The organism is Gardnerella bretellae, assembly GCF_048545135.1.
Lineage (GTDB): Bacteria > Actinomycetota > Actinomycetes > Actinomycetales > Bifidobacteriaceae > Bifidobacterium > Bifidobacterium greenwoodii.
Genome location: NZ_JBKQXU010000002.1, coordinates 91,245 through 292,618 on the forward strand (window position 1 = coordinate 91,245; position 201,374 = coordinate 292,618).

147 protein-coding genes, 9 tRNA genes, 1 other RNA gene, 4 pseudogenes and 1 riboswitch are annotated in these 201,374 nt (G+C 44.2%); of the genes and pseudogenes, 120 read left to right on the top strand and 41 right to left on the bottom strand.

From position 1 onward, the window contains the following. The 4 genes from ettA to ACJV7B_RS01830 form a co-directional block, all read left to right on the top strand. Positions 1–1,588 (top strand): energy-dependent translational throttle protein EttA (ettA, locus tag ACJV7B_RS01815; RefSeq protein ID WP_419388834.1); only part of this gene is annotated, 1,588 nt, incomplete at its 5' end. Positions 1,589–1,911: 323 nt separating this feature from the next. Next, positions 1,912–2,070, top strand: a complete 159-nt coding sequence (locus ACJV7B_RS01820; protein ID WP_419388835.1) for a hypothetical protein — start codon at positions 1,912–1,914, stop codon at positions 2,068–2,070. Further along, positions 2,018–7,942: a MiiA motif-containing surface protein gene (locus ACJV7B_RS01825; RefSeq protein WP_419388917.1), complete on the top strand. Its 5,925-nt coding sequence runs from the start codon at positions 2,018–2,020 to the stop codon at positions 7,940–7,942. Before ACJV7B_RS01820 ends, ACJV7B_RS01825 begins: the two co-directional genes overlap by 53 nt. 259 nt (positions 7,943–8,201) lie before the next feature. Beyond that, entirely contained in the window at positions 8,202–9,992 is a 1,791-nt protein-coding gene (locus ACJV7B_RS01830) for a DEAD/DEAH box helicase (RefSeq protein WP_419388918.1), read from the top strand. A gap of 96 nt (positions 9,993–10,088) precedes the next feature. Here ACJV7B_RS01830 and ACJV7B_RS01835 read toward each other — a convergent pair whose 3' ends face one another. Further along, positions 10,089–10,511 carry a DUF3052 domain-containing protein gene (locus ACJV7B_RS01835; protein WP_004127651.1) on the bottom strand — a complete coding sequence of 141 codons (423 nt, stop codon included), beginning with the start codon at positions 10,509–10,511 and terminating at the stop codon, positions 10,089–10,091. 461 nt (positions 10,512–10,972) lie between these two features. On the opposite strand from ACJV7B_RS01835, the gene nrdD reads away from it, so the two are divergent. The 6 genes from nrdD (at position 10,973) to ACJV7B_RS01865 (ending at position 18,680) form a co-directional block, all read left to right on the top strand. Further along, on the top strand, positions 10,973–13,348 hold the full coding sequence (gene nrdD, locus ACJV7B_RS01840; RefSeq protein WP_419388919.1) for an anaerobic ribonucleoside-triphosphate reductase: 2,376 nt from the start codon (positions 10,973–10,975) through the stop codon (positions 13,346–13,348). A 221-nt stretch (positions 13,349–13,569) separates the two neighbouring features. Beyond that, complete coding sequence (nrdG, locus tag ACJV7B_RS01845) at positions 13,570–14,277, top strand: anaerobic ribonucleoside-triphosphate reductase activating protein (RefSeq protein ID WP_308582867.1); 708 nt, start codon at positions 13,570–13,572, stop codon at positions 14,275–14,277. 187 nt (positions 14,278–14,464) lie between these two features. Beyond that, positions 14,465–16,339 (top strand): ABC transporter ATP-binding protein, encoded by a 1,875-nt coding sequence (locus ACJV7B_RS01850; RefSeq protein ID WP_116794223.1) that lies wholly within the window; start codon positions 14,465–14,467, stop codon positions 16,337–16,339. Positions 16,340–16,341: 2 nt separating this feature from the next. Beyond that, a complete protein-coding gene (locus ACJV7B_RS01855) occupies positions 16,342–18,393 on the top strand; it encodes an ABC transporter ATP-binding protein (RefSeq protein ID WP_116794222.1) in 2,052 nt (683 codons plus the stop codon). Positions 18,394–18,491: 98 nt separating this feature from the next. Continuing rightward, a tRNA-Asp gene (locus ACJV7B_RS01860) sits at positions 18,492–18,565 on the top strand. A 42-nt stretch (positions 18,566–18,607) separates the two neighbouring features. After that, a tRNA-Phe gene (locus tag ACJV7B_RS01865) sits at positions 18,608–18,680 on the top strand. Between the two features lie 56 nt (positions 18,681–18,736). Here ACJV7B_RS01865 and galE read toward each other — a convergent pair. Continuing rightward, on the bottom strand, positions 18,737–19,747 hold the full coding sequence (gene galE / locus ACJV7B_RS01870; protein ID WP_375169319.1) for a UDP-glucose 4-epimerase GalE: 1,011 nt from the start codon (positions 19,745–19,747) through the stop codon (positions 18,737–18,739). 382 nt (positions 19,748–20,129) lie between these two features. Here galE and ACJV7B_RS01875 point away from each other — a divergent pair, with 382 nt between their 5' ends. From ACJV7B_RS01875 to tuf, 22 genes are all read left to right on the top strand, one after another. Next, a complete protein-coding gene (locus ACJV7B_RS01875) occupies positions 20,130–21,458 on the top strand; it encodes a DivIVA domain-containing protein (protein WP_419388836.1) in 1,329 nt (442 codons plus the stop codon). Positions 21,459–21,553: 95 nt separating this feature from the next. After that, positions 21,554–22,123 (top strand): signal peptidase II, encoded by a 570-nt coding sequence (locus ACJV7B_RS01880; protein ID WP_419388920.1) that lies wholly within the window; start codon positions 21,554–21,556, stop codon positions 22,121–22,123. A 2-nt stretch (positions 22,124–22,125) separates the two neighbouring features. Beyond that, the gene (locus ACJV7B_RS01885) at positions 22,126–23,193 is read left to right on the top strand and encodes an RluA family pseudouridine synthase (protein WP_419388837.1); all 1,068 of its coding nucleotides are present in this window, start codon (positions 22,126–22,128) and stop codon (positions 23,191–23,193) included. Positions 23,194–23,238: 45 nt separating this feature from the next. Next, the gene (gene dnaE, locus ACJV7B_RS01890; RefSeq protein ID WP_419388838.1) at positions 23,239–26,805 is read left to right on the top strand and encodes a DNA polymerase III subunit alpha; all 3,567 of its coding nucleotides are present in this window, start codon (positions 23,239–23,241) and stop codon (positions 26,803–26,805) included. Between the two features lie 82 nt (positions 26,806–26,887). Continuing rightward, positions 26,888–27,592 carry a hypothetical protein gene (locus tag ACJV7B_RS01895; protein WP_419388839.1) on the top strand — a complete coding sequence of 235 codons (705 nt, stop codon included), beginning with the start codon at positions 26,888–26,890 and terminating at the stop codon, positions 27,590–27,592. A gap of 206 nt (positions 27,593–27,798) precedes the next feature. Continuing rightward, positions 27,799–29,136 carry a type I glutamate--ammonia ligase gene (glnA, locus tag ACJV7B_RS01900; RefSeq protein ID WP_004127624.1) on the top strand — a complete coding sequence of 446 codons (1,338 nt, stop codon included), beginning with the start codon at positions 27,799–27,801 and terminating at the stop codon, positions 29,134–29,136. Between the two features lie 320 nt (positions 29,137–29,456). Continuing rightward, the gene (gene mraZ, locus ACJV7B_RS01905) at positions 29,457–30,296 is read left to right on the top strand and encodes a division/cell wall cluster transcriptional repressor MraZ (protein WP_004136824.1); all 840 of its coding nucleotides are present in this window, start codon (positions 29,457–29,459) and stop codon (positions 30,294–30,296) included. Further along, the gene (rsmH, locus tag ACJV7B_RS01910) at positions 30,296–31,321 is read left to right on the top strand and encodes a 16S rRNA (cytosine(1402)-N(4))-methyltransferase RsmH (RefSeq protein ID WP_419388840.1); all 1,026 of its coding nucleotides are present in this window, start codon (positions 30,296–30,298) and stop codon (positions 31,319–31,321) included. The genes mraZ and rsmH overlap by 1 nt, the downstream gene beginning before the upstream one ends. A gap of 2 nt (positions 31,322–31,323) precedes the next feature. Then, complete coding sequence (locus ACJV7B_RS01915) at positions 31,324–31,938, top strand: hypothetical protein (protein ID WP_102694561.1); 615 nt, start codon at positions 31,324–31,326, stop codon at positions 31,936–31,938. Then, positions 31,938–33,779: a peptidoglycan D,D-transpeptidase FtsI family protein gene (locus ACJV7B_RS01920; protein ID WP_116794212.1), complete on the top strand. Its 1,842-nt coding sequence runs from the start codon at positions 31,938–31,940 to the stop codon at positions 33,777–33,779. Before ACJV7B_RS01915 ends, ACJV7B_RS01920 begins: the two co-directional genes overlap by 1 nt. 42 nt (positions 33,780–33,821) lie before the next feature. After that, on the top strand, positions 33,822–34,769 hold the full coding sequence (locus ACJV7B_RS01925) for a hypothetical protein (RefSeq protein ID WP_004127604.1): 948 nt from the start codon (positions 33,822–33,824) through the stop codon (positions 34,767–34,769). 125 nt (positions 34,770–34,894) lie between these two features. Continuing rightward, a complete protein-coding gene (locus ACJV7B_RS01930; protein ID WP_419388841.1) occupies positions 34,895–36,517 on the top strand; it encodes a UDP-N-acetylmuramoyl-tripeptide--D-alanyl-D-alanine ligase in 1,623 nt (540 codons plus the stop codon). Positions 36,518–36,548: 31 nt separating this feature from the next. Beyond that, positions 36,549–37,652, top strand: a complete 1,104-nt coding sequence (gene mraY / locus ACJV7B_RS01935) for a phospho-N-acetylmuramoyl-pentapeptide-transferase (protein ID WP_004127598.1) — start codon at positions 36,549–36,551, stop codon at positions 37,650–37,652. 23 nt (positions 37,653–37,675) lie between these two features. Continuing rightward, positions 37,676–39,268, top strand: a complete 1,593-nt coding sequence (gene murD, locus ACJV7B_RS01940; protein ID WP_419388842.1) for a UDP-N-acetylmuramoyl-L-alanine--D-glutamate ligase — start codon at positions 37,676–37,678, stop codon at positions 39,266–39,268. Further along, the gene (locus ACJV7B_RS01945) at positions 39,249–40,484 is read left to right on the top strand and encodes a peptidoglycan glycosyltransferase FtsW (protein ID WP_004136838.1); all 1,236 of its coding nucleotides are present in this window, start codon (positions 39,249–39,251) and stop codon (positions 40,482–40,484) included. The genes murD and ACJV7B_RS01945 overlap by 20 nt, the downstream gene beginning before the upstream one ends. A 27-nt stretch (positions 40,485–40,511) precedes the next feature. Continuing rightward, entirely contained in the window at positions 40,512–41,711 is a 1,200-nt protein-coding gene (locus tag ACJV7B_RS01950; RefSeq protein WP_419388843.1) for a UDP-N-acetylglucosamine--N-acetylmuramyl-(pentapeptide) pyrophosphoryl-undecaprenol N-acetylglucosamine transferase, read from the top strand. After that, the gene (gene murC / locus ACJV7B_RS01955; RefSeq protein ID WP_419388844.1) at positions 41,711–43,288 is read left to right on the top strand and encodes a UDP-N-acetylmuramate--L-alanine ligase; all 1,578 of its coding nucleotides are present in this window, start codon (positions 41,711–41,713) and stop codon (positions 43,286–43,288) included. Before ACJV7B_RS01950 ends, murC begins: the two co-directional genes overlap by 1 nt. Positions 43,289–43,361: 73 nt before the next feature. Further along, positions 43,362–44,333 carry a cell division protein FtsQ/DivIB gene (locus tag ACJV7B_RS01960; protein WP_004127582.1) on the top strand — a complete coding sequence of 324 codons (972 nt, stop codon included), beginning with the start codon at positions 43,362–43,364 and terminating at the stop codon, positions 44,331–44,333. A gap of 294 nt (positions 44,334–44,627) precedes the next feature. Continuing rightward, complete coding sequence (gene rpsL, locus ACJV7B_RS01965) at positions 44,628–44,999, top strand: 30S ribosomal protein S12 (protein ID WP_003813881.1); 372 nt, start codon at positions 44,628–44,630, stop codon at positions 44,997–44,999. A 3-nt stretch (positions 45,000–45,002) separates the two neighbouring features. After that, positions 45,003–45,473 carry a 30S ribosomal protein S7 gene (gene rpsG, locus ACJV7B_RS01970; protein WP_004127577.1) on the top strand — a complete coding sequence of 157 codons (471 nt, stop codon included), beginning with the start codon at positions 45,003–45,005 and terminating at the stop codon, positions 45,471–45,473. Between the two features lie 42 nt (positions 45,474–45,515). After that, positions 45,516–47,645, top strand: coding sequence for an elongation factor G (gene fusA / locus ACJV7B_RS01975; protein ID WP_004135467.1), 2,130 nt, complete (start codon positions 45,516–45,518; stop codon positions 47,643–47,645). Positions 47,646–47,813: 168 nt separating this feature from the next. Beyond that, positions 47,814–49,013: an elongation factor Tu gene (gene tuf, locus ACJV7B_RS01980; RefSeq protein ID WP_004127573.1), complete on the top strand. Its 1,200-nt coding sequence runs from the start codon at positions 47,814–47,816 to the stop codon at positions 49,011–49,013. Between the two features lie 585 nt (positions 49,014–49,598). On the opposite strand, the gene ACJV7B_RS01985 is transcribed toward tuf, so the two are convergent. Together ACJV7B_RS01985 and ACJV7B_RS01990 are read right to left on the bottom strand one after the other, a co-directional pair. After that, positions 49,599–50,345 carry a Bax inhibitor-1/YccA family protein gene (locus ACJV7B_RS01985; protein ID WP_410314467.1) on the bottom strand — a complete coding sequence of 249 codons (747 nt, stop codon included), beginning with the start codon at positions 50,343–50,345 and terminating at the stop codon, positions 49,599–49,601. 153 nt (positions 50,346–50,498) lie between these two features. After that, a complete protein-coding gene (locus ACJV7B_RS01990; protein ID WP_004136845.1) occupies positions 50,499–51,341 on the bottom strand; it encodes a GTP pyrophosphokinase in 843 nt (280 codons plus the stop codon). 115 nt (positions 51,342–51,456) lie between these two features. Here ACJV7B_RS01990 and miaA point away from each other — a divergent pair, with 115 nt between their 5' ends. After that, a complete protein-coding gene (gene miaA, locus ACJV7B_RS01995) occupies positions 51,457–52,452 on the top strand; it encodes a tRNA (adenosine(37)-N6)-dimethylallyltransferase MiaA (RefSeq protein WP_308583035.1) in 996 nt (331 codons plus the stop codon). Positions 52,453–52,575: 123 nt separating this feature from the next. Here miaA and ACJV7B_RS02000 read toward each other — a convergent pair whose 3' ends face one another. The 3 genes from ACJV7B_RS02000 to trxA all read right to left on the bottom strand — a co-directional run bounded on the left by ACJV7B_RS02000 (position 52,576) and on the right by trxA (position 55,855). Beyond that, positions 52,576–54,180: an MDR family MFS transporter gene (locus tag ACJV7B_RS02000; protein WP_419388845.1), complete on the bottom strand. Its 1,605-nt coding sequence runs from the start codon at positions 54,178–54,180 to the stop codon at positions 52,576–52,578. A gap of 194 nt (positions 54,181–54,374) precedes the next feature. Then, positions 54,375–55,364: an aggregation-promoting factor C-terminal-like domain-containing protein gene (locus ACJV7B_RS02005; RefSeq protein WP_419388846.1), complete on the bottom strand. Its 990-nt coding sequence runs from the start codon at positions 55,362–55,364 to the stop codon at positions 54,375–54,377. Between the two features lie 146 nt (positions 55,365–55,510). Continuing rightward, positions 55,511–55,855, bottom strand: coding sequence for a thioredoxin (gene trxA, locus ACJV7B_RS02010; RefSeq protein ID WP_102694575.1), 345 nt, complete (start codon positions 55,853–55,855; stop codon positions 55,511–55,513). 140 nt (positions 55,856–55,995) lie between these two features. Here trxA and serS point away from each other — a divergent pair, with 140 nt between their 5' ends. The 5 genes from serS (at position 55,996) to rsmD (ending at position 61,346) form a co-directional block, all read left to right on the top strand. Then, on the top strand, positions 55,996–57,282 hold the full coding sequence (serS, locus tag ACJV7B_RS02015) for a serine--tRNA ligase (RefSeq protein WP_419388847.1): 1,287 nt from the start codon (positions 55,996–55,998) through the stop codon (positions 57,280–57,282). Positions 57,283–57,358: 76 nt separating this feature from the next. Beyond that, a tRNA-Ser gene (locus tag ACJV7B_RS02020) sits at positions 57,359–57,443 on the top strand. A 219-nt stretch (positions 57,444–57,662) separates the two neighbouring features. Next, a complete protein-coding gene (gene uriH, locus ACJV7B_RS02025; RefSeq protein WP_102694576.1) occupies positions 57,663–58,601 on the top strand; it encodes a uridine-preferring nucleoside hydrolase UriH in 939 nt (312 codons plus the stop codon). A 60-nt stretch (positions 58,602–58,661) separates the two neighbouring features. After that, positions 58,662–60,086, top strand: coding sequence for a uridine transporter UriT (gene uriT / locus ACJV7B_RS02030; RefSeq protein WP_419388848.1), 1,425 nt, complete (start codon positions 58,662–58,664; stop codon positions 60,084–60,086). 675 nt (positions 60,087–60,761) lie between these two features. Further along, entirely contained in the window at positions 60,762–61,346 is a 585-nt protein-coding gene (gene rsmD / locus ACJV7B_RS02035) for a 16S rRNA (guanine(966)-N(2))-methyltransferase RsmD (protein ID WP_246905603.1), read from the top strand. Between the two features lie 9 nt (positions 61,347–61,355). On the opposite strand, the gene trmD is transcribed toward rsmD, so the two are convergent. The 7 genes from trmD to cysS all read right to left on the bottom strand — a co-directional run bounded on the left by trmD (position 61,356) and on the right by cysS (position 68,365). Continuing rightward, a complete protein-coding gene (gene trmD, locus ACJV7B_RS02040; protein WP_419388921.1) occupies positions 61,356–62,189 on the bottom strand; it encodes a tRNA (guanosine(37)-N1)-methyltransferase TrmD in 834 nt (277 codons plus the stop codon). Between the two features lie 11 nt (positions 62,190–62,200). Beyond that, positions 62,201–62,803, bottom strand: coding sequence for a ribosome maturation factor RimM (gene rimM / locus ACJV7B_RS02045; protein WP_419388849.1), 603 nt, complete (start codon positions 62,801–62,803; stop codon positions 62,201–62,203). Position 62,804: 1 nt separating this feature from the next. Continuing rightward, entirely contained in the window at positions 62,805–63,038 is a 234-nt protein-coding gene (locus ACJV7B_RS02050) for an RNA-binding protein (RefSeq protein ID WP_004105376.1), read from the bottom strand. Between the two features lie 2 nt (positions 63,039–63,040). Then, positions 63,041–63,523 carry a 30S ribosomal protein S16 gene (gene rpsP / locus ACJV7B_RS02055; protein ID WP_004135488.1) on the bottom strand — a complete coding sequence of 161 codons (483 nt, stop codon included), beginning with the start codon at positions 63,521–63,523 and terminating at the stop codon, positions 63,041–63,043. A gap of 147 nt (positions 63,524–63,670) precedes the next feature. Further along, positions 63,671–64,972 carry an endonuclease/exonuclease/phosphatase family protein gene (locus tag ACJV7B_RS02060; protein WP_410296215.1) on the bottom strand — a complete coding sequence of 434 codons (1,302 nt, stop codon included), beginning with the start codon at positions 64,970–64,972 and terminating at the stop codon, positions 63,671–63,673. Positions 64,973–65,007: 35 nt separating this feature from the next. Beyond that, positions 65,008–66,684 carry a signal recognition particle protein gene (ffh, locus tag ACJV7B_RS02065; RefSeq protein ID WP_419388850.1) on the bottom strand — a complete coding sequence of 559 codons (1,677 nt, stop codon included), beginning with the start codon at positions 66,682–66,684 and terminating at the stop codon, positions 65,008–65,010. 55 nt (positions 66,685–66,739) lie between these two features. After that, a complete protein-coding gene (gene cysS, locus ACJV7B_RS02070) occupies positions 66,740–68,365 on the bottom strand; it encodes a cysteine--tRNA ligase (protein ID WP_419388851.1) in 1,626 nt (541 codons plus the stop codon). A 172-nt stretch (positions 68,366–68,537) separates the two neighbouring features. On the opposite strand from cysS, the gene ACJV7B_RS02075 reads away from it, so the two are divergent. Beyond that, positions 68,538–69,875, top strand: a complete 1,338-nt coding sequence (locus ACJV7B_RS02075; RefSeq protein ID WP_419388852.1) for a nicotinate phosphoribosyltransferase — start codon at positions 68,538–68,540, stop codon at positions 69,873–69,875. Between the two features lie 89 nt (positions 69,876–69,964). Here ACJV7B_RS02075 and ACJV7B_RS02080 read toward each other — a convergent pair whose 3' ends face one another. Continuing rightward, positions 69,965–70,294 carry a DUF3039 domain-containing protein gene (locus ACJV7B_RS02080; RefSeq protein WP_102694587.1) on the bottom strand — a complete coding sequence of 110 codons (330 nt, stop codon included), beginning with the start codon at positions 70,292–70,294 and terminating at the stop codon, positions 69,965–69,967. Positions 70,295–70,457: 163 nt separating this feature from the next. On the opposite strand from ACJV7B_RS02080, the gene coaD reads away from it, so the two are divergent. From coaD to rpmF, 4 genes are all read left to right on the top strand, one after another. After that, complete coding sequence (gene coaD, locus ACJV7B_RS02085) at positions 70,458–71,024, top strand: pantetheine-phosphate adenylyltransferase (protein ID WP_419388853.1); 567 nt, start codon at positions 70,458–70,460, stop codon at positions 71,022–71,024. Positions 71,025–71,039: 15 nt separating this feature from the next. Beyond that, positions 71,040–72,077 carry an SPFH domain-containing protein gene (locus ACJV7B_RS02090; protein WP_116431911.1) on the top strand — a complete coding sequence of 346 codons (1,038 nt, stop codon included), beginning with the start codon at positions 71,040–71,042 and terminating at the stop codon, positions 72,075–72,077. 2 nt (positions 72,078–72,079) lie between these two features. Beyond that, complete coding sequence (locus ACJV7B_RS02095) at positions 72,080–72,766, top strand: YceD family protein (protein ID WP_004110281.1); 687 nt, start codon at positions 72,080–72,082, stop codon at positions 72,764–72,766. Positions 72,767–72,950: 184 nt separating this feature from the next. Beyond that, on the top strand, positions 72,951–73,145 hold the full coding sequence (rpmF, locus tag ACJV7B_RS02100) for a 50S ribosomal protein L32 (protein ID WP_419388854.1): 195 nt from the start codon (positions 72,951–72,953) through the stop codon (positions 73,143–73,145). Between the two features lie 405 nt (positions 73,146–73,550). Here rpmF and rnc read toward each other — a convergent pair whose 3' ends face one another. After that, positions 73,551–74,345, bottom strand: coding sequence for a ribonuclease III (gene rnc / locus ACJV7B_RS02105; RefSeq protein ID WP_419388855.1), 795 nt, complete (start codon positions 74,343–74,345; stop codon positions 73,551–73,553). Between the two features lie 96 nt (positions 74,346–74,441). Here rnc and ACJV7B_RS02110 point away from each other — a divergent pair. The 16 genes and pseudogenes from ACJV7B_RS02110 to ACJV7B_RS02185 form a co-directional block, all read left to right on the top strand. Continuing rightward, a pseudogene (locus ACJV7B_RS02110) lies at positions 74,442–76,146 on the top strand (ABC-F family ATP-binding cassette domain-containing protein); the annotation flags it as partial. Positions 76,147–76,286: 140 nt separating this feature from the next. Continuing rightward, positions 76,287–76,523 (top strand): annotated as a pseudogene (locus tag ACJV7B_RS02115) (ABC transporter C-terminal domain-containing protein); the annotation flags it as partial. Between the two features lie 36 nt (positions 76,524–76,559). Beyond that, complete coding sequence (gene rph / locus ACJV7B_RS02120; RefSeq protein ID WP_004135504.1) at positions 76,560–77,321, top strand: ribonuclease PH; 762 nt, start codon at positions 76,560–76,562, stop codon at positions 77,319–77,321. A gap of 24 nt (positions 77,322–77,345) precedes the next feature. Beyond that, a complete protein-coding gene (locus tag ACJV7B_RS02125) occupies positions 77,346–78,032 on the top strand; it encodes a non-canonical purine NTP pyrophosphatase (protein WP_004135505.1) in 687 nt (228 codons plus the stop codon). Positions 78,033–78,126: 94 nt separating this feature from the next. Continuing rightward, positions 78,127–78,273 (top strand): hypothetical protein, encoded by a 147-nt coding sequence (locus ACJV7B_RS02130; RefSeq protein ID WP_176605909.1) that lies wholly within the window; start codon positions 78,127–78,129, stop codon positions 78,271–78,273. 213 nt (positions 78,274–78,486) lie between these two features. Further along, the gene (locus tag ACJV7B_RS02135; protein ID WP_419388856.1) at positions 78,487–80,235 is read left to right on the top strand and encodes an ABC transporter permease; all 1,749 of its coding nucleotides are present in this window, start codon (positions 78,487–78,489) and stop codon (positions 80,233–80,235) included. A gap of 78 nt (positions 80,236–80,313) precedes the next feature. Then, positions 80,314–81,139, top strand: a pseudogene (locus tag ACJV7B_RS02140) (ABC transporter ATP-binding protein); the annotation flags it as partial. A 62-nt stretch (positions 81,140–81,201) separates the two neighbouring features. Then, positions 81,202–81,828, top strand: a pseudogene (locus tag ACJV7B_RS02145) (AAA-associated domain-containing protein); the annotation flags it as partial. A gap of 267 nt (positions 81,829–82,095) precedes the next feature. Further along, positions 82,096–82,464 (top strand): 50S ribosomal protein L19, encoded by a 369-nt coding sequence (gene rplS / locus ACJV7B_RS02150; protein WP_004127473.1) that lies wholly within the window; start codon positions 82,096–82,098, stop codon positions 82,462–82,464. 27 nt (positions 82,465–82,491) lie between these two features. Further along, positions 82,492–83,310: a signal peptidase I gene (gene lepB, locus ACJV7B_RS02155; RefSeq protein WP_004135511.1), complete on the top strand. Its 819-nt coding sequence runs from the start codon at positions 82,492–82,494 to the stop codon at positions 83,308–83,310. A gap of 37 nt (positions 83,311–83,347) precedes the next feature. Beyond that, a complete protein-coding gene (locus ACJV7B_RS02160) occupies positions 83,348–84,052 on the top strand; it encodes a ribonuclease HII (protein WP_419388857.1) in 705 nt (234 codons plus the stop codon). Between the two features lie 222 nt (positions 84,053–84,274). Beyond that, entirely contained in the window at positions 84,275–86,911 is a 2,637-nt protein-coding gene (locus ACJV7B_RS02165; RefSeq protein WP_419388858.1) for an ABC transporter, read from the top strand. A 1-nt stretch (position 86,912) separates the two neighbouring features. After that, positions 86,913–87,635: an HNH endonuclease family protein gene (locus tag ACJV7B_RS02170; RefSeq protein WP_419388859.1), complete on the top strand. Its 723-nt coding sequence runs from the start codon at positions 86,913–86,915 to the stop codon at positions 87,633–87,635. Positions 87,636–87,746: 111 nt separating this feature from the next. Beyond that, entirely contained in the window at positions 87,747–88,259 is a 513-nt protein-coding gene (locus tag ACJV7B_RS02175) for a Panacea domain-containing protein (RefSeq protein ID WP_004135519.1), read from the top strand. Further along, complete coding sequence (locus tag ACJV7B_RS02180; protein ID WP_004135521.1) at positions 88,256–88,732, top strand: Fic family protein; 477 nt, start codon at positions 88,256–88,258, stop codon at positions 88,730–88,732. The genes ACJV7B_RS02175 and ACJV7B_RS02180 overlap by 4 nt, the downstream gene beginning before the upstream one ends. 450 nt (positions 88,733–89,182) lie before the next feature. Next, entirely contained in the window at positions 89,183–89,887 is a 705-nt protein-coding gene (locus ACJV7B_RS02185) for a DUF3800 domain-containing protein (RefSeq protein WP_004135526.1), read from the top strand. Between the two features lie 78 nt (positions 89,888–89,965). Here the strand turns inward: ACJV7B_RS02185 and ACJV7B_RS02190 are convergent, their stop codons facing one another. Together ACJV7B_RS02190 and ssrA are read right to left on the bottom strand one after the other, a co-directional pair. Further along, on the bottom strand, positions 89,966–91,417 hold the full coding sequence (locus ACJV7B_RS02190; RefSeq protein WP_419388860.1) for a tyrosine-type recombinase/integrase: 1,452 nt from the start codon (positions 91,415–91,417) through the stop codon (positions 89,966–89,968). 228 nt (positions 91,418–91,645) lie between these two features. Further along, positions 91,646–92,042: a transfer-messenger RNA gene (gene ssrA, locus ACJV7B_RS02195) on the bottom strand. A 365-nt stretch (positions 92,043–92,407) separates the two neighbouring features. Here ssrA and ACJV7B_RS02200 point away from each other — a divergent pair. The 11 genes from ACJV7B_RS02200 (at position 92,408) to ACJV7B_RS02250 (ending at position 112,837) form a co-directional block, all read left to right on the top strand. Continuing rightward, positions 92,408–102,064, top strand: coding sequence for an InlB B-repeat-containing protein (locus ACJV7B_RS02200; protein WP_419388861.1), 9,657 nt, complete (start codon positions 92,408–92,410; stop codon positions 102,062–102,064). Positions 102,065–102,162: 98 nt separating this feature from the next. Beyond that, a complete protein-coding gene (rpmE, locus tag ACJV7B_RS02205; protein WP_004113085.1) occupies positions 102,163–102,375 on the top strand; it encodes a 50S ribosomal protein L31 in 213 nt (70 codons plus the stop codon). Positions 102,376–102,468: 93 nt separating this feature from the next. Then, on the top strand, positions 102,469–103,566 hold the full coding sequence (gene prfA / locus ACJV7B_RS02210; RefSeq protein ID WP_119487372.1) for a peptide chain release factor 1: 1,098 nt from the start codon (positions 102,469–102,471) through the stop codon (positions 103,564–103,566). Positions 103,567–103,652: 86 nt separating this feature from the next. After that, a complete protein-coding gene (prmC, locus tag ACJV7B_RS02215) occupies positions 103,653–104,573 on the top strand; it encodes a peptide chain release factor N(5)-glutamine methyltransferase (protein WP_419388862.1) in 921 nt (306 codons plus the stop codon). Then, positions 104,566–105,237, top strand: coding sequence for an L-threonylcarbamoyladenylate synthase (locus ACJV7B_RS02220; protein ID WP_419388863.1), 672 nt, complete (start codon positions 104,566–104,568; stop codon positions 105,235–105,237). The genes prmC and ACJV7B_RS02220 overlap by 8 nt, the downstream gene beginning before the upstream one ends. A gap of 152 nt (positions 105,238–105,389) precedes the next feature. Continuing rightward, positions 105,390–106,493, top strand: coding sequence for an MraY family glycosyltransferase (locus ACJV7B_RS02225; RefSeq protein ID WP_004136915.1), 1,104 nt, complete (start codon positions 105,390–105,392; stop codon positions 106,491–106,493). Positions 106,494–106,545: 52 nt separating this feature from the next. Continuing rightward, positions 106,546–108,090, top strand: coding sequence for an IMP dehydrogenase (gene guaB / locus ACJV7B_RS02230; RefSeq protein WP_004136917.1), 1,545 nt, complete (start codon positions 106,546–106,548; stop codon positions 108,088–108,090). A 217-nt stretch (positions 108,091–108,307) separates the two neighbouring features. Then, positions 108,308–108,616: a type II toxin-antitoxin system RelB/DinJ family antitoxin gene (locus tag ACJV7B_RS02235; protein ID WP_119526239.1), complete on the top strand. Its 309-nt coding sequence runs from the start codon at positions 108,308–108,310 to the stop codon at positions 108,614–108,616. Between the two features lie 87 nt (positions 108,617–108,703). Beyond that, positions 108,704–109,411, top strand: a complete 708-nt coding sequence (orn, locus tag ACJV7B_RS02240; protein WP_004117685.1) for an oligoribonuclease — start codon at positions 108,704–108,706, stop codon at positions 109,409–109,411. A 66-nt stretch (positions 109,412–109,477) separates the two neighbouring features. Next, a complete protein-coding gene (locus ACJV7B_RS02245; RefSeq protein WP_419388864.1) occupies positions 109,478–110,926 on the top strand; it encodes a PIF1 family DEAD/DEAH box helicase in 1,449 nt (482 codons plus the stop codon). A gap of 78 nt (positions 110,927–111,004) precedes the next feature. Continuing rightward, entirely contained in the window at positions 111,005–112,837 is a 1,833-nt protein-coding gene (locus ACJV7B_RS02250; RefSeq protein ID WP_419388865.1) for a proline--tRNA ligase, read from the top strand. A 107-nt stretch (positions 112,838–112,944) separates the two neighbouring features. Here ACJV7B_RS02250 and ACJV7B_RS02255 read toward each other — a convergent pair whose 3' ends face one another. Next, complete coding sequence (locus tag ACJV7B_RS02255) at positions 112,945–113,430, bottom strand: single-stranded DNA-binding protein (RefSeq protein WP_004127425.1); 486 nt, start codon at positions 113,428–113,430, stop codon at positions 112,945–112,947. A gap of 316 nt (positions 113,431–113,746) precedes the next feature. Between ACJV7B_RS02255 and ACJV7B_RS02260 the strand changes: the two genes are divergently transcribed. Then, complete coding sequence (locus tag ACJV7B_RS02260) at positions 113,747–114,826, top strand: CAP domain-containing protein (protein WP_419388866.1); 1,080 nt, start codon at positions 113,747–113,749, stop codon at positions 114,824–114,826. Positions 114,827–114,905: 79 nt separating this feature from the next. Here ACJV7B_RS02260 and ACJV7B_RS02265 read toward each other — a convergent pair whose 3' ends face one another. Further along, positions 114,906–117,035, bottom strand: a complete 2,130-nt coding sequence (locus ACJV7B_RS02265) for a M13 family metallopeptidase (protein ID WP_410314444.1) — start codon at positions 117,033–117,035, stop codon at positions 114,906–114,908. A gap of 102 nt (positions 117,036–117,137) precedes the next feature. Here ACJV7B_RS02265 and map point away from each other — a divergent pair, with 102 nt between their 5' ends. The 13 genes from map to ACJV7B_RS02330 all read left to right on the top strand — a co-directional run bounded on the left by map (position 117,138) and on the right by ACJV7B_RS02330 (position 132,268). Further along, positions 117,138–117,911: a type I methionyl aminopeptidase gene (gene map / locus ACJV7B_RS02270; RefSeq protein WP_004108441.1), complete on the top strand. Its 774-nt coding sequence runs from the start codon at positions 117,138–117,140 to the stop codon at positions 117,909–117,911. Positions 117,912–117,991: 80 nt separating this feature from the next. Then, the gene (prfB, locus tag ACJV7B_RS02275) at positions 117,992–119,134 is read left to right on the top strand and encodes a peptide chain release factor 2 (protein ID WP_004136941.1); all 1,143 of its coding nucleotides are present in this window, start codon (positions 117,992–117,994) and stop codon (positions 119,132–119,134) included. Between the two features lie 69 nt (positions 119,135–119,203). Next, entirely contained in the window at positions 119,204–120,568 is a 1,365-nt protein-coding gene (ftsE, locus tag ACJV7B_RS02280) for a cell division ATP-binding protein FtsE (RefSeq protein WP_004136942.1), read from the top strand. Then, positions 120,568–121,491 carry a permease-like cell division protein FtsX gene (ftsX, locus tag ACJV7B_RS02285; protein ID WP_004129488.1) on the top strand — a complete coding sequence of 308 codons (924 nt, stop codon included), beginning with the start codon at positions 120,568–120,570 and terminating at the stop codon, positions 121,489–121,491. Before ftsE ends, ftsX begins: the two co-directional genes overlap by 1 nt. Positions 121,492–121,601: 110 nt before the next feature. Next, entirely contained in the window at positions 121,602–123,002 is a 1,401-nt protein-coding gene (locus tag ACJV7B_RS02290) for a CHAP domain-containing protein (protein WP_375169358.1), read from the top strand. A 129-nt stretch (positions 123,003–123,131) separates the two neighbouring features. Beyond that, entirely contained in the window at positions 123,132–123,623 is a 492-nt protein-coding gene (gene smpB / locus ACJV7B_RS02295; protein ID WP_004136944.1) for an SsrA-binding protein SmpB, read from the top strand. A gap of 236 nt (positions 123,624–123,859) precedes the next feature. Then, positions 123,860–124,771 (top strand): ABC transporter substrate-binding protein, encoded by a 912-nt coding sequence (locus tag ACJV7B_RS02300; RefSeq protein WP_375169359.1) that lies wholly within the window; start codon positions 123,860–123,862, stop codon positions 124,769–124,771. 127 nt (positions 124,772–124,898) lie between these two features. Continuing rightward, on the top strand, positions 124,899–125,927 hold the full coding sequence (locus ACJV7B_RS02305) for an amino acid ABC transporter permease (RefSeq protein ID WP_257996380.1): 1,029 nt from the start codon (positions 124,899–124,901) through the stop codon (positions 125,925–125,927). Positions 125,928–126,005: 78 nt separating this feature from the next. Beyond that, complete coding sequence (locus tag ACJV7B_RS02310) at positions 126,006–126,800, top strand: amino acid ABC transporter ATP-binding protein (protein WP_004129450.1); 795 nt, start codon at positions 126,006–126,008, stop codon at positions 126,798–126,800. 160 nt (positions 126,801–126,960) lie between these two features. After that, positions 126,961–127,938, top strand: coding sequence for an ABC transporter substrate-binding protein (locus ACJV7B_RS02315; RefSeq protein WP_419388867.1), 978 nt, complete (start codon positions 126,961–126,963; stop codon positions 127,936–127,938). Positions 127,939–127,987: 49 nt separating this feature from the next. Then, positions 127,988–128,884, top strand: coding sequence for an amino acid ABC transporter permease (locus ACJV7B_RS02320; protein ID WP_375169559.1), 897 nt, complete (start codon positions 127,988–127,990; stop codon positions 128,882–128,884). A 9-nt stretch (positions 128,885–128,893) separates the two neighbouring features. After that, a complete protein-coding gene (gene glmS / locus ACJV7B_RS02325) occupies positions 128,894–130,801 on the top strand; it encodes a glutamine--fructose-6-phosphate transaminase (isomerizing) (RefSeq protein ID WP_375169361.1) in 1,908 nt (635 codons plus the stop codon). A gap of 36 nt (positions 130,802–130,837) precedes the next feature. Continuing rightward, positions 130,838–132,268, top strand: coding sequence for an extracellular solute-binding protein (locus ACJV7B_RS02330; RefSeq protein ID WP_419388868.1), 1,431 nt, complete (start codon positions 130,838–130,840; stop codon positions 132,266–132,268). 22 nt (positions 132,269–132,290) lie between these two features. Here the strand turns inward: ACJV7B_RS02330 and ACJV7B_RS02335 are convergent, their stop codons facing one another. The 3 genes from ACJV7B_RS02335 to ACJV7B_RS02345 all read right to left on the bottom strand — a co-directional run bounded on the left by ACJV7B_RS02335 (position 132,291) and on the right by ACJV7B_RS02345 (position 133,396). Further along, positions 132,291–133,058, bottom strand: a complete 768-nt coding sequence (locus ACJV7B_RS02335) for a type III pantothenate kinase (protein ID WP_375169363.1) — start codon at positions 133,056–133,058, stop codon at positions 132,291–132,293. Between the two features lie 103 nt (positions 133,059–133,161). Beyond that, positions 133,162–133,242, bottom strand: a tRNA-Leu gene (locus tag ACJV7B_RS02340). An 81-nt stretch (positions 133,243–133,323) separates the two neighbouring features. Then, a tRNA-Thr gene (locus ACJV7B_RS02345) sits at positions 133,324–133,396 on the bottom strand. Between the two features lie 308 nt (positions 133,397–133,704). On the opposite strand from ACJV7B_RS02345, the gene pgi reads away from it, so the two are divergent. Then, a complete protein-coding gene (gene pgi / locus ACJV7B_RS02350) occupies positions 133,705–135,399 on the top strand; it encodes a glucose-6-phosphate isomerase (protein WP_004137567.1) in 1,695 nt (564 codons plus the stop codon). A 113-nt stretch (positions 135,400–135,512) separates the two neighbouring features. Here pgi and pdxT read toward each other — a convergent pair whose 3' ends face one another. Continuing rightward, a complete protein-coding gene (gene pdxT, locus ACJV7B_RS02355; RefSeq protein WP_419388869.1) occupies positions 135,513–136,106 on the bottom strand; it encodes a pyridoxal 5'-phosphate synthase glutaminase subunit PdxT in 594 nt (197 codons plus the stop codon). Between the two features lie 2 nt (positions 136,107–136,108). After that, positions 136,109–137,044, bottom strand: a complete 936-nt coding sequence (pdxS, locus tag ACJV7B_RS02360) for a pyridoxal 5'-phosphate synthase lyase subunit PdxS (RefSeq protein WP_004137561.1) — start codon at positions 137,042–137,044, stop codon at positions 136,109–136,111. 327 nt (positions 137,045–137,371) lie between these two features. On the opposite strand from pdxS, the gene ACJV7B_RS02365 reads away from it, so the two are divergent. The 10 genes from ACJV7B_RS02365 (at position 137,372) to ACJV7B_RS02410 (ending at position 149,839) form a co-directional block, all read left to right on the top strand. After that, entirely contained in the window at positions 137,372–139,081 is a 1,710-nt protein-coding gene (locus ACJV7B_RS02365) for an ABC transporter substrate-binding protein (RefSeq protein WP_419388870.1), read from the top strand. 69 nt (positions 139,082–139,150) lie between these two features. Continuing rightward, positions 139,151–140,104, top strand: a complete 954-nt coding sequence (locus ACJV7B_RS02370) for an ABC transporter permease (RefSeq protein WP_419388871.1) — start codon at positions 139,151–139,153, stop codon at positions 140,102–140,104. Positions 140,105–140,117: 13 nt separating this feature from the next. Continuing rightward, positions 140,118–140,972, top strand: a complete 855-nt coding sequence (locus tag ACJV7B_RS02375; protein WP_308582757.1) for an ABC transporter permease — start codon at positions 140,118–140,120, stop codon at positions 140,970–140,972. Beyond that, positions 140,969–142,633, top strand: coding sequence for an ABC transporter ATP-binding protein (locus tag ACJV7B_RS02380; protein ID WP_419388872.1), 1,665 nt, complete (start codon positions 140,969–140,971; stop codon positions 142,631–142,633). The genes ACJV7B_RS02375 and ACJV7B_RS02380 overlap by 4 nt, the downstream gene beginning before the upstream one ends. Before the next feature lie 116 nt (positions 142,634–142,749). Further along, on the top strand, positions 142,750–143,244 hold the full coding sequence (locus ACJV7B_RS02385; protein ID WP_419388873.1) for an S-ribosylhomocysteine lyase: 495 nt from the start codon (positions 142,750–142,752) through the stop codon (positions 143,242–143,244). Positions 143,245–143,297: 53 nt separating this feature from the next. Further along, a complete protein-coding gene (locus tag ACJV7B_RS02390) occupies positions 143,298–143,840 on the top strand; it encodes a GNAT family N-acetyltransferase (RefSeq protein ID WP_419388874.1) in 543 nt (180 codons plus the stop codon). A gap of 85 nt (positions 143,841–143,925) precedes the next feature. After that, positions 143,926–145,305: an alanine racemase gene (alr, locus tag ACJV7B_RS02395; protein ID WP_419388875.1), complete on the top strand. Its 1,380-nt coding sequence runs from the start codon at positions 143,926–143,928 to the stop codon at positions 145,303–145,305. A gap of 66 nt (positions 145,306–145,371) precedes the next feature. After that, positions 145,372–146,655, top strand: coding sequence for a deoxyguanosinetriphosphate triphosphohydrolase (locus tag ACJV7B_RS02400; protein ID WP_419388876.1), 1,284 nt, complete (start codon positions 145,372–145,374; stop codon positions 146,653–146,655). A gap of 76 nt (positions 146,656–146,731) precedes the next feature. Beyond that, positions 146,732–148,807, top strand: a complete 2,076-nt coding sequence (gene dnaG, locus ACJV7B_RS02405) for a DNA primase (protein ID WP_375169373.1) — start codon at positions 146,732–146,734, stop codon at positions 148,805–148,807. A gap of 66 nt (positions 148,808–148,873) precedes the next feature. After that, a complete protein-coding gene (locus ACJV7B_RS02410; protein WP_419388877.1) occupies positions 148,874–149,839 on the top strand; it encodes a nucleoside hydrolase in 966 nt (321 codons plus the stop codon). Positions 149,840–149,993: 154 nt separating this feature from the next. Here ACJV7B_RS02410 and ACJV7B_RS02415 read toward each other — a convergent pair whose 3' ends face one another. Next, the gene (locus ACJV7B_RS02415) at positions 149,994–151,745 is read right to left on the bottom strand and encodes an acetolactate synthase large subunit (protein WP_419388878.1); all 1,752 of its coding nucleotides are present in this window, start codon (positions 151,743–151,745) and stop codon (positions 149,994–149,996) included. A gap of 274 nt (positions 151,746–152,019) precedes the next feature. On the opposite strand from ACJV7B_RS02415, the gene ACJV7B_RS02420 reads away from it, so the two are divergent. Together ACJV7B_RS02420 and ACJV7B_RS02425 are read left to right on the top strand one after the other, a co-directional pair. Continuing rightward, positions 152,020–153,213 carry an SLC13 family permease gene (locus tag ACJV7B_RS02420; protein ID WP_419388879.1) on the top strand — a complete coding sequence of 398 codons (1,194 nt, stop codon included), beginning with the start codon at positions 152,020–152,022 and terminating at the stop codon, positions 153,211–153,213. Positions 153,214–153,377: 164 nt separating this feature from the next. Then, a tRNA-Arg gene (locus ACJV7B_RS02425) sits at positions 153,378–153,450 on the top strand. Positions 153,451–153,946: 496 nt separating this feature from the next. Here ACJV7B_RS02425 and ACJV7B_RS02430 read toward each other — a convergent pair. Beyond that, the gene (locus tag ACJV7B_RS02430) at positions 153,947–154,204 is read right to left on the bottom strand and encodes a type II toxin-antitoxin system Phd/YefM family antitoxin (protein WP_004137537.1); all 258 of its coding nucleotides are present in this window, start codon (positions 154,202–154,204) and stop codon (positions 153,947–153,949) included. 693 nt (positions 154,205–154,897) lie between these two features. Between ACJV7B_RS02430 and ACJV7B_RS02435 the strand changes: the two genes are divergently transcribed. Together ACJV7B_RS02435 and ACJV7B_RS02440 are read left to right on the top strand one after the other, a co-directional pair. Further along, positions 154,898–157,525: a hypothetical protein gene (locus ACJV7B_RS02435; protein ID WP_419388880.1), complete on the top strand. Its 2,628-nt coding sequence runs from the start codon at positions 154,898–154,900 to the stop codon at positions 157,523–157,525. A 181-nt stretch (positions 157,526–157,706) separates the two neighbouring features. Then, positions 157,707–159,488 (top strand): SpaH/EbpB family LPXTG-anchored major pilin, encoded by a 1,782-nt coding sequence (locus ACJV7B_RS02440; protein WP_419388881.1) that lies wholly within the window; start codon positions 157,707–157,709, stop codon positions 159,486–159,488. Positions 159,489–159,982: 494 nt separating this feature from the next. Here ACJV7B_RS02440 and ACJV7B_RS02445 read toward each other — a convergent pair whose 3' ends face one another. Further along, positions 159,983–160,183 (bottom strand): hypothetical protein, encoded by a 201-nt coding sequence (locus ACJV7B_RS02445; protein WP_419388923.1) that lies wholly within the window; start codon positions 160,181–160,183, stop codon positions 159,983–159,985. Here ACJV7B_RS02445 and ACJV7B_RS02450 point away from each other — a divergent pair. Next, a complete protein-coding gene (locus tag ACJV7B_RS02450; RefSeq protein WP_419388882.1) occupies positions 160,128–161,063 on the top strand; it encodes a class C sortase in 936 nt (311 codons plus the stop codon). The two genes, ACJV7B_RS02445 and ACJV7B_RS02450, sit on opposite strands and share 56 nt — an antisense overlap. On the opposite strand, the gene ACJV7B_RS02455 is transcribed toward ACJV7B_RS02450, so the two are convergent. The 5 genes from ACJV7B_RS02455 to ACJV7B_RS02475 all read right to left on the bottom strand — a co-directional run bounded on the left by ACJV7B_RS02455 (position 161,009) and on the right by ACJV7B_RS02475 (position 167,327). Further along, positions 161,009–161,413 (bottom strand): Fur family transcriptional regulator, encoded by a 405-nt coding sequence (locus tag ACJV7B_RS02455; protein ID WP_004126956.1) that lies wholly within the window; start codon positions 161,411–161,413, stop codon positions 161,009–161,011. The genes ACJV7B_RS02450 and ACJV7B_RS02455 overlap by 55 nt on opposite strands. After that, a complete protein-coding gene (purK, locus tag ACJV7B_RS02460; protein WP_419388883.1) occupies positions 161,410–162,612 on the bottom strand; it encodes a 5-(carboxyamino)imidazole ribonucleotide synthase in 1,203 nt (400 codons plus the stop codon). The genes ACJV7B_RS02455 and purK overlap by 4 nt, the downstream gene beginning before the upstream one ends. Continuing rightward, positions 162,596–163,060: a 5-(carboxyamino)imidazole ribonucleotide mutase gene (purE, locus tag ACJV7B_RS02465; protein ID WP_410296284.1), complete on the bottom strand. Its 465-nt coding sequence runs from the start codon at positions 163,058–163,060 to the stop codon at positions 162,596–162,598. Before purE ends, purK begins: the two co-directional genes overlap by 17 nt. A gap of 114 nt (positions 163,061–163,174) precedes the next feature. Next, the gene (locus ACJV7B_RS02470) at positions 163,175–165,937 is read right to left on the bottom strand and encodes a bifunctional lysylphosphatidylglycerol flippase/synthetase MprF (protein WP_004137526.1); all 2,763 of its coding nucleotides are present in this window, start codon (positions 165,935–165,937) and stop codon (positions 163,175–163,177) included. A 1-nt stretch (position 165,938) separates the two neighbouring features. After that, complete coding sequence (locus ACJV7B_RS02475) at positions 165,939–167,327, bottom strand: alpha/beta hydrolase-fold protein (RefSeq protein ID WP_419388884.1); 1,389 nt, start codon at positions 167,325–167,327, stop codon at positions 165,939–165,941. Between the two features lie 340 nt (positions 167,328–167,667). On the opposite strand from ACJV7B_RS02475, the gene ACJV7B_RS02480 reads away from it, so the two are divergent. Further along, positions 167,668–169,797, top strand: a complete 2,130-nt coding sequence (locus ACJV7B_RS02480) for an LTA synthase family protein (RefSeq protein WP_419388885.1) — start codon at positions 167,668–167,670, stop codon at positions 169,795–169,797. Here the strand turns inward: ACJV7B_RS02480 and purD are convergent. The 6 genes from purD to purT form a co-directional block, all read right to left on the bottom strand. Beyond that, positions 169,794–171,065, bottom strand: a complete 1,272-nt coding sequence (purD, locus tag ACJV7B_RS02485; protein WP_419388886.1) for a phosphoribosylamine--glycine ligase — start codon at positions 171,063–171,065, stop codon at positions 169,794–169,796. The genes ACJV7B_RS02480 and purD overlap by 4 nt on opposite strands. A gap of 18 nt (positions 171,066–171,083) precedes the next feature. Next, a complete protein-coding gene (gene purM, locus ACJV7B_RS02490) occupies positions 171,084–172,118 on the bottom strand; it encodes a phosphoribosylformylglycinamidine cyclo-ligase (RefSeq protein ID WP_419388887.1) in 1,035 nt (344 codons plus the stop codon). A 79-nt stretch (positions 172,119–172,197) separates the two neighbouring features. Next, positions 172,198–173,685 carry an amidophosphoribosyltransferase gene (gene purF, locus ACJV7B_RS02495; protein ID WP_419388888.1) on the bottom strand — a complete coding sequence of 496 codons (1,488 nt, stop codon included), beginning with the start codon at positions 173,683–173,685 and terminating at the stop codon, positions 172,198–172,200. A gap of 99 nt (positions 173,686–173,784) precedes the next feature. Then, positions 173,785–177,540, bottom strand: coding sequence for a phosphoribosylformylglycinamidine synthase (locus ACJV7B_RS02500; protein WP_419388889.1), 3,756 nt, complete (start codon positions 177,538–177,540; stop codon positions 173,785–173,787). A gap of 167 nt (positions 177,541–177,707) precedes the next feature. Next, a complete protein-coding gene (gene purC / locus ACJV7B_RS02505; protein WP_116794145.1) occupies positions 177,708–178,490 on the bottom strand; it encodes a phosphoribosylaminoimidazolesuccinocarboxamide synthase in 783 nt (260 codons plus the stop codon). Between the two features lie 165 nt (positions 178,491–178,655). Beyond that, complete coding sequence (gene purT, locus ACJV7B_RS02510) at positions 178,656–179,948, bottom strand: formate-dependent phosphoribosylglycinamide formyltransferase (RefSeq protein ID WP_415700189.1); 1,293 nt, start codon at positions 179,946–179,948, stop codon at positions 178,656–178,658. 167 nt (positions 179,949–180,115) lie between these two features. On the opposite strand from purT, the gene ACJV7B_RS02515 reads away from it, so the two are divergent. From ACJV7B_RS02515 to ACJV7B_RS02540, 6 genes are all read left to right on the top strand, one after another. Further along, positions 180,116–180,191, top strand: a tRNA-His gene (locus ACJV7B_RS02515). Positions 180,192–180,533: 342 nt separating this feature from the next. Continuing rightward, the gene (locus ACJV7B_RS02520; RefSeq protein WP_419388890.1) at positions 180,534–183,296 is read left to right on the top strand and encodes a DNA translocase FtsK; all 2,763 of its coding nucleotides are present in this window, start codon (positions 180,534–180,536) and stop codon (positions 183,294–183,296) included. A 79-nt stretch (positions 183,297–183,375) separates the two neighbouring features. Then, positions 183,376–184,059, top strand: a complete 684-nt coding sequence (gene pgsA / locus ACJV7B_RS02525; protein ID WP_419388891.1) for a CDP-diacylglycerol--glycerol-3-phosphate 3-phosphatidyltransferase — start codon at positions 183,376–183,378, stop codon at positions 184,057–184,059. Next, complete coding sequence (locus ACJV7B_RS02530; protein WP_419388892.1) at positions 184,056–184,700, top strand: CinA family protein; 645 nt, start codon at positions 184,056–184,058, stop codon at positions 184,698–184,700. The genes pgsA and ACJV7B_RS02530 overlap by 4 nt, the downstream gene beginning before the upstream one ends. 223 nt (positions 184,701–184,923) lie before the next feature. Beyond that, the gene (gene recA / locus ACJV7B_RS02535) at positions 184,924–186,066 is read left to right on the top strand and encodes a recombinase RecA (RefSeq protein WP_419388893.1); all 1,143 of its coding nucleotides are present in this window, start codon (positions 184,924–184,926) and stop codon (positions 186,064–186,066) included. Positions 186,067–186,095: 29 nt separating this feature from the next. After that, on the top strand, positions 186,096–186,800 hold the full coding sequence (locus ACJV7B_RS02540) for a regulatory protein RecX (RefSeq protein WP_419388894.1): 705 nt from the start codon (positions 186,096–186,098) through the stop codon (positions 186,798–186,800). 103 nt (positions 186,801–186,903) lie between these two features. Here ACJV7B_RS02540 and thrC read toward each other — a convergent pair whose 3' ends face one another. Continuing rightward, complete coding sequence (thrC, locus tag ACJV7B_RS02545) at positions 186,904–188,433, bottom strand: threonine synthase (RefSeq protein ID WP_419388895.1); 1,530 nt, start codon at positions 188,431–188,433, stop codon at positions 186,904–186,906. Between the two features lie 113 nt (positions 188,434–188,546). Between thrC and ACJV7B_RS02550 the strand changes: the two genes are divergently transcribed. The 9 genes from ACJV7B_RS02550 to ACJV7B_RS02590 all read left to right on the top strand — a co-directional run bounded on the left by ACJV7B_RS02550 (position 188,547) and on the right by ACJV7B_RS02590 (position 196,071). Continuing rightward, positions 188,547–189,881 carry a glutamate-5-semialdehyde dehydrogenase gene (locus ACJV7B_RS02550; protein ID WP_116794138.1) on the top strand — a complete coding sequence of 445 codons (1,335 nt, stop codon included), beginning with the start codon at positions 188,547–188,549 and terminating at the stop codon, positions 189,879–189,881. 38 nt (positions 189,882–189,919) lie between these two features. Continuing rightward, complete coding sequence (locus ACJV7B_RS02555; RefSeq protein WP_004137492.1) at positions 189,920–190,450, top strand: hypothetical protein; 531 nt, start codon at positions 189,920–189,922, stop codon at positions 190,448–190,450. Then, positions 190,440–191,249 carry a nicotinate-nucleotide adenylyltransferase gene (nadD, locus tag ACJV7B_RS02560; RefSeq protein ID WP_004137491.1) on the top strand — a complete coding sequence of 270 codons (810 nt, stop codon included), beginning with the start codon at positions 190,440–190,442 and terminating at the stop codon, positions 191,247–191,249. Before ACJV7B_RS02555 ends, nadD begins: the two co-directional genes overlap by 11 nt. A 96-nt stretch (positions 191,250–191,345) precedes the next feature. Continuing rightward, entirely contained in the window at positions 191,346–192,368 is a 1,023-nt protein-coding gene (locus ACJV7B_RS02565) for a ribose-phosphate diphosphokinase (protein ID WP_032841780.1), read from the top strand. An 83-nt stretch (positions 192,369–192,451) separates the two neighbouring features. Then, positions 192,452–192,522 (top strand) — tRNA-Gln (locus ACJV7B_RS02570). A 112-nt stretch (positions 192,523–192,634) separates the two neighbouring features. Next, a complete protein-coding gene (glmU, locus tag ACJV7B_RS02575) occupies positions 192,635–194,044 on the top strand; it encodes a bifunctional UDP-N-acetylglucosamine diphosphorylase/glucosamine-1-phosphate N-acetyltransferase GlmU (RefSeq protein WP_419388896.1) in 1,410 nt (469 codons plus the stop codon). Positions 194,045–194,078: 34 nt separating this feature from the next. Continuing rightward, complete coding sequence (locus ACJV7B_RS02580) at positions 194,079–194,897, top strand: histidine phosphatase family protein (protein WP_419388897.1); 819 nt, start codon at positions 194,079–194,081, stop codon at positions 194,895–194,897. A gap of 150 nt (positions 194,898–195,047) precedes the next feature. Beyond that, complete coding sequence (locus tag ACJV7B_RS02585; RefSeq protein WP_419388898.1) at positions 195,048–195,548, top strand: LytTR family DNA-binding domain-containing protein; 501 nt, start codon at positions 195,048–195,050, stop codon at positions 195,546–195,548. A gap of 73 nt (positions 195,549–195,621) precedes the next feature. Beyond that, positions 195,622–196,071 carry a DUF3021 family protein gene (locus ACJV7B_RS02590; protein ID WP_119521646.1) on the top strand — a complete coding sequence of 150 codons (450 nt, stop codon included), beginning with the start codon at positions 195,622–195,624 and terminating at the stop codon, positions 196,069–196,071. Between the two features lie 131 nt (positions 196,072–196,202). Here the strand turns inward: ACJV7B_RS02590 and ACJV7B_RS02595 are convergent, their stop codons facing one another. Continuing rightward, positions 196,203–196,607, bottom strand: a complete 405-nt coding sequence (locus tag ACJV7B_RS02595; protein WP_116794133.1) for a pyridoxamine 5'-phosphate oxidase family protein — start codon at positions 196,605–196,607, stop codon at positions 196,203–196,205. Between the two features lie 459 nt (positions 196,608–197,066). Here ACJV7B_RS02595 and ACJV7B_RS02600 point away from each other — a divergent pair, with 459 nt between their 5' ends. The 4 genes from ACJV7B_RS02600 (at position 197,067) to ACJV7B_RS02615 (ending at position 201,239) form a co-directional block, all read left to right on the top strand. Next, on the top strand, positions 197,067–197,972 hold the full coding sequence (locus ACJV7B_RS02600) for a DMT family transporter (protein WP_419388922.1): 906 nt from the start codon (positions 197,067–197,069) through the stop codon (positions 197,970–197,972). 133 nt (positions 197,973–198,105) lie between these two features. After that, positions 198,106–199,224, top strand: a complete 1,119-nt coding sequence (locus ACJV7B_RS02605) for a hypothetical protein (protein WP_419388899.1) — start codon at positions 198,106–198,108, stop codon at positions 199,222–199,224. A 109-nt stretch (positions 199,225–199,333) separates the two neighbouring features. Beyond that, positions 199,334–199,406: transfer RNA gene (locus tag ACJV7B_RS02610), tRNA-Ala, on the top strand. Between the two features lie 104 nt (positions 199,407–199,510). Continuing rightward, a riboswitch (Lysine riboswitch) is annotated at positions 199,511–199,698 on the top strand. 47 nt (positions 199,699–199,745) lie between these two features. After that, positions 199,746–201,239 carry an amino acid permease gene (locus ACJV7B_RS02615; protein ID WP_419388900.1) on the top strand — a complete coding sequence of 498 codons (1,494 nt, stop codon included), beginning with the start codon at positions 199,746–199,748 and terminating at the stop codon, positions 201,237–201,239. The last annotated feature ends 135 nt before the right edge of the window (positions 201,240–201,374 follow it).

The following is a 201,374-nucleotide window of genomic DNA, read 5'->3' on the forward strand; positions in this document are numbered from 1 at the left end:
GGGCGCAAAAATTGGTGTTGTTGGCCCGAACGGCATGGGTAAGTCTACGCTGCTGAAAATTATGGCCGGCTTGGAAAATGTTACAAACGGCGAAGCTTCTTTGACTCCGGGCTATACGGTAGGTATTTTGCAGCAGGAGCCACCGCTGGACGATACTAAGACAGTTGGCGAAAATATTAAGATGGCGTTTGGTGAGATTGCGCAAAAAGTAGCGCGCTTTAACCAAATCGGCGAAGAAATGGCCAATCCTGACGCTGATTTTGATGCGTTAATGGAAGAAATGGGCAAGTTGCAGACTGAAATTGATGCTGCAAACGGCTGGGATTTGGATTCGCAGCTTGAGCAGGCAATGGATGCTTTGCAATGCCCAGACCCGGATTCTCCTGTTTCTGTGTGCTCTGGTGGTGAGCGCAGGCGAGTGGCATTGTGCAAGCTTCTGCTTGAAGCTCCAGACTTGCTGCTTTTGGACGAGCCTACGAACCACTTGGATGCAGAGTCAATTCTTTGGCTGGAACAGTTCTTGCACAAGTACGAGGGCGCTGTTATTGCTGTTACCCACGACCGCTACTTTATGGACAATGTTGCAGAGTGGATTTGCGAAGTTGACCGCGGCCAGCTTTACCCGTACAAGGGCAACTATTCCACGTACTTGGAAACCAAGGCCAAGCGTATGGAAATTCAGGGCGCTAAGGATGCCAAGCTTGCTAAGCGTTTGAAGAATGAGCTTGATTGGGTGCGTAGTTCGCCGAAGGCTCGCCAAGCAAAGAACAAGGCTCGTTTGGAACGCTACGATCAAATGGAGCAGGAAGCACGCAATTCTAAGAAGCTTGATTTTTCCGAAATCCAGATTCCAGCAGGCCCACGCTTGGGTTCGCAAGTTTTGGAAGCGAAGCATATTCACAAGGCTTTTGGCGACCGTGTGCTAATCGACGACTTGTCGTTTACTTTGCCGCGTAACGGTATTGTTGGCGTGATTGGCCCGAACGGTGTTGGTAAGTCTACGCTGTTTAAGACGATTGTTGGCTTGGAGCCGCTTTCCGGCGGCGAGCTTATTGTTGGCGACACTGTGAAGATTTCTTACGTGGACCAGAATCGTGCAGGATTGGATCCAAGCAAGAACTTGTGGGAAGCTGTTTCCGGCGGACTTGATTTTATTGAAGTTGCAGGCGTTGAAATTCCTACTCGCGCATACGTTGCAAGCTTTGGTTTTAAAGGTTCGGATCAGCAGAAGCTTACTGGCGTGCTTTCCGGCGGTGAACGTAACCGTTTGAACTTGGCTTTGACGCTTAAGCAGGGTGGAAACTTACTTCTTCTCGATGAGCCTACGAACGATTTGGATGTTGAGACTTTGGAAAGCTTGGAAAATGCTCTGATTGAGTTCCCAGGCTGCGCTGTTGTGGTTTCGCACGATCGCTGGTTCCTTGACCGAGTTGCTACGCATATTCTTGCGTGGGAAGGCGACGACGAGAATCCTGCAAAATGGTACTGGTTCGAAGGTAACTTCCAAGCGTACGAAGAAAACAAGATTGCGCGCTTGGGTGAGGAAGCTGCTCGTCCGCATCGCTTGCACAGGAAGCTTACGCGCTGATTTGCTGATTTTGCTTACGCGGCGTGTTATGTACTCGTCGGGTTGCTTACTATCTGATTTGCTGATTTGCGCATAAAGTGACGAAAGTCACAGAATTGTAATACTTGAAATGTATAAAATTTTGAGTATTATACACACTGTACTATTTTCAACCGCAGTATTAAGTCATTTGGCTTATAGTCAAAATTATAACCAATGTTATAACTGTTATAACCAAAGCATTTATACTGCGGTTGAAGACTATTGTTATAAACGCTAATTTTTCTACTGCTGCCGAAATACGCATTAAGCAGTGATAGTCGAATAAACGGAGTGAAGAAAAAATGAAGAAGATTAATGAAGCGAATAATTTTGCTGCTTTAGTAAAGTCTGCTCAAAATGCTAAGTATGCACCTATTTCTAAGAGCGTGTGCGCGGCTATGCTTGCAGGTGCTATGGTGCTCGGGGGGGGGGGTATTCGTTTCTACTCCTGCATATGCTGACGGTTATGTAGACGGCACTGGCAACAACATTTACTACGGTTATAAAACAGACGCAAGCTATAGCGAAGCTCGTTTCCACATTGAGGTGGATTATTACGATACGCTTAAGAATGCTAAGGCGGGCGGTACGACAGGCAAAGATCCGCTTGGCAAGTTTGTTCGCGTTCATTATCTTTCTAATTGCGACCAAAAGGACGGTACAGCCGACGACTGGCGATTCCGCCCAATGTGGTGGTTTGGCGTTCCAAAAGGTTTGCAGGACGTTCAGGATATTACTTATACGCGCGTTGAAAAGTTGACTAATCAGCGCGGAAATCAGCCATTTAAGCCTGCAGGCTCTTCGCAGTTTAAGTTTACGAATGCCGATGGCTATGGCATAGTGTCGCAGAAGACCTACAATAAGCCGGAAGACTGGAATAATATTTCCAACTTCTACTTTAAGGATAGTAAAGTGCTTGCCAGCAAGGGCTGGAAGCAGCTGCTTGGTCTTAATGGTGGAAGTTACGACAAAGTCGGTAATACTGAAAAGCAGTGGGACGATTATAAGAATGACACAGCTGGTCTGCAAGGTATTTTCGTAGACTGGGAGTCTGCAGGTACGCGCTATTATGACATGACCTACGTCGCCGAAATGACGGATGATGCGTGGGAAAAGCGCGATGAGCATCCGCTTCGTTTTGCTGCTGGTGTTTACCGTTTTGCTGGTAATTGGCATTATGCGGCTGGTCAAAAGCACAATACGCCAAAGATTGCGGATCATTTGACGCTTAAGTATCCTGCTGTGACACTTGTTAAGAATCTTAAGAAGCTTAACGATGACGAAAAGGGTAAAGTTAAGCAGGCTATTGAGGATGCAAACCGCGGTGAAGCTGGTGCTCAAACTCTGTTTGATAAATTAGTTAAAGACGATCAAGATTGCATTGTTGTAAATGATAACGGTTCTGCAACTATTACCTTTAAGGACAATACTAAGCGCACAATTCCTGCAAGCATTCTTGTTGCAAAAGACGAATCCGATAGCGATAAGTATAAGCCAAAGATGCCAGATCGCACGCCTGTGGTGAAGCCGTCTAAGCTGACAAAAGATGATAAAGAAGCAGTTCTTAAGGCGTTTAAGAAGGCGAACGAAAAGAATAAGAACTTTAATGATAATGTGAAATCTGACCCTGACGGCATCAAGTTTGTTGATGACACGACGGTTGATGGCGGCACAAAGCTTGTTATTACATACAAGGATGATTCCAAGTTTGAAATTCCTGCGTCTGAACTCGTGTATCAGGGAGCAACTATCGCCGATTGGGCGCCTTACGTTGTGCCTGATGCGATTGAGGTTGAGAATCTGAAGTCGCTTAAGCAAGACGAAATAAATAAGATAGTATCTGCTTTTGATACGGCAAATCAGGGTATCACTCCTTATGATGAATCAAAGGAAAAGAATGGTAATAACGCACCTGTAGAGGTTAATAAGACCACTGGCGATGTAACCATCACCTGGAAAGATGGCTCCACAACAGTTATTGACGCATGGCAGTTCCTTAAGGAAAAGAAGAAGCAAGCTCCAGAACCTCCTGCTCAAGAGGCCGAAAAAGAGTTCATTGTTGAAGCTAAATCTACGAATACACCTGTTAGTTTTGATCCTTTCAAGACAAGTATGAGCGAGATTCAGCAGCAAAACAATGCAAATAAACTTAACGCATTAAAGAGTCAATTGAAGAGTTATGTTAAGGACTCTAAGACTAAAAATAAAATAAATGCAGATGATATAACTATTGAATATAGTGTTGATAATAGTGGTGTTGGTCAAGTTACTTTTAGTGTAAAAGGGTACACATCTAAGAAAACTTATCCAATGGGCATGTTCTTTGTAAAACAGCCAAATCAGCATCCAAATCAGCAAACTACTACAGTTGGTCCAGATTCCGCTGGACACGTATTTATTATAAAAAAGTATCCAATAGCTGGTGAAACACCAACAGACGCCGAAAAGAAGGGTGCACTTAAACAGTTTATTGAATCTAACTGGAATAATGCTTCTGTTGATGGCAGCTCTGATAGTTATACTGGCGGAAGAAATTGGACGCCAAAGCAGGGTACAAGCGGTATTGGTACTGCAGCAAAAGATGGCTCTGGAATTACTACAATCAGCGTAAATGCTAGCGGTGATATTGTTGTTAAGAACAATAGGGGTAAAGAGTATTCAATCAATCATGACAGTCTGTATGACAAGAATTCTGTTTCAAAAGATACTACAATTGCTGATTTGAAGAAGCAGGCTTTGGCTTTGTGGAATCAAAAGATTAGTGATGGATTGAAGAACAGAGACTTCAAGAAGGCTGGTATTGAGGATCCAACTAAGTACCCTGGTGAAATCAATAATATAAATGAGAATGAGACTGATGTTTCTCAACGTGAAACAATAATTAAGAATCTTCGTGGTATCATACAAAAGCTTATTGATTCAAAAAAGTTAAATCACGTCTTCAATACACCTACCGTTGAGGTTGATAATCCAGACAGCCTGACTGATGATAACCTCAAAGCTGCAATAAAGGCATTCATTGAGGCAAATTACGATAACGGAAATACGGTAAATGTCACTTCGACAAGTGATATCACCTTGCCTACAAACCTTACTCCAAAGCAAGGCACTGTGTACATGGAGGTTGGCGCTGACGGCGTCACCAAGATTAAGAGCGTAAGCAGGGATGGAATCGTTGTTGTAGATGGCGATGGCACTACCACATTTACGGTTAAGCCTACTTACACGAAGAAGGCTGCGCCAGAGCCTGCTCCAAAGCCAGGCGAGAAGAGCAAGCTGGATAAGATGAAGGAAAAGGCGAAGGAAGCGATTGAGCGCAATCCAAACCTTACGCCTGAGCAGAAGAAGCAGTTCAAGAAGCAGGTTGACGATGCTCATGATGCAAACGGCGTCAACACGGCTTTGAATAACGCCAATGAGCAGGCCAAGAAGAATAAGAACAACACTTCTGATCCTGCTATTCAGCGACAAATTAACAACAACAAGCAAGGCACTACTGCTCAGCAGCAAGCTGATGACGATAAAAAGAAAAAGGATAAGGAAGAGCGCGACAAGAAGCAAAAACAACAGCTTGAAACTGACAAGACCAACGCTGAGAATACCATCAATAACATGCCAAACCTTTCAGATGATGATAAGGCTAATCTAAAGGCTGAGCTTAACGGTGATAGTACACCAGCACATCCAGAAGGTGCTAAAACTCCTGAAGCTGTAAAGAAGATTCTCGAGAAGGCCAAGGCTATTAATGATGCCAAGGGTGCATTGCAGAATGACATCAAGAAGGGTGCTCTTCCGTTCCTCGATCATGGCACGGGCGATAAGAACAACACCGCTGATACTCATGCTGATGATGCTGCTCTTAACGAATTGCTCGGAGGAACTCCTGGTAAGGATGCAACCCTCACTGCTTTGGATAACGCGTTGAAGGCAGACAATGCTACAGCTGATAGTATCAACACGGCTCTTGACGCAGCCAAGCGCCAGAACGAAATCAATGAGGCTAACGCCAAGGCTGCAGCTAATGCCAAGCTTGATGCGCTTTTGCAGAAGCTCACAGATGCTGAAAATGGCTTGACTGCAGAGCAGAAGAATGCTGTTAAAGATAAGGTTGAAGCGGCCAAGAATGCAATCACCACAGCTCAAGGAACAGTCAAGGGTGCTAAGAAGCCATCCGAAATCAAGTCTGCTCTTGATGGTGTTGATATTAGTGCGGCGCTTAAAGACATCAACACTCAGGTGACTAACGCGCAGAATACTAACAAAAAACAGCAAGAGAACGACAATAAGACCGCTCTTGAGAAGGAAAAGAAAGAGCAGATTGAGCTCATTAAAAATAGCAATCTTTCTGACGAAGAAAAGAAGCAGGCAGAGAAGGACATCAAGGCTGCAACTAAGTCTGGCGACCCGACTGCTATCGCTAATCGTTATTTGAAAGCTAAGAAGATTGATGATGCTCTAAAGAAGATTGATGACTTCAAGCATCTTAATGATGCTCAGAAGGATGCTTTCAAGGCGATCATCAATGGCACTGATGCTGGTAATCACACCAATGATGACGGTACAACTTCTGACGACATCGACGACGCGCTCGCAAATGCCACTGCAACCGATACTGCTATGGCTCGCCTTGAGAAGCTGAAAAAGACAGCTGATGATTTCTCCAACGGAAAGACATACAAGAATTTCGCCGATCAAACTAAGAAGGATGCGTTTGACGCCGCTCACAAAGCTGCTAAGGATGTTCTTGATAAGGCAAATGGCGACGCCAAGGATGCGGATCAGGTTAATGAGCTGTACAAAGATCTTCTTAAGGCCATGCAGGCCATTGATGACAAAGTTAAGGGTGCAGGCGTTAATACCGATGCGCTTCAGGCTGAAGTAGATAACGACTCTAAGCTTAAGCCAACGCAAGCTGATCCTAACGATTCCACTAAGCCGGCTACACCTGGTGACCCTATCTACAACACATCTTCTCAAGAGAAGAAGCAGGCGTTTGATCAGGCGCTTACTGATGCTGAAAACGCATTGAAGACTGCTAAAGATGATAATGCAAACCAACAGGATCCGAACGCTACTCCTCGTACTCCTGAGGCAGAAGCGCAAGCTCAGCAGGCGGTTGACACTGCACTCCAGAATCTTGAAAATGCGCGTAAGGCGCTTGACGGTGTAGACACTAAGCCTTTGCAGACTGAGATTGATAAGGAAAACGATGTTAAGGCTAATGTAAGGTACACCAATGCTGATACTGATAAGAAGCAGGCGTACGATAAGGCTCTTAAGGATGCTAAGGATCTTATCGATAAGCTAACTGGTAAGACTCAGGCTCAGCCTGGCGGCCAAGGCGGTCAGCAGCCTGGCGCTCAGCAGCCAGATCTTAGCACAAAGGAAGCTAAGCAGAAGGCTTTGGATGCCGCTTTGAAGGCTTTGCAGAAGGCTTATAACGAGCTCAACGGCCGTGCTCCAGAGCCAACGCCAGCCCCAACTCCTGCTGCTGTTGATAAGACGGATTTGGCTGCTGAGATTGCTTTGGATAGTACTATCGGCCGTCGCATGTCTTACATTGTTTCGCCTTCGGATAAGCAGCTCGCGTACGATAGGGCTCTTTCTAAGGCTCGCGCAGTGTATGCTGACCCATCTGCCACGCAGGATGATGTTAATGCTGCTCTTGAGGCTTTGCGTTCTGCGGCTCGAGCTTTGAGTGGTTATGGTTCTGTTGATAATGATGTGAACCCGCTTCCAACTCCAAGCCCAGTCCCTGGTGGCGCTGGCTTTGGTGTGAATGATAATGCGCCTACTACTGTGGATAAGGGCGAGTTGAACGTTCAGATTGATAGTGCTGAAGCTGATTCTCAGCCTGGTAATGCTGGAGCTGGCAATGCTGGTAACACAAACGCTGGTGCTGGTGCAAACTCTGGTAATGCTTCCAACGCCAATAATGCTAATGGCGCAAATTCTGCTGCTGTGAACGCTGCGGTTGAGAGCAATCCGGCTGTGAAGCAGGCTGATGCTCAAGTTTCTAAGGCTCAGGCGGCTTTGGATACTGCTTTGGCTGAAGCTAAGAAGGTTGCTGCTGATCCTAACGCAACTCAGGCTCAGGTTGATGCTGCGGCTCAGAAGCTTTCTGCTGCTCGTAAGGCTTTGGCGTCTGCTAAGGCTCATGCGGCTCAGGTGCGTGCTTCTGTGCGCGCTCAGGTGTTGAAGAGTGGTGTTTCTAAGCTGAGTAAGACTGGTAGCAACGTGTCTGTGATTGGCTTGCTTGCTACTGTTGCTGCTGCTGGTGCTGCGTTCTTCGTGAGTAAGCGTCGCGGTACTTCTCGCCATAGCAACAACTAGGCGAGAGGCTGCAAAGCCTGCAAAGCTTTAGAAAGCTTACGAAAATCGCACGAATTTCGTAAGCTGGCATGCGTTTAGCAAGCTTACTTAATCGCATAAGTAAAAATAAAGCCCCGCCTGTGATTCTTCACGGTGGGGCTTTTTGCTGTTTACCCTTTTTTGAAACATTTGCCGTGATTGTGCGGCGCGTGTGCTAGGCTCAGTTAGTTCACGGTTTGAAATTTAAGTTTTGAATACACATATTTTACGAAAGGCTATTGTGCCGCATACTCATAATGCTGCGTCTCATCAAAAGCGAGGCGCGAAGAATAATCACGAATTTAATGCGCGCAGAGAGCGCAATCGTAAGGCGGAAAAGGCGCGTGAAAAGGCGCGTCAGAAAGCTTTACGCTACGAGGAGACTGCAATTCGCGAGGCTGAGCAGGATTTCGCTAAAAAAGATTTCGCTAAAAAAGATTTCGCTAAAAAAGAAAATAGTAAAAGAGATTTCGCTAAAAACAATAAATCTTCTAAAAATTCAGTAATTATTCCAGATTCTGCAATCGAATCGCGCGAAAATTACAGCGACGACGTAACTTTTACGCAGCTTGGCGTGCCGGATCCTCTTGTAGAAGTATTGCGTGAGGATGGCAAAACCACGGCCTTCCCAATCCAGCAGGCCACGCTTCCGGATTCTTTGCGAGGTGCGAATATTCTAGGCCGTGGCCGCACAGGAAGCGGCAAAACCTTAGCGTTTTCTATTCCGCTGGTTGCGCGCTTAGCAGAAAATTTCGTTGATTTAATCAACAATGGAAAAAATAGTCGTAAAAACGAAAGTGACGATATTCCAGCTCCTCGCGCAATGATATTGGCTCCAACGCGCGAGCTTGTGCATCAAATTGACGATGTGATTGCTCCTCTTGCAGCGGCTTACGGAATGCGCACGGTGACGGTGTATGGCGGAGTTAGATACCAGCGTCAAGTATCGCAGCTTAAGAAGGGCGCGCAAATCGTGCTCGCTTGCCCTGGTCGTTTGGAAGATTTGATTCGGCAGGGCGCGTTGACTCTTGAAAAAGTGATGGTTAGCGTTTTGGACGAGGCCGATGAAATGGCTGATATGGGCTTTTTGCCGGCTGTTACGCGACTTCTTGAACAGGTGGATCCTAACGGTCAGCGCATGCTGTTTTCCGCCACGCTCGACAAGCAAGTTTCCACTCTTGTAAATAGATTCCTCCCTAACGCTGTGATTCATGCGGTTGACGATGCTGATTCGCAGGTTGACACTATGACTCACCACATTTTTGCCGTGTCTGCGGGGGATAAGTACGAGGTTTTGCGCAAGCTAGCTTCCGGATGCAAGCGTTCCATATTCTTTACGCGCACGAAGTATCAGGCGAAGAATATGGCGAAAAAGTTTGTGCAACAGGGTATTCCTGCGGTTGATTTGCAAGGTAATTTGTCGCAAAATCAGCGAGATCGTCATTTGGCTGTGTTTTCAGAAGGCTTAGTGCGCGTGCTTGTTGCGACGGATGTTGCTGCGCGAGGCATTGATATTAGTGACGTTGCGTTGGTTGTGCAAACTGAGCCGCCGGAAGATCCGAAGTCGTTCTTGCATCGTTCGGGCCGTACCGCTCGTGCAGGCGAGGAAGGCGATGTTGTTACTCTTGTGCTGCCTAATCAGAAGCGCGCGGCGCACACTATGCTTCGCCGAGCCGGAATTAATGCTAAGGCGGAAGATGTAAATCCTGCATCGCCTGTTTTAGATGAGATTGTGGGGCAGGCTGCTGAGCTTCAGGAAGGCTGGAGTATGCCGGAGCCGGAGCAGCAGAAGCGCAAAGGTCGCGGTCGAGGGCGCGGGCGCGGACACGGTGGGCATGGTCACAGTGGTGTGCGTAAATCCGAGCGTAAAGCTGAGAGCAAAGTAGAGCGCAAATCCGAGCATAAAACTGAGAGCAAAGTAGAGCGTAAATCCGAGCGTAAATCTAGTCGTGAACGTGTAAATAACCGTGGGCGTGATCACAACAACATGTCGAAGAGCGTGAAGCGACCAAAACTGCGCAATCGTGTGTAGTTTATGCCGTTTTTTCGTAAGATTCCGACCTAAACAGCGCAAGAGTGAGTAGTTTAGGTCGTTTTTTCGTAAGATTTCGACCAAAACTGCTCAGTTTTACTTAGACTGACCTTTACCGAAGGCGCGCAACTGAATTCCGTTCCAATCTGCGCTTACAGTTAAAGGCGTTGCGGCGTTCATTCCGGCCGTCTTTGCTGCAGATTGCACGGTGCTAGAACTTGGGGAACCTTCGCGTCCAGGCTTAGGTGTTAGAACCCACATAGGAGCGTCGTCGTCAAGCATATTTGTGGCATCCATAATGGTGTCCGCAAGCTCGTCTTCATCGTCGCCGTCACGCCACCAAATAATTACGCCATCAACAGCAGCATCGTAATCTTCGTCTACCAATTCTTCGCCGGTAAGCTGTTCGATACTTTCGCAAATTGTTTCGTCAACATCGTCGTCCCAGAGCCATTGTTGCACAATGTCTCCTGGTTGGAATCCGAATTCCTGTGCATGCTGAAAAGCTATCTGTTCCACGTGACTCAATATATCAAAGCGTCACGAAGTGAGCGCCCATAACGGCGTGTATTGCACTTACATTAGTTTCTGTTGATTAAAGAACACTAACATTAGCGCTGCCGCACACGCTACGCCAATCACTCCTATCTACGCACCCACCCGCAGCTTAATTGCATAGTTTCTTTTATTTTGATTAGTTTGCTCACATTTCGCCAAAGAAACTTAACACGCCAGCAATCAAGCCTACCTCCTCCTCGACACGCCTCAAAAATTGCGAATGTGAAATAAATCACTATATATAGTTTGTTATCTTTGCGTTTTTCCCTAGATATTGGGCATGAGTTGAGTTATAGTAGAGCAAGTCGTTGCGAAAATAATGCTTTTGCAGCGAGAGAACAGTTAGAAGAACAGTGTTATGAGAAAGGTCTGTACCGATGCAGGTTTTGGAAGAAACTGACGCCAAGAGCGCAGCAATTCGCATGGATGATGACTTAGCTGCAGCTCCAGTTTCCCGCGTGCAGGTCGAAAAGCGCGATGGTCGCGTAGTTGATTTCGATTCGATGAATATCATTATGGCTATTAAGGCTGCTTTTAAGGACTTAGGTAAGGAAGTCGGTCCTCAGGAAGAGCAGATGATTCGCGGTATTTCGGATCGTATTGAGGCTGAAATTCAAGATCGTTACAATGGTCCAGCAAAAATTGAGGATATTCAGACCTTGGTTGAGCACGGACTTATTGAAAATCATCTTTACGAGGTTGCGCGCTGCTACACGAGCTACCGTTTGAACCGAGATATTGATCGCGCAAAGGCTACCGATATTAACGAAGCTGTTAATCGCCTTGTGAATCGCGACGAAACGCTTGTGCGCGAAAATGCAAATAAGGATTCCAACGTTTACGCAACTCAGCGTGATCTTCTTGCAGGCGCTGTTTCTAAGGCTTCTGCCTTCTCTATGCTTCCTCACGCGGTTTCTAACGCGCATATGAAGGGTGATATTCACTTCCACGACGCTGATTATTCGCCATTTACTTGCATGAGCAACTGCTCGCTTCCTGATTTTGGCGATATGCTTGCTAAGGGATTTGCGCTTGGTAACGCAATGATGGATAGTCCAAAGTCTATTGGCACTGCTGCAACTCAGGTTACGCAGATTATTAAGGATATTGCTGGCGCGCAATACGGTGGTCAGACTGTTAATCGCGCTGACGAAATGCTTGAGCCTTACGCTAAGTGCGATTATGAGAAGAACTTGGCAATGGCCCACGCTATGATTCCAGATTCTACGCCGATTGAAGTTGCGAAGGATATGATTGACGGTTTGAAGGCTCAGGAGCCTAAGAATCTTCACTGCTCAGACAGAGATCCGCTTCCTGCTGACACTCCTTTTGATGAGAAATTGAGTGAGCTTGATCAGCTTCGCGAAGTTTATGCAAAGATTATGACGCGTAAAGCTATTTACGACGCTATGCAAACTATGGAATATCAAATTAATTCCAACCGCGTTTCTAACGGTCAGACTCCGTTCGTAACTGTTGGCTTTGGCTTGGGTACTTCTTGGTTTGCTCGCGAAATTCAGCGCGCTATTTTGCTGAATCGTATTCGCGGCCTCGGCAAGGATCGTCATACTGCTATCTTCCCTAAGCTTGTGTTTACTATTAAGCACGGTGTAAACGCCGACGCAGGTGACCCGAACTACGATTTGAAGCAGCTGGCTCTTGAGTGCTCTACTAAGCGCATGTATCCAGATGTTGTGTTCTACGAGAACATTGTTAAGATTACCGGCTCCTTCAAGGCTCCTATGGGTTGCCGCTCCTTCCTTCAGGGCTGGATTGATCCAAAGACTGGTAAGGATGTTGAAGACGGCCGCATGAATCTTGGCGTTGTAACGGTTAACATGCCGCGTATTGCTCTTGAATCTCACGGCGATGTGACTCGCTTCTGGAAGCTTTTTGACGAGCGTATGGAAGTTGCTCACCAGGCTTTGCGATTCCGCATTATGCGTTGCAAGCAGGCAACTCCTGTGAACGCTCCAACTCTGTTCCGCTACGGTGCTTTTGGTCGTTTGGAAGCTAACGAGAGTGTTGATCAGCTGTTCCGTAATGAGCGTGCTACGGTTTCGCTTGGTTACATTGGCTTGTATGAGACTACGGCAGTGTTCTTCGGCAAGGATTGGATGAAGGATCACAGCTGGAATGAGGATGGCAAGCAGTTTGCGCTTTCTTTGGTTCGCCGCATGAATAAGCTTTGCCAGCAGTGGTCGAAGGCGGAAGGCTACCACTATTCCGTTTACTCAACTCCTGCAGAGTCTTTGACTGACCGCTTTAACCGCATGGATCGTCAGAAGTTCGGCCGCATTGAAGGCGTTACCGATCACGACTTCTACACTAATTCCTTCCATTATCCGGTTTGGTTGCAGCCAACTCCTATGGAGAAGCTTAGCTACGAGGTTGACTTCCCGTATCTTGCTTCCGGCGGCTTTATTAACTACTGCGAGTTCCCATGCTTGCAAGCAAATCCTAAGGCTTTGGAAGCTGTTTGGGATTACGCTTATAAGATTGGCATTGGCTACTTGGGTACGAATACGCCTATTGATCACTGCTTCGTTTGCGGATTCCAGGGCGATTTTGAGCCAACGAAGGAAGGCTTCCGCTGCCCAGAGTGCGGCAATAGTGACCCAGATAAGTGCAATGTTACTAAGCGTACTTGCGGCTACTTGGGCAATCCTGTTCAGCGCCCAATGGTTCATGGTCGTCACGAGGAGATTGCGCACCGCGTAAAGCACATGTCTGGCGAAACTGGTCACGTGACGCTGGATAATGGCGAATCTCGTGAATGGTACGAGGAAGCAAAATAATCTTAGCTAATTAACTATGTTGAAACTTAGTAAAATAAGTTGAATAGATAATTAAGATAGATAAATAGCTTTTCTTGTGTTTGTTGTTTGGTGATAATCTAGCCGTTAGAATGTTGATTGCGTTTTGTGATTGCACTTTCTAGCGGCTGGATTTATTTTATTTTCGCAAATTTTGGTTGTTTATTTTTTAGTTGCTTATTTGGTTTTGAAGGGGGTTGGATATGGCTCGCATTACTTTGCATGATTTTGCGCCTGCAGATGTGAATCGTGGGCCGTGGATTCCTACCTCACTTTCTAATAATCCTCGCGCTGGCCAATGGTCTAGCGAGCGCATGAGTCAGGGCATGATTGCCGATTACAAGCGTTTTTTGATGACCGACGGCGAGGGTATTCGATGCTCGCTTTACGTTTCCGGTTGCCCGTTCCATTGCGTTGAGTGTTATAACGAGTCGATTTGGGATTTTCGCGCAGGCCACCCTTATACTCAAAAGCTTGAAGATCAGATTATTGAGGATTTGGCGCAACCTTATGTGCAAGGTTTGACTTTGTTGGGTGGTGAGCCGCTGCTTAATACTGGTATTTTGCTGCCTCTTTGCAAGCGTATTAGAAGCGAATTTGGTCATACTAAAGATATTTGGAGTTGGACTGGATACACGTGGGAAGAGCTTATGCGTCCAGGGGAGACGCCTGATAAGCTTGAGCTTCTGCAATATATTGATATTCTTGTTGACGGACGTTATATTAAAGATTTGCACGATTCGCTGCTGCAATTCCGCGGCTCTAGTAATCAACGTATTATCGACGTGCCGAAATCTTTGGAAAATCCGCACGATCCTCCTGTAATTTGGGAAAAGCTTCACGATCAGGAGCGTTTTATTCCGTCGATTTACGGAAAAGATCGCGTGCAAGGCGAAGGCGATGCTTCATAAATCCCTAAATTTAACCACAAATGTGAGCAAAGTTTCTCGTGTTTGGAGTGTTGTTGTGTGTTGAACGCTCCAAACGCGGGGAATTTACCAGGCTTTTCTTGCTGCTTGGTTCACTTAACCCCTGCCTGCCTTATATTCAAAAGTGATATCATTAAAGAATAAGTATTTAATTTAGAGTAGGGGAAGAATGGCAGAGAAGTCTGAGAAGCCAAGTAAGTTTGATGAATCAAAAAAAGATTCTCATAAAAAAGATTATGCCCCTCGAGCACTTCGAACGATACTAGGTTCTTTAAAAAGGTATCGTTTTCTTGGCGTTTTAACAGCTGTTACTATTCTCGTTGAAGCTGCTATGCAAATTGAGATCCCTACAGTAATGTCAAATCTTATTGATTTTGGTATTATGTCACGTTCTCAAGAATCTGTGCAATATTATGGTTTGCAATTGCTTATTTTTGCTGCAATCGCAATGATTGCAGGCGTTATTTCTGGTATTTGTTGCGCTCATTCTAGTGCTGGTTTTGGTAAAAATTTGCGCCACAACATGTTTTCACGCTTGCAAAGTTTAAGTTTTTCTGATTTAGATAAGTTTTCTAGCGGTACTGTTGTTACGCGTATGACTAGCGATGTGTCAAATGTGCAATTTGCTTACCAAATGATTATTCGCTCTGGTATTCGCAGCGTTATGATTATCATCACTGCTTGGTGGTTTACTTTTTCAATTAGCCCTGCCATCTCGTGGGTTTTTCTTTCATTTGTGCCTATTATTGGTGCAATTGGCGCTGTTGGAGCTAGTATAGTTGCTCCAGCATTTTCTCGAATTTATCGAATGATTGACGAGATGAATAATAGAGTTGGTGAGAATTTGCATAATATTCGCGTCGTAAAGTCTTATGTGCGTTCTGATTATGAAATAAGTCGTTTTACGCGTATTTCACATAAAATCTATGATTATTTTATTAAAGCTGAGTATGTGTTAAATTGTAGTATTCCTTTATTTAACTTATGTTTTTATTCTGGCATGCTGCTTATTGCATGGTTGGCTTCGCACGAAATTGTGGCTTCAGGAAATAATCCTGCTTTTGGTTTAACAACGGGAAATCTTGCTGCATTAGTAGTGTATGCTTTGCAAATTTTGTTTGCTTTAGCGAATTTAGTTGCAGTTTTTGTAATGTCGTTAACAGCTCGAGCTTCGATGCATCGTATTTCACATGTTTTGCAATCTCGAAATACTGAAGTTGTTTCCAAGCATCCACTTACAAAGCTTTCTGACGCTTCTGTGCGTTTTGAAAATGTTTCGTTACGCTATCCTCAATCAGATAATACAGATGAATCCACTCCAGCAGAACAGGAAATTTTACATGATATAAATATATCTATTCCTTCTGGAGCAACTGTTGGTATTGTTGGTGCAACGGGATCTGGAAAATCAAGTTTAGTGCAATTAATTGCAAGACTTTATGACGTAACTTCTGGCGCTCTTTTTGTAGGCGGAAAAGATATTCGCGATTATGATTCTTCTAGTTTGCGTGAAGAAGTTGGTGTTGTTCTACAAAAAAATATTTTGTTTAGTGGCACAATTGCAGAAAATCTTCGCTGGGGTAGGGCGGAAGCAAGCGATAATGATTTGCGTCAAGCTTGCGAAATTGCTTGTGCTGATGAGTTTATTAAAGATTTACCAGACGGCTACAATACGCATATTGACCAGGGTGGTAAGAATGTTTCCGGTGGTCAGCGACAGCGTTTGTGCATTGCGCGCGCACTTTTGAGGAAGCCGAAAATTTTAATCCTCGACGACTCGATGAGTGCGGTTGATATGAAAACGGATAGTAAAATTCGCGATGGCTTGAAAAAGTTTATGCCTGATTCTACGCAAATTATCGTTGCTCAGCGCATATCTTCAATCGAACATGCGGATATTATTGTTGTTCTTAAAGATGGTCGTGTTGTTGCTAACGGTTCGCATGATGAATTATTTAAATCTTGTGAAATTTACAGAAATATGGCGGTTTCTCAAGAAAAAAGTCGAATAACTAGCGCAACTAAAGAAGAAGGAGCTAAATAACAATGGCTAATAATAAAACGGCTCACTCTTCTAAAAATGATTCAGCTATTAGTTGGAAAACTCTTAGCAGACTTGCCTCTTATGTGCTTGTGTATCGAGTTAAAATTTGCGTAATTATTGCATCAATAATAGTTAGCGCAATCGTGCAAGCTGTAAGTGCAGTGTTTTTGCAATCTCTTGTTGACTCGTATATTCTTCCGCTTGTCGGTAAGCATAATCAGGATTGGACGCCTCTTGTTCGCATGATTATTCTGATGGCAAGTGTTTACGCTGTTGGTGTGTTTTGTTCTTGGCTTTGGAGCAGGCTTGTTGCGAATATATCTGAAAGTGTTATGCGTGATTTGCGAGATTCTATGTTTAAGCATCAGCAGAAGCTTTCATTGCGTTACTTAGATTCTCAAGGTTACGGCGATATTATGAGCCGTTACACAAACGATACTGAGGTTCTTCGTGAGGCAATTTCGTGGGCTTTTCCGGACTCTTTTTCTGCATTAATGTCGATTTTGGCAGCGTTTATATCTATTATGTGCTTATCGCTTCCGGTTGCAGTTTTTGTAGCTATATTTACTGCAATGTTGCTTTATTTAGTGCGTTTTATGCTAAAGAAATCTGGCAGTTTATTTGAGCAATTCCAGCATGCATTAGGCGAGTTAAATGAGTTTGTTGAAGAATCTGCAACAGGCAGCAAAGTGATTAAAATTTTTAATCATGAGACAGATTCTATTGAAAAATTAGATAATTGCATAGAAAAAGTGCAAAAAATTTCTGCAAGTGCGAATTCTTATGCAAATAACGTAATGCCTGTTATTAGTAATGCAAGCTATTTGCTTTATGTATTAATTGCTTTACTTGGTGCGTGGGCTGCTTCAGCTGGTTTGCCAACGCTGGGATTATCTGGATCTAGTACTCTTACATTGGGTACGCTTATATCTTTGCTGGCACTTTCGCGCGCATTTATTAACCCTATTGGCGAAATTACAATGCAAGCTAACGCACTTATGATGGCTCTTGCAGGAGCTTCTCGTATTTTTGAGTTACTTGATGAAAAGCCAGAACTTGATTCTGGCAGTGTGCAATTAGTTAAAGTGCGTGTACTTCAGTCTGCTGAAGATCTTGGAGAAAAATCAGCATTTGATGTGCTTGAAGAAGTAGACGAACAATCTGAAGGAAGCAATATTTATTGGGCTTGGAAAAGGTCAAAGCAAGATAATGGCACTAAAGCTAAAAAGCGCGCTCAAAACTTAAGTGAAATGGCTCAAGAGATTGTGTGCCATGCAAAGCGAGATGCTCGCACTTCTAAGGATGGCCGCTATACTTTGCTTCGAGGCGACGTGCGCTTTACAGATGTTGTGTTTGGCTACGATTCCAAAAAACCTGTTTTGCATGATATTACTTGGTTTGCAAAGCCGGGGCAAAAAGTTGCTTTAGTTGGTGCTACGGGTGCTGGCAAAACTACTATTGCTAATTTGCTTACGCGTTTTTACGATATTGACGACGGTCAGATTTTGTACGACGGAATTGACGTGCGAGATATTCTAAAAACGGATTTGCGTTACGCTATTGGCACAGTTCTTCAGGACGTGAACTTATTTACAGGCACAATAATGGATAATATTCGCTACGGAAACCTAGAGGCTAGCGATGAAGATTGTGTTAATGCTGCAAAATTAGCTCATGCTGATGCTTTTATTTCTAAACTTAAAGATGGTTATAATACGGAGCTTACTGGCGGAGGAGAAGATCTTTCGCAAGGTCAAAAGCAGCTTATTGCGATTGCTCGCGCGGCTGTTGCAAATCCGCCGGTGCTTATTTTGGATGAGGCAACTTCTTCAATCGATACTCATACTGAGGCCTTAGTGCAGCACGGCATGGATTCGCTTATGGAAGGGCGCACTGTGTTTGTAATTGCGCACAGGCTTTCTACGGTCCGCAATGCGGATGTGATTATGGTTTTGAATCACGGCCAAATTATTGAGCGTGGTTCTCACGAGGAGTTGTTAGCTAAGCGCGGTGAATATTATCAGCTTTGCACTGGCGCGATTGAGCTTGAGTAGCGTTTTATTTGTGGGCAACACGCCGAAAGAGCTGAGCACTTGCTTTTTGGCGAGGATTCTGTAAGATAGTGACTCGGCTGTTCGAGAGAATAAGCCACGGCCCCGTAGCTCAGTTGGTTAGAGCGCCGCCCTGTCACGGCGGAGGTCACCGGTTCAAGTCCGGCCGGGGTCGCGATTAGTAAAGGCCCGGTTCGCCGGGTTTTTTATTCATCATGGCTCTGTAGCTCAGTTGGTAGAGCGAGCGACTGAAAATCGCTAGGTCAGCGGATCGATCCCGCTCGGAGCCACAAACAAAAAACGCGCGGCAGTTTTGTCGCGCGTTTTGCTTTATCTAGTCAGTCTACTAGTCAATCTGCTTCCACGATTCAACGTCAATATGATGTTCAGGATTTGCTTGCCAAGCTGCCCAAGCAGATTCCACAATATCTTTTACATCGTAGCGAGCATACCAGCCCATTTCCTCATTAATGCGCTTCGGGCTGCCAATAAGCTGAGGAGGGTCTCCTGCTCGGCGATCCATCACAGTTTCCTTAAATGGAAGGCCTGTAACTTTTCGTACTTCTTCAACAATTTCTCGAACGGAAGTGCCTTTACCAGTTCCAACATTAAAAGCGTCGTACTTGCGTTCGTCACGATCCAAATACTTAAGCGCTTCAAGATGAGCGTCTGCCAAATCCGAAACGTGAATGTAGTCACGAATGCAAGTGCCATCGGCAGTAGGGTAGTCGTCGCCAAAAATAGCAGGAGCTTTACCGCGCTGCAAACGTTCAAAAAGCATAGGAATCAGGTTCAAAATTGCAGGATCTTCTAATTCCACCGGACCGCAGCCTGCAACATTGAAGTAACGCAGTGCGCAGAAGCGAATGTCGTAAGTGTGCTCGCAAGCGCGCGCCATCCACTCGCCAAAAAGCTTAGTTTGTCCGTAAGGGTTGATTGGAATCATAGGAACAACGTCTTCTGGCACAACATCAACAGGTGGAACGCCGTAAGTTGCTGCGGAAGACGAGAATACTAGCTTCTTTACTCCGCTATCTTTCATGCCCTCAAGAACATTCAGCATGCCGTTAATATTCTGCTGATAATACCAAAGCGGCTTTTCAACGGACTCGCCAACCTGCTTTCTGGCAGCAAAATGAATTACGGAATCAACATTCTCGTCCTTCATAATTTGCGCAAGACGTGCTCCGGCATCTGGAGATGCAATATCCATGCCATAAAGTCGAGCGCCTTCGATTCTAGTAGGCTTTCCGTAGCTTAAATCGTCTACTACAACAACATTCTGATTTATTTTATGTAAGGCGTGAACTACGTGTGCTCCAATGTAACCGCATCCGCCTGTAACAAGAACAGTCATTATTGACCTTTCCTAATATTTTGTATCTTTGTATAATCTCTGCAATTATATCTCGCCAAACTGAACTATAGGTTATCTCGCGTTGGCGCGACGACCTGCCGGAGCGCTTAAAGCGTAGCGCGCGAAGGCAACTCGGAGCGGAAACTCGCTTAGGTTGGAAGTCCAGTGGACTTCCAACGCGAGTTTCGTAAGCGAGTGCTTATAGTGCGAGCGTTTGAGGCTGTGTAGCGCTCCAAACGTGAGAGAGTTATACGTAATTTTTTATAAAATCGGCGTTTTGCGCATAAATTTTCGCATTATTTGCCCTAATTTTCTGCGTACGTGATAGCATCGAATAGATATATATCAATGAGATGCGTCCCAAAAGCGAGGTGTAAAGCATATGACTCTGTTGACGCCTAAGGACATTCGAGAGCATACCTTCCAGATTGTACGTTTCAAGGGAGGATATGACGTTGACGAGGTTGACGAATTTCTCGATCAAGTTACAGAAACAATAGAAGCGCTTGGTCAGCAGGCAGTGCAGGGACTTGGTGCTTCCACACAATCCCTCGGCCGCGATGTTGCGGGCTTGAATACCAAGATTGCTGAGTTGACTTCTAAAGTTGAGTCCTTAACTCAAGAAAATGAAACGTTGCGTAACGCTGCTAAGAAGCAGGGCGAATCTAATGAATCTGCTGAAAAGCTTGAGGCAACTGAAACTAAGTTGCGTGAAGCTGAAGAAAGCAACCGTGCTCTTGCCGCTCAAAACCAGCAGCTTAAGGAGCAGCTGGATGGCTTGGGTGCTCAGGTTGATCAGCTTACTGCTCAAACCGCTAAGGCGGATAACGCAGATCAGGTTCAGAAGGAACTTGAAGCTGTTACTCGCGAGCGCGATGACTTCCGTGCAAATAGCGAAAACTTGGGTCGTGAGCTTGAAACTGTTCGTCAGCAGCTTGTTGTTACCCAGCAGGAAAACGCTAGGGTTCAGGAGCTTTCTAAGCAGCTTGAAGAATCTCGTCAGCGTGAAGAGCAGCTTCGTCAACAAGTTTCTAAGATGGAGCCAAATACTGAAACTGGTAGCTTGCAGAAGATTGCTGGCGCTGGTGCTGATGCCCAGGGTTCTGAGCCAGAGCGCGCAACTGCTATGTTGACTCTTGCAATGCAATTGCACGATCAGTACGTTGATAAGGGCAAGGCTAAGGCTCAGCAGATTGTTGAAGAGAGCCAAGCTCGTTATAACGAAACAATTGCTAAAGCTGATGAGTATTCTGAGCGTACTCGTTCTGAGGCAGATGAGTACAATAAGCAAACTCGTGCCGATGCAGATGATTACTCTACTCGTACTCGTGGCGATGCTGATTCTTATTCTGCTCGTGCTCACAATGAGGCTGATGCTTACTCTGGTAAGGTTCGTCAGGCTGCTGATGATTATGCTAAGCAGACTCACGATCAGGCTGATCAGTACGAGTCCGAAGTACAGCACCGCGCTGCAGACTATGATTCTACAACACGCACCGCTGCCGACGCTTATGCTCGTCAGGTGCGCGAGAATCTTGAGAAGCAGACTCAGGTTATTGAAGGCAATATTCAGAGCCTCAAGCAGTTTGAGACTGAGTATCGCACTCGCTTGACTGACTTCCTTGGTCAGTTGGTTGCTCAGGTTTCTGACGAAAACGCGTATGCTGCTCTTGGTCAGAAGCAAGCTTCCAATGAGGATACGCAAGAGTAGTTTTCTTCTTAAAGCGCGTAACTTTTAAATGTTTGTGCGTTTTAAGCAGATGCTGTTTTTATTTACAGATCGGATAAAAATTGACGCATAGAGATGTGCGTGTGAAACGGCTGCGTACTCGCGCAGCCGTTTTTGCACTTGTTGTTATTGTTGGGCTTGTTGTGGATCGTCTTAGCAAACTGTGGGCTCTTAGCGCTTTACAGTACGGAAAGCAGATTGTTTGTATTCCTAATTCCTTAATGCTTTCGCTTGTGCGAAATGGCGGTGCTTCGTTTGGTCTAGGCTCTGGATTAACTAGTTTTATTAGCATAGTGGCGATTTTGGCTTGTGTAGCTATGCTTGCTGCAGTTCGTCGCACAAAATCTTTGCAGTGGACGATTGTGCTGTCTTTAGCATTTTCCGGCGCTTTTGGCAATTTGATTGATCGCGCAATTTATGCCGAGCATTTTTTGGACGGCAAAGTTGTTGACTTTATTAACTACGGTTGGTCAGTTGGCAACGTTGCAGATATTATTCTTGCTATTGCAGGCATTTGGTTTGTTGGTTTGATTTTGTTTGAAACGCCGTTTAAGCCTGGCGAAAGTGATGACGAAAGCACTTACGAAAGCGCTTCCGAAAATGCTTCCGAAAATACTTCCGAAAATACTTCCGAAAGCAACAATTAATTATGCAAAGCAGTATGCCGGTTCCTGAAGATTTAGTTGGTTGCCGTTTTGACGTTGCAGTTTCAAAATTACGCAATATTTCGCGTTCAAAAGCAAGCGATCTTATTTCTAACGGAACCGTGCATATTGCTAATCGTAAAGCAAATAAATCCGCACTTTTGCTTAGTAGCGACGAAATAATATTCGATGATTTAGTTGGCGAAGATTTTGCTGAAAATAGTTGCAAAAATGATGCGCTTCAAGACGAAAGCCAGCAAAAAAATCTGCAGAATATTCAAATAGATAATCAACTAGAAAATCAACTAGAAAATCTGAAAGATAACCAACAAAATAATCAAATAGAAATACAACTACAAAATCAAGCAATCGAACAAAGCATGAAAATCGCTTATAAAGACGAAGATATTGTAGTTGTAGATAAGCCTGTTGGAATGGCTGCTCACCAAGCTCAAGGCTGGTGTGGCCCAACAGTGGGAGAGGCTTTAGAAAAGCGTGGAATTAGTATTTCGCATACTGCTGGAGACGAAAATCGCCGTGGTATTGTAAGTCGTCTTGATGCTGGCACAAGCGGCCTAATGCTTGTTTGTAGAACAGATTTAGCGTATGAAGAAATGAAAAAGCAGTTTGCTAATCACACTGTTAAAAAAACTTATCATGCGCTAGTGCAAGGCGACTTGACGCAAAATAAAGCAACAATTGAAGCTCCTATTGGTCGCGCAAAAGTTTCGGATTTTCGTTTCACAATCACGCCAGATGGAAAACCTGCTGTTACGCATTGGGATGTTCTTGAACGTTTCGGTCAAGCAACTTTAGCAAGTGTTAACTTGGAAACTGGGCGCACTCATCAAATCCGCGTGCATTTTACGTCTATTGGTCATCCTTTGGTAGGGGATTCAATGTATGGAGCGAACCCAGTTTTGGCTAAAAAGCTTGGTTTAACAAGGCAGTGGCTTCACTCTATGGAGCTTATTTTTACGCATCCTAGAACGGGCAAAATTATTAGAGTAGAGTCGAATTATCCTTCTGATTTACAACACGCTTTAGAAGCTATGCGAGAATTATCAAAGTAGCGTTTTTGCATTTTTAGGTCAGCTTTCGCTTATAGAATATCATTTATGACTCAGCCGGAAACCAACTTCGTACATTTGCACAATCACACGCACTATTCGCTTCTTGACGGTGCGTCAAAAATCCCTGATTTAGTTAATCGTGCTAAAGAGTTGGGCATGCCGGCTGTGGCTATTACAGATCACGGAAACATGCACGGCGCGTACGAAATGTGGAGCACCGCTGTAAAAGCCGGAATTAAGCCGATTATTGGTATTGAAGCGTATGTTACTCCTGAAACCGCAAGACAAGATAAAAGCCGCGTGCATTGGGGCACGGAAGATCAGCGTGCAGACGATGTTTCGGGCGGCGGCTTAATTACACACATGACTTTGTGGGCGCAAAACGATGAAGGCTTAACAAATCTTCTTAAAGCTTCGTCTGTTGCAAATCTTGAAGGCCGTGTAATGCGTTACCCACGTATGGATAAAGATGTGCTTTCAACCTACTCAAAAGGCGTAATTGCGTCTTCAGGATGTCCTTCTGGAATTATTCAAACGCGTCTTCGATTAGGCCAGTTCAATGAGGCTTTGCGTGCAGCCGGAGAGTTTCAGGATATTTTTGGTCGCGACAATTTCTTTATTGAACTTATGAATCATGGGCTTTCAATCGAAACGCGCGTAACTAAAGACTTGCTTGAGATTGCAAAAAAGCTTAACGCTCCGCTGCTTGCTACGAACGATTTGCATTACGTTCACGAGGAGGATCGCGAAGCTCAAGATGCTATGCTTTGTATTAATTCCGGTTCGCGCCTAGACGATCCTGACCGTTTTAAGTTTGACGGTTCAGGATACTATTTGAAGTCCGCTGAGCAAATGCGCGAGCTTTTTAAAGAGTTTCCAGAGGCTTGTGACAATACGCTTGAGATTGCTCGACGCTGCAATGTTATGTTCGACGACGGCGAAGATGGCGCTTTTATGCCGCAATTTGACTGCCCGGAAGGTTGGGATGAGACTTCGCTATTCCTTAAAAAAGTTGAGGAAGGTTTGGAGCGTCGTTACAACAACAACATTCCAATGGAAGTGTTAAAGCAGGCTGACTACGAGTGTGGTGTGATTTGTCAAATGCAGTTCTGCGGCTACTTTTTGGTTGTTGCAGACTATATTAACTGGGCTAAAGCGCATGGTGTAATGGTTGGACCTGGTCGTGGTTCTGCTGCAGGTGCTATGGTTGCGTACGCAATGGGCATTACTGAGCTTGATCCTATGAAGCATGGCCTTATTTTTGAACGCTTCTTAAACCCAGAGCGCGTATCCTTGCCTGATATTGACGTTGATTTTGACCCGGATGGTAGAGCAAAAGTCCTTGAATACGTTGGCGAAAAATACGGTAGGGATAAGGTCGCTCAGTGCGTTATTTACGGAACTATTAAAACTAAGCAGGCTCTTAAAGATTCCGCACGTATTATGGGATACGAGTTTTCAGTAGGCGAAAAAATTACGAAAGTTCTTCCTCCTGCTAAAAACGGCAAAGATATGAGCTTGCACGATATTTTCGACGAAAAATCAAAGCGTTACGCTGAAGCGCGCGAGTTTCGCGAAATGTACGATACGGATCCAGATACGCATCGTATTACGGAAGAAGCAAAAGGTATTGAAGGTTTGATTCGTCAAACTGGTGTGCATGCTTGTGCAACAATCATGGGCTCGGAGCCAATCACAAACACTTCGCCGCTTCTTGAGCGCACTGACGGCACGATTACAACAACATTTGAGTATCATACTTGCGAAACACTCGGTCTTGTAAAAATGGACTTTTTGGGGCTTTCCAATTTGACAGTTATTCGCGATACTTTGCGAAATATTAAAAATAATGGAAAGGATCCGATCGACTATACGAAAATTCCTTTGGACGATAAAGCTACTTATCAGCTGCTTTCTAGGGGAGATACTTTAGGCGTTTTCCAGCTTGATTCCGACGGTATGCGCGCGCTTCTTCGCACCCTAAAACCGGATAATTTCAACGATATTTCGGCTTTGATTGCACTTTACAGACCTGGTCCTATGGATATGGATTCGCATACGAATTACGCTAAGCGCAAGAACGGTTTGCAAGATATTATTCCAATCCATCCGGAAGTTGAAAAGCCTCTTAAAGAAGTTTTGGACGAAACTTACGGTCTTATTGTTTACCAGGAGCAGGTGCAGTCTGCTGCGCGTATTTTAGCGGGCTACAGTCTTGGTAAGGCAGACGTTTTGCGTCGAGCAATGGGCAAGAAGAAGCCGGAAGTGCTGGCAAAAGAGCAAGTTCCATTCTTTGAAGGTATGAAAGCGCACGGATATTCTGAAGAAGCTGCACAAGCTGTGTGGGATGTTTTGGTTCCGTTCTCCGGCTACGCGTTTAACAAAGCTCACTCTGCAGCTTACGGATTAATTTCTTACTGGACGGCATACTTAAAAACGCATTATCCTGTTGAATTTATGGCAGCTTTGCTACAAAACGAGCGCACGAATAAAGACAAAACTGCACTGTATTTGGGCGAAGCGCGCCGCATGGGTATTCAAGTTTTGCAGCCGGATGTTAACGAGTCCGTTCTTGAATATTCTGCAGTTGGAGATGTTGTACGCTTTGGTTTGGGCGCTATTCGTAACGTTGGAGACAAGGCTGTAAACGATATTATTTCTGAGCGTGAAGCTGGACGCGGACGTTTCGTAAACTTTATGGACTTTGTAAAGCGCGTGCCAATTAGCGCACTTAATCGTCGCCTAGTGGAATCTCTTATTAAAGCTGGTGCTTTTGATTCGATTGATCCAAACCGTCGTGCGTTGCTGCAAATTTGCGACCCTGCAATCGATTCTGTGATTGCGCTTAAACGCAAGCAGGCAGAAGGTCAGTTTGATTTATTTGCCGACATTGACTCGTCTTCTGACTCATCGGACGATACTGGTTTGGGAGATATGCAAATCACTGTGCCGGATGTTGAAGAGTGGGATAAAAAAACGAAGCTTAATTTTGAGCGAGAAATGTTAGGATTGTACGTTTCTGATCATCCACTAAGCGGATTGTCTGCAGTTTTGGCAGATTTACGAGAAATGTCAATTGCTCAACTGATTGACCGCGCAAGAACTATGAGCGACGGCCAACAAGTAACAATCGCGGGTCTTGTTACAAGCGTAGATAGGCGAGTGTCTCGAAAAGGTAACGCTTGGGCAATAGTCACAGTTGAAGACATGGAAAGCTCAATACAATGCATGTTCTTTGGCAAAGTTTACGAAGCTTCGGCTCAAGAGCTTGCAATTGACCAGGTTGTGCGTATTCGCGGACAAGTTGAAGTGCGTGATGAAACTGTGTCTATGCGCGCAACCGAATTTGAAGTGCCAACGTTGGAATCAGTGGACGAAAGACCAATAACTATTGTGGTTCCGCGCAAAGCTTTAGATAAAGGTCATGTGGAAGAATTGAGCAATATTTTGAGCCGTCACCCTGGGTGCTGCCAAGTGCGTTTGGCTTTACTTGACGATTCTGGACGTGCGCAAGTTCTTACTTTTGGCGACCGTTTCCGCGTTAAGCGTGACACTTCGCTGTTTGCGGAAATGAAAATCGTATTTGGATCCAATTGTTTGCCGAGCGCGTAAAAAATATGCAGTATTAATTTGGTAAAATATAAAACTAGATATGCTTTAAGAAGTTACATTGAAAGGGGAGGAAACAACGAATATGTCAAACAATGGTGATGAACGTAAAAATGACGATGAGCGTAACGATGACAATTCAGTACGCGCTTCTTTTACAGATGCTGAATTAGATAACGCGCTTGCAGGCTTTGAAAAAGAATTTCAAGAAAAAGAAAATCTAAGCAACTCAAATAACGAAGATTTATTAGAAGATTCCAATAGCAATAATCAAGAAAATAATTCTATCGAAGAAGCAATGCGCGGAATCGAAGAAGCAAATTTTGAAGAAGATTTACAAGGTTTGCTTGGCAACAAAGCAAAAGTTGCAATGATAATCGCATACGTTGAGCCGGCGAAATTACTTGCAGCCTTCTGCAAAATGGCAAATGTTAGTGCCAGATGCTTTTCGGAAGAACAGGGTTCTGTTGCAGTACTGAAAAATCTTGAAGGAAACGGCCCAGAAGAAGACGTGAAAAAATTTGTAGAATTCTTCTTCGGCATGGACGTAATGCTTATTACAAATCGTGCGGATAAAATAACTGCAAAAATCTACCAGGCTGTAAAAGAACCTCAAGAAATCGTTGCACCAATGGCACTAGCTGTTTGGTCAAGAGATGTTGAAGATCTTGCTATTTGCATGGAAAACGCCGATAGTCTTGAAAAACGTGGATTAGAAATGTTCAACAGTGACGACTTAAGTGACTTAGAAGCATACAAAATATTCCAAAAATACGGCAAAATAAACTAGATAATAAATATGAGCATATAATTCGCAATTCATTACGATTACGTAAATTCATTGCGTATAGCTTAGATTCGTGCAGAATATTTTGCAAGAATACACTACAATATACATAACGAGCTTATAGATTTTATAGAGCTTATAAATATTACTGCGCAAATTGGCTTAAGCTCAACATTAGCGCGGTAAAATGCTACCCAAGGGGCTGATTTATGGATAGACAACAAGAGTTTGCTCTACGTACTGTTGAAGAGCGAGACGTGCGTTTTATTCGACTCTGGTTCACGGATGTGCTTGGCACGCTTAAATCCGTTGCTATTGCCCCTGCAGAATTAGAGGCAGCGTTTGAAGAAGGCATTGGATTTGACGGCTCTGCAATAGAAGGCATGACGCGTGTTTTGGAAGACGACATGATTGTGAAGCCGGATCCATCAACCTTCCAAATTCTTCCATGGCACGGAGGCCCGGAAGGAACAGCTCGCATGTTCTGCGATGTTTTAACTCCCGACGGCGAGCCTTCGCTTGGAGACCCTCGTCACGTGCTTAAAACTGCGCTCGCAAAAGCGAAGGAAAAGGGCTTTACTTTCTATGTGCATCCGGAAATTGAGTTTTATTTGTTCGAAGCTCAAGATGATTGGTCCAAAGCTCCTGTGCCGATTGACGAAGGCGGATACTTTGATCACGTTCCTAGAAGTTCGGCAATGGATTTCCGCCGCAATGCTGTAAGCATGCTGGAGCAGATGGGCATTTCTGTAGAGTATTCGCACCACGAAGGTGGACCTGGTCAAAACGAAATCGACTTGCGTTACGCTGATGCGCTTACTACCGCGGATAATATTATGACTTTCCGCACTGTAGTCAAGGAGATTTCGCTTGAGCGCGGAATATACGCAAGCTTTATGCCAAAGCCGCTAACCGATCAGCCGGGATCTGGCATGCACACGCATTTGAGCTTGTTCGAGGGAGATACGAACGCTTTCTATGAGGCTGGTCAAGAGTTTAATATGTCTCTTATTGCGCGTCAGTTTGCGGCAGGTATTTTGCATCACGCTTCGGAAATTTGCGCTGTAACAGATCAGTATGTGAACTCTTATAAGCGCTTGTGGGGTGGGGCGGAAGCTCCTAGCTACGTGTGCTGGGGTCATAGCAACCGTTCCGCGCTTCTTCGCGTGCCGCAATACAAGCCTGGAAAGGGTAATTCTTGCAGGATGGAATTCCGCGCTTTGGATCCTGTGGCGAACCCATATCTTGCTTACTCTGTGCTTTTGGCTGCAGGCTTGGATGGCATTGAAAAGCAAATGACTTTGTGCGATCCAACTAGCGACGACGTGTGGGAGCTTACTGATGCTGAGCGTCAGGCAATGGGAATTCAGCCATTGCCGGAATCCTTGGATGAGGCTCTAAAGATTATGGAGCGCTCGGACTTTGTGGCAAGCGTATTAGGCGAGCATGCTTTTGAGTATTTCTTGCGTAATAAGCATCAGGAATGGGAAGAGTACCGCCGACAGGTTACGCCTTTCGAGCTGGAGAAGTATTTGCCGCGTTTGTAATTATAATCGCTCTTGCGCTTTTTGGTGCTTTTTAGCACTTTAGAGACCCTAACGCAGAAACCGTGCTGCGTTAGGGTCTCATTTTGTTTGTTTTGGGACACTGCTGCAGTTTGCGTTCTGCGCGAGTGTCTCATTTTGCTTGTTTTGGGACACTGCTGCAGACGTCGCGCTGCGCGAGTGTCTCATTTTTATTTCTGGTGGTGCTTTTTTGAAAAAAAATCAAAAATTTTGCAAAAAAGTGGGGATTTTTGGGGAGGAATGGGGTAAAATGGTGACTAACGTGCAAATGGCATAGTGTGCGTTGATTTAGGAGGTGGAGTATGGCACGTCGTGCTGCTAATAAGCAACCGCGGAATAAAGCCAATTCTGCCTCTGTGCATTCCGTAAATCAGGCTGGTTTCTCCACTGAATCTGATATGTCTCAGCAAACGCAGATGCCACTGCAAGCTGAACCCACGCAGATTCCGACGTCATATGTTCAGCCTGTTCAACCTCAGTATTCGCAGCAAGCTCAGGGCTCTTACGGAGTGTCTTCAACTTCTATGCCAGCTGTTCAGCAAGCAATTCAAGCGCCGACATTCACCTCCACTCCATCCGGTGCTTATAATTCAGCTACTCAAGCTGCAGCTATGCCAATTGCACCGTTCTCTAATGTTCAGCAGCCAGTTCAGCCAATGCAGCAGCCTGTTCAGTATGTGCAAAATCCTGCTGTTTCGCCATTAGCTCCTATTTTGCTTGGAACTTACACTCCGAAAATCGACGATAAGGGTCGCGTGGCTCTTCCTGCAAAATTCCGCGCTCAACTTGGAAGCGGTTTTGTTATGGCTCGTGGCCAAGAGCGTTGCGTTTACGTGCTTCCAATGACTGAGTTTCAGCGCATGACCACGCAAATTCAGCGCACTTCTATGAGCAATAAGTCTGCTCGTGATTATTTGCGCGTCTTTCTTTCTGGCGCTGTTGACGAAGAGCCAGATAAGCAAGGTCGTATTGTTGTGCCGACAATGCTTAGGGATTACGCCAGTTTAGGTAACGAAATCGTTGTTATTGGTGTTGGTACGCGTGCTGAAATTTGGAATAAGTCGGCTTGGGAAGCTTATCTTGCTGATCGTGAGCAAGGTTATTCCGATATTGCTGACGATGTACTTCCGGCGGTGATGTAATGCAAGATATTACAACCATACACGCCCCGGTTTTATTGCAAGATTGCGTCGATTTAGTAACTCCTGCTTTGCAGCATAAAGACGCGGTTGTAGTGGATTGCACACTAGGTCTTGCCGGCCATGCTACAGCATTTCTTAAAGCAGCTCCTTTTGCAACTCTTATTGGAATTGATCGAGATTCTGAGGCGCTGTCTTTAGCTACAGAACGCATGCGTAACGAAGGTTTGGAAAATCGTTTTATTCCGGCTCACGCAGCTTTTGACGAAATTGACTCAGTCTTAAACGCGCATAATATTGATTCAATTGATGCAGCTTTTATGGATTTGGGTCTTTCTAGCCTGCAAATTGACGAAGCAGATCGCGGCTTCTCCTACTCTCACGACACCGCTCTTGATATGCGTATGGATACTACGCAATCTACTACTGCGGCAACGATTTTAGCAACATATGATGCTCGCGAATTAACTGTGATTTTCCGCGAGTATGGCGAAGAGCGTTTTGCGTCTCTTATTGCGCGTCGAATTGTTGAAACTCGCGAAGACCAGCCTCTTTTAACTTCCCTACAGCTTGTTCGTTTAGTTGACGATGTGATTCCTAAGGCTCATCGCGCTACTGGAAATCCAGCTAAGCGCGTTTTCCAGGCTTTGCGTATTGAAGTAAATGGTGAGTTAGATAAGCTTCAGCGTACGCTTCCAAAGATTGCTTTGCATCTTCGTGAACATGGCCGTCTTGTAGTTGAGTCTTACCATTCTTTGGAAGACACAACTGTTAAGCGCTTTATGAATAAAGGCTTAACTGTTGACGTTCCAGCGAATATGCCTGTTATTCCTGAAGATGCTCAGCCTTTCTTTAAGTCTCTTACAAGAGGCGCAATGAAAGCATCTAAAGAGGAGATTGAGCATAATACTCGCTCTTCCTCAGTTCGTTTGCGCGCTGTTGAATTGTGTCGTCCTATTCCTAATCGTTGGCTTAATAGGCTTAAAGATGAAGCTTATGGCTTAGAGCCTCGTAAAGGAGGCCGATAAAAATGGTATTGAATACTAAAAATCGCGTATTGCGTTCGGCTTCTTCTACTTCCGCTCCTGCAGGTCGTGTTAAGGATTCGTCAACTCGTAAAGATTATTCGCGAAATTCCTCCACAGCAGTATTTGGTGCTGCTAAGCGTCAAACTTCCGTGGTTTTTAATCGCTTGCAGAAAGTTATGAACTGGAGTAATACGCGCAAAGTTCCAATCATAAATTTCATGATTATTGTGATTTTCATGGTTGTGACTTTGTCTACTTCGCTTATGCTTCGTACGCAAATGGCTGAGCTTTCTTTTGAACAGACTGCTACGCAATCTCGTATTTCACGCTTGCATCAAGATGTTGAAGCTAAGCAAGCAAAGCTCGATACTTTGGATGCTGAGCTTCCTTCGAAAGCGCAACGCATGGGTATGATTCCGCAGCAAGGTTCTATTGCGATTGATTTAAGTGATTACGCGGCTAAACGAAAACATAATCACAAGAACAAAAAAGAAGTTCCAAACAATAATAATTCGCAAAATAAGCCTAAAAATAAGCCTAAAAATAAACCTAAAAACAAAACTAAAGAACAGCAACAAAAACAACAGTCACAACAAACAAAACAGGAGAAACATTGATGCGCCACATTTTTAAACAACGTTTCGCCAAAGAACAAAACTTTGTTCGTAAATGCGCTGTTATTGCTATAGTTTTCGCTTTCATAGGCATTTGTGCCGTTGTAAAGCTTAGCTATATTCAGCTAATTAACGCACGTTCTACTGCACAGGCAGCTCAAGCAGAACGCAGTAGAGTGCGCCCAATTCTTGCTCGTCGTGGCAAAATTTTGGATTCCAATGGTGCTGTTCTTGCACAAAGCGTTGAGAGATTCAATATTATTGGAGACCCTCTTAACGCTCAGGCTTTTAAGCCTACGCCATGCACTAAGCAGACTGAAAATAATTGCCATATGCTAAATGGTAAACCGGTAGAGGGCACGGGCGCTGTGGCGGTTGCTCGTTTGCTAGCTCCGATTCTTCACATGAGTTCTGTAGAGCTTGGCGGAAAATTAGCTGGCGTTGGTCGTTACGTTTTGTTGAAGCGTAACGTAACTCCTGCAGTTAAGCGCGCTATTGACAATCTTAATCTTTCCGGATGCATTTATGCAGAAAATAGTAGTGAGCGCGTGTATTCTAGCGGTCCAATTCTTGGTTCTGTAATTGGCGCAGTTTCAAATGCAGATGAAGTTAATCGTAAAGACTTAAAGAATCGCAAGGGCGAAGTTGGTGTTTCTGGACTTGAGCTAACTCATGACTCCACCTTAAACGGTGTAGACGGCTACCAGCGTTATCAAGGTAATAATGTTGGAAATGAGAAGATTCCAGGAACTGTAACAGAATCTAAACCTGCTGTAAACGGCAGTGATATTAAGCTTACGATTGATAGCGATGTTGATTGGTATGTTAAGAAGGTTCTTCTTGACGGAAAGAAACAATATCGTGCAGCATGGGGTGTTGCAGTAGTTCAGGATGTTCGAACTGGCGAAATTCTTGCTTTGGAAGATACTGACGATATTAAAGCTGGTAGCACACAATCCAAAGTAAACGTGTCTCGTGCAGTAAGTCAAACCTTTGAACCAGGTTCTATTGGTAAGGCTTTTGCAATGGCTGGTATGTTGCAAACCGGCGCTCACAAGCTTAGCGATCAGTTTGCGGTTCCTAACAGCATTAATAAGAATGGTCAAACATATCATGATGCTGTTGATCATGGTGTTGAACATTGGACTTTGGCTGGTATTCTTGCTGAATCTTCAAACATTGGTATGGTTATGGCTGGCGAAAGGTATCCGTTAGATAAGCGCTACGAATATCTTTATAAGTTTGGTCTTGGTCAGTATACCGGATTGAATTTGCAGGGTGAATCTCGCGGTTTGCTTCCTAGCATGCAATCTTGGGATGGTCGTAAGAAAGATACTGTTCTCTTCGGCCAAGGTTATGCTGTGAACGCTTTGCAGCTTACTAATGCTATGGCAACTATTGCGAATAAAGGCGTGAAACTGCGTCAAACTTTGATTAAGTCTGTTATTGATTCTAATGGTCATGTAACTAAAGCTGGGCGTGCTCAAGGAACGCGAGTTATTGATGAGAATGTTGCAGCTCAAATGATGAACGCTCTTGAAAACTCAGGTGAGCATTATCACAGTTTCGCAGGTGTTGATGGTTACCGTGTTGCTGCAAAGAGTGGTACTGCAGAAGTTGCGGGACCTGATGGCCGTCTTAGCTCCACAATTAGCGACTGGTCTGGTGCTATTCCGGCGGATAATCCTCGATTCATCGTAACCGTTGTGCTAAAAGATCCGCAAGGCGTTTACGGTGGTATGACTGCAGGCCCATTGTTCAAGACAATCGGCGAATTCCTTATGCAAAAGTACGATGTTCCAACTTCTGCTGCACGCACGAACCCTGTTGCGGTAAATTGGTAATGAGCGCATTACAATGTTGTTTAATACTAAGTAGGGTGTGCAATGAATGTGGTTGATGAATATTCAAGAGTAAGAGTTACTTTAGGTTTTGCTGCAAAAAACTATGGTTTTGAAGTTGTTCCAGCGTTTGCATCTGAGGTAACTGTTACTTCTATTGCTCATGATGTGCGTCAAGTGCATCCTGGTTGCCTGTTTGTGCCGCTCGGCCACGTTGATCGTCGTCAACTTGAGGCTGCTAGAGATGCTGGAGCGTATGCTGCTCTAGTTCCACCGGAGTTTCGTAATGAAGCTGTGGATTTAGGAATACCGCTACTTGTATCTTCTGCTAATCCTGTTGCTCTTGGAAAGCTTGCTTGCGATATTAATTTCGATCCTTCTTCTTGCATCGCAACTTTTGCTGTTGCAGGTGACGATGATGATGAAATTCATGCTAATGTTTTGCGACTGGCAGACTTTCTACACATGCTTGGTAATCCTGTTGGCGTGATTAGTGACGCCGGTTCGTCTTCTTTGCAGCGTGAACTTTCGCTGGAATATCCGTTAAATATTGCTGATGTTCAGCATACTCTGTCAGTTTGTGCAGAAGATGGTGCTGCTGCAGTAGTTATTGCACTTAATAGCGCGACTTTGTCGAAAAATGCGTTGCAGTCGGTAAATATTGACGTTTTAGGCGCGGAGAAATCTCAAGTAGACGACGACTCTAAGTCAACTACAAAGTCAAATACCAAGTCAACTAACAATGCCACTACAACTGCAACTGACAATATAAGTTTTTATTCTTTGCGACAACGCTACGGTTTTAGTAGCAGAGATCACTCGTATTGCGTTACAAGATCTACTGAATCTGACGAATTAGCGCAATTAGCAGACGAAATTGGCGGACAAAATATTAAGCGTCATCTTTCACTAGCAATCGCAATGGTATTGGCTGCTGGAGTGCGTCGTGGAACTATTAAAAGCGCATTGCGTGTTTCTCACGAATTGCGTTAAATAGGTAGTTTGCGCATGCGTTTTAGTTGTGCAAACTAATTTGAGCGGATGTTTTAGACTTGGATTTTGGACTTTGGATTTGGGCTTTGAGTGTTTTAAGCATGCGGAGCATTTAGGAGGATTTTATGAGTTGTGATCAAAACCATGAGGCAATTAGTGAAGCGAAGACTCAAAATAGCATGATGCCTATGAGTGTTTTTGAAATTGCTTCTGCAGTCAATGGCACTGTGCATGTTAGTAATCAAAATAATTCCTCTAATACAAAGCAAGAAAACATTACTGCTACATCCGTTTTTACTGATTCTCGTGAAGTTCGTGAAGGATCCGTTTTTGTTGCAATCGCTGGTGAACATGTTGACGGTCACGACTATGTAGAAAGCGCTGAAAAATCTGGGGCCGTATTAGCAATTGTTGAGCATTTTGTAAAAGACGTTTATATTACTCAGATTGTTGTTAAAAATTCCGTTGAAGCTTTAGGATTGCTTGCTAAACATAATTTGCAGCGTAGACGCGAATTACAGCAGCCGTTTACAATTGTTGGGATTACTGGTTCTGTTGGAAAAACAACAACTAAAGATATGCTTAAGTCATTGCTTAGCACTTTGGGTGAAACTGTTGCTCCTGTTGGATCTTTTAATAACGAAATCGGCTTGCCTTTAACCTCTTTAAAAGTTGGTCCATCTACTAGATTCTTAGTAGCAGAAATGGGTGCTAACCATGTTGGTGAAATCGCGAATTTAACAAAAATTGCTCCACCAGATATTGCTGTCGTACTTAAAGTTGGTGTTGCTCACTTGGGAGAGTTTGGTTCAGTTGAGCGCATTGCGCAGGCAAAAAGTGAGATTGTGCAAGGGCTTGTGCCGCATGGTATTGCAGTGTTAAACGCGGACGATTTTAGGGTTTTTGCAATGAGTAATCTTGCAGACAAAGATCATGTTCGTTACTTTGGCAGAAATCTTAAAAATGGTTTGCTTGAATCAGCTCCTAAAAGCGAGTATCAACTTTGTGCGAGTTGCATAGAACTTGATTCTTTTGGGAAGCCAACTTTTACGCTTAGCGAATACGAAAAATCTTCTGAAGATTCTTCTGAATGCACGAATAAAACGCAAGTTCATCTTGCTATACAAGGCGAGCATAATGTTATGAACGCTCTTGCTGCAGCAAATGTTGCTCGCTATTTTGGTATGCCTTTAGAAAATATTGCGGATGTTCTTGGCAAAGTTTCACATATTAGTCCGCATCGCATGCAGCTTAGTACCGTTTCTTATGATGGCAAAGAGTTTACGCTTATTGACGATTCCTTTAATGCTAACCCTGATTCTATGAAAGCTGGACTTGACGGCTTATGCGCTTACGAAAGTAAAGACAATGCAAAGAAGTCTAATGTTTTCCGAATTGCTGTTTTAGGTTCAATGCTTGAACTCGGCAAAAATGAGTGCGAATTGCACGAAAATATTGGCTCATATGCTGCTAAGTCAAATGTTGATGCTGTTATAGCTGTTGGCTCAAAAACGGATTCTGATTTAGACAATTTAGCCCAGTGTATTGTAGACGGCGCTCGCAATTCTTGGGAAAATAAAAAGCTTTCAGCCAATGATGCAGTGCATTTAGCTCATAGCTCTTATGAGGCTAATGAACTTGTTTGGAAGATTGTGGCCGACCATCCGAGTAGTGTTGTGTTATTGAAAGGTTCGCATGCCTCAGGTTTAAGTGTGTTGGCTGAACGTTGGGCCAGTATTAATAAGTAGTGCAAACGGAATATAAAACGGAGGTTAAGCGGTGATTGCGCTTATTATCGGAATTGTTGTGTCGCTAGTTGTGACGATTATAGGCACGCCTCTGCTTATTCGGTTGGTGCACCGCTTGCATTATGGGCAGTACATTCGTCAGGATGGCCCGCAATCTCATTTAGTAAAGCGCGGAACTCCAACTATGGGCGGTGTTGTTATTAATCTTGCCGTTGTTGCAGGCTGGGCTGCTTCTGCACTTTACCGCTACATGGCTGTTGGAAGGGCACCTTCCTGGTCTGCCGTTTTAGTGCTTTTTGCCATGCTTTCTATGGGTTTGCTTGGCTTCATTGACGATTTTGCTAAGGTTAGAAAAAAGCAGAATCTTGGTCTTTCTGTGCATGCTAAATTCATTGGGCAGATTGTTTTTGCAAGTATTTACGCTATTCTTGCGTTGCTTCTTCCAACGCAATCTGGTATTGCTAGCGCTCAGCCTGGAATGAGTTTTATTGAGCGACCATTCTTTGATTTTTCAATACTCGGTAAGGGCGTTGGAATTGTTGTGTTTATTATTTGGGTGAATTTCCTAGTTGCTGCATGGTCTAATGCTGTAAATTTGACCGATGGTCTTGATGGCTTAGCTTCTGGCTCTTCTATGATTGCTTTTGCAGGTTACGCTTTGATTGCCTTTTGGGAAAGCTACCATGTGCGCGGCGGCGGCCATTTTGGCTTCTCTTACGCTGTTTCTGATCCTCTTGATTTAACTATTATTTCCGTTTGTGCAGCTGTTGCATGCTTCGGTTTCTTGTGGTTTAATTCCAATCCTGCTCAAGTATTTATGGGAGACACTGGCTCTCTTGCGTTGGGTGGCTTGTTTGCTGCTATTTCTATTGCTACGCACACAGAGTTTTTGGCAGTAATTTTGGGCGGACTGTTCGTAATGGAAGCTGCAAGTGATGTTATTCAGGTTGGCTTCTTTAAAGCAACGCATAAACGCGTTTTCAAAATGGCTCCTATTCATCATCATTTTGAATTGCTCGGTTGGACGGAAACAAAGGTTGTTGTGCGTTTTTGGATGATTGAGCTTATGTTTGTTCTTTCTGCGCTTATGATGTTCTACGCGGATTGGGCAGGTCGTTCTGGATTGCTTATTTAATATAAAAATTGGAAGGCTTCAATATGAGTACTCTTAAGAGTTCTGATTCGTCTGTTTCACTATCATCATGCGAGTGCAGTAGCACGTTCACGTTCAAAAATGTTCTTGTTGCAGGCCTCGGTGTTTCTGGACGTGGAGCTGTTGAAGTTTTGCGAGCTGTTGGGTCTAATCCTATAACTGCAGACGAAAAAAAGCCTGAAGCTGATATTCATAATTTTGAAGAAATTAACTGGTCTAAAATAGACGCTGTGGTGACTTCTCCGGTTTTTAATCCGCGTACACCATTTTTGCAAGAAGCTCAATCGCATCATATTCCAGTAATGAGTGAAGTTGAATTAGCGTGGCGTTTGCGCGTTCCTTCTAAGAGCACGAATAAACCTGCTTATTGGATTGGTATTACCGGAACTAATGGCAAAACTTCCACTACAGAAATGACTTCAGCAATGCTAACCGCTTGTGGATTAGATGCTCCAGCTGTGGGAAATATTGGAAAATCTGTTTCTCATGCAGCATTGGAAGCTAATCACGACGCTTTATGTGTTGAATTAAGCTCTTTCCAGTTGCATTTTACTGATTCTTTAGCTCTTGATTGTGCTGCTATTACAAATATTGCTGCCGATCATTTAGATTGGCATGGTGGCATGGAAGCTTATGCTCACGACAAGTCAAAAGTTTTTAATAACGTTCGCAAAGCTTTAGTTTACAATGCTCAAGATGAAAAAGTTAAAGCATTAGCTCAGGCTGCAAAAGTAGCTTCGGGCTGCAAGCGTATTGGATTTACTTTAAGTGAGCCTTCTTTGGGAGAGCTTGGTGTTAAAGACGGTTGGATTGTGGATAACAGCGGTGTTGCTGGAGGAGATCCTGGAGTATTGAAGCGTATTGTTGCTTTACGTGATTTGCGTCATTTATGCGAGCCAGATGGCACAGTTTACCCGCATTTGTTGGCTGACGCTCTTACTGCATTGGCTTTAGCTCTTGGCTTAACTGGAAACGTTGATTCTTCAGTTCGTGCTTTATGTGAGTTTGCTCCAGGCGGGCATCGAATTCAAACTGTTGCAACTTTGAAGGCTCAAGATTGCAATCCTTCGCATTCTATTCGATTCGTTGATGATTCTAAAGCAACTAATGCTCACGCTGCAGCAGCGTCTTTAGCAAGTTTTGCTAATAATTCTGTAGTTTGGATTGCTGGCGGCTTGGCAAAAGGCGGTCATTTTGAAGATTTAATTGCAAACCAACTTCATGTGATTAAAGCAGTTGTTGTTATTGGAGTAGATCAGCGTCCGATTGTTGAAGCTATTCATAATTCTGCTCCAAATATTCCTGTAACTATTGTTGCTCCAGACGGTTCTAGTGCTGAATCGTATAATGGTATTGACGATGCGGTTTGCGAGCGAATTGAGCATAATTCGCTTATAAATGCTGATTCTTCATTCGGTGAAGCTGTTATGCAAAAAACTGTAGAAGCTGCCGGGCGTTACGCTAAGCCTGGTGATGTTGTGCTTCTTGCTCCAGCATGTGCTTCTATGGATCAATTCGTTTCGTATGCTGATCGTGGAAATCGCTTTGCTGAAGAATCTCAACGATGGGTACACAATCATGGTATTAAACAACAATAAACCAATTAAGTGGTTGCGCTCATTAGTGCACAAAAAAAGTGGTGAAGATCAAGGCCAAGATTTAGCGCTTAAGCATTATCTTGGATGGAAAAGTTTAACAAATCCTCTCTGGTGCTTATATGGAATGAGAATATCGGTAATTATTTTATCGATATTTGGCTTATTTATGGTATTTTCTAGCTCCTCGGTAACAATGATTACTTACGGAGTTGCACCTTGGGGGCAGGGTGTAAACCAAACTCTTTACTGCATTTTGGGCATGATTGGTTATATTTTTGCTTCTCGCGTGCCTGTTTCGTACTACAGAAAATATGTTGCGATTATTTATGCTGTTGCGGCCGTAGCTCAGTTTTTAACCTTTGTGCCAGGTTTGCGTCGAGAGGTTAATGGTAACGCGGGATGGATTGCTTTTGGCCCTATTACTTTGCAACCTGCAGAAATCACAAAACTATCTTTGTGTATTTGGCTTCCAATCGCACTTCTTGCCGCAAAAGAAGCGTATAAGCGTGTTCAAATGCGAGCCTATATTCCCGCCGCAGCCGGATTAGGCGTATCTTTGCTGCTAGTTATTGCCGGTAAAGATCTTGGTACTGCTTTAATTATTATTCTTATTGCTCTTATAGCTTTCTATTTAGGTGGATTTCCAACCAAATGGCTTGTTGGAAGCATATTTATTGCTTGCATAATGGTTGCTCTTTTGGTTTTAACAAGTCAAAATCGTATGCGAAGAATTCTCGCAACATTGCACGGTTGCGACTCTAAAGCAGCTAAAGGCGTGTGCTTCCAAGCAATTCACGCACAATACGCAATGGCTTCCGGAGGACTCTTAGGCGTTGGTATTGGTAACTCGCGCGAAAAATGGAATTATTTACCTTACGCTCATAACGATTTTATTTTTGCAATTATTGGCGAAGAAATGGGATTTTTGGTTGCTGCTGCAGTAGTTATTTTGTACATAATAATCGGCTGGTGCATGCTTTCTTCCGCGCTTCAAGCAAAATCTAAGTTTATTTCAATAACTTTAATGTGCATAGCAACGTGGATTGTAGGTCAAGGCTTAGTTAATATTCTTGTAGTAGTGCAACTATTGCCGGTTATGGGAGTTCCTATGCCGTTTGTGTCTGCAGGCGGATCTTCGCTTGTTATGTGTTTGGTTGCAGTAGGAGTCGCTGATGGTCTTATGCGAGCAAACCCACAGCTTAAAATGGAAAAATAGTAGCACAATTGAAGAATCGGGGAAATAATGAATCAAACTAATGCTAATCAGAAAGAAGTGCATATTGTGCTTGCAGGAGGGGGAACTGCAGGACATGTTAATCCACTACTTTCTGTTGCGGACGCATTAAAACGTATGGAACCAAACGCTTATATTAGCGTAATTGGTACAGCTGTTGGATTGGAAAAAGATCTTGTTCCAGAAGCAGGATACGAACTTGACACTATAGAAAAAGTTCCTTTCCCTAGAAAACCAAATCTTGACGCACTAAAATTCCCTTTGCGTTGGATTAAAGAAACACGCAAAGTTCAAAATATTTTATTAAAACGAAAGGCAGATATTGTAGTTGGATTCGGCGGCTACGCTTCTGCTCCAGTCTATTTTAAAGCTCATTCTAAGCATATTCCTATTGTGATTCACGAGCAGAATGCTAAAGCCGGAATGGCAAATAAATTAGGTGCTAAATGGGCTGAAGAAATAGGAACTGTGTACAATACCACTGGTTTGCACGCAAAAAACGGTGCTGAAGCAAAAAGAGTAGGATTGCCGCTTCGCCCTGCTATTTCTACATTGTGCAAAAAACTAGAAGAAGATAGAGGATCGGCTGCAGTTGAAGGCGCTTGCAAGCTTGGATTAGATCCAAAGCGACCAATTATTTTGGTAACTGGAGGCTCTTTAGGAGCAAAAAGCATCAATCTGGCTGTGGCTCAAGCTTCTAAAGAAATTTTGCAGCATGCGCAAGTCATACATTTAACTGGTCGCGCAAAAGCGGAAGAAGTGCGAAGCATAGTTGCAAAGCAAGTAGGTGAATCGCAAATAAACGATATTAATCCAAATCATGCTGGATTAGGTGATTATCATATTGCGGAATATTTAGAGCGTATTGACTGGGCTTTTGCTTGTGCAGACTTGGTTATTTGCAGGGCTGGAGCTGGAACTGTTGCCGAAATTTCCGCTTTAGGATTGCCTGCAGTTTATGTGCCGCTTCCTATTGGTAACGGTGAGCAGCGTTTTAATGCTGAGCCTGTTGTAAAAGCTGGCGGTGCGGTTATGGTAAACGATTGCGATTTTAGTGCTCAATGGTTAAATCTTGAAGGAATAGCTTTATTAGAAGATAGTAAGCGTTTGCAAAATATGCGAAAAGAATCATGGAATTATGGTATTCGTAACGCGGCAGACGTTATGGCAAAGCGTATTCTTGAAATCGCAAAAGGAAGCAGAAAATAATGTCGAATGTTAATAATAATGCGGATTTGCTATGCTCTAAAATCACTCTAAATCCAATAAAAGCTGCATTTGAAGATTCTAAAAACGCATCCACTCTTGGAAGAGTGCATTTTATTGGCATTGGTGGAGCAGGAATGAGTGTTCTTGCAGAAATGCTTCACGAAGAAGGCGTGAGTGTTAGCGGATGCGACCGCGAAGAAAACGATCACACAAAGCGTTTGGAAGAATTAGGTATTGCGGTAGAAATTGGGCAAAACGCTTCTCATATTAGCAGCGCAGATGTGCTCGTGTATTCAAGCGCAATTAAGCCGAATAATCCAGAAATTGTGGCAGCTTACGCCCATGGTGTAAAACTCGTGCATAGAAGCGATATTCTTGCGCTACTTCTTGCCTCAAAAACTGGGGTTACTGTTGCAGGAGCCCACGGTAAAACAACTACAAGCTCGCTTCTTTCTCACATACTAAGCGTTGCTGGAACTGGAAAACTTTCAGACCCAAGCTACGCGATTGGAGGATCAATACAGGCTGCAGATGGCACTGTTATTGATGGCGGTCACGCGGGTAAGGGAAGCGTTATGGTTGCTGAAGCTGACGAATCAGACGGAAGCTTTGAAAAATATCGCCCGAGTATTGCAATCGTAACAAATGCTGAAGCGGATCACTTAGATCATTACGGTTCTAGCGAACGCTACCGTGAAGCTTTTGTTGAGCACGTAAGTCACGCTATTAATCACGTAATAATTTGCGCTGATGACGAAGGTGCTAGAAAAGTTCTTGAAAAAATGTCGGATGAAACTTTGCGCGCAACAATTGCTTACGGTGCTTACGATTCGTGGGCTTCAACTAGCGCTCGCGTGCAAAATTTGGCGCAGTTTGCTGGTATTAAGCATGAAAGCGAGCAGGCTGTAAGTGGGCGAGAAGTATTTACGCTTGTTTTGACTGGAAATATTGCTGGAAATATTGCCGGAAATGCTGGAAAAATAAAAGATTCAGTAAGCCTAGAAGTTAGTTTGTTAATTCCAGGATTGCACAATGCGCGTAACGCTTCGGCTGCTATTATTGCTGCAGTATTGCTTGGAATGAAGCCGGAAGATGCGGCTCGTGGTGCTCAAAGTTTTAGGGGAGCTTCTAGGAGATTTGATATTCGAGGATGCGTTAACGGTGTTACTGTTGTTGACGATTATGCGCATCATCCAACGGAAATTGAAGCTTTACTTCGTGCTGCTAGAAGACGCTATACTTCAGCGAAATTGCGTGTGCTGTTCCAGCCGCATTTGTTCTCTAGGACTCGTGCTTTTGCCAGTGAGTTTGCTAATGCTTTGGCTTTGGCCGACGATGTGATTGTTACTGGCATTTTTCCAGCTCGCGAAAAGCAGGAAGATTTTCCTAATATTCATGCAGAAACTATTGTTGAGGCTGCAAAATCACAGAATCTTAATGTACAAATTGAGGCTGTGGAAAATATGCGTGAGGCTGCGTTGAAGCTGGCTGCGCGCGCAAAATTCGGAGATGTTCTTCTTACTGTTGGTGCTGGAAGTATTACTGATATGACGTCTGTTATGCTAGAAGCATTGTAAAAATAATTTGCGAAGTAGTAAGAAATATCTGCTAGTCTTTAGGAAACTTAAACTTCACGAAGAAAGGAGCGGTATGGGTCGCGTGATTGTTAGTAAATCAAATGATTCTTCTGAAAATAAGCCGCATCCTCGCACTGTTAAAAGCCTTAATTTAGCAGATACGAATCCTAATCGCGAAGAAAAGCATCAGGGCAAATTTGTTGATGCTAGACGCTTGCCAGGTCTTGACTTCATAAAGAAAACGTTAAGTCAAACTTCTGGATCTTTTGGAATGATGACTCGTCCTAGAATTGTCAATTTCAAAGAGCGTTTAAAAGAACGTAAGTCCGCTTATTTGAAGTTTACGTTTAAACGTGTTTTAACTGTGATGGCTGTTATTGCAGTTCTTGCTTCGCTTTTATGGCTTCTATTTTTCTCACCGGTATTTCGTCTTCAACTAGACGATATTACTATTTCTGGTTCTAACGAATGGGTGAGTGAGCAGAAAATCGAATCGATAGCATCTACTCAAGTAGACAAATCGCTATTTTTGGTGTCTTCGCAAGAGGTAATTGGTCAGCTTAAAGATATTCCTGGCGTAACCGAAGCTAAAGTCACTAAAAATTTCCCACATAGTTTACAAATTACAGTGCGAGCTCAGCGTCCTGCAGCAATGCTTAAAACTCGCGAAAGCAGTAAGCTCACAGCTGTGGATGCAAAGGGTAGAGTTTTGAATGCCGTAGCGCAGGCATCTATTAAAGGTATTCCAGTAATCGAAGTAGGGGATATTCAACGAAGTCTAAACAATAGAGCCGTTCTTGAAGCTGTAAAAATCGTAAGCTCGCTGCCGGAATCAATGCGTGCCAGAGTTACAAAAGTTAGTGCAAAAACGCAGGATTCTGTTGAAACGGAACTTGGTGACGTAAAGCGAACTATTGTTTGGGGAAATTCTTCACAAATTGAATTAAAAAAGGCTATTGTTGCTAAAATTATTGACGATCCAAGCAAAATAGGAGATAAACATAGGCTTGATGTTTCGGCTCCTGTACGACCAATTCTTAAGTAGATTTTGCTTTGATTTTGCTTTGATTCTGCTTTTGAGATTTAGCTAGTAGCATTGTCAAGCTTTTGTGTATAATAGTAATTCGTGTGTGCCAACTGCATGCCTTATGTGATAGGCGTGTAGGTTGGGATATCCCAAGTGCCAAAGATAGCGCGCAGTAATGCGTGACTGGAGGCGCAAGGGCCATCGGGCCGGTGGACTGTGGCTTTTACTCTTTTAACCGATTCAGGTTTAAGGTGTGCTGCAGTGTGGCGGTTTTCACCAAACAGAACATATCAATGAATCGGAGAACTTAAGTTGCCTACGATTGAACAACTCGTCCGTAAGGGACGTCAGGCCAAGCCTAAGAAGTCAAAGACTTTGGCCTTGAAAGGTAGCCCGTTGCGTCGTGGCGTGTGCACCCGTGTGTACACCACCACTCCTAAGAAGCCAAATTCCGCGCTTCGTAAGGTTGCTCGTGTGCGCCTCAGCTCGGGTATTGAAGTAACCGCCTATATTCCAGGCGAAGGTCATAACTTGCAGGAGCACTCCATTGTGCTTGTGCGCGGTGGCCGTGTGAAGGATCTCCCAGGTGTGCGTTACCACATCGTGCGTGGCGCGCTCGATACCCAGGGTGTCAAGGACCGCAAGCAGGGTCGTTCCCTGTATGGAGCAAAGAAGGCGAAGTAAAACATGTCACGTAAAGGACCTGCAAAAAAGCATCAGTTGCTTCCTGATCCAATCTACGGCTCGACCGTCGTGGCTCAGTTGATTAACAAAATCCTTCTCGATGGTAAGAAGTCCATCGCAGAAAACATCGTCTACACCGCTCTTGAGCAGGTGAAGGCAAAGACCGAGCAGGAGCCAGTTTCTGTTTTGAAGCGCGCTCTCGATAACATTCGTCCAAGCCTCGAGGTTCGTTCCCGCCGCGTCGGTGGCGCAACCTACCAGGTTCCAGTCGAAGTTAAGCCTGCTCGTGCAAACACATTGTCCCTTCGCTGGCTTACTGACTTCTCCCGCGTTCGTCGTGAGAAGACAATGGCTGAGCGTTTGGCCAACGAAATTCTCGATGCCTCCAATGGCTTGGGTGCTTCCGTGAAGCGCCGCGAGGATACCCACAAGATGGCAGAAGCAAACAAGGCTTTTGCTCACTATCGCTGGTAATCCACAAGATAATCGGTATCTTAAAGAGCTAAGGATAAGAATATGGCACAAGATGTGCTTAACGACCTGAATATGGTTCGTAACATCGGCATCATGGCGCACATCGATGCTGGTAAGACTACTACAACCGAACGTATTCTTTACTACACTGGTAAGAATTACAAGATCGGTGAAACTCATGATGGTGCTTCTACCATGGACTTCATGGCTCAGGAGCAGGAACGCGGTATTACTATTCAGTCTGCTGCAACCACCTGCTTCTGGAAGCGTCAGACTCACGACGTTGATGACCGCTATCAGATCAACATCATCGATACCCCAGGCCACGTGGACTTCACCGCTGAGGTGGAACGTTCCCTTCGTGTTCTCGACGGTGCTGTTGCAGTCTTCGATGGTAAGGAAGGCGTGGAGCCTCAGTCTGAAACCGTGTGGCGTCAGGCAGATAAGTACAGCGTTCCACGTATTTGCTTCATCAACAAGATGGATAAGCTTGGCGCAGACTTCTACTACTCCGTCAAAACCATCAAGGAGAAGCTCGGCGCAACTCCACTCGTTATTCAGCTTCCAATCGGTGCTGAAAACGACTTCACTGGCGTTGTTGACTTGATTCGTATGAAGGCTTACGTCTGGAATGACGTTAAGGACGATATGGGTGCTCACTACGACACCGTTGACATTCCTGCAGATTTGCAGGATCGTGCAGAAGAGTATCGTGCTGAACTCATGGATCAGGTTGCTGAAGCTGACGACGAATTGGTTGAGAAGTATCTCGAAACTGGCGAACTTACTGAAGAAGAAATGCGCGCTGGTATTCGTAAGCTTACAATCGAACGCAAGGCCTTCCCTGTAACCTGCGGTTCTGCATTCAAGGATAAGGGTGTTCAGCCAATGCTGGATGCTGTTGTTGACTTCCTTCCAAGCCCAGAGGATGTTCCATCCATTAAGGGCTTCAAGCCAGGCGACGAATCCGTTGAAATTGACCGCAAGCCAGTGAACACCGATCCATTCGCAGCTTTGGTCTTCAAGATTTCCACCCATCCGTTCTACGGCAAGCTCGTGTTCGTGCGCGTTTACTCTGGCGAAGTTAAGCCAGGCGATTCCGTGTACGATTCAACGAAGTCCAAGAAGGAACGCGTTGGTAAGATCTTCCAGATGCACGCTGATAAGGAAAATCCTGTAGATTCCGCAGAAGCTGGTAACATCTACACCTTCGTTGGTTTGAAGAACGTCAGCACTGGTGATACCTTGTGCGACGAAAAGAACCCAATCTCCTTGGAATCCATGACCTTCCCAGATCCTGTTATCGAGGTGGCTGTGGAGCCAAAGACGAAGGCTGATCAGGAAAAGATGAGCTTGGCTTTGGCTAAGCTTTCTGACGAGGATCCTACCTTCCAGGTTAAGACCGATGAGGAATCCGGCCAGACTTTGATTTCCGGTATGGGCGAGCTTCAGCTTGACATTATCGTTGATCGTATGCGCCGCGAGTTCAAGGTCGAAGCGAATGTTGGTAAGCCACAGGTTGCTTACCGTGAAACCATTCGTAAGGCTGTTATGAACCAGGAATACACTCACAAGAAGCAGACCGGTGGTTCTGGTCAGTTCGCTAAGGTTTTGATGAACTTCGAGCCTCTCGACACAGAATCTGGCGAAACTTACCAGTTCGTCAACGAAGTTACCGGCGGCCACATTACCAAGGAATTCATTCCTTCCATCGACGCAGGTGTGCAGGAAGCTATGGAGTCCGGTGTGTTGGCTGGCTTCCCAGTTGTGGGCGTAAAGGCAACCGTCACCGACGGTCAGACTCACGATGTCGATTCTTCGGAAATGGCCTTCAAGATTGCAGGTTCCATGTGCTTCAAGGAAGCTGCACCAAAGGCTAATCCGGTAATTCTCGAACCAATTATGGCAGTCGAAGTCCGTACTCCAGAAGAGTACATGGGCGATGTCATGGGCGATTTGAACTCTCGCCGCGGTAACATCCAGTCTATGACTGATGCAACCGGCGTTAAGGTTATTGACGCAAAGGTGCCGCTGAGCGAAATGTTCGGCTACATCGGCGATCTTCGTTCCAAGACTCAGGGCCGCGCAATGTTCACCATGCAGATGGACTCTTACGCAGAGGTCCCGAAGGCTGTTTCGGACGAGATTATTAAGGCTCAGCGCGGCGAATAAAGCGCACGCTACTTCGGTGTTTTCTGTCCCCGGTCAACGCTAGAATTTCTACGTTGACTGGGTTCTGGCACCGAAGTGGCACCTAACCCAGAAACCCAGTAAATATGTAGCGAAAGACTTTACACATTCGTGTAAAGCAAACTACGAGACGTCCAGGAGGACAAACACATGGCAAAGGAAAAGTACGAGCGTACTAAGCCGCATGTCAACATTGGTACCATTGGTCACGTTGATCACGGCAAGACTACTCTGACCGCGGCTATCTCCAAGGTGCTGCACAGCGAATATCCTGATTTGAACCCTCAGTATGACTTCGATCAGATTGATGCCGCTCCAGAAGAGAAGGAACGCGGTATTACCATCAACATCGCACACATCGAGTATCAGACCGCTGAGCGTCACTACGCTCACGTGGACGCTCCAGGCCACGCTGATTACGTTAAGAACATGATCACCGGTGCTGCTCAGATGGATGGCGCAATCCTCGTGGTTGCTGCTACCGATGGTCCTATGGCTCAGACCCGTGAGCACGTTTTGCTCGCAAAGCAGGTCGGTGTCCCGAAGATCCTCGTTGCTTTGAACAAGTGCGATATGGTTGATGACCCAGAGCTTATTGACCTCGTTGAAGAAGAGGTCCGTGACCTCCTCGAAGAAAACGGCTTCGATCGCGACTGCCCAGTCATCCGCACCTCTGCTTACGGTGCTTTGCACGATGACGCTCCAGATCACGACAAGTGGGTAGAGACCGTCAAGGAACTTATGAAGGCTGTTGACGAGTACATCCCAACCCCAACTCACGATCTTGACAAGCCATTCTTGATGCCAATCGAAGATGTGTTCACCATCTCCGGTCGTGGTACCGTGGTTACCGGTCGTGTTGAGCGTGGTAAGCTCCCAATCAACACCCCAGTGGAGATTGTTGGCTTGCGTCCAACCCAGACCACCACCGTTACCTCCATCGAGACCTTCCACAAGCAGATGGATGAGGCAGAAGCTGGCGATAACACTGGTCTTCTTCTCCGTGGTATCAACCGTACCGACGTTGAGCGTGGCCAGGTTGTGGCTGCTCCAGGTTCTGTGACCCCACACACCAAGTTCGAAGGCGAAGTTTACGTCTTGACCAAGGACGAAGGTGGCCGTCACTCGCCGTTCTTCTCCAACTACCGTCCACAGTTCTACTTCCGCACCACCGACGTTACCGGCGTTATCACCTTGCCAGACGGCGTTGAGATGGTTCAGCCAGGCGATCACGCAACATTCACTGTTGAGTTGATCCAGGCCATCGCAATGGAAGAGGGCTTGACCTTCGCAGTTCGTGAAGGTGGCCGTACCGTTGGTTCCGGTCGTGTGACCAAGATTCTTGCCTAGTATTTTCTAACTGAAAATATTAGCTAAGGCTTAACAAAGACCCCGCGAGGAAACTCGTGGGGTCTTTTTTGTTGTATTCGTGTGCGCTCCAAATGCGGGATTTGATGCTCGCTTTTGGAGGGTTTGCTCTGGCGTATCGCTCCAAATGCGGGTAATTCATCTCGCTTTTGGAGGCTTGGAGGCAGTTTTGCGCTCCAAATGTGGGGCAGTGTTCTCGTGTTGGCGCGACGACCTGTTTTCTGCGCGAGTGTCTCATTTTGCCCATTTTTGGGCACTGGTGCAGATGGGCTACTGCGTTAGGGCCTCTGATTGTAGATTATTGGACATTAGTGCAGATTGCGTACTGCGTTAGGGTCTCTGGTTGCCTGTTTGGGAAACATTCGACGTGTAGTTCTCTGGCATTTGTTGTCGTTTTTGCCTTGGCTGACCACATTTGCCGTGTATTTTTCCGGCGTTTGGAGGGGTTTGGTCTGGTGTGGCGCTCCAAATGCGCGCGACTGGTCTCATGTTTGGAGAGTAGAACACATAAATAAAAACCCTGCCGAACGAATCAGCAGGGTTTTTATGTTTAGAAAATCAGAACTACTAATCTCTGTTATTCCCAAGCAGCTGCAGCAAATAAATGAACATGTTAATGAAGTCCAAATAAAGCTGGAAAGCGCAGAAAATCGACAGCTTCTTTACCATTTCTGGCTGATTTGCGTACTGCTCAAGAAGCGAGCGAGTTGCTTGCGCATCGTAAGCGGTTAGACCAGCAAAAATCAGGATTCCAATAGCCGCAACAATTCGCAATACGCCCGCACCAGGAGCGACGAACATCAAAATAACTTGCGTAATAACTAACGCAATAAGCGCAACCATAAGAATTGGCCCAGCTTTAAGTAGATTCATCTTCGTAGTAAGCGCAAGCATAGTCAAGCAAAGGAAGAATCCTGCAGTTAACGCAAATACGAGCGCAATCGAACCTAAGCTAAACACCATAAAAATAGTGCTGAGCGTAAAACCGGTTAGAGCAGAATAAACGTAAAACAGAACGCGTGCTGTAGTAGTGCTCATTTTCATAATGCGAGTGCCCATAAAAACGGATATGATAATTTGCGCGCCGATTAGCAAAATCCAACCCCAGCCGCGAGTTGCAAGCATAAATTGCAAGAATAAATTACTGGTTTGCGTAAACATTGCAACTAGTGCAGTCACAGCAAGACCAATTGTCATTTCACCGTAAGTGCGACCTACAGAAATTCTTTTTGCTTTTTCAAAAGCGTAAGTAGCATTAGTGTCGATTACTTCAGGAGCGCTCGCTCCGTAATAATCTTGCGTAAAGTTTGTCATAATTTCTCCTTAACAGCTATGAAATAAAACGCTGTCAAGACAACGTTCTCATAATATTTTAGCTGATGCATCTTAAAAAATGCTAAAAATTGTAACGTAATTTAGTACGTTTGCACAAAGCAAGTATGTGCGTGCGCCTTAACGCAACTATTCTTACGCCCTGCTATTTGGTGCTTCTTCAGCGCGAGGAGCGCCGTTAATATCGCGGTGAATGCCCTGCATCTGTGCCTCAATATTTTGCAAACTGCGTGCGCAATCAAGCAAAGTCTGCGAGTGCTCGGCCAACTTTGCGTCCGGCAAACCGGACTTATATCGCAAAGCATGTTCCAAACTAGCCCAATAATCCATTGCAATTGTGCGGAACTGCACTTCAACCGGCGTATAATGCGCGCCCGACGACAAGAACACAGGCACGGCGTAAATCACGTGCAAACTGCGGTATCCGTTCTGCTTAGGATTTTTAATATAATCCTTGACTCGCAGCACCTGAATATCTGTTTGTTTAGAAAGGTACTGAGCTACGGAGTACACGTCGTCGCAATAATTGCAGATGACGCGAATGCCAGCAACGTCGAAAAGATTGTCGCGTATAGAGCGCGTAGAAATTTCCAGATTGCGGCGCTGCAGCTTTTCAAAAATAGAGTGGACCGATTTAAGTCTGCGCTCCATGTGGTGAATTGGGTCGTGAGAGAAGCGCACCTGGAATTCGCTGTCGAGAATCTCAAGCTTTGTGCTTATTTCGTACATTGCGCCTTCGTAAACTTGCATCATGTTTACGAATTCGTCGATTTGATCTTCCGGCAGCATTGGGGAGTTGGATTTGCCGCAGTTTGGGCAATTATGCGAAGCGTGCTCGTGTTCGTGTTGCTCGTGCGTATTTGTATTGTTATCTATATAGGTATTGTTTTCGACGCCCTGCTCACTAATTGCTTCGTTGCTGTGAAGGCGGGCGTACAATTCTGCTGCGTTTACGCGATTATGACGATCAAGTATCACGTCTTTCTATAATACTCGAGAAACTGCTAAACTGTAGGTTAATCTATAATATTTAAGATAAATCTGATTTGTATGCGCGTAAGTTGAGGAGCGTAACGTGTTGAAGGAGCGTGACGTGGCGGAAAATAAGCAAAATCACGTGCCGAAAGTGATCTCAATCGTAGGCCCTACAGCTTCCGGCAAAACAGGTCTTGGTATTGCGCTGGCAAAAAAATTAGCTGAACGCGGAGTGCGCGCGGAAATCATCAATGCAGATGCGTATCAAATGTACCGGCATATGGATATTGGTACAGCGAAGGCGAGCGCTCAGGAGCAGGCGGAAGTGCCGCATCATTTGCTGGATATTATCGATCCAGAGGAGACTATGACCGTCGCGCGTTTTCAAGATCTTGCGAGAAAGTGCATTCGTGAGCTGCAGTCGCGCGGTGTTAGGCCGATTTTAGTTGGCGGTTCTGGATTGTATGCGCGCGCTGCCGTGGATGATATTACTTTTCCTGGTACGGATGCGACTATTCGTGCGGCCTTGGAGGAGCGCGAGCGCAAAGAGGGTGCAGGAGCGCTTTTTGCGGAGTTGCAGCGGAAGGACCCGGTTGCCGCAGCTCATATGGATGCGCGCAATCCTCGCCGAACAATACGCGCGCTTGAAGTGATTGAGCTTACAGGAAAGCCTTATTCTGCAACACTTCCGCGCTATAAGTATGTGATTGATTGCTTGCAAATTGGTTTAGATTTAAAGCGTGACGATTTAGATAAGCGTGTGAATTTGCGTACGCAGTTGATGCGCGAGCAGGGTTTTGTGGACGAAGTGCGTGCAATTCGAGGGCGATTGGGGGTTACGGCGGCTCGTGCGCTCGGCTACCAGCAGATTATGGATTATTTGGATGGCGTATGGAGCGAGGATGCGGCTTTTGAGGATATTGCGCAGAAAACTCGTAGGCTAGCGCGCAAACAAATGGGTTGGTTTGGTAGGGATTCGCGCATCCACTGGTTGGACGCGTTGCGACCGGATCTTGCTGATGCTGCCATGACGTTGGTTGATGCTGCAGATGCGGGGGAGTTTGACAACGAAGACTCTGGTGCTACTCAGCATCATCTTGGATTTGTGCAGTAAATCACGTGTCTTAAAACGAAAGGCGACCTAAACAGCGCAGTCGTGAGTAGTTTATGTCGCTTTTACGGCAGATTCCGACCAAAACGACTCAGTCGTGAGTAGTTTTGGTCGCCTGAGAGCTATTTAGTATTGATGATGTGTGTGATCGTGCATAACATCGTGATGCTCTGTTGCGTGAGGAATATGCAGAACGCGCATTCGATTGATTGCCCTGCGCGCAAGGTTATGCGCTGATCCTGTTCCTTCACCTTTAACGCCAAAAATGACCAGTAGTGCCATAACAGCTGTAATAATCGCGCTAATACGTAGCGTCCATTGCACGCCAAAAATGCTGGCAGCAACATCTGCTGCGTGACCGGTGCCAGTAACAGTATGATGCCACGTTGTTAGAACCGTCATAGTAACTACTAGCACAGGAGCGCCAATCGCACCCCAAAGCTGACGCATAGTATTAGTTACTGCAGAACCATCGCCAAGCTCTTCTGGACGCAAGCAATTAAGCGACCAGGTTGTTATTGGCATAAGCAAGAACCCCATACCAATTTGGCGCGTGAATTGCCAAATAGAAATCCACCAAATCCACGTATTCATGTCAATAAGACTCATCATTACAGTGCCAAAAAGCAGAATAATAGAGCCTGCCATTGCAACTGGTCTAACGCCAAAACGATCCAGCATGTGTCCGCCAAAATATTGCGAAATCGCCATTCCAAAAGCACCTGGAAGTAGAATTAGGCCGCTCATCGTGGCAGAAAAACCGCGGTCAGACTGAATATAAAGCGGAATAAGCACCATAATCGAGCTAAAAGCGAAGAAAGTTAAGCATGCGCAAATTGTGCCAATCATAAAGTAACGATTCTTAAGCACGCCAATACCTAGAAGAGGTATACGCCCACTCTTCTGTGCTATCAACTGTCTTATAACAAACCAAGCAATTCCAAAAGCGCCAACAACCATAGGAACCCAAGAAAGCGGATTCGCAATTCCACATCCTTCAATATTAGTGAAGCCGAACATAAGTCCGCCAAAACCAATAATTGAAAGGCCAACCGAGAAGAAGTCGGCGTGAGCGTTAGGATCGTGTTCTCCAAAATTATGCAAGAAAAGAACCGATAAAATCACGGAAATTATGCCGATAATCGTAAGAGAGAAGAAGATTGATCGCCATCCGTTAATATCAGTTTGCAAACCACCAATAGTAGGGCCGATTGCTGGAGCAATGCTCATTGCCATACCGACACTACCCATGGCCATGCCGCGTCTAGTAACAGGGAATACGGAGAAGACGGTTATTTGCAAAACAGGCCACATTACGCCAGTGCCAATCGCTTCTAGAGCGCGGCCAATAAGTGCCATCATAAAATCGTTACTTAGCCACGCAAGAACTGAGCCGATTGTAAAAAGAAGCATGGAAGTAATAACAATTTGACGCGTTGAAAAGCGGCGAGTTAAGAACGCTGTAAGCGGCACCATAATTGCCATAATCAGCTGGAAAATAGAGGTTAGCCACTGGCCTGTTGTAACACTTATGCCAAATTCTTGCACGATTGTTGGAAGAGCTGCCGTAAGTTGCAGTTGCGCAAAATTGCCTATGAAGGTAATAAATGTAAGAATTGCAAGGGAAATTAGTGCAGGTTTAGTAAGACGATTATTGCGGTATGCTTCTTCTCCTGCCAAAGCATGGCTGAGATTACGGCTTTCAAAAGATAGCCAATTTGCTATTGCCACAATAAAATCCTTTTCTTTTCTAAAAGCTAAAAGCGTGTAAAACCAATGTGTAAAATCAGCGCGCTAAACAAGCGTGCGCAGTCAGCGTGCGTAGTCAGCGTAATGAACCGACTTGCGGCACCGACTTGCGGCACCTACTTGCGAAACTTACGCGTTTTGGCACAAATTATATTTAAAAATTAAAATTGCCTAAATCAGTAGCTGCGGTAGGAAAGCCAGTGCTGATAAGCTCCCTGAATAGAACCGTAGCGGCCGTTGCAGTAATTCCAGAACCAGCGGAGCTGAGTCTGATAATTCGTGGCCCAGTCAGCGCCCGCAGAAGCCATCTTTCCACCCGGCAAAGCTTGAGGCAAGCCGTAAGCGCCAGAAGGATTCATAGCATTTACTCTCCAGCCTGATTCATGAGAAATAATGAACACTGTAGCTGTAAAGTCTGCTTCGCTATAACCGTTGGAAATAAGCCAGTCGTGAGCCCATTGCTGCATTTCGCCAGCTGGAACTGTAGTTCCAATAGAAGCAGCTAATCCAAGATTTGCCGAAGCGCCGCCAGTTCCAACAAGAATAACCTTGTCTTTTGGAGCTTTCTTTACGTAGGAGGAGAAAATGTTGGAAGAAACAACTTTACCTTTTGTGCGCGTAACTATTTTTGCTGTTTCCATAACGCCGTCAGCGCCCTGGCTTTGCACTTTTTCAGTACCTTTTGGAAGAGCTGCTGTTTCTTTTTTCACAACGTTAAAAGCAATCGGATCGTCGGAAGTTTCGAGCTTTGCTCCGGCGCGATTGATTGTAATAACGGTTGATTCGTCAACTTTTGTGTTAAGTGAAGGCGTTACAACATCGTGCGGTTCAAGAGTAATATCGCCAGCGTCTAAAACTGATTTTACGTCGGTAAAATTAGTGCCTAAAATCGTGCGATGATTTCCATTTATAACAACGTTTATATATGAAGTTGCGCCTTTAGTGAAAACATCTCGAGCAGCGCCACGAGAAACTTGCGTGGAATCAGTTGCAGAATACGAAGTAACAGGTGCTGCATGCTCTTTGGATGAAGTGTAAAAGCCGCGGGAAGTAAAGCCGAGTGCCACCAAAGCTACGGAGCTCACAATAATCGCACCAAACTTAGCCCACTGACGTAAACTGAGCGAACTAAGCGTAACAGTATGATTTCGGTGACTGGTGGCCATAAATCTCCCTTTGTTGAGTAAACGCAATCAAAGCAAATAACACAATCAAGTGCCTGAATGCGAATAACCAAGTTGGCAAATAACCAAAGTTATTAATATTCTAGTAGCACGTAAAGAGAAGGGCGTTATTTCAACGTTTATGAATTTTAGTCTTCGGAATCGTCGTCCGTCACAAGTTCTTTTGCTTTTGAAACTACCAACTCTAAATCGTTAGCAGTTATAGCACCTTGGTGATTCCAAACCAATCCGCCATTTTTTATGACCTGAATAGTTGGAATAGAATGAATTTCTGCTTCTTCGGCTATTTGCTGATTTTCGTCAATGTCGATTTTAACAAAAGCGATATCTGGATGATTATTGCTTACGGATTCAAAAATTGGACCAAAGGAACGGCACGGACCGCACCATGTTGCCCAAAAGTCAACGAAAACAATTTCGTTAGACTCAACAATAGACATGAAATCTTCCTGGCTTGCGTGAATAACTGCCATTTTTTCTCCTATCTTTAGTCCGTTTGTATAAGTATACCCCATATATTTATCTGCATATTTGTTTGCATATTTATGTGTATATTTATGTGCATACTTATCTATATATTTATCTGTCGCCTTGCGGCACTAGGCTAGGTTGCATGCTTGATATTCAATTTATTCGTGAACATGCCGACGTAGTTAAGGAATCGCAGCGCAAGCGTGGCGAGTCTGTTGAACTAGTCGATGAAGTGTTGCGCAATGACGATTTGCGCCGTGATGCTCTTAAGGCTTTTGAAGCTGCTCGCGCTGAGCAGAAGGCGATTGGTAAGAAGGTTGCGTCTGCTCCTGCGGAAGAAAAAGCCGCGCTTATTGCCGAAACTAAGGAATTGGCTCAAAAGGTTGCTGAATACAAGGCAGAATCCGAAAAAGCTACTGCCGACTACACAACCGCAATGTGGAAGCTTTCCAACATCGTTGAAGATGAGGCTCCAGAAGGCGGCGAAGACGACTACGTGGTCGTTAATAAGGTTGGAACGCCTCGCGATTTTGCAGCTGAAGGCTTTGAGCCAAAGGATCATTTAACTCTTGGTACAGGCGTTGCTGGCATTGATATGCGTCGTGGCGTAAAGGTTGCAGGTTCTCGCTTCTACTTCTTGCGAGGTGCTGTGGCTCGTTTGCAAATCGCAATGCTTACTATGGCTGTAGATCAAGCAGAGGAGCGCGGCTTTACGCTTGCAATTACGCCAACTTTGGTGCGCCCAGAAGTTATGCGCGGAACTGGCTTCTTGAATTCTCACGCGGATGAGATTTACCGCCTTCGCGAGCCAGATGATCAGTATTTGGTTGGTACTTCCGAAGTTGCTTTGGCTGGTATGCACGAGGATGAGATTCTTGACTTGAGCAATGGTGCTTTGCGTTATTGCGGATGGTCGAGCTGCTACCGTCGTGAGGCTGGCGCTGCTGGAAAGGATACTTCCGGAATTATTCGCGTGCATCAGTTCGACAAGGTTGAAATGTTCGTTTACTGCAAGCAAGAAGATTCTCGCGCCGAGCATCAAAAGTTGCTTGGTATGGAGCAGGAAATGCTTGCTAAGGTGGAAGTGCCTTACCGCATTATTGATACTGCTGCAGGCGATCTTGGTTCTTCTGCGGCTCGCAAGTTTGATTGCGAAGCTTGGGTTCCAACGCAGGGTCGCTACCGTGAGCTTACTTCTACTTCTAACTGCACCGAGTATCAGGCTCGTCGCTTGAATGTGCGCGAACGCATGGAAGATGGCGGAACTCGTCCAGTAAGCACTTTGAACGGCACTTTGGCTACTACGCGCTGGCTTGTGGCTATTTTGGAAAATCATCAGCATGAAGATGGTTCGATTGATATTCCAAAGGCAATGCAGGCTTATATGGGCGGTAAGGAAGTTATTGAACCTACGAAGTGGGAAGCGTGAGAGTCGCGTTCCACGCGTAATGATATGCTTAACCCCTGTGCGTTAAGAGCGTATTAGTCGCGTTTGCGCACAGATTGGATGGGTGTCCGAGCGGTCTAAGGAGACGGTCTTGAAAACCGTTGTAGGGAAACCTACCGCGAGTTCGAATCTCGCCTCATCCGCGAACGGGGTTTCTAGCAAATCGCTAGAAACCCTTTTTTCATGCCGCTTTTGTACTGTTCAGAAATCTTATTGCAATAAAGCGTCGGCCTGCTATACTTATTTATGGTCATTTGTTTATTTGTATAAACAAATGTTATGCGATTTTAGTGTCGCACTTAAAAATGTATGTGACTTATAGCATCGCACTTAAAAATGAATCAGCTTACAAAGGAGTAATAATGACTTCAATAATCCTGGATTGCGATCCTGGTCATGATGATGCAATGGCTATTTTGTTAGCACTTGGCAATCCGAATATCGACTTGATTGGCGTAACAACTGTTGGCGGCAACCAAAGCCTCGAAAAAGTCACGTATAATGCGCGCGCAACGCTGGAAATGGCACATGCTACGAATATTCCTGTACACGCAGGCTGCGATCGTCCTATGATTCGTCCGCTGGAAGTTGCGGCTGCAGTCCACGGAGAAACTGGCTTGGATGGCGTAACTCTTCCGAAACCGACGCGCCCATTGGACGAAGGTCACGCTGTAAATTGGATTGTTGACACGATTATGAGCCACGAGCCAGGCACAATTACTCTCGTTCCAACCGGCCCGCTTACGAATATTGCTATGGCTGTGCGCATGGAGCCTAGAATTGTTAGCCGCGTTAAGGAAGTCGTGCTTATGGGCGGCGGCTACCACGTTGGAAATTGGAGCGCGGTTGCGGAGTTTAATATTAAGACGGATCCGGAAGCTGCACACGTTGTGTTTAATGAGGCATGGCCTATTACAATGGTTGGCCTTGATTTAACGCATCAGGCTCTTTGCACGCCGGAAGCTCAAGCAAAGATTGACGCAGTCGGCACGCCTCTTGCCGCGTTTGCCAGCGGTTTGATGGACTTCTTCCGCAAGGCATACCAGAATAATCAGGACTTTATTGATCCGCCTGTGCACGATCCTTGCACGATTGCGTATTTGATTGACCACAGTGTTGTTCAAACTCGTCGCTGCCCGCTTGACGTTGAAATTAAGGGTGATTTGACGCTTGGTATGACAGTTGCGGATTTGCGCGGACCTGAGCCTTCTGCTGCCGAGTGCCATACTCAGGTTGCTACGAAGCTTGATTTCAATAAATTCTGGGATTTGATTGTAGACGCGCTTAAGCGTATTGGCTAATTGTACTAGAATTATTGCGGATATTTTCCAAGTATTATCAAATTTTGATACGAGGTTATTATGACTGAGGTTTCATCTCCAGCGCCTTCCATGTTAGATAAAGGCGGCCGCTCAATCGTAGCGCTAATGACTGCGCTTCTTGTGGCAATTTTTGCATTCCAACTCAACGCTTCAATGCTGTCTCCAGCATTGGCAACGATGACAAAAGAGCTTCACACAACTGATACGCAAATCGGCTTAACTCAAACGGTATTCTTCACTGCAGCAGCTTTGTTCTCGCTGTTTTTGCCGCGATTAGCTGATTTAGTTGGTCGTAAGAAGGTGCTTATTGGCATTTTAATTTCTACGATTTTAGGCTGCGTTGTTTCAGCTCTTGCTCCAGACGTTAACATTTTGATGATTGGCCGTATTTTGCAAGGTGCGTCTGGCCCTGTGGTCCCAATGTGCTTGATTATGCTGCGCGTTCGCGTTGCTGAAGAAAAACGTTACGCAAGATTGATGGCAATCTTAACTTCTGTAAACGGCGGTATTGCAGGCGTTGACGCCCTTCTTGGCGGATGGCTTGCTGGCAATTATGGATTCCGTTCCGTATTCTGGACCATGGCAGGTATTGCTGTTGTTGCAGTTGTTATGGTTGTGCTTGCAGCGGATGAATCTCACGCTGAAGAAACGCCGCGAATGGACTGGCTGGGCGTTATAACTCTTGGTATTGCGTTCTTGGCAGCATATCTTGCAATTAATGAGATTGATAAGCTTGCTTCCGCAAACTTGACTATGATTGCAGGACTTGTGGTTGTGGCTGTTGTGTTCTTCGTCGTGTTCTGGAAGATTGAGGGCAATAGCGCAGCTCCGCTTGTTTCTACGCATTACATGAAGCAGCGTCGCACGTGGGGTCTTCTTTCTTGCACGCTTTTGACGATGACTGGCGTATTCGCTTTGATGAACGGCGTTGTGCCGCAGCTTGCGCAGGATGCGAAGGCTGGTGCGCATTTGGGTGCTGATGTTGTGAGCTTTGCAACGCTTACACCTTACGCAATTATTGGATTCCTGTTCGGACCTATTGCCGGTATTTTGGCAGCAAAGTTTGGATACCGTTTGGTGCTTCGCGTGGGAATTTTGTTGAGCATGGTTGGTGTGCTTTTTGGCATTTATGTTGCTGGAGTTCCTTCTGTGTGGGCTCTTGTGGTGCTTTCGCTCGCTATGGGCGTAAGCTACGCTGGTATTGCCAACATTATGCTTAACGGACTTGGTATTGTGCTTTCTCCAAAAGATAATCCAGGCTACTTGCCAGGCATGAATGCTGGAGCGTTTAACTTGGGTGCTGGCTTGAGCTTTGCAATTCTTTACGCTGTGATGACAAATGTTGCAGGAACTAATGGTGCAACAGGCGGATACATGGCTTCTATGGTTGCGGGCATTGTGTTGCTTGCACTTGCGTTTGCTTGCTCCTTCTTAATCCCGAATCCTGAAGAAGTAAATAAGTAAGTTAAGTAGTGTTGTTTTTGACTGCAAACGCCGGGGAATTTTCTCCGGCGTTTGTTGTTGCGTGACGACCTGCTTGAGTGCTTAGATTGTGGCGCGAGTTTATTTTCGTTATTCTTGGCTTTCGTCTATGAGTTTTGTAACTGATTTTGTTCTTTGGTTTTGACGAGGCTAGAAAATTTGTGTTTGCGCAAATCCCGTCCTTCGTCGCTTTAACTGTTAAAGTATTTTGCCGTGTTCGCCTATTTTTAACAATGTTGCTTCCTCAGTCCTCTTTTATTGCTGAACACAATTTTTCCAGCCTCTCAACACACTAACCGTCAACACAAAACTCATAGACTCGTGCAGAAAGTTACGCAGGTGCGTGGTTTACTAAGTGCAACTAAAGTCGAAAAATTAAGCTGCGTGTTGGTGCAAACTACCTGCTTTAATATTTTCTCAGTGCGAAAAATCTCAAATCTCTACCACACTGGTATTCGTACACTAAAGTCGCAAAACAAACTGTGGGTTGGTGTGTGGTATGTGTGCCTGGTGTGATGCGTGCAGTAGCAATGATGCTAGTGTTCTTTAAGCAATAAATACTCAACGTAAGCAGAGCAATACTGCAAAGCTACAGGAACATTTGCAGGAAAATGCGCGGCATTTGTTTGCGTTTGAGGTTACAGCTAAGCTAGAAGTATGCATATTATTGCGGGACGTTTCAAATCTTTGCCACTTACTTCGGCGCAATCTTGCACGCGGCCGACCACAGATCGCACGAAAGAAGCCATATTTTCCAGGCTTGATTCGTGGGATGTTATGCACAATGCTCGCGTTCTTGATTTATTCGCCGGCACAGGTGCGTTAGGAGTTGAGGCACTATCTAGAGGCGCGCGCGAGCTGATTTCGGTTGAAGCGAACGCTCAGGCTGCATCTCTTATACTTCGTACGGCGAAGACCTTGCAGAGTTCAAAATCTTGGGATTCTGCGCTTTCTATGAGGGTGATTCGAAAGCGCGCGGAGCAGTTCGTTGCAGATTATAGTGGGGAAGCGTTCGAGCTGATTTTTATTGATCCGCCTTATGCTTACGAAACTGCGGATTGTGAAAGCTTATTGGCTTCGATGATTACTAGTGGCGTTGCTAGCGTTGCAGCTGACACGCTGATTGTGCTTGAACGCAGCGCGCGTAGCGTCGCTCCGGCGGTTCCTGAGGGTTGGGAGCTGTTTGACACGCGCAATTACGGCGAAACTGCTGTTTTGTTTATTCAGCCTTCTCGCGACTAATCTTATTTTTCATAAGGTTTTGCGAGGGTGCTCGCCGGAAACTTCCCATCCGAGAGCCATGAGTGTTTTTCGATCCGCTTTATCTAGTTTGTGGCAGTCAAGTTGCTTAATTAAATCCGGTCGAATCTCGCTAGTTCTAGAAAGTGCCTCATCGCGGCGGAATCTGTCTACCTTCGCATGATTTCCAGAAGTAAGCACTTCCGGAACGCTTATACCGCGCCAAGTAGTCGGACGCGTGTACTGATGATGTTCCAACAGCGCGTCCGAACCAGTATAAGACTCTTCAACAATCGACTCAGGATTTCCCATAAATCCAGGAATTAGGCGCGTAATCGCTTCAAGCATAACGCTTACTGCAACTTCGCCGCCGTTAAGCACGTAGTCACCAATCGAATATTCGCGCACGTCGATGCCTTTTGCGCGGTAATATTCCGGAATTCGTGCGTCGTAGCCTTCGTAGCGTCCGCATCCAAATAGCAAATGATTAGCGTGACTTAATTCCGTTGCATCTTTTTGCGTAAATAGTGGGGCAGAAGGGTTTGGGAAAATAAGAATCGGTAAATCTTGTGTATCTTGTGCTTGTGTATCTTGCGCTTGCGCACTTTGCACATCTTGCAAATTTAGCAGCTCGTCTAAGCATTCAGCCCAAACTTCCGGCTTCATAACCATCCCGGCGCCGCCGCCAACAGGAGTATCATCAACTGACTGATGCACGTCGTGAGTCCACTTTCGCAAATTGTGCGCGCGAATCTTAAGTAAGCCGTTATTTTGAGCCTTGCCAAGTAGGCTCAAATCGAGCATTTGAAAATACTCTGGGAATACGGAAACAATATCGATGTCCATCATAATGCACTCTATTGCGAAAGACCTGGAATTAAGCCGCCTGGAGGGTCAATAGTCAAATACCCTTCATCGACGTCAACCTCCGGCACAAGCGCCTCAACAAATGGCACAAGTGCAGTCTTATTATCGTCGTCAACAGGATTATTCAAGCGGATTTTTAGCAAAGATTGCGCACCGTCGAGCACATCCACAACTTTTCCAATAGTGCAAGCCGGCATCCCAAGCTGATTTTCCTCGCAAAGCCGCGCTTGCAAACCGACCAAATCCTTAATATACCAAGCATTTTCGGCAGCAAGCTCTTGCGCATCTTCCGCAGGCGCATACAATTCAATGCCATTAAGAGCTTCAGCATCGTTGCGATTTTGTGATTCTTCAAACAGCAGAATCCAGCGATTTTTAAAAGTTCGTGCGCGCTCAATAACAAACTCGCGCTCGCCGTCGGCAGTGCATAACACGTTTCCAGGCTCGAAACGTTCGTAAGGTTCGTCGGTAAAGACTTGTACAGTTACTTCGCCTTTTAAACCTTGGGCTTTGCCGATACGACAAACCCTCAGCAGGTCATTACGACTTTGCTGAGGGTTGTCAAAAGATTGTTGGTCTAAGGCCACGTTCATCTCACTTACGTACGTCCATAATGTCTACGCGCACATTGTGATTGCTTAAGGCTTGCACAACAATGCGAATAGCATTAGCAGTACGACCGTTTCGGCCGATTACACGGCCAATGTCTTCAGGATTCACGCGTACGCGCAGCAGTTCGCCGCGAGCGTTTTCGTGAGAACGCACCGACACATCATCTGGAAAATCCACGATGTTTTTAATGAGATGTTCCACAGCTTGAGCCAGCATGATTACTCAGCCTTTTCCTCGGCTTCGGCAGCTTCAGCGGCCTCTGCTGGTGCTTCAGCTGGAGCTTCTTCAGCTTCGTTTGCAGCAGCTTCTGCTGCGGCCTTTGCCTTTGCAGCGGCTTCAGACTTAGCGGCCTTCAACTTCTGAGCTTCAGCTTCAACAGCCTCAACGCGAGCCTGTGCATCTGGGCCAGCTTCGGAAGTCTTCAAAGTACCTTCAGCGCCGTCAAGACCCTTGAACTTCTGCCAGTCACCGGTGATCTTCAAGAGCTTCAACACTGGTTCGGTTGGCTGTGCGCCAACGCCAAGCCAGTACTGTGCGCGCTCAGAATCAATCTGAATCATAGATGGCTGCTTGTTTGGATCGTAAACGCCAATCTCTTCAATGGACTGACCGTTGCGCTTGTTGCGCGAATCAGAAATGACCACGCGGTAGAAGGCATAGAACTTCTTGCCGAGTCGCTTAAGACGAATCTTGGTTGCCAAAATGGCTCTCCTTATAACTAGAGTCGCGGAATTTCGTTCGGGTGTGGGGCACTCCTTGCGAGCTTCCACATGTTCCTCACGTGGTCGGGAAGAGGGCGCCGATTCACGCGAATAACTTATCCATTATGCCTGCGCGCTTGGACGTTTTTATTCCAGAGAATATAGGGCTATTGATGCGATGTATGCAAGGTGATCAGTGCCGTCTATTACGGCGTTTTTTTGCCACACTGCTTTGGCGTGCAAGTTTTTTGCGCAAAATAGAACGTGATCAAGAGTAAGATTCGGCCATTTAAGCCAGGTAGGCCAAGTTTTTAGGCGCTTTCCAAGGCAAATAGAAGCGTCTAAAAATCCGGATTTTAAAAGAGAACGAAAACTTGGGTGGTCGATTGCTGAATTAAGATCGCCTGTAAGGATTGTGAGGGTAGATAATTCGCAAGTTTCCGCAGTTTCTGTAGTTTCTGCAGCATTACCAACTTTTGCCAGCGCGCGGATTCCCTCACTCCAAGCAGAACATCCTCGCATTGGCGACTTTGGATGCGCGGAAGCAAACTTAACGCAAACGTTTTTTTCATCGCCAAAATCTAAGTAAGTTGTAACGCTAGGAACGCTTGCAGCCTCAATTTTTACAGCATTGTTGCAAGTAGAAATCGCGGAATATTGTGTAAAAATCGCGTTGAATCCACCGTTATTGTGCTCGCTTTTGCTACCTACGCAAGAAGTTGGAAAAATTTCGTAAATACCTAGTTTTTCAAGATTTTTTACTAAGGATTCGCTTAATTCTTGTAAAAGTAACGTGTTTACGTTGTATTTTTTCGCAGTTTCGATTATTTGAGCAGCATTCGCTTTTCCGTATCTGCAATTTAGTGTCATTACGCGGATCTCTTGATGCTGCTTTTCCCGGCATTTGTTGTCGTTTTGGCCTAATCTGACCACATTTGCCGTGTAATTTTCCGGCGTTTGTTTTCCGAATCCGTGTGTGTGACCACAAAAGCCGTGTAATTTTCCGGCAAATGTTGCTGTTTTGGCATTTTTTGGAAACATTTGCCGTGTAATTTCCCGGCGTTTGTTGCTGTTTTGGCGTGTTTCGGAAACATTTGCCGTGTATTTTCCCGGCATTTGTTTCCGCGCGCTTCTAAACCTTCCAAACCAGTACGGCGTATAAGACTTAAGTGAAATCAAAAATAGTACCGCGTAAGCAATGCATAAATATGTGTAAGCTTGAGCGAAATTATACGATTGCGGATTTTTAGATGCGTACAGCACTTGCCATTCTGTAGCGAAAATACTGAAGAAAAGCAGCGCCACTACAACATAAGTCGAAAGCGGAAGAAGCGCAATAATATACGGAAGTGGGTTATATTTATCCGCGCCAGCAGGCAGCCACCGAAGCAGCTGCCAGCAAAGAAGCGCCGCAAATATAACCCACAGAATCGCTAATACAAAACTCATCTTCCGAATAGTCGCTTATTTTTACGAGTAATCGCTTATTTTCCAAATAATCCGGCTAATCCTCCGCCGAAGTTAGGTGGAAGTTGATTATCTTGATTCGAATTTTCAGAATTCATAAGCTCTTGTAAGCCTTCAGGAAGATTCTGCGGATTTGGCTGCTGCTTTGCGAAAGCGGAGCCAGCAACGTCGTTACTGCCGCTTCCGGAAGATTCTCCCGAAAGCCTCTCGCGCAACGCGCGCTCTTCGGCCTCGCGACGCATTGGATTACCGGACTTTCCGCCCTTCTTCTTCGACTTCTTATCTTTGCGCTTCGACTTTCCTCCAGGTCCGCCAAATCCAGGAATACCGCCCATTCCAGGCATTCCAGCGCCGCCACTCATACGCTTCATCATCTTGGCAGCCTGCTCAAAGCGCTGCAAAAGCGCGTTAACCTTAGAAACGCTTACGCCAGCACCAGCCGCAATTCGCGCGCGGCGAGATCCATCAATAATCTTCGTATCTCTACGCTCTTGAGGAGTCATAGAGCGAATAATTGCTTCAGTGCGGTCAATTTCCTTATCGTCAAACTGTTCAAGCTCCTGGCGGTGAGCGGCCATTCCTGGCATCATTCCCAAAAGCTTCTTCATTGAACCAAGCTTACGAACTTGCTGAAGCTGCTCCAAAAAGTCGTCTAAACCAAAGCTTCCTTCAGCAATCTTTTCGGCAGCCTTACGTGATTCTTCCTCGTCGAACTGCTTCTGAGCGTGCTCAATAAGCGTTAAAATATCGCCCATATCGAGTATGCGTGAAGCCATTCGATCCGGATGGAAAATCTCAAAATCCTTCAAACCTTCGCCTGTAGAAGCGAACAAAATTGGCTTGCCGGTAACGCTTGCAACCGAAAGTGCAGCACCGCCTCGAGCGTCGCCATCGAGCTTAGAGAGCACAACGCCGGTAAAGTTTACGCCGTCGTTAAAAGCCTGAGCCGTGCGAACAGCGTCCTGACCAATCATTGCGTCAATAACAAACAGCACTTCTTGAGGATTTACAGCGTCGCGAATATTGCGAGCCTGCTTCATCAAATCCTCATCAACGCCCAAACGACCTGCGGTATCAATAATCACAGTGTCATACATTTTTTCGCGCGCATAATCAATAGAATCGCGTGCAACTTTAACCGGGTCGCCTTTAGTAAACCATGGCAAAGAAATTGCGTTTCCGCCATTTTGCACGCCCTTTTCCGACGCAAAAACAGGAACTCCAGCGCGCTCGCCAACAACCTGCAGCTGCGTTACTGCGTTTGGACGCTGCAAATCCGCCGCCACAAGCAAAGGAGTGTGGCCGGAATCCTTAAGCCAGTAGCCAAGCTTTCCGGCAAGCGTAGTCTTACCAGCGCCTTGCAAACCCGCAAGCATAATCACAGTAGGCGGGTATTTCGCAAAATTAAGTGGCCTATCAACTCCAGAGCCAAGCACTTTAGTCAACTCGTCGTTAACAATTTTCACAACTTGCTGAGCAGGATTAAGCGCTTTAGACACTTCTTCGCCAAGAGCACGCTCGCGAATTTGCGCTGTAAAGGAGCGCACAACTTCAAGAGCAACGTCGGCGTCAAGAAGAGCGCGACGAATCTCGCGGATTGTGCCGTCAATATCCGATTCTGAAAGCTTGCCTTTACTGCGCAAATGCTTGAAAGCACTAGAAAGGCGGTCTGTTAACGAACTAAATGCTGCCATAATTTTCCTATTCTACCCGCTGTTACTAACGTTGCGTTATTGTGTGGTTGCTTTCTTACTGCAAATGCCACGAAGATCCTTTAGTGCCGTCTTCAATTACGATTCCGGCGTTATTCAGCGCATCTCTAATTGCGTCTGCTTTAGCAAAATCTTTTGCCTTTCTAGCATCTGCTCTAGCCTGAAGCTGCAAGGTGATTAAAGCGTCCAAAGCCGCGCATTCCTTACTGCTTTCCCCGTTTGCTCCGGCTGCAGAAGATTTATTTGCGTTAGAAGTCCAAGGCTCTGCATAAGGATCCAATCCAAGCGTGTCTAGCATAGCGCGCACTTGCAAAACGGCTGTATATAGCAGTTTTTGCGTACCACTGTTTTGTGCTTGTGCGCAGTCATCAAGAATTGCATTACCTTGACGGATTGCTGTAAAGATTGCCGCGTTTGCGCCAGAAACGTTAATATCGTCATTCATTGCGCGCGTAAAATCTTCCGGAAGCAAGTCTGCGTCTACAGATTGCACTTCTTCTCGCGTCGGCGTATTTTCAAGCAATCTGCCTGCTCGCTCAAGGAAGTTTGTAATGCGATCGTAAGCAGCTTTTGCTTCTACCAAAGCTTGATCCGACCATTCCAACATTGCGCGGTATTGCACTGCTCCAAGCGCGTAACGCACAACCCAAGCAGAATTATTCGCCAAAACAACCGGCACGGAAAGCCCATTTCCCAAAGATTTAGACATTTTTTCACCCCTGGCTGTAACCCAAGCGGAATGCATCCACACATTCGCGCTTTTCCAGCCTGCAGCACGCGTTTGTGCCATCTCGTTTTCGTGGTGTGGGAATCGCAAATCTAATCCGCCGCCGTGAATATCAAAATCGTCTCCAAGATAACGGTGGCTCATAGCCGAGCATTCAATATGCCAACCAGGTCGTCCTTCGCCAAAAGGAGTTTTCCAGCGCGCATCCGGCTGGTCGAAATCGCAAGGAGCTTTCCAAAGCGCAAAATCTCTAGGATCGTGCTTGTCTGGGGATGCGTCGGCAGGGTCAGTCGGATTGTAAATATCGTTTCCTGCTGAGTCAACACTTGGGCCTTTTTCGTCTGCAATTGCGGAAGCTTCGTCACCATCAATTTCATTACTATTTTGATTTTGGTGCGTAAGCTCGCCGTAATGCTCCCAGCTTGGCACGTCAAAATAGACGTTTCCAGTAGGATTTCCGGCGCTGTCTTTAATAACATATGCGTGACCGCGCTCAATTAAGCGCTCAATCAGCTCAACCATATCCGTAATATGGCCGGTAGCGCGCGGCTCAACAGTTGGCGGCAAAACTCCCAAAGTGTTGTAAGCTTCAGTAAATTCGCGCTCGTAAATATATGCGCGTTCCCACCAAGTTTGCCCGGCTTCACTAGCTTTTTTCATGATTTTGTCGTCAATATCTGTGACGTTTCTAACGAACGTAACTTTGTATCCTAAGCGCAGCATCCATCGGCGTACTACGTCAAAAGCAATTGCCGCGCGAATATGACCAATATGCGGCGAGCTTTGCACTGTAGCGCCGCAAACATACATGCCAACTTGCCCAGGTTTTGCAGGCTTAAACGCGCTTGTTTTGTGTGAAGCAGTGTTGTATAAGCGCAAGTTTTCCGCGGCTTTACTAAGTTTTGTTGTCTCTTCGTTCAAAGTCTTATTAAGCATAATTGCTATTATAAATGCTTCTTCATACTCAGAGTGACTTTGAGAAGTTGCATTTCGTGCGTCGGCTCTTTAGTTAGCGATACAATTATTGCGATTTGGTTTTAGATTTAGCTTTATTGAACCAATCTATTACCTAGCTGTTTTTATTTTGTTCGTTACTGAAAGGAATATCATGGCTGAGATTTCATCTGCTCTTATGACGGACATGTATGAATACACTATGCTTGACGCTGCTCTTAAGGACGGCACTGCAAATCGTAAGTGCGTTTTTGAAATTTTTACTCGCCATTTGCCTCAGGGTCGTCGCTATGGCGTTGTTGCTGGAACGGGTCGCATTTTGGAAGAGCTGCAAAAATTCCATCTTTCGGAAGATGATTTGCGTTTCTTAAGTGATCGTAAAATTGTTAGCGCTGAAACTATTAAATGGCTGGAAAATTTCCGATTCCACGGTAAAATTTCCGGTTATCGTGAGGGGGAGATGTTCTTCCCGAATTCGCCAATTTTGCAGGTAGAAGGCACTTTTGGTGAATGTACTTTGCTTGAAACTGTGCTTCTTTCTGTTCTTAATTACGATTGCGCGGTTGCGTCTGCCGCAGCTCGCATGGTTTCTGCCTCCGCAGGACGTCCTTGCATGGATATGGGCGGCCGTCGTACGAACGAATATTCTGCAGTTGCTGCGTCTCGCGCCGCTGTAATTGGCGGTTTTAAGGGAACTGCAAACCTGCTTGCGGCGAAACTTTACGGATTGAAGGCAATTGGTACCGCGGCTCACTGCTTCACTCTTGTTCACGACACTGAGCGCGACGCTTTTACTTCTCAAATTGCCGCTCTTGGCAAGGGCACTACGCTTCTTGTTGACACATACAATATTGAGGAAGCTGTAAAGACAGCTGTGGAAGTTGCGGGCCCTGATCTTGGTGGAATTCGTATTGATTCTGGAGATTTGTGCGCTTTGGCTCGTCGCGTAAGAAATCAGCTTGACGAGTTGGGTGCTAAAAACACGAAGATTACAGTTACTAACGATTTGGACGAGTATGCTTTGGCTTCCTTGCAAACCGCTCCTGTGGATTCTTATGGAATTGGCACAATGCTTGTAACCGGCTCCGGCGCTCCTACTTGCGCAATGGTTTATAAGCTTACTGAGCGCGAGGGTGCTGATGGCATTATGCAGCCTGTTGCTAAGAGGTCTAAGAATAAGGCGACTGTGCCTGGACGAAAGTTGGCGTATCGTTCATACGATTACAGCAGCGATTCTTGCGGTGTGGCAGATTGCGAACGCGTGATTTCCGGTTCGGAAGTTGCGCTCGCTCAATTTAAGCCTGAAGATTCGTGGGAGAATCTGCTGGTTGATTACATGGTTGACGGTGAAGCTGACGAACACTTTATGGGGCATGATGCGATTATGCGCGCTCAAGATTATTGCGCTTCTGCTTTGAGACGATTGCCGTTGGCTGCGCAAAGTTTGATGCGTGGAGACCCTGCAATCCCAACTGAAGTACGCGTTTTATAAATTGCGCATTGGCAAAAAGCAGCTTAGTGGCAGTGTTTACTAGTAGCGCTTACTAGAAACTTAGTAGCGTTTACTAGTAGCGCTGCTTATTAGAAGTTGAGCTTGCCCATTTCGTCATAAATGCGCTTGCACTCAGGGCATACCGGATAGTCGTTTGCTTCGTGGCGAGGAATCCATACTTTTCCGCATAACGCGACTACCGGTCGCCCTGTCAAGCGCGACTCTTCAACGCGATCTTTAGAAACGTAGTGTGCAAATCGGTCTGCATTTCCACCGTCGTCTAAACGAGCATCTTCATTTACTTCCGGACGCTCAAGTACGGAAGTAGATGTACCTGAACCGGAATCTGGATTAGAGGATTGCGAATCGGCTTCCATAATTGCATTAAGTGTGCTATCTGCTAATAACGTTGAAAGCATTGCGCATCCCTTTCTATAATCATGCCTGACTAAATCTAATCTAATTTAATCAAGCGTCAGTATTAACTAGCATAAAGCATTATTGCAACAAACGCACGAAAACTTTCGCACTCTATTGTGTTATGCGTTTCACTATGAGCTATGTGGGTGATAATCTAAAAGCATGACTATAGCTGTGTGTCCCGGCTCGTATGATCCTGTCACTGCCGGCCATTTAGACGTAATACAACGCTGTACGCATCTATTTGATGAAGTACACGTGCTTGTTGCGGTGAACGCTGCAAAAACGCCGTTGTTTTCAGAGTCTGAGCGTGTGCAGATTATTCGCGAAGCTGTGAAAAATTTGCGTAATACGCATAGTAATTGCGCTGATACGTGCTCCTGCAATAACGCAGGAAAAATAGTTGTTTCCTCAACAACAGGCTTAATTACCGACTATTGCAAAAAAGTAGGCGCAACGGCAATCGTCAAAGGCTTGCGTCAAAACGGTGATTATGAGGCAGAACTTGGAATGGCACTAGTGAACCGCAAATTAGCAGGTATCGAAACGCTTTTCCTACCTGCTGATCCTGTGCTTGAGCATGTTTCAAGCTCTGTGGTTAAAGATGTTGCTCGTCATGGGGGAAATGTTACTGGCATGGTTCCAGATAACGTAATACCCTTATTAAAAAAGCTTTTTAGTGAGCAATCATTAGGCGTAGATAATAATTCATCTATGCTGAACAATTGAACAGGAGAGTAGAAGATGACAAATAAAAATGAACTTACTGACGTGACTTCTGGATTATCTAGTGAAGGAGACGACACGATGGAGCGTGAAGTGCAAGTTGATCGCAATCAAAAGCTTCCATTACATCCGGTTCTCGCAGATGAAGAAGATGCTCAAGACGGCGTTGTAAATACAACACATTCCGACGTGCGAAGTGCGCGTGAAGGCGACCTATTAGTTGATGCAGATGCTGACAATACAGAAACGTCATCTGTTGCGGCAGTTGGAAGTGTTTCTGCTGCGGAAGATGTGCGAGATAATGGCGTTGATAGTGCAAATCAGAACAAGAAAAATAGCAAAGCAGCTTCTTCGCCAGCATCATTTTCTCCTTTCCCTCTTCCAGATTTACGAGAGCGAGAAGATGGTGGCGTTATCGACTTTGAAGAAAATGAATCTGAAACTTCAAAAGTAGCTGCAGAAACAATAAGCGATGAAGCGCGTTCAAAGAGCCGCGCTGAATTTACTACAGTTTACGACATTATTGACGCAATGGAAGCAACTCTTTCGGAAGCCAAAAATGTTCTGTTTGCTGCAGGAATGGTAAAAATTGATCGCGATGAGTTCGTTGACCAGTTAACGCGTTTGAAAGATATGCTTCCTGTGCAATTGGAGCGAGCTTCTGCGTTAATGCGAGAAGCAGAGCGACGTTTGCGTACAGCGCAAGCACAAGCAAGCTCTATTGTTTCCTCAGCGCAATCTCAATCTGCAGAAATAATTGAAGAAGCGCAAGAGCGTGCTCAATTCTTAGCAGGTCAAGAAAACGTAACGGCTTTAGCAAAACAGAAAGCTCGCGACATTCTCGCTACTGCGCAAGCAAAATCAGACAAGCTTACGCAAGGTGCGGATCAGTATTGCGCGACTGTTATGGAAGGCTTAAAGCAGCAGCTAGATAAATTAGAACAAGATGTGCAAGCGGGTCAGCGAGTGTTGGAAGATCGTCGTCGAGCTGCAGCGCACGTACAAAATGACATTAGCTCATCATTGTATGACGATGATGAAGAGGAAAGGAATTAGTAATGGCTTCGCATCCATCCCAATCACCATGGGCTGTTCCAGTAGCGCAAATGGCTGCGCGCGCTGGTAGTAGCATGTCGTTGCATCGCGTATTTCCGGCGCCGGAAGGTATTGGAGATTACGTTATTGGCGTAAAGCCAGGCAGTGATGTTATGGTTGATGGCGATTTTGATGCTGTGGTTGACGGCTTAATGTTTCAGGGCAGTATTACTGCCCCGGTGCATGCAGAATGTACTCGATGCTTGATGCCGCTTCGTCGCGATTGGAAAGTGGATGTGTGCGTATTCTTTCCATATGCTGACTCGCGTTCTAATCGTTCGGATAATCGCAATACTCGTGGCGATGCGGATGAAGCTGAATCGCAAATTTGGGATGAAAATGACGAGTCAGGCAATGTGTATCCTCTAGTTGCGGGTGGTGATTTTGCGGATATTGAGGCTCTTATTCGCGACACGATGGTAAGTGAGCTGCCGTTGCAACCGTTGTGTGAGCCGGATTGTCGCGGACTTTGCTCTCAGTGTGGCGAAAACTTAAACGAGCATCCAGATCATCATCATGACGTTACGGATATTCGTTTTGCTGCTTTAGAGGATTTGAAAGCTCAGCTTGAGCAGAATGAAAAGCGCGACGACCTGCCTGAGCGCTGCGATTTAGCGCGCGAAGGCAACTCGGAGCGGAAACTCGCTTAGGTTGGAAGTCCAGTGGACTTCCAACGCGAGTTTCGTAGCGAGCGCTTAGAGCGCGAGCTTTTGCGCAAAACAGATTTCGCTTAAATCTCACTCAAGTTCACGTAAATTAGCAATTTGTACGGCGCTTGCTGTAATATACAGAACGCTTAAGCTCAATCGATTGAATGAAATAGAGGAAAGAATTATGGCACTGCCTAAGTACAAGACCTCGCGTGCTAATACGCATTCGCGTCGCGCTAATTGGAAGGCGTCTGCCGTGCAGACTGTGACTTGCCCGAACTGCGGTTCTCAGGCATTCCCACACATGGCTTGCCCATCTTGCGGAACCTTCCGTGGTCGTGTTTATCGTGAAGCTATTCGCTCGGCGCACAACAACTAGGTTGTATTGAAAAACCCTGCCATCGACGGGTGGCAGGGTTTTCTTTTTTCTTTCGTATTGTTTTAGTTTATATGGCTGTGAGGTTGGGTGTTGCTTGTCTCGCAGCGCTACGCTCTTATACCTTATTTGGACTTAGTGGTTGCATAGTTAAGTTTAGTTTTTTACTTACTTTCTTTCAAAAATATTTATTTATCAAAAAGATATTACTATCGCTCCGCTTTTATATTGCTCGACCAAGCAACACCCAACCTCACTACTCAGAAAATGATTAGTGTTTTTTTGTTGTGTGGTAGTCATTTCGGTGTAGCGATAGCAGAGCAATAATGCTAGTGTTCTTTGATTGATAGTCGCTTATCGTATTCGAAGTATCGATGACAAAGTTCGCAGATCAGGTAAAGTTCGTAGTTACTTACGCGCGTCGAGCGCGTGCCAAGCGACTTCTGCAGCCGCAAGTTGCGCTTTACGTTTGCTAGATCCGCTTCCAACGCCAAGAACTTCGTCGCCGTCCTTGTGTGCAAGAACTGCGCGCGCCTCAAAAACTGGAGCATATTCAGGTCCAGAAACAGCCATACGATACTCCGGATCTTCCAAGCCCATATCGTGCGCCTTAACCGTAAGTGAAGTCTTCCAATCAAGTGCTGGACCTTCGGTCAAAACTTCCGCCAAAGTGTCATCAATCAAACGATGCACAACAGCGCGCGCCTCATCAATACCGTGTTCAACAAAAGTTGCGCCAATAAGCGCCTCAACAATATCGCAAAGAATCGAATCTTTATTATTTCCGCCCTGCTCCATTTCGCCGCGGCCGAGCAGAATATATGGTCCAACATGCAGCTTTTCGCGCGCAACAGCAGAAAGCGCCCATTCAGACACAGCTTTCGCTCGCATCTTCGCAAGTTGACCTTCAGTCATGTCTGGATGCGCAGAAAATAGCGTTTCTGTAGATACGAGCTCTAAAACAGCATCTCCCAAAAACTCAAGTCGCTCATAATTTCGCGTACCTGGATGCTCGTGCGAAAACGAGCGATGCGTAAGCGCTTCTACCAAAAGATCCGGCGAAATAGTTGTGCCTAAAGCGTCTAAAAGCTCCTGAGTTGGATCCCCAGAGCGAGCCTCTCCGTCGTCTAATCTTAAAACTCCACTTGCTTTATGCGCACTCTTCGTATCGTGCTGATTTTCTTGATTATTTTGAGTCTTCATAACAGTACTATTATAGTCCACATTGCCAACACGCACGCTTTTAGATTAAGTTAGATTAAATCTGTTCGTAGAAGTCTGCAGCTATATTTATGCATTATGCCTACGTATGATTTGGGATTAGAACGAGTTTCGCTAGAGTTTGCTACAAAAACGATTTTTACTGATGTAACTCAAGGTGTTTTTGAAGGCGACAGGATTGGTATTGTTGGTCGAAATGGCGACGGAAAGTCAACGCTACTTCGAATGCTTGCCGGTAAAATGCAGCCTGATTCCGGTCGCGTAACTAAGCGCGGAGGGCTTACTTTTGGCATGCTAGACCAGCGCGATCCTTTAGATGATAACGCAACTGTGCGTAAGGCTGCTTTGGAAAATCGCGAGGATTACGAGTGGGCTGCAGACCCGCGCTCTCGCGAAATCGTGGAAGCTCTTCTTGGCGGAATCAATTTGGAAGCAAAAGTTGGTACGCTTTCTGGCGGTCAGCGCAGGCGAGCTGATTTGGCAAGATTGCTTCTTCATGACTGGGATATTTTGGCTTTGGATGAGCCTACGAACCATTTGGATGTTGTGACAATTCACTGGCTTGCAGAGCATCTTCTTCACCGCTGGCAGGACGGCCAGGGCGCGCTTTTGATTGTGACGCACGATCGCTGGTTTTTGGATGAGGTTTGCACTTCGATGTGGGAAGTTCACGACGGCGTAATAGATCCGTTTGAAGGCGGCTACAGTGCGTACATGCTTCAGCGAGTTGAGCGCGAGCGTCAGGCGGATGTGCGCGAGGAGCGTCGCAGAAATTTGGCCAGAAAAGAGTTGGCATGGCTTTCACGCGGTGCTCGTGCGCGTTCCACTAAGCAGAAGTTCCACGTAAAGCAGGCTCGCGAGCTTATTGCAGACGTGCCTCCAATGCGCAATACTTTAGAATTGAAGAAAATGGCAACTTCGCGTCTTGGCAAGCAAGTTGTTGATTTGATTGATGTTACGCAAATTTTTGACGATGCTAATCAGCTAAAAAATATTGATCCTGATATTGCAGAAAGCGCTGCTACTGCAGAAAAATCAAATAAAGTAGACATTGTAGAATCTGCTTTTGCGCAACCAACTCACGTAGGAAGCGTTACGATTGCAGTCGACGAAAATCAAGAAAATCTTTCTGAAGAAAATCCGGAAACTGCTGCAGCAGAGCGAAAAACTATTACCGGCCGCATGATTCTCGACGATGCAACATGGCTAATCGGTCCTGGAGATCGTTTCGGAATTGTTGGCGCAAATGGTGCCGGAAAATCAACGCTATTAAGCATTATTGACGGCTCGCTAAAACCTACGGTTGGTCGCGTGAACATTGGTAAAACCGTAAAATTTGCTGTGCTTTCGCAGCGCCTCGAAGAGCTTGAAAAGCTTGGAAAATATAAGGTTAAGGAAGTTTTAAGCCGCTACAAGCCAAGCTACATTATTGATGGCAAAGAAGTTACTCCTGGTCAGCTTATGGAGCGTCTTGGTTTTAAGCCGGAACAGCTTATGACTCCGATTGCGGATCTTTCGGGCGGTCAAAAAAGGCGTATGCAGCTGCTGCTTATTTTGCTAGACGAGCCAAACGTGCTGATTATGGATGAGCCGGGTAATGATTTAGATACCGACATGCTGGCTGTTATGGAAGATTTGCTTGATACTTGGCCTGGCACGCTTATTGTGGTTTCGCACGATCGCTACTTGCTTGAGCGCGTAACTGATCAGCAGTTTGCGCTGATTGATGGCAAAATCCGTCATCTTCCTGGCGGTGTAGACGAGTATTTGCAAATTGTAGAAAAATTGCAGCGCGAGCACGAAAATAATATTAATTCTGCAAAAACGCAAAATAGTAACGAAAGTAACGAAAGTAGCGAAAATAACAAAAATAGCGGAAATAGCGAAATAAATTCAGCAAGTGCAGCAAGTGCAGCTTCAGTAAGTGCGCCGAAACTTACTGGTAAAGCCTACCATGATGCCACAAGACGCGTGGCAGCAATTGAGCGAAAACTTGCAAAACTTGAAGATCAAAAATCAAATATTGAGTCTCAAATGGCTTCTCACGATCCGAGCGACTTCGTTGGTCTTCAAGCTCTTAACGAAGAATTGCAACAAAATGCGCAAGAAACTAGCGATCTTGAAGAAGAGTGGATGGAACTTTCTGAGCAGCTGCAGTGATTAGAAGATAACAGCCACGTGCTAAATTTGTGAGTTATGGCTCAAATCAAGGATATGCTGGAATCTGTAAAACCAATTCGCGTAGATGGTCGTGAAGTTGACGAGCTTCGCCCTGTGCGAATTACACGTAAATTTACTGACGTTCCTGAAGGCTCTGTGCTTATTGAGTGCGGAAATACGCGCGTTATGTGCACTGCAACTTTTACTGTCGGTGTTCCTCGTTGGCGCAGGGATTCCGGCTTAGGCTGGGTAACTGCCGAATATTCTATGCTTCCTCGAGCTACTGCTGAGCGTACCGACCGCGAATCTGTGCGCGGAAAAATTGGCGGTCGCACGCATGAAATTAGCCGTCTTATTGGTCGCTGCTTGCGCGGAGTTGTCGATATGAAAGCAATGGGCGAGTGCCAGATTCAAATCGACTGCGATGTTTTACAGGCAGATGGCGGAACTCGTACAGCTTCCGTAACTGGAGCTTACGTAGCATTGGTAGATGCGCTTAATTGGGCGGAAAAGAATGGTCATATTCGTTCCGCTGCAAGCGTTCTTAAAGATGCTGTTTCGGCAGTTTCGGTTGGCGTTATTAATGGCACGCCTATGCTTGATTTGCCTTATGTTGAAGATAGTCAGGCTATGACAGATATGAACGTTGCTATGACTGGTTCTGGTACGTTTATTGAAATTCAGGGAACTGCTGAGCATCGTCCGTTTAATCGCGACGAATTAAATACTTTGCTTGATTTAGCAACAAAAGGTAATCGTGAGCTGCAGAAAGCGCAAAAAGCTGCTTTAGCCAAATAGTAAACAGATTGAAGGAGAGCGGGCGTGAAACTTGTTGTGGCAACACATAATGAGGGAAAACTCGTTGAAATTAAGCGTATTTTAGCTGAACAGTTAGCTCAACTAGCAGATAGGTTTGAACTTATTACTGCTGGTTCTCTTGGTTTGCCAGATCCTGTGGAAACCGGAGTTACTTTTGAGCAGAATGCGTTGCTTAAAGCTAGAGATGTTGCTTCAAGAACTGGCTTGCCTGCTATTGCGGATGATTCCGGTATTATTGTTGATATTTTAGGCGGCGCTCCTGGAATTTTGTCTGCTCGTTGGAGCGGAGTTCATGGTGACGATAAAGCGAATAATGCTCTTCTTCTTAAGCAGCTTTCGGATATTCCGGATCGATTCTTAACAGCGCGTTTTCGTTGTGCTGCTGCTCTTGCTATTCCAGATGCTTGTAGCGAAGTTCCTGAAGGCAGTGTTATGCTGCACACTCACGGTTTTGAAACGGTTAGAATGGGGGAGATGATTGGTCATCTTCTTCGCGAAGAGCGTGGAAACAACGGTTTTGGTTACGATCCTATTTTTGTTCCAGACGAGCAGCCTATTCGTAACGGCGTTCAAATGGAAGGTTTAACTAGCGCTGAGCTTACTCAGGAAGAGAAGAATAGTATTTCTCACCGCGGTCACGCTTTGCGAGCTTTGTTGCCTGAATTACAAGCTTTGTTTATTACAGAATAAATAGCTTTGTTTAAGATTCCTCTGCGCGTAGCGTGCCTTGACACAGGTTTAATCGTTATTTATAATTAGCACGGCGTTAAGGAGGTGATTTGCCGTGAAACATGACAGTAACAGTCATAATTCTAGTACTCGCACTACGAGTGAAGGTTCTGACACTATTGGCAGTAGTAGTTCGGACGTTCCTCCTGAATATATGAAGCCGGCAATCACCGCATTTAGGTTGCAAAGATTGCAAAAATAAAACTTACGAAATCTGCAAAACTTACTTGGAAACTTGCAAAAATAAAAAGTAAGCTGCAATTTTTTGAGCCTAAAAAGCAATCAATGGTGATACGGCTACATAAATCAATCTGAAAATAGATCTAAGAATAGATCTGCAACTAAATCTGAAAAAGATTTAAGAAAATATAAGTAAAGGCAAATAAACCTTTAGCTCCTATCAGAGGACTTTATTATGACCGTATTCACAACTTCGCGCAAGGAAGGCGCAGGCGCACAGGTTGACGAGAACACTCGCTTCTGGTCCGATATTATTGTGTGCGTAGGCATTATTGCTGTTTTTGGCGTAACTGCTTTCCTTATTCAGCGCATAAATCAGCCGATTGGCCCAAGCGGTATTCCTTCTAAAGTGTCTACCGACTTAATTAATCTCCCTTACTACACTTTGCGCTCAGTATTTCGTATGCTTCTTGCGCTAGTGGCATCTCTTATTTTTACTATTGTTTATGGCTCTCTTGCAGCTCGAAGTCGAAGACTTGGCAAGGTGCTTATTCCGCTTTTGGATATTTTGCAGTCCGTGCCAATTCTGGGCTTCCTTTCGGCGACTGTTACCATTTGGTTGGTGATTTTCCCTGGATCGATGCTCGGCGTTGAAGCGGCTTCGATTTTCGCTATTTTTACAAGCCAAGCATGGAATATGACTTTTTCCTTCCACCGTTCGTTGCTCAGCGAGCCGAAGGAGTTGGACGAGGCGGTTCGTAGCCTGCAACTTACGCATTGGCAGCGCTTCTGGGTGTTAGATATGCCAAACGCAATGATTCCGCTGCTTTGGAACTGCATGATGTCTGTTGGTGGCGGATGGTTCTTCCTTACCGCTTCGGAAATGATTTCCGTAAATAACCACACTTACGCTCTTCCTGGTATCGGTAGCTTTGTTGCGCAATCTGCTGCAGATAATAAGCTCGGGAATATTTGGTGGGCTATTGCTTCTATGGTTGTGGTTGTTTTGGCGCTTGACTTCTTCTTGTGGAAGCCGCTTACTGCATGGGCTGAGCGTTTCCGCATTACGCAGAGTGCTTCGGACAATGAGCGTCACAGCGCTATTTTGACGCTTATTCGTCATTCTCACGCCGATGAGGTTATTAGCAAGCTTTTCTTGCCAATTAGAGAGTGGCTAGAAAAGATTACTCGTCCGCTTGGTCGCACAGGAGCTAAGTGGCCTCATAAAGCTTCGCAGCGCAAGTTTGGAGACTGGGCGTTTAACGTTTTAATGTTCCTTATTGTTGCAGCAGGTGTAGTGCATATGCTTTACTTTGTGCATACAACTGCAGGGTTGCAAGAGTTTATTACAGCAGGCATGCTTGGCGGAATTACTTTTGTGCGAGTTGCTGTTTTGATTCTTATTAGCTCGCTTATTTGGGTTCCAGTTGGTGTTTTAATTGGCATGAATCCAAAGATTTCTAGAATTATGCAGCCTATTGTGCAGATTCTTGCCAGCTTCCCAGCAAACTTTATATTCCCATTTGCAATGGCTTTGTTTATGGCTTGGCACATTGACTTGGGTTGGGGAAGTATTATTTTGATGGCTCTTGGCACGCAATGGTACATTCTTTTCAATGTTATTGCTGGCGCTAGCGCTATTCCAGATGATTTGCGTGAAATGACACGCAGCTTTAGGCTGGATCGAGTTTTACGTTGGAAGACGCTTATTTTGCCTTCTATTTTCGGTTCTTGGTGCACTGGCGGTATTACAGCTGCAGGCGGCGCTTGGAACGCTTCGATCGTGTCGGAAATCGTTGAATACGGTAAGCATCATATGTCTACTGCAGGTTTGGGTGCTTATATTACCAACGCAACTACTATGGGAGATACTGCTCGCACTCTGGTTGGCGTAACTGTCATGAGCTTAATTGTTGTTTTAAGTAATCGACTATTCTGGTCGCCTCTACAACGTATTTCCGAAAAACGCTACGTATTGAATTAGCTGAATTAAATCAACTAATTAAATCATCTAACTGAATCAGCTAAAATAACAAATTTTATAAAAAAGATTGGCAAAATTATGAATACTTTGAAAAGCAATGAAAAAACAGTGCAATCCTCAATTACAAGCGATATTATCGACGCAAAGCACATCAGTCAAAGCTTCACTTCCGACAGCGGCACAACTCAGCATGTTTTGCACGATATTTCTTTCACTCTTCGAGAAGGCGAAATCGTAGCAATTTTGGGACGTTCCGGTGCTGGAAAATCAACTTTCCTTCGCACAATGGCTGGTCTTGTGCAGCCAACAGAAGGCACAGTAACGTATCGTGGTCGTGAGCTTACAGGCCCAAACCCGGGGGTTGCAATCGTATTTCAAACCTTTGCTCTTATGCCGTGGCTTACCGTGCAAGACAATGTGGAGCTTGGTTTGCGAGCTAGAGGTGTTAGCAAAGAAAAGCGCACTGAACTTGCGCTCGCTGCAATTGATGCAATCGGTTTGGACGGCTTTGAAACAGCTTATCCAAAGGAGCTTTCCGGCGGTATGCGTCAGCGCGTAGGTATTGCGCGTGCGTTGGTTTTGCGACCGGATGCGCTTTTTATGGATGAGCCGTTCTCCGCACTCGATGTTCTTACTGCAGAAAACTTGCGTCAGGAAGTGCTTAAGCTTTGGTCTAGCGAGGAGCGCGATATTAAGTCTGTGCTTATTGTTACGCACAATATTGAAGAAGCTGTGCAAATGGCTGACCGTGTGGTTGTTTTAGGTTCACATCCAGGTCATCTAATTGCAGACGTTCAGGTTGATTTGCCTCGTCCTCGAGATAAGCACAGTGCTGAATTTGAGGCGATGGTAGATAATCTGTACGCTATTTTGACCGGTTCTGCTCCGGAAAGTGCTTCTGAGCAGGAGAGTTCACAGTCTAATGATTTGCAGAACCAAACTCAAGCTGCAGATACTGAGGATGCTGAAGATAACGAAGCTGCAGCAATTGCAGATATGCTTATTCAGCGTCATCATGATGATGAGGATGAAGACAAGCAAGGCGAAGATGAAGCTGAATCTGGAGAGGCGAAGGCAGAGCCTGTGTCGGTTCGTTTGCTTCCAAACGCAACCCCAGGCGGTATGGCAGGTTTGCTTGACGTTATTTCAGAAAATCCAGACGGAATTGATTTGGCTGATTTGGCAGCAGACTTGTCGTTTGAAATCGACGATTTGTTCCCGCTTGTTGATGCTGGAACAATGCTTAATCTTCTTACCGCAGAAAACGGCCATATTACTATTACTTCTGCTGGTGAAGAATGGCATAACGCCGACATTTTGCACAGTAAGCAAGTTTTTGCGCGACTAGCTATTGAGCATGCGCCTCTTGTTCACGCAATTGATCAGGCTTTGAGTCGTAACCGCAACGGTAAGCTTCGCGGCGAGTTGATTTTGGATTTGTTGCGCAGTAAGCATACGGATGCGCTTGCTCGTCAGCAGTTTGATATTGCGATTAGCTGGGGTCGTTATGGTGAGTTGTTTGATTACGATGCCGACGATGACGAGTTGACTCGTACTGTTGAAACTGCTCCTTTGGACGGTGTTGCACGCTAAAATAGCTTGAAATAGCTTGAAATAGCTTGAAATAGTGTGCAATACTGCTCATTAATAATGTCCATTATTGTGCATAAATTTGATACTTGTATGCTTTCGATAAAAGGATGCCGCATAGTTCTTTTATCTTTAGGTCTAGTCGCTTCTTATTTAAGATTGCGCGGATCGAAAGCCCCCTAAAAAGCGAACTTTTTGGGGAAAATTGCGTAGCGCATTTGCTGCTAACGCTTACTATGCGTCGGTATGCGGCGGCGATGGAGGAATATTATGGTAAATGCTGTAGAAGCATTTGATGCTAAGCATCTTAAGGCAGCTGAGGAAATCCCAGCTTTCCGTCCTGGTGACACTGTTGACGTTAACGTTAAGATTCAGGAAGGTAACAACACTCGTATTCAGACCTTCACCGGCGTGGTGATTGCTCGTAAGGGTGCTGGCGTGCGTGAAACTTTCGTTGTGCGTAAGGTGAGCTTCGGCACTGGTGTTGAGCGTCGTTTCCCACTTCATTCCCCAGCTATCGATTCGATTAAGCTGGTTCGTAGCGGTCGCGTTCGTCGCGCTAAGCTTTACTACTTGCGCGCTTTGCGTGGTAAGGCTGCTCGTATTGCCGAGCGTCGTGATAACAGCGCTGCTAAGTAAATCAACCTTAAAGTGAAGGATTAAATTATGTCTGATGGCACGCAAATTAGCGATACTCATATCGTCGCGGTAGCGGGTCATGGCGTAGATCCTTCACCGGTTCCACCTGAGCCGGAAGGTTATGAGCCTTCCGGCTTTGGTGGTTTTTGGAAAAATAGAAAAAACAAAAAAAATAGTAAAGAGAGCCGAAATATCAAGCGTTTTGCTCATGCTCGCAATCAAAAAAACGGCGACCATTTTTCTCTTAAAGACGCTTTAGTTTGGTTTGGTATTCCAGTTTTTGTAGTGTTAATTATTCGCCTGTTTTTGCTTGGCGCGTACACTATTCCTTCCGGCTCTATGCTTGACACTATTCACATTGGTGATTACGTTGTTACGTCAAAGCTAACTCCTAGCGTATTTCCTTTGCATCGCGGAGATATTGTAGTTTTTGAAGATCCTGCTCATTGGTTAAGTGGAGAGTCTTCTAACGGTTTAGTTGGCAAGGATTTGATTAAGCGTCTTATTGGTTTGCCTGGAGATACTGTTGAATGTAAGGGAGCGGGGGAGCCTGTTACTGTTAACGGCGTTCCTGTTCACGAATCTGCTTATATTCGTCCTGGTGTAGATCCAAGTGCTTTTCCTTTTAAGGTAAAGGTTAAAGCTGGGCATGTTTTTGTTCTTGGAGATAATCGCGCTAATTCTGCAGATTCCCGCTACCATCGTAACGATGGCGACGATGGTTTGGTGCCGATTTCTAAAATCGAGGGCGTTGCAGTGTTCCGCACGTGGCCTTTGGATCGAGTTGGTTTTTTGGATGAGCATCACGATGCTTTTGACGATGTGCCAAGCAGATCTGCTAATTAAACTTGTAAATTAAACTTATGCAAGTAAAGTCTTAATTATGCCGAAAGAATCTTCTAAAATACCTCTTATACCATCTCTTAATAATGAAAAAAGTTTGCTTTGCGAAGGATACGATTGGGTTATTGGCCTAGATGAAGTTGGCCGCGGATCTCTTGCAGGTCCGGTAATGGTTGGAGCTGCCGCTATTTGTAAAAATCAAATCGAAGCGCAAACAATTCCTGAAGGTTTAGCTGATTCTAAATTACTTACTGAGCGTCGTCGAGAAGACTTATTTAATCCTCTTCAAAAATGGTGTACTTCTTGGGCTGTTGGATCTTGTACTAATAAAGAAATAGATGAGTGGGGTATTAGTTATGCGCTTGGCGTTGCGGCTTTGAAAGCAATCGCAAAAGTCGAGGAAGATATTCAAATAAGTAAAAAAGAAAACACTCGTATTGCAGCAATATTGGATGGTCCATGCGACTACATTGATAAAGTTGCCAATACTTTTGACGCACCATTTGTGCAGCTTCCTGTAAAAGTGCATACGCTTGTGAAGGCAGACCGCCAGTGTGCAAGTGTTGCGGCTGCTGCGGTTTTGGCAAAAGTTACAAGAGATAATCTTATGGTGACGTTATCTAAAAAACCGCAATACGAAGCATACGATTGGGCGCATAATAAAGGCTACGGTTCTCTATCTCATCGAAACGCAATTAAAGAAGTAGGTCCTAGCGATTTGCACAGACTGTCTTGGAATTTGTAAACAAGTGAATTTATAAACAAGTGAATTTATAAACAAGTTTTAATAAGTGTCGATTGTTCTTGCCAAATCTATGCAAATGTTAAACGCTTTCTTTTTGAGCGATTTTCAAAGCCTCAAAATGGCTTAAAATCAACATAATTTAGCGCTAGTCGGCGTGTTGATGGTGTGTGTAAAGCGTAATCTTAAAAGCGGTGGGGGAACTTGTTTTTGGAAAAATTTGCAATGAGTATTCGTAATGAAGAAAAGGATCAGGAGATGATAAATCGCTGTTTTGCGTTCGTTCCAGGCATTAAGCATTTAGTTGCTTTAAGGTCGGCGTGCCTTGCGATTTCTTATCTTATGAATATTGCATTTGCTTACATTTGTGTTGGAATGCTTTCTCCAGTTCTTCGCCCAGTTCGTTCAGTTGGAACTTCTTTAATGAGTTCTGTTGAATTTACTTCGTATATTATTGCTTTAGTTGCTATTATTCTTATAAAATACGCGGCTTTTCACTGGTCTTCGACTATGCAAACAGATATTGAGTCGCGTGTTGCAATGCGTTTGCGCCCAAAAATGCTTCACGCAATGCTATCTTTAAGATCCGCAAATATTGAAGAAACTGGAGATTTTGTAAATTTTTCAGTAAATGACGATATTTCTGCAATCCAGCGTTTTATTGCCGTTCTTGTGCCTCAAATCGTTGCAGCTATTCCTATTCCAGTAGTTATTTCTGCTGTGCTATGCACGGTAAATCCTGCTATTGCTGGCATTTGCGCTATATCTGCAATGTTTAATATTGCGTCTCTTGTGCTAGTTTTGCTTATGCGTTCTGCATATTGGCGTTGCGTTAGTGCGTTGTGCTCTTATGTTATTGCCTCAATAGCGATTGTTGCTACAGTTTGGTTATCTAGCGTAAAAGGCGTTGGTCTTGCTGCAGCGCTGCTAACAATGCCTTTGCTAATGCTTAGTGTTCAGCCGTTTAGAGCTGTTAGCAAGTATATGCATGTTATTCGTGACGCTGTGCTTGGAATGAAGCACGTTGAATCTTTATTGCGCACTGTAACAGATTCTAATGCTCCAATATCTTTTAGTGACGACGGTTCAACATTATCTTTGCCAGATGGTTCTACGAATATTGCTCTGCGCATGCGCTGCGATATTAAATGCAATGGCAGTAACAATAACGAGTTTGAGCGTTTATCTATAGTTGCGCGCTCTGGTGAGCTTCAAGTAGTTCCAAGCAAATATCAGTCTGCTATGCACTCATACATGCTTTCTGGAACTGGGTTTAACAAAAACGCTGACGTATTGCTGTCTTATAGCGATCGTTACGAAGTTCAGGAAGATGATAATTCTCCGTTTGTTTCGCTTGATACTTTTGGGGAAGGCGGCAATTCTTCGTATCTTTCCTTAAACGATGCTACTGCCGGCGCTCTTGCAGATATTGTTACTGTTGTTAGCGAAAAAAGTCACCTGTTTTCCATGACTTTGCGCGAAAACTTACTTCTTGCTGCTCCAAATGCCACAACTACTGCTATGTGGGATGCTTTGCGAGCTGCTAGAGTAGACGGCGTTGTTTATGCAGATTATGACGGATTAGATATTCCTATTGATCGTTTGCTAAATAATCCTGATTCAGCATACAATCCGGAAGATATTATTCGTAGAATTATTCTTGCACGCGCTTTACTTCGTCACACTCCTGTTTATATTTTCGACTATTGTGCGCAAGATATTAGCGAGTCAGAAGCCGAAAAAATTATTAAGATTTTGCGTAGAGTTGCGCGTTCTGCAACCGTAATAGTTTTAATGCCTAACGATGCGGGACTAACTTCTGCGGATGCTAAAGTTACCGTGGAAACTTATAAGCATATTTTGGATAATAAGTCTGGCGAAATTCAAAAATCGCAAGCAGGCTCTCAAGCAAGTGCGCAGGCAGGTGTGCAAACAAGTGCGCAGGCAGGTGCGCAAATAAAAAATATCACACCTATTTCTGCTATTATTTCCGAATCAAGCAAGCGCAACATTTCCAAGTTTAAGCGCGCTATTTTTGCTATTCTTTCCACGTTTATTACAGCACTTAATCTTGCGGCAACAGTGTGTATTCCTGTAACTATTGTTTCTGCAATGTTTGCTGTTGCTGGAAGGCCAATCTTTGGTTTTGTAATGCAACAATGCGTTATGATTGCCGTTTTATGCATGGCTATTAGAGCTTTTACTCTTGTGATTTCTTTTGCAGGTTTAGACATGCATAACGAGCGTTGGCATAAGGCTCATATAAGTATGAATGTTGGAATGGTTTGCGCTGTTATTCCACTAATTGTTGTGCTTTACTATTTCAATAAAAACTTATCTTATATTGCGATTGCAGCATGCGTGATTATTGTGTTCGTGCTGCCTAGATACTTGCTTATTCGTTCAAAGCATGTTGTAAATAAGCTTCGTTATGAAAAGAATGATGTTGAGTGCGAAGTGAACGATATTGAGCTTGGTATTGATGAGATTCTTGCTTTCCGTCAAGGTGAACATTGTGTGAATCGAATGATTGCTTCAATGAAAAAAGTTTCGCAACAAGACATGCGTTTAGCGCGTAAAATAGCAGGTATTTCGTCGTTTATACTAGCTTTGGCGTTAGCAAGTATTGCTGCTGCAGCGTTGGTTGTGGCAAATACTGTTCATCCTGTTCCAACGAATCTTCCAGCATGGAGCACTGTATATGCTGTTATGGCAATGGTGTTGCTTGTGATTATGATTCAGCAAGTTATTGACGTTGTTTTGCAGCGTATACCTGCGATGGTAAGAACAAGTGGTAAAGCTGGTAAAGCTGGCAAAGCGGCTGGTAGGGCGGCTGCAGCGGCTGGAGCATCTGGTAAATAGTATGTATGTGCGCAAGCGGCGTAAACTTTCAAAAAGACAGTTAGCTGCAATTATTTGGATGATCATACTTGCTGTGCTAATTGGCGTTACTGTCGGCTTGCTTTTGCCAAAGATTAGTAACAATGTAGGCAAGATTACTGGTGAATACGAAGCAAGTGGAGATGCTGCTAAAGCGCTTAAAAAGCTTCGTGTAGCGAAACCGTATCACAAAGGCTACGAGCGTCAAGTATTTGGGTATCGCACTACGGATGAAGATGGCAACGGTTGCGATGTTAGAGAAGATGTTTTAGCTCGCGATTTGCGAAATGTAAAATACAAGTACGCTGGCTCGTGCAAAGTGCGCTCCGGTCTTCTTCATGATCCGTACACAGGATTGGATATTAATTTCGTGCGTGGCCGCAAAACCAGCGCCTTGGTGCAAATAGATCACGTTGTTGCTTTGCAAAACGCTTGGGAATCTGGGGCTTGGAATTGGAATGCTTCAAAAAGGTTGAAATTTGGCAACGATATGCTTAATTTACTTGCTGTGCAAGGCGCGGCAAATCAAGAAAAAGGATCTGCTTCTGCAGCGTACTGGCTTCCTTCTAACAAATCATTTAGATGCGAATATGTGGCTCGCCAAATTGCTGTCAAATATAAGTATGGGCTTACTGTAACGCGTGATGAAAAGCAAAACATGCTGGCTGTATTACACAATTGCGGTGCGCAAGATCTGCCAAGGTGAATGCACTCAATATAGTCTTATCTTGTGTTTTTATGGTAATATTAACGAGATATTCTGTAGAGTATATTTTACTTGTACATGCGTAATAAGTTTTTTGAAAGGAGATTAAATATGAAAGCTTTAGATATAGCATCAATTTTTATTGATCGATACGGAAAAAAGCTAGCATTAACCAATCTCACTTTGAATAAGCTGGTATATTTTGCGCAAGTAGAATCGTTACGTAATAATCCTGAGCATCCGTTATTTACGGATGAGATTCAAGCTTGGGAATATGGTCCTGTAGAACCTAGTGTTTATAACGAGTTTAAGCAGTTTGGGCGAAATCGTATTTTCAATGCGCCTAATCACGAAACCAGCCAGTATGCTGATTGCATTGTAGATACTGTTGTTAAAAAATATGCTTGGATGAATTCGTTTGATTTAGTAAATTATGCTCATCGTGCTGGAGGTGCATGGCACAATGTGTATGACGCTTCGCACAATAAGCCGATTCTTATACAGAATATTCTGCAATCGTCAGATGTTACTTCGTATCCTGCTAAGAAAAATACGTTTATTAGTGCTGTAGATGCTGTAAAAAAACAGTATCCGAATACTTTGCGTATTCTTGGTGACGCATGAGACAGTATGATGCTCTTGTTTGGAATGAGGAACAGATTATTGCCTTCGCAGAAATAGTGTGTTCTATTCAACGAGAGATTGTTGATACAAGCCAAGGACTTGCTACTGTTAAGCAAGAAGTTCAGGGCAGTGTTGAAAATGTTTTGTATTCTTCATTTGCGATTATTTTTGATGAGTATCCAGCTGATCGAAATAATTATACGGATATTTTTGACCAAATTGCTGACTTTGCTACGCATCTTGCCAAAGACCATATTTTCCCTGATGCCAATAAGCGTACGACAGTATTAACGTGTGTAGCTTTACTTCGCAATAATGGGATTATTCTTGATATCGAAGATAGTGCAAATCCTTTTGACAATGCTTTATATAAATGGATTCAGAATATTGTTGAAGGTAAGATTGAGCGCGCGAGCTTAGCAGAACAGTTACGTTCACACGCTCATTTATTATCGAATGAAGTTAATTATTAGATAGAGTTCCGAACAATCGAGGTGTCCGGGACTCGCTGTCCATTATACTGCAGGTTCATTATGAAATTAGATGCAATAGTATCAGCTATGTTCTCACTCGTTATTATCGCTGGAGTATGGTGCCATTTTTCACCTTGGCTCATAACTGGTTGTGCTGTAATCAGTGCCGTATGTGCGTTAGATGCTGGGAGAAAGCACAAATGACTGATATTTGGCTTCTTTCTGAAGCTCTTGGCGTTACTTGTGATGTTATCCAGGATTATCGCTCTTTCCTTTCCACTCCCGTCCTTGTGTGATGTCTTACCTATCGTATAAATTTTTTTACACAGGCATTTATTGCGCTGTATACGTGGGTAGCTGAATTAACGTTTAAGCGGCGTATTCCGTCGCCAGCCCCACGGTTAGGAAGGCCGCGTTTAGCGGCTTTTCCTATAGTTAGAGGATTATTATATGAATATTTTTGTGTATGCGGATGAATCTGGAGTGTTCGATTATAAGCACAATGACGTGTTTGTTTTTGGCGGTCTTATATTTTTGGATAAAGATGAAAAAGATTCTGCACAGCGTTTGTATATTGCAGCTGAGAAAGTTCAGCGCGATAATGGTGCTGCTAGCGGGCATTCAGAGATGAAGGCAATTTATCTTAAAAATAAGCAAAAGTATTCCATGTTTCGCTCTATGAATCATTATCATCGTTTTGGCGTTGTTGTCGAGCAAGAATATGTTAATAAGAAGATTTTTGATAACAAGAAAACTAAACAACGATATTTAGATTATGCTTTTAAGATTGCCGTTAAATCTGAGTTGCAGAAAATGCTTGACAATAATGAAATATGCAAAAATTCTATAGAAAACATATACGTTTTTATGGACGAACATACTACAGCAACAAACGGTAGATATGAATTACGTGAAGCATTAGAGAATGAATTTAAGAATGGAACGTATAACAGGACTTGGGAAAAATATTTCCCACCATTGTTCCCTGGTATGAAGTCCGTTGATTTGAAATTAAAAGATTCAAAGCAAGATGCGCTTATTAGAGCAGCTGATATTGTAGCTAATAGATTATATTGGGCTGCGTCAAATAAGGATTATGATAAAGTAAAAAATTCTATTGATTTTATTTTTCTCCCAAATAAACATGAATGCTAAAGATGTCTAACAATAGCAACCAAAGGCGTTGAAAATTGCGATTTTGCATTTTCAGTGCCTTTTTTGCGTATTTTTAGCCTAAAGTAGCCGTGAAAGTAGCTGAATTTGATTTTCTGGGGGCATTTGACTGATTATTGTGGCTTGCCTCGTTTTGTCTATTGCTTTGAGCGTTGTCACTTGCTGATCTAGCGTTAGTGCTGCTAGTACTGCTATGAGTGGGTCTTTTTCTTGATTTTGTGTAGGTCCTACATTATTTTGTGTAGGCCCTACAGTTTTTTGCATTTCTACGTTTTGTGATTTTATGCCGAGTTGTTCTTCTTTTGCTTGTTCATTAAGTCTAGCTGATGTACGCTTGCGTTGCGCTTGGCTGATTTGCTGGTATACGGATACAGTTTTAATGTCGCTATGACCTGCAACTTCCATGAGTTCTGCAAGGCTTGCGCCTGCTTCTCCGTAGTGTGTGAGTGCTGTGTGTCGAAGGTCGTGGAAGTGCATGTCTTTTAATGATGGCATGTGTGCTATTGCGCGGTTGAAGCTTTCTCTAAGGCTTGCTGGGGCAACGAACGCTCTAGGTGTGCGAGTATGTAGAATCAGCTCATCTGGTTTGCCGCTTGGCATTTGTTGCCGCATGTGCGTTTCAAAATATTCACGCGTCCATTCTGGTATTGGTACTTTTCTTATGCTGCTTGCTGTTTTTGGCTTGCCTACTTCAAGGCGTCGTTTTTGCTCTAAGTGGTTTATGCTTTTTAGGCTTTTGTTGACGCTGATAGTCATTGCGTCAAGGTCTACGTCGCTTCTGGTGAGTGCGCAACATTCGCCTTCGCGTAATCCGCACGCTCCAGCTAGCATGACTCCGATGCGTAAATGTGGCGCCATCATGCTGTATATATCAACGAGTTGCGCGATGCTGATGGCGATGCTTTCGTGCCTTGTGCGTGGTTTTTTGAGTTTGAGTGTGCAAGGGTTGCGCTGTAATAGTGTTTCTCCAGCTGCGTTTACTTCTTTTGCACAAGCGTAGTTGAATATGCTTCTAAGTAGTGTGTAGCAGTGTGATCGTGCTACTGTATTTCTTCCTGTAAGTTCGTCGCAGTCGAATGCGTCATACCAGTTTTGTATGTCTTTGCTTGTGATTGTTTTGATGCGTCTTTCTCCAAATGCTGGTAGAAGATAATTGCGCAATCGTCCTTCTTTGTGTGATTGTGTAGTTTCTTCCAACCTGCTCCCGTCTGGTTTGCGCTGATTTTGCATATAGTCGTCTGCTAACTGCGCGAATGTGATTGAGCTTTTATCTATTTCGTGGCGGTTGATTTTGGCTGGGGGAGTCCATGTGCCTAATGCTATTTCTTTTTCTGCTTGAGCAAGCCATGCTTCTAGCTCTACGCGGTAGGCGGCTGGCAAGGTGCGCGTGAATTCTTTTGGCAGTGACGGGTTTTCCGCTAGTGCTGCTGGAGGCGTTGGATAGCGCGCTTCTAGTGCTTGCCCGTATGATCGTGTTACTTTTCTGATTTTCCCGAATTTGCGCCGTGCCATTAACGTTCCCCTTATTTAACCGTTTTATACCGTTAGGACGGTGAGAGGCGTCAACTATTGCATCTTGATTTTTTGACGCCTTCCGCAACGCCTTTCATAATGTATTATATTGTATCAAAATGTATTATTTTGCACAATTCAATATTAAAAGCTCTTGAGTCTAAGGCATTGGAAACATTGGCTTTTGCTACAAAAAACGCCACTGTTTAAGCAGTGGCGTTTTTGCGTTTGTGGAGTCGCGGGGAATTGAACCCCGGTCCGGTGACCGTACCCTCGGTCTTCTACGTGCGTAGTCTGCTGGCCGTGCGGCAGTTTTTCTGCCCCCATGTTATCGCAGACAATTCATGGCGAGCATATCTACAGTAAAAGTCCCTGAATTGCCCTGCAGCCCGGCAATTCAAGCAAGTCTTCTAATGACGTTCAGCACCACTCCGAAGACGTGAGTGGGTGAACGGAGCGGCTGCTCACTGGTTAATCCTGGCGCGAAGCTCAGGCAGCGAGAGCGAACTCAGTGCGATTAGATTTAGCACTTATTCTTTTGCGAAAGGACGTTTACGAGTGGACTTTCGCATTCTCGGCACGCTTCCCCGCGGCGAACAGATCGCCGTCGAAACCGATCGACCCCTTTTGAATTTTCAAATATTCGCTGCGTTAAAGCAGACTTTACTATAGTACAACATATTCTGCGCGGCTGCTATGTGTAAGTTACTATGAGTGAGTTGCTATATATATATGATACGGATTGCATAAAAGGATAATTATAAAAGTTTGATGGGGGGGGGTATAATGCTAGGGCATGTAGATATGATATGACATTTTGAAGATTTAATGAATTGTGTGGATTTGCTTATTTATTACTTTTAAGCATATTAAGCAATTGTTTATTTCGTGAATGCATACTCTACAGGTGTATTGTATATAAGTTATAATTTATATGAGATTTGTGCGTAATATTTTACAAATTTGTATTGGTTGGATTAAGGAGAAGTAATGGCTGCTAGCAAGGATTTGCGTGGTGTATCAGTTAAAAAAGCGCTTCATAAGGCTGAGAAAGCTAATAAAAATCCTAATGCTAAAAAAGCTGTGAACGCCAAAAAGACTACGTCGCTAAAGGCTACGGCAGTAAAGCCTGCTCGTTTCAATCGCGGTGTTGCTGGCGTTGCTGTTGCTTCGACTTTAGCCATGATGCTTCCGTCCGCTGCCGCTTCTGCATTGCAAATCAACCAGCAAAATATTGTTGATAGTGCAAATGTTGTTAGTAAAGCCGGCAAGGGTAATTTGCGATCGCAAGAGCTTAACATGCTTCGTTGGGGTGTGGGAGCTAGAAGAGAAAGCAGGCAGACTAAGGCTTTTGTGGAAATTGCGCGGCGTGCGATTGAAGCGCAAAAGCAGCGTGAAAATGTTGAGAACGTTCAGAATACGCAGCCTGCAATTTCTTCTGAGGATTTTAATGGCGATAAGTCTGCTACGCCTACAAAGACGTCTGAAATTAAAAATACAACTTCCGACTCAAAGGCAAATGTTAATTCTTCAGAAAATACAGCAAGTGCTACTGAATCGGCTAATCCGCCAGCTGGTGCTCAGTCCTCTGAGACTGCGAAAGTTAAGCAGTCAGAAGTAAAGCCAGTTGATACTCCTGCAGTGAATCAACCTGTGCAGCCGACTACAAAGCCAGAATCAGCGCCAACTGCAAAACAAGATGAAAAGAATACGGCAGAAGTAAAGCCAGAATCTACTCCTACTGCGAAACAAGTTACAACGAAGCCGGCAGAAGCAAATAAGCCGGAAACAAATGCTGGTGGCGTTAAGCCTGCAGAGGTTAATTCAGCTGAAAATGCGCAGACTGCATCTGAGCAGCCAGAAAATGCGCATACAGTAAGTAATGTAAATACACCAAAAGTGCGTAAGCCTAGGTCTGCTGAGAATAACGGTGGTGATAATAGCGGGAGTAGTGTACCTACTACAACAACAAGCGCGCCTGCATCTCCTGCTGCATCTTCTGCAAATAATGCGCCTGCATTTACGACTGCGGCTCCTGCAAATAATGCACCTGCACCGTCTGGTACCCCTGCAGCTAATACAGTTACACCGTCTACTCCTGTAACTTCAACAAGTACAGCATCTAACGCTGGTGCTGGAACTGCAGCGAGCTCAAGTGTAGATACAACTGCACAAGGCAATACACAAGGGCAAGGTTCGCAAGGCTCTGTGCAAGGCTCTGCTCAAGGTTCGCAAACCAATGCACAAGGTTCGCAAAGCAGTGCAGAAGGTGCAACTACAGACGCCACAGGCGAAGATAAAAGCGCTACGCCTTCAGCTCCTGGCTCAACACCTTCAGAGCCTCGGTCTGCTTCTACGCCGAGCAATAATCCAACGTCTTCACCTGCTTCAACGTCTACACCTGCCGCTGGCACACCGACCACTGGCACTCCAAACGCTGGCACAACTAATACAGCAACTGATCCAAATAGCCAGGTAATTAAGCCGAATACAGATAATCCAGAGGCGAAAACCCAAGAGCAAGCCAACACACAGGTACAAACCGACAAAAAGCCGGAAGTCACGTACAATTTGCAAATTCGCTACACGATTGGCGGCGCTGCGAATAAGCAGCTTGTGCAGCCGTACGAGCTTACGATTGACGTTGAAAAGTTGAATAAGCTTGACGATGTTAATAGTTACGAATACATTGAGCTTCCAAAGTCTGCTGGATACCGCCCGTCCGTATATCATTCTGGTGATTACCAGTACTACGTTAAAAAAGGTGAGGGAGATAAAAGCAAGTTTGTTATTGACGACGGTACAGATGCTGATGCTGTTCGCTACTTGCGTTTAAGCAAGAAGCTGATTACTGATTACGCTGTGAAGAAAAGGCCGGCTGTTGGTGGCAACAACAGTGCTCAATCTTCGCAGAATCCATCGTCTACGCAGTCAGGTTCGGACGATGGCATTCAGTACTACGGCGAGCTGAACATAAACTACGCTCCTAAAACAGCTAAGTACTATGTGCGTCACTTGGTGCAGCAAATTGACAATAAGAACGAGTTTAAAGAAGCGCCTAATATTGGCAAGCCTATTGTTGTAGAACATAAAATTAAAGAAAAGAATGGCAAAGTTACAACAACTAAAGAAGTTATACACGTTACGGAGATTACGGGCACAGTTGGCTCGGATGTAACAGCTGTTTCAACGTATATTCCAGGTTACGAACCGGAACATAATCTTATTAGTTCGCCGCTTTCGGATTCTGAAGATGAAAAAGACAAGCTTGTTTTGAACCTTCGCTACTACCGTAAGGCCTATGAAGTTACTTACGATTCTGCTGGCGGCACGGATGTTACTGCTCAAAAAGTGTATTATGACCAGAAAGTGCCTCCAGTTCCAGAACCTACGTATCGTGGTCATACGTTCCTTGGATGGCAGGTAGTAAAACCTGGAGATAGTAGTTCTAGTGGTCCACTAATTAAAGGAACTAGTACTAACTACAAGATGCCGGATCACAATGTGCAATTCCGCGCAGCTTGGTCAGCTAACGCTGCCACTAGCTACCGTGTGAACGTGTGGGTGCAAAAGGCGGATTTGGTTGATAAAGAGCATCCGAATTCGCTTGCAAATTACGACTTTGTTGGTCTTGTTGAGCGCAAGAATGTGAAGACTGATAGCGACGTTGCGCTTGATAAGATGAATGACGCTGGCGTTGTTGATGATGCTAGTAAGCTTAATGGCGCAAGCGAAACTGATTATGTAAAGAACCCAGAGCTTGGCTTAACTAGAGAAGAGCTGCAGGGTACAAAAGCGAATAAATACAAAGACGGCTTAATTTCAAAGTTCAACTGGATGAACGATACGCATGTAACAAACTTAGACGGGTACAATACTGACGATCCTGACGATCCGAACAATTATACTGTAAATGCTAAGGGCGAAAGAGTTTATAAAGATAAATTCACGCGCTACTTCCATGTGAATAAGGAGCTTACTAAAGAACTTAACAGTGAGCAACATGATTTTGTGCCGGGTCGCCCAGATTTAGGCAAACGTAGTAAATCGCAGCTTTGCGCGGACGACTTAAACAACACTCTTAACTTAGTTTACGATCGCAAAGAGTACGAGCTTATTTTTGCTGCTCCTAAGAACAGTAATAATGGTATGGGCGGTAAGAATGCTGTTATACATAAAAAGAACAGCAAAGGTGAGACGATTAGCTACTGCTACGCTGGCGGCGGTGATTGTTCGAGCAAGTTAGACAACGAATCTACTTACACGTATGGTAATAGTTTTAATAAAGTAACTAGCAAAGTTGATCATGATGGTTACCGTGTAAAGGTTCGTTACGGGCAGAGTCTTACTGATGTTTGGCCTAATTCAGATGAAGTAGACTTTATGGATAATGGTAACATTTCTTCATTAGGTTTTTTGATTGGTGGAAATGTTAATGGAGATACTTATGGTACATATCGTGATACTCCTCCATTTCGTTTAACGAAAGAAGAATTTGTTGATCCAAAATTCCATTGGATGTATAAAGATGGCAAGGCTCCGCAGATTAGTGACAAACCTTCAGATGCTAGTGCGCAAAAGTATACTGTAAAAGATAATCAGCGCCTACTTATTCTTGATTCCTATGATAAAGGTGATGTTGGTGTTGTACAGGTAATCGTCAAAAAACAGAGTATTGCATCTGCAAAAAATAAAGATACTGGCGAAAATATTAAGTATGAGCTTTCTACTGACTCCTATAGTAAGGATGACACGCTTAGTAGTGATTATACCTTTACTCCGCCTTCTATTGCAGGATTTGAGTCAAAAATAACTGATATTACAAGTAAAAACATTAGTCGTAAAGATGGTGTTAAGGCTGATGAAGATCTCGATTTTGATGACTTCTATGGCAAAGTACATGAGCTTTATGAAGAAGTAACAGGTGAAGACGCTCCAGACGATGTTCCAGAAGAAGGAGGTGATGAAGATTTTCATGTCCCTGATTATTCTTATGACGAAAACGATGAATATGGAGGACTTGCTCTTAAAAAGTTAAATGATGAGATTGCTAGAAGACTTAAAACTGATCCAGCATATAAGAAATATTACGAGTTTAAAAAGAAGTATCATCTTGAGTTCCGTAAATACGTTGCTGGTTTTGAAAAAAAGCTTAATTTTGGTGATAAGAGTGGTTGTAGAGAATTTGATTCTGATAAAATAGCAACTCTCGAGTACAAGCGCCAGTCGTACGCTGTGCAGTTTTATAATGCGGACGGCAATGCTATAACAAAAGATAATGTCGCTGCTACAGAAGAACTGCCGTTCGAGTATAGCTTGACTAAGCGCGGCAACGCTAAATTGACGGGCGACGACGAAAAGCTATACTACGACGGAGGCAGCGTTAAGTCTTACGATGCTTCTGTAACTAAGGACGGTGGTAATAACACCGCAACTCAGTTCGACGGCAAGTATACTTTCACGCTTAATGGTACTAAGTACTCCATTGTTCGCCCTAGTAATTTGCCAAAAGACTACGTGTTTAAAGGCTGGGCTGTTGATCAGGCTGGCACTCAGTTTATAAATGGCGAAAACAAAGATATTACAATGCCAGTCAATGGCATTAAGCTTTACGCTGCGTGGGGTCTTCCAACTAATATTCAGCACACTGTAACGCTTGATTACAATATGAATCAAATCGGCAATGACGGTAAAGAGAAGCCTAATACTGACGTAAAGGAAACGAGGACAGTTAATCGTTATGATTCGCTCGACGAAAAGAAAATTAGTATTCCAACGCGCAAGGGCTACGACTTCTATGGCTGGGAGCTTGCTAAAAAGGGCGATCAGGTAGTAGCTGCTAATACTCCGTACGCTTTTGGCAACAAGATAGTAGAAGATATAACGCTTAAAGCAGTGTGGGTTGAGGATACTCGCTACAACGGTACTTTTAAGCACATATTCTTAAAGCCAGGCGTAACGTTTAAGCAGTATAATAATGCTAAAAATAATCATACAGAAGCTGATCTTGTAGATCATGTTTCCGAGCAAACAGTTTCCGGCTTGCGCGAGCATTTGCGCTACAATGCGGAAGCAGTCTACAGTGACGAAACGCACTTCCCAGATAAGCATTTCACAAGCTTTGAAGCCTCGAGCATTGAGAACCAGAATACTGGCGAGTTTATTTACCAAACGTACAATACGCGCAAGTATAAGGTTCGTTACGTAACTATTGGTAAGGACGGAAAAGAAAAGGATCTTCTTCCAGAAAGCGAAGTTAGCTCTGTAAATCGAAAGTACGACGTAGCGTTCTACAAGCCGATTGAAGGCTTTATGCCGGAAACTACGCAGCAGAATATTGAATACGCTACTGACGAAGATGGCAAGCAGATTGGCGAAAAAACAATCACCTTCAAATATAAAGACGTTCGCGTGCTTAAGCGCAAGTATATTGCTGAGAATCCTAATGCTGAGAATCCTAATGCTGAGAAGCCTCCGTATCGCCCGGATCACTACACGCGCTACGTGTTCAAAGTGGCTGATGGCCAAGGCTCTATGGGTAGCGTTGTTGACTGGCAAGGAAACAATGTAGCTGACGGTTCTGCTCTTGTGTACGACGCAATTAAGGGCACGAAGGCATATCAGATGCCGCTTCCAACAGTAAAAGCGAAGCCTGGATTTGAGTTTGTAAAATGGACTTCGCAAATCGGTTCGTATGCCCCTGGCTCTACGGAGATTAAGTATGCTACCGGCTTAGAGCGCTTGCCGATTCGCTCCGAAGAGCAGAACGGTCCTGAAGTAATTTACACCGCTAACTTCAAGCTAAAAGCTCCTGTTGCCGCAGCTCCGCAAGTGCTTACGCCAACTGAACAGATTAGTACTACAAGTGGAGAGTCTGCTAAGAGGCTTATAACGAATGCTGGTGATTATCCAGATGGTGCTACGTTCAGCTTTGCGCCTGGCGAAAAGTTTGACAGCACTCCGGGCTTGCACAAGATTAAAGTGCAAGTGAAGCTTGGCGGCGAAAAGCCAGCTGAAGCTGAAGTGCTGTACCGAGTGCTTCCAGATTTGGTGTACGCAAGCGATTGGGATAAGTTCAGCAAAAGCGACTACGGCAGCAATAATGCTAAGGACTACGTTCCAATTACCTTTACCGGCAAGAATGATGAAGGCACTATTATTGGTCACGATACGACTGACACTACTCATCCTGCTGGCGGAACAACTACGCTTACTGCGTACGTTTATAAAGGTAAGGATGTTAGAATCCGCGTGCCGCAAGCTTTCGGCATGGATCATGGTAAAGATAAATACCACTATGTGTTTAAGGGCTGGGCGACTAGGGTTGTAGAGCCGACTGTTGAGAATCCGAATCCAGAGCAGAAGTTTGACATAAATTCAAGCGACCGCTACTCGGATGCGAATTTGCAAGACGGTGTAACTTACCACGCTGTTTACAAGAAGATTGACTACTTCTCCAATTCGTCTGACGGTGGTGAAGTTCCTAAGGATGCTGTAGTTGCAATCTTCAAGCCTGCTCCAGGTAGATTGTGGGATGACAAAACAAGTGGCCCTAAGGTGTTCTACGTAAAGAAGGGCACTGATCTTGAAAAGATTACAAAAGACGGAAGTAATGCATTAGACTGGCTTAATAATCAGCTAACTGGTGCTAAGGGAACTTGGTCTCGAAGCAGCATGCGTAATGATGGTAAGCCAGTTGATGCTATTCCAAATGTTGCTGAATCTAAAGGCAAGTGGATTGTTAACGAATCATTCCAAGAGTTCGTGGCAGATCAGGAGCCTTTATCTACTCCAGAAGTTGAGAGTAATACTTTGCTTGCAATTCGTGGAGATAAAACGACTCTTCCAGATCCAAAAGATTACATTAAGAATTATGCTGATTTTGATGGTGAGCATAAGAATCCAAATGTAGATAGTGTAACAGTTGAGTATGCATCTACTGCTCCGACTGTTGATAAAGCTGGCGTTTACACTGTTCCGTTAATAGTTAGTGTTAAGTATAAAGACGTGGAAAAGCCTGTTGACTATAAGACTGTTGGCAAGCTTAAAGTAATGCACGACTTGATTTACGGTGAAAATGTAAAGGATCTTGGCGCTAATCCAACTAAAGATGATCAATCTGAGCATGACAAAATAGCTAGTGAGTATAAGAAGGTTAACTTCATTACGAATAATAGTTATGGAACTATGGCTAGTGGTTCTCGAACCTTGTTCTACGCACATACGAACAAGACGTCTGGCGTAAAAGCTCCGCAGGCTATTGGCAAGGATTATGACGCTGATGGCTACCATTACGAGTTCGTTGGTTGGAAGAAGCTTGCTAGCTTTACAGAAAATAGTAATAATGCTAAGCCTCTTACTATAGATAAAGTTGAGCCAAACGAAATTGTGCAAAGCTCAAGCATATCGACAAATAAATATGAAGCTAACACTACGTATCAAGCGGTTTATAAGCGCGTAGAAAACGTCATCGACGCTTCCCAGCAAGACGAGATTCCAGACGGTTACGTTGCAACCATATTCCTTCCAGGATTTGGTAGAACGTGGGCTGACGGTTCGTATAAGCCAAAACTGCTGTATATTCGTCACGGAAAAGATAAAGAAGATAACATTAAGTTTGCTCAAAAAGTTGCAAGCGACACTGCTGCTAAACTTTCTGGTTTTACAAAGTGGCAAATGTATAATGCAAGCGGCGATAAGTCGAATATATTATTACATGACAATTGGGATATTAGCAAGCCGCGCATCTTCGTTGCTGAGCAAAATGGCGTTGACGATGTGAAGATTCCAGAAACAGTTATTGGCGTTGGTGAGGGTATTCCAAACATTAATAAGCTCATACATAACACTGACCCTAGAGTGAGTGTATCTGTAGATGAGAATGCTAAGGTTGATGTTTCAAAGCCTGGAATTTCAACAATTATGGTGAATGTAACTAAGCCTACTGATGAAAAAGATAAGACTACAGGAAAGCAAAAAACTGTTACAACTAAGTTGCCTGTGCGCGTGTACGTTTTGCCTAAAGTTATTGCAGATAACGATTTGCCAGCTGAGGGCACTGCTGCAGCCAAGTTTGTAGAAAAGAACTACACGAAGGTGACGTACGTAGCCGGTAAGGGCGGAAGTTTGCAAAAATCGCCTCTTGAAAATGCTGGAGACAAGCCAGTTTCAGTATATTGGGTGCGAAATGACGCTAATGGTTTCCTTATGCAGGTTCCAGATGTGCTTGCAGATAAGGGCTACGTGTTCAAGAATTGGACTTCTATTACGAATGAGACTCCAGCAGTTCCAGCAGATAAGCGCAAGGCTACAGAAGAAGAACGCGAAGCTTTGGCTCGTTTGGCTAAGATTGACGGAATGCACTATGTTGCAAAGCTGATCAGTGATTCGCGTAACTCTACGCTTTCTGCTTTGCAAAATCTGCTGAACGATGCGCAAAAGCAACATGCTGCGCAAGTCTACAATGCTAAGCGTGAAGAATTAGCTAAGATTGCAGAAATGGATGGCAAATCTTACGTAGCTAAATTGATTCGTGATTCTCGCCATTCTTCAATAGAAGCGTTGAAGAATTTGCTAAGTGAAGCGAAGATTGATGTTGATAGCATTGTTGAAAAGAATCTTCAAAGAGATAACCTTGCAAAAATTGCTAAAGAAGCTGGAAAGGAAGAACTTGCTGAAGAAATTAGTAAATCTAATGATTCCTTAACCGCTTTGCGTACGAAGCTAGAGAATGCAGGAATAGACTTAACATTTGCTAATCTTGAGAACGAAATTGATAGTTATGTTCTTGATGAACAGCGAGAAGTGCTCGCTGAGCTTGCTGATGAAGCAGATAAGCCATCTGTTGCAAAGATAATTCGCAGCTCCAAGAAGTCTAGCTTGGAAGCTTTGAAGCAGCTTTTGCGCAAAGCTGGAGTAAATCCAGAGATTTCGCTACCAGAGCCACAGCCAACGCGCGAAACCACTATTACTGCAAACTTCGAGCAGATGGATCCTGTGGAGTTTAAGTTTAGCGGCAAGGCGGTTGAGGGTGTTCCTGCAACGTTTACGCTTGCAAACTTAACTAAGGGAGTTCTTAAAGATGATGGAACAACTGATACAAACGCAACCGTTTCGGTGGATGGTAAGCCGTTTACTGTTAATGCGTTGTCTAGTAGTAGTAGTTTGAAACAGCTTGGAATTTCTTATTCTTGCGAAGGCACTACTTGCACAATTTCTGGTACGCCTAAGATTGTTGATGGTAAGAAGGTTGTTGAACTTACCTTCACGAGTGTAGATAAGTATGGTCGCAAAGCTAAGGTGACGGTTGATATTGAGGTGCTTCCAGCATCGAATGATGTTAATCCAACGCCAACTCCGGAGCCACAGCCGGAGCAGCCAGTTCCAGCGCCTGTTCCAACGCCTGAGATTCCGTTTGTGCCAGATTTTGCGCATTCTGTGATTCCTGAAGCTCAAGTTATAGAGCCTGAGGTTGAGCAGCCTGAGCCAGAAGAGCCACAACCAGAGCCAGAGTCAAAGCCTGTGCTCGCTAAAACTGGTAGTAATGTTGCGCAATCTGCAATACTTGCCAGCCTGTTAGCGTCTGTTGGTTTGGCTGGTCTCGCTGCAAAGCATAGGAGAAAGCGCGAAGACGGTAAGAATAACTAATCGAGTCGAGGGTGGTGACTAGAATAACGAAGGTTCCGGTTCACGCTTAGCTATTGGGGCTTTGCGACCCGGGTCGCCCGAATTCCATAGGAGACATTATGAAGCAGGGTATTCATCCCGACTATCACGCAGTGCAGGTTACCTGCTCTTGCGGAGACACTTTTGTAACTCGTTCCACCGCTGATGGCGATCATATGACGGTTGACGTGTGCTCAAAGTGCCACCCATTCTATACCGGCAAGCAGAAGATTCTCGACACCGGCGGCCGCGTGGCTCGCTTCGAGAAGCGCTACGGTAAGAAGACTAAGTAGCTTTTGTGACGCCAGCCCTGCTTTCGTGTAACTCGCGGAATCGGGGCTGGCGTTTTATGTGCTAAATTAAATATTTTTAACTTAAGGAATATGATGGCTGAGTCAGTAGATGAACAATTCCCGGCAGCAGTTACCGCGTTAGAAGAATACCGCGATATTGAAAGTCGCATGGGAAGCCCGGAAGTTGCGTCAAACCCGGACGCTATTCGAAAACTCGGCCGCAGGCACGCAGAACTCGGTTCAATCGTAAACGCTTACCTCAACTACAAGCAGCTTTGCGACGACTTTGAAGCCGCAAACGAAATGGCAGGCGACGATCCAGATTTTGCTGAAGAAGCTAAGCGCTTAGAAGAGCAGCTTCCAGCAGCAAAAGAAAAACTTCGCACGGCGCTAATTCCTAGGGATCCGGATGATGCGCGCGATATGATTATGGAAATTAAAGCTGGCACTGGCGGCGAAGAAGCGGCTCTGTTTGCTGGCGATTTATTGCGTATGTACATGCGTTACGCGGAAAAGCGCGGCTGGACTACCGTAATTCAAAGCGAAAATTCAACGGAACTTGGCGGCGTAAAAGACGTTCAGCTTGCGATTCGCGCAAAAGGCACGCCTGCTCCAGAAGATGGCGTGTGGGCCAGCATGAAGTACGAGGGTGGCGTGCATCGCGTGCAGCGAATCCCAGTTACGGAATCGCAGGGGCGCATACAGACTTCCGCAGCCGGCGTAATCGTGTTCCCAGAAGCAGACGAAGATGACGACGAAATCGAAATCGATCCAAAAGACTTAAAAATCGACATTTTCATGAGCTCCGGCCCTGGCGGACAGTCCGTTAACACTACTTATTCCGCGGTTCGCATGACGCATATTCCAACCGGCATTGTGGTGAGCATGCAAGACGAAAAGTCGCAGATTCAAAACCGTGCGGCAGCTCTTCGAGTGTTAAAGTCGCGTTTGCTTGCCATGAAGCACGAGCAGGAGGCAGCTGAGGCGGCGGATATGCGCCACTCGCAGGTGCGCTCGTTGGATCGTTCCGAGCGAATCCGCACGTACAACTTCCCAGAAAATCGTATTGTGGATCATCGCACGAACTACAAAGCTTACAATCTTGACCAGGTTCTTGACGGCGACTTGCAGCCTGTTATCGACAGTGATATTCAGGCGGATGAAGCAGACCGCTTAGCGCAAGCCAAGTAAGTAGCCGATTAAGTTAAGTAAGTTAAGTCAGTACGTTAAGTAAGTAACTTAAGTAAACTAAGTAAAATTTCTAAACGGTTCTTAAAATGCGCGAACTTTTGCAAAATGCTATTGCGCGTCTTCGTGAAGCAGGCGTGGAGTCTGCAGAATACGACGCGCGTTTGCTGCTGGCTAAAGCTTGCGGCGTAAGCTTAGCTGAGCTGAACAAGGCGCTAATACTTGGCGATTTAACCGATTTTTCGCCCGATTATGCTAGAAAATATAGCGAGTTTGTAGCTAGGCGTGCTTCTCGCGAGCCGTTGCAGCACATTGTTGGCCGCGCGCCTTTTCGCTACTTAGATTTGCAAGTTGGCAAAGGCGTTTTTGTGCCGCGGCCCGAAACGGAAATTGTTGTTGATGCTGGCTTGGATTGGTTGCGCGAATCTGGTATTAGCAAGCCTACGGTAGTCGATTTATGTGCAGGTTCGGGAGCGATCGGATTGTCGATTGCAACGGAAGTTGCAGACGCGCAAGTGTGGGCTGTAGAAAAATCTCCTGAAGCTTTTCAATATTTGCGAAAAAATTTTGAAGAAACTGCAAAGAATTACGAAAATATGCAGATTTCCAGTCGATACCATGCTGTTCTTGCAGACGCAACAAAAGCGCATATTTCGGATTTAACTCCTGAACTTCACGCAATTTGCGGCAAAGTAGACTTAGTAATTACGAATCCTCCATACGTGCCAGAAAATCAAGTGCCGGAACAGATTGAAGTGCGAGAATATGATCCTCCGCTTGCGTTGTACGGCGGTTCTGCGGACGGCTTAGTTATTCCGGAACAGATTATGCACGTGGCTTTTGAGCTGCTTCGCTGTGGGGGAGCGATGGTGATGGAGCACGATATTTCGCAAGGAGATGCGCTTGCAGATTATGCAAAAAACATAGGATTTATCCGCGCAAAAGTCAAAAACGACTTAACAAACAGAGCAAGATTTGTAGTATGCAAAAAAGAGGCTAAAAATGAGTAAAATTTGCAATATCAACGAAGAATCCCTGCAAATGGCAGCGCAAATCATTAACGAAGGCGGCGTAATCGTAGTGCCAACTGACACTGTGTATGGAGTTGCTTGCGATCCGTTCAATGAAGCCGCGGTTGCCAAAATTTACGAGCTTAAGCGCAGGCCGCGCACGAAGGCGCTACAAATTTTAATGAGCGGAGTGGAAGATTTAGAAAAACTTGGTCTATATTTGCCTTCTCCGCTGGATATTTTAGGAAAAAAGTTCCTTCCGGGCGGATATTCTCCGATTGCGCGCGCGAAGAAAGGCTCGGTTGCTTCAAATCTTGCAACGTTGTGCAAAACGAATGAGAGCAGTGAGCAAAACAAAATCCAAGCTGAAGCAACTCAAGGCGTGCGAGTGCCGGATTGCCCGGAATTAATGCAAATTTTGCGAGTTACCGGCCCTTTGGCTGCTTCTAGTGCGAATCGCAGTGGTAACGAAAGTGCAGACAGTGTGGAAGAAGCGTTTGCGGCTTTCGGTAACGAAATTCCGCTGTATTTGAATGCAGGTCCAACTCGCTCGCATGTGGCAAGCACAGTAGTTGGCGCGGATTCAAACGACGAAGACGGTATTGTGATTTTGCGCGAAGGTGTGATTTCGGAGCGCGAAATTCGTGAGGCTTTGCGAAAGTAGCGAAAATTGCGAAAGTAACAAAAATTGCGAAAGTAGCGAAAGTATTTACTAATTTTGCTATACTGCCGAATCGTTACAATCAAATAAGAAAGCGTGAAAGCACGCGCGAAAAAGATGTGCGCGAGTATCAAAATAGCAGAAAGACATAGCCGATGAGGGTTTACCTATTTATTGCAGCAATTGCAGGCGGAGCAACGTGGCTGATTACGCCGCTTGTGCGCCATCTTGCGATCCGCATGGGAGCTGTCGGCAAAGTTCGCGCGCGCGACGTGCATACGATTCCGACTCCTCGCATGGGCGGGGTGGGTATGCTTTTTGGTTTCGCAGTCGCCATGGCATTCGCAAGCTCAATGCCCTTTATTTCCGGGCTTTTTGCTGGAACTCACCAGCCGTGGGTGGTGCTCGCCGGAGCAGTCATGATATGCCTGCTTGGGGTATGTGACGACATTTGGGATTTAGACTGGATGCTTAAACTTGCCGGTCAGCTGCTTATAGCCGTGTTCGTTGCGTGGGGAGGGTTGCAAATCGTAACTTTGCCGCTTGGCTCCCTCGTAACGGCATCTCCAAGCGTATCAATCGCAATAACTGCAATACTTATTGTGGCCTCAATTAACGCAGTAAATTTTGTAGACGGATTAGACGGCTTGGCTTCCGGAATCGTCGCAATCGGCGGAATTGCCTTCGCAACATACTCATACATTCTTGCGCGCACGTCGCCATCCTACGCATCAATGGCAACACTTATTGACGTTGCAATGGTAGGAATGTGCGTCGGTTTTATTATGCACAACTGGCATCCTGCGAAACTTTTTATGGGCGATTCCGGCTCCATGCTAATCGGCTATTTAATTACTTGCGCGTCAATTATTATGACCGGACATTTGGATCCTTCTGCCGTTCACACGAGTATTTATTTGCCTGTATTTATGCCGATTTTGCTGCCTATTTTGGTGCTGTTCCTGCCGGTTCTCGACATGTGTTTGGCGATTACGCGGCGTGTTGCTAAAGGTCAGTCGCCAATGCATCCAGATCGCATGCACTTGCATCATCGCATGTTGCGCATCGGGCATTCTGTGCAAGGTGCTGTGCTGATTTTGTGGGGATGGGCGGCGCTGATTGCGTTTGGCTCTATTATGATTCTGTTCTTTAAAGCTGTGTATGTGCTTGTCGGAATGATTCTTGCTGCTGCGTTGCTTACTGTGCTCACAATGATGCCGTACTTGCGTCGCCGCCTGCCCGAGCTTCGCAATTCGTAGCGTTTTGTGGTGCGTTTCGACAAACGTCATAGCAAAAACGTATAGTAAGCCTATGGCTACAACTGATATTAACACGGAATCCGTGTATTCTCCTGTTCCACCAATTTTCGAGAAGCTCGGTCTCGCTTATGACGACGTCCTTTTGCTTCCAAACGAAACTGATGTTATTCCGTCCGAAGTGGACACTTCCACTCGTCTGACTCGCGAAATTACCATGAAAGTACCGACTATTTCGGCAGCTATGGATACTGTTACCGAGTCCGATATGGCTATTGCTATGGCGCGTAATGGTGGCATTGGCGTACTTCACCGCAATCTTTCTATTGATGATCAGGCTGCGCAGGTTGATATTGTTAAGCGCAGCGAGTCGGGTATGATTACCGATCCGCTTACTGTTCACCCAGATGCTACGCTCGCCGATTTAGATAAATTGTGCGGGCGTTTCCATATTTCAGGCTTGCCGGTAGTAGATAGCGAAAATCGTTTAGTTGGTATTATTACCAACCGCGATATGCGTTTCATTGCTTCCGAAGACTACGATCGCTTGAAAGTTAAGGACGTGATGACGCGTGAAAATCTCGTCACTGGTCCTTCTGATATTTCTAAGGATGATGCTCACCGCTTGCTTGCGGATAACAAGATTGAAAAGTTGCCTTTGGTTGATGCCGAAGGTAAGCTTACAGGCTTGATTACTGTTAAGGACTTTGTGAAGACTGAACAGTATCCGGATGCTACTAAGGATGATCAGGGTCGCTTGCGCGTGGCTGCTGGCATTGGTTTCCTTGGTGATGCTTGGCAGCGTGCGTGCGCTCTTATGGAAGCTGGAGTTGACGTGCTTGTGGTTGATACCGCAAACGGCGAGGCTCGTTTGGCTCTCGACATGATTCGCAGAATTAAAGCAGATAAAGCTTTCGATGGTGTGCAGGTTATTGGCGGAAATATTGCAACTCGCCAAGGCGCACAAGCTATGATTGACGCTGGCGTTGACGCTGTAAAGGTTGGCGTAGGTCCAGGCTCTATTTGCACAACGCGTGTTGTTGCAGGCGTTGGTGTGCCTCAGCTTACTGCAGTTTACGACGCAGCTCAGGCTTGCAAGGCTGCTGGTATTCCATGTATTGCAGACGGTGGTATTCACTATTCTGGCGATATTGCTAAGGCTTTGGTTGCAGGCGCGGACACAGTTATGCTCGGCGGTACTTTGGCTGGCTGCGAGGAAGCTCCAGGCGAAAAGGTTCTTCTTCACGGCAAGCAGTACAAGCTTTACCGCGGCATGGGCTCGCTTGGCGCAATGGCTCCTCGTGGTAAGAAGTCTTATTCGAAGGATCGCTACTTCCAGGCAGACGTTACCAGCTCAGACAAGGTGGTTCCAGAAGGCGTTGAAGGCGAAGTTCCATATCGCGGTCCACTTAACGCTGTGCTTTACCAGCTTCTCGGCGGTTTGCACCAGTCTATGTTCTACGTTGGTGCGCACAATATTAAGGAAATGCAGGAGCGCGGCCGCTTTATTCGCATTACTGATGCTGGTCTTCGCGAATCGCATCCTCACGATATTGTGATGACTGCAGAAGCGCCAAACTATAGCGGTTTCCACAACTAAATCGCAAGTTGCGCAAGTTCGCGTATAAGTCGCGTATAAATTGCGTATAAATCGCAAGTAATTTTGCATTAAACGGCGAAAAGTTAAGCAAGTTATCTACAACTTGCCTGCTTTTCGTCGTTTTTTGTTTGTTTAAACATTATGATTGCTGTTGTATGTATATTGTATTACAATAGCAATTTAATAAAATAAAAATCATTAGAAAGTGTGTATAAAATTGTCTGCGATATTGGTTAGCGATAGCACCAAAAGTAAATATACTGAAAATACGTCTCAAGCAACTGTGAGTTTTCGCACAGATTCTAGAGTTAAAGAGGAAGCAAAAAAATTATTTTCTTCAATGGGAATGGATTTGTCGACTGCGATTAATGTCTTTTTAAGACAGTCAATTGTTGATCAGGCTATGCCTTTTTTGATTACTCGTGAAAGCCGTGAAAGTGTTGAAGCTCGTCGTCAAGCTGAAGCTCATGAGGGAAAATCATTTAATAACACAGATGAACTTATGCAGGATTTATTAGATGCTTAAATCAGTATTTCGTACAACTCAATTCAAAGTAGTCTCTACGAAGATGTAGGCTGATGGGTTCGAAAAAATATTAGGAAAGGAACGAAAATGGCTGAAGCTAAGGAAGATCTTACGTTTACGCCGGAAGAATCGCGCTTAATTTGGATTGATTGCGAGATGACTGGACTCGATATTTTCCACGACGAGTTATGCGAAGTATCTGTAGTTCCAACTGATTTTAATTTGAAAGTTTTGGACGACGGAATTGATCTAGTGATTAAGCCGAGCGATGCTGCTGTGGCTCACATGAACGATTTTGTACGCAATATGCACACTTCTTCTGGGCTTGTTGACGAGTGGAATAAAAACGGTTTGCCGTTAGAAGAAGCGCAAAAGCAGGTTGTTGAGTACGTAAAGCGTTTCCTGCCAGCTCGCGGAAAAGCGCATCTTGCTGGAAACTCAGTTGGTTCTGACAAAAAATTCCTCGACCGTTACATGCCAGATTTAATGGCAAATTTGCACTATCGCGTAATCGACGTAAGCACACTGAAGGAAATTTCACGCAGACTTTACCCGGATGTTTACCGCAATAAGCCGGCAAAACACGGCGGTCACCGCGCGCTCGCGGATATTATTGAGTCGATTGACGAGCTTCGTTACTACCGTGACATGATGTTCGTACCAGCTCCAGGACCAAGCGAAGCACAGGCAAAAGCTGGCGCGCAGCATATTGAAAGCACGAGCTTGCTTCGTGACTACGAGCGTCGCGGAGAAGCATTAGAGGACGTAAATTCCGCAGAAAAGCGCGACTATTAAACACAACGCTACTATTAAACAAAGCGCGACTATTAAACGTAGTAGCGCAAATAAAAGGTACTGCCAATGAAGCAATCCGAAGCCTTAACCATAATCAACGCTGGCGCGAGCGCGTTCATTACCGGCGCTCCGGGTGCAGGTAAAACCTACGTATTAAACGCGGCTATTCGCGAAATGCGAAAGAACGGTTTAAGCGTTGCTGTAACTGCCTCTACCGGTATTGCGGCAACGCACTTAAACGGTCAAACAATTCACTCTTGGAGTGGAGTTGGGGTTTCAAACGCGCTTACGGATACGCTTCTTAAAACCATTAGAGCTAGGCGAGGAAAGCGCATAAAAGCCACGGACGTGCTCGTGCTGGATGAAGTTTCTATGATTCACGCGTGGCTTTTTGACATGGTTGACGAAGTATGCCGGAAGGTGCGCAAAAATCCCGCTCCTTTCGGTGGGCTTCAAGTAGTTATTTCGGGTGACTTCTTCCAATTGCCGCCTGTTAGCACTTCTATGCGAAATCGCGACGTATTTGAGCCGAGCCAGGAATTTATTGAGTCGCGCAAAAAGTATGCTGCAGCCGGCAAAAATCCGGAAGGATATATTACAGAATCTTTCGCATGGGATGCTTTGAAACCTGTTGTGTGCTACTTAACTGAGCAGCATCGTCAGGATGACGGCAAATTGCTTGAAGTTTTAACGGATATTCGTGGCGGTCTTGTAAGTGACGACGACAAGCAAGTGCTTGCTAGTCGCCTTGGTGAGTATCCGGAAGACGATGAAGTTGCAGTGCATCTTTTCCCAACGAATGCGCAAGCAGACGGATTAAATAATATGCAGCTTGCAGCAATTGGTGCAGAGTCTCACGAGTTTGTGGCAACGGAAGCCGGGCCTAAAAATCTTGTTGAGCGCTTAAAGAAGAATATGCTCGCTCCGGAGCGTTTAGTTTTGAAGGCTGGAGCTGCTGTGATGGCGTTGCGAAACGATCAGGAAAAGCAGTACGTAAATGGCTCTGTTGGGCGCGTGTTGCGTTTTGCGCCTGAATCTAAAGGTGGCTGGCCGATTGTTGAGTTTGAAAATGGCAATATTGTAACTCTTAAGCCTGCTGCTTGGGAGATGACCGACGGCGAAACTGTGCTTGCTAGCGTAAATCAAGTGCCGCTTCGTTGTGCGTGGGGGATTACGATTCATAAGTCGCAAGGTATGACGCTTGATGCTGCGGTAATGGATTTGCGTAGAACTTTCGCTCCCGGAATGGGTTATGTGGCGCTTTCTCGCGTTGAAAATCTGAAAGGTCTTTATTTAAAGGGTATTAACGAACGCGCTTTTAGCGTTTCGGCGGATGCTGTGCTGCTTGACGGATCTTTGCGCGATGCTTCAAAGCGTGCGAGTGAGCTGCTTGCTAGCGATGGGGCAGCTGCTTTCGTAACAAATAATATAGAAGACGATTTCGCAAATCAGCAGGAACTTGATATTTTTGCAAGTACTAGCAACGATGAGTTTGGATTCAATGACGAGTTTTAGTTGAAAATTACGTATTGTGAATTTGTTTAGTAGCGTAAACAAATGTTTATGTCCTCATGCACAAATAGATTGGAACGCATGAATTCCAATGTACTTCGTATGTCTCAGCTGTTCCTTCGTACGCTGCGCGAGGATCCTGCAGACGCGGACGTTACTTCCGCAAAACTTATGCAGCGCGCAGGCTATATTCGTAAATCTGCCCCAGGTGTGTGGACTTGGCTTCCGCTTGGACTTAAGGTTTTGAACAAGGTTCAGGCGATTATTCGCGACGAAATCAACGGTATTGGTGCGCAGGAAGTTCACTTCCCGGCACTTCTTCCGCGCGAGCCTTACGAGGCTACAAACCGTTGGGAAGAATATGGCGACAATATCTTCCGCCTTAAGGATCGTCATGAAGCTGACTATCTTCTTGCTCCAACGCACGAAGAAGTTTTCACGCTCCTTGTAAAAGATATGTATTCTTCGTACAAGGATTTGCCTGTTACTTTGTACCAGATTCAAACGAAGTATCGCGACGAGTTCCGTCCTCGCGCAGGTCTTATTCGCGGCCGCGAGTTTATTATGCAGGATGCTTATTCGTTCTCGATTGACGAAGATGGTTTGAAATCTGCTTACGTTGAGGAGCGCGCTGCTTACGCTCGAATTTTCGACCGCCTTGGTATTAAATACGTGATTGTTCACGCTGTTTCCGGTCCAATGGGTGGTTCTGATTCTGAGGAGTTCTTGGCTCCAATGCCAATTGGCGAAGATACTTTTGCGCTCGCTCCTTCCGGAAAAGCTTGGAATGTTGAGGCTCTTACCACTCCAGAAATTCAAGATGTTGATTATTCGGCAACTCCTGCAGCAGAAGCTCTCGAAACTCCAGACGCTAAGACGATTGAAGCTTTGGTTAAGGTTTCTAACGACTTGCATCCGCGTAAAGATGGTCGCGAATGGCAAGCAGACGACACTTTGAAGAACTTGATTATTGCTGTTAAGCACCCGGCTGATGCTGAGGGTGGCGAGCATGAGGAGCCATGGCGCGAAATCGTGGCGATTGGTATTCCGGGGGATCGCCAAGTAGATATGAAGCGTCTTGAAGCTCAGTTTGCTCCTGCAGAAATTGAAGAAGCAACTGAGGATGATTTGAAGGCTCATCCTGAGTTTGTTAAGGGCTACATTGGATTTAGCGTATTAGGTCCTCAAGCTCGCAAAGAGGGTAGGGGTATTGCAAATCCTGTCCGCTACTTGATGGATGCTCACGTTGCAAAGGGTAGCGCCTGGATTACGGGAGCTGACGAAGAAGGAAAGCACGTTTATAACGCTGTTTACGGCCGCGATTTTGAAGCTGACGGCGTTGTTGAAGCGGCCCAAGTTCGCGACGGCGATATGAGCCCAGATGGTTCTGGTCCGTTGAGCTTCGAGCGCGGCGTGGAAATTGGTCAAGTGTTCCAGCTTGGCTTAAAGTATTCTAAGGCTTTGGGCTTAAGCGTTCTTAACGAAAACGGTAAGACTGTGCCAGTTTGGATGGGCTGCTACGGTATTGGCGTTAGTCGCGTGATTGCGTGCCTTGCAGAAACGCATCACGATGACGCTGGTCTTGCATGGCCTATGGCGATTGCTCCAGCTCAAGTTCATGTTGTTGCAACAGGCAAGGATCAGGTTGCTTTTGACGCTGCTGAAAAAGTTGTTGAAGAGCTTAGTAAGCAGGGAATCGAAGTAATATTTGACGACCGTCCAAAGGTTTCTCCAGGCGTAAAGTTTAAGGATGCTGAGCTTGTTGGCGTGCCGCTGATTGCTGTAGCGGGTCGCGATACCGTGAACAATGGCACGATTGAAATCCGCGATCGCAACGGCTCAAATGTTGAAGCAGTTCCAGTTGACGAGGCTGCAAGCCGCATTGTAGAGCGTGTAAACGCTTTGCTTAAGTAACGGCCTGTTTTACAATTTGCCGCCAGGAATACTACTACTACTACTACTACTACTATTCTTGGCGGCATTATTGTTTATCGTGGTGCGCGAGGTATTATTTACTTTCTTTAGATATCAGCATCACCTCCATATTCGTCGTCCGTGCTGTCTGAGTGAGAGTCAGTACGTTCTATTTTTTCGTTTTGTGACTGATTGCTGTCTTTCGTCTGCCCATTTTTAGCAGTTTCAGCGTTTCTTTTTGTAAATTGAGTAGTTCCGCGATTCAGATCGTGCCCAATAGTAGAAGCTTCCAAAATTACGCGATTATAATCGTTTCCATCTTTCGTCCAGCTTTCTGTACTCAAATTGCCATATACAACGATTGCATCGCCTTTATGCACGCTTTTCAGCACGTTTGAAGCTAAAGTTCTATACGCTTTCACAGTCATCCAAGTAGTTGGACGCTCATGCCATTGTTGCTCGTCGTTACGGTAATATGATTGCGTGCTCGCAATTCGTAGCGAACAAGCCGGAGAATTTTCACTGCGCCCAAAGCTTACAGGCTCAGCACCTACGTATCCACTAATAGTCACGGTTGACTGTTGTTGTGCCATATTTCATAGTCCTTTCACAAATTGGACTGCAGCCATTTCAGCCCCGAAATACAGAGCCATCATTGCCTCTGAGCTTCGCAGCCACGAGGAAATGCCGCAGTAATAACAACTATGAACTTTGTGCAACAACTTTGCCAGCAAACTTTTCTATTGTGGTTAAAACCTAGGTTTTATCCACAATGTAATTAATCTCTTGACTACAACAAAATATTTAGTAAATGCTCCGCAATTATCTGCACATGCGTAATAATTCCTCGTCGCAGGGTAGTATTGAGCGAACGTATTGAAAATATTGAATGCAGTGAAGAAGATATTTATGGTGGAAAGTAATCAGCAGTATGCGAAGCATAAATCTAATATGCGCATAAGTTGGGTTAGTATCCTTGTTATTTCGGCTGTATGCCTAACTGTGTGCGCAATATCGCAAAATTTTGCTGATTTTACTTTAGAAAATTCTAAGTCGTATCATCAGGCGTATCATCAGGCTTATCATCAGGCGTATAATCGCGAATATCATCATAAATATCATCAGAATCCAATAATTCAAACAACTAATTCTGCTTCTTCTGCATCTTTTATTCAGTCAAGTAATGTAGCGCGTTACGTTCTTTCTTCTATTCGAAATGCAAGATCTAGGCTTTACGATGATCGAAGCACGTATTTTAATGGCGTTCCTTTGCAAGATTACGTGAGCCGCTCAGGTCTTACTAAAGAAGCGTATGTTAATAATATTCAGTACGATTCTGAAAATGAAGAGGATGCTTTCCGTCGCGCGCAAGAAACCGCTCAGCATGGGCAGTTTGGCCATTTTGGCCCAGATGGTGTTAGTGAGCCTGATTACACTGGCCGAAAGGCGTGGGGTGAAAATTTAAGTTGGGGTGTGGATCTTGCTGGTTCTATGCAATTGTGGATTCAAGATGAAGAGTCGGCTTTGCGTGCAACCGGCGGAAGTTTTAACGAAGATAATGGTCATTTGTATCAGATTTTGAATCCTAGCAATATTTCTTTCGGTTACGGAGAAGCTTCGGGTGGCCCTTATGGTGTTGTTGGAGCGTTGACACTGTCGGAATATAACGGTGATGTTGATTATCCGGATGGAAAGATTGGCCCAGAATCTCCCGAAGCGCAAAAAAAGCGTGCTGAAGAGGAGCGAAAGAAGAAGGAAGAGCAGAAGCGTAAAGATGAGGAAGCTAAGAAGAAAAAAGCTTTGGCTAAAAAGAAGCATTTGAAGCATAAGCATCATAAAAAGTTGGCGAAAGCTATGAAGAAAAATGCTTCAGCATATAAATTTATTGTGATTATTTCTGTGATTTTAAGCGTGCTGGTTTTGTGCGCAATTGCAGTGGTGTCTTGGATTTTCTTAAAACGAAGGCTGATTTCTAAAAATAGTAAATAATAAGCCTGCAAACGTTTATTAAGCGTCTGCAGGCTTCTAGTTTTTTAACTTTTTGACTTATTTGCTTTTTATTCGCAACTTACCAAATGTGCACGCGCTCAGCAGGGTCGAGCCACATTTCGTCGCCTTCTTTAACGCTGAAAGCATCGTAGAACAAGTCCACGTTTCGAGCAATTCCGTTAGTGCGGCATTCGGCTGGGGAGTGCGGGTCGATTTGAAGCAGCTGCTCAGCAATCTCGTTACGAGCTTTGGAACGCCATACCAACGCGTAGCTTAAGAAGAATCGTTGCAAAGCAGTGAAACCGTCTACTTCAGGAGCGTTACGCAAAGTTTCGCGAATCGCGTCGTCGCTTCCGTCAATCTCTCGTCCTTCGCTCTTTTGCAAAGCAAAAGCGTAAGCTTTAAGCGCAATAGTTACGCCGCTTAAATCGCCAATATTTTCGCCGATTGTTAAAGCGCCGTTTACGTGAGGCATTGCGTCTCGCTCAGCTTTGCTCTTCAAGTGAGAGTATTTAACAATAAGTTGCGTTGGCGTAAAAGCATTGTATTGCTCAATAAGCTTTTTAGTGCGCTCAGCAAAGTTGGCTTTGTCTTCTTCAGTCCACCAATTGTTAAGCATGCCGTCGCCGTCGTATTCGCAACCTTGGTCGTCAAAACCGTGACCGATTTCGTGGCCAATCACTGCACCAATAGCGCCATAATTTGCTGCGTCTGGAGCGCTCGGGTTAAAGAATGGTGGTTGCAAAATTGCAGCTGGGAACACGATTACGTTAAGCAACGGATCGTAGTAAGCGTTCACAGTTTGCGGAGTCATCTGCCATTCTTCGCGATCCACAGGCTTTCCAGCTTTCGCAGTATTCTTACCAAAGCCAAATCGATAAACTTCGCGCATATTTTCAACTAAACCAGCGTCTTCCTTAATATTCAACGCAGAATAGTCAATCCAATGATTCGTGTAGCCAATATTCGGCTCAAACTTGCTAAGCTTTTCCAAAGCCTTCGCTTTAGTCTCCTCGCCAAGCCAGCTGCTGTGCGAAATCGACTCACGGTAAGCGTTAATAAGATTGTTAACTAATTCCTGCATATACTTTTTAGAAGACTCAGGGAAGTGCAAGCGCACGTATTCGCGCCCAACTTCTTCGCCGCAAGAATCGTCAACAACTCCCACTGCGCGCTTCCAACGGTCGCGCTGCTTTGTTGCACCAGAAAGCACCTTGCCGTAGAAGTCAAATCGAGCTTGTGCAAAATCTTCACTAAGTAAGCTTGCCCAGCGCAAAATCACGTGCACGCGCGCCCAAAGCTTTAAATCTTCTAAGTCGGCTTCCTGCCAAATCTTATTCAAACCTTCCATAAAGCTTGGCTCGTGAACTACAACTTTGTTAAAAGCTTCACGAAGGTTGATTGGCTGATGTGCTTCTTTGCAAGTATCGTACGCTTTTTGAGTAGCGTCTAAGAAAGCGTCGAGATTAAGCGCTTCAAGAGTTTTTGCCAAATCAGCATAATCGTAAGGATTATAAGTTTTTTGAGAATCGCGAGTTGCTACGTTATCCCAATGCTTGCTTGCAATCTGCGTTTCAACATTCAAGAAACGCTCGGCTTGCGCTTGTGTAGTAGTTGCGTCTCCGTAGCCTGCTAAGCGCAGCAAAGAAGCTACCATTTTTACGTATTCATTGCGAATTGGAGCATAATTGTCTTCGCGATAGTACGCTTCGTCTGGCAAGCCTAATCCCGACTGCTCAATATGCATAATATTCGTCTTAGGATCCTTAGGATCTCCGTAAACGCCAAAATAGAACATTGCGTCCGGTCCGCCGTAAGGGTTAAGCGTGCCGAGAGTGCGAACCAAATCTTCCTTGCTGCAAGCTTTATCTACAGCGTCTAGATCGCCCTTAATTGGCGTAATTCCAGCTTTTTCGATAGCTGCAGTATCCAAATAGTTGCGGTACAAAGTTTGTGACTTTTTAGCTGAGCAATCTTCGCTTTCTAAAATATCTCGAATTTGCGTCTCTGCATCTTCTGCAAGCTTGTGGAAAGCGCCAAACATTGGGCGGTCGTCTGGAAGAGTGTAAGTGTCAATCCAAGGGCCGTTTACGTAACGGAACAAGTCGTCTTGTGGACGAATAACCGACGAGAAAGAGGCAGGATCAAAATCTACAGCAGAAATTTCCTTCTGCGATTCCTTATTATTATTTTCATTGTTATTAGGCATGAATTTAGCTTACAAGTATTAAGCGACACTATTAGCTAGTATTTTCGCAATATTTTCGCCATATTTTGCGCTATTTTCGTGCCTGCGCGTTAGTCTTGAAGCATGATTGAACTGAAAACTCCATCTGAAATTGAAGCGATGAAACCTGCAGGTCGCTTCGTCGGTAGTATTCTTAAAGACTTAAAAGCAATGACAAAAGTTGGCACAAATCTTCTTGAAATTGATGACTTCGTTCGTCAACGCATTATGAGCCGCAAAGGTGCGTCTTCTTGCTATGTTGATTACGCTCCTGATTTTGGAACTGGTCCTTTTGCGCACTACATTTGCACTTCTGTAAATGATGCTGTTCTTCACGGAGTTCCATACGATTACAATCTTAAAGACGGCGATTTGCTAACTCTTGATTTGGCAATTAACGTCGACGGTTGGGTTGGCGATTCCGCTATTAGTTTCGTGGTTGGAAAGCATGCAGATCCTGAGGATTTGCGCTTAATTAAATGCACTGAGGAAGCGCTGGAGGCTGGCATTAACATGGCTCAGCCTGGAAACCGTCTTGGTGATATTTCTGCAGCTGTTGGTTGTGTTGCTCACGAGTATGGTTACAGTGTAAACCTTGAGTTTGGCGGTCACGGAGTTGGCCATATTATGCACGGCGATCCTCACGTTCCTAACGATGGCACTGCTCACCATGGCTACAAGCTTCGCCCAGGTTTAGTTATTGCAATTGAGCCATGGTTCTTAAAGACTACTGACGAAATTTACCAGGATCCTAAGGATGGTTGGACTCTTCGTTCTGCTGATGGTTCTCGCGGCGCTCATAGCGAGCATACGATTGCAATTACGGAGAATGGTCCTGAAATTTTGACCGTACGCTAGACTTATAAATAGTTGATTTTGTAAGTATTTTGCGAATAGTAATTGCGTAAAACAGGTATGTAAAGAGGTACTTTAAGTAAATGGCGGAATTTGATTTTGCACAGGCGCTACGCGATGTTGAATCAAAGTATGCTTCGATTGTGAAGGCTTTAGACGTTGATTCGTTGAAAGTTACGATTGCTGATTTAGAAAAGCAGGCTGCAGAGCCTGGGCTTTGGGATGATTCTGAGCATGCTCAGCAGGTTACGAGTAAGCTTTCTGCAGCTCAGTCTCAGTTGAAGCGTTTGCAAGCTGTAGATCAGCGCATTGAGGATACTAAGACTTTAATTGAGCTTGGCCAAGAAGAAGGCGATGCTGATTCTATGAGTGAGGCTCAAGATGAGCTTGGCTCTATTGCTCACGAGTTGGACGATATGGAAGTTCAGACTCTTCTTGACGGCGAATATGATGCTCGTTCTGCGGTTGTTACGATTCGTTCTGGTGCGGGCGGTGTGGATGCTGCTGATTTTGCTCAAATGCTTCTTCGTATGTACTTGCGTTGGGCTGAGCGAAACGGCTATAAAACTAAGATGATGGACACGTCTTATGCGGAAGAAGCTGGTATTAAATCCGCAACTTTCCAAGTGGATGCCCCGTACGCGTATGGTCGCCTTTCTGTAGAGGGCGGCACTCACAGAATGGTTCGTATTTCGCCATTTGACAATCAAGGACGTCGTCAAACCGGCTTTAGCGCAGTGGAAGTGATCCCTTTGGTTGAAGCTACGGATCATATTGATATTCCAGATTCCGACATTCGCGTGGATACTTTCCAAGCTTCAGGCCCGGGTGGTCAAGGTGTTAATACTACGTATTCTGCTGTTCGTATTACGCATTTGCCAACAGGCTTGGTTGTTTCTATGCAAGATGAGCGCAGCCAGATTCAAAACCGCGCAGCTGCAATGGCTGTTTTGCAGTCGCGTTTGCTTGTGCTTAAGCACGCGGAGGAAGCTGCTAAAAAGAAGGAGCTTGCTGGAGATATTAAGGCAAGCTGGGGAGACCAGATGCGCTCCTACGTTCTTCACCCGTACCAAATGGTGAAGGATTTGCGCACTGGCTACGAAACTTCACAAACTCAAGCTGTTTTTGACGGTGATATTGACGGTTTTATTGAAGCTGGCATTCGTTGGCGTCACGAGCAGCGAGTTGCGGCTCAAAAAGAAGCTGAAAAAGAAGCAGAAAAATAATCTTAAACTAAAGCTAAATCTAGAACTAAAAACCAATAATTACACATAATCTTCGGAAGGATTGAAACAATGTCGCTGATTTCATTAGATCATGTGTCAAAAATATATCCGAGAGGTACGCGCCCTGCACTAGACGATGTGTCTTTGCATGTGGATCGCGGAGATTTTGTGTTTCTTGTTGGTGCTTCAGGCTCTGGCAAAACCACATTGCTTAGTTTGCTGCTTCGCGAAGAAGAAGCAAATGGTGGGGAAATTCACGTTGCTGGTAACGATTTGCGCAGACTTTCTAACCGTCAGGTTCCGCAGTATCGCAGATCTCTTGGCTTTATTTTCCAAGATTATAAGCTGCTTAATAATAAAACGGTTTATCAAAATGTTGCTTTTGCTTTGGAAGTAATCGGCACTAGTAGAGCGACTATTCGCTCGCTTGTGCCTCGCGTGCTAGAAACTGTTGGCTTAACTGGTAAGGAAAATAACTATCCGCATGAGCTTTCTGGTGGTGAGGCTCAGCGTGTGGCTATTGCGCGCGCGTATGTAAATCATCCTCAAATTATTCTTGCAGATGAGCCTACTGGTAATTTGGATCCAACTACTTCTCTTGGAATTATGGAAGTTTTGGATGCTATTAACCGAACTGGCACAACAATTGTTATGGCTACGCATAATGAGGAGATTGTGAACTCAATGCGTAAGCGCGTTGTTGAGCTTCACGAGGGTAAGATTGTTCGAGATGAGCGCGAAGGTTCTTACGATTCTGCTCTTTACTTCCCGGATTCAGATGTTGAACAAAAGTCTAAAGCTCAGCAGTCTGTTGAAAAAAATAGTGAAGAGGCTGAAATTTCAGCTTCAAGCAATCAGCCTGAAAATACGGAACGTCATAAGCGACTTTCTAAAAAAGCTCAACGTGCGGAGCAGGCTCGTGAAACTGTTGATATTGTTACGCAATCTCTTCAAAGTGACACTGCAGAAAATGATGGTATTGCGCGCCTTGCTCAGTCTGTTCATTCTGGAAGGACTGGCCGTTACGGTGAAGTGTTCCAGTCTTTGGAAACAACAATGACTTGGGGACGCGGGTTGGTTTCTACAAACGATAAAAACGTTGGAGAGGATGTTTCAGAAGTTGAGATTTCGGAAGATAATAAAGAATCCGCTGAATCTGCAGAAACTGTTGAATCCACTGAATCTCATGAAACTCATGAATCTACTGAAAATTCTGAAGTGAGTGAAAAATCGCAATCTGAAACTAGCGAGGAGTCGCAATCTGTAGCAGAAAATCATTCACAATCTGATTCTGAATCTGAGAGTAAGTCTCAGCTCCCTCCTATGCCTCCAGCTCCACCTAAGCCATCTGTTGCGGCTGCAAATACTAATAATGAGAACATTAGTGTTGACGATAGCAATAATGACACTAATAAAACTGAAGGAGCAGAGTAATGCGTTTAAGATTCATTTTTTCCGAAACATGCATTAGTTTACGCCGTAACGTTTCAATGATTCTTTCCGTTATGCTCGTAACTTTTATTTCCTTCCTTTTTATTGGTGCTTCTGTGTTAATGCAGGCTCAAATCACTAAAGCTAAGGGCGACTGGTACGACAAGGTTGAGGTTGTTGCATGGCTTTGCCCAGATGGAACTAGCCAATCTCCATCCTGTGCTTCTGGAAAAGCTCCAACAAACGCTGAAATAGTAAAACTTGAGCATGTTATTCACCAAGAATTAGGCGACGACGTTTCAAATATTACCTACGTAAGTCGTAACGAATTTTATAAAAATACCTTCCTAAAGCAGTATCCTAACGGAATGTATCAGGGTAGAACTCTTACCGCCGCAGATATGCAGGATTCGCTTCGCTTAAAACTTACTAATCCTATGAAATACCAGGTTGTTTCGGAAGTTCTTTCTGGGCGAGATGGTGTGGAAGAGGTTGTTGATCAGCGACAAATTTTCGACCCTGTTTTCAGTGTTCTTAATAGAGCTACAGTAGTTACGATTGTTCTTGCTGCAGTTATGGTTGTTGTGGCCATTATGCTTACAGGCACTACAATTCGTATGTCTGCAGCGAGCCGCCGTCAAGAAACTGAGATTATGCGTTTAGTTGGTGCTTCTAACTGGACTATTCGCATGCCGTTTATTCTTGAAGGTGCTTTCGCTTCCTTCGCTGGATCTTTGCTTGCGGGCGCGGCATTAAGCTTGGTTGTAAAAGTGTTTGTAACTGATTGGCTTGCGCAAAATGTTCGTTGGATGCCGTTTATAACGCAGTCTACTGTGTGGTTATGTGTTCCAATGCTTGTTGCTGGAGCTGTTGTGCTTTCTGTAGTAGCTTCTGCTATTGCTTTAAGACGATACTTAAAGGCGTAAGTTAAATTATTTGCGTAAAAAATTCAAAAAAACTAAAAAATTTAGAAAAACTCGCGTGATTCCTTACTTAACGCTATAATTCGCATTAGTAACGTGGAAAGGGAAGTAATATGAGCGTAACTCGACGTAGCGTGTACAATAGGCACAATCGTATAATAGTTAGCTTGGTTGTTTCCGTTGCTATGCTGCTTAGTGGCATTGTTGGCTCGTTATTAACTGCTGATACTGCTAGCGCTGTTAATATGAACGAATACAGGCGTAAAGTGCAGAGGAACGAGAATCTAAAGCGTCAGCTTTCTGGTGTTAATAAGCAGCTGGCAAAGAAGATTCTTGAGCTTAATGATTTGAATGAGCGTCAAATTCCAGGCCAGGTTCGTGCGGCTCAGCAGGCTGAAGAGCAGGCTGCTCAAGCGCGTAGTCTTGCAGAATCTACTCAGCAAAGATTAGAGTCTGCTCAAAAAGATAAGCGCGATTTGGAAGAAAAAATTAAGAAAACTGGCGCCGATTTTGACGATGCAAAAGCTGCTGTAGCTCAACTTGCTCGTAAGAGTTTCCACGGTTCTCAAGCCTCCGATGTTATGAATATCGTTACGAAGTCAACAACTACTGAGCAGTTTGTTGGCAAACTTCAGTCTGAAGCTGCAGTTGCTCGTAGCGAGGCAAATGCTGCAAACGATGCTGCAGTTAAATTAAATACTTCTATGAATCGTCGTCAGCGTTTGGCTGCTATTGAAACGGAAATCGCAAAACTTAAGCAGCAGGCCGATACTCAGGCTCAAAGCGCGCAGATTGCTGCTAAAGCTGCTAACGATCGCAGGAAGTCGTTGCAAGATTTGCGAGATCAGGGCGAAAATATTCGTAAGCAGCTTGAAAGTCAAAAAAGTAGTTTAACTACTCAGTCTGCTCGTGAAGCTGCAGAAATTGTGGCAATGAAGTCTGCTATTGACGCTCAAGCTCGCGCTCTTGCAAACAAGTCATTTGCTCGCGCTGATCCTAACGCTGGAAACCGTCAGCAGGTTAGGGGAGCTGGAACTAATGCTTCTTTGCCTCCAATGCAGCTTTCCGATGGTGCTGCTAACGGCATGAATTACACTGTTCCTGGCAATTGCCCTGAAGGAGCTAAGTTCTGCTACGGTCATAATACTGGCAATTCTGTTGGCGGTTCTGCTTATCCTGCTCGTCAGTGCACATTGTGGGCTTATTTGCGTAGGTCTCAGCTTGGTTTGCCAGTTGGATCGTATATGGGTAATGGTGCCGAGTGGGCGAATACTGGTCGTCGATTAGGGTATTTAGTTAATCGTACTCCACACGTTGGTGCTGTTATGGTGTTTGCTCGCGGCCAGCGCGTTGGTAACTGGACTGCAGACTGGCAGTATGGTCACGTTGCTGTTGTTGAGCGTGTTAATGCGGATGGTTCAGTGCTTATTTCTGAAGGCGGCACCGGATTCTCAACATTCCCAGCGTACGAAACTATTTACAATCCAGGCGACTACGAGTACGTGCATTATTAAAGTTCATAAGACGCGTACAAGTAGTTTGTGCGTGTCTTAAAAAATAAGCTTGAAGACTCAAGTGCGCTTGCCATAAGATAGAAGTCTTATGGCAAGTTTTGTTTGTGGTCTTAGTATTGGAGGGGAGTTATGGCAAATAAACCTGCTCAAGATGGTACGGTTACTGTAGCTCAAAATCGTAAGGCTCATCATGACTACGCTATTGAAGATTGCTACGAAGCTGGTCTTGCTCTTACCGGAACGGAAGTTAAGTCCTTGCGCGAAGGTCGAGCTTCTTTAGCGGAATCTTTTGTAAATATTGATCGTCGCGGTGAAATGTGGCTTGAGGGGGCTAATATTCCTGAGTATTTGAACGGTACTTGGAATAATCATGCGCCAAAGCGTAAACGCAAGCTGCTTCTTCATGCGGCTCAAATAGCTAAACTTTCTAGGCAGACTGAAGCAAAAGGATATACTGTAGTTCCGTTGCGTCTGTATTTTAAGGGAAGCTATGTGAAAGTTGAGATTGCTTTGGCGCGCGGTAAGAAGGAATTTGATAAGCGCGAGGCTTTGCGTGAGGAGCAAGATAAGCGCGAGGCTTTGCGTGCTATGCGTTACCGTAATTTGCGCGCTCGTGAGTAGTTTTGGTCGCAAGTAATTTGCGCGCTCAATAATCATCTCAACGCGACACGCCACATATTATACATTATTGCGAATAATATGCGTCATATTTTTTCGGAAAGTCAACTATTTTGCTAATAAGCAGTATGTTTATTTCAGTATATACACTATTTTGCATAAACAGTTGTGAAAATAGTAGGGTTATCGTGTATAGTTATACGCATCACTGAAAATTATTAGATTTACGGAGAAGAAAAATGTTCAAATCAATTAAACCTATTGCTGCCGTTGCTTCTTTAGTTTTGATTGGCACTATTGCCGCCTGCGGTCCTGCTGATTCCAAGCAGAATGCAGATCCAGATGTTGCCAGAAGCTACGACGTAAGCAATGTTCAAAAAGATGATGCAGTAGCAGCTTTGGTACCAAAAGCAGTAGCTAAAACAGGCGAGCTTGTTGTTGGTGTAAACGTTAGCTATGCTCCTGCAGAATTCTTCGCTGCTGACGGCAAAACACCAGTCGGTTACGAAATTGATTTTTCTAAAGCTTTGGCAAAGGTTATGGGCTTGAATGCTAAGATTATTCACGCTCAATTCGACTCTATTATTCCTGCAATCGGCAGCAAGTATAACGTCGGTATTTCCGGTTTTACTGTTAATGCTGAACGTATGAAGTCCGTTGACTTTGTTACTTACGCAAACGCTGGCTTGTCTTTCGAAGTGCGTAAGGGAAATCCTACTAAGGTAGACACAAAGAATCTTTGCGGCAAAAAAGTAACTGTGGAAACCGGCACAGTTGGCGAGCCTATTATGGAAGAAGCTAAAAAGAAGTGCGCTGCGAATAACGATAAGCCTCTTGAAATCATGAGCTTCAAAGAGCAGACTGACGCAACTACCGCTCTTCTTTCTGGTCGTGCAGACGTTATGTATGCAGATACTCCAGTAGCTGGTTACGCTGCTATTAAGAACGCTGGAAAGCTTGAAATTCTTGAAAACAGCAAGGATGCAGAGCCAATGGGTGCTGCTGTTAAGAAGGGCGATGCTGCAATGCTTAAGGCTGTTAAGGCTGGCATTGATAAGCTTATGAAGTCCGGAATTTACAAGGACATTTTGAAGAAGTGGGGCGTTGAAAACGTTGCTATTAAGGAAGCTGTAGTTAATCCTAAGCTTTAATAAGCTTTAATAAGCTTTAGTAGCATCTTAATCTCACTTATTTCTATGCAAATTTACCGTTTATAACATTAAATGGTAAATTTGCATTACTTTATATAATTTATAAATATTCATATAAACGAAAACTATGGAGAATATGTTGAACTCTTTAACCGCGAACTCTTCTGACGCTAATTTTTCTGACTCAAGCTCTAGCACAGTTCAAGCTGAACGTATTTTGCCTGTTAAAAAACCTGGTCCTATTATTGCTGGCATAATCGTAGCAGTAATTGCATGCTCGCTACTATATGGAATTGTTACAAATCCTCGCTTCGAGTGGGATGTTGTAGGCATATATTTGATTAGCAATAACGTTTTTTATGGCATTGGTTGGACTCTTCTTTTAACTTTGCTTGCTATGGTTATTGCGATTGTGTTGGCCGTTGGTTTGGCTATGATGCGTAAGAGTGTTAACCCGGTTTTGCGTGGGTGTGCTTGGTTCTTTATTTGGTTTTTTAGGGGTACGCCTGTTTATACGCAGCTTGTTTTTTGGGGTATGTTTGCGGTTCTTGTTCCTAAGTTGAGTTTGGGTATTCCGTTTACTTCTGTGGAGTTTTTCTCTATTGATTCTAATGTTGTTATGACTTCTCTTACGGCTGCGGTTGTTGGTTTGTCTTTGAATGAGGCTGCGTATTTGTCTGAGATTGTTCGTGCTGGTTTGGAGGCTGTTGATGCTGGTCAGGTTGAGGCTTCTAAGGCTTTGGGTATGTCTCGTTCTTTGATGATGCGTCGTGTGATTCTTCCTCAGGCTATGCGTATTATTGTTCCGCCTTTGGGTAATGAGACTATTGGTATGCTTAAGACTACTTCTTTGGTTTTGGCTGTGCCTTTTACGCTTGAGCTTCAGTTTGCTACGAATGCTATTGCTAATCGTATTTATAAGCCGATTCCGCTTCTTCTTGTTGCTAGTATTTGGTATTTGGTTATTACTTCTGTGTTGATGGTTTTGCAGTCTATGTTAGAAAAGCATTTCGGCAAAGGCTTCGAAGCGCGAGATATTGTAAAACATGCGCAATTAGACACAGATGCGGATCAGCGCGGCGACAAATCTTTGCACGCTAAGCAGAAAAATGTTAAAGGGCGTAACGACGCGGCTATGTTGGGCTTTAACGCCTAGTGGTAGCATTGCTTCATATACGAAATTTTGGTGAATAACATGAGTAATACTTTAGAAAATTACAATGAGGGAGCGAATATGACTATTAAAAATAACGAAAGCAATCTTCCCGCAGTAATCTTAAGCAACGTACAGAAATCATTCGGTAGTCTTAGCGTATTAAAAAATATTAATATAACCGTTAATCCTGGCACGGTAACTGTTATTTTAGGACCTTCCGGATCGGGTAAATCAACCTTATTGCGCTTAATTAACCAGCTTGAAACTCTTAGTGCTGGAAGTATTAGCATTTATGGCGAGCGCATTGGTGTAAAAAAAGTAACACATAAAGGCGAGGAATGTCTTCAAGCTCTTAGCGATAAAGAGATTTCTAAGCAGCGTTCGAAGCTTGGAATGGTTTTCCAGCGTTTTAACTTATTCCCTCATATGACGGCATTGGAAAATGTTATGGAGGCTCCTGTTCACGTGTTGGGAATGAGTAAGCAGGAAGCTCACGATTTAGCAATTGAAGAGCTTAAACGAGTCGGCATGGCTGAGCGAATGAATCATTATCCTGCTGAGCTTTCTGGCGGCCAGCAGCAGCGTGTTGCAATTGCGCGCGCTCTTGCTATGAAGCCGGAAATTATGTTATTTGATGAGCCGACTTCTGCTCTTGACCCTGAGCTTGTTGGTGAAGTTTTGAATGTTATGCGAAATCTTGCAAAAGATGGTATGACAATGATTGTTGTAACGCACGAAATTGGTTTTGCGCGTGAAGTTGCAGATCAAGTAGTATTTATGGATGATGGAATGGTTGTAGAGTGCGGAACTGCTGATATTATTGACAATCCGCAAACTAATCGTTTCAAAGATTTCTTGCATCACGTGCTTTAAAACTTTTACGAAGCTTTTATGAAGCTTCTAAAAGCCGCAGTAAAGTTGCAGTAAAGCCGCAGTAAATCTTTTATAAAATTCAAAAGAATAGCACCGTATTGCTTTATGATTAGTGGTACAGTTGTGCATGTTCAAGTAGATATAGTTGTTAAGGGATTCTATGATTCAAGCGAATTGCGATGTTAAAAAACTTGATGTGCATCGTAAGAATAAGTGGACATTCTTAGGATCTTCTAGGTGGATGCGCTATATTGCGGCTTTTGTTTCTGCGACTTTAATAGGATTTTCTGGAGCTTGTGGAACAACCGATGCTGTTGGCCGTGACCCTCTTCTTGACCGCTGCTACAACATTAATAGCATTAAAAAAGATGAAAAAATCGCCTCTCTTCTTCCTAAAAAACTGTTGGAAAAAGGCGAGCTTGTTATGGGAACAAACATTGGTTATGCTCCTGCAGGATTTTATGCCAGAGATGGTAGAACTGTAATCGGTTACGAAATTGATCTTAATAAAGCTTTAGCAAAATTAATGGGCTTAAAACTTACTATTGTGAATGCTCCTTTTGATGCTATCTTGCCTTCTGTTGGCAGCAAATTCGATATAGGTGTTTCTGGTTTTACAGTAAGTAAGGAAAGAGAAAAAGCCGTCGATTTTGTAACGTACGCAAATGCTGGATTGCTGTTTGTTGTTCGTAAAGGAAACCCAACAAAGGTAAGTCTTAATAATTTGTGTGGCAGAAAAGTTTCTGTACAAGTAGGCACTACCAGCGAATCGCAAATGTATAGTGCTAGAGACTTTTGTAAAGCGAGTAAAAATAGTCCTTTAGATGTTCTTGCTTTTAAAGAGCAAACAGATGCAACTACTGCTGTTGTGGCTGGTAGAGCGGATATTATGTACGCCGACACTCCTGTTTCTAGTTTTGCTATTGAGCAAACCGATAATCAGCTTGAGGCCTTGGGAACAAGCAAAGACAAGGCGCTTATGGGCATTATTATGCAAAAAGGGGATAAGCAGCTTGCTCAGGCTGTTAAAGCTGGTATTGAAAAACTTATACAAACTGGAGATTATGAAAAAATCATGAAATCTTGGGGTGTGGAAGATATTATGGTTAAGCATCCTGAATTAAATCCGAATGTGTGATTTTCTGGTATCTTCTGATTTTGATTGAGTTTAGAGTAGTATTGTGAATATGTTTTCTAAAAAGAACAACGACGAGCGTATTCTTCCAGTTAAAAAGCCGGGTCCTATTATTGCTGGGGTAATTGTTGCATTAGTGGCCTGCTCTTTACTGTATTCTATAGCGACTAATCGTCGATTTGAGTGGAATATTGTAGCGAAATATATTATTGACGAAAATGTTCTTACTGGTATTGGCTGGACTCTTCTTTTGACTTTGCTTGCTATGGTTATTGCGATTGTGTTGGCCGTTGGTTTGGCTATGATGCGTAAGAGTGTTAACCCGGTTTTGCGTGGGTGTGCTTGGTTCTTTATTTGGTTTTTTAGGGGTACGCCTGTTTATACGCAGCTTGTTTTTTGGGGTATGTTTGCGGTTCTTGTTCCTAAGTTGAGTTTGGGTATTCCGTTTACTTCTGTGGAGTTTTTCTCTATTGATTCTAATGTTGTTATGACTTCTCTTACGGCTGCGGTTGTTGGTTTGTCTTTGAATGAGGCTGCGTATTTGTCTGAGATTGTTCGTGCTGGTTTGGAGGCTGTTGATGCTGGTCAGGTTGAGGCTTCTAAGGCTTTGGGTATGTCTCGTTCTTTGATGATGCGTCGTGTGATTCTTCCTCAGGCTATGCGTATTATTGTTCCGCCTTTGGGTAATGAGACTATTGGTATGCTTAAGACTACTTCTTTGGTTTTGGCTGTGCCTTTTACGCTTGAGCTTCAGTTTGCTACGAATGCTATTGCTAATCGTATTTATAAGCCGATTCCGCTTCTTCTTGTTGCTAGTATTTGGTATTTGGTTATTACTTCTGTGTTGATGGTTTTGCAGTCTATGTTAGAAAAGCATTTCGGCAAAGGCTTCGAAGCGCGAGATTTGACGCGAAGAAAGTACTGCACAAGCCTTGAGGTTGACGTATAATAGAAGATTATGTGTGGAATTGTGGGATATGCGGGTTTTGGCAAGGTTTGCGCAAAACCTTTGGAAGTTTGTTTAGGTGGATTAGAGCGTTTAGAGTATCGCGGATATGACTCTTCAGGAGTGGCACTGGTGGCACCCGGAATGAGCAAGGTTGCCGTGCGCAAAAAAGCAGGACGCCTAGCTGTGTTACGAGATGATATTAGTGTGAATCCTATGCCGGAAGCGAGTGCTGCAATAGGTCATACTCGTTGGGCTACGAACGGTGCTCCTTGCGATGCAAACGCGCATCCTCACACAAGTGTTGACGGAAAAATCGCCCTTATTCATAACGGAATTATTGAAAACGCTGTTGTTCTAAAAGAACAGCTTCACGAAGAAGGATACGAATTTTCTTCCCAAACAGACACGGAAGTTGCGGCAAAACTGCTTGGTAAAATCGCAAACGAAATTGTGGAAGAAACCGGTAAAGCAGACTTATTTACGGCTCTTCGCCGCACTGCAAAAATGCTTAAGGGTGCTTTTACTCTTCTAGCAGTGGACGTTCGTCAGCCTGGTATTGTTGCAGCTGTTCGTCACGATTCTCCGCTTGTTGTGGGTCTTGGTGACGGCGAGTATTTCTTAGGTTCTGATGTTGCGGCTTTTGTGGCTTATACGGATCGTGTTTTAGAAGTTGGCCAAGATGAAGCTGTTTGCATTGGAAATATTGACGAAAGCGGCAAAGCTGGTTTGCTTCTTACTGATTTTGACGGCAAAGTTGTTGAAAATCCTACGTGTTTTACGGTTGACTGGGATGCGTCTGCTGTAGAAAAAGGCGGCTGGGATTCCTTTATGGATAAGGAAATTCATGAAGATCCACACGCTGTTGCAGACACTTTGCGCGGGCGTTTTGACGCTCAGGGAAATATTGTTCTTGACGAAGTGCATATTGGCCAAGACGTGTTGCGCGCGATTGACAAAATTATTGTTGTTGCTTGCGGCACGGCAAGTTACGCAGGTTTGGTTGCAAAATATGCGATTGAGCACTGGGTGCGTGTGCCGGTTGAAGTGGAGCTTGCTCACGAGTTTCGCTACAGAGACCCTATTTTGACGCATCGAACATTGGTGGTTGCAATATCGCAGTCTGGCGAAACAATGGATACGCTTATGGCTTTGCGTCACGCGCGCGAGCAGGGAAGTCGTGTGCTTGCAATATGCAATACTCAAGGTTCTAGCATTCCGCGCGAATCTGACGCAGTTCTCTACACTCACGCTGGTCCAGAAATCGCTGTTGCTTCTACTAAAGCTTTTGTTGCACAAATCGTGGCAGCATACATGCTCGGTCTTTATTTGGCACAAGTAAAAGGCACAATGTATCGCGACGAGATCCAGCAAATTGTTGCGCAATTAAAAGCTATGCCAAGTAAAATTCAGAATGTTCTCAACACTCAGTCAGATTCCATTATGAAAGCTGCAGAGCATACGCTTGAAGCTAAGTCTTTCCTATTCTTAGGTCGTCATGTTGGATACCCTGTTGCGTTAGAAGGAGCGCTTAAGCTTAAGGAAATCGCATATACTTTCACAGAAGGTTTTGCAGCCGGTGAGCTTAAACACGGTCCAATCGCGCTTGTTGACGAGGGGGAGCCTGTTGTAGTAATTGTGCCTTCTTCTCGCGGACGCGACATTTTGCACTCAAAAGTAATTTCTGGAATTGAGGAAGTTAAAGCGCGCGGAGCGTTTACTATTGCGGTTGCTGAAGAAGGGGATCCGGATGCTGCAAGATACGCGGATATTGTTTTCTGGCGTCCTGAATGCCCGACTCTTTTAAGCCCGCTTGTTGACGTTGTTGCGTTGCAGTTATTCGCAATGGATATGGCAAAATTAAAGGGTTACGATGTTGATAAGCCTAGAAATCTTGCCAAATCCGTAACTGTAGAATAAAACTTATGGTAACAAAATAGTAGTAGGCGGCAACTCATGCTTACATTCGCAAAAATATTGCAATCGCGCAATAGTTTGAAGCAATTAGTGCTTTCAATATTGTGTGTTTTGTCTTTATTGCTATCTTCCGGATGTGGAAATGCGGATGCTAGAACACGAATCACTGTGTGGTCGTGGGAACCAAGCATGAAGCGTATTGCAAAAGAGTTTGAGCGTCTTAATCCGGATCTTCGTGTTGTTGTAAAAGACACTAGCGGCTACAGCAATCTAAACAGCGCTATTCAAGATGGTTACGGAATACCAGACGTTGCTCAGCTGGAATATTTCGCACTACCTCAATACGCTGTAAGCGAGCAGCTGCTGGATATTACTGATCGAGTGCAGGGGACTAGAACTTTCTACACTCCAGGTACTTGGTCTTCTGTGCAACTAGGTGGGCGAATCTATGGCCTTCCAATGGATTCAGGACCTATGGCTTGGTTTTATAACGATGACGTATTTAAGCAAGCTGGTGTTGACGCAACTAAAATACGCACTTGGGAAGATTACCGTCACGCTGCTAGAAAACTGAAGGATATTGGCGTTTATATTGCTGCAGATTCGGGAGATGCCAGCTTTTATAACGCTATGATTTGGCTTGCAGGTGGACGTCCTTTTATTACTTCGCACGATGGAAAAACAGTTACTGTGCGTCTGGGCTACGACAATGGCACGCAAAAGTTTACTAAGTTTTGGCAGTCTATGATTGACGAAGGCTTAATTGACACACGAACTACAACCTGGACGCAACGCTGGAAAAATGGTATTGGAGCCGGCAAAATTGCTTCTGTTTTTGCTGGAGCTTGGATGCCTTCTCTGCTTCTGGAGAATGTGCCAGGTACAGCGGGATTATGGAAGGTTGCGCATGTGCCAACGCTTCACGGCGAAAAACGTAACGCAGAAATGGGCGGATCTGCGCTATCTGTGCTGAAATTAAGTAGAAAGCCGGAAGCTGCTATGCGTTTTGTGAATTTTGTTTGTCACGAAATGCAAGGTATTAGAATGCGCGTTAACGGTGGAGCGTTTCCTGCGGATGTTGTAACTCTTGCTGACCCGAATTTTCTAAATCGAACAACAATACGTGATTCTCGCGGAATTGACATACCTTATTTTGGTGGTCAGAAATTTAACCGCGTATTTGCTGATGCTGCAAATCAAGTCGATACCAGATACCAGTATTTGCCGTTTGAAGTGTATTCCAGAAATGATTTTCGTACAACTGTTGGGCAGGCTTATGACTGGAGTAGAAAGTCGCGTACTCGCTTGAATGTGCAGTCTATGATTGACGCTGGAATTACTCAAGATGACGGCAGTCAGCTGTGGCTTCCAGACGATCCAGGTCCTCGTATTTCTATAAAAGATGGTTTAGATTTGTGGCAAAAAGACTTAAAAGAATACGGGTATAATCAAGGTTTTGTTGTTAGATAGAAAACTAACGCAAGTTTTAAAACTAACGCAAGTTTCTTCTATAAATTTCTGCCATGCCTTTGAAAATCAAATTAGGATCGTAATAGTCGATTGATTTAACATCCTGCTCAAACAAACTACCCAATCCGCCTGTGGCAATCACCTTAAATGGCTCATTTATTTCGCTCTTAAACTGTTCAATAGTGCGCTCAATACCACCTAAGAAACTGTAGTATAAGCCAGCTTGCATGGCAGTAAGAGTTGATTTTGCAAGAACGGACTTTGGTCTAGAAATCTCAACTTCTGGAAGCTGAGCTGTATTATCCCACAAAGCTGCGGCTGCAGTTCTAATACCAGTACAAATAAGACCGCACGTAATAGCGCCACTTTTATCAACGTAGTTGTATGTTGTAGCAGTTCCGAAGTCAATAACAAGAACAGGCCCACCGTACTCGTTGAACGCACCAACGCAATCAGCCAAGCAATCTGCACCAAGCGATTTAGGCTCGTCAATGCGAATATTCATGCCAGTTTTAACACCAGGGCCCACAATCATTGGGTCAATATTAAAGAATTTTATTATGCTAGAACGAAATGAGTGCATAACTTTTGGAACAACAGAAGCAATTATTATATCGTCAACATCGCTTGCTTTGAAGCCGCTTAAATGCAGGAATTGCATAAGTATAATGCCGTATTCGTCACAAGTACGGTTGGATTTTGTAGTCATGCGATACGTGTCGACGATTTTGTTATTTTTTAAAAAGCCAAGCACTATGTTCGTGTTGCCAATGTCTACTGCTACTAACATTTATACGCGCTTCCTGATGTTGATATTTATGGTTGATACTACTTATTGATATTACTTGTTGATATTAACGAAAGTTTGTGAATTGTAGATTTAAGATTTAACGTGCGCGAGATGGGACTTGAACCCACACGTCGTAAGACACAGGAACCTAAATCCTGCGCGTCTACCATTCCGCCACTCGCGCATAACTCATACAAATAATCGAGCGTGGAAAACACAAGTCGTAACACGAATCGTAAGTATTAACACGCTCGAATGAGTCGAGAGCCGCTTGACAGAATCGAACTGTCGACCTTCTCATTACGAGGGAGACGCTCTACCGACTGAGCTAAAGCGGCATGTTGCCCGAGACGCATTCGCGACTCGCGCACAAGAAAAGTATTTTATCGTATTTTTTTAGATTTGTCTAATTTGGCGCGCCGTGCAACAGCTAACCCTCCAAATGTGAGGTAGGTTTCTCGCGTTTGGAGTGCTGAGCCGCGGGTAACGCTCCAAATGTGAGGTAGGTTGTGAGCATTATCAGTGTTATTGTGTTCATTTTTGTGTTAAGCTTCGCGTGTTTCTGTCTGCTTTTGTGAGTATCTTGTGAAGTGGATGATAGTGACAATTGCTGTCGCATCAGTTAAAGAAATGAAAGGACCTAGAAATGGCCATCAATCCGCCAGTTGACGCCGTAAAAACCCCAGAGTGGGCTGCATTGCAGAAGCATTACGACGAGTTGCAATCAGAAGGCGTCTGCCTGAAGAAGTGGTTTGCAGAGGATGCAAATCGCGTGGATAAGTTGAGCTTCGAAGCTGGAGATCTCCACTTCGATCTTTCTAAGAATTTAATTAAGCCTGAAACTCTTAAGCTTTTTGCCGACCTTGCAAAGGCAGTTAAGCTTGACGAGCGCACTAAGGCAATGTACACCGGCGTGCACATTAACAATACTGAAGATCGTGCAGTTTTGCATACTGCTTTGCGTCGTCCTGCAGAGGATGCTGGCAAGTTCATTGTTGACGGCCAGGATACCGTTGCAGATGTTCGTGAAGTTTTGGGTCGCATTTACGATTTCGCTAACGAAGTTCGCTCCGGCGCTTGGAAGGGCGTTACCGGCAAGAACATTAAGACTGTTGTAAACATTGGTATCGGCGGTTCCGACTTGGGTCCGGTCATGGTTTACGAAGCTTTGAAGCCATATGCTGACGCTGGTATTAGCGCTCGCTACGTTTCTAACATTGATCCAAACGACATGGCCGAAAAGACCAAGGATTTGGATCCAGAAACCACTTTGTTCATCATTGTTTCCAAGACTTTCACCACTTTGGAGACTTTGACCAACGCTCGTACCGCTCGTACCTGGTTGCTTAATAAGCTTCAGGAGTGCGGCGCTATTGACGGCAGCGACGCAAAGAAGGCTGAAGCTGTTGCTAAGCACTTCGTAGCTGTTTCCACCAACCTTGAAAAGGTTGCAGAGTTCGGCATTAACCCAACCAACGCCTTTGGCTTCTGGAACTGGGTTGGCGGTCGTTACTCCGTGGACTCCGCTGTTGGTACTTCTTTGGCCGTTGTTCTCGGCCCAGAGCGCTTTGAGGAGTTCTTGAAGGGCTTCCACGCAATCGATACTTACTTTGCTGAAACCCCATTCGAGAAGAATGTTGTGGTTCTTCTTGGTATGCTCAACGTTTGGTACCGCAACTTCTACAAGGTTGCTTCCCACGCTGTGCTTCCATACGATCAGTATTTGCACCGCTTCCCAGCTTATTTGCAGCAGCTCACCATGGAATCCAACGGTAAGTCTGTTCGCTGGGATGGTACTCCTGTAACAAGCGAAACCGGCGAAATCTTCTGGGGCGAGCCAGGCACCAACGGTCAGCACGCTTTCTACCAGTTGATTCACCAGGGCACTCAGCTTATTCCAGCTGATTTCATTGCATTTGTGAACACTCCAAACCCAACTAAGGATGGCGATCAGGACGTTCACGAGCTCTTCTTGGGTAACTATCTTGCACAGACCAAGGCTCTTGCATTCGGTAAGACTGCTGACGAAGTTCGCGCAGAAGGCACTCCAGAAGAGATCGTTCCAGCTCGCGTATTCAGCGGCAACCGTCCAACCACTTCCATCTTCGGCGAAGCTTTGACCCCATTCGCTTTGGGTGAATTGATTGCTCTCTACGAGCACATCACCTTCGTTGAAGGCACTGTGTGGGGCTTGGATTCTTACGATCAGTGGGGCGTGGAGCTTGGCAAGCAGCTTGCAAAGCAGATTACTCCTGCAATTTCTCAGGATGATGACGCTTTGGCAGCTCAGGATGCTTCTACGCAGAGCTTGATTCGCTTCTACCGCGCGCATCGCAAGTAGTTTGCAAGCAGATTAAATAAGGCTTGTCTATTTGCCTATAATTTTAAAACCTCTTGGTGAGTGTTAGTCATTCATCAAGAGGTTTTTGTTTAGATAAATAAATACAGATTCAACTACAGATTCAAGAAAAGCTGGTGAATTCGCGTATCGCTGTCAAGCTCCGGGTGGAAGGACGTTCCAATTTGATTCCCTTGGCGCGCTGCTACCACGTGGCCACCTACAGTTGCAAGAGTTTCGGCGTTAGAGCCAACTTCCGCAATATAAGGCGCTCGAATAAACGTCATCGGCACATTGCCTAGCTCACCAAACTCAGCCTCACAATGGAAGCTTCCAAGCTGGCGCCCATAAGCGTTTCGCTTAACTGTTACGTCTAGCGTGCCAAAACCGTTTACTTCGTTACCTTCTACGTTCTTAGCAAGCAAAATCAAGCCTGCGCAAGTGCCAAGAACGGGCATTCCACCTGCAATCCTCTCGCACAAAGGCTCAAGCATATTTTGCTCGCGAAGAAGCTTAGCTTGCACAGTGCTTTCGCCGCCCGGCAACACTAATCCGTCGAAAGACTGCTCCAAATCGCGCGCCTGCCTAAGCTCTATTACGCGCGCGCCTAATTTTTCAAGCATTAAGCGATGCTCAAGAAAAGCTCCCTGAACTGCTAAAACTGCTACAGTATGAGCGGAGTTATCAGTATTGATAGGTGAGTTTGACAAAATTACTCGCCTCGCTCAGCCATCAAGAGCTTAATTTCCTGCTCGTTAATGCCGACCATAGCTTCGCCCAAGTTTTCGGAGAGCTTAGCAATCATCTTAGCGTCTTTGTAATTAGTCACAGCCTTAACAATTGCTGCAGCGCGCTTTGCTGGGTCGCCCGACTTAAAGATGCCGGAGCCAACGAACACGCCTTCAGCGCCAAGCTGCATCATCAAAGCAGCGTCTGCTGGGGTAGCAACACCGCCTGCAGCGAAGTTTACTACAGGAAGCTTTCCGTTCTGTGCAACATACTTTACGAGTTCAAATGGCACGCGCAAATTCTTAGCTTCTTCAAAAAGCTCATCCTCGCGCATGCTTGTAAGCTTGCGAATAGCAGAATTCATCATGCGCATGTGACGCACAGCCTGAATCACGTCGCCAGTTCCTGGCTCACCCTTAGTGCGAATCATGGAAGCGCCTTCGTTGATTCGGCGCAAAGCTTCACCCAAATCTTTTGCGCCGCAAACAAAAGGCACGGCAAAATCGCGCTTATTAATGTGGTACACGTCGTCAGCTGGGGAAAGCACTTCGCTTTCGTCAATGTAGTCAATTTCAATAGCTTCAAGCACTTGTGCTTCAACAAAGTGGCCAATACGGCATTTTGCCATAACAGGAATAGACACAGCTTCCTGAATGCCGTGAATCATAGCCGGGTCGCTCATTCGAGAAACGCCGCCGGCTGCGCGAATATCAGCAGGAATGCGCTCCAAAGCCATAACTGCGCACGCGCCAGAATCCTGAGCAATCTTTGCCTGCTCTGGGGTGGTGACGTCCATAATCACGCCGCCTTTAAGCATTTGAGCCAGCTGGCGGTTCAATGCTGTACGGTCTTCACCACTTTGGTTTTGCGGATCCGAGGATTCGTTCACAGTTACCGTAGTATTCAAGTTCTCAGTCATCATTCCTCGCTTTGTATTAAATGTGTTTGCGCACGTTTGCAAGTTTACGTTCTGTTGGAATTTAACCACATTCGTAGGATATATGCCTATAAATAGTACAACCTTGTGCGTTCTTAAAATCGTATTTATACAAATTTTTCGCGAGTTTTTTGGATGATTGCACGGTGAGCCTGCTTTTAGCTTGCGCTACGATTGATACTGCCGGCGACTTGGGGTTGATTTATTTAATTTGCAATCAAGCGTCGAGCGTAAAACAATTAAAAATAAATAACAACTAAATATAAATAACAACTAAATAACTTAGTACCATTTAGAAAGGTTTATGGTATGGGTAACGCAAAACCTGAGGAAGGCGTGCACGAAGAAAACGGCGCGACCGAAACATTTTCTGGTGAATCTTACGCAAGTAATTCTTACGATAATGCTTCTGCAGATAGCGCGTCTAAATCAAGTACAGACGACTCGCTTAATGCAGCTGCAAAATCAAACACTTCATCAAAAAATCGCAAGCTAAGCAAGCCTTGGCTATTTACAATAGTAATTGTTGCGGTTGTTGTAATAAGCGCGATTTTTGCAACTGTAACTGACCCAAGCTTGTTCAAGTCGCAAAACGCTGCGTCTACAATGTCGCACAAAACCATCACAATCGGCTTAAAACTGGCTCCTACTAATCTCGATATTAGAAACCAGTCCGGTTCTTCGCTAGATCAGCTTCTTATTGGTAACGTTTACGAGGGTTTGGTTGCGAGAAATGAAAAGAACCAGGTTTCGCCTTCTTTGGCAAAAAGCTGGGAAGTAAGCAAAGACGGCTTACGCTACACTTTCCATTTGCGCAAGGATTCCGTATTTTCTAACGGCCACAAGCTTACGGCAAAAGATGCTGCGTGGTCGTTTAATGAGCTTGTTTCTAAGCAGTATCGCGGCTCGAATATGGTTGGAAAAGTTGAGTCTGCAAAAGCGAAGGACGATTACACGTTTGAAATTACACTTAAAGAGCCAAATGCGAAGCTTTTGTGGGCCTTGTGCTCTCGCGCGGGCTTAGTGTTTGATAAAACAGCTAAATACGATGCTAAAACGCAGGCGGTTGGCTCCGGACCGTACTTAATTGGAAAGTTCGTGCCTTCAGATCGCGTTGTGTTAAAGGCAAATCCGCGATATAAGGGCATTCATCCTGCTAAAACCGAAAAAGTTGTTGTTCGCTACTTTGTTGATGACAATGCTGCTGTAGACGCGCTTTCTTCCGGCGCTGTTAAAGCTCTTGCTCCTATTTCCGGTCAGCTTGCTAAGCCATTTAAGGATGATTCTAAGCGTTATGTTGTTCGAGCTGGAAATGGCACAGACAAGTTCGTGCTTGCTATAAACATGAATGGCGAGCGCACGAAGGATGCTCGTGTGCGAAAGGCTATTCGTTACGCGATTGATCATAAGCAGATTATTGCGTCTCGAGGCGGCACAGATTTGGCTCTTGGTGGACCAATCCCATCTCTTGACCCAGGTTATGAGGATCTAACTAAGCTTTATCCTCATAATATTGATCGCGCGAAGTCTCTTATGAAAGATGCAGGTTTCGATAAGTCGCATCCTCTTAAACTTTCGCTTACTTACCCGAATATTTACGGCACTCAACTTGGTGACCAATTGCGATCGCAGCTTGAAGCTGTTGGTATTGATTTGCGCGTGAATGTTGTTGAGTTTACTACTTGGCTTCAGGACGTGTACAAGAATAAGCAGTACGATTTGTCGATGGTTGACCACAACGAAAGCCACGATTTTGGTCAGTGGGCGGATCCTACCTACTACTACGGTTACGATAGTAAGCAGGTTCAAGACTTGTATGCGAAGGCAATGCTTTGTGCGAATGAGCATGATTCTGCTAAATTGCTTGCTAAAGCTGCGCGAATTATTAGCAAGGATGCGCCTGCAGATTGGCTGTTTAACTACCGCGTTGTAACTGCGAAGGTGAAGAATCTTGAAGGAATGCCTTTTGACATGAATCAAGAAATTTTGCCACTTTACAATTTGCGTTTAACTAAGTAACTAAAAATCTACGCAAAAGTTAAACAAGTAATTAAGTAATTAAAAATTGGTGAAAAAGGGGAGTTATTAATGTTTCGCATGATATGCCAACGTTTGCTGCTTTTTATTGCGGCTCTGTTTTGCATTTCTGCGGCTGTTTTTCTTGCGCTTCGCGTGCTTCCGGGCGACGTTGCGCAAGTTATGGCAGGTCTTAACTCCCCTCACGGCAAAGTTGAGCAGCTGCGGGCTGAGCTTGGCTTAAATAAGCCGCTTTTTGCTCAATATGCCGATTGGCTTCTGGGTGTTATGCGTGGAGATTTCGGCGTTTCTGTTCTAACGGGCAGGCCCGTGGTTTCAATGATTTTAAGCCGCGCTACTATAACTTTTCCGCTGATTTTTTTGGGACTTGCTATTGCGCTCGCAATTGGTATTCCACTTGGCTGTTTTAAGGTAACTCATGAAGGGAAGCTAGCTCAAGTAGTTTCTCGATTTACTGCTATTTCTGCAGGATCTGTGCCAGCTCTTTGGGGTGGAATGCTTCTTATTTTGCTATTTGGCAAAGGTGTTGGCGTAGTGGGTCTTCTTCCTACTCAGGGTTTTCCAACTGACGGCTGGAGTGATTTTTCCGAAGCGTTTTTGTCTCTGCTTTTGCCGGCGATTACGGTTGGAATTATTGTTGGCTCTAGTTTTATGCGCTACACTGCAGCAATTCTTGAAAATATTGCTAATAGTGAAATTGCTGCTGAAGCAATGGCTTGCGGAATGACTCGTAAGCAGGTTGTTTGGCGAGTTGGTTTGCGTTTGGCTCTTGCTCAGTTAGTTTCTGTTATTGGCTTGACTTTCGCTCACATGGTTATGGGTGTGATGGTTATTGAAAACCTGTTTTCTTTACCTGGAATGGGTATGGGTTTGGTTCGAGATGTTGGTTTGCGCGATTTAATTGCCGTGCAGGGTGAACTTTTTATGCTTGCAGCTCTTTTTCTGCTAATTGGTTTTGCGGTTGATATTGCTCACAGGCTGCTAGACCCTAGGTTGTCAAGGTGATTTTGTGAAAAAGATGCAATTTACTATTCTAAAACGTATATGGCGTGCTTCTTTTGGTAAATTCGTATGCGTAACGCTTTTTCTTTGGCTTGCTATTGCTGCAATCTCACTGTTTTGGACTCCTTATTCTCTTCTAAAAACAAACGGCTACGAAGTGTGGCAGAAGCCGTCTTTTGCGCATTTACTTGGTACTGATGGAACTGGCGCCGACATGCTTAGCTGGCTTATGGCAGGTTCTCGAGTGGAGCTTGTTATAGTTGTTTGCACAGTTATGATTTCTGCTTTAATTGGCACGGTTTTGCTTAGCATTATGATTTCGCAGTATAAAATTATTCGTGCAACAAGCGTTATGGCTGTTGACGCTCTTATTTCTGTTCCAACTGTTCTGATTGCTCTTATGCTTGCGGTTCCGTTTGGCGCAAACGTTTTGGTGATTGTGATTGCTTGTGGATTTGGATACGGTTTTAATCTGGCTCGTATTGTGCGTCCAAGTGCAAAGCTTGTTTTGCAATCAGATTACGTAAATTCAGCTATTTCTCAAGGCGCTTCAAGAAGATATGTGCTACTTCGTCATGTGCTCCCTAATATTACGCCTGTAGCGCTTGTGCAGCTTTCTCTTTCTGCAGGTACGGTGATTTTGGCAGAAAGTGGATTAACTTACTTGGGTGTAGGTGTGCCGTCGGGAGTTCCTAGCTGGGGGCGTGTTTTGGCAACTTCCGTAACGCTTATTCACGTCAATCCTTTGGCTGTTCTATGGCCTGGATTGATCGTAACAATAGTTGTTGTGGCTCTTAATCTGCTAGGTGATGTGTTGCGCAAAGTATTGGATCCTTGCGCAAAAAGTATGAATAAAGTAGGCGCAAAATGAGCTTAAATATTCAAAATCTTACGTTAAATCTTGGTAAAAAAACTATTCTTAACAACGTTTCGCTGCATGTTGAAGATGGTGAGCGTGTTGGCTTAGTTGGGGCTTCTGGCTCTGGAAAATCTATGCTTCTTCGCGCTGCAACCGGCTTGCTTCCGTCTGAAACTAAAATTTCTGGATCTTGCATGCTTGGGGGAGTTCAAACTGTTGGCGCTAGTGATGAGAATCTTGCTCGCCTTCGAGGAAAATACGTGGGCGTGGTATTCCAGCAGGCTAATCGCGCGCTTAATCCAATGCTAAGTGTTGAGGAACAGATTTCGCTTCCTTTGCGCATTCATTACCAACTTGATGCCGATGACGTTCATAATAGAGTTTGCGTAATGCTTGAAAAGGTTGGTTTGCCGCAGAATATTATTTCTAAACGCACTTTTGAACTTTCTGGCGGACAGCTGCAGCGAGTTGGTATTGCAACAGCTTTAATTACTTCTCCGCGGCTTATTTTGGCTGACGAACCTACTACTGCTCTCGATAGTGTAACTCAAAAAGAAGTTGTTAACATGTTGACTTCGCTTGTTGACAACATGGGCGCTTCTATGCTTTTTGTAACTCACGATTTTTCTGTGCTTTCAAAAGCTGCTAAGCGTTGTTATGTTCTTGATTCTGGGCGATTGGTTGACAGTGCAGAAGTCCAAGATTTGCTTGAAAATCCACGCGTTACTTCAACTAAGCAATTGGTTGATGCCGCTAAAAAGTTGACTTTAAGAGCGCAAAAAATAGATTCTCAAAATGTAAGTTGTGAAAGTGCAACTACAGAAAGTGCAACTACAGAAAGTGTAAGTCGCGAAAGTGCAACTACAGAAAATGTAAGTCGCGAAAATTCTGCTCTTTTAACTGCAAAAAACATTCACGTTACTTTGGGTCGTGCCTTAGCTCGCGCAGAAGTTTTGAAGGGTGTTAATCTAGAACTTTTCAAAGGAGAATCGCTTGCTATTATTGGCGGTTCTGGCTCTGGTAAAACAACTCTTATTCGCGCAATGTTAGGTCTTCAAAAAATTTCAGATGGAATTGTTACTTATGATTCACAAATAGTGAATTCTTCTACAAATCACAAAAAAATTTCCTATTCTAGTGCGCTTCGTAAAGAAACTTCTCTTGTTTTTCAGCATCCATTTGCGGCTTTAGACCCGCGCTGGACTGTTCTAAAAAGCGTTGCCGAGCCGCTTAATATTTGGCGAAAATCGCTTAAATTAGACGATGCAACTATTGAGCAGCGTGTTTGTGAAATGCTGAAATTAGTAGGATTAAATCCTAAAGATTTTTTGGAACGTTATCCTCATGAGCTTTCTGGCGGTCAGGCTCAGTGTGTTGCTATTGCGCGCGCACTGATTAATAATCCTCGAGTTTTGGTTGCAGACGAGCCAATGAGTGCAATTGACGTTGCTGAGCGCACTCGTATTCTCGACGCTTTTGCGGCAATTCGAAAAGAGCGCCCAACAATGTCGTGTGTTTTCGTAAGCCACGATTTAGGTATGATTCAGAATTTAGCAACACGCGTAATTGTTCTTAACGATGGGGAAATTGTGGAATCTGGAAGAGTAAGCGATGTTCTAAATAGTCCGCAAAATGACTACACTCGTGCTCTTGTAAACGCGGCAATCATGTAAATAAATCTTTCAACTAATAAATCTTTCAACTAATTAGGCAACTACCGTCTACTATAGAAGTACTTAGTACGTAAAGAGTACGTTGTTTATTGTGTAGTTAAGCGAAGGGAATACTTATGAATAAGCAGGATGCGTCTAGACCTAGACCAGAAAGTTTTGAACTAGATCATACTAAAGTAAAAGCACCTTATGTGCGCTATATCAATACGCAAAAAGGTCCTAATGGGGATGTTATTTCCAACTATGATATTCGTTTAACGCAGCCTAATGAGGAAGCAATTCCTACTGCAGCTTTGCACACAATTGAGCATATGATTGCAGTGTTACTTCGCGAGCGTATTGATGGCTATATTGATTGCTCGCCTTTTGGTTGCAGAACTGGTTTTCATCTGCTAGCTTGGGGCGAACACAGCACAGAAGATGTGGCGCGCGCTTTAAAGGAATCTCTTGAGTTTATTGCGTTTAAGGCGACTTGGGATGATGTTCCTGCAACAACTATTGAATCTTGCGGTAACTATAGAGACCACAGTCTATTTGGTGCTAGTCAATGGTGTAAAGATATTCTAGCGAAGGGAATTAGTTCGGATCCTTTTGAGCGCAAACTTGTGTAAGTAATAATTAGCTAATTTTGCGTAGTTTTATTTGCTTTCTTTTAGAGGCTGGCATGGAAGATATAACATTGAGAAAAGCAACGCTTGGTGACTTGCGAAATATTGAGCATATTTATGAAAATGCTCGCAAATTTATGCGTGTTACAGGCAATCCTCATCAGTGGGGGAATAGTTTTCCACTTGTTTCAAGTGTTATTGAAGATATTCGTTTAAAACGTTTCTATTTGATTGTTGACGAGGACCCAGAATCATGTAACGAGCGTATTCTAGCGCAATTCGCATTATGCGAAGGTGTTGATGAAGTGTATGCCAGTATTGACGACGGTGCGTGGCTTGATGATATTTCCCCCTATGTAACAATTCACCGCTTAGCATCTTCGGGAATAAAACCAAAAATGGCAACAGCGTGCTTGCATTGGGTGCAGCAAAACTATAATAATGTACGCATTGACACACATCCAGATAACGTAATTATGCAAAAAGTAATTACGCGTGCAGGGTTTAGTCGTTGTGGATTGGTCGTTATTCCAGATCGTGTACACAGTGCAGTACGTATTGCATATCAATGGATGCAAACACTTAATCATGTCATATGAAATGCGCGTGTGTTCTTAAAAGCTTATGGAGAGTATACAAAAGAGCATGTAGCATTAAAAGCATACTAAATCAGTTAGGTGAGTTATGAGTACAGATTTAAGTAATGCGGCAAGTAATAGTGCACGTAATTCGGCAATGTTAGAAGCAAACTATGCTCGCGCTTTAAGTGCATACCCGGGTCAGGTAATCGTCGATTTGAAGGCGCTTCGAGACAATATGCGCACTTTGGTTGCGCGAGTTGCTCAAAATTTGCAGCCTGGTCAAAATGCGCCGGAAGTTATGGGGGTAGTAAAAGCAGACGGTTACGGACATGGCTTAATTCCTAGTGCTCTTGCTTCTTTATCTGGTGGAGCTACTTGGCTTGGCACAGCTCAACCATACGAAGCGTTACGTTTGCGTGCAGCTGGTATTGATTCAAGCCGCTGCCATATTCTTACTTGGCTTACAAGCGCTCCAACTACCAGGTTTGCGGATCTGATTACAGCAGATATTGATATTTCAGTAGGCTCTGTTGACTCTCTTGATGCTGTAGCTTTTGCTGCACGAAAGTTAGGTAAGCCTGCGCGCGTGCATGTAAAAGTCGATACAGGTTTTGGCAGAAATGGTTTTACTCCAGCCGGTTTTAGTGACGCTCTTAAAAGATTGCAGCAATACTATAGCGAAGGCGCGATTGAAGTTATTGGCCAATGGAGTCACTTAGCTGTGGCAGATTCTCCAGACGTTCCAGAATTTGTAGACGCAACAGACCGCCAAATCCAACAATTCCACGAGTTTACAAAACGCATGAAAGAAGCTGGTTTAGCGCCTAAAATCCGTCATTTAGCAAATACTGCTGCAACGCTTAACCGCCCAGAAATTCGTTTTGAGCTTGTGCGCCCAGGAATCGGTTTGTACGGCTACGAGCCGGATCCTGCAATGGGAACTTCTCAAACTTACGGATTGCAGCCGGCTATGACTCTTCAAGCCCAGCTTGGCACTGTAAAAACTGTAGAAGAAGGACATGGAATTTCCTACGGACGCACGTATTTAACTCCAAATAATACGAGTACTGCTATTGTTCCTCTTGGATACGCTGACGGCATTTTGCGTTCTGCTTCCGGATTTGATATGCAAGGTGCACGTCATGTTAATAAGCCTGGCGGTCCGGTTAGAGTAGAAACAAATAATGGTGTTCGAATTGTGAACGTTTCTGGGCGAGTTTGCATGGATCAGTTCATAGTTGATTTAAAAGGCGATGCTGCAGAGTTAGGCGTTCGAGAAGGCGATACTGTAACGCTTTTTGGTCCTGGAAGAGGCTTGGAATTTGCTGAGCCTACTGCAGACGATTGGGCAAAAGCTGCAGGAACAATCAGCTACGAAATTATGACTGGAATCGGCGCTCGCGTGCCGCGGCTTTACCGCAACGCTTACGAAGTGCTATCTTCTAGCGATATTTCAAAACTGGACGCAAAAAGTCTTATATAACTTGTTACTGCTTGTTTTAAGACAGTTAATAAAATAGTCTTAATTGCAAATAAAAAGAGGTGCTAGATGTGCGACGAAGTAATTGCATCAGATAATGAGGTCGTTGGTGAATACGATTTGCATGACACTGAGCGCTGGGCGAGTGAGCCTCATCACACTCGTGCGAGAACGCCTTTTGAAAGAGATCGCGCGCGAATCATACACTCGTCTGCTCTTCGTAGATTGGGCGCAAAAAGCCAGGTTTTAGTTGCAGGATCGGATGATTTTGCCAGAACTCGCTTAACGCATACTCTTGAAGTTGCACAAATTGGTAGACAGATTGCAGCAATGCTTGGCTGTGATCCGGATGTTGTTGATTGCGCTTGCTTATCGCACGACTTAGGGCACCCGCCTTTTGGCCACAACGGTGAGCGTGCGCTCGCAGAGTTGGCGAAAAATATTGGTGGTTTTGAAGGAAACGCGCAAACTCTTCGCTTACTTACACGCTTAGAACCGAAAGTTTTTCGCGAAAACGGTAGAAGTGCAGGAGTAAATCTTACGCGCGCAGCATTAGATGCTGCAGTGAAGTATCCGTGGGGATTAGAAGAAGCTAAGGCGCACGACAAAGGTGAGCGCGATCTTAAATTCTGCGTGTATCCGGATGATCGTGATGTGTTTGAATGGCTGAAAATTGGAGCGCCGCACGAAACCAAGCCGATGGAATGTCAAATAATGGATCTTTCGGACGATATTGCTTACAGTGTGCACGATATTGAGGATGCGATTGTAACCGGCGCTTTTAATCCTGCTTTAGTTGCGAATACAAAAGTTGTAGATAAAGTTGTTGAAGAAACCCATGCCTGGTATGGAAATCGTTGGGATGTAGATAAACTTTTGGCGGCTTTGCAGCGTTTAAGGAAGCGCGCAATGTTCCCGGATTCTTTCGACGGTTCACGCCGAGCGTTAGCGCAGTTGAAAAATATTACTAGCGCTCTTATTGGCCGTTTCGCAAGTTCTGTTGAGCACGCTACGCGTGAGCGTTATGGCAACGGTCCTCTTGTTCGTTACCGCGCAAACCTTGTAATTCCGGAAGATACTTCCTACGAGATTGTAATACTTAAAAGTTTGGCAGTGCACTTTATAATCGCTCCTCGCGAGCGTGAAGTTTATAAGCGCGAACAGAAGATTTTGACGGATTTGGTGGAAGTCTTTATGAGCAAGTCGCCGCGTTCGCACGATGCTATGGAAGCCGTGTTTGTGGGAGATTGGAACGAGTGCACGAATGATGATGAGCGTCTTCGTGTTGCAATCGACCAGGTGGCGAGCTTAACAGACGGGTCCGCCGCAACTCTTCACGCGGCCTTGTGCTAAACGAATCCGCTAGTAGTTTCCAACACTGGTGAAGGAAATTTACCACTCGCCGCCGGTTTGCGATAAGCTAGATACCATGGTTGGAATGATCGCAAAAGAAGATATTGAGCGCGTGCGCGCTGTGGCAGATTTGTATGATATTGTGTCTGCAACTGTTACGCTTAAGCCTTCGGGAACTGGCACTTTTGTAGGTCTTTGCCCATTTCACGATGAAAAAACACCGAGTTTTAGCGTGCGTCCAAGTTTGGGCGTGTGGCACTGCTTCGGATGCGGTGCAGGCGGCGACGTTTTTAAGTATGTTGAGCAGAAAGAAAACATTGATTTTCGCGAAGCTGTTGAGTTTTTGGCAGATCATTATCACATTGAAATGCACTACCAGCAGGCAGAAAAAGGCGACTCTCAATCGCACGGTTCTAAGCGAGCCAGGCTTTTAGAAGCAAATGAAGAAGCTCAAAAGTTTTTCGCTTCAAATCTTAATACTGAGGAAGCTGCTGCCGCGCGCGAATTGCTTGCCGGACGAAACTTTACTCCTCAGCAAAGTGCGCGTTTTTCTTGTGGCTACGCTCCTAAAGGCTGGGATAATTTAGTCAGATACTTAGCTAATAAAGGTTTTACGCGTCAAGAGCTGCTTGACGCTGGCTTAGCTAGACTCGGTCAGCGAGGAATATACGACTACTTCCGCGGTCGCTTAACTTGGCCTATTCGCGACTCGACTGGTAGAACTCTTGGCTTTGGTGCAAGAAAGCTTTACGACGACGATTCTATTAGCGCAAAATATATTAACACTCCCGACACTGCACTGTATCGAAAAACGCAAGTTTTGTACGGAATCGACTTAGCGAAAGCAAATATTGTTAAAAAGCGTCAAGTTGTAATTGTTGAAGGCTACACGGACGTTATGGCATGCCATTTAGCTGGTGTTGATACTGCCGTTGCTACTTGCGGAACTGCTTTCGGAGTTGAACATGCGAAGATTGTGCGACGTCTTATTGCTGATGATTCTTTGGGTGCAATTCAGCTTGTTGGCCCTCTAAAGGTGGATGGTCAGTCGGTGAGTTCGCGCATCGTTTTTACTTTTGACGGTGATGCTGCAGGTCAAAAGGCTGCGCTTCACGCTTTTGGCTTAGATTCCGCATTTTTGACACAAACTTTTGTTGCTGTAGCAGACAATAATCTTGATCCTTGCGATTTGCGCATTCAGCGCGGTGACGATGCTGTGCGCTCGCTGGTTTCGCACGCAAGTCCGCTTTATGACTTTGTTATTAATACTGTTATCAACCGTTTTGATACTTCGTTTACGACTGGCCAAATGGGTGCGGTGAAAGCAGTTGCGCCTCTTATTGCGCAAATTCGCGACCGTTCGCTTCTTGACTTGTATTCTCGCAAAGCTGTGCGCGCAATTGGTGTTGATTTAGCTGTTATGCGTAGGGAAGTTGAGGCTTCTCGCCGCCGTTTGCAAGTTCGCGACGACGATGCTTACGCATCTAGGTATAACGCTACTCCTGCTGGCTTGCCGCAGGCTGTTGTTGAGCGTGATGCAGATTCTAAAGCATCTAGAATGGCTATTGTTCGAAGTGCTGCGCAAAATCAGCATTATTATCGAGTTGATGATGCTGTATTCATGTGCGAGCAGCAGTTTATGTCTTTGTTGCTGCAAGTTCCGCTTGCGTTTAATGAACAATTATTTGCGCAGCTTACGTTAAATAATTTTATTACTCCAGTTTTTAGAACGCTTTTCCAAGCATTTGTTGCTGCGGGAGGATTGCCGACTGGCAACGTTACGCAAGGATTGTGGTTGCATATGATGACTAAAGCGGCTGGACCTTTGTTGGAGTCTGTTATTACTGAGCTTTCGGTAATGCCGTTGCCGCTTCCTGCAGCTTCAGACTCGTTAGAAGATGCTGGCAATCGGCAGAATCAGCAATCTTCAAACGGATCTCCTTCGGATTTCTTGCGAAAAGCTACTGTTGCAGAAAGCAAGTATGCGAACGAGCTGCTTATTAGACTTTTAGACGTTGGTTTTATGCGTAGAATCGGTGCAGCTCGAGCGCGTATGGCAAAACTTAAGGATGGTCAGGAAAAGCTTGAGCTTCTAGGGAAAATCACCTCAATGGAATCTGCCCGCAAAAATTTGCAGTCGCAAATTCTATAAGAGTGTAAATATTGTAATCACATCTGAAACTACAGTTTCTATTAATTGATAGGATGTTGATAGTTTATGGAAAATCAAGGAATTTATTCTAAAAAGAAAATAATAATAGATACAGATTGTGGTTCGGATGATGCTATGGCAATTGCCATGGCTTTAAATGATCCTAGATATGAGATATTAATGTTTTGCACTGTATCAGGGAACGTGTGCATGGAACAAGCGACTATTAATACGCTTACTACTATCGAGCATGCTGGTTCATATGAGCCACCTGTATATAAAGGAAGCAGAAGCATGCTGTTGCGCGATTTGGCTTATGCTCATGAAACTCATGGTAGAGATGGAATGGGTGATATTGGTCTAGTGCCTCATCGTTTGAAAGAAAGTAATGGTAATGCTGTTTTGAAAATGATCGAAACTTTAAGAAACAGTGAAGATGGTGAAATAGACATTATTGCATTAGGGCCATTAACTAACATTGCTCTAGCTATTAAGGTTGATTATGAAGCGATGAAAAAAGTTGGTCGCATAGTTGTTATGGGATCTGCTGGTTTAGGCCGTGGAAATGTTTCTCCCGTAGCAGAATTCAATATTTGGCAAGATGCTGAAGCTGCAAAGATATTAGTTGATTCTGGTCTTAAAAATATTATGTTTGTTGGATGGGACGCATGCTTGGGAGAATGTATGCTGAATCCACAAGAAATTGATAATATTCGCAAAAGTGGAGAACTCGGCAAGTTCGCTATTGATTGTAATAGGGAATTAATGGAAATGAATGTTAGCCGTTTTGGGGATGCTTATCTAGATATGGCTGATCCATCTGCTGTTGCCGCTGCGCTATATCCTGAATGTATAAGCGAGTGCACAAAATATTATTGCCAAGTTGATGCAACTCCTGGACCAAGTTATGGCTCAGTTCTTGTTGATGCTAATTTCTTCTCTGGTAAAACTCCGAATGTTGAAATGTGTAGTAGGCTTAATCCAGAAAAATATAAAAATTACATTTATCGTACTTTGCATGTTGTAGATTAGCAAAATTTGTTTTTACCAACATGCTTTCTATATAAATATACTTTAGTAGCTGACGCTACGCTCCAAATGCGAGATAGATTTCCCGCGTTTGGAGGGATTAGCTAAATAAAGCGCTCCAAACGCGAGACAAGTTGCGCGCGTTTGGAGCGTAGCGTCAGTTACTAAAATCAATATCGCCGAGTTTTTCAATAAGCTTCATATTCTCACTGTAATCAACTGGGCAAGAAATCACGTCCACTCCGCTTTCTTGCTCCAAAGCCGCGCGAAGCATATTGTACAAATCCTCTGGCTTTTTAACAGCATGTCCGCGTGCGCCAAAGCTTTCAGCCAATTTTGGCACGTCAGGATTATGGAAATCAACGTATTCGTGCTCGCCTGCGTGAAGCTCCATCTTCCACTTTATTAAGCCGTACGCGTTATCTTCCCAAACAAGAACAACCATGCGGCTTCCAACGCGCACAGCTGTTTCAATTTCTTGCACGTTCATCATAAAGCTTCCGTCGCCCATCACAGCCAAAACTGGTTTTGCGTTCATTTTGCCGCCAATATCGCGAATAAACGAAGCTCCAACAGCGCCCGGAAGCGTCCAAGCCATAGTAGAAAGACTGTTGTCTATTATGCAAGTATTCGGGTGCATAGTTGGGTACAAGCGTGCCATCCACATTTTCAAAGCGCCCGTATCTACAAGCACCTTCGTGCCTTCAGGAACAGCGCGGCGAATATCGTAAACTACGCGCTGCGGTTTCATTGGCATGCTTTCGTCGTTTTCGCAAGAATGTAATTCTTCCGTAAGTAGTTGTCTAATACGAGGGTGGCTTACGTCGAAAGTTACGTTGCGTGTCTTTAATACTTCTGTAAGAGTTTTAAGCGTTTGGCCAATATTTGCCATAATGTTCAGCGCAGTAGGGTAGTGCGCGTCGGTATCTTCCACAAAAGTATTGATGTGAATAATGGTTTTATCAATATTCGGGTTGATTTTCTTAGGATCAAACTGCTGAATTGAAAAACCTACGGCAATAATCAAATCAGCCGTGTCAAAAGCGAAGTTTTCGTAGTCGCGATGCATAAATCCAACGACGCCAAGCGCATTCGGATGATTATCCGGGAAAACGCCCTTACCTTCAAACGTAGTTGCAACTGGCACGTTAAGCTGCTCTGCAAAAGCAAGAAGCTGATCCTCAGCGTGAGAGCGCGCAACACCGTTTCCAGCCAAAATAATAGGCTGTTTTGCTTTACTAATAATTTTCGCAGCTTCTTCAATAGTGTCCGGAGCTGGCATAATGTGAAGCGGATGTGGAAGTGGAAGAGGCTTCGCGTCTTCAGGCGCTTGCATTTCGCTAATATCTTCCGGAATAACAAGGCATGTGGCTCCCGGACGGTTTCGGCCGGCAATAGAGAAAGCTTTTCGAACCATTTCCGGCGCAGACTCTGGAGCAAGCATCATAGAAGACCATTGCGTAATCGGCTGGAAGAGCGCAACTAAATCAATAATCTGATGAGATTCCTTATAAAGCCTAGAAACATTACCTTGTGCGCAAATAGCAACAAGCGGCGTAGTGCTTGCGTTTGCTTGAGCTACAGGAAGAGTAAGATTTAGTGCGCCAGGGCCTAAAGTTGCCAAGCATACGCCCGGTTTTCCAGTAATATGAGCGTATGTTGCTGCCATAAAACCAGCGCCCTGCTCGTGGCGAGTAAGCACAAAACGAATGCGACCGTCTCGCTCAATCGCCTCAAGAAGCGGAATATTTTCCTCACCTGGAATGCCGAAAACTACTTCAACGCCTTCATTTACTAAGCATTCAACAATTAAATCTGCAGTGTTGCGCTTATGGTTTTCACGAAGATGCTTTTGGCGAGCAAGTTTTTGTTCAATCTTCTTATTTTCTGTTTCTTGTGTTTCAAACATATTCCGCTTCTTATGTAGTAAACAATTATTTGTTTATTGCCAACAAATTCTTTTCTACATAATATACGTATTCCTGTCTTTTGCGACATGCTTTGCTGATGCGCGTGTCACAAAAAAGGGCGGAATTTTGTGTTAGCTATTTTAGGCTAAATCATGCTATTAGTAGTTGCTAATTTATTGCTATTTCAACGATTTTGTCGGGAGTTTAACCTGTTTTTGGGATTGGGTTTCTAGTATAATAGGAGCATTGTGTTTGCTGCCTTACGGAGGAATGATGAAGCGCTGGCTGTTGAATCTGGTCAAGTGTGAAACCATTCTTATTGTTGCGGCAATTTTGGCAATTATTTCATGTTTTTTCGTGCCTCCTGATTCTCAATACTGGGGTTATATTCACGTAAATACTATTTCGCAGCTTATTTGCTTAATGATGGTTGTGTGTGGATTTCAGCGCATTGGTGTATTTCGTGCGATTGGTGCGCGTCTTTTAAGGCATGTTAGAACTGAGCGTGGGCTTGTGTTAGTGCTCATGTCGCTGACGTTTTTCTCGGCAATGTTTATTACGAACGATGTTGCTCTCGTAACTTTTGTGCCTTTTGCGCTTTCTGTGCTTGTTATGGCGAATGCTGAAAAACGTTCGATTCTTGTAATCACGCTTATGACTATTGGCGCGAATGTTGGCAGTATGCTAACCCCTATTGGAAATGCGCATAACTTGTACTTAAAAGCGTTAACGCATATGTCTACTAAAGACTTTTTGACGATTATGGCACCGTATACGGTTACGGCTGCGGTGCTTATGATTGCGTTTGCTTTTGTGTTCTTTAAGTCTCGTAAGGTTGATCAGTTTGCCGGTTTGCATGGTGATGATATTGAGCAGAGCGTGCTTGCTCCTTCGCATGGTCATCCGCAGCCGGATGAGATTCGCGTTATGGGCTACGGCATGAGCTTTACTCGTTGGCGCGTTATTGTTTACAGCCTGCTTTTTGTGGTTTGCTTGTGTGGTGTTAGTGGTTGGATTCCTGATTGGATTATGGTTGTGATTATGGTGGTGGCTTTCCTTCTTTGCGACCGTCATGTGTTCCGTGTTCTTGATTGGGCTTTGCCGCTTACCTTTATTATGTTCTTTATTTTTATTGGCAATATGCGAAGAGTTCCGGGCTTTAGTGATTTTGCACAAATGTGGGTTGGGTCGCATCCTATGGAAGTTTCTATTGCTTCAAGCCAGTTTATTAGCAACGTGCCGACGACGATTTTGCTTTCTGGATTCTGTGATCAGTGGAAGATGCTGATTATTGGTACGAATCTTGGTGGAATGGGTACGCTTATTGCTTCTATGGCTTCGCTTATTTCTTACAAGGGAATTACGAATCAGTATCCTGAGCATAGGGGACGTTATTTGCTTACGTACACGATTGTGAACGTTTTCTTCCTTGCTGTGTTAATGTCACTTGCATGGATTATTGAGTAGTGTTTGCTTAATTTTAGCAGTGACGTTTTGTAAATAGGATTTTTGCAAGTTTTATATGTGACTTTTATATGTGATTTTTTAGGTGACTTTTATAGGCTATTTCTGTTATTTTCTGTTTTTAAGGCGCGTTGATAGTGCCGTTTTGGTATAATAGCCATTTGTTTGCCTCTGTAGCTCAAAGGATAGAGCAACGGCCTTCTAATCCGTTGGTTGCGCGTTCGAGTCGCGTCGGGGGCACGATTAAATCTTGAAACGGTGTTTGGGCTGTGGCATAGTCGCAATCCAAACACCGTTACTAATTCAGTCAACCAACTGAGAAAATAACGGTAATCACCCAAATACTGTTAAAAACTCAGTCAACGAACTGAGAAAATAACGCTGATAAGCTTAACACTGTTAAAAACTCAGTCAGTTAACTGATGCATTAACGCTCACAACATCGTTAGAACACCACGGCTTCCAGCCAACAATCTAATATTGCATGGATATGGTGTTAGGAGAATGGATATCTTGCCTAAAATCAAGCTATTAAGCCGATCTTAAACTTTTTAACGATAGCTTTTTAATAATCATTAACATAAAATAATGATAGTTACTAGGAATAGTTATTCAAGTAGTGCGTCAATATTTCGTTTTGAATATAGAAGTCTGCGCACTTCCATAGTGTCGCCCAAGACAACGTAAAAAACAGAAAAGTTGCGTACGCTAATCCTGTAGTAAGGGTGTTCTCGTGTTAATTAATCCTTCTCCTTGCGCTATCAAAGACGTCAGCTTTAGAAAGACGTGTAGAAGTGTTTGCGGCAAAAGCGTCTGCTTCATCGAGTTTTCTTTCAATGTCGTCAGTGAGAGTGGAGTATTGTTTGATGCTCATTAGAACCATAGTTCCATAACCGTTTTTTGTAAGGAATACTGGTGTATTTGAATTTATAACTGTTTCTTCTACTTCTGGGAATTTGTTTCTTAAATCGGAAACTGGACGAATATTAATCATAGTATCAACCTCCTTTTATCAAAAAAGTATCATAATATTATCAAGATTACAATTATATTAGTGGCTTAGCGCTAAAAAAGTGTAGCTATACTCGTAAGTTTCCTAAATCTCACGTTTAGAACGTTTGCTTGATGTCACGGGATGTGTATTAAAAGCATACAAATCGCAGACGTTTGAATAAAGATGCTTTATTTTTTTTTTAATTATAAATCTCAAAGGTGAATTTTTAATTTGTTTCGTTTATAACAGAAACAAGTGTAAGAAACGATAAATTTATCGACTATAATCGAAAGCTATAACCGAGAGTGTAATTGAATCTATATTGAGCTTTTGTCTCGTGGTTTTCAAGTTCAAGTTGGTCGTATTAACAATCAAGAAATCGAATTCATTGCTACTATGTTTCGCTATGGCTATTATTAAAGGGTTTAATAAGCAAGCGTAAGTGCGATGTTTCATTGTTTTCCTTGCGAATTGGCGGGTTTCTGTTCCGACGTTTGTTTGGATTTTGTTCCGATGTTTGGCAGCGTTAGTGAATATGATTGGAAAATGCGGTGCGATTTATTAGTGGTTTAATTGATTTAAATTGCTTAAAAGTGTTGGTGCGAGTTGAAAAATTTGGATTATGAGCCAAAAATTTCCTGGGGGGGGGGGTATAGTATTTAAGGCTCAATACGGAGGGAAGGAGATGTGCCAATGAGTGATTTACATCGCGGTAGCCGTTTCCTTCGATTTTTGCGTTCGATTGGCGCTAAAACAGCGTGCGCTCGCCGTGTGATTGTGGCGCTTTTTGTTGCTGTTGCTACGATTCTTGCCACTTTTATGATTATGCCATCTGCCTCTATGGGCGCTAGCCAGCAGGGCGAGTCTAGTCAGGTGCAGACTCAGAATAGGAATGCTGAGAATAAGCCTGCGGCGGATAATAAGGTGGCTGCACAGGGCGAAGCGGCTGCGAACAGCAAAGCTGAAGAGCCTAAAACTGTAGACCCTAAAAATTCGCAACCTCCTGCCAAACAAGATGCCACTAATGCAGACCACGCCCAAAACGTTGATTCAGAGAAAAAACAAAACCCTGCTGTAGAAGACGCTAAAAAAGTTGCTGACAAAGATGTCGCTAAAGACACTGATAAAGGCGCTAAAAAAGATGAGGCTGCAAATAAATTGCGTCGGCAAAAGCGTGAGCTGGGCAACACTCGCGCCGCCGCTGGCAACGTTCCACTTCCAGAAGAGTGCAAGAATAATGAAAAATATAATACTTTTGCAAAATGCTACACTATTAGTTATAGAACATATGGAATAGAGAATCATGCTGTGGGGTCGGGAGAGTCTCGTAAATACATTTATTACGATGAATATCCTCAGGTTAGTAAGCCAGAAATAAAGATTGCAGGAAAAAAGATTGCAGGAGAAGAGCCTAAGAATCTACCAGAAGATGTTTGGCTTGAGCTAACTAATGGAAAAGTTCCGAAAAAGAGGAAAAAAGGGACCATTAAAACCTATGAAACCGCGTACGAATGGGCTTTCTTTAAAAACTCAGATGGAAATTATATTTCTAAGTTTACAGAAAAATCTAATAGCGATGGTTTTATACGGTTTTATCCAAGTAAGTGGCCTAACAAAGATGTAAGTGATTATAGGACTATTGTTAAAGTTCATTATCCAGATAATTCGGTTACAGAGATTATCGTGAAGGCGTCAATTAGCTACAATAATCTTATAAGACCACAAGCGAATGATTTAACCTTTAATATTTATAATCATGAAGCTAAAGATGGCCAAAAAGAAGTAGATGATAGCAATAACAGTATCACTATAGATTCAACATCAACTGACCCTTCCGCTGATGATACGTATAATCCCATAACTCCGCTTTTTATTCACTCGTCACTAAAGCAAGGTATCGGTACTATTAATCATCGCATGGTTTGCAATAAATCTGGTACTCAAGATTATTCTCTAGACGGTATTAATGGTTTGACTCTTAGCGGTAGCAGCAGTGGAACATCTACCAATAAGTGGGTGCAGTCTACGCACAACGAGTTGAAGAAGCGTCCAAACGGTTCGGCTAAAAATAGTGGAGATCAGCTTTATGAAGATGACGATTATCGTGAGCAATCCAGAAGCTGGATTACTGGAACTCCACAGAAGCCTGGGACGTATGTTTGCAAGGTGTTTGCTTTGAAAGATGCGCGCTTACTTTTCAATAAAGTTAACGGTGACAGCTATGTAAATCTATTTAATTCAATCATTAGAGATAAGAGTAAACTACAGTCTGTCTTCGAAGATCCAATGAATGCTTTTTATAAAGGTGCAAGTGAAATCGTAAGTAAAATAGGAGACGGACACGAATATGTAAATGATGGACAATTCAAAGGTTCGCTTTCTGAGAAGCAAACCATCGACTGGAACGTTAAGACCATTAAGATTGTTGTTAAGTCGAATAAACAGGATCAGCCTGAAGTTGGGGATAAAGATCTTACGCTGAAAGTGTATCCGTTTAAAAACGGCGATGGTTCGTTGCCGGCGGCGTTGTCTGACAAGAATAACAATATTTCTGCGATGCTCGGTATGGAGCTTAAGCCGTTTGTTGAAGCCACGTCTGCGGCGGATAGCGCGAATAAGATTACGTTGCGCGTGCTGTGCAAAGGCGAGAAGAAGAATGCTGCTGGTGGAGGTGGAGTTGCTTCGACTGGCGGTGCTGGCTCGACTGAAAGTGGTTCTGCTGTAGGTGGCTCAAATGGAGGTACTGCTGTCGGTGGTTCTACTAGCGGTACTGGCTCGCAACCTGTGCAGCCTTCTGGGCCGTCGCAAACTGCGGAAGCTACTTGGAGTAGTAGTCCTGATGGGCTTGGGTTGAGTGGTGTGCCTGCGGATACAGATCAAACTAGATGCAATAAGGCAAATGATGGGGATAAAGAATGTACTGCGAAGAACGTTGCGTCTCAAGCTTCTATGGAAGTGAGTATAAAGCCGACTAAGGTTGGCAAGTACCAGTGCGTTGTGTTTGCGCTAAAACCTAAAGCGCTTGACGCGTTTAATGATGCAATAAAAAATACTAAATCTGACAGCTTAACGCCTGAGTCAATAAAATCTGCGCTAACTAATGCTTCTCCTACGGCGTTTAAAGAAAACAAAGATTTTGCTGCTTTTAAGCTCAATATTGATTCGGTTAGCAATTTTACTTTGCCGCACACAGGCGAGTGGAATTGGAACTTGCAGCTGGGTGCTATAGCTGCCTTAATGGTGAGCGTGCTTGCCGCAGGATTTGTGGCAAGTCAAAGTGACTCATACAGAAAACTATTTTACGAAAGGCGGCGATGCTGATGTGAAAGCTGCCTACGTAATCGAAACACAAAACAAAACATAGTAACTACTAAAAACTGTAAAACAAAATACAGTAAACAAAACACAGTAACCATAAACACGGTAACTAACACAAAAACTGTAAACGTAAAAAACAACTTATCTCAAACTGCTCTTAGGAGCATCGAGTAAAGGAGAAAAGATGAATAAACTAACAAACAAGTGCGTGGCGGCGATTGCGTCGCTCGCGATGGCTGGCACGCTGTGCGTTGCTGGCGCCGTCACCATGGCTGGCGTCGCGTGGGGTGTGCCTCCAATTCACCAAGGCCCTGTTACAGCTAAGGCTCCGTGGGATGCGAAAAATACTACAACAACTGGTAGCATCACTATCGTAAATTGCGATGCAAAGGAAGTGAAAGACTCTGAAGGAACTTCTAAGTGTGATAAAGGTCATGCGCCTCTTAATGGTGCAAAGTTCACTCTTACGCAAATCAAGAAGATTGGTGATACCGATATTACGGTGACTGATGCTTTCAAGAATGCAGACACTTGGTCCAAGATTGCTACCACAATTGATGCTTTGAATCGCGGCAAAGAGAAGGAAGCAAAGATTGAGCTTGATATGACTCAAGCTAATATAAAGACTGCAGATGTTACCAACGGCGAAGCTAAGTTTGATAACATTCCACTCGGCTTCTACAAGGTTGAAGAGACCAAGATGCCTACTACTGGCAACTACGGCGCCAACGACATGACTGTGTTCTACATGACTTTGCCAATGCTTAAGCCAACAAAGTCTGCTGATGGAAATTCCTATAGCACTACTTACGAATACAATCCTGTTGTAAAGATTAAGAACAAGGATCTTTCTAGCTCAATCACAAAGGTTTTCAGCACCGGAAAAGGTAGCAACGCCGTTTCTGTTAATGATGATTTTAAGTACGAGATTAGTTCGGAAGTGAATCATCCTACTGGAAAATTGGATGCAGATAGCATTCAAGACTACATGGTATTCGATGACGCTCCAACTGAGGCGTTTAACAATATTACGGACGATGCTGTTGAGTCTGTGAAAGTTGATGGAGTTAATGATCCTCTTGAAAAGGGTGCTGATAAAGATTACACCGTTAGCGTTACGTCGAACACAACTCAGAATAAAAAAACAGAGAATGGCGACGACAAGGGTCTCGAAGCTGGCCGCACTCGTATCTTGGTTAAGTTCACTAAAGATGGCTTAGGCAAGATTGCAGGTGCTTTGAATGCGGCTAAAAAAGCCCAGCAGAAGGACGAACCTAAGGTTCACGTTACAGTTTCGTTCAAGTTAAGTGATAGCTATAAGGGTGCTACTGATAACAAGAACGAGATCAAGAACAAGTCTGGCTTCTTTAAGTCTCATGATGCTAACGCCAGTAAGGATCCGGATCCAGTTATTTCTGGCGAGGAAGATAAAGGTGGTACTTCGGATGTTAAGCTTGGCTTCCTTCAGGTATACAAGCACGATAAGAAGAATACTGACACCAAGCTTCAAGGCGCCGTGTTCAAGATCTTCAACTCCGAAGAAAAGGCAGAAGCTTGCAAGACTGCTTTGCTTAAGCGTGCTGCTAATGATACTGCCGTTCCTGACGTTTGCACTACTGGTGCATCCGCGAATTTCACTGGAACTACAAATAGTGAAGGTAAGTTTGATGCCGACCAAAAGGTTATAGCTGGTAAAATGGTTTACCTCATTGAGGTTACTGCTCCTACTGGCTATGCTTTAGCTAATGAGATTAGGGGTGTAACTGTTGAAGAAGGAAAAACAACAACAGTTGACTTCCCTAATACCAAGATTAGTGATCTTGACATTGATTCCTGGTTCAACCTTCCTGCAACTGGTGCTGCTGGCGTGATTATTTTCGCTGTTGCTGGCATGGGCTTGATTGCAGCAAGCGTGTTCCTCTACATGCGTAATCGCAAGGAAGAAGAACAGCAGCAGAACGCCTGATCTGCTTTCTAAAGCTGGTCTTGTAGTCTAATGGCAAGTGTGAGTCTAGGGTTTACTTAACTAAATCCTAGACTCATATTTGTGTGGTGAGATTTGAGATTTTTCGCACTGAGCGAGGCGAACGTCAGAGCCGAAGGCTGCTGATTCGTCGAGCGAAGAAGAAAAATCGAAAAATCTCTGCGATTGGCACGGTTATTAACGAATTAGCATGCAGAGTTTGGGGGATTTCTTTACGAGCACTAAAAGAGGACTGAGAAGCTACATTCTTTAAGAAAGGCGAACACACTAAACGTCTTTAACAGCCAGAGCGCCCGAAGGACGGGACGTGCGAGGAGAGAAATCCCCACAAACTCGCGCAACGTCAAGCGCGGGTGTGCGCAAACACGAGCGGAGCGCTGCGAGATAAGTAATTCCTATCTCTCACAGCACTTCAGAAAACACGCCAGCCAAACACCAGTCAAAACTCATAGACGGTACTACATTTAAGATAAGTATTATCCAACGAACCGAGGAAGCATGAAATTAAACAGCGCTGTTACGAAAGTATATGCTTTCTTCAAGCACCCCACGTCACAACAATCACCAAAACAATCACCAAAACCCGCACCAAAACCCGCACCAAAAAAGCCTAAGTCGCATTTGCGCCGCATTTTAGAACCAATCGCGCTGGCAGTCGCCGCAATATTATGCTTCACGTATCCAGTGGCGTCTACGCTGTGGAATAACAACGCTTCGAAGCAGCTTTCTGCCGCTTACGACAAGCTTAGCCGCGAGCAGCCTAAAGATGCGCGTGCAATTAGCTTAGATAAGGCGCGCGAGTATAACGCGCATCGTAGCGCTATTTTTACGGCGGACCCTTATAATGGCACGGAAGATTTTAAGAAAACGCCTGAGTATAAGGATTATGAAAAGCAGTTAGATGAGCCGATGGGAATTATGGGAATCGTAAAAATCCCGAAGATTGGCGTTAAGCTGCCTATTTATCACGGCAGTTCGCAGGATGTTTTAGCGTATGGCGCGGGTCACCTGTATGGCACGGATTTGCCAGTTGGCGGCAAAAACAGGCATGCTGTTATTACGGCGCATACGGGTTTGCCGCATGCAACTATGTTTGACGACTTAATCTACCTTAAAAAAGGCGATTTTTTCTATTTTGATGTGCAAGGTAAAACCTTAAGATATAGGGTGTTCCGCATTAGCGTTGTTGACCCGAATGATATTAGGCTTATTCAGCGCGAGAAGGGGCGCGATTTGGCTACGCTGCTTACTTGCACGCCGTACGGTGTGAACTCGCAGAGGCTGCTTGTGACTGGCTACCGTGTGCTGCCGGATCCTGTTAAGCCGCCTGACGATCATTTGCAGTGGCCGCTTTGGATGACGCTGTTTGTTATTGCGCTTGTTGGTTGTGCTGTGATTTTAACTACTATGATTGTTGCAACAATTTCCGTGCGCAAAAATAAGAGGAATATTCGCGGAAGGCATTTGCCTAATGCGTCTAATGCGGAGCGTTTGTTAGCGCGCTACTTATCTTCATTGCGGCAGTTTTCACACAAGCCAAAAACTTCTAGCGTGTGATCAACAACCGTGTATCCGTGAGATTCAGCTATTTTATGAATCCATCCTTCGTCATCGGGTGGCTCAATATCAACTGTTTTTCCGCAGCGTTCGCACACTAAATGGTGATGGTGTGTGTTTTCGTCGCAAATGCGGAATAATTGCTGACCGTTAAAGCGCACAGTGTCTACTTCGCCGCTTTGAGTTAGCGCGTTAAGCTGACGGTAGACTGTAGCTAAGCCAATGATCTCTCCGTCTTTTGCCAAAAGTCTGTGCAAATCTTGTGCAGAAACAAAATTGCGAGATTCGCGCAAATAGGAGAGTACGATTTCTTTTTGCCGAGTGTGACGACGTACAGGTTCGCTAGTCATCTCGAATCCTTTCGTTGTTCATCACAGTATTCAAGTTCGTCATCCCAGCAGCCTGTTGAATCTAATGCTGCTGCGGCTTCAACTGGGTCGTCGCTTAGTACTGTAATATGACCCATTTTGCGGTTCTTTCTAACTTCCGCTTTGCCGTAGTCGTGCACGTGCCATTCTGGATGCTCTAAAATAAGCGAGCGCACAGGAGCAACATGCTGTCCGAGCACATTTACCATAACAGCAGGGGAAAGTAGGCGAGGCTTCTTCAAAGGCCATCCAACAATTCCGCGAATATGAGCTTCGAACTGATCCATATCGCAAGCTTCAATCGTATAATGTCCGGAATTGTGTGGACGTGGAGCAAGCTCGTTTACTACTACTTGATTATCTTTAGTAATAAAAAGCTCAATTCCCAACGTTCCTGCGAGCTCAAATCCGCGAGCTAATCTTAAAGCTAATTCGTGCGCCGCACGCTCAACTTGTGGATCAACTACTGCCGGCGCTAAAGTCATGTGCAAAATACTATTGTGGTGCACGTTTTTTACAAGCGGATACGTTACAAAGTCTTTGCCGTTTCCGGAAACAAGAATAGAAGCCTCAAAAGCAAAGTCAACGAAACCTTCCAGAATTGAAGGTGGGAATTTGCCGCCGCGATCTGCGCGATGGTGAATATTCGCAACGTCTTCTTCTGTGCGCAAAACATCCTGACCGTGACCGTCGTAGCCGCCTCGACGAGTTTTCAAAATCGCCGGCAAGCCTATTTCGTCAATAGCAGTATCTAAATCGTCAAGATTATTCACTTCGCGCCATTTAGCTGTTTTGATTCCGTGGCTATTAATAAACGTTTTTTCGCTTACTCTATCTTGCGTAACTCGCAACAAGTCTGTGCCTTGAGGAATAGCAGTAAGATGGCGGACTTTATCTAGTGCGTCTGCGCTAACGTTTTCAAACTCGTATGTTAGTACGTCGCAACGTTCGGCAAGTTCGCGCAAGCCTTCTGGGTCGTCGTAATTAGCTTCAACCTGCAAATCTGCTACTTGGAACACTGGGCAGTCAAGAGTTGGGTCAAGAACGCCAATTCTAAAGCCCATGTGGCGGGCTGCAATAGCCATCATGCGCCCTAACTGGCCGCCGCCAATAATTCCAATCGTGGCTCCTGGCATTAAGCGTTCAACAGCGCCGTTAGTTACTTCAGATAAGGTTGGCATTTGATTCCTCAACTTTCGCTTTGAGTTCTTCGCGATATGTTGCGAGTTCTTCTGCAAGACGCTCGTCTGTTGTGCTTAGAATACTTACGGCAAGCAAGCCTGCGTTTGTTGCTCCAGAATTTCCAACTGCAGTTGTTGCAACAGGAATACCTCCTGGCATTTGCACAATAGAAAGCAAAGAATCCCAGCCCGAAAGTGCGTGAGACTTTACTGGCACGCCTATAACAGGAAGCGTGGTTTGTGCCGCAATCATTCCAGGCAAGTGAGCTGCTCCACCTGCTCCGGCAATAATAATATGGAATCCTTCTTTACGAGCATTGTGCGCGAAGTCTGCCATAAGTTCTGGCGTACGATGTGCAGAAATAACTCTTTTCATGTAAGGAACTTGGAATTTATCTAGGATTTCACAAGCGTGACGCATAGTTTCCCAATCACTTGAAGATCCCATGACGACAGCAACGGTTGGCTTTATTTCTAACACGATGAACCTCCCTGACGTGCAATTGCTACTTTACGCAACACTAGGGAGAACTCGCCGAAGTTTTATGCAAAACTTAACAAATTATTTGTTAAGTTCACTTGTTTTTGGTCGTAATGATTTAGCCATTTCCAAGATTTGCTTTGCACTAGCTTCAGGTAAGTAAGCGTGTGTTACAGCTAAAGATATTTGCGCAAGTTTTGCAGAATCCAAATAGCATACGTAAACTGAGCTAGCTTCCGGCTGGAACTTCTTTTTGAAGAAGTAAAGCGATTTGAATCCGTAAGCAGGTTCCAAAATATCGGACATCATTTCCAGCGCGTGGTTAATAACATTTGAAGATTGTTGAGAATCTGCGATTGTTGCGTTTTTAGTGTCTGAGTTTTCAGTGCCAGCATTTTCGCTTTCCGCGTTTTCACTGTCCGCATTTTTGTTCGCTACGTTTTCGCCGATTCCTGCCAAAGGCGCTGCAGATAAGCTCATAAATTCAACAGCAGATTCAGGATTTTCTAATCCCTCATCGCGCAAGCGTTCTGCCATTCTTGCAATCAACAATTCCATAATTCCGTTTGGACTATCTGTGCGATGCCGCATAAAATCAAGCGTCCATCCAATAATTTTATGATTCCTATAAGTAGGCATCCAGCTTGTTACGCCCAGTACGCGCTCATTTTCGTCGATTGCGTACAGTATTTTTACGCGCTCGTCTTGAAGCTCATCCAAGCCACCTAAAGTAAATTTCATTTCCGGAAGGGATTTAAGCTCAGCCCACTCTTCCGAAATTTCAACAATCTGCTGCTGAACGTCAAAAGAAGCTTGTTTATATGTTGTTAAAATATCGCTTATTCCATCTCGTTTTGCTTTATTGATAGCTGTACGAATATCTTGCCATTTTTTGCCGCGAGTCTGCCACTTACTTGGGTCTACAAGCATATCTGTTCCAACTTTAATAGACGTAAAACCAAGCTTTTCTAACTCTTGACGCACATTCTCATGAACTGCGTAAAATGCTGGAGACCACGAGTTTTTTTCGCATAAGTTAATAAATCCACGAAGATCTTGCTTATATTCTTTAGAATCTCCAAATGGACCTGTAAGAGTAAGTGCAATATCGTAGCTTAAGCGGTAGGCTATTGCGGATTTTCCGCTTGGGGAGAACCAATAATGGTTATTTGGCCAAGTTGTCATAAAGCTCATAGTGTTTCCGCCAAGTTCCACAAGTGAGCTTGCTTTTTCTCTATCTTTTTCGTTGGTTGAAATTTTGCTCCTAAACCATGTAAAGCAAACTATAAAAAGAACAGCCCAAAATATTACGCCAACAGATTGCGCTAATGTTGAAGATAGCGGTGTTTCCGTGCGAAGCATTGCGTTAGAACGATTTCCAAAGCCCATAGGCATCCATCGTCCAGGTAAATCTCTAAAAAGATGATGAATGTTTGCAATAGGCTTAAAGTTGTCTGCTATCATAAGGCCAAAAGTTACGTAGCCTACAGCTGTAATCCACAGTGTTACAATAATTGCGACTAATCCTACGCGAACTTGAAAACGGCTTGTAGTAATCGAAAAATGCTTAAGATTAATAGCAAGAAGAATAGTCATAAGCAGAGGCGGAAGAGCAGTAAGCATAAACGCAACAGCTACTGCATTATGTTGGTGTATTGAAATATGCTGATTTGTTGCAATAAGCGGCAAAATTGTAAAGTACATTCCAGCATAAAGCACAGTAATTGCGTTAATAATAATGGAAGTCCACGCTGCAAGCTTACGCCCGCGTAACATTCCCCATGCAATAATCAGCATAGTTACAATCGGAAGAAGAATACGAATCCACACTCCGCCAATAGCCGCGTGATGCAATCCAGAATGAAGTAAGCAACTATTTGCACTGTAATTACTAATGCAACGAGTAACCCACGGTTTTGAACCCATTTGTGGAGACATAAACAGTCCAAGAGTTGTAAGAATGCCGGCGTGTGAGCGCGAAGATAATGCTAATAATGGTCCGAGAGCAATAATTCCTTGAGCGTATGCAAAAAGCTTTCGAATCTCGTAATCTGTGCCTTTCCACCAGCTTGCGCTATGCTTTATTCCTTTTGGCTTGCACACAATATTGCCAATAATATGGCCTGTAAGAGCAGCAATAATAGTGCAATAGTCTCCAGGATTTCCACTATAAAGCATCATTGCAGAAGTAACAGCGTAGCCGATTACAAGCATTCGCCTATGCCACAAAATCGATTCATTGGCAGAAGATGCCATAAACGCGCCAATAAACAGCGTAAATGGTGACAATCTTATAGGGATTCTAGTAATCCAATGCATGTTGCTAATAAGTATAGAAAGATTGCCAATGATTGTCAGACCAACAACTATTCCAATTAGCGTACTAGATACAGCAATAGAAACAATATGAAGTCTGCTTATGCGAGTTTCCGCAACACCTATGAGAATAATAACGAGGAAACAGTTAACTAAAAGTGAAGGCATGCTGTTTACGAAAACAAGCGAGTGGCAGATTTTTAGCAGCAGCTCAGACATGTTTGCGTGGCCGAAGAGGAAGCTAGATCCTTTTGAGGGATGGTGTCGCATAAAAAGTTGTGCAAGAGTTGCGTTTGTGCCGTAAGTGTATATGTGCATTAATGTTCTTGTAAACCAATGTGCGAAATTTATAACAATAAAAATGCATGTGATTGTAAGAGCAAAAACGCGCTGGCGAAGCCAGGAAATAAAGTCGTGCAGAAAAACTCTAATATGGCTAGATGTTTGATTGCTGCTACGGTCTAAGCTTTTTTGTTGACCATCTTCCTGGCTTCTGAGCTTATGCTTATTGAAAAAAGACAGTGCCATATTAGTCTCGATTCACTTTTTTATGAACAAGAATTTTTACATTCGGATACGTGTTTAGATTTGGAACAGTTTTTGAAATGCCTGTTTGCTTGCAGAAAAGATCAAGAACTACTTTCAATCCTGCTTTTACTGTATGCCAATCGTGCCCAGAATTTTTAGCGAGCATTGTTAAAACGTTAATACCTGCGCTGTGTGCGCTTAAAGCAATAGTTGCCTGATTTGCTTGAGATTTAGGATCCCAATAGCCGGCAATAGCATAATAGTTTTGTTTTAGCGGAGCGTTTTTTCGCATTATTTTACTAGGAACGTGACGCTCGTATGCTGAAGTATTTCCGTTAAAGTAGCGTTTAATTGTTTCTTGACGGTTTTGATACGTTGGTTCTAGTTCGCCGCCGGCAGAATACATGCTTCTAAAAATATTCGGATGCGCTGGAACTAATTGAGTAGCGCAAGTTCCGCCTTGAGAAAAGCCTCCCATAAGCCACATGCTTGGGTCTTTGCTTACTGGAAGATTTTTGCGAATCCAGTTAGGCACGTCGCGAATTAAATACGTTTCTGCTTTGCCGTAAACTCCAGTATCTGCACAAAGTGAGTTATGTGTCGCTTCACCGTTTTGATCTGGGGCTACAACAATAGGAGCTAAGCCTTTATGAGATTTTGCGTAATCGTCTAAAGTTTCAGCAATGTCGCTGGCTGCAAAGAAGTGATTTGGGCTACCGGGCTGTCCTGCTAGCATAACCATAACTGGAAGCTTTGGTGGATGCTTTACAAGCGCTGCAGGAGGCAAATAAACGTTTGCTGTGCGAGCTTTGAACTTTGAGTATGTGTTAGGAATGTGTGCTGAGCGAAGAATACCTTTTTTAGGTATTTTTGGAAGCTTATTTTGTTTTGCTAAACTGTACCATTCTTCAATGCTTGCAGTAGCAGATTTTTCTTTATTAACCTCAAGCTTTGGGAAATTACCCATTCCAAAAATTGATCCAAGTGTTGTGTATTCGCCGTAAACCATATCAACTCTTAAAGCTGTGCTAATAAGAGTTAAAACAATAGCAATAACAGCAACTAGTCGTTTCCAACCTTTAGTGAACACGAATGCTGTGCCGGCAAAGCCAACAAGAGCAAATCCTATTGCAACGCAAATAATAACAAGCCAACCAAGGCTTACTCCAAACACAAGGAATACGTCTGAAATTAGCCAAGCAATTAATCCGCCAACTATGAAAAATATGCTTGCAACACCTAGCTGTATAAGCAGGTTTATTATGCTAAATAAGTGTTTTGAACGTTTTGATTTAGTGAAAATCAGCACGAATAAAGTTAAGCCGGTTAAACTAAATAAGCTTGTTGGTAACCAGCCTTGCAAAAGACTTATTTTTGCCAATTGCAGCATGCTTGAATCCTACACTTTCTTGCTTAACTACGTGCAAACAACTTTTAAAGTGAACGATACTCGCAATATTTCACCCAACTGAAATATAGTTTATGTATCTTAATTTTTTCTTAATATTTGCTTTAGTTTTTATAGTTTTTGCTGTTCTATTTTTATAGTTTTTACTGTTCTAATCGTAGTTGCCGAAACATATATTGTAATCCACCGGAAGTATGAAAAATATCAGCATGTCGAGCTAATTGTACTAATAAATATGCAAGTATGACGATAGCAATAACTACAATAATCAATTATTGTGCATGTATAAGGATTCGTTTAGCTAGGAACGATTGGAATTATTATGGATGAAATTGCGCTGGAGTCTTCAAAAAGCGAGAAGGAAGAGGGTGACTATAAGGGGGAAGACTCTAAAGAGCAGAGTAATTCCAAAAATTTCTTTTCATCTTTGCTAAAGATATTAAATAAGCATCAAATAGCTATTCCGCGCTGGCTTTATATAGTATTTTTCGTTCTAAATAGCGTTGGAATGATGGTTATTTTTCAGATGGGCGTGCAAACAGGCTCTCGCAGCCAGGTTTTGAATGGTCTGATTGAAAATATTACGCGAATGTTCAGCAACATTTGGGAAAATTTAAACTTCATATTTGTGCTTAATTTGCTTATTTTTGCGGTTATTTATGGATTAATTATTATTCTTACTAACCGTTTTTGGCTTACTTCAATGGTTTTGCTGTCTCTTTGCATAATTATTTCGATTATTGAGTACATGAAGATTTTTGTGCGAAATGAGGCAATTCTTCCTGCTGACCTGAATTTTTTGCAAAGCGATACTGGTAATATTTCAACATTTTTGCCGCCTAATGCTGGTCGCGTTACTTTATACGCAATAATTTGCGTGATTATTTTCGTTGTAGTTTTTATGACGATTCATTTATTAGATAAGAATCGTGGAAAAGTAGTTTGGTTTGAAGACAAGCGTTTGCGCTACGGCTTTAGAGCTGGAATTTTTGTGCTGATTTTCGCATCTTTCTCCTGGTATGTTGCTTCTGTTGGCACTGTTGGTTCTGTTGCTAATTCTTTTAACCAATTTATGGGCGACCATCCTGCAATGTGGGATTCTGCTTACGATGCGCAACTTAACGGACCAATAGTTGCTTTTACTAGGCAGGTTAATCCAAAAATTATGTCGAAGCCTGCAAACTATAGCGAAGAAACCATGAAACAAGTGGTAGCTCGCTACGAGAAAGTAGCTAAAAAACTTAACGCTTCTCGTAAGAATAAAATAAATAACAGTACTCTTATTGTTATTCTTTCTGAATCTTTTGCAGATCCTTCACGCGTTCCTGGAATTTCTTTTAATAAGGCGATTATTCCTTTTATTGACAGTGTGAAAAAGAATACGGATAGCGGTCTTATGCTTTCTTCCGGCTACGGTGGAGGAACGGCAAATCTTGAATACATGACTATGACCGGTTTAAGCATGGTTAATTTTGATCCTTCGCTTACAAGTCCGTATCAGCAGCTAGTTCCTAAAAAGTCATGGACGCCAACAATAAACCGTTATTGGAACGATGGTAAAAGCTCTTTGGCTTTCCACCCGTTTGAGCCTTCCATGTATTTGCGCGCTAAGAATTATAAGAAGTTCGGTTTTACTAAGTTCTATTCTTTGCGCAAGCCGGATGTTATTAAGTATCAGAAGCGTATTGATTTAGCGCCGTACGTGTCGGATGATTCCGCGTATTCCAGCGTTTTAGAATCTATTTCGCGCAAGTCTTCTCCTGATTTTATTCAGCTTGTTACAATGCAAAATCATATGCCTTATAACGATTGGTATAAGAATAATGATTTTAAGGTGTCTTCTACCGATTCAAGCAAGCCTTTGGGTGAGGAAGAGGCTTCTATTATTCAAACATACGCTAAAGGCGCAAATTATACGGATAAAGCAACTTCTAAGTTCCTTAATAATCTGAACAAACTCAATAAGCCTGTAACCGTGTTGTTCTATGGTGATCATCTTCCTGGAGCATACTCTACAGCTAGTGCGGATAAAAATAATTCTCTTATTTTGCATTTAACAGATTACTTTATTTGGTCAAATAAGGCTGCTAAAGAAAATCTTAAATCTTCTAAGAAGATTCACGCAAAAACAGAATCTTATTCTTCTCCAAACTTCTTTATTTCCCAGGTTGCGCGTCATATGAACGCCAAGGTTTCGCCGTATGTTGCTTTCCTAACAAAGCTTCATAAGCATATTAGTGCAATGGAGCCGCCTGTTGTTAATACAATTCAAGGTTGGGATAGAATCCCTGAGGGTCAACCAATTTACCTTGATCACGACGGTAGGCCAATGGTTTACTCAGCAATGGATGAGCAAACTAAGCAGCTTTTGGACGACTATAAGCTTATACAGTACGATGTTACAGCCGGAAAGAACTACACTCGCAACACTAACTTCTTTAAGATGCCTTAAATAAGCGCTTTTGAAGCTATGTCGTGCCTAAAGAACATGTGTGGAAGATTAAGCTTATCTAGTATGCTGTAGACGTTCTTTTGCGCATCTTCTACGTCTTCTCCGTGCACCTGTACAAGCGCTACGCGTCCGGAAGATGTTACAAGATTTCCGGTTTCTTCCTGGCTTTTTACTCCTGCATAATACACGTGTTGACCTTGATTTTCGTCAACAGGAATTTGGGGAAGTGGAGTTCCAGTAACTAAAGTTCCAGGATAGCCTTCGCTTGCAATTATTACGCCGAGCGTAACACCGTTATTTTGCCACGTAAAAGTTGGTGTTTTATGCTGCAAAATATTCCATATTGCATCCCCAAAATCTGAAGTAAGGCGAGGAAGCACAACCTCAGTTTCTGGGTCTCCAAAGCGAGCGTTAAACTCAATAACTTTAGGACCTGTTGCTGTATCAATCAAACCTGCATAAAGTATGCCTGTAAAAGGCGTTCCTTCTTTAGCTAGTCCTTCAACAGTTGGTCGCACAATCTCGTTAATAGCGCGCTCAACTGTTTCGTTACTGATTTGCGGAACTGGGCTGTATGCTCCCATTCCGCCTGTGTTTGGTCCTTTATCTCCGTCGTAAGCGCGCTTATGATCTTGCGAAATTGGCATAACCCAAAAATCAGTGCCGCTTACGAAACTCATAAGCGAAAACTCTTGACCTTGCAAAAATTCTTCAATAACAACTTTTGCTCCGGCAGATCCAAAACGATGATCAACAAAAATATCTTCCAAAGCATCGAGAGCAGTCTGCTCATCCATAGCAACAGTTACGCCTTTTCCTGCGGCTAAACCGTCTGCTTTAATAACAATTGGAGCACCATGCTCAAGCACGTATGCGCGTGCTGGTTCCAAAGCGTCAAAAGTTTGGTAGGCTGCTGTTGGAACGTTGTGGCGATGCATAAGCTTTTTTGCAAAGTCCTTAGAGCCTTCAATTTGAGCCGCAGCCTTGTTTGGCCCAAAAGCTGGAATGTTATTGGCTTCAAAATCGTCCACGATTCCGTTCATAAGCGGCACTTCTGGGCCAATAAACGCAAAGTCGTAGTTGTGCTCTTTAACGAAGTTAATAAGAGCTTCGTGATCCGACTGACTAATGTTTACGGTTTTAATTCCATCGGCTGCAATACCCGGGTTTCCTGGCGCAACCGTTACTTCTTCAACGCTTTCGCCTTTAAGAAGCGCGTGTGCAATAGCGTGTTCTCTAGCGCCGGAACCAACAACTAAAACTTTCATTTTTTGTCCTTTATAGTTTTATTGCAACTCAACTGCAGCGTTTTCGCGCTCAATCATTTTGCCAATAACATAAGCTGTTTCATTATTTTCGCTTAGTGTGTTCAGTGCTTCTTCGGCCTTGCTTTCATCAACCGCCAAAACCATGCCGATTCCCATGTTAAAAACGTTGAACATTTCTGCATGATTAACGTTTCCAGCTTTTTCAATAACGTCAAAAATAGGCGGAACATTCCAGCTTGACGTATCGATTTTTGCAGCCAAACCGTCAGCGTACATGCGCGGAATATTCTCAATAAATCCGCCGCCTGTAATATGAGCTACTCCCTTAATAAGATGATTCGCAAAAAGCGGTTTCAAAGCTTTTACATAAATTCGCGTAGGTTCGAGCAGAACTTCGCCAAGCGTTTTTCCGTCAAGCTCTTCAAGTTTGGTGTTTACGTCGTAGCCTGCTTCTTCAAACAAAGCTTTACGCACAAGCGAGAATCCGTTCGAGTGAACTCCAGAAGAAGGCAAGCCTATGAGAACGTCGCCAGTGGTAATTGCCGATCCGTCAACAATATTTGAGCGTTCTGCAACACCAACTGCAAAACCTGCAAGATCGTACTCGTCTTCTGCGTACATTCCAGGCATTTCAGCAGTTTCTCCGCCAATTAAGCCTGCTTCTGATTGAACGCAACCGTCTGCAACTCCTGCAACAACCTGCTCAAGTAGTGCAGGATTATTCTTTCCGCAAGCAATGTAGTCAAGGAAGAACAGTGGTTCGGCTCCTTGCGCTGCAATATCGTTTACGCACATAGCAACGCAATCAATGCCGATTGTATCGTGCTTATTCATCATTTTGGCAACCATAAGCTTGGTTCCAACGCCATCCGTTCCAGAAATAAGCACTGGCTCTTTGTAGCCAAGGGACGCCAAGTCGAATAATCCACCGAATCCGCCGATGCCACCCACAACGCCTGGACGCTTCGTGCGATTCACATGCGATTTAATACGACGTACTACTTCGTATCCTGCTTCTACGCTTACGCCAGCTTCATCATATGCGTGTGGCATGTTGATTCCTTTCCTAAGTTGTTATAAGTATTTTCTTAAATTTTGTTAATAAATTGCCGTAAATCAGTAAAATATTAAGTTATATAAGGTTTTCGTGTGAATATTTGCTGTGCTTTCTTACTTTCTGCAAATGCTCGCGTTCTTCAGGAGTAAGTGAAGCCAAGAATTCTTCGCCGTAATCGTCCAGTGCAGTAGGGTAGTCGCCATTAAAGTATGCAACACACAATCCGCCATAAGGAGCAGGCTTATTTAACCCAATTGAGTCAACTAAACCGTCCAAAGACAGGAATGCTAAGGAATCGGCGTTAATATACTCGCGAATTTCCTCAACTGAATGTTTTGCTGCAATAAGTTCTTTAGTTGTTTGAATATCAATACCGTAGAAGCAAGGATATTTAAGAGGTGGGGAAGAAATACGCATATGCACTTCTTTAGCGCCAGCTTCTCGAAGCAATTGCACAATGCGCTTAGAAGTTGTGCCGCGCACGATTGAATCGTCAATAACAATAACGCGTTTTCCTTCAACAACACTGCGCACAGCAGAAAGTTTCATGCGCACACCCTGCTCACGCAATTCTTGAGTTGGCTGAATAAAAGTGCGAGCCACATACTGGTTTTTTATTAATCCCATTTCGTTAGGAAGGCCACTTGCTTCTGCGTATCCTGCGGCTGCAGAAAGAGAAGAGTTAGGAACTCCAATAACCATGTCTGCTTCAACAGGGGATTCTTGAGCTAAACGAGATCCCATGCGCTTTCTTGCAGCATGCACGTTAATTCCGTAAATATTAGAATCTGGGCGAGCAAAGTAAATAAACTCCATTGAGCACACTGCTTGTTGCACATGATCCGTGTAGCGCTCAATCGTGTAGCCTTCGTCGTTAATAACGATTATTTCTCCAGGCTCAATATCTCGAATAAATTCGGCGCGAACAATATCAAAAGCGCAAGTTTCAGAAGAAAGAACGTAGGCTCCGTTTTGCATGCGGCCAAGAGCAAGCGGGCGGAATCCGTTTGGATCCGTAGCGCCAATTAAAGAATCTTCTGTAAGAAGCAGGTAAGCAAATCCGCCGTGAACAGTTAGTAACGCTTCTTTAAGACGTTCCATAAAAGTTGGTTTATTAGAGCGTCTAATTAAGTGCATTAGTATTTCAGTGTCGGAATTTGAGTGGATAATAGCGCCATTGTCTTCTAAAGAATTGCGTAAGCTTGTGCAATTCGTCAAATTTCCGTTATGAGCTAAAGCTACATCTCCATCGTGGAAGTGGAATAAGAAAGGTTGAATGTTATCAACACTTCCAGATCCTGCAGTAGCGTAACGCACATGGCCAATAGCACGATTTCCTGTTAAACGTTCCATAACCTGCTCGTTGCTAAAAACTTGCGTAAGTAGGCCTAGTCCGCGATGTCCGTGAAGAGTGCCGTTATCGTTAGAGACTATTCCAGCTCCCTCTTGGCCGCGATGCTGAAGCGCATGCAAGCCAAAATAAGTGAGCCTGGAAGCATCTTTGTGACCCCAAACACCAAACACTCCGCACTCTTCGTGAATGTCCTCAAGCTCTGCAGACATCTTTAACCCCCTTGTAGTCGCTTACTTTAATTCGCGAAACTATACTCATTGTTGCACATGTTTCTAATAAGATAATGTTACGTTTCATGCCGCTCATACTCACGCCGTGAAGTACTGGACTCCAGCATCAAACAGTGGCTGTTCGTGGAAATCAGGAATGTTCACGTACAAGCCTTCGCCTGCTCGTTCGCAATGACCCATCTTTCCAAAAACTCGACCATCTGGGCTGGTAATTCCTTCAACGGACATAATCGATCCGTTTGGATTCACATTCAAACTCATGCTTGGAACGCCATTACTATCAACGTATTGCGTAGCTACTTGGCCGTTGTTAATAAGCTTTTCCATAACTTCTGGCGTTGCAATAAAACGACCTTCGCCATGAGAAATAGCAACAGTGTGAATATCGCCAACTTCAGTATTTTTAAGCCATGGAGACATGTTTGAAGCGACGCGCGTACGCACAATTCTGCTTTGATGCCTGCCAATCGTGTTATAAGTAAGCGTTGGGCAGTTAGAATCAATAGGAACAATATCGCCAAAAGGCACTAAACCAAGCTTAATAAGTGCTTGGAAACCGTTGCAAATGCCCAGCATAAGTCCGTCTCGATTCTTAAGCAAATCGCGCACAGCGTCAGTCACTTCCGGATTTCTAAAGAAGGATGCAATAAACTTTGCTGAACCGTCCGGCTCGTCGCCGCCGGAGAAGCCGCCAGGAATCATAACAATCTGGCTTTTATTAATCTCCTCAACAAGTTTCTTTGCAGACTCTGCAATATCTTTAGCGCTCAAGTTGTTAATAATAAGCGTATGAGCGTCGGCACCTGCACGCTCGAAAGCAGCTTGAGTATCGTACTCGCAATTATTTCCAGGGAAGACTGGAATAATAACGCGCGGGTGAGAAAGCGGCTTTAGCTTTCCTGTGTGCGCGTGGTTTGTAGTAGAAGCATTATTTTCGTTACTAATAGTTTCTACAATCTCACCAGGCTTTTTATATGGGAAGATTGAGGAAAGTTCGCTTTCCCAAATCTTTTGCAAATCGCTTAAATCAACTTCTTCGCCATTTGCGGAAATAATTGCGTAATTCTCAGTCGTTTCGCCAATAATCTCAACGTCAACCAAGTTTGTATTAGCTAAAGATTGGACTTCAGTATTTTCTTTAAGCTCAACGTAGAAGCTTCCGTATGCTGTCTTAAATAAATCATCGTCGCTTAAATTATTGAATAATTTAAGACCGATATGATTTCCAAGCGTCATCTTGAATAAGATTTCCGCGCTCGCGCCGTAGCCAGGAGTTGCAACAGCAAGAGCTTGCTTGTTCTTCGTAATATTTTCGATTAATTCTAGAGTTTTAAGGAAACTTTCCTTTTCTGGAGTAATTCCGTCGGATTTATATTGTGGAGCAATTCGCAAAACCTTATGATTTACGCCCTTAAATTCTGGCGAAACAGTTAAACGCGCATCTCCAGTAGAAACAGCAAAGGAAATTAAAGTTGGTGGAACATCCAAATTCTCAAAACTGCCGCTCATAGAATCTTTGCCGCCAATAGCGCCAACACCAAAATCAAGCTGAGCGCTTAAAGCGCCAAGAACTGCTGCAGTTGGCTTTCCCCAACGTTCTGGAACATCGTGAGGCTTGCCAAAATATTCTTGCAAACTCAAGTAAGCACGTTCGCGCGTGAAACCGCTTGCTGCTAGCTTTGCCAAAGACTCAACAACAGCAACATAAGCTCCAGTAAACTGATTCTTTTCCATCAAATACGGATTAAAGCCCCAAGCCATTGCGGAAGCAGTGTTTGTTTCGCCAAATACTGGGAATTTAGCAACCATAGCCTGAGCTGGAGTAAGCTGACGACGGCCGCCAAAAGGCATAAGCACAGTTGCTGCACCAATTGTAGAATCGAAGCGTTCAGCCAAACCCTTGTTTGAAGCAATATTAATGTTGGAAACAAGAGAGCGCATACGTTCAGTGAGAGTCAAATTAGACTGATCCTGCCATGGGTTCGTATAAGATTTTCCACTTTCAATATGAAGAACCTGCTGTTTTGGAGCGCCGTTAGAAGCCAAGAATGCGCGGCTTAAGTCCACAATAGTTTTTCCACGCCAAGTCATACGCATACGGGCTTCTTCGGTAACAGTCGCAATTATTTCTGCTTCCAAATTTTCTTCACGAGCATACTTCAAAAATGCTTCAGCATCATTGGCAGCAACATCAACAGCCATGCGCTCCTGGGATTCAGAAATAGCAAGCTCAGTGCCGTCAAGACCCTCATACTTTTTAGAAACCTTGTCGAGATTAATAGTTAAACCGTCGGCAATTTCGCCGGTCGCAACAGAAACGCCGCCAGCACCAAAATCATTACAACGCTTAATAAGCTGGCAAGCATCTTTGCGGCGGAAAAGTCGCTGCAATTTACGTTCAATAGGAGCGTTACCTTTTTGAACTTCAGCTCCACATTCTTCAATACTTTCAACATCCTGCGCTTTAGAAGCGCCGGTAGCTCCGCCAATACCATCTCTACCAGTGCGTCCGCCAAGAAGAATAATCACGTCTCCTGGAGCTGGAGTTTCCCTGCGCACATGGTCGGCTGGGGTAGCGGCAACAACCGCACCAACTTCCATACGCTTAGCAACATAGCCCGGGTGGTATAACTCGTGCACTTCGCCAGTAGCTAAACCAATTTGATTTCCATAAGAAGAGTAGCCGGCTGCAGCAGAAGTTACAATCTTTCGCTGTGGAAGTTTGCCATTTAAGGTTTCGCTAATAGGAGTGCGCGGATCTGCAGCACCGGTTACGCGCATAGCTTGGTAAACGTAGGAACGTCCAGAAAGAGGATCTCGAATGCAGCCACCAATGCACGTAGCAGCGCCACCAAAAGGCTCAATTTCAGTAGGATGATTATGCGTTTCGTTCTTAAACAGGAACAGCCAATCCTCATCGTGGCCATTTACATCAACCTTAACTTTTACCGTGCAAGCGTTAATTTCTTCCGACTCATCCAAATTTTTAAGCTCGCCAGTATGCTTTAAGTATTTTGCGCCAATAGTTGCCATATCCATTAAGCAAACAGGTTTATTTTCGCGATTTAACTCTTTTCGCAAATCAAGATAACGATTAAACGCTTCTTGAACTGTGCTATCGTCAATCGTAATATTTGTAAGCTCAGTGCCAAAAGTTGTGTGACGGCAGTGATCGGACCAGTAGGTATCAATAACGCGAATCTCTGTAATAGTAGGATTGCGATTTTCTTCCCTGAAGTATTGCTGGCAGAACTTTGCGTCAGCCAAATCCATAGCCAAACCGCGATCCTCAATAAACTTCTGCAATCCAGCTTCGTCTAAATTGTTAAAAGTATTAACTACTTCAACGGCTGCAGGAACTACTGTTTCTCGCTGCAAACTCTTTACTTCGTCAAGTGATGCTTCACGCGCCTCAACAGGGTTAATAACGTAATGCTTAATAGCATCCATGGCTTCTTCGTCAAGATTGCCTTTTAACGCAATTACTTTAGCAGTGCGCACAGTTGGGCGCTCGCCTTGACTAATAAGCTGAATGCACTCGCTTGCGGATTGTGCGCGCTGGTCGAACTGACCAGGCAAAAATTCAACAGCAAACACGTGCTCGCTTGTTTCAATAGGCAAATAGTCGTAGGTTTTATCAACCGGCGGCTCGCTTAATACAGTTCGAACAGCAGTATTGAACAAATCTTCGTCAATACCTTCTAAATCGTATCTGTTGATAATTCGTGCGGAAGTAATCGCGCTTATGCCAAGAATTTCCTTAAGCTCATGTAAAAGTTGTTGAGCTTGAACGTCAAAACCATTGCGTTTTTCCACATATACGCGAAATACCACGAGAAACCTACCTTGTTGAAAGTGCGGTATGAGCAGTGTTTGTTATGGGCTTTTAAGTTATAAATTGTGGGTTAAGTTATGTGTTAAGTTGTGGCTTAAATTATTGGTTAAATTATGTAAGAACGTGTGTGGCCCGCACCCCTAAAGGCGCGAGCCACAACAAAATCTTATCGGTTCACACAATCATCTGGTTTGCGCACGCAAAAGTCTAAACCTTCGCTTTTTGCTAAGTTTTCCAGCCTGCTGTGAATCTCTTCATAAGCCGGGATTATGTCTCCCAAATCGCGTCGGAATAAGTCTTTATCCAAATGACTTACTCCATCCGTACCAGCATTGCGCTTATCCCAAAGTCTGCAAGTATCAGGCGTAATTTCGTCCGCAAGAAGAATATTACCTTGCGCGTCCACGCCCTCTTCAATCTTGAAGTCAACAAGCTGAACATCAATCTTGGAGAAAATATCAAGCAAAGCATTGTTTACAGCGTGAGCTTGGCGAGTAATTTCCGCCATCTCTTCGTCTGTAGCTAAACCTAAAGCCACAACACCTTCGGGGTTAATAAATGGATCGCCAAGTTCGTCGGACTTCACGCAGAACTCCAACAATGGCTTCTTTAATGGGGTTCCTTCTTTAACGTTGTAACGTTTTGCGAAAGAACCAGCAGCAGTATTGCGCATAATAATTTCCAGAGGGAACATGCGCATACGCTTTACGAGTTGTTCAGTATCGGAAATACGTCCGAGGAAGTGGCTTTTTACGCCGCGCGCCTCAAGTAAATGGAATAATAAAGAAGTAATCCGGTTGTTTAAACTGCCTTTACCGGCGATCTGAGCTTTCTTCAGACCGTTACCAGCGGTTGCCTGGTTCATATATTCAACCCAGAGCACATTGGTGTCATCGGTAGCGTACAGTTTTTTGGCTTTGCCTTCATACAACTTGTTAAGTTTTTCCATGATATGCCCTCTCTTACGTGCATTCATAGTTGTAGGCGCAAACCAACAGTATTTGTAGGTTTACCTGACCTTGGCCAGCACGATTAGCGTAACAATTGTTACCTACAAAATTTCCGGCAAATATTGCATAGACACAATATAAATTATTGTTTAATACCTTTATTTTCAAAGTATTTCAGCATTTGAGCTATCCGTCTGCAATGCTCTTGCAATGCGTGTCGCATTTTTTCTTGCATCCTCTTGACTAAATCCCGTAGCAAGAGCCACTGCCATACGTCTGCGGCCGTGAACTTCAGGCTTAGCAAAAATACGCAAGCCGCTTCGATAATTTTCGTCCGCTTGTAAAGCTTTGGAAATATTAGTAAAGCCAACTTCTCCTTCGCCATTAACAACAATCGCATGACTTGCTGCAACCTCGTTATCTTTTAACGAAAGCAAAGTGTAGTTTGCTGTAACAGGCACGCCTAAAATAGCGAGCACATGAAGCGCAAACTCGCTGTAATGCTGCGAAATCATAGTTACCATGCCAGTATCGTGCGGGCGAGGAGAAAGCTCGTTAAAAAGCAACGAGCCATCTTTTAGAACAAATAACTCAACGCCGTAAACGCCCCAACCGGTTTCGTTTGCATCATGCGCAATATTAGTTAAACCTTCTACAGCGCGCTTCGCAATATTTTTCGCATTAGCGCGAATTGATTCAGGAATATTTGCAGGCTGCCAGGATTCTCTATAATCTCCGTCTTGCTGACGCTGAGCAATTGGTTCGCAAGTAGTAATTCCTGCGCAAGAGCTTACTGTTAAAACTGTAAGCTCATAGTCAAGAGGAGCTAAAGCTTCAACAATAACGCGAGAACACTCGTTTTCGTGACCAGCTGCCGCGCGCCTTCCATGCTGAGCCTCATCCCACGCAGCTTTAAGCGCTTCCGGGCTTTTAACTATAGACTGGCCGTGCCCGGAAGAGCTCATAACAGGCTTAACAACGCAAGGGTAGCCAACGATTTTTGCGCCGTCGTCTAATTCCTCATAAGAGGACGCAAAACGGTATGGGGTAGTAGGCAAGCCTAAATCTTCGTGAGCAATTCTACGCAAGCGCTCGCGGTCCATTGCAATTGCTGCAATATCTGCGCTAGGAACAACCTGGATTTTATTATTCGCTGCATTTTTCAAAACTTTAGTTGCGATTGCTTCAACTTCCGGAATAATAATATTCGGATGCACTTCGTCAATAAGATTTTGAAGAGAAGCAGCATCAGACATATCTAACACTCTGTATTCGTGAGCTATTTGCATGGCAGGAGCGTTCTTATAGCTGTCTGCTGCGCAAACGCGCACGCCTAATCGCATAAGCTCAATCGCAATTTCCTTGCCAAGCTCACCTGAGCCAAGAAGAAGTGCTGTCAGGTTGTTACTGTTTTCAGTTACGCCAAATATGCGCTGATTTTGCTCAGAAAAACTCATACGTCTATTGTTGCATTTGCTATTGTCTAGCTGGGGATTAGTTTTAATATGCGACGCGCCGAAGTGTGTTGCTCTGGCGGAAATCTAGAAAATCGTGTATAGTATTCCTCTGTTGTGTGATTCGATTCGTTTATTCGTTTATTCGTTTCGTTTGTTTCACGCGCATGGTGGCTATAGCTCAGTCGGTAGAGCATCTGATTGTGGTTCAGAAGGTCGCGCGTTCAAGCCGCGTTAGCCACCCCACTTAAACGGCTGGTATTTACCTGCCGTTTTTTGTTTTAGACGCACTTTTTGCCTATAACCACGATTACTCCCAAACACTGTTAAAAACTCAGTCAACGAACTGAGAAAATAACGGTAATCGCCTAAACACTGTTACTTTCTCAGTTAACGAACTGAGAAAGTAACATTCATATGTTACTGGTGCAGTACGTAGACTGCGTTAGCAACGAATAAGTGGGGTGAGCGGCAACAGCTTCATTTCAATAACCTCAGCCTATGGAGTAAACTGGTATGGTTACACATATATGTTGTTGTTGATGACGACTTTCGTACTAATAGCACATGGTGCAGAAGGAGTATTGTATGGCTGGTAAGGCAGCGCCTAAGGAACCATGGTGGCAGACAATGCTTCTGTTTGTGCCAAGACTTTTAGGCAAAGCAGTTCGCTCACTTTTTGGGGTAGGTGAATACGATGAAGCTTACCGCAGAGACGGCTTATGCTTTGTTATGCTAATTCTTGCCGTATTATTCTGCGCTTCTGAATGGTTTCATGTAAGCGGTTTTATTGGCGTTGGCTTGCATATTTTAGCTTCGGGTGCTCTTGGCGTTATGAGCGTCGTGCTCCCTGTGTGGCTAAGTATTATTGCTTTTCGCTTAATGCGAAATAGTGGAGCAAAATCCGGGAATCATCGAGTTGTTTTTGGTTTTATTATTCTTCTGTGCTCAATATGCTCTATTCTCGATATTTCGCTTGCGTCTAAAAGTCACGCGTTCGATTTTGAATCAGTTAGAAAAGCGGGAGGATTGCTAGGTTTTGCTTTAGGCTCTCCACTGTCTTGGGGTTTTTCTCGCATATTTGCTCTCATAATTTTCGTAATCATCTCTATTTTTGCAGTTTTAATGATTGCTCGTCTTCATGTAAGCGATATTGCAAACTGTGTTGCGTCAATCTTCTCAAAGAAAAACAAGAAAAATGCGCAGGATGAGGATTCTTTAGACGAGTCAGATGAATCAGATGAATCAGACGATGCGAATGAATCAATTAAATCAGGTAAAACTAAGGATTCGTATGAAGATGAGCCTTTGGAATTTGCCGAAGGTGTGCCAACGCACGACGGAAAATCTTCTAAAAAAGAAAGCGCTAATTTAGGCGCAGCTTACTTGCTGAAATTGTGGAAATCGCTATTTAATCGCAAAAATAAAGAAAAAGACAATACTTTGCTCGACGAATATGCTGGAGATGACGCATTTTCACATGCTGCAGCCGTTAATGCAGAAACAAGTGAAAATCTTGAGCATGTTAAACCTCAACGCGTTAGAACAGTAAGCAATGTTGAAGGCTACAGCGAGAATTATATTCCTGTAAATACTAAAGATTCTTCAGATTCTTCGCAATCAAATAATGATGAATCAAGCAATAATCCTAGAAGTGCTTCTTCTTCGCCAATACTAACTTCTGCAGAAACCTTGCCTAAAGCTCCTATGAGCGGTTCTGTTGATTCTGCTAAAGATCCATGGTCTAGTATTCCGGCGGAGCAAATGGATCAATATAGAAAAGATCAAGAAAATGAAGATAATTTAGCTGACGAAAGCGCTAAAAATAATCTAAACTCTTCGGAAGATTCCGCTTTGCAACCGTACATGCTTCCTGATTTGAACATTCTTGCTTATGGAAAACCTCATGCTGCTAGAACTCAAGCGAACGATAACGTTATTCGTGCGCTAACTTCCACTTTTGAACAGTTTGACGTCGATGCTCGAGTAATCGGTTTTCTTAGAGGCCCATCTGTTACGCAGTACGAGGTTGAGCTTGGTCCTGGCGTTAAGGTTGAAAAAGTTACGAATTTGCAAAAAAATATTGCATACGCTGTAGCTAGTACGGATGTGCGTATTTTGTCTCCAATTCCAGGAAAATCTGCTATTGGTATTGAAATTCCAAACGTAGACCGCGAGATTGTGCATTTGGGGGATGTTCTGCGCTCGCAAAAAGCCATGAATGACCCTAATCCTATGCTTACAGGCGTCGGAAAGGATGTTGAGGGTCATTTTGTAACGGCAGCTCTCGATAAAATGCCGCATTTGCTTGTTGCTGGTGCTACTGGTTCTGGTAAGTCTAGTTTTATTAACTCAATGCTTACTTCGATTATTATGCGTGCAACTCCTGAGCAAGTTCGAATGATTATGGTTGATCCTAAGCGCGTGGAGCTTTCTGCGTACGCTGGTATTCCGCATTTGCTTACGCCGATTATTACGGATCCTAAGAAGGCGGCTCAAGCTCTTGAGTGGGTTGTTAAAGAGATGGATGCTCGCTACGATGATTTGCAATTCTTTGGTTTCCGCCATGTTAAAGATTTCAACAAGGCTGTTCGTGAAGGCAAAGTTCATGCTCCGGCTGGCTCTGAGCGAAAAGTTGCCCCATACCCATATTTGCTTGTGGTTGTGGACGAGATGGCAGATTTGATGATGGTTGCTAAGAACGATGTTGAAAGTTCTATTCAGCGCATTACTCAGCTTGCTCGAGCTGCAGGCGTGCATTTGGTTCTTGCTACTCAGCGTCCGTCTGTTGACGTTGTAACAGGCTTAATTAAGGCGAATATTCCTTCCCGCTTGGCTTTTGCTACTTCATCTGCAACAGATTCCAGAGTTATTCTCGATACTGTTGGTGCAGAAACCTTGATTGGTCAAGGAGATGCTTTGTTCCTTCCAATGGGTGCTGCAAAACCTCAGCGTGTGCAGGGCTCGTGGGTGAGTGAATCTGAGATTCGCAAGGCTGTGGAGTATGTTCGCACGCAGCGTAAGCCAAAGTATCGTGAAGATATTGAGCAAATGGCTCAAAAAGCGGATGCTCAAGCTCAAAGCAAGCTTAAAACTAGCGATATTGGCGACGATATGGACGAGTTGCTTCAGGCTGCTGAGCTTGTTGTTAGCTCGCAGTTCGGCTCTACTTCAATGCTTCAGCGTAAGTTGCGCGTTGGTTTTGCAAAGGCAGGTCGATTGATGGATTTGCTTGAATCTCGCGGCGTTGTTGGGCCTTCTGAGGGTTCTAAAGCTCGCGAAGTTTTGGTTCAGCCGGAAGATTTACCAAAAGTTTTGGCATTTATTCGTGGCGAGTCTGACTCGTTGTAAAATAGTGTTATTGTGTTGCACAACTATGTTGGGTGGCGCGCTAGAAGTTTTTAGTTTGCGATAAGATAAAGGTATGCGTATGAAGAAGAATGCTAAGTCTTCGTTTTTTGAAGGCTGGAATTGTGCTCCAAATATCGTAACTTATGTGCGTATTGCTTTGGCAATTGTTTTTATTGTTTTATATTTGCTTGCAGGCGAGTGGGGTCATAACTCCGTACCAATGCGTTGGGCTGCGTTTGCTGTGTTCCTTATTGCGGCGGTTACAGATAAGCTTGATGGTTGGTTAGCTCGTAAATATAATCAAGTTACTAAATTAGGCAAGTTGCTTGATCCAATTGCAGACAAAGTGTTAATTTTGGCAGCTCTTGTGATTGCTTCTATTTTTGAAGAAGTTATTTGGTGGATTACAATCCTGTTCTTAATCCGTGAAATCAGCATAACAATTGTTCGTTTCTGCGTTATTGGCCGAAATGGTAGGGTTATTGCCGCTTCTTCTGCAGGAAAGTACAAGACTTTAACTCAGGTTGTTGGTCTTGCAATGATTATTGCTCCTATGGCTGTTATTTTTAATACTCAAGTTACGCCTCCATGGTGGCTTACGCTTTACTATTCTGTAGCTTTTGCTTTGCTCGGTATTTCTTTGGGCTTTGCTTTCTACTCTGCAGTGCTGTACGTGTACAGTGCTTTCTTTGAGAAGGATTCTGTTGATGATTCTCAAGCAGATAAGCAAGTTAATGAAGCTCCATTGCCGCCGTTGCAATGAATAATTCTTCTCCTGTGTCTCTCAAAAACCTAGCTGCGCGCATATTATCTAATAGCGTTCAGCTAGGTTTTCATATTGCTGCTGCCGAATCTTTAACAGGCGGTTTACTTGCAGACGCTTTTGTTTGCGTTCCTGGAGCTTCTCGCGTATTTTGTGGCTCTGCTGTTACTTACGATATTCACGCTAAAGCTAAAATTTTAGGTGTCGACGCTCATCTTTTACAGACCGAAGGTGCGGTTTTTAGGGATGTTGCTATGCAGATGGCAGTGGGGGCGTCTCGCATATACCGTGGTGCTGGTTGGGAGTATGAAGATGATTCTTCGGCAGATTCTAGCTTTCCAATAATTGGTCTTTCAACAACCGGAGTTGCAGGGCCTGGCCCGGACGGAAGTAAACCTGCTGGATTGGTTTATGTTGGCGTTTTGCTTCCTGAATCTTTTAATTTGCGCGATTTGATTTTGCAAAAATCTAGTGAGCTTCTTGACCTGGATTGTGTTAGCAATATGTGGGATTACATTTCTAAAAAAGATGTTGTTCTTGTTTTTGAACTTAATTTAGAAGGTAGTCGTGAGCAAGTGCGTAAAGCTACGGTACATAATTTGCTTAAAATTTTAGATTATTTACTGTCTGTATTCGAGTAATATTTGAACTTTTGGCTGATTTACAAGCAAGACACGCAGTATCGAACAAATGTTCGTATTTGTAGTATACTTGAGATTGTTGAGATGATTGCAGCGCGCTCAAGCGTCATGGTGAATATTTAGCTTTAGCTTTTATCCACATTGCTCAAAAGCGCTTGCAGCAGCATCGCGTGTCGAACTAATGTCGTTCGATACATAACGGCATGCGAAAGGAGTAGCAAACATGGCGCAAACAGCAAAAGGTAAAAGCACTGTTGATCGTCTTATTGATGCAGATAAGGCAGATCCTCGTCGTCAAGCCGCGCTGGAAACTGCATTAGCTAATGTTGAAAGACAATACGGAAAAGGTTCTGCAATGCGCTTGGGCGACAGGCCTATGCAAGATGTAGAAGTGATTCCTACAGGTTCAATCGCTTTGGATACTGCTTTGGGTATTGGTGGTGTTCCTCGTGGACGTATTGTTGAAGTTTACGGTCCAGAATCATCTGGTAAAACAACTCTTGCATTGCATATTGTTGCTAATGCTCAAAAAAACGGTGGAGTAGCAGCGTTTATTGATGCAGAGCACGCTTTGGATCCTGTGTACGCTAGAAAACTCGGTGTAGACACTGATGCACTTATTGTTTCTCAGCCAGACAACGGTGAGCAGGCGTTGGAAATTGCGGATATGCTTATTCGTTCTGGCGCTTTAGATGTGATTGTTGTTGATTCTGTGGCAGCTTTAGTTCCTAAGGCTGAAATTGATGGAGATATGGGAGATAGTCACGTTGGTTTGCAGGCTCGCTTAATGAGCCAGGCTCTTCGTAAAATGACTGGTGCTCTTTCTCAAGCTGGAACTACCGCTATTTTTATTAATCAGCTTCGTGAAAAAATTGGTGTATTCTTCGGCAATCCTGAAACAACTACTGGTGGTAAGGCTTTGAAATTCTACGCGTCTGTGCGTATGGATATTCGTAGAGTTTCCACTATTAAAGAGGGCGAAGAAGCTATTGGTAATCGCACTAAAGTTAAGATTGTTAAAAATAAGATGGCTCCGCCATTTAAAACTGCTGAGTTTGATGTTTTGTACGGTGAAGGTATTTCCACAGAAGGTTCTGTTATTGACATGGGCTTGCAGGCTGATGTTATTAAGAAATCCGGTTCGTGGTTTACTTACGAAGGTGAGCAACTCGGTCAGGGTCGCGAAAACGTTCGTAAATTCCTAAAAGATAATCCAGCTATTACTGAGGAAATTAGCGAAAAGATTAAGGCAGCATTAGGTTTAATGCATTCAGATGATCAATTTGCTGAGGATCCAGAATTGGATCGTGCAGATGAATCTTCTGATGCTAAAAGTTCTACTGCAAAATCTTCAGCAGAAAAGTAATAGAAGATTAGCGTATAAAGCGAATTGATATGGTGATTAGTGTAGCGAGTTTTCTTCGCAATCATCCAGTAACGCTTACTAGAGAAGGTGATGAAAGTAATGACATCACTCTTAATACTCGTAAGCGCACATCGCGTAAATCATCACGTTTAAGCGCAAAAACTAATACAAACAACATGCCGTATGTAAAAGGCGCTAACAAGTGTGATTTAAACGATAAGAATTTCGCAAGTGCCGGGCTTTGCGCGAGTAACAAGCCTTGTGAAGGTGATGAAGATGATTGTAGGGAAGCAGCTTTAAGACTTTTAGATTATGCTCCTCGCTCTGTAATAGATATGCGTCAGCGTCTTAAAGAAAAAGGCTACTGTGAAGTTGTTGTTGACTCGGTTATTAACCGTTTAATTGAATTGCATCTTCTTGACGACAATCAATACGCTCAAATGGTAATTCGCTCTTGCGTAGCACGGCTTCTTGGTGCTAGAGCTACACGCATGGAATTGCATCGTAAGAATGTTGATCCTGACGCTATTTCGAAATGCGTGGAGTTAGCTCAAAACTCTGGAGTATTTACTGAAGCAGCTTGGGAGCTTGGCCGAAAAACTGCTCAACGTACGAAAAATCTTGAGCCTTTAGTTAGAAGACGCAGATTTTTTGCAGCTGCTGCTAGAAAAGGGCATGATTTAAACGTTATTAACGAAGTATATGCCGCTTTGTTTATAAGTGATAATGAATAATAAAAGAGGCTGGTTTCTAATAATCCAGCCTCTTTTTATTGTTTTTATTGTCTCTACTATTTTTACTATTTACTGTTTTACTTTTCCTTTACCTAAATCGCGTTCATTTAGCGAAATTATTCGCCTGCGTTTGAACATAGCTAGGCATTTGTGAAATATCAATAACATCAGTAAAACGTGGCGTCTTATTTTCAAGTTCTCTAAGCATGCTTGGAGCTTTCGTTCCTGTTGCTTCACTAAGAGCATCCATGCATTGGAAATCATCCATATTTTGCACATTCTTAAGTCCTAAAGCTTCAGCCACTACGCGCGGGAACTTATAAGGGCTTGCAGTGCTTAAAAGTACTCGCGGTACGTTTTCATCATGCGGAATATGCTGCATAACAAAGTATCCGCAAGCAGTATGCGGGTCAATAACATACTTGTACTTGTTCCAGCAGTCAGAAATAGCTTCGCGAATCTGATTCTCATTTGCCCAGCCGCAGCCAAAAATAGCTCGTATTTTTGCAAGCACGTTTTCTGGAATCTCAAAAGCGCCCCACTGAGCTAAATCATTCATAAGCATTTGTATTAAACGCGTGTCTTTATCGCACATGTAGTAAAGCATGCGTTCCAAATTAGAGGAAACCAAAATATCCATTGAAGGAGCAACAGTGTGATGGAATGGGCGCTGACGGTTATAAGTTCCGCTTACCAAAAAATCGAATAAAACATTATTGCTATTGCTTGCAACAATAAGATGTTTTACAGGAAGACCAAGCATTTTTGCGTAATATCCAGCAAGAATATCGCCAAAATTACCGGTTGGTACGCAAAACTCAACTTCGTCGCCAAGAGCTATTGCTTTACGCTCAACAAGCTGCTTATAAGCCGCAAAATAGTATACGACTTGTGGCACGAGTCGTCCAACATTTATTGAATTAGCAGAAGATAATTCAGTGTTCGAAGATTCTTCAATATTTTTATTAAGCTCACTATTCGTGAAAATCTGTTTTACGCCAGTTTGAGCATCGTCAAAATTGCCTCGGACTGCGCAAACTTGCACGTTTTTACCAGCTTGAGTTGTCATTTGTAATTCTTGAACGCGGCTAACTTTTCCTTCTGGGTAAAAAGTAACCATAGAAGTGCCTGGAACATCGGCAAAACCAGCCAAAGCTGCTTTTCCAGTATCTCCAGAAGTTGCGGTCAAAATCATAACATTCTGATTATTGTTTGATTCAGATTTTTCGGTTTTGTTTTGGCTGCGGCTCATAAGCTGTGGAAGCATTTGTAAAGCAACGTCCTTAAAAGCGCAAGTAGGACCGTGGAAAAGTTCCATAACAAAATCGCGAGTATTTCCAAGCTGACGAATTGGAGTAATGTCAGAGTTAGACCATTGGTCTGCGTATGCAAGTTTTACGCAATCAGAAAGCTCTTCTTGAGAGTAATCAGGAAGCAAGATTTGCAAAATATCTTTAGCTATTTCATGGTAGGATTTTCCTTGCAATTTAGAAATATCGTAACGTGTGCTGCCAAGAGTGTCGGCTACAAATAATCCGCCGTCTTCGGCAATACCTTGACGAATTGCCTGCTTAGCAGTGCAAGTTGGAGTAGTTGCGCGCGTGCTATGAAAAATAGCTGTATCTTCTGCCATAATGTCTCCGTAACCGAATAATCATATGGAATATTTGTGCAAATTATGCATCGTCTTATAAAAATATGCTACCCGAAGCGCTGGGCGAACGGGCGTGTGCTAATCTCATAATTATGACAACTCTTGATTCTAAACAGGAAAATAAAGCCAATAATCTACAAGGGGGAACGTTGAGCGTTGACGATTTAGTTAATGGGCGCGCGGATTTAGCAAGGCTTGCTTGGCGAGATTTTTCCAAAACGGATACTAGAACAAAAAATGAGCTTCTTGAAAAAATGGCTGACGCTTTGGATTTAGCAGCTTTAGATATTGCCGCCGCTAATGAAAAAGATCTTAAAGAAGCCGAAGCTAAAGGAATGGATGCTGGAAAGCTCGACAGGCTTAAATTTGACGAAAAGCGTGTGAAAAATTCTGCTCAAAGCGTAAGAAAAATTGCGCAATTGCAAGATCCTGTAGGAGAAGTTGTTCGCGGATACACTCTTCCTAATGGTATTAAACTTTCGCAAGTTCGCGTGCCAATTGGCGTTATGGGAATGATTTATGAGGCTCGCCCAAACGTCACTATTGACGTTGCAGCTTTGTGCTTAAAGTCTGGTAATGCTGCAATTTTGCGAGGCGGAAGTGCGGCTCAAAATACGAATCAAAAAAGCATTGAGATTATTGGAAGTGTGCTTAAAAAAGCCGGTTTTAGTGCAGATTTAATTCAGTCGGTTGACGATTTAGGTAGGTCGGGGGCCACGGCCATGATGCACGCGCACGGTCATATTGATGTTCTAGTTCCGCGCGGTAGTGCGAATCTTATTGCTACGGTTGTTAAAGAGTCTACAGTGCCGGTTATTGAAACTGGTGCTGGAAACGTGCATATTTATGTAGATAAAAGCGCTGATATTAAAAAAGCTATACCGATTGTTATTAACGCAAAAACTCAGCGCGTAGGTGTGTGTAATGCGGCAGAAAAATTATTGGTAAATCGCAATATTGCGCAGGAATTTTTACCGCAAGTTGGCGCTGCTTTAGCTGAGCATAATGTTATTTTGCATGCTGACGATAAATCTTACGAAATTTTGCAATCTGCTAATATTGCAGGTTTGCAGCTTGAGCATGCAACTTGCGAGGATTGGAAACGCGAGTATTTGTCGCTTAATATGGGCGTAAAAATTGTGGACGATGCTTTTGATGCTGCAAATCATATAGCGAAGTATTCTACAGGGCATACGGAAACAATTATTGCTGAAGATTACGAAACGATTCAAAGTTTTATTGCGAATGTTGATTCTGCAGTGGTGATGGTGAATGCTTCAACGCGCTTTACGGATGGTGGAGAGTTTGGTTTTGGTGCTGAGCTTGGAATATCGACGCAAAAATTGCATGCAAGAGGCCCTATGGGATTGCGTGAGATGACAACAACCAAGTGGATTGGCTACGGCAGCGGTCAGATACGCGAGTAGTACTGGTTTTGATAGTTACGTGGCGGTAAGGTAAGAGTATGCCTAATGATATGCCTAAGAATGATGTGAATATAACTCCGGCTGAAGCGCTTAATATTGCGGCTGAGCGTTTGTCGATTGTGCGCTATGTGTTTTTGGTGCAAATTGAGGATGGTATTGCCTCCGCGCAACAGCGTTCCTCGCTTGAATATGCGGATGCTGTGCTTATGGGATGGCCGGATGCTGACGCAAATGACGTAACGCTTCCTGAAGATGATGCGTTTTCTAGCGTTCTTGAGCAAATGGGTCGAATGGAAAAGAATATTCGTGAATTTAGTGCTTTAGAGCGCAATAATGATGTTGATGCAATGACATCAATGCTTGTTAAAATCACTGAATCTGTGGCAAAAATTCGCGGCACGTATCAGCCTGATTTCCCTCTTCCAACTTTTGCTGAAATTCAGCGTGTTGTTAAGGACGAGTGGGATGAGGAGATGGGGAATATTAACCCAGATAGTGCGAATGATGCTTCTGGGGTAGTTAGTGAAACTGAGGCTGAAGATAAGGAATCTGAAGCGAATGAGTCCTGAAAATAACACAGATGCTCAGCGGCGAATGTCTGACCTGTTTCAAGGTTCGTTTACCGGAAAAGAAGCGGCTCCTCCTGCGGTAGCAACTTCTATGCGAAAGCGCACTTCTGCACGCGGTAACGTTCATGAGCGTCAGCGTATTGGCATTATGGGTGGAACTTTTGATCCTATTCATAACGGCCACTTGGTTGCGGCTTCTGAAGTTGCGTGGGTTTATGATTTGGACGAGGTTATTTTCGTGCCAACTGGTAGGCCTGTTTTTAAGCTTGATAAAAAAGTTACGAATGCTGAGGACCGTTATTTAATGACGGTTATTGCAACGGCTTCTAATCCTAAGTTTACTGTTTCTAGGGTTGATATTGACCGTCCAGGAGTTACTTACACTATTGATACTTTGCAAGATATTCACGCGCAGCATCCGGATGCGGAGCTTTTCTTCATTACTGGAGCGGATGCTGTGGCGGAAATTATGCAGTGGAAGAATGCGCGCGAAATGTGGAATTTGGCGCGATTTGTAGCAGTAACTCGCCCGGGGTATTCTAGGCCGGAAAAGTTGGAGTCTAATTTGCCTTTTATTACTAGGCAGCTGAATGTGAACAGTGCTGGAAATGTTGCAAATTATGACGATATTGTTCACTGCGATTCTGAACATTTGCCGGTTGATATTTTGGAGATTCCAGCATTGTCGATTTCTTCTACGGATGTTCGCCGTCGCGCTGAGCATGGTGAACCAGTATGGTATTTAGTTCCGGATGGAGTAGTGCAGTACATTGTTAAGCACGGCTTGTATAGGTCGTGACTATTTACTTTTTCGGCTTGTCGCCGCAAGTCTGCGCAAAAAGTTAGTATTGAATATGTTCATTTCGCGAACTAAAGCGAACTAACGTTTGGAGATATGGTGAGCATCGTCCTTGAAGGAAAGCCAGATAAAAACCTTGTTCTCGTTACTGGTCGCGCCCATCCGAAACTTGCTCGTGATGTAGCAGACCAGCTTGGCATTGATGTATTGGAAACAACGGCATACGATTTTGCTAATGGCGAAATGTATGTTCGTTACACGCAGTCGGTGCGCGGTACGGATGTGTTCGTATTGCAGAGTCACAGCGACCCTGTCAACAAGTCCATTATGGAACAGTTGATTATGATTGACGCTTTGAAGCGCGCTTCTGCTCGTTCGATTACTGCAGTTTGCCCACTTCTTGGCTATTCTCGTCAGGATAAGAAGCATCGCGGTCGTGAGCCTATTTCTTGCCGCTTGATGTTTGATTTGCTTAAAACTGCTGGCGCTGACCGCATTATGAGCGTTGATTTGCATGCGGCTCAGTCTCAGGGATTCTTCGACGGTCCTGTTGACCACTTGATTGCTATGCCTGTTTTGGTTGATTATGTGCGCGATCGTTTTCGTGAAGATCTTGCAAACGTAACTGTTGTGTCTCCGGATGCTGGCCGTATTCGCGTGGCTGAACAGTGGGCGCAGCGTTTAGGCGGCGGTCCTTTGGCTTTTGTGCATAAGACTCGCGATATTACATGCCCGAATAAGGCTGTTGCAAACCGCGTTGTTGGTGACGTTGCTGGTCGCGATTGCGTTATGGTTGATGACTTGATTGATACTGCTGGCACTATTGCTGGCGCTTGCAACGTGTTGAAGGAAGCTGGAGCTAAGTCTGTTACAGTTGTTGCAACTCACGGCGTGCTTTCTGGCCCTGCGGTTGAGCGTTTGAAGGCTTGTGGCGCTCGCGAAGTTGTGTTGACGGATACTGTGCCTATTCCGGAAGAAAAGCGTTGGGATGGTTTGACTGTTCTTTCTATTGCTCCTCTTCTTGCAAGCGCAATTAAAGCAGTATTTGAAGATGGTTCGGTTGCGAAGCTTTTCGACACTTACCCGGAACATCACGGTCAAGGCTTCCTATTTGCGTAAACGCTGATTTTACTTTTCGCCACGCCAAATTTGACGAAGTCAATTCGTGTGGCATAATAGTGACTTGGCGGTTTTTCCGCCGTTCCCTCATGGTGTAATGGCAGCACACGGGTCTTTGGAACCCTTTGTCTTGGTTCGAATCCAGGTGAGGGAGCTTATACAGGCGCTACTTGTTTTGCAAGTAGCGTTTTTGTTTTGGATAGGCGTTAAGACGTAATAGAATTAAATAAGTAAGAATATTATTTAATACAAAATAAGGAGCATGCGTGGAAAAGCATGATGTGGCCGCGGCAATTATTTTAGCGGCGGGTGAAGGTACGCGTATGCGTTCAGCAACTCCGAAAGTACTTCATAACTTTGCTGGAAAAACATTCCTAAATCGTGTTATGAGCGCAATTGCTGGCGTAAATCCAAATAAGATGGCTGTAGTTGTGCATGCTCAGGCTGAACGCGTAACCGCTGCAGCTGTTAGCTATAACAAGAATGTGCATATTGTAAATCAGGACGAAACCCCTGGAACTGGCCGCGCAGTTCAGTGCGCTATTAAAGATCTTAACGAAATCGCTAAAAAAGAAACTGGCGAAACGTTAAAAGGTGCTGTGTTAATTGCAGCAAGCGATATGCCTCTTTTGGACACTAAAACTCTTCAATCTTTAGTAGATTTTCACAATAATCATGGCAATGTTGCAACTGTTCTTACAGCAGTATTAGACGATGCTACTGGCTACGGCCGTATTGTTCGCGAAGCAAACGGCGATGTTTTGCGAATCGTAGAGCATAAGGATGCTAATGCTGGAGAACTTGAAATTAAAGAAGTAAACACTTCCGTATACGTGTTTGATGCGACTGTATTATGTGACGCAATTGCAAACTTAAATTCTCAAAATGCTCAAGGCGAGTTTTATTTAACGGATGCTTTGGAACATGCTCGAAAGTTTGGTCATGTGGGAGCGATGTCTGCTCCTGACCCACTTAGCGTAGAGGGTGTTAATACTCGTGTGCAGTTGTCTGCGCTCGCAAAAGCTTATAATAAGCGCGTGTGTGAGCATTGGATGCTTGAAGGCGTAACTATTCTTGATCCGGATACTACTTGGATTGAAGATGATGTTACTCTTGCTCAAGATGTGACGGTTCTTCCTGGCTGCTTCCTTCAAGGTCATACTAATGTTTTAAGCGGCGCTGTTGTTGGCCCTTATACGACTCTTATTGATGCGCAAGTTGACGAGGATGCTGTAGTTGAGCGTTCGCGTGTGCAAGAATCGCATATTTGCAGGGCTGCTAACATTGGTCCGTGGACGTATTTGCGCGCGGGAAATGTGCTTGGTGAAGAAAGTAAGGCCGGCGCTTTCGTGGAAATGAAGAAGGCGCATATTGGTAACGGCACTAAGGTTCCGCATTTAAGCTATATTGGCGATGCCAACTTGGGTGAGCATACGAATATTGGTGGCGGCACGATTACTGCAAACTATGATGGAGTGCATAAGAATCATACGAGTATTGGTTCTGGTGTTCACGTTGGTGCAGGTAATCTTTTTGTGGCTCCAGTAAATGTGTCTGATGGTGTAACTACGGGTGCTGGCTCTGTTGTGCGTCACGATGTTCCGGCTGATTCTATGGTGTATTCGGAAAATGCTCAGCACGTAATTGAAGGCTGGAAGCCTAGCTGGGAGCGTTAAATTATTTATAAAAGGCTTTAGAAGGCGGTAGATTATGGTTGATTTTGTTGAAAACGTTGCGAGTAACGTAAATAATTCCGTTAATAGTGCTCATGAAGGACTTGCGCGCTCTGTTATGCTTATTCGTCACGGCCAGACGCCTTATAATGCGCAGTTTCGTCTTCAAGGCATGATTGATATTGCTTTGGATGAGTCTGGAATGGATCAGGTGACTCGCTCTGGTAAGGCTTTGCGCGTGCTTTTTGGCGCTTCTGATTTGGAAGATCCAAAGGATCCGAATAGCCAGGAGCATGTGCGCATTACGCCGGAAGAAGCGGACGCGAGTTTTGTGGCGATTGTTTCTCCTCTTATTCGCGCGCAGCAAACAGCTCACGCTTTTGCGGATAAGCTTGGGCTTCATGTGCATGTTGAAAATGGCGTGCGCGAGCGCTTCTTTGGCGAGTGGGAAGGCCTTAATCGCCAGCAAATTAGCGAAAAATGGCCGGAAGATTTTAACGCTTGGGTAAAAGGCGAAGGCGGAGAGCTTCGCCACGGTGCAGAAACTAAGCAGGAAGTAGGAGAGCGTGCAGCTGCAACTGTTGAACAGTGGACGCGCAAAACCGGTTCCGACCGCGATTTGCTAGTGTTTTCTCACGGCTCTTGTCTTTCGCAAACTGTTCATAAGCTTCTTGGATTAGACAAGGTGGATCCTTCTTATAAGACGATTGGCGGAATGGGAAACGGTCGTTGGGCGCGCTTAATTCCAAGTCTTAATGCGGATGGTTCGATTCATTGGCGTTTGGATGCTTACGATCAAGGCCCTGCAGCTGATCCTACAAGCCAGCGTCTTATTCGCATTTGGGGAGCAGCTTAATCGGCATAATCTCTTCTTTTTACCGCTTATATTCCTAAAACTACCGTTTAGCGATTTTGTAAAGACAGACTATTTACAGTGCCGTATAGTCAAAATTACAAAACAAAAAGCTAGCAAACGCTAACGGTAGAACTACGGAAGGGAGGCTTGATGAAAGTAACAATTGCTATTGTGCCGCCAGAAGAAGAGCAGCACGCTCAGTTGTCGCTTCACAATATTGACGATAATCTTAAACGCATTATATCCAGCTTGCAAAGTATTGATTCTAAAAATGCAGACGCAAGCAGCGCCGAAAATAATACTGCGGACGCGGCAAATAGCAACAATAATTCATTCATATACGGTTATATTAATGATTCGATTATTGTTATGCACGAGCCAGATGTGATTATGATTTGCGTAGAAAATTCGCGCGTAATCATTCACAGCGATAAAGGCGAGTGTGTTTCTTACAAGCGCTTAATGGATTTTGATAATCCGCAATTCGCGTCGTTTGTGCGCATATCTAAATCCGCAATCGTGAACTTGAATCGCATTGTTCGAGTAGATCCAGGATTTGGCGGAAGTATGAGCGTAAAAATGGACGACGGAAGCGTTGAGTGGATTAGTCGCAGATGCTTGAGCTCGTTCAAAAAGCGCTTGGGAATGTAGTTTTAAGCGTAGTCAAATATAAAACAAAAATTTTAATACTAATTTTTTAATACTTAAAAGGGAAACGATTATTATGGAAAAGCAAGTTACAACTTTAGGCAAAACAATGGCAAAAAACATTGTTAAAGGCATTGGCATAGGGTGCACTATTTTTACAGTAATGTCTTTTATTTCAAGCCTGTTAGCGCATAGCGCGGTTGGAAACAGAATTGCATCTTATGCTGTAGCCGCGTTTGTTATAGGCATAGGATATGGAGTGTTCGCTATTTTTTGGTCGAATGAACGCATGTCAAATCTTGCAAAGTTCGTTTTTGCGCTAGTTCCACCAATTGCTATTCAATTTATTGTATCGGTGATTGTTGGTTGGATTTCATTCAAAGATGAGCCAGCTGTGATTTGCGGATGGATTGCGTTCACTGTTATTTTCCCGATTGCGATTGCTGCAATAATTTATTACTTCGAGAAGAAGAAAGCGGAAGAAATGAATGTTAGGTTGCAAGCATTGCGTAAAGAAAATAAGTAAATTAGCAACAACTAAGTAATTAAATAAAGAATTGAGTGGTGTTCATCTTCGCCTTTGAGGACGAACGCCACTCGATATTGTATTCCGCTTGCTTGAAACGTACTAATTCGGCGTTTTGCTCAAGCTACGAATTAATCTTTTGCGATTGTTTTGCCGGCAGTAGCTCCAGAAGTCAAATCCTGAATCTCAGTAATTTCCATAACTGGAACTGCAGCTGGCTTCTTTGTGCCTTTTTCTTCGGCCACACGAACCTGCTCGTCGTAAATCGCGTCATCCGTGTGAAGAGTTACGGTTCCACGGAAGCGATAACCCTTCTTTTCTGCCAAATTAGCAAAAGCAACTACTAGCTGGCTGCCGTCTTGCAAGTTCTTAAAATGCTGGCCGGCAGTGCGCTCGTGGTAGGCAAGGTGGTTGTCGTCAAGCACGAACATAGACATTTTTGGTCCTAAATCAAGTTCGCCATCTTTGCTTACTGTTGCAATCCAAGCCAAATTATTAGCAATAAATTCTTTCATATCTGCATTAAGAGTTGCCATAATATTTCCTTTCGTTATTAGTAAAATTGCGCGCGTCTGTGGTGTGCAATTAAACAAGTCATTACTTTTACATTACGCTTCTTTAGAAGAGTATACGAGTGTGTGCTGCAAAAAATTACGCAGTTGTGATATAAATCACCGAATTTTATAAAAATTACTTATGTGAAAGATATAAAGCAAAATAGTTAAGTATATCGGTTTTATGAAGCGCGTATCGGAAATTTTCCTGAGGAACGCCGAAAAGTTGTACTTTTCCCGATTTTATGGCTAATCTGTGTATTTTATAAACTAAATTCACTAAATAAAAGAAAATTTTAAGGAAGCGACTTTAAGGAAGTAACTTTTATGAAGCGGCTTTAAGGAAGCGACTTTTATTAGTGGATTAACTTTTATAGTTGAAGGGGAGGCATTATGAAAGCTAATGGTGAAGCAGCTAAATCAATAGTTGATAAATCTGGCATGCCTAAAGGGAACAGTGTTCATATTTCTCAACTAATGTTGTTAGTTTGCGCTGCTATTTGGGGTGGCAGCTACGTTTCTTCAAAGTATGCTCTCGAAGTTTTTCCGGTTCAATGGCTTATGGGAGTGCGCATGATTGGTGCGTGCGCGATTATGTTTGTAATTTTTTTCGGCACTCTTCGTAAAACTTTTACAAAAAAATTGATTATTCCTTCGCTAATAACTGGTGTTACATACTATGCGACTTTAGTTTTGCAAACTGAAGGATTGCAAACAATTGATCCGGGTCGTAGCGCTTTTCTTACTGCAGCCTACTGCGTTATTACACCATTTTCAGCTTGGCTAATTGTTAAGAAAAAGCCTACAATACTAGGCTTAATTGCTGCTGTAGTTTGTGTTGCTGGCGTTGGTTTTGTGGCTTTAAAGCCAGGAATGTTCGCTCTTACGCTTTCTTATGGCGATATTCTGACTCTTGTATGCGCTGCAGTTTTCGCTTTTAATCTTACGTTCCTTGCGTATTATTCAAGAAAATATAATCCTGTAACTTTAACTTTTGGACAATTTGTTGTTTCAGGAGTGCTGTTCTTAGCTGGAGCGTTAATTTATGAGCCTTTGCCTAATTTCAACGGCGCGGATAATCTTTCTATTTTTGCAAACATGTTCTACTTAATTGTTGTGGTGACTGTTGCTGCGCAAATTATGCAAAACTATAGTTTGGTTAATCTTTCTACGGCAAACGCATCGGTTATTATGTGCACTGAAAGCTTATTTACTCTACTATTTTCTACGCTGCTTTACCATGAGTATGTGTCAAATATGGCATTTGTGGGATTTGCTTTAATATTTGCAGCCATTATTATTGCAAGCTTGGGCGAACATTATGGAAGCAAAGAAAGAACTAAGTAGATTCCTAAAATAGCTATCCAACTCATGCCTTGAGTGATACCATCGTTGTGAGTGGTAATTTGTAATTTGTAATAAGTTTATACATATTGCATTTATGTTTCGCAATACATTGTTAGGTAGTTAAGGTAAACACGTGAAGAATTTCTTCAAAGGCATATCATTTACGCAGGTTTTAGCGGGTTCGCTGGCAGCAGTGACCTCGTTTTTGCTCGCTTCTAAAATTGGTATTGCCGGTTCGGTTATTGGTGTGGCTATTGGTTCGATTGTGTCGGCTGTGGCTTCTCAGCTGTATCAGAATGTTATTCACGCTTCTTCCCGTAAGTTAGCTGAAGCAAATCCTAAGAATCTTAATAATTCTGATTCTGCTGGTACTTCTGACGCTGCTGGTTATGCTAATGATTCGAAGCAATATAAAGATAATGTTCAAACTCTTAACATGCATCCTGTATACAATGTTGAAGTAAGAAATGCTGGATATAAAGTCGCGGGAGATGATGCTCGTATGGCGTATTCTAGGCAAAATGGTGAAGTTAATTCTGGGCGAACTATAAGCTCTGAAGCTAAAGATCCAGAATTAGAAAATACGCGACTTTTAGAGCTTTCTGCTTTACGCGAGCAGCGCGAAGAAGATATGGAATTGTCGGAAGGCGATTTGAGCCAGCCTGTGCCGTTATCTGAAGCTATTCGCGATTCTAAGTATGCTAACGCAAGTAATTTAGATCGACGTAAGAATAGTTATGCTGCAACTATTACTATAGCTGTAATAAGCGCTTTAGTTGCTGTTGTTGCCACTGCAGGAATTGTTTTGCTTTTTACGCAAGGCAAGGGAACGGACAATATTCAGCCTCAGCAGATTCAGCAGAAGCCTAAAAATCAGGTAAATCCTCAACAAAATAGCAATAATGGCGTTGAGCATAAGAAGCCGTCTGATAGTGATTCAGAAAATCAGGATTCAGAAAAAGAGGATGAAAACAAAGGTTTACATTCCCGCGATGACTCAGATTCTAATTTAGGAAATTCTACTGACGGTGAGCCTGGTGGTGATAATTCTTCAACAAGTGGCGGATCGCATTCTGGAGAATCAACTTCGGGAAGTAACTCAAGCGGGGAGTCCTCCTCGTCGTCAACTGCTCCTGGTGGTGCTTCAGGTAGCTCTTCTAACGGTGGTTTAGGATCTTCTTCAGGGGGAGCTTCAGGCGGAGCGTCTACTTCTGGAAATGCAGAAAATTCCGGTAGTTCAAACGGTAATTAAGTAGCAATATTTTTAGTAATATTTAAGCTGATTCGACACGCCGCATTTGGATAGAGCGCTAATTTGTTGTATTCTATCAAAGGTTCGCTTGAACAGCATAACTAAAAATGGGGCTATGGCGCAGCTGGTAGCGCATCTCCATGGCATGGAGGGGGTCGGGGGTTCGAATCCCCCTAGCTCCACGATTTATCTCGGCAGGTTACATAATTTGCCGAGATTTTTTTTATTCTCTTTTCGCCACGCCGCAATTCTGTATGTTTGTCGCTAAGTAGTACTAATAATGAACACCATCGACCAGAGGTTGCGCTCAACAAGAGTAGTAAGTATGAGCTCGGAAAAGCGTTGATTACTTACAAAAGGGGAGAGCGCCGAAGTTTACTGCTGATTTCCAAAGGTAGTGAGCTGGGACTTGGTTTAATAAACCAAGTACTGTCGCAGCGATTTCGGCATTCGCTGCGGAGCGCTATCGACACGCACGCTGTTGCTTGTTTTGCCTCTGAGACGACATAAAAGGAGGAAAAATGAGTAATAGTTCATTACCATCTACTGCTGAACAAACTTCTCAGCAGAATCACGATGTTCATCGTGCTTTGAAAACACGTCATATTTCCATGATTGCTTTAGGCGGCAGCATTGGTACCGGCTTATTTGTTGCCAGTGGTGCAACAATTCACATGGCTGGTCCTGGCGGCGCTTTGTTTGCTTACGGCGCAATAGGCATAATGGTTTACTTCCTTATGACTTCTCTTGGAGAAATGGCAACGTTTATGCCTATTAGTGGCTCGTTTGCTTCGTACTCCGGACGCTTTGTTGATCCTGCTTTAGGTTTTGCAATGGGCTGGAACTATTGGTTTAACTGGGCTATTACGGTGGCTGTAGACGTTAGTACTGCAGCAATAGTTTTGCAATACTGGTTCCCGAAAGTGCCAATATGGATTTTCTCACTTTCGGTTCTTATGCTTATTTTGCTGATTAACGTTCTTACAGTTAAGTGCTTCGGAGAAACAGAATACTGGCTTTCTATTGTGAAAGTTGTTGCGGTTATTGTGTTCCTCGTTGTTGGCATGCTTACAATTGTTGGAATTATTGGCGGCAAAGCTCCATTCTTGCAAAACTTTACGCATAAAGATGCTCCGTTTGCTGGTGGTGTTCCTGCAGTGCTGTGCGCGTTTGCTATTGCTGGCTTCTCCTTCCAAGGAACTGAGCTTATTGGTATTACTGCTGGAGAGTCTGCAACGCCAGAAAAGAGTATTCCGAAGGCTGTTAAGCAAGTATTCTGGCGTATTCTTCTTTTCTACATTCTTGCGATTTTCGTTATTGCGTGCATTATTCCTTACACCGACAAGAATTTGCTTGGATCCGAAGTAACTGATATTGCTATAAGCCCATTCACGCTTGTGTTCCAGCGTGCAGGTCTTGCAGCTGCTGCAGCAGTTATGAATGCTGTTATTTTGACTTCTGTTATTTCTGCAGCAAATTCCGGAATGTACGCTTCTACTAGAATGCTTTATGCTCTTGCAAAAGATGGTAATGCTCCAAAAGTTTTCGGAAAAGTAAGCCTCCGCGGTATTCCAGTTCCAGCTTTAATTGCAACATTTGTGGTGGCTTTGTTCACGTTCTTCATGAGTATTTTTGGCTCGCAAATATACATGTTCCTGGTTGCTGCAAGTGGTTTAACAGGCTTTATTGCTTGGGCTGGTATTGCTTTAGCGCATTACCGCTTTAGAAAAGCGTATGTGGCTCAGGGGCATTCTTTGGACGATTTAGTGTACCGAGCAAAGTGGTATCCTTTTGGTCCGATTGTTGCGTTCCTTTTGTGCGTTTTGGTTATTGTTGGCCAGGATTTGCACTCATTTGCAACTCTTAACTGGCAGGCCATTGGCATTACGTACATGTCTGTGCCACTGTTCTTAATTTTGTACGTTGGATACAAGATTAAGAATCATACTAAGGTTATTCCGCTTGAAGAAGTTGATTTAGCCGGTATTAAAGCTGCTAATCAGGCAAGAGCTTAAAAACTATTTAAGGCACAAATAAAGCTCCCAACGAATCCGTTGGGAGCTTTATTTTATAATTCTATTTTATTAATGTGCTGCAGGTGGGTTTTGTGCAGGTGGGTTGGTTGTAGGTGGGTTGGTTGTAGGTGGGTT

Coding starts and splice junctions, on each gene's coding strand:
- ACJV7B_RS01820 (WP_419388835.1), top strand. CDS start 1,912: ATGAAGAAGATTAATGAAGCGAATAATTTTGCTGCTTTAGTAAAGTCT.
- nrdD (WP_419388919.1), top strand. CDS start 10,973: ATGGATGATGACTTAGCTGCAGCTCCAGTTTCCCGCGTGCAGGTCGAA.
- nrdG (WP_308582867.1), top strand. CDS start 13,570: ATGGCTCGCATTACTTTGCATGATTTTGCGCCTGCAGATGTGAATCGT.
- ACJV7B_RS01850 (WP_116794223.1), top strand. CDS start 14,465: ATGGCAGAGAAGTCTGAGAAGCCAAGTAAGTTTGATGAATCAAAAAAA.
- ACJV7B_RS01855 (WP_116794222.1), top strand. CDS start 16,342: ATGGCTAATAATAAAACGGCTCACTCTTCTAAAAATGATTCAGCTATT.
- galE (WP_375169319.1), bottom strand. CDS start 19,747: ATGACTGTTCTTGTTACAGGCGGATGCGGTTACATTGGAGCACACGTA.
- ACJV7B_RS01875 (WP_419388836.1), top strand. CDS start 20,130: ATGACTCTGTTGACGCCTAAGGACATTCGAGAGCATACCTTCCAGATT.
- ACJV7B_RS01885 (WP_419388837.1), top strand. CDS start 22,126: ATGCAAAGCAGTATGCCGGTTCCTGAAGATTTAGTTGGTTGCCGTTTT.
- dnaE (WP_419388838.1), top strand. CDS start 23,239: ATGACTCAGCCGGAAACCAACTTCGTACATTTGCACAATCACACGCAC.
- ACJV7B_RS01895 (WP_419388839.1), top strand. CDS start 26,888: ATGTCAAACAATGGTGATGAACGTAAAAATGACGATGAGCGTAACGAT.
- glnA (WP_004127624.1), top strand. CDS start 27,799: ATGGATAGACAACAAGAGTTTGCTCTACGTACTGTTGAAGAGCGAGAC.
- mraZ (WP_004136824.1), top strand. CDS start 29,457: ATGGCACGTCGTGCTGCTAATAAGCAACCGCGGAATAAAGCCAATTCT.
- rsmH (WP_419388840.1), top strand. CDS start 30,296: ATGCAAGATATTACAACCATACACGCCCCGGTTTTATTGCAAGATTGC.
- ACJV7B_RS01915 (WP_102694561.1), top strand. CDS start 31,324: ATGGTATTGAATACTAAAAATCGCGTATTGCGTTCGGCTTCTTCTACT.
- ACJV7B_RS01920 (WP_116794212.1), top strand. CDS start 31,938: ATGCGCCACATTTTTAAACAACGTTTCGCCAAAGAACAAAACTTTGTT.
- ACJV7B_RS01925 (WP_004127604.1), top strand. CDS start 33,822: ATGAATGTGGTTGATGAATATTCAAGAGTAAGAGTTACTTTAGGTTTT.
- ACJV7B_RS01930 (WP_419388841.1), top strand. CDS start 34,895: ATGAGTTGTGATCAAAACCATGAGGCAATTAGTGAAGCGAAGACTCAA.
- murD (WP_419388842.1), top strand. CDS start 37,676: ATGAGTACTCTTAAGAGTTCTGATTCGTCTGTTTCACTATCATCATGC.
- ACJV7B_RS01945 (WP_004136838.1), top strand. CDS start 39,249: ATGGTATTAAACAACAATAAACCAATTAAGTGGTTGCGCTCATTAGTG.
- ACJV7B_RS01950 (WP_419388843.1), top strand. CDS start 40,512: ATGAATCAAACTAATGCTAATCAGAAAGAAGTGCATATTGTGCTTGCA.
- murC (WP_419388844.1), top strand. CDS start 41,711: ATGTCGAATGTTAATAATAATGCGGATTTGCTATGCTCTAAAATCACT.
- ACJV7B_RS01960 (WP_004127582.1), top strand. CDS start 43,362: ATGGGTCGCGTGATTGTTAGTAAATCAAATGATTCTTCTGAAAATAAG.
- rpsG (WP_004127577.1), top strand. CDS start 45,003: ATGTCACGTAAAGGACCTGCAAAAAAGCATCAGTTGCTTCCTGATCCA.
- fusA (WP_004135467.1), top strand. CDS start 45,516: ATGGCACAAGATGTGCTTAACGACCTGAATATGGTTCGTAACATCGGC.
- tuf (WP_004127573.1), top strand. CDS start 47,814: ATGGCAAAGGAAAAGTACGAGCGTACTAAGCCGCATGTCAACATTGGT.
- ACJV7B_RS01985 (WP_410314467.1), bottom strand. CDS start 50,345: ATGACAAACTTTACGCAAGATTATTACGGAGCGAGCGCTCCTGAAGTA.
- ACJV7B_RS02005 (WP_419388846.1), bottom strand. CDS start 55,364: ATGGCCACCAGTCACCGAAATCATACTGTTACGCTTAGTTCGCTCAGT.
- trxA (WP_102694575.1), bottom strand. CDS start 55,855: ATGGCAGTTATTCACGCAAGCCAGGAAGATTTCATGTCTATTGTTGAG.
- serS (WP_419388847.1), top strand. CDS start 55,996: ATGCTTGATATTCAATTTATTCGTGAACATGCCGACGTAGTTAAGGAA.
- uriH (WP_102694576.1), top strand. CDS start 57,663: ATGACTTCAATAATCCTGGATTGCGATCCTGGTCATGATGATGCAATG.
- uriT (WP_419388848.1), top strand. CDS start 58,662: ATGACTGAGGTTTCATCTCCAGCGCCTTCCATGTTAGATAAAGGCGGC.
- rsmD (WP_246905603.1), top strand. CDS start 60,762: ATGCATATTATTGCGGGACGTTTCAAATCTTTGCCACTTACTTCGGCG.
- trmD (WP_419388921.1), bottom strand. CDS start 62,189: ATGGACATCGATATTGTTTCCGTATTCCCAGAGTATTTTCAAATGCTC.
- rimM (WP_419388849.1), bottom strand. CDS start 62,803: ATGAACGTGGCCTTAGACCAACAATCTTTTGACAACCCTCAGCAAAGT.
- ACJV7B_RS02050 (WP_004105376.1), bottom strand. CDS start 63,038: ATGCTGGCTCAAGCTGTGGAACATCTCATTAAAAACATCGTGGATTTT.
- ACJV7B_RS02060 (WP_410296215.1), bottom strand. CDS start 64,972: ATGAGTTTTGTATTAGCGATTCTGTGGGTTATATTTGCGGCGCTTCTT.
- ffh (WP_419388850.1), bottom strand. CDS start 66,684: ATGGCAGCATTTAGTTCGTTAACAGACCGCCTTTCTAGTGCTTTCAAG.
- cysS (WP_419388851.1), bottom strand. CDS start 68,365: ATGCTTAATAAGACTTTGAACGAAGAGACAACAAAACTTAGTAAAGCC.
- ACJV7B_RS02075 (WP_419388852.1), top strand. CDS start 68,538: ATGGCTGAGATTTCATCTGCTCTTATGACGGACATGTATGAATACACT.
- ACJV7B_RS02080 (WP_102694587.1), bottom strand. CDS start 70,294: ATGCTTTCAACGTTATTAGCAGATAGCACACTTAATGCAATTATGGAA.
- coaD (WP_419388853.1), top strand. CDS start 70,458: ATGACTATAGCTGTGTGTCCCGGCTCGTATGATCCTGTCACTGCCGGC.
- ACJV7B_RS02090 (WP_116431911.1), top strand. CDS start 71,040: ATGACAAATAAAAATGAACTTACTGACGTGACTTCTGGATTATCTAGT.
- ACJV7B_RS02095 (WP_004110281.1), top strand. CDS start 72,080: ATGGCTTCGCATCCATCCCAATCACCATGGGCTGTTCCAGTAGCGCAA.
- rpmF (WP_419388854.1), top strand. CDS start 72,951: ATGGCACTGCCTAAGTACAAGACCTCGCGTGCTAATACGCATTCGCGT.
- rnc (WP_419388855.1), bottom strand. CDS start 74,345: ATGAAGACTCAAAATAATCAAGAAAATCAGCACGATACGAAGAGTGCG.
- rph (WP_004135504.1), top strand. CDS start 76,560: ATGGCTCAAATCAAGGATATGCTGGAATCTGTAAAACCAATTCGCGTA.
- ACJV7B_RS02135 (WP_419388856.1), top strand. CDS start 78,487: ATGACCGTATTCACAACTTCGCGCAAGGAAGGCGCAGGCGCACAGGTT.
- rplS (WP_004127473.1), top strand. CDS start 82,096: ATGGTAAATGCTGTAGAAGCATTTGATGCTAAGCATCTTAAGGCAGCT.
- lepB (WP_004135511.1), top strand. CDS start 82,492: ATGTCTGATGGCACGCAAATTAGCGATACTCATATCGTCGCGGTAGCG.
- ACJV7B_RS02160 (WP_419388857.1), top strand. CDS start 83,348: ATGCCGAAAGAATCTTCTAAAATACCTCTTATACCATCTCTTAATAAT.
- ACJV7B_RS02165 (WP_419388858.1), top strand. CDS start 84,275: ATGAGTATTCGTAATGAAGAAAAGGATCAGGAGATGATAAATCGCTGT.
- ACJV7B_RS02170 (WP_419388859.1), top strand. CDS start 86,913: ATGTATGTGCGCAAGCGGCGTAAACTTTCAAAAAGACAGTTAGCTGCA.
- ACJV7B_RS02175 (WP_004135519.1), top strand. CDS start 87,747: ATGAAAGCTTTAGATATAGCATCAATTTTTATTGATCGATACGGAAAA.
- ACJV7B_RS02180 (WP_004135521.1), top strand. CDS start 88,256: ATGAGACAGTATGATGCTCTTGTTTGGAATGAGGAACAGATTATTGCC.
- ACJV7B_RS02185 (WP_004135526.1), top strand. CDS start 89,183: ATGAATATTTTTGTGTATGCGGATGAATCTGGAGTGTTCGATTATAAG.
- ACJV7B_RS02190 (WP_419388860.1), bottom strand. CDS start 91,417: ATGGCACGGCGCAAATTCGGGAAAATCAGAAAAGTAACACGATCATAC.
- ACJV7B_RS02200 (WP_419388861.1), top strand. CDS start 92,408: ATGGCTGCTAGCAAGGATTTGCGTGGTGTATCAGTTAAAAAAGCGCTT.
- rpmE (WP_004113085.1), top strand. CDS start 102,163: ATGAAGCAGGGTATTCATCCCGACTATCACGCAGTGCAGGTTACCTGC.
- prfA (WP_119487372.1), top strand. CDS start 102,469: ATGGCTGAGTCAGTAGATGAACAATTCCCGGCAGCAGTTACCGCGTTA.
- prmC (WP_419388862.1), top strand. CDS start 103,653: ATGCGCGAACTTTTGCAAAATGCTATTGCGCGTCTTCGTGAAGCAGGC.
- ACJV7B_RS02220 (WP_419388863.1), top strand. CDS start 104,566: ATGAGTAAAATTTGCAATATCAACGAAGAATCCCTGCAAATGGCAGCG.
- ACJV7B_RS02225 (WP_004136915.1), top strand. CDS start 105,390: ATGAGGGTTTACCTATTTATTGCAGCAATTGCAGGCGGAGCAACGTGG.
- guaB (WP_004136917.1), top strand. CDS start 106,546: ATGGCTACAACTGATATTAACACGGAATCCGTGTATTCTCCTGTTCCA.
- orn (WP_004117685.1), top strand. CDS start 108,704: ATGGCTGAAGCTAAGGAAGATCTTACGTTTACGCCGGAAGAATCGCGC.
- ACJV7B_RS02245 (WP_419388864.1), top strand. CDS start 109,478: ATGAAGCAATCCGAAGCCTTAACCATAATCAACGCTGGCGCGAGCGCG.
- ACJV7B_RS02250 (WP_419388865.1), top strand. CDS start 111,005: ATGAATTCCAATGTACTTCGTATGTCTCAGCTGTTCCTTCGTACGCTG.
- ACJV7B_RS02255 (WP_004127425.1), bottom strand. CDS start 113,430: ATGGCACAACAACAGTCAACCGTGACTATTAGTGGATACGTAGGTGCT.
- ACJV7B_RS02260 (WP_419388866.1), top strand. CDS start 113,747: ATGGTGGAAAGTAATCAGCAGTATGCGAAGCATAAATCTAATATGCGC.
- ACJV7B_RS02265 (WP_410314444.1), bottom strand. CDS start 117,035: ATGCCTAATAACAATGAAAATAATAATAAGGAATCGCAGAAGGAAATT.
- map (WP_004108441.1), top strand. CDS start 117,138: ATGATTGAACTGAAAACTCCATCTGAAATTGAAGCGATGAAACCTGCA.
- prfB (WP_004136941.1), top strand. CDS start 117,992: ATGGCGGAATTTGATTTTGCACAGGCGCTACGCGATGTTGAATCAAAG.
- ftsE (WP_004136942.1), top strand. CDS start 119,204: ATGTCGCTGATTTCATTAGATCATGTGTCAAAAATATATCCGAGAGGT.
- ftsX (WP_004129488.1), top strand. CDS start 120,568: ATGCGTTTAAGATTCATTTTTTCCGAAACATGCATTAGTTTACGCCGT.
- ACJV7B_RS02290 (WP_375169358.1), top strand. CDS start 121,602: ATGAGCGTAACTCGACGTAGCGTGTACAATAGGCACAATCGTATAATA.
- smpB (WP_004136944.1), top strand. CDS start 123,132: ATGGCAAATAAACCTGCTCAAGATGGTACGGTTACTGTAGCTCAAAAT.
- ACJV7B_RS02300 (WP_375169359.1), top strand. CDS start 123,860: ATGTTCAAATCAATTAAACCTATTGCTGCCGTTGCTTCTTTAGTTTTG.
- ACJV7B_RS02305 (WP_257996380.1), top strand. CDS start 124,899: ATGGAGAATATGTTGAACTCTTTAACCGCGAACTCTTCTGACGCTAAT.
- ACJV7B_RS02310 (WP_004129450.1), top strand. CDS start 126,006: ATGACTATTAAAAATAACGAAAGCAATCTTCCCGCAGTAATCTTAAGC.
- ACJV7B_RS02315 (WP_419388867.1), top strand. CDS start 126,961: ATGATTCAAGCGAATTGCGATGTTAAAAAACTTGATGTGCATCGTAAG.
- ACJV7B_RS02320 (WP_375169559.1), top strand. CDS start 127,988: ATGTTTTCTAAAAAGAACAACGACGAGCGTATTCTTCCAGTTAAAAAG.
- glmS (WP_375169361.1), top strand. CDS start 128,894: ATGTGTGGAATTGTGGGATATGCGGGTTTTGGCAAGGTTTGCGCAAAA.
- ACJV7B_RS02330 (WP_419388868.1), top strand. CDS start 130,838: ATGCTTACATTCGCAAAAATATTGCAATCGCGCAATAGTTTGAAGCAA.
- ACJV7B_RS02335 (WP_375169363.1), bottom strand. CDS start 133,058: ATGTTAGTAGCAGTAGACATTGGCAACACGAACATAGTGCTTGGCTTT.
- pgi (WP_004137567.1), top strand. CDS start 133,705: ATGGCCATCAATCCGCCAGTTGACGCCGTAAAAACCCCAGAGTGGGCT.
- pdxS (WP_004137561.1), bottom strand. CDS start 137,044: ATGACTGAGAACTTGAATACTACGGTAACTGTGAACGAATCCTCGGAT.
- ACJV7B_RS02365 (WP_419388870.1), top strand. CDS start 137,372: ATGGGTAACGCAAAACCTGAGGAAGGCGTGCACGAAGAAAACGGCGCG.
- ACJV7B_RS02370 (WP_419388871.1), top strand. CDS start 139,151: ATGTTTCGCATGATATGCCAACGTTTGCTGCTTTTTATTGCGGCTCTG.
- ACJV7B_RS02375 (WP_308582757.1), top strand. CDS start 140,118: ATGCAATTTACTATTCTAAAACGTATATGGCGTGCTTCTTTTGGTAAA.
- ACJV7B_RS02380 (WP_419388872.1), top strand. CDS start 140,969: ATGAGCTTAAATATTCAAAATCTTACGTTAAATCTTGGTAAAAAAACT.
- ACJV7B_RS02385 (WP_419388873.1), top strand. CDS start 142,750: ATGAATAAGCAGGATGCGTCTAGACCTAGACCAGAAAGTTTTGAACTA.
- ACJV7B_RS02390 (WP_419388874.1), top strand. CDS start 143,298: ATGGAAGATATAACATTGAGAAAAGCAACGCTTGGTGACTTGCGAAAT.
- alr (WP_419388875.1), top strand. CDS start 143,926: ATGAGTACAGATTTAAGTAATGCGGCAAGTAATAGTGCACGTAATTCG.
- ACJV7B_RS02400 (WP_419388876.1), top strand. CDS start 145,372: ATGTGCGACGAAGTAATTGCATCAGATAATGAGGTCGTTGGTGAATAC.
- dnaG (WP_375169373.1), top strand. CDS start 146,732: ATGGTTGGAATGATCGCAAAAGAAGATATTGAGCGCGTGCGCGCTGTG.
- ACJV7B_RS02410 (WP_419388877.1), top strand. CDS start 148,874: ATGGAAAATCAAGGAATTTATTCTAAAAAGAAAATAATAATAGATACA.
- ACJV7B_RS02415 (WP_419388878.1), bottom strand. CDS start 151,745: ATGTTTGAAACACAAGAAACAGAAAATAAGAAGATTGAACAAAAACTT.
- ACJV7B_RS02420 (WP_419388879.1), top strand. CDS start 152,020: ATGAAGCGCTGGCTGTTGAATCTGGTCAAGTGTGAAACCATTCTTATT.
- ACJV7B_RS02430 (WP_004137537.1), bottom strand. CDS start 154,204: ATGATTAATATTCGTCCAGTTTCCGATTTAAGAAACAAATTCCCAGAA.
- ACJV7B_RS02435 (WP_419388880.1), top strand. CDS start 154,898: ATGAGTGATTTACATCGCGGTAGCCGTTTCCTTCGATTTTTGCGTTCG.
- ACJV7B_RS02440 (WP_419388881.1), top strand. CDS start 157,707: ATGAATAAACTAACAAACAAGTGCGTGGCGGCGATTGCGTCGCTCGCG.
- ACJV7B_RS02455 (WP_004126956.1), bottom strand. CDS start 161,413: ATGACTAGCGAACCTGTACGTCGTCACACTCGGCAAAAAGAAATCGTA.
- purK (WP_419388883.1), bottom strand. CDS start 162,612: ATGCCAACCTTATCTGAAGTAACTAACGGCGCTGTTGAACGCTTAATG.
- purE (WP_410296284.1), bottom strand. CDS start 163,060: ATGGGATCTTCAAGTGATTGGGAAACTATGCGTCACGCTTGTGAAATC.
- ACJV7B_RS02470 (WP_004137526.1), bottom strand. CDS start 165,937: ATGGCACTGTCTTTTTTCAATAAGCATAAGCTCAGAAGCCAGGAAGAT.
- ACJV7B_RS02475 (WP_419388884.1), bottom strand. CDS start 167,327: ATGCTGCAATTGGCAAAAATAAGTCTTTTGCAAGGCTGGTTACCAACA.
- ACJV7B_RS02480 (WP_419388885.1), top strand. CDS start 167,668: ATGGATGAAATTGCGCTGGAGTCTTCAAAAAGCGAGAAGGAAGAGGGT.
- purD (WP_419388886.1), bottom strand. CDS start 171,065: ATGAAAGTTTTAGTTGTTGGTTCCGGCGCTAGAGAACACGCTATTGCA.
- purM (WP_419388887.1), bottom strand. CDS start 172,118: ATGCCACACGCATATGATGAAGCTGGCGTAAGCGTAGAAGCAGGATAC.
- purF (WP_419388888.1), bottom strand. CDS start 173,685: ATGTCTGCAGAGCTTGAGGACATTCACGAAGAGTGCGGAGTGTTTGGT.
- purC (WP_116794145.1), bottom strand. CDS start 178,490: ATGGAAAAACTTAACAAGTTGTATGAAGGCAAAGCCAAAAAACTGTAC.
- purT (WP_415700189.1), bottom strand. CDS start 179,948: ATGAGTTTTTCTGAGCAAAATCAGCGCATATTTGGCGTAACTGAAAAC.
- ACJV7B_RS02520 (WP_419388890.1), top strand. CDS start 180,534: ATGGCTGGTAAGGCAGCGCCTAAGGAACCATGGTGGCAGACAATGCTT.
- pgsA (WP_419388891.1), top strand. CDS start 183,376: ATGAAGAAGAATGCTAAGTCTTCGTTTTTTGAAGGCTGGAATTGTGCT.
- ACJV7B_RS02530 (WP_419388892.1), top strand. CDS start 184,056: ATGAATAATTCTTCTCCTGTGTCTCTCAAAAACCTAGCTGCGCGCATA.
- recA (WP_419388893.1), top strand. CDS start 184,924: ATGGCGCAAACAGCAAAAGGTAAAAGCACTGTTGATCGTCTTATTGAT.
- ACJV7B_RS02540 (WP_419388894.1), top strand. CDS start 186,096: ATGGTGATTAGTGTAGCGAGTTTTCTTCGCAATCATCCAGTAACGCTT.
- thrC (WP_419388895.1), bottom strand. CDS start 188,433: ATGGCAGAAGATACAGCTATTTTTCATAGCACGCGCGCAACTACTCCA.
- ACJV7B_RS02550 (WP_116794138.1), top strand. CDS start 188,547: ATGACAACTCTTGATTCTAAACAGGAAAATAAAGCCAATAATCTACAA.
- ACJV7B_RS02555 (WP_004137492.1), top strand. CDS start 189,920: ATGCCTAATGATATGCCTAAGAATGATGTGAATATAACTCCGGCTGAA.
- nadD (WP_004137491.1), top strand. CDS start 190,440: ATGAGTCCTGAAAATAACACAGATGCTCAGCGGCGAATGTCTGACCTG.
- ACJV7B_RS02565 (WP_032841780.1), top strand. CDS start 191,346: ATGGTGAGCATCGTCCTTGAAGGAAAGCCAGATAAAAACCTTGTTCTC.
- ACJV7B_RS02580 (WP_419388897.1), top strand. CDS start 194,079: ATGGTTGATTTTGTTGAAAACGTTGCGAGTAACGTAAATAATTCCGTT.
- ACJV7B_RS02585 (WP_419388898.1), top strand. CDS start 195,048: ATGAAAGTAACAATTGCTATTGTGCCGCCAGAAGAAGAGCAGCACGCT.
- ACJV7B_RS02590 (WP_119521646.1), top strand. CDS start 195,622: ATGGAAAAGCAAGTTACAACTTTAGGCAAAACAATGGCAAAAAACATT.
- ACJV7B_RS02595 (WP_116794133.1), bottom strand. CDS start 196,607: ATGGCAACTCTTAATGCAGATATGAAAGAATTTATTGCTAATAATTTG.
- ACJV7B_RS02600 (WP_419388922.1), top strand. CDS start 197,067: ATGCCTAAAGGGAACAGTGTTCATATTTCTCAACTAATGTTGTTAGTT.
- ACJV7B_RS02615 (WP_419388900.1), top strand. CDS start 199,746: ATGAGTAATAGTTCATTACCATCTACTGCTGAACAAACTTCTCAGCAG.